The sequence below is a fragment of the Dactylosporangium cerinum genome (genome assembly GCF_042653625.1).
GTDB lineage: Bacteria > Actinomycetota > Actinomycetes > Mycobacteriales > Micromonosporaceae > Dactylosporangium > Dactylosporangium cerinum.
Map to the genome: position 1 here is coordinate 57672 of NZ_JBHSIU010000054.1, position 219992 is coordinate 277663.

Annotated in this window: 223 protein-coding genes, 4 pseudogenes and 1 riboswitch (2 of these 228 cut by a window edge); of the genes and pseudogenes, 113 read left to right on the forward strand and 114 right to left on the reverse strand. The window is 72.9% G+C overall.

Annotation, left to right across the window (positions count from 1 at the left end; genetic code table 11):
• Both ACFPIJ_RS38135 and ACFPIJ_RS38140 read right to left on the reverse strand, forming a co-directional pair.
• Positions 1 to 3021: the 5' portion of an ATP-binding protein gene (locus tag ACFPIJ_RS38135; RefSeq protein WP_380122777.1), read on the reverse strand. 240 nt of this gene lie to the left of the window's left edge; 3021 of the gene's 3261 nt are visible here — the first part of the coding sequence; the start codon lies at positions 3019 to 3021; the stop codon falls past the left edge of the window.
• Between the two features lie 108 nt (positions 3022 to 3129).
• A complete protein-coding gene (locus ACFPIJ_RS38140) occupies positions 3130 to 5040 on the reverse strand; it encodes an acyltransferase family protein (protein ID WP_380122779.1) in 1911 nt (636 codons plus the stop codon).
• Between the two features lie 234 nt (positions 5041 to 5274).
• Between ACFPIJ_RS38140 and ACFPIJ_RS38145 the strand changes: the two genes are divergently transcribed.
• The 3 genes from ACFPIJ_RS38145 to ACFPIJ_RS38155 all read left to right on the forward strand — a co-directional run bounded on the left by ACFPIJ_RS38145 (position 5275) and on the right by ACFPIJ_RS38155 (position 7615).
• Positions 5275 to 6492, forward strand: coding sequence for a COG4705 family protein (locus tag ACFPIJ_RS38145; protein WP_380122781.1), 1218 nt, complete (start codon positions 5275 to 5277; stop codon positions 6490 to 6492).
• Between the two features lie 113 nt (positions 6493 to 6605).
• On the forward strand, positions 6606 to 7403 hold the full coding sequence (locus ACFPIJ_RS38150; protein WP_380122783.1) for a COG4280 domain-containing protein: 798 nt from the start codon (positions 6606 to 6608) through the stop codon (positions 7401 to 7403).
• On the forward strand, positions 7400 to 7615 hold the full coding sequence (locus tag ACFPIJ_RS38155) for a hypothetical protein (RefSeq protein WP_380122785.1): 216 nt from the start codon (positions 7400 to 7402) through the stop codon (positions 7613 to 7615). The genes ACFPIJ_RS38150 and ACFPIJ_RS38155 overlap by 4 nt, the downstream gene beginning before the upstream one ends.
• A 33-nt stretch (positions 7616 to 7648) precedes the next feature.
• Here the strand turns inward: ACFPIJ_RS38155 and ACFPIJ_RS38160 are convergent, their stop codons facing one another.
• The 8 genes from ACFPIJ_RS38160 to ACFPIJ_RS38195 form a co-directional block, all read right to left on the reverse strand.
• The gene (locus ACFPIJ_RS38160; protein WP_380122787.1) at positions 7649 to 8374 is read right to left on the reverse strand and encodes a COG4705 family protein; all 726 of its coding nucleotides are present in this window, start codon (positions 8372 to 8374) and stop codon (positions 7649 to 7651) included.
• A gap of 195 nt (positions 8375 to 8569) precedes the next feature.
• Positions 8570 to 9652, reverse strand: a complete 1083-nt coding sequence (locus ACFPIJ_RS38165) for a lysylphosphatidylglycerol synthase transmembrane domain-containing protein (RefSeq protein WP_380122788.1) — start codon at positions 9650 to 9652, stop codon at positions 8570 to 8572.
• Positions 9649 to 12270 carry an FtsX-like permease family protein gene (locus ACFPIJ_RS38170; protein WP_380122790.1) on the reverse strand — a complete coding sequence of 874 codons (2622 nt, stop codon included), beginning with the start codon at positions 12268 to 12270 and terminating at the stop codon, positions 9649 to 9651. The genes ACFPIJ_RS38165 and ACFPIJ_RS38170 overlap by 4 nt, the downstream gene beginning before the upstream one ends.
• Positions 12264 to 12932 (reverse strand): ABC transporter ATP-binding protein, encoded by a 669-nt coding sequence (locus tag ACFPIJ_RS38175; protein WP_380122792.1) that lies wholly within the window; start codon positions 12930 to 12932, stop codon positions 12264 to 12266. Before ACFPIJ_RS38175 ends, ACFPIJ_RS38170 begins: the two co-directional genes overlap by 7 nt.
• 1 nt (position 12933) lies before the next feature.
• Complete coding sequence (locus ACFPIJ_RS38180; RefSeq protein ID WP_380122794.1) at positions 12934 to 13614, reverse strand: ABC transporter ATP-binding protein; 681 nt, start codon at positions 13612 to 13614, stop codon at positions 12934 to 12936.
• Positions 13611 to 14168, reverse strand: a complete 558-nt coding sequence (locus tag ACFPIJ_RS38185; protein ID WP_380122795.1) for a hypothetical protein — start codon at positions 14166 to 14168, stop codon at positions 13611 to 13613. Before ACFPIJ_RS38185 ends, ACFPIJ_RS38180 begins: the two co-directional genes overlap by 4 nt.
• Positions 14169 to 14212: 44 nt before the next feature.
• Positions 14213 to 15517 (reverse strand): sensor histidine kinase, encoded by a 1305-nt coding sequence (locus ACFPIJ_RS38190; protein ID WP_380122797.1) that lies wholly within the window; start codon positions 15515 to 15517, stop codon positions 14213 to 14215.
• Positions 15514 to 16170 carry a response regulator transcription factor gene (locus ACFPIJ_RS38195; RefSeq protein ID WP_380122799.1) on the reverse strand — a complete coding sequence of 219 codons (657 nt, stop codon included), beginning with the start codon at positions 16168 to 16170 and terminating at the stop codon, positions 15514 to 15516. Before ACFPIJ_RS38195 ends, ACFPIJ_RS38190 begins: the two co-directional genes overlap by 4 nt.
• A gap of 129 nt (positions 16171 to 16299) precedes the next feature.
• On the opposite strand from ACFPIJ_RS38195, the gene ACFPIJ_RS38200 reads away from it, so the two are divergent.
• From ACFPIJ_RS38200 to ACFPIJ_RS38210, 3 genes are read left to right on the forward strand one after another with little or no spacing between them, the layout of a single operon-like run.
• Positions 16300 to 17376, forward strand: coding sequence for an iron ABC transporter substrate-binding protein (locus ACFPIJ_RS38200; protein ID WP_380122801.1), 1077 nt, complete (start codon positions 16300 to 16302; stop codon positions 17374 to 17376).
• Between the two features lie 36 nt (positions 17377 to 17412).
• Positions 17413 to 18990, forward strand: coding sequence for an ABC transporter permease (locus ACFPIJ_RS38205; protein ID WP_380122803.1), 1578 nt, complete (start codon positions 17413 to 17415; stop codon positions 18988 to 18990).
• Positions 18987 to 20087, forward strand: coding sequence for an ABC transporter ATP-binding protein (locus ACFPIJ_RS38210; protein WP_380122805.1), 1101 nt, complete (start codon positions 18987 to 18989; stop codon positions 20085 to 20087). Before ACFPIJ_RS38205 ends, ACFPIJ_RS38210 begins: the two co-directional genes overlap by 4 nt.
• Before the next feature lie 41 nt (positions 20088 to 20128).
• On the opposite strand, the gene ACFPIJ_RS38215 is transcribed toward ACFPIJ_RS38210, so the two are convergent.
• Positions 20129 to 20773, reverse strand: coding sequence for a response regulator transcription factor (locus tag ACFPIJ_RS38215; protein WP_380122807.1), 645 nt, complete (start codon positions 20771 to 20773; stop codon positions 20129 to 20131).
• On the reverse strand, positions 20764 to 22695 hold the full coding sequence (locus ACFPIJ_RS38220) for a sensor histidine kinase (protein ID WP_380122809.1): 1932 nt from the start codon (positions 22693 to 22695) through the stop codon (positions 20764 to 20766). The genes ACFPIJ_RS38215 and ACFPIJ_RS38220 overlap by 10 nt, the downstream gene beginning before the upstream one ends.
• 108 nt (positions 22696 to 22803) lie before the next feature.
• Here ACFPIJ_RS38220 and ACFPIJ_RS38225 point away from each other — a divergent pair, with 108 nt between their 5' ends.
• Complete coding sequence (locus ACFPIJ_RS38225) at positions 22804 to 23367, forward strand: hypothetical protein (protein WP_380122811.1); 564 nt, start codon at positions 22804 to 22806, stop codon at positions 23365 to 23367.
• A gap of 120 nt (positions 23368 to 23487) precedes the next feature.
• On the opposite strand, the gene ACFPIJ_RS38230 is transcribed toward ACFPIJ_RS38225, so the two are convergent.
• A complete protein-coding gene (locus ACFPIJ_RS38230) occupies positions 23488 to 24996 on the reverse strand; it encodes an esterase/lipase family protein (RefSeq protein ID WP_380122812.1) in 1509 nt (502 codons plus the stop codon).
• On the reverse strand, positions 24993 to 27320 hold the full coding sequence (locus tag ACFPIJ_RS38235; RefSeq protein WP_380122814.1) for a CHAT domain-containing protein: 2328 nt from the start codon (positions 27318 to 27320) through the stop codon (positions 24993 to 24995). The genes ACFPIJ_RS38230 and ACFPIJ_RS38235 overlap by 4 nt, the downstream gene beginning before the upstream one ends.
• Before the next feature lie 240 nt (positions 27321 to 27560).
• Here ACFPIJ_RS38235 and ACFPIJ_RS38240 point away from each other — a divergent pair, with 240 nt between their 5' ends.
• From ACFPIJ_RS38240 to ACFPIJ_RS38250, 3 genes are read left to right on the forward strand one after another with little or no spacing between them, the layout of a single operon-like run.
• Positions 27561 to 27953, forward strand: coding sequence for an SRPBCC family protein (locus ACFPIJ_RS38240; RefSeq protein WP_380122816.1), 393 nt, complete (start codon positions 27561 to 27563; stop codon positions 27951 to 27953).
• A 56-nt stretch (positions 27954 to 28009) separates the two neighbouring features.
• On the forward strand, positions 28010 to 28516 hold the full coding sequence (gene lepB, locus ACFPIJ_RS38245) for a signal peptidase I (RefSeq protein WP_380122818.1): 507 nt from the start codon (positions 28010 to 28012) through the stop codon (positions 28514 to 28516).
• On the forward strand, positions 28517 to 28660 hold the full coding sequence (locus ACFPIJ_RS38250) for a hypothetical protein (RefSeq protein ID WP_380122820.1): 144 nt from the start codon (positions 28517 to 28519) through the stop codon (positions 28658 to 28660).
• Between the two features lie 3 nt (positions 28661 to 28663).
• Here ACFPIJ_RS38250 and ACFPIJ_RS38255 read toward each other — a convergent pair whose 3' ends face one another.
• From ACFPIJ_RS38255 to ACFPIJ_RS38265, 3 genes and pseudogenes are all read right to left on the reverse strand, one after another.
• A complete protein-coding gene (locus ACFPIJ_RS38255; protein ID WP_380122822.1) occupies positions 28664 to 29389 on the reverse strand; it encodes an RICIN domain-containing protein in 726 nt (241 codons plus the stop codon).
• A 43-nt stretch (positions 29390 to 29432) separates the two neighbouring features.
• Positions 29433 to 29576, reverse strand: a pseudogene (locus ACFPIJ_RS38260) (beta-L-arabinofuranosidase domain-containing protein); the annotation flags it as partial.
• A gap of 47 nt (positions 29577 to 29623) precedes the next feature.
• Positions 29624 to 30637: an aldo/keto reductase gene (locus ACFPIJ_RS38265; RefSeq protein ID WP_380122824.1), complete on the reverse strand. Its 1014-nt coding sequence runs from the start codon at positions 30635 to 30637 to the stop codon at positions 29624 to 29626.
• An 86-nt stretch (positions 30638 to 30723) separates the two neighbouring features.
• Between ACFPIJ_RS38265 and ACFPIJ_RS38270 the strand changes: the two genes are divergently transcribed.
• The 3 genes from ACFPIJ_RS38270 to ACFPIJ_RS38280 all read left to right on the forward strand — a co-directional run bounded on the left by ACFPIJ_RS38270 (position 30724) and on the right by ACFPIJ_RS38280 (position 36915).
• Entirely contained in the window at positions 30724 to 31281 is a 558-nt protein-coding gene (locus ACFPIJ_RS38270) for a TetR/AcrR family transcriptional regulator (protein WP_380122826.1), read from the forward strand.
• 127 nt (positions 31282 to 31408) lie between these two features.
• Entirely contained in the window at positions 31409 to 34147 is a 2739-nt protein-coding gene (locus tag ACFPIJ_RS38275) for an ATP-binding protein (protein ID WP_380122828.1), read from the forward strand.
• Between the two features lie 59 nt (positions 34148 to 34206).
• The gene (locus tag ACFPIJ_RS38280; protein WP_380122830.1) at positions 34207 to 36915 is read left to right on the forward strand and encodes an AfsR/SARP family transcriptional regulator; all 2709 of its coding nucleotides are present in this window, start codon (positions 34207 to 34209) and stop codon (positions 36913 to 36915) included.
• A gap of 192 nt (positions 36916 to 37107) precedes the next feature.
• On the opposite strand, the gene ACFPIJ_RS38285 is transcribed toward ACFPIJ_RS38280, so the two are convergent.
• Positions 37108 to 38070 carry an alpha/beta hydrolase gene (locus tag ACFPIJ_RS38285; RefSeq protein WP_380122832.1) on the reverse strand — a complete coding sequence of 321 codons (963 nt, stop codon included), beginning with the start codon at positions 38068 to 38070 and terminating at the stop codon, positions 37108 to 37110.
• Entirely contained in the window at positions 38060 to 38851 is a 792-nt protein-coding gene (locus tag ACFPIJ_RS38290) for an alpha/beta hydrolase (RefSeq protein WP_380122834.1), read from the reverse strand. The genes ACFPIJ_RS38285 and ACFPIJ_RS38290 overlap by 11 nt, the downstream gene beginning before the upstream one ends.
• A gap of 155 nt (positions 38852 to 39006) precedes the next feature.
• On the opposite strand from ACFPIJ_RS38290, the gene ACFPIJ_RS38295 reads away from it, so the two are divergent.
• From ACFPIJ_RS38295 to ACFPIJ_RS38305, 3 genes are all read left to right on the forward strand, one after another.
• A complete protein-coding gene (locus tag ACFPIJ_RS38295; protein WP_380122836.1) occupies positions 39007 to 40842 on the forward strand; it encodes a glycoside hydrolase family 15 protein in 1836 nt (611 codons plus the stop codon).
• Between the two features lie 123 nt (positions 40843 to 40965).
• Complete coding sequence (locus ACFPIJ_RS38300; RefSeq protein ID WP_380122838.1) at positions 40966 to 41853, forward strand: arginase family protein; 888 nt, start codon at positions 40966 to 40968, stop codon at positions 41851 to 41853.
• 76 nt (positions 41854 to 41929) lie between these two features.
• Positions 41930 to 43048, forward strand: a complete 1119-nt coding sequence (locus tag ACFPIJ_RS38305) for an FAD-dependent monooxygenase (protein WP_380122839.1) — start codon at positions 41930 to 41932, stop codon at positions 43046 to 43048.
• 31 nt (positions 43049 to 43079) lie between these two features.
• On the opposite strand, the gene ACFPIJ_RS38310 is transcribed toward ACFPIJ_RS38305, so the two are convergent.
• The gene (locus ACFPIJ_RS38310; RefSeq protein ID WP_380122841.1) at positions 43080 to 43886 is read right to left on the reverse strand and encodes an RNA polymerase sigma factor SigF; all 807 of its coding nucleotides are present in this window, start codon (positions 43884 to 43886) and stop codon (positions 43080 to 43082) included.
• A gap of 264 nt (positions 43887 to 44150) precedes the next feature.
• Between ACFPIJ_RS38310 and ACFPIJ_RS38315 the strand changes: the two genes are divergently transcribed.
• Positions 44151 to 44867 carry a hypothetical protein gene (locus tag ACFPIJ_RS38315; protein ID WP_380122843.1) on the forward strand — a complete coding sequence of 239 codons (717 nt, stop codon included), beginning with the start codon at positions 44151 to 44153 and terminating at the stop codon, positions 44865 to 44867.
• 1 nt (position 44868) lies between these two features.
• On the opposite strand, the gene ACFPIJ_RS38320 is transcribed toward ACFPIJ_RS38315, so the two are convergent.
• Both ACFPIJ_RS38320 and ACFPIJ_RS38325 read right to left on the reverse strand, forming a co-directional pair.
• On the reverse strand, positions 44869 to 45219 hold the full coding sequence (locus ACFPIJ_RS38320; RefSeq protein ID WP_380122845.1) for a MerR family transcriptional regulator: 351 nt from the start codon (positions 45217 to 45219) through the stop codon (positions 44869 to 44871).
• 4 nt (positions 45220 to 45223) lie between these two features.
• A complete protein-coding gene (locus ACFPIJ_RS38325; protein WP_380122846.1) occupies positions 45224 to 46132 on the reverse strand; it encodes a zinc-binding dehydrogenase in 909 nt (302 codons plus the stop codon).
• A 126-nt stretch (positions 46133 to 46258) separates the two neighbouring features.
• On the opposite strand from ACFPIJ_RS38325, the gene ACFPIJ_RS38330 reads away from it, so the two are divergent.
• Complete coding sequence (locus ACFPIJ_RS38330) at positions 46259 to 46441, forward strand: antitoxin (protein WP_380122848.1); 183 nt, start codon at positions 46259 to 46261, stop codon at positions 46439 to 46441.
• A gap of 48 nt (positions 46442 to 46489) precedes the next feature.
• Here the strand turns inward: ACFPIJ_RS38330 and ACFPIJ_RS38335 are convergent, their stop codons facing one another.
• The 3 genes from ACFPIJ_RS38335 to ACFPIJ_RS38345 form a co-directional block, all read right to left on the reverse strand.
• On the reverse strand, positions 46490 to 46843 hold the full coding sequence (locus tag ACFPIJ_RS38335; RefSeq protein WP_380122850.1) for an STAS domain-containing protein: 354 nt from the start codon (positions 46841 to 46843) through the stop codon (positions 46490 to 46492).
• A 159-nt stretch (positions 46844 to 47002) separates the two neighbouring features.
• Positions 47003 to 47476: a DinB family protein gene (locus ACFPIJ_RS38340; RefSeq protein ID WP_380122852.1), complete on the reverse strand. Its 474-nt coding sequence runs from the start codon at positions 47474 to 47476 to the stop codon at positions 47003 to 47005.
• Positions 47473 to 48087, reverse strand: a complete 615-nt coding sequence (locus tag ACFPIJ_RS38345; protein ID WP_380122854.1) for a class I SAM-dependent methyltransferase — start codon at positions 48085 to 48087, stop codon at positions 47473 to 47475. Before ACFPIJ_RS38345 ends, ACFPIJ_RS38340 begins: the two co-directional genes overlap by 4 nt.
• A gap of 65 nt (positions 48088 to 48152) precedes the next feature.
• Here ACFPIJ_RS38345 and ACFPIJ_RS38350 point away from each other — a divergent pair, with 65 nt between their 5' ends.
• Positions 48153 to 48719, forward strand: a complete 567-nt coding sequence (locus tag ACFPIJ_RS38350) for a helix-turn-helix domain-containing protein (protein WP_380122856.1) — start codon at positions 48153 to 48155, stop codon at positions 48717 to 48719.
• Positions 48720 to 48723: 4 nt separating this feature from the next.
• On the opposite strand, the gene ACFPIJ_RS38355 is transcribed toward ACFPIJ_RS38350, so the two are convergent.
• Both ACFPIJ_RS38355 and ACFPIJ_RS38360 read right to left on the reverse strand, forming a co-directional pair.
• The gene (locus tag ACFPIJ_RS38355) at positions 48724 to 49854 is read right to left on the reverse strand and encodes an effector-associated domain 2-containing protein (protein WP_380122858.1); all 1131 of its coding nucleotides are present in this window, start codon (positions 49852 to 49854) and stop codon (positions 48724 to 48726) included.
• 5 nt (positions 49855 to 49859) lie between these two features.
• Positions 49860 to 50510: a trimeric intracellular cation channel family protein gene (locus ACFPIJ_RS38360; protein ID WP_380122860.1), complete on the reverse strand. Its 651-nt coding sequence runs from the start codon at positions 50508 to 50510 to the stop codon at positions 49860 to 49862.
• 43 nt (positions 50511 to 50553) lie between these two features.
• Between ACFPIJ_RS38360 and ACFPIJ_RS38365 the strand changes: the two genes are divergently transcribed.
• Entirely contained in the window at positions 50554 to 51153 is a 600-nt protein-coding gene (locus tag ACFPIJ_RS38365; protein WP_380122862.1) for a hypothetical protein, read from the forward strand.
• Between the two features lie 3 nt (positions 51154 to 51156).
• On the opposite strand, the gene ACFPIJ_RS38370 is transcribed toward ACFPIJ_RS38365, so the two are convergent.
• Entirely contained in the window at positions 51157 to 53913 is a 2757-nt protein-coding gene (locus ACFPIJ_RS38370; RefSeq protein ID WP_380122863.1) for an FAD-binding and (Fe-S)-binding domain-containing protein, read from the reverse strand.
• Between the two features lie 16 nt (positions 53914 to 53929).
• Between ACFPIJ_RS38370 and ACFPIJ_RS38375 the strand changes: the two genes are divergently transcribed.
• On the forward strand, positions 53930 to 54817 hold the full coding sequence (locus ACFPIJ_RS38375) for a GntR family transcriptional regulator (protein ID WP_380122865.1): 888 nt from the start codon (positions 53930 to 53932) through the stop codon (positions 54815 to 54817).
• Here ACFPIJ_RS38375 and ACFPIJ_RS38380 read toward each other — a convergent pair.
• The gene (locus ACFPIJ_RS38380) at positions 54727 to 55542 is read right to left on the reverse strand and encodes a MerR family transcriptional regulator (RefSeq protein WP_380122867.1); all 816 of its coding nucleotides are present in this window, start codon (positions 55540 to 55542) and stop codon (positions 54727 to 54729) included. The two genes, ACFPIJ_RS38375 and ACFPIJ_RS38380, sit on opposite strands and share 91 nt — an antisense overlap.
• 47 nt (positions 55543 to 55589) lie before the next feature.
• Between ACFPIJ_RS38380 and ACFPIJ_RS38385 the strand changes: the two genes are divergently transcribed.
• Together ACFPIJ_RS38385 and ACFPIJ_RS38390 are read left to right on the forward strand one after the other, a co-directional pair.
• Positions 55590 to 55916, forward strand: a complete 327-nt coding sequence (locus ACFPIJ_RS38385; RefSeq protein ID WP_380122868.1) for a nuclear transport factor 2 family protein — start codon at positions 55590 to 55592, stop codon at positions 55914 to 55916.
• Entirely contained in the window at positions 55913 to 56755 is an 843-nt protein-coding gene (locus ACFPIJ_RS38390; RefSeq protein WP_380122870.1) for an SDR family NAD(P)-dependent oxidoreductase, read from the forward strand. The genes ACFPIJ_RS38385 and ACFPIJ_RS38390 overlap by 4 nt, the downstream gene beginning before the upstream one ends.
• 8 nt (positions 56756 to 56763) lie before the next feature.
• Here the strand turns inward: ACFPIJ_RS38390 and ACFPIJ_RS38395 are convergent, their stop codons facing one another.
• Positions 56764 to 56964: a hypothetical protein gene (locus ACFPIJ_RS38395; RefSeq protein ID WP_380122872.1), complete on the reverse strand. Its 201-nt coding sequence runs from the start codon at positions 56962 to 56964 to the stop codon at positions 56764 to 56766.
• A 164-nt stretch (positions 56965 to 57128) separates the two neighbouring features.
• On the opposite strand from ACFPIJ_RS38395, the gene ACFPIJ_RS38400 reads away from it, so the two are divergent.
• Together ACFPIJ_RS38400 and ACFPIJ_RS38405 are read left to right on the forward strand one after the other, a co-directional pair.
• The gene (locus tag ACFPIJ_RS38400; RefSeq protein WP_380122874.1) at positions 57129 to 58469 is read left to right on the forward strand and encodes a hypothetical protein; all 1341 of its coding nucleotides are present in this window, start codon (positions 57129 to 57131) and stop codon (positions 58467 to 58469) included.
• Positions 58470 to 58642: 173 nt separating this feature from the next.
• On the forward strand, positions 58643 to 60940 hold the full coding sequence (locus ACFPIJ_RS38405; protein WP_380122876.1) for an ATP-binding protein: 2298 nt from the start codon (positions 58643 to 58645) through the stop codon (positions 60938 to 60940).
• On the opposite strand, the gene ACFPIJ_RS38410 is transcribed toward ACFPIJ_RS38405, so the two are convergent.
• The 3 genes from ACFPIJ_RS38410 to ACFPIJ_RS38420 all read right to left on the reverse strand — a co-directional run bounded on the left by ACFPIJ_RS38410 (position 60941) and on the right by ACFPIJ_RS38420 (position 63906).
• Complete coding sequence (locus ACFPIJ_RS38410; protein ID WP_380122877.1) at positions 60941 to 62548, reverse strand: alpha/beta hydrolase family protein; 1608 nt, start codon at positions 62546 to 62548, stop codon at positions 60941 to 60943.
• Positions 62549 to 62683: 135 nt separating this feature from the next.
• Positions 62684 to 63295, reverse strand: a complete 612-nt coding sequence (locus ACFPIJ_RS38415) for a hypothetical protein (protein WP_380122879.1) — start codon at positions 63293 to 63295, stop codon at positions 62684 to 62686.
• Positions 63296 to 63333: 38 nt separating this feature from the next.
• On the reverse strand, positions 63334 to 63906 hold the full coding sequence (locus ACFPIJ_RS38420) for a TetR/AcrR family transcriptional regulator (protein ID WP_380122881.1): 573 nt from the start codon (positions 63904 to 63906) through the stop codon (positions 63334 to 63336).
• An 84-nt stretch (positions 63907 to 63990) separates the two neighbouring features.
• On the opposite strand from ACFPIJ_RS38420, the gene ACFPIJ_RS38425 reads away from it, so the two are divergent.
• Both ACFPIJ_RS38425 and ACFPIJ_RS38430 read left to right on the forward strand, forming a co-directional pair.
• Complete coding sequence (locus ACFPIJ_RS38425) at positions 63991 to 64410, forward strand: nuclear transport factor 2 family protein (RefSeq protein WP_380122882.1); 420 nt, start codon at positions 63991 to 63993, stop codon at positions 64408 to 64410.
• A 77-nt stretch (positions 64411 to 64487) separates the two neighbouring features.
• Positions 64488 to 64922, forward strand: coding sequence for a hypothetical protein (locus tag ACFPIJ_RS38430; protein WP_380122884.1), 435 nt, complete (start codon positions 64488 to 64490; stop codon positions 64920 to 64922).
• Here ACFPIJ_RS38430 and ACFPIJ_RS38435 read toward each other — a convergent pair.
• The 5 genes from ACFPIJ_RS38435 to ACFPIJ_RS38455 all read right to left on the reverse strand — a co-directional run bounded on the left by ACFPIJ_RS38435 (position 64904) and on the right by ACFPIJ_RS38455 (position 68493).
• Positions 64904 to 65068, reverse strand: coding sequence for a hypothetical protein (locus ACFPIJ_RS38435; protein ID WP_380122886.1), 165 nt, complete (start codon positions 65066 to 65068; stop codon positions 64904 to 64906). The genes ACFPIJ_RS38430 and ACFPIJ_RS38435 overlap by 19 nt on opposite strands.
• Positions 65069 to 65215: 147 nt before the next feature.
• Positions 65216 to 66175: a LacI family DNA-binding transcriptional regulator gene (locus ACFPIJ_RS38440; protein WP_380122887.1), complete on the reverse strand. Its 960-nt coding sequence runs from the start codon at positions 66173 to 66175 to the stop codon at positions 65216 to 65218.
• 121 nt (positions 66176 to 66296) lie between these two features.
• Complete coding sequence (locus tag ACFPIJ_RS38445; RefSeq protein WP_380122889.1) at positions 66297 to 66932, reverse strand: TOPRIM nucleotidyl transferase/hydrolase domain-containing protein; 636 nt, start codon at positions 66930 to 66932, stop codon at positions 66297 to 66299.
• 95 nt (positions 66933 to 67027) lie between these two features.
• Positions 67028 to 67846 (reverse strand): class I SAM-dependent methyltransferase, encoded by an 819-nt coding sequence (locus tag ACFPIJ_RS38450; protein WP_380122891.1) that lies wholly within the window; start codon positions 67844 to 67846, stop codon positions 67028 to 67030.
• A gap of 5 nt (positions 67847 to 67851) precedes the next feature.
• Positions 67852 to 68493 (reverse strand): TetR/AcrR family transcriptional regulator, encoded by a 642-nt coding sequence (locus ACFPIJ_RS38455; protein ID WP_380122893.1) that lies wholly within the window; start codon positions 68491 to 68493, stop codon positions 67852 to 67854.
• A 58-nt stretch (positions 68494 to 68551) separates the two neighbouring features.
• On the opposite strand from ACFPIJ_RS38455, the gene ACFPIJ_RS38460 reads away from it, so the two are divergent.
• Positions 68552 to 69157: an MBL fold metallo-hydrolase gene (locus ACFPIJ_RS38460; protein WP_380122894.1), complete on the forward strand. Its 606-nt coding sequence runs from the start codon at positions 68552 to 68554 to the stop codon at positions 69155 to 69157.
• Between the two features lie 16 nt (positions 69158 to 69173).
• On the opposite strand, the gene ACFPIJ_RS38465 is transcribed toward ACFPIJ_RS38460, so the two are convergent.
• Positions 69174 to 69845: a TetR family transcriptional regulator gene (locus tag ACFPIJ_RS38465; RefSeq protein WP_380122896.1), complete on the reverse strand. Its 672-nt coding sequence runs from the start codon at positions 69843 to 69845 to the stop codon at positions 69174 to 69176.
• 277 nt (positions 69846 to 70122) lie between these two features.
• On the opposite strand from ACFPIJ_RS38465, the gene ACFPIJ_RS38470 reads away from it, so the two are divergent.
• Entirely contained in the window at positions 70123 to 70800 is a 678-nt protein-coding gene (locus ACFPIJ_RS38470; RefSeq protein WP_380122898.1) for a GOLPH3/VPS74 family protein, read from the forward strand.
• 4 nt (positions 70801 to 70804) lie between these two features.
• On the opposite strand, the gene ACFPIJ_RS38475 is transcribed toward ACFPIJ_RS38470, so the two are convergent.
• Positions 70805 to 71263 carry a MarR family transcriptional regulator gene (locus tag ACFPIJ_RS38475; protein WP_380122900.1) on the reverse strand — a complete coding sequence of 153 codons (459 nt, stop codon included), beginning with the start codon at positions 71261 to 71263 and terminating at the stop codon, positions 70805 to 70807.
• Between the two features lie 229 nt (positions 71264 to 71492).
• On the opposite strand from ACFPIJ_RS38475, the gene ACFPIJ_RS38480 reads away from it, so the two are divergent.
• On the forward strand, positions 71493 to 72134 hold the full coding sequence (locus ACFPIJ_RS38480; RefSeq protein WP_380122902.1) for a hypothetical protein: 642 nt from the start codon (positions 71493 to 71495) through the stop codon (positions 72132 to 72134).
• Here the strand turns inward: ACFPIJ_RS38480 and ACFPIJ_RS38485 are convergent.
• Positions 72122 to 73090: an aldo/keto reductase gene (locus tag ACFPIJ_RS38485; RefSeq protein WP_380122903.1), complete on the reverse strand. Its 969-nt coding sequence runs from the start codon at positions 73088 to 73090 to the stop codon at positions 72122 to 72124. The two genes, ACFPIJ_RS38480 and ACFPIJ_RS38485, sit on opposite strands and share 13 nt — an antisense overlap.
• A 103-nt stretch (positions 73091 to 73193) precedes the next feature.
• Here ACFPIJ_RS38485 and ACFPIJ_RS38490 point away from each other — a divergent pair, with 103 nt between their 5' ends.
• Together ACFPIJ_RS38490 and ACFPIJ_RS38495 are read left to right on the forward strand one after the other, a co-directional pair.
• Complete coding sequence (locus ACFPIJ_RS38490) at positions 73194 to 74066, forward strand: AraC family transcriptional regulator (protein ID WP_380122905.1); 873 nt, start codon at positions 73194 to 73196, stop codon at positions 74064 to 74066.
• A gap of 114 nt (positions 74067 to 74180) precedes the next feature.
• Positions 74181 to 74873 carry a nucleoside/nucleotide kinase family protein gene (locus ACFPIJ_RS38495; RefSeq protein ID WP_380122907.1) on the forward strand — a complete coding sequence of 231 codons (693 nt, stop codon included), beginning with the start codon at positions 74181 to 74183 and terminating at the stop codon, positions 74871 to 74873.
• 44 nt (positions 74874 to 74917) lie between these two features.
• Here ACFPIJ_RS38495 and ACFPIJ_RS38500 read toward each other — a convergent pair whose 3' ends face one another.
• The gene (locus ACFPIJ_RS38500; RefSeq protein ID WP_380122908.1) at positions 74918 to 75850 is read right to left on the reverse strand and encodes a LysR family transcriptional regulator; all 933 of its coding nucleotides are present in this window, start codon (positions 75848 to 75850) and stop codon (positions 74918 to 74920) included.
• 61 nt (positions 75851 to 75911) lie between these two features.
• Here ACFPIJ_RS38500 and ACFPIJ_RS38505 point away from each other — a divergent pair, with 61 nt between their 5' ends.
• Positions 75912 to 76238, forward strand: coding sequence for a DoxX family protein (locus ACFPIJ_RS38505; protein WP_380122910.1), 327 nt, complete (start codon positions 75912 to 75914; stop codon positions 76236 to 76238).
• Here ACFPIJ_RS38505 and ACFPIJ_RS38510 read toward each other — a convergent pair.
• Complete coding sequence (locus ACFPIJ_RS38510; RefSeq protein ID WP_380122912.1) at positions 76227 to 76781, reverse strand: TetR/AcrR family transcriptional regulator; 555 nt, start codon at positions 76779 to 76781, stop codon at positions 76227 to 76229. The genes ACFPIJ_RS38505 and ACFPIJ_RS38510 overlap by 12 nt on opposite strands.
• Positions 76782 to 76857: 76 nt before the next feature.
• Between ACFPIJ_RS38510 and ACFPIJ_RS38515 the strand changes: the two genes are divergently transcribed.
• Complete coding sequence (locus ACFPIJ_RS38515; protein WP_380122914.1) at positions 76858 to 77811, forward strand: alpha/beta hydrolase; 954 nt, start codon at positions 76858 to 76860, stop codon at positions 77809 to 77811.
• Here the strand turns inward: ACFPIJ_RS38515 and ACFPIJ_RS38520 are convergent.
• From ACFPIJ_RS38520 to ACFPIJ_RS38530, 3 genes are all read right to left on the reverse strand, one after another.
• On the reverse strand, positions 77808 to 78251 hold the full coding sequence (locus ACFPIJ_RS38520; protein WP_380122916.1) for a hypothetical protein: 444 nt from the start codon (positions 78249 to 78251) through the stop codon (positions 77808 to 77810). The two genes, ACFPIJ_RS38515 and ACFPIJ_RS38520, sit on opposite strands and share 4 nt — an antisense overlap.
• 41 nt (positions 78252 to 78292) lie before the next feature.
• Positions 78293 to 78961, reverse strand: a complete 669-nt coding sequence (locus ACFPIJ_RS38525; protein ID WP_380122918.1) for an MBL fold metallo-hydrolase — start codon at positions 78959 to 78961, stop codon at positions 78293 to 78295.
• Between the two features lie 79 nt (positions 78962 to 79040).
• Complete coding sequence (locus ACFPIJ_RS38530; RefSeq protein WP_380122920.1) at positions 79041 to 79514, reverse strand: winged helix-turn-helix transcriptional regulator; 474 nt, start codon at positions 79512 to 79514, stop codon at positions 79041 to 79043.
• Between the two features lie 88 nt (positions 79515 to 79602).
• Here ACFPIJ_RS38530 and ACFPIJ_RS38535 point away from each other — a divergent pair, with 88 nt between their 5' ends.
• Both ACFPIJ_RS38535 and ACFPIJ_RS38540 read left to right on the forward strand, forming a co-directional pair.
• Positions 79603 to 80283, forward strand: a complete 681-nt coding sequence (locus ACFPIJ_RS38535) for a DUF899 domain-containing protein (protein ID WP_380122922.1) — start codon at positions 79603 to 79605, stop codon at positions 80281 to 80283.
• Positions 80276 to 80668 carry a PPOX class F420-dependent oxidoreductase gene (locus ACFPIJ_RS38540; RefSeq protein WP_380122924.1) on the forward strand — a complete coding sequence of 131 codons (393 nt, stop codon included), beginning with the start codon at positions 80276 to 80278 and terminating at the stop codon, positions 80666 to 80668. The genes ACFPIJ_RS38535 and ACFPIJ_RS38540 overlap by 8 nt, the downstream gene beginning before the upstream one ends.
• Here ACFPIJ_RS38540 and ACFPIJ_RS38545 read toward each other — a convergent pair.
• Positions 80628 to 82469: a hypothetical protein gene (locus tag ACFPIJ_RS38545; RefSeq protein WP_380122926.1), complete on the reverse strand. Its 1842-nt coding sequence runs from the start codon at positions 82467 to 82469 to the stop codon at positions 80628 to 80630. The genes ACFPIJ_RS38540 and ACFPIJ_RS38545 overlap by 41 nt on opposite strands.
• A 19-nt stretch (positions 82470 to 82488) precedes the next feature.
• Between ACFPIJ_RS38545 and ACFPIJ_RS38550 the strand changes: the two genes are divergently transcribed.
• The gene (locus ACFPIJ_RS38550; protein WP_380122928.1) at positions 82489 to 83559 is read left to right on the forward strand and encodes a CapA family protein; all 1071 of its coding nucleotides are present in this window, start codon (positions 82489 to 82491) and stop codon (positions 83557 to 83559) included.
• Between the two features lie 243 nt (positions 83560 to 83802).
• Positions 83803 to 84402 carry a hypothetical protein gene (locus ACFPIJ_RS38555; RefSeq protein WP_380122930.1) on the forward strand — a complete coding sequence of 200 codons (600 nt, stop codon included), beginning with the start codon at positions 83803 to 83805 and terminating at the stop codon, positions 84400 to 84402.
• A gap of 19 nt (positions 84403 to 84421) precedes the next feature.
• On the opposite strand, the gene ACFPIJ_RS38560 is transcribed toward ACFPIJ_RS38555, so the two are convergent.
• The 4 genes from ACFPIJ_RS38560 to ACFPIJ_RS38575 form a co-directional block, all read right to left on the reverse strand.
• A complete protein-coding gene (locus ACFPIJ_RS38560; RefSeq protein ID WP_380122932.1) occupies positions 84422 to 86881 on the reverse strand; it encodes an FtsX-like permease family protein in 2460 nt (819 codons plus the stop codon).
• On the reverse strand, positions 86878 to 87603 hold the full coding sequence (locus ACFPIJ_RS38565) for an ABC transporter ATP-binding protein (protein WP_380122933.1): 726 nt from the start codon (positions 87601 to 87603) through the stop codon (positions 86878 to 86880). The genes ACFPIJ_RS38560 and ACFPIJ_RS38565 overlap by 4 nt, the downstream gene beginning before the upstream one ends.
• Positions 87600 to 88181, reverse strand: coding sequence for a PadR family transcriptional regulator (locus ACFPIJ_RS38570; RefSeq protein WP_380122935.1), 582 nt, complete (start codon positions 88179 to 88181; stop codon positions 87600 to 87602). Before ACFPIJ_RS38570 ends, ACFPIJ_RS38565 begins: the two co-directional genes overlap by 4 nt.
• An 88-nt stretch (positions 88182 to 88269) precedes the next feature.
• A complete protein-coding gene (locus ACFPIJ_RS38575) occupies positions 88270 to 91914 on the reverse strand; it encodes an NACHT domain-containing protein (RefSeq protein WP_380122937.1) in 3645 nt (1214 codons plus the stop codon).
• 70 nt (positions 91915 to 91984) lie between these two features.
• On the opposite strand from ACFPIJ_RS38575, the gene ACFPIJ_RS38580 reads away from it, so the two are divergent.
• Positions 91985 to 92419: a VOC family protein gene (locus ACFPIJ_RS38580; RefSeq protein ID WP_380122939.1), complete on the forward strand. Its 435-nt coding sequence runs from the start codon at positions 91985 to 91987 to the stop codon at positions 92417 to 92419.
• Between the two features lie 11 nt (positions 92420 to 92430).
• Here ACFPIJ_RS38580 and ACFPIJ_RS38585 read toward each other — a convergent pair whose 3' ends face one another.
• Complete coding sequence (locus tag ACFPIJ_RS38585) at positions 92431 to 93261, reverse strand: helix-turn-helix transcriptional regulator (RefSeq protein ID WP_380122940.1); 831 nt, start codon at positions 93259 to 93261, stop codon at positions 92431 to 92433.
• A 101-nt stretch (positions 93262 to 93362) separates the two neighbouring features.
• Here ACFPIJ_RS38585 and ACFPIJ_RS38590 point away from each other — a divergent pair, with 101 nt between their 5' ends.
• Complete coding sequence (locus ACFPIJ_RS38590; RefSeq protein WP_380122942.1) at positions 93363 to 93881, forward strand: hypothetical protein; 519 nt, start codon at positions 93363 to 93365, stop codon at positions 93879 to 93881.
• Here ACFPIJ_RS38590 and ACFPIJ_RS38595 read toward each other — a convergent pair.
• Together ACFPIJ_RS38595 and ACFPIJ_RS38600 are read right to left on the reverse strand one after the other, a co-directional pair.
• Positions 93839 to 95827 carry a sensor histidine kinase gene (locus tag ACFPIJ_RS38595; protein ID WP_380122944.1) on the reverse strand — a complete coding sequence of 663 codons (1989 nt, stop codon included), beginning with the start codon at positions 95825 to 95827 and terminating at the stop codon, positions 93839 to 93841. The genes ACFPIJ_RS38590 and ACFPIJ_RS38595 overlap by 43 nt on opposite strands.
• 8 nt (positions 95828 to 95835) lie before the next feature.
• Positions 95836 to 96444 carry a D-alanyl-D-alanine carboxypeptidase family protein gene (locus ACFPIJ_RS38600; RefSeq protein WP_380122946.1) on the reverse strand — a complete coding sequence of 203 codons (609 nt, stop codon included), beginning with the start codon at positions 96442 to 96444 and terminating at the stop codon, positions 95836 to 95838.
• Positions 96445 to 96598: 154 nt separating this feature from the next.
• Between ACFPIJ_RS38600 and ACFPIJ_RS38605 the strand changes: the two genes are divergently transcribed.
• The gene (locus ACFPIJ_RS38605; protein ID WP_380122947.1) at positions 96599 to 97717 is read left to right on the forward strand and encodes a hypothetical protein; all 1119 of its coding nucleotides are present in this window, start codon (positions 96599 to 96601) and stop codon (positions 97715 to 97717) included.
• 28 nt (positions 97718 to 97745) lie between these two features.
• Positions 97746 to 98984, forward strand: coding sequence for a putative bifunctional diguanylate cyclase/phosphodiesterase (locus tag ACFPIJ_RS38610; RefSeq protein ID WP_380123708.1), 1239 nt, complete (start codon positions 97746 to 97748; stop codon positions 98982 to 98984).
• Here the strand turns inward: ACFPIJ_RS38610 and ACFPIJ_RS38615 are convergent.
• Positions 98973 to 99902 (reverse strand): NADP-dependent oxidoreductase, encoded by a 930-nt coding sequence (locus ACFPIJ_RS38615; protein WP_380122949.1) that lies wholly within the window; start codon positions 99900 to 99902, stop codon positions 98973 to 98975. The genes ACFPIJ_RS38610 and ACFPIJ_RS38615 overlap by 12 nt on opposite strands.
• Before the next feature lie 49 nt (positions 99903 to 99951).
• On the opposite strand from ACFPIJ_RS38615, the gene ACFPIJ_RS38620 reads away from it, so the two are divergent.
• On the forward strand, positions 99952 to 100563 hold the full coding sequence (locus ACFPIJ_RS38620) for a TetR/AcrR family transcriptional regulator (RefSeq protein WP_380122951.1): 612 nt from the start codon (positions 99952 to 99954) through the stop codon (positions 100561 to 100563).
• A 2-nt stretch (positions 100564 to 100565) separates the two neighbouring features.
• Here the strand turns inward: ACFPIJ_RS38620 and ACFPIJ_RS38625 are convergent, their stop codons facing one another.
• Positions 100566 to 100973: a DUF1622 domain-containing protein gene (locus ACFPIJ_RS38625; RefSeq protein ID WP_380122953.1), complete on the reverse strand. Its 408-nt coding sequence runs from the start codon at positions 100971 to 100973 to the stop codon at positions 100566 to 100568.
• Between the two features lie 148 nt (positions 100974 to 101121).
• On the opposite strand from ACFPIJ_RS38625, the gene ACFPIJ_RS38630 reads away from it, so the two are divergent.
• The 5 genes from ACFPIJ_RS38630 to ACFPIJ_RS38650 all read left to right on the forward strand — a co-directional run bounded on the left by ACFPIJ_RS38630 (position 101122) and on the right by ACFPIJ_RS38650 (position 104951).
• Positions 101122 to 101775, forward strand: coding sequence for a hypothetical protein (locus ACFPIJ_RS38630; RefSeq protein ID WP_380122955.1), 654 nt, complete (start codon positions 101122 to 101124; stop codon positions 101773 to 101775).
• Between the two features lie 167 nt (positions 101776 to 101942).
• Complete coding sequence (locus ACFPIJ_RS38635) at positions 101943 to 103067, forward strand: SigB/SigF/SigG family RNA polymerase sigma factor (protein WP_380122957.1); 1125 nt, start codon at positions 101943 to 101945, stop codon at positions 103065 to 103067.
• Positions 103068 to 103198: 131 nt separating this feature from the next.
• Entirely contained in the window at positions 103199 to 103954 is a 756-nt protein-coding gene (locus tag ACFPIJ_RS38640; protein WP_380122958.1) for an ATP-binding protein, read from the forward strand.
• Positions 103955 to 104002: 48 nt separating this feature from the next.
• Positions 104003 to 104695 carry a hypothetical protein gene (locus ACFPIJ_RS38645; RefSeq protein WP_380122960.1) on the forward strand — a complete coding sequence of 231 codons (693 nt, stop codon included), beginning with the start codon at positions 104003 to 104005 and terminating at the stop codon, positions 104693 to 104695.
• Positions 104643 to 104951, forward strand: coding sequence for a response regulator (locus ACFPIJ_RS38650; RefSeq protein ID WP_380123743.1), 309 nt, complete (start codon positions 104643 to 104645; stop codon positions 104949 to 104951). Before ACFPIJ_RS38645 ends, ACFPIJ_RS38650 begins: the two co-directional genes overlap by 53 nt.
• Before the next feature lie 317 nt (positions 104952 to 105268).
• On the opposite strand, the pseudogene ACFPIJ_RS38655 reads toward ACFPIJ_RS38650, so the two are convergent.
• The 3 genes and pseudogenes from ACFPIJ_RS38655 to ACFPIJ_RS38665 form a co-directional block, all read right to left on the reverse strand.
• Positions 105269 to 105343: pseudogene (locus ACFPIJ_RS38655) on the reverse strand (hypothetical protein); the annotation flags it as partial.
• A complete protein-coding gene (locus ACFPIJ_RS38660) occupies positions 105328 to 106059 on the reverse strand; it encodes a chemotaxis protein CheB (RefSeq protein ID WP_380122962.1) in 732 nt (243 codons plus the stop codon). The pseudogene ACFPIJ_RS38655 and the gene ACFPIJ_RS38660, both read right to left, overlap by 16 nt.
• A 148-nt stretch (positions 106060 to 106207) precedes the next feature.
• Positions 106208 to 106702, reverse strand: coding sequence for a pyridoxamine 5'-phosphate oxidase family protein (locus ACFPIJ_RS38665; RefSeq protein ID WP_380122964.1), 495 nt, complete (start codon positions 106700 to 106702; stop codon positions 106208 to 106210).
• A gap of 94 nt (positions 106703 to 106796) precedes the next feature.
• Here ACFPIJ_RS38665 and ACFPIJ_RS38670 point away from each other — a divergent pair, with 94 nt between their 5' ends.
• Together ACFPIJ_RS38670 and ACFPIJ_RS38675 are read left to right on the forward strand one after the other, a co-directional pair.
• Positions 106797 to 107846 carry an aldo/keto reductase gene (locus ACFPIJ_RS38670; protein ID WP_380122966.1) on the forward strand — a complete coding sequence of 350 codons (1050 nt, stop codon included), beginning with the start codon at positions 106797 to 106799 and terminating at the stop codon, positions 107844 to 107846.
• A gap of 33 nt (positions 107847 to 107879) precedes the next feature.
• A complete protein-coding gene (locus ACFPIJ_RS38675; protein WP_380122967.1) occupies positions 107880 to 108536 on the forward strand; it encodes a hypothetical protein in 657 nt (218 codons plus the stop codon).
• Here the strand turns inward: ACFPIJ_RS38675 and ACFPIJ_RS38680 are convergent.
• Entirely contained in the window at positions 108533 to 109477 is a 945-nt protein-coding gene (locus tag ACFPIJ_RS38680) for an acyltransferase domain-containing protein (protein ID WP_380122969.1), read from the reverse strand. The genes ACFPIJ_RS38675 and ACFPIJ_RS38680 overlap by 4 nt on opposite strands.
• Before the next feature lie 52 nt (positions 109478 to 109529).
• Here ACFPIJ_RS38680 and ACFPIJ_RS38685 point away from each other — a divergent pair, with 52 nt between their 5' ends.
• Positions 109530 to 110255, forward strand: coding sequence for a leucine-rich repeat domain-containing protein (locus ACFPIJ_RS38685; protein WP_380122971.1), 726 nt, complete (start codon positions 109530 to 109532; stop codon positions 110253 to 110255).
• A 35-nt stretch (positions 110256 to 110290) separates the two neighbouring features.
• Entirely contained in the window at positions 110291 to 110995 is a 705-nt protein-coding gene (locus ACFPIJ_RS38690) for a hypothetical protein (RefSeq protein ID WP_380122973.1), read from the forward strand.
• A gap of 92 nt (positions 110996 to 111087) precedes the next feature.
• Here the strand turns inward: ACFPIJ_RS38690 and ACFPIJ_RS38695 are convergent, their stop codons facing one another.
• A complete protein-coding gene (locus ACFPIJ_RS38695; protein WP_380122975.1) occupies positions 111088 to 112089 on the reverse strand; it encodes a C40 family peptidase in 1002 nt (333 codons plus the stop codon).
• A 7-nt stretch (positions 112090 to 112096) separates the two neighbouring features.
• A riboswitch (cyclic di-AMP (ydaO/yuaA leader) is annotated at positions 112097 to 112261 on the reverse strand.
• A gap of 175 nt (positions 112262 to 112436) precedes the next feature.
• Between ACFPIJ_RS38695 and ACFPIJ_RS38700 the strand changes: the two genes are divergently transcribed.
• A complete protein-coding gene (locus tag ACFPIJ_RS38700) occupies positions 112437 to 112748 on the forward strand; it encodes a hypothetical protein (RefSeq protein WP_380122977.1) in 312 nt (103 codons plus the stop codon).
• Between the two features lie 68 nt (positions 112749 to 112816).
• On the forward strand, positions 112817 to 113575 hold the full coding sequence (locus ACFPIJ_RS38705) for an alpha/beta fold hydrolase (protein ID WP_380122979.1): 759 nt from the start codon (positions 112817 to 112819) through the stop codon (positions 113573 to 113575).
• 49 nt (positions 113576 to 113624) lie between these two features.
• Here the strand turns inward: ACFPIJ_RS38705 and ACFPIJ_RS38710 are convergent, their stop codons facing one another.
• From ACFPIJ_RS38710 to ACFPIJ_RS38730, 5 genes are all read right to left on the reverse strand, one after another.
• The gene (locus tag ACFPIJ_RS38710) at positions 113625 to 115430 is read right to left on the reverse strand and encodes an ATP-binding cassette domain-containing protein (RefSeq protein ID WP_380122980.1); all 1806 of its coding nucleotides are present in this window, start codon (positions 115428 to 115430) and stop codon (positions 113625 to 113627) included.
• Between the two features lie 2 nt (positions 115431 to 115432).
• The gene (locus ACFPIJ_RS38715; RefSeq protein ID WP_380122982.1) at positions 115433 to 117235 is read right to left on the reverse strand and encodes an ABC transporter ATP-binding protein; all 1803 of its coding nucleotides are present in this window, start codon (positions 117233 to 117235) and stop codon (positions 115433 to 115435) included.
• Positions 117236 to 117378: 143 nt separating this feature from the next.
• Positions 117379 to 118179: an LLM class flavin-dependent oxidoreductase gene (locus tag ACFPIJ_RS38720; RefSeq protein WP_380122984.1), complete on the reverse strand. Its 801-nt coding sequence runs from the start codon at positions 118177 to 118179 to the stop codon at positions 117379 to 117381.
• A 51-nt stretch (positions 118180 to 118230) separates the two neighbouring features.
• A complete protein-coding gene (locus ACFPIJ_RS38725) occupies positions 118231 to 119109 on the reverse strand; it encodes an NmrA family NAD(P)-binding protein (protein WP_380122986.1) in 879 nt (292 codons plus the stop codon).
• Positions 119106 to 120482 carry an FAD-binding oxidoreductase gene (locus ACFPIJ_RS38730; protein WP_380122988.1) on the reverse strand — a complete coding sequence of 459 codons (1377 nt, stop codon included), beginning with the start codon at positions 120480 to 120482 and terminating at the stop codon, positions 119106 to 119108. The genes ACFPIJ_RS38725 and ACFPIJ_RS38730 overlap by 4 nt, the downstream gene beginning before the upstream one ends.
• Positions 120483 to 120560: 78 nt before the next feature.
• On the opposite strand from ACFPIJ_RS38730, the gene ACFPIJ_RS38735 reads away from it, so the two are divergent.
• Positions 120561 to 122144: a bifunctional AfsR/SARP family transcriptional regulator/alpha/beta hydrolase gene (locus tag ACFPIJ_RS38735; RefSeq protein WP_380122990.1), complete on the forward strand. Its 1584-nt coding sequence runs from the start codon at positions 120561 to 120563 to the stop codon at positions 122142 to 122144.
• A 10-nt stretch (positions 122145 to 122154) separates the two neighbouring features.
• Here the strand turns inward: ACFPIJ_RS38735 and ACFPIJ_RS38740 are convergent, their stop codons facing one another.
• Together ACFPIJ_RS38740 and ACFPIJ_RS38745 are read right to left on the reverse strand one after the other, a co-directional pair.
• A complete protein-coding gene (locus tag ACFPIJ_RS38740) occupies positions 122155 to 123198 on the reverse strand; it encodes an amidohydrolase family protein (RefSeq protein ID WP_380122992.1) in 1044 nt (347 codons plus the stop codon).
• 152 nt (positions 123199 to 123350) lie between these two features.
• Positions 123351 to 126464, reverse strand: coding sequence for an ATP-binding protein (locus ACFPIJ_RS38745; protein WP_380122994.1), 3114 nt, complete (start codon positions 126462 to 126464; stop codon positions 123351 to 123353).
• 132 nt (positions 126465 to 126596) lie between these two features.
• Here ACFPIJ_RS38745 and ACFPIJ_RS38750 point away from each other — a divergent pair, with 132 nt between their 5' ends.
• Positions 126597 to 127808 (forward strand): FAD-binding oxidoreductase, encoded by a 1212-nt coding sequence (locus tag ACFPIJ_RS38750; protein ID WP_380122996.1) that lies wholly within the window; start codon positions 126597 to 126599, stop codon positions 127806 to 127808.
• Positions 127809 to 127920: 112 nt separating this feature from the next.
• Here the strand turns inward: ACFPIJ_RS38750 and ACFPIJ_RS38755 are convergent, their stop codons facing one another.
• A complete protein-coding gene (locus ACFPIJ_RS38755) occupies positions 127921 to 128130 on the reverse strand; it encodes a hypothetical protein (RefSeq protein WP_380122998.1) in 210 nt (69 codons plus the stop codon).
• Positions 128131 to 128230: 100 nt separating this feature from the next.
• Here ACFPIJ_RS38755 and ACFPIJ_RS38760 point away from each other — a divergent pair, with 100 nt between their 5' ends.
• From ACFPIJ_RS38760 to ACFPIJ_RS38770, 3 genes are read left to right on the forward strand one after another with little or no spacing between them, the layout of a single operon-like run.
• Positions 128231 to 128536 (forward strand): helix-turn-helix domain-containing protein, encoded by a 306-nt coding sequence (locus tag ACFPIJ_RS38760; RefSeq protein WP_380123000.1) that lies wholly within the window; start codon positions 128231 to 128233, stop codon positions 128534 to 128536.
• On the forward strand, positions 128524 to 128865 hold the full coding sequence (locus tag ACFPIJ_RS38765) for a hypothetical protein (protein ID WP_380123002.1): 342 nt from the start codon (positions 128524 to 128526) through the stop codon (positions 128863 to 128865). Before ACFPIJ_RS38760 ends, ACFPIJ_RS38765 begins: the two co-directional genes overlap by 13 nt.
• Before the next feature lie 13 nt (positions 128866 to 128878).
• Positions 128879 to 129439 (forward strand): HD domain-containing protein, encoded by a 561-nt coding sequence (locus ACFPIJ_RS38770; protein WP_380123003.1) that lies wholly within the window; start codon positions 128879 to 128881, stop codon positions 129437 to 129439.
• Positions 129440 to 129452: 13 nt separating this feature from the next.
• On the opposite strand, the gene ACFPIJ_RS38775 is transcribed toward ACFPIJ_RS38770, so the two are convergent.
• On the reverse strand, positions 129453 to 130187 hold the full coding sequence (locus ACFPIJ_RS38775) for an AAA family ATPase (RefSeq protein ID WP_380123005.1): 735 nt from the start codon (positions 130185 to 130187) through the stop codon (positions 129453 to 129455).
• A 263-nt stretch (positions 130188 to 130450) separates the two neighbouring features.
• On the opposite strand from ACFPIJ_RS38775, the gene ACFPIJ_RS38780 reads away from it, so the two are divergent.
• Positions 130451 to 131803, forward strand: a complete 1353-nt coding sequence (locus ACFPIJ_RS38780; RefSeq protein WP_380123007.1) for a lamin tail domain-containing protein — start codon at positions 130451 to 130453, stop codon at positions 131801 to 131803.
• Positions 131804 to 131805: 2 nt separating this feature from the next.
• Here the strand turns inward: ACFPIJ_RS38780 and ACFPIJ_RS38785 are convergent, their stop codons facing one another.
• Positions 131806 to 132450, reverse strand: a complete 645-nt coding sequence (locus tag ACFPIJ_RS38785; RefSeq protein WP_380123009.1) for a hypothetical protein — start codon at positions 132448 to 132450, stop codon at positions 131806 to 131808.
• A gap of 44 nt (positions 132451 to 132494) precedes the next feature.
• Positions 132495 to 133235 carry a FadR/GntR family transcriptional regulator gene (locus tag ACFPIJ_RS38790; protein WP_380123010.1) on the reverse strand — a complete coding sequence of 247 codons (741 nt, stop codon included), beginning with the start codon at positions 133233 to 133235 and terminating at the stop codon, positions 132495 to 132497.
• A 139-nt stretch (positions 133236 to 133374) separates the two neighbouring features.
• Here ACFPIJ_RS38790 and ACFPIJ_RS38795 point away from each other — a divergent pair, with 139 nt between their 5' ends.
• The 8 genes from ACFPIJ_RS38795 to ACFPIJ_RS38830 all read left to right on the forward strand — a co-directional run bounded on the left by ACFPIJ_RS38795 (position 133375) and on the right by ACFPIJ_RS38830 (position 140736).
• Positions 133375 to 133893, forward strand: coding sequence for a flavin reductase family protein (locus tag ACFPIJ_RS38795; protein WP_380123012.1), 519 nt, complete (start codon positions 133375 to 133377; stop codon positions 133891 to 133893).
• Positions 133894 to 133934: 41 nt separating this feature from the next.
• Complete coding sequence (locus ACFPIJ_RS38800; RefSeq protein ID WP_380123014.1) at positions 133935 to 135149, forward strand: acyl-CoA dehydrogenase family protein; 1215 nt, start codon at positions 133935 to 133937, stop codon at positions 135147 to 135149.
• 23 nt (positions 135150 to 135172) lie between these two features.
• A complete protein-coding gene (locus ACFPIJ_RS38805; protein WP_380123016.1) occupies positions 135173 to 136069 on the forward strand; it encodes a fumarylacetoacetate hydrolase family protein in 897 nt (298 codons plus the stop codon).
• Entirely contained in the window at positions 136039 to 136962 is a 924-nt protein-coding gene (locus tag ACFPIJ_RS38810; protein WP_380123017.1) for a VOC family protein, read from the forward strand. Before ACFPIJ_RS38805 ends, ACFPIJ_RS38810 begins: the two co-directional genes overlap by 31 nt.
• A gap of 11 nt (positions 136963 to 136973) precedes the next feature.
• Positions 136974 to 137543, forward strand: coding sequence for an NADPH-dependent FMN reductase (locus ACFPIJ_RS38815; protein WP_380123019.1), 570 nt, complete (start codon positions 136974 to 136976; stop codon positions 137541 to 137543).
• Positions 137543 to 138508 (forward strand): amidohydrolase family protein, encoded by a 966-nt coding sequence (locus ACFPIJ_RS38820; protein ID WP_380123021.1) that lies wholly within the window; start codon positions 137543 to 137545, stop codon positions 138506 to 138508. Before ACFPIJ_RS38815 ends, ACFPIJ_RS38820 begins: the two co-directional genes overlap by 1 nt.
• Complete coding sequence (locus tag ACFPIJ_RS38825) at positions 138505 to 139917, forward strand: amidohydrolase family protein (RefSeq protein ID WP_380123023.1); 1413 nt, start codon at positions 138505 to 138507, stop codon at positions 139915 to 139917. The genes ACFPIJ_RS38820 and ACFPIJ_RS38825 overlap by 4 nt, the downstream gene beginning before the upstream one ends.
• Before the next feature lie 90 nt (positions 139918 to 140007).
• The gene (locus tag ACFPIJ_RS38830) at positions 140008 to 140736 is read left to right on the forward strand and encodes a class I SAM-dependent methyltransferase (protein WP_380123024.1); all 729 of its coding nucleotides are present in this window, start codon (positions 140008 to 140010) and stop codon (positions 140734 to 140736) included.
• Positions 140737 to 140743: 7 nt separating this feature from the next.
• On the opposite strand, the gene ACFPIJ_RS38835 is transcribed toward ACFPIJ_RS38830, so the two are convergent.
• From ACFPIJ_RS38835 to ACFPIJ_RS38845, 3 genes are read right to left on the reverse strand one after another with little or no spacing between them, the layout of a single operon-like run.
• Complete coding sequence (locus ACFPIJ_RS38835) at positions 140744 to 141856, reverse strand: NHL repeat-containing protein (protein ID WP_380123026.1); 1113 nt, start codon at positions 141854 to 141856, stop codon at positions 140744 to 140746.
• On the reverse strand, positions 141856 to 142359 hold the full coding sequence (locus ACFPIJ_RS38840; RefSeq protein ID WP_380123710.1) for a SigE family RNA polymerase sigma factor: 504 nt from the start codon (positions 142357 to 142359) through the stop codon (positions 141856 to 141858). The genes ACFPIJ_RS38835 and ACFPIJ_RS38840 overlap by 1 nt, the downstream gene beginning before the upstream one ends.
• Before the next feature lie 60 nt (positions 142360 to 142419).
• A complete protein-coding gene (locus ACFPIJ_RS38845; protein WP_380123028.1) occupies positions 142420 to 142938 on the reverse strand; it encodes a GNAT family N-acetyltransferase in 519 nt (172 codons plus the stop codon).
• A gap of 80 nt (positions 142939 to 143018) precedes the next feature.
• Here ACFPIJ_RS38845 and ACFPIJ_RS38850 point away from each other — a divergent pair, with 80 nt between their 5' ends.
• Positions 143019 to 144098, forward strand: a complete 1080-nt coding sequence (locus tag ACFPIJ_RS38850) for a serine hydrolase domain-containing protein (RefSeq protein ID WP_380123029.1) — start codon at positions 143019 to 143021, stop codon at positions 144096 to 144098.
• 162 nt (positions 144099 to 144260) lie between these two features.
• Here ACFPIJ_RS38850 and ACFPIJ_RS38855 read toward each other — a convergent pair whose 3' ends face one another.
• Positions 144261 to 145742 (reverse strand): MFS transporter, encoded by a 1482-nt coding sequence (locus ACFPIJ_RS38855; RefSeq protein ID WP_380123031.1) that lies wholly within the window; start codon positions 145740 to 145742, stop codon positions 144261 to 144263.
• Positions 145743 to 145793: 51 nt separating this feature from the next.
• Here ACFPIJ_RS38855 and ACFPIJ_RS38860 point away from each other — a divergent pair, with 51 nt between their 5' ends.
• A complete protein-coding gene (locus ACFPIJ_RS38860) occupies positions 145794 to 146411 on the forward strand; it encodes a TetR/AcrR family transcriptional regulator (protein WP_380123033.1) in 618 nt (205 codons plus the stop codon).
• Positions 146412 to 146443: 32 nt separating this feature from the next.
• Positions 146444 to 147373, forward strand: coding sequence for an NAD-dependent epimerase/dehydratase family protein (locus ACFPIJ_RS38865; protein WP_380123035.1), 930 nt, complete (start codon positions 146444 to 146446; stop codon positions 147371 to 147373).
• On the opposite strand, the gene ACFPIJ_RS38870 is transcribed toward ACFPIJ_RS38865, so the two are convergent.
• The gene (locus tag ACFPIJ_RS38870; RefSeq protein ID WP_380123037.1) at positions 147340 to 148068 is read right to left on the reverse strand and encodes an SDR family oxidoreductase; all 729 of its coding nucleotides are present in this window, start codon (positions 148066 to 148068) and stop codon (positions 147340 to 147342) included. The two genes, ACFPIJ_RS38865 and ACFPIJ_RS38870, sit on opposite strands and share 34 nt — an antisense overlap.
• Before the next feature lie 81 nt (positions 148069 to 148149).
• Between ACFPIJ_RS38870 and ACFPIJ_RS38875 the strand changes: the two genes are divergently transcribed.
• Positions 148150 to 148998, forward strand: coding sequence for a LysR family transcriptional regulator (locus ACFPIJ_RS38875; RefSeq protein WP_380123039.1), 849 nt, complete (start codon positions 148150 to 148152; stop codon positions 148996 to 148998).
• Between the two features lie 59 nt (positions 148999 to 149057).
• On the opposite strand, the gene ACFPIJ_RS38880 is transcribed toward ACFPIJ_RS38875, so the two are convergent.
• From ACFPIJ_RS38880 to ACFPIJ_RS38890, 3 genes are read right to left on the reverse strand one after another with little or no spacing between them, the layout of a single operon-like run.
• Positions 149058 to 150182, reverse strand: a complete 1125-nt coding sequence (locus ACFPIJ_RS38880; protein ID WP_380123041.1) for a dihydroxyacetone kinase family protein — start codon at positions 150180 to 150182, stop codon at positions 149058 to 149060.
• Positions 150179 to 150823: a LuxR C-terminal-related transcriptional regulator gene (locus ACFPIJ_RS38885; protein ID WP_380123043.1), complete on the reverse strand. Its 645-nt coding sequence runs from the start codon at positions 150821 to 150823 to the stop codon at positions 150179 to 150181. The genes ACFPIJ_RS38880 and ACFPIJ_RS38885 overlap by 4 nt, the downstream gene beginning before the upstream one ends.
• Entirely contained in the window at positions 150775 to 152106 is a 1332-nt protein-coding gene (locus tag ACFPIJ_RS38890) for a sensor histidine kinase (protein WP_380123045.1), read from the reverse strand. Before ACFPIJ_RS38890 ends, ACFPIJ_RS38885 begins: the two co-directional genes overlap by 49 nt.
• A gap of 141 nt (positions 152107 to 152247) precedes the next feature.
• On the opposite strand from ACFPIJ_RS38890, the gene ACFPIJ_RS38895 reads away from it, so the two are divergent.
• The 9 genes and pseudogenes from ACFPIJ_RS38895 to ACFPIJ_RS38935 all read left to right on the forward strand — a co-directional run bounded on the left by ACFPIJ_RS38895 (position 152248) and on the right by ACFPIJ_RS38935 (position 160305).
• Positions 152248 to 154359: an MMPL family transporter gene (locus ACFPIJ_RS38895; protein WP_380123047.1), complete on the forward strand. Its 2112-nt coding sequence runs from the start codon at positions 152248 to 152250 to the stop codon at positions 154357 to 154359.
• A gap of 93 nt (positions 154360 to 154452) precedes the next feature.
• The gene (locus tag ACFPIJ_RS38900; protein WP_380123049.1) at positions 154453 to 155508 is read left to right on the forward strand and encodes a hypothetical protein; all 1056 of its coding nucleotides are present in this window, start codon (positions 154453 to 154455) and stop codon (positions 155506 to 155508) included.
• Positions 155508 to 156443 carry a GNAT family N-acetyltransferase gene (locus ACFPIJ_RS38905; protein ID WP_380123051.1) on the forward strand — a complete coding sequence of 312 codons (936 nt, stop codon included), beginning with the start codon at positions 155508 to 155510 and terminating at the stop codon, positions 156441 to 156443. The genes ACFPIJ_RS38900 and ACFPIJ_RS38905 overlap by 1 nt, the downstream gene beginning before the upstream one ends.
• 166 nt (positions 156444 to 156609) lie before the next feature.
• Positions 156610 to 157182: a DUF4240 domain-containing protein gene (locus tag ACFPIJ_RS38910; protein WP_380123052.1), complete on the forward strand. Its 573-nt coding sequence runs from the start codon at positions 156610 to 156612 to the stop codon at positions 157180 to 157182.
• 41 nt (positions 157183 to 157223) lie between these two features.
• Positions 157224 to 157667, forward strand: a complete 444-nt coding sequence (locus ACFPIJ_RS38915; protein ID WP_380123054.1) for a hypothetical protein — start codon at positions 157224 to 157226, stop codon at positions 157665 to 157667.
• Positions 157668 to 157833: 166 nt separating this feature from the next.
• Positions 157834 to 159315: an arabinofuranosidase catalytic domain-containing protein gene (locus ACFPIJ_RS38920; RefSeq protein WP_380123056.1), complete on the forward strand. Its 1482-nt coding sequence runs from the start codon at positions 157834 to 157836 to the stop codon at positions 159313 to 159315.
• 58 nt (positions 159316 to 159373) lie between these two features.
• Positions 159374 to 159910, forward strand: coding sequence for a P-loop nucleotide/nucleoside kinase family protein (locus tag ACFPIJ_RS38925; RefSeq protein WP_380123058.1), 537 nt, complete (start codon positions 159374 to 159376; stop codon positions 159908 to 159910).
• Positions 159911 to 159979: 69 nt separating this feature from the next.
• Positions 159980 to 160102: pseudogene (locus ACFPIJ_RS38930) on the forward strand (AraC family transcriptional regulator); the annotation flags it as partial.
• Positions 160102 to 160305, forward strand: a complete 204-nt coding sequence (locus tag ACFPIJ_RS38935; RefSeq protein WP_380123059.1) for a hypothetical protein — start codon at positions 160102 to 160104, stop codon at positions 160303 to 160305. The pseudogene ACFPIJ_RS38930 and the gene ACFPIJ_RS38935, both read left to right, overlap by 1 nt.
• On the opposite strand, the gene ACFPIJ_RS38940 is transcribed toward ACFPIJ_RS38935, so the two are convergent.
• From ACFPIJ_RS38940 to ACFPIJ_RS38950, 3 genes and pseudogenes are all read right to left on the reverse strand, one after another.
• Positions 160291 to 160926: a DUF7003 family protein gene (locus tag ACFPIJ_RS38940; protein ID WP_380123061.1), complete on the reverse strand. Its 636-nt coding sequence runs from the start codon at positions 160924 to 160926 to the stop codon at positions 160291 to 160293. The genes ACFPIJ_RS38935 and ACFPIJ_RS38940 overlap by 15 nt on opposite strands.
• A 15-nt stretch (positions 160927 to 160941) precedes the next feature.
• A complete protein-coding gene (locus ACFPIJ_RS38945) occupies positions 160942 to 161583 on the reverse strand; it encodes a carbohydrate ABC transporter permease (RefSeq protein WP_380123712.1) in 642 nt (213 codons plus the stop codon).
• Between the two features lie 81 nt (positions 161584 to 161664).
• Positions 161665 to 162267, reverse strand: a pseudogene (locus ACFPIJ_RS38950) (extracellular solute-binding protein); the annotation flags it as partial.
• Between the two features lie 209 nt (positions 162268 to 162476).
• On the opposite strand from ACFPIJ_RS38950, the gene ACFPIJ_RS38955 reads away from it, so the two are divergent.
• Positions 162477 to 163043, forward strand: a complete 567-nt coding sequence (locus ACFPIJ_RS38955) for a GNAT family N-acetyltransferase (protein ID WP_380123063.1) — start codon at positions 162477 to 162479, stop codon at positions 163041 to 163043.
• A 56-nt stretch (positions 163044 to 163099) separates the two neighbouring features.
• On the opposite strand, the gene ACFPIJ_RS38960 is transcribed toward ACFPIJ_RS38955, so the two are convergent.
• The 3 genes from ACFPIJ_RS38960 to ACFPIJ_RS38970 all read right to left on the reverse strand — a co-directional run bounded on the left by ACFPIJ_RS38960 (position 163100) and on the right by ACFPIJ_RS38970 (position 167499).
• Complete coding sequence (locus ACFPIJ_RS38960) at positions 163100 to 163291, reverse strand: hypothetical protein (RefSeq protein ID WP_380123065.1); 192 nt, start codon at positions 163289 to 163291, stop codon at positions 163100 to 163102.
• A 265-nt stretch (positions 163292 to 163556) separates the two neighbouring features.
• Positions 163557 to 165875: an Hsp70 family protein gene (locus ACFPIJ_RS38965; RefSeq protein WP_380123067.1), complete on the reverse strand. Its 2319-nt coding sequence runs from the start codon at positions 165873 to 165875 to the stop codon at positions 163557 to 163559.
• Between the two features lie 85 nt (positions 165876 to 165960).
• Positions 165961 to 167499: a methyl-accepting chemotaxis protein gene (locus tag ACFPIJ_RS38970; RefSeq protein WP_380123069.1), complete on the reverse strand. Its 1539-nt coding sequence runs from the start codon at positions 167497 to 167499 to the stop codon at positions 165961 to 165963.
• Between the two features lie 156 nt (positions 167500 to 167655).
• On the opposite strand from ACFPIJ_RS38970, the gene ACFPIJ_RS38975 reads away from it, so the two are divergent.
• Positions 167656 to 169185: a M1 family metallopeptidase gene (locus ACFPIJ_RS38975; RefSeq protein ID WP_380123071.1), complete on the forward strand. Its 1530-nt coding sequence runs from the start codon at positions 167656 to 167658 to the stop codon at positions 169183 to 169185.
• 9 nt (positions 169186 to 169194) lie between these two features.
• Here the strand turns inward: ACFPIJ_RS38975 and ACFPIJ_RS38980 are convergent, their stop codons facing one another.
• The 3 genes from ACFPIJ_RS38980 to ACFPIJ_RS38990 are packed head-to-tail and all read right to left on the reverse strand — an operon-like array spanning position 169195 to position 172314.
• Positions 169195 to 169917: an SDR family NAD(P)-dependent oxidoreductase gene (locus tag ACFPIJ_RS38980; protein ID WP_380123073.1), complete on the reverse strand. Its 723-nt coding sequence runs from the start codon at positions 169915 to 169917 to the stop codon at positions 169195 to 169197.
• A 10-nt stretch (positions 169918 to 169927) separates the two neighbouring features.
• On the reverse strand, positions 169928 to 171247 hold the full coding sequence (locus tag ACFPIJ_RS38985; RefSeq protein ID WP_380123075.1) for an NtaA/DmoA family FMN-dependent monooxygenase: 1320 nt from the start codon (positions 171245 to 171247) through the stop codon (positions 169928 to 169930).
• A complete protein-coding gene (locus tag ACFPIJ_RS38990) occupies positions 171244 to 172314 on the reverse strand; it encodes an LLM class flavin-dependent oxidoreductase (protein WP_380123077.1) in 1071 nt (356 codons plus the stop codon). The genes ACFPIJ_RS38985 and ACFPIJ_RS38990 overlap by 4 nt, the downstream gene beginning before the upstream one ends.
• A 448-nt stretch (positions 172315 to 172762) precedes the next feature.
• Between ACFPIJ_RS38990 and ACFPIJ_RS38995 the strand changes: the two genes are divergently transcribed.
• The 3 genes from ACFPIJ_RS38995 (at position 172763) to ACFPIJ_RS39005 (ending at position 175403) form a co-directional block, all read left to right on the forward strand.
• Positions 172763 to 172906 (forward strand): hypothetical protein, encoded by a 144-nt coding sequence (locus tag ACFPIJ_RS38995; protein ID WP_380123079.1) that lies wholly within the window; start codon positions 172763 to 172765, stop codon positions 172904 to 172906.
• A gap of 142 nt (positions 172907 to 173048) precedes the next feature.
• Positions 173049 to 173834: a hypothetical protein gene (locus ACFPIJ_RS39000; protein WP_380123081.1), complete on the forward strand. Its 786-nt coding sequence runs from the start codon at positions 173049 to 173051 to the stop codon at positions 173832 to 173834.
• A 153-nt stretch (positions 173835 to 173987) separates the two neighbouring features.
• On the forward strand, positions 173988 to 175403 hold the full coding sequence (locus tag ACFPIJ_RS39005) for a pectate lyase family protein (protein ID WP_380123083.1): 1416 nt from the start codon (positions 173988 to 173990) through the stop codon (positions 175401 to 175403).
• Between the two features lie 42 nt (positions 175404 to 175445).
• On the opposite strand, the gene ACFPIJ_RS39010 is transcribed toward ACFPIJ_RS39005, so the two are convergent.
• Positions 175446 to 175895 (reverse strand): MarR family winged helix-turn-helix transcriptional regulator, encoded by a 450-nt coding sequence (locus ACFPIJ_RS39010; RefSeq protein ID WP_380123085.1) that lies wholly within the window; start codon positions 175893 to 175895, stop codon positions 175446 to 175448.
• 96 nt (positions 175896 to 175991) lie between these two features.
• Between ACFPIJ_RS39010 and ACFPIJ_RS39015 the strand changes: the two genes are divergently transcribed.
• On the forward strand, positions 175992 to 176813 hold the full coding sequence (locus ACFPIJ_RS39015; RefSeq protein WP_380123087.1) for an NmrA/HSCARG family protein: 822 nt from the start codon (positions 175992 to 175994) through the stop codon (positions 176811 to 176813).
• A gap of 18 nt (positions 176814 to 176831) precedes the next feature.
• On the opposite strand, the gene ACFPIJ_RS39020 is transcribed toward ACFPIJ_RS39015, so the two are convergent.
• The gene (locus ACFPIJ_RS39020) at positions 176832 to 177233 is read right to left on the reverse strand and encodes a RidA family protein (RefSeq protein WP_380123088.1); all 402 of its coding nucleotides are present in this window, start codon (positions 177231 to 177233) and stop codon (positions 176832 to 176834) included.
• Between the two features lie 112 nt (positions 177234 to 177345).
• Between ACFPIJ_RS39020 and ACFPIJ_RS39025 the strand changes: the two genes are divergently transcribed.
• Positions 177346 to 178341, forward strand: a complete 996-nt coding sequence (locus ACFPIJ_RS39025; protein ID WP_380123090.1) for a helix-turn-helix transcriptional regulator — start codon at positions 177346 to 177348, stop codon at positions 178339 to 178341.
• A 10-nt stretch (positions 178342 to 178351) separates the two neighbouring features.
• Here ACFPIJ_RS39025 and ACFPIJ_RS39030 read toward each other — a convergent pair whose 3' ends face one another.
• Entirely contained in the window at positions 178352 to 180031 is a 1680-nt protein-coding gene (locus ACFPIJ_RS39030; protein ID WP_380123092.1) for an MFS transporter, read from the reverse strand.
• A gap of 133 nt (positions 180032 to 180164) precedes the next feature.
• On the opposite strand from ACFPIJ_RS39030, the gene ACFPIJ_RS39035 reads away from it, so the two are divergent.
• Genes ACFPIJ_RS39035 through ACFPIJ_RS39045 form a run of 3 tightly spaced genes read left to right on the forward strand, consistent with a single transcriptional unit; the run spans position 180165 to position 182215 of the window.
• Complete coding sequence (locus ACFPIJ_RS39035) at positions 180165 to 181472, forward strand: NtaA/DmoA family FMN-dependent monooxygenase (RefSeq protein WP_380123094.1); 1308 nt, start codon at positions 180165 to 180167, stop codon at positions 181470 to 181472.
• 38 nt (positions 181473 to 181510) lie between these two features.
• Positions 181511 to 181720, forward strand: a complete 210-nt coding sequence (locus tag ACFPIJ_RS39040) for a hypothetical protein (protein ID WP_380123096.1) — start codon at positions 181511 to 181513, stop codon at positions 181718 to 181720.
• Positions 181721 to 182215 (forward strand): flavin reductase family protein, encoded by a 495-nt coding sequence (locus ACFPIJ_RS39045; RefSeq protein WP_380123098.1) that lies wholly within the window; start codon positions 181721 to 181723, stop codon positions 182213 to 182215.
• A 7-nt stretch (positions 182216 to 182222) separates the two neighbouring features.
• Here ACFPIJ_RS39045 and ACFPIJ_RS39050 read toward each other — a convergent pair whose 3' ends face one another.
• Positions 182223 to 182735: a hypothetical protein gene (locus ACFPIJ_RS39050; RefSeq protein WP_380123100.1), complete on the reverse strand. Its 513-nt coding sequence runs from the start codon at positions 182733 to 182735 to the stop codon at positions 182223 to 182225.
• A gap of 70 nt (positions 182736 to 182805) precedes the next feature.
• Between ACFPIJ_RS39050 and ACFPIJ_RS39055 the strand changes: the two genes are divergently transcribed.
• Both ACFPIJ_RS39055 and ACFPIJ_RS39060 read left to right on the forward strand, forming a co-directional pair.
• A complete protein-coding gene (locus ACFPIJ_RS39055; RefSeq protein ID WP_380123102.1) occupies positions 182806 to 183669 on the forward strand; it encodes a LysR family transcriptional regulator in 864 nt (287 codons plus the stop codon).
• 185 nt (positions 183670 to 183854) lie between these two features.
• Entirely contained in the window at positions 183855 to 185441 is a 1587-nt protein-coding gene (locus ACFPIJ_RS39060; RefSeq protein WP_380123104.1) for a pectate lyase family protein, read from the forward strand.
• A 368-nt stretch (positions 185442 to 185809) separates the two neighbouring features.
• On the opposite strand, the gene ACFPIJ_RS39065 is transcribed toward ACFPIJ_RS39060, so the two are convergent.
• On the reverse strand, positions 185810 to 186076 hold the full coding sequence (locus ACFPIJ_RS39065; protein WP_380123106.1) for a hypothetical protein: 267 nt from the start codon (positions 186074 to 186076) through the stop codon (positions 185810 to 185812).
• A gap of 18 nt (positions 186077 to 186094) precedes the next feature.
• On the reverse strand, positions 186095 to 186310 hold the full coding sequence (locus ACFPIJ_RS39070) for a hypothetical protein (RefSeq protein ID WP_380123108.1): 216 nt from the start codon (positions 186308 to 186310) through the stop codon (positions 186095 to 186097).
• Between the two features lie 113 nt (positions 186311 to 186423).
• Between ACFPIJ_RS39070 and ACFPIJ_RS39075 the strand changes: the two genes are divergently transcribed.
• The 5 genes from ACFPIJ_RS39075 (at position 186424) to ACFPIJ_RS39095 (ending at position 190343) form a co-directional block, all read left to right on the forward strand.
• On the forward strand, positions 186424 to 186819 hold the full coding sequence (locus tag ACFPIJ_RS39075) for a hypothetical protein (RefSeq protein WP_380123110.1): 396 nt from the start codon (positions 186424 to 186426) through the stop codon (positions 186817 to 186819).
• 180 nt (positions 186820 to 186999) lie between these two features.
• Positions 187000 to 187950 (forward strand): methylenetetrahydrofolate reductase, encoded by a 951-nt coding sequence (locus ACFPIJ_RS39080; protein ID WP_380123112.1) that lies wholly within the window; start codon positions 187000 to 187002, stop codon positions 187948 to 187950.
• Positions 187951 to 188011: 61 nt separating this feature from the next.
• Complete coding sequence (locus tag ACFPIJ_RS39085; protein WP_380123114.1) at positions 188012 to 188413, forward strand: PadR family transcriptional regulator; 402 nt, start codon at positions 188012 to 188014, stop codon at positions 188411 to 188413.
• Positions 188410 to 189357, forward strand: coding sequence for a hypothetical protein (locus ACFPIJ_RS39090; RefSeq protein WP_380123116.1), 948 nt, complete (start codon positions 188410 to 188412; stop codon positions 189355 to 189357). Before ACFPIJ_RS39085 ends, ACFPIJ_RS39090 begins: the two co-directional genes overlap by 4 nt.
• Positions 189358 to 189911: 554 nt before the next feature.
• Entirely contained in the window at positions 189912 to 190343 is a 432-nt protein-coding gene (locus ACFPIJ_RS39095) for a hypothetical protein (protein WP_380123117.1), read from the forward strand.
• An 8-nt stretch (positions 190344 to 190351) separates the two neighbouring features.
• Here ACFPIJ_RS39095 and ACFPIJ_RS39100 read toward each other — a convergent pair whose 3' ends face one another.
• From ACFPIJ_RS39100 to ACFPIJ_RS39110, 3 genes are all read right to left on the reverse strand, one after another.
• Positions 190352 to 190939, reverse strand: a complete 588-nt coding sequence (locus ACFPIJ_RS39100) for a hypothetical protein (RefSeq protein WP_380123119.1) — start codon at positions 190937 to 190939, stop codon at positions 190352 to 190354.
• A gap of 70 nt (positions 190940 to 191009) precedes the next feature.
• Complete coding sequence (locus ACFPIJ_RS39105) at positions 191010 to 191579, reverse strand: hypothetical protein (protein ID WP_380123121.1); 570 nt, start codon at positions 191577 to 191579, stop codon at positions 191010 to 191012.
• 76 nt (positions 191580 to 191655) lie between these two features.
• The gene (locus ACFPIJ_RS39110; protein WP_380123123.1) at positions 191656 to 192501 is read right to left on the reverse strand and encodes an ATP-grasp domain-containing protein; all 846 of its coding nucleotides are present in this window, start codon (positions 192499 to 192501) and stop codon (positions 191656 to 191658) included.
• A 92-nt stretch (positions 192502 to 192593) separates the two neighbouring features.
• On the opposite strand from ACFPIJ_RS39110, the gene ACFPIJ_RS39115 reads away from it, so the two are divergent.
• Positions 192594 to 193031 (forward strand): cupin domain-containing protein, encoded by a 438-nt coding sequence (locus ACFPIJ_RS39115; protein ID WP_380123125.1) that lies wholly within the window; start codon positions 192594 to 192596, stop codon positions 193029 to 193031.
• Positions 193028 to 193792 carry an SDR family oxidoreductase gene (locus tag ACFPIJ_RS39120; RefSeq protein WP_380123127.1) on the forward strand — a complete coding sequence of 255 codons (765 nt, stop codon included), beginning with the start codon at positions 193028 to 193030 and terminating at the stop codon, positions 193790 to 193792. The genes ACFPIJ_RS39115 and ACFPIJ_RS39120 overlap by 4 nt, the downstream gene beginning before the upstream one ends.
• On the opposite strand, the gene ACFPIJ_RS39125 is transcribed toward ACFPIJ_RS39120, so the two are convergent.
• The 5 genes from ACFPIJ_RS39125 to ACFPIJ_RS39145 all read right to left on the reverse strand — a co-directional run bounded on the left by ACFPIJ_RS39125 (position 193793) and on the right by ACFPIJ_RS39145 (position 198812).
• Entirely contained in the window at positions 193793 to 195043 is a 1251-nt protein-coding gene (locus ACFPIJ_RS39125; RefSeq protein WP_380123128.1) for a tetratricopeptide repeat protein, read from the reverse strand.
• Between the two features lie 59 nt (positions 195044 to 195102).
• The gene (locus tag ACFPIJ_RS39130) at positions 195103 to 195762 is read right to left on the reverse strand and encodes a MarC family protein (RefSeq protein WP_380123130.1); all 660 of its coding nucleotides are present in this window, start codon (positions 195760 to 195762) and stop codon (positions 195103 to 195105) included.
• Between the two features lie 19 nt (positions 195763 to 195781).
• On the reverse strand, positions 195782 to 197056 hold the full coding sequence (locus ACFPIJ_RS39135; protein ID WP_380123132.1) for an arginine deiminase: 1275 nt from the start codon (positions 197054 to 197056) through the stop codon (positions 195782 to 195784).
• 77 nt (positions 197057 to 197133) lie between these two features.
• Positions 197134 to 197868 carry a carbonic anhydrase gene (locus ACFPIJ_RS39140; RefSeq protein ID WP_380123715.1) on the reverse strand — a complete coding sequence of 245 codons (735 nt, stop codon included), beginning with the start codon at positions 197866 to 197868 and terminating at the stop codon, positions 197134 to 197136.
• 392 nt (positions 197869 to 198260) lie between these two features.
• Entirely contained in the window at positions 198261 to 198812 is a 552-nt protein-coding gene (locus tag ACFPIJ_RS39145) for a DUF6939 family protein (protein WP_380123134.1), read from the reverse strand.
• Between the two features lie 56 nt (positions 198813 to 198868).
• Here ACFPIJ_RS39145 and ACFPIJ_RS39150 point away from each other — a divergent pair, with 56 nt between their 5' ends.
• Complete coding sequence (locus ACFPIJ_RS39150; RefSeq protein WP_380123136.1) at positions 198869 to 199288, forward strand: DUF1810 domain-containing protein; 420 nt, start codon at positions 198869 to 198871, stop codon at positions 199286 to 199288.
• A gap of 67 nt (positions 199289 to 199355) precedes the next feature.
• On the opposite strand, the gene ACFPIJ_RS39155 is transcribed toward ACFPIJ_RS39150, so the two are convergent.
• A complete protein-coding gene (locus ACFPIJ_RS39155; protein ID WP_380123138.1) occupies positions 199356 to 199754 on the reverse strand; it encodes a hypothetical protein in 399 nt (132 codons plus the stop codon).
• A 119-nt stretch (positions 199755 to 199873) separates the two neighbouring features.
• Between ACFPIJ_RS39155 and ACFPIJ_RS39160 the strand changes: the two genes are divergently transcribed.
• The gene (locus ACFPIJ_RS39160) at positions 199874 to 200152 is read left to right on the forward strand and encodes a DUF6959 family protein (RefSeq protein WP_380123140.1); all 279 of its coding nucleotides are present in this window, start codon (positions 199874 to 199876) and stop codon (positions 200150 to 200152) included.
• A gap of 9 nt (positions 200153 to 200161) precedes the next feature.
• Here the strand turns inward: ACFPIJ_RS39160 and ACFPIJ_RS39165 are convergent, their stop codons facing one another.
• Complete coding sequence (locus tag ACFPIJ_RS39165) at positions 200162 to 200635, reverse strand: DUF4440 domain-containing protein (RefSeq protein WP_380123142.1); 474 nt, start codon at positions 200633 to 200635, stop codon at positions 200162 to 200164.
• A gap of 99 nt (positions 200636 to 200734) precedes the next feature.
• On the opposite strand from ACFPIJ_RS39165, the gene ACFPIJ_RS39170 reads away from it, so the two are divergent.
• The 5 genes from ACFPIJ_RS39170 to ACFPIJ_RS39190 are packed head-to-tail and all read left to right on the forward strand — an operon-like array spanning position 200735 to position 207103.
• Positions 200735 to 201136, forward strand: coding sequence for a hypothetical protein (locus tag ACFPIJ_RS39170; RefSeq protein ID WP_380123144.1), 402 nt, complete (start codon positions 200735 to 200737; stop codon positions 201134 to 201136).
• Positions 201133 to 204105 (forward strand): DUF4132 domain-containing protein, encoded by a 2973-nt coding sequence (locus ACFPIJ_RS39175; protein WP_380123146.1) that lies wholly within the window; start codon positions 201133 to 201135, stop codon positions 204103 to 204105. Before ACFPIJ_RS39170 ends, ACFPIJ_RS39175 begins: the two co-directional genes overlap by 4 nt.
• A gap of 10 nt (positions 204106 to 204115) precedes the next feature.
• Positions 204116 to 204565 carry a DUF427 domain-containing protein gene (locus tag ACFPIJ_RS39180; protein WP_380123148.1) on the forward strand — a complete coding sequence of 150 codons (450 nt, stop codon included), beginning with the start codon at positions 204116 to 204118 and terminating at the stop codon, positions 204563 to 204565.
• An 18-nt stretch (positions 204566 to 204583) separates the two neighbouring features.
• Complete coding sequence (locus ACFPIJ_RS39185; RefSeq protein ID WP_380123150.1) at positions 204584 to 206764, forward strand: Hsp70 family protein; 2181 nt, start codon at positions 204584 to 204586, stop codon at positions 206762 to 206764.
• 18 nt (positions 206765 to 206782) lie between these two features.
• Entirely contained in the window at positions 206783 to 207103 is a 321-nt protein-coding gene (locus ACFPIJ_RS39190) for a nucleoside triphosphate pyrophosphohydrolase family protein (protein WP_380123151.1), read from the forward strand.
• Positions 207104 to 207169: 66 nt separating this feature from the next.
• Here the strand turns inward: ACFPIJ_RS39190 and ACFPIJ_RS39195 are convergent, their stop codons facing one another.
• The 3 genes from ACFPIJ_RS39195 to ACFPIJ_RS39205 all read right to left on the reverse strand — a co-directional run bounded on the left by ACFPIJ_RS39195 (position 207170) and on the right by ACFPIJ_RS39205 (position 209812).
• Positions 207170 to 208042, reverse strand: coding sequence for a DUF1996 domain-containing protein (locus ACFPIJ_RS39195; RefSeq protein ID WP_380123153.1), 873 nt, complete (start codon positions 208040 to 208042; stop codon positions 207170 to 207172).
• A 106-nt stretch (positions 208043 to 208148) separates the two neighbouring features.
• A complete protein-coding gene (locus ACFPIJ_RS39200) occupies positions 208149 to 209327 on the reverse strand; it encodes a trans-sulfuration enzyme family protein (protein WP_380123155.1) in 1179 nt (392 codons plus the stop codon).
• 29 nt (positions 209328 to 209356) lie between these two features.
• Entirely contained in the window at positions 209357 to 209812 is a 456-nt protein-coding gene (locus tag ACFPIJ_RS39205; RefSeq protein ID WP_380123156.1) for a hypothetical protein, read from the reverse strand.
• A gap of 109 nt (positions 209813 to 209921) precedes the next feature.
• On the opposite strand from ACFPIJ_RS39205, the gene ACFPIJ_RS39210 reads away from it, so the two are divergent.
• On the forward strand, positions 209922 to 211028 hold the full coding sequence (locus ACFPIJ_RS39210; RefSeq protein ID WP_380123158.1) for an acyltransferase family protein: 1107 nt from the start codon (positions 209922 to 209924) through the stop codon (positions 211026 to 211028).
• Between the two features lie 139 nt (positions 211029 to 211167).
• Positions 211168 to 211701: a C40 family peptidase gene (locus ACFPIJ_RS39215; protein WP_380123160.1), complete on the forward strand. Its 534-nt coding sequence runs from the start codon at positions 211168 to 211170 to the stop codon at positions 211699 to 211701.
• Between the two features lie 4 nt (positions 211702 to 211705).
• On the opposite strand, the gene ACFPIJ_RS39220 is transcribed toward ACFPIJ_RS39215, so the two are convergent.
• The 3 genes from ACFPIJ_RS39220 to ACFPIJ_RS39230 form a co-directional block, all read right to left on the reverse strand.
• Entirely contained in the window at positions 211706 to 212068 is a 363-nt protein-coding gene (locus tag ACFPIJ_RS39220; RefSeq protein ID WP_380123161.1) for a hypothetical protein, read from the reverse strand.
• A gap of 95 nt (positions 212069 to 212163) precedes the next feature.
• Positions 212164 to 212649, reverse strand: coding sequence for an HAD domain-containing protein (locus ACFPIJ_RS39225; protein ID WP_380123163.1), 486 nt, complete (start codon positions 212647 to 212649; stop codon positions 212164 to 212166).
• Between the two features lie 2 nt (positions 212650 to 212651).
• Entirely contained in the window at positions 212652 to 214049 is a 1398-nt protein-coding gene (locus tag ACFPIJ_RS39230; protein WP_380123165.1) for a hypothetical protein, read from the reverse strand.
• Between the two features lie 79 nt (positions 214050 to 214128).
• On the opposite strand from ACFPIJ_RS39230, the gene ACFPIJ_RS39235 reads away from it, so the two are divergent.
• Positions 214129 to 214284 carry a hypothetical protein gene (locus ACFPIJ_RS39235; RefSeq protein WP_380123167.1) on the forward strand — a complete coding sequence of 52 codons (156 nt, stop codon included), beginning with the start codon at positions 214129 to 214131 and terminating at the stop codon, positions 214282 to 214284.
• A gap of 36 nt (positions 214285 to 214320) precedes the next feature.
• Here ACFPIJ_RS39235 and ACFPIJ_RS39240 read toward each other — a convergent pair whose 3' ends face one another.
• Positions 214321 to 215160, reverse strand: coding sequence for a hypothetical protein (locus ACFPIJ_RS39240; RefSeq protein WP_380123171.1), 840 nt, complete (start codon positions 215158 to 215160; stop codon positions 214321 to 214323).
• Between the two features lie 191 nt (positions 215161 to 215351).
• Here ACFPIJ_RS39240 and ACFPIJ_RS39245 point away from each other — a divergent pair, with 191 nt between their 5' ends.
• Positions 215352 to 216773 (forward strand): DUF4419 domain-containing protein, encoded by a 1422-nt coding sequence (locus tag ACFPIJ_RS39245; RefSeq protein ID WP_380123173.1) that lies wholly within the window; start codon positions 215352 to 215354, stop codon positions 216771 to 216773.
• Between the two features lie 25 nt (positions 216774 to 216798).
• Here the strand turns inward: ACFPIJ_RS39245 and ACFPIJ_RS39250 are convergent, their stop codons facing one another.
• Positions 216799 to 217371 carry an Hsp70 family protein gene (locus ACFPIJ_RS39250; protein ID WP_380123175.1) on the reverse strand — a complete coding sequence of 191 codons (573 nt, stop codon included), beginning with the start codon at positions 217369 to 217371 and terminating at the stop codon, positions 216799 to 216801.
• Positions 217372 to 217454: 83 nt separating this feature from the next.
• On the opposite strand from ACFPIJ_RS39250, the gene ACFPIJ_RS39255 reads away from it, so the two are divergent.
• The gene (locus ACFPIJ_RS39255; protein ID WP_380123176.1) at positions 217455 to 217622 is read left to right on the forward strand and encodes a hypothetical protein; all 168 of its coding nucleotides are present in this window, start codon (positions 217455 to 217457) and stop codon (positions 217620 to 217622) included.
• Between the two features lie 45 nt (positions 217623 to 217667).
• Here ACFPIJ_RS39255 and ACFPIJ_RS39260 read toward each other — a convergent pair whose 3' ends face one another.
• Entirely contained in the window at positions 217668 to 218819 is a 1152-nt protein-coding gene (locus tag ACFPIJ_RS39260; RefSeq protein WP_380123178.1) for a M20 metallopeptidase family protein, read from the reverse strand.
• An 84-nt stretch (positions 218820 to 218903) separates the two neighbouring features.
• Between ACFPIJ_RS39260 and ACFPIJ_RS39265 the strand changes: the two genes are divergently transcribed.
• Positions 218904 to 219992, forward strand: partial view of an EI24 domain-containing protein gene (locus ACFPIJ_RS39265; RefSeq protein ID WP_380123180.1) — the 5' portion only. Its footprint extends 87 nt past the window's final position; the window shows 1089 of its 1176 coding nt (coding positions 1–1089); it begins with the start codon at positions 218904 to 218906; its stop codon lies off the right edge, out of view.

The following is a 219992-nucleotide window of genomic DNA, read 5'->3' on the forward strand; positions in this document are numbered from 1 at the left end:
GAGGGCGGCGAGCCGGGCCTCGTCGCCGCGGATGGCGGCCCGGTCGATCTCCTCGTCGAGCTGGTCGAGGTGCAGCCGGTAGCGCACCTTGGCCTCGTCGTCCAGCACAGGGTCGCCGCCGAACCGGCGGGCGGCGACGAGATCGGGGCCGGCCGCCGGGTCCAGCAACTCGGCCGCCGGCACGTCGGTGCCCGGGCGGCTCAGCAGCAGGCGCAGGTCGTGCAGGCCCTTGGCGTCCGGCAGGTGCACGACCGTGCCGGCGTAGGTGAGCTGCCAGACCGGCCCGTCACGGCGGAACGCATAGTCGGCGGACGCCCGCTCCGGCCCGTCACGGCGGACCTCGGAATCCCGCTCCGGCCCGGCCGTCGCCGCGCCGAGCCGCTGCAGCACCTGCGCCATGCCCAGGGCCTGCGCCGCGGACCCGGCGGTGGCGCGTTCCTCGGCCGCCGCCGCGGTGTCCCCCGGTTGTCCGCGGCCGGTCAGCGCGTCCACCAGGCCGGCCCGGGCGAGCAGCGACCAGGGCTGCGAGCCCATCCGGCCGGCACCGTCGCGGGCCGCGCTGAAGCCGGTGACGGCGTCGGCCCACCGCTGCTGCGCCAGGTCGACCAGGGCCAGCCAGTAATCCACCGGGCCACTGACGTCACAGCCGAAGAGCGCGACGATCCATTGGCCGCGGTGCGGGTCGAGCGTCTCCCGGATCCGCGCACAGCGCTGTGGATCGGCGGTCGCCGCGGCGACAAGTGCCTGGAGGCGGTGCCACAGCGGCGAGACGGCACGGGTGAAGCTCGCCCCGGCCGCCTCGATGCCGGCGGTCAGCTCGACGGCCGTCGCGTGGTCGCCGCGCTCGGCCGCGGTGATGGCCCGCAGCAGGTCCCTCAGGTTCCCCTCGGCCTGGCCCATCCGCTCCAGCGCCTCGTCCGCCTCGGCGAACCTGCCCTGCAGCGTCAGCCACGACCAGCGCACCTGCTCGCTCAGGCAATAGGGGTCGGACTGCTCCCCCACGATGATCTCGTCCAGTTCCGTGAACAGCTCGCCGGCCTCGGCGAAGTCACCCCGGAACGAGGCGACGATGCCGCCGTCGATAGCCGCCCCCATCCGGTAGCCGGCGGCGGCGCTGGCCCGGCCGCCGGCGACGAAGGCGGTCAACTCCCGGTGGTAGGCGGGGTCGCCGAGCTCCAGCAGGGCGACCCAGCGCAGCGACGTGGCCCACAGCTCGGTCTCCAGGTCGCCGGTGCGCCGCGCCACGTCACGGATCTCGGCGGTCAGCGTGGCCCGGTCGGCGGCGGTGCCCATGCCCCAGGTGGTGTCGTGGCGCGCCCAGAGGCTGAACGTGAGCGTCTCGTCGTCGTGGCCGCGGCGGGCGATCGTCTCGGTGGCGGTGATGAGGTCGGCGGCCAGCACGGTGAGCGGCGCCGTGGCGTCCGGTTCGCCGATGAGCCGCCGGTGCGCCTCGCGGAGCAGTTCCGCCGGGTCGGCCGAGCGGTCCGCGACCGTCGTCTGCCGATACATGGTGTGCGCGACCCGGGCCAGCAGCACCGGATCGTCGAGGGCGAGCGCGAGCGCCCCGGCGTCGGCGAGGAGGCGGTCGGCCTCGCCACGGTCGCCGTGGTGGTGCAGGTGCCGGCCGAGGTCGACCATCGTCCTGACCCGCTGGGCCGGGTCCTCGGTGCGCTCCAACGCGCGGCGGAAGTGCAGCACCGCCTCCTCCGTGGCCAGCCGCAGGGCCGCCTCCCGGGCGGCGGCGGCGAGCAGGTCGGCGGCCCGGGACGCCTCCAGGGCGGCGCCGGCCAGCCAGGCGTGCCGGGCCAGGTCGGCGGGGATCAGCCGCTCGGCGAGGGCATCGGAGCGGTCGACGGCGCGGACGACGGCGGCGTGCCGGGCGTGCCGGTCCTCGTCGGGCAGCCCGTCATACAGCGTCTCGCGGACCAGGTCATGGGCGAAGGCGAACCGCCCCTCACCGTGGGCGGTCACGAGCCGTGCCGTCACCGCCCGGTCCAGGAGCCGGTCGACCTGCGCGACCGGGCCGGGCAGGCAGGCGGCCAGGACCTGGCGGTGGAAGTCGCGGCCCAGCACGGCGGCGCCGGTGAGCGCGTCGACGACCGCGCCGGGCAGCTCGGCGAGACGCCCCTGCACGGCCTGCCGGACGCCGGGGGCGATCGTGGTGACCGGGCCGCCCGCGCGCCACAGCCGGGCGGTCTGCTCGACGAAGAACGGGTTGCCGCCGGTGCGCCGGTGCACCTCGCTGAGCGTTTCCGGGTCGGGTTCCCGGCCGGCGGTGCGACTGATCAGCGCGCCGACCTCGGCCCGGGCCAGGCCGGTGAGGGTGACGGTGGTGGCCTTCGCGATCAGCGGCATCAGCACCGCGTGCAGCCGGTGCTCGGCCGAATCGACCTCCGCGTCACGGTACGTGCCGATCACCAGCAACCGCTCGAACCAGGTGTGCTGCGTGGCGAACCGCAGCAGGCGCATGGACGCCGGGTCGGCCCAGTGCAGGTCGTCGAGGACGACGACGACCGGTCGGCGCTGGGAGACCGAGACGAGCGCGGTGGTCACCGCGTCGTGGAGCGCGAACGCCTCGCGGTCGCCGTCACCCGCCGTTCCGCTGTCCGGCCGGCCTTCCGGGTCCGCGTCCGCGTCCGCGTCCGTGGTTGTGGCTGTGGTTGTGGCTGTGGCTCTGCCTGCGCCTGTCGCTTCGCCGAGCAGGACCTGGAGGCCGGGGCCGGCCGATTCCTGGGCGAGGGCCCAGTCGCCGGCGGAACGCCGCAGCCCGCGCAGCACCTGCACCCAGGGCCAGTAGCCGGGCGCGCTGTCGGAGTCCCAGCAGGCGGCGCCGAGCACCAGGGCGCCCCGCTGCCGGGCCTCGTCGGCCGCGGCGGTCACGAGCGTGGTCTTGCCGATGCCCGGCTCGCCGGCGACGAGGACCAGACCGCCGTGGCTGGCGACGGCCCGGTCGACCGCGGCGCGCAGCAGGGCCGCGGGATGGTCCCGCCCGATGATGCGCTCGCCGATCCGCGGCTCCATGACCTAGACACCGTAGCGAACCGGCGCCCCGCTGTCGCACCGCACCGCACCGCGCCTCGCTCGCACCGCGCCCTGCTCGCACCGCGCCTCGCTCGGGCGGCGGCTCGTTCAGGTGGTCGCGAGTCGCAGCAGTTGCGGCGCCAGCCACGGCGCGACGACGCGCTGTACCCCGGCCGGGGTGAGGTGCAGGCCGTCGCTGCGGACCTGGACCCCACCGACCCGCCAGGTGAAGGCGCCGTCCGGGCACAGCACCCGGTTGAGGTCCAGGACCACCGGCCGGTCCCGGTGGCTGCCGGCCACCTCGGTCAGCAGCCGGTTCCACGCATCGACGCGGGCCGGGGTGTCCTCGGGCCACAGGCCGCCGTCCGGTCGTTCCTGTCGGCGGGTGTACGGCGCGGTCAGCAGCGCGACCCGGGCGCCCCGGGAGGCGGTGAGGTCGACCGCGCGGCGCAGCTGCGCGCTGAGGTACGTGTCGTAGGCCGGCTCACCGACGTGCGTCCACCGGCCGTCGAGCCTGCGGTCCATCAGTTCCCAGCGGTCCAGGAGCACGACCACGACATCCGGGTCCTGGCTCGCGGTGGAGCCGCCCCACCGCGACTCCCAGGTGGCGCAGTACGGGTAGTTGGTGTGCGGCTCGCCGCCGTAGCGCAACTCGGGCAGCACCGCGATGCCGCAGCCCTGCACACCCTCGTTGGTCAGCGTGAAGCCGGCCGGGTCGGCGGGCCAGTACGCACCGAGGGTCCATGACACGGAGTCGCCGATGACCATGACCCGCGGCGGGCCCGGCCGCCGACCGGCGCGGCCCACCGGCGGCACCGTGGACGCCGTAGAGGGCGCCGGGTCCGAGGGCTGCGCGGCGGTCGCGGCCGCCAGCACGGGCGGCGCGACAACCGGAGCCGGCGCCACGACCGCGAGCGCGGCGGCCGTCGCGGCAGCCAGACCTGCGGCCGCACCGACCGCCCAGCGGAGCGGGCCGGTCCACGGCCGCCGCAGCGGCTGTTCGACGAGGTAGAAGCTGGCCGCGGCGACGGCGAGGGTCGCCGCGACCCGCAGCGCGAACAGCCGCGGCCCGTGCAGGCCGGTCCGGCCGGCGTCGAGCACCGCGAACAACGGCCAGTGCCACAGGTAGCCGCCGTAGGAGATCCGCCCCACCCACCCCAGCGGCGCCGCGCCGAGCAGCCGCGCCACCGGCGTGCCGGGCGCCGCGGCGAGTTCGGCCAGGACCGCCGCGGCGGCCAGCGCGGTCAGCGCGAAACCACCCCGGTACAACCACGCCCCGGCACCGCCCGCGAGGACCGCGAACCCGGCGAGCAGTGCCACCCCGGCGACCGCCGCGCCCCGCCGTGCCGTGGGATGCCGCGCCACGACCGGCGCCGCGGCGGCGAGTGCACAGCCCGCGAGCAGCGCCGCGGCCCGGGTGTCACTGCCGAAGTACGCCCGGCCCGGGTGCATCGGATCGAACAGCACCGCGGCGGCGACCGTCGACGCCGCGAACCCGGCGGCGCACAGCGCGCCGATCAACCGCCGGGGCCGCCGCGCCCGCAGCGCGAGCAGGATCAGCACCGGCCACAGCAGGTAGAACTGTTCCTCGATGGCGAGCGACCAGGTGTGCTGCAACGGCGAGGCCGCCGCCGTCGCGGTGAAGTAGTCACCGTCGCGCAGCACCATCCGCCAGTTCGCCCAGTAGGTGAGCGCGGCGACCGCGTCGGTGCGCAACGCCCCCGGCTCCTGCCCCGGCAGCAGGTACGCGGCAGCCAGGACCACCGTGAGGACCAGCAGCGCCAGGGCCGGCAGCAGCCGGCGGACCCGGCGCAACCAGAACCCACCCAGCGACACCCGGCCGGTCACCTCGGCCTCGCGCAGCAACAGCGACGTGATCAGAAACCCGGACAGCACGAAGAACACGTCGACGCCCAGGAAACCACCGGGCAGCCAGGCCGGCATCCCGTGCACGACCAGCACCGCGCACAGCGCGACGGCCCGCAGCCCGTCCAACGGCGGCAGGTGGCGCAACGACACGCGCCGGACGCTGCCCGTCGCGTCTCGCCGCAAACGTCAGGAGGGAGTGGATCCGGGCTGCAACGCGCCACGCCGATACCTGGCCGCGCAGGTCTTCAGCGGAATTTCAGGAAGATCGGCCTACGTTTCCCACCGAATTGCATGGAGTCAGCGTCTGTCTGCAGCCAGTCGTGAGGGAGCGTTGTGTCCGTTACCGCCAACAGGCTGGTGAGTTCGCGCGGGTGGTTGACCAAGGTGCCTGCGATCACCGCCACCTTCTGGGTCATCAAGGTCCTGTCCACCACGATCGGGGAGACGTTCGCGGACTACCTGGCCGTGAACGTCGGTCTCGGTCCGATAGTGACCGACGCGATCATGTTCGTCCTGCTGGCGACCGCACTGGTCCTGCAGTTCCGGACCCGTCGCTACACGCCCTGGATCTACTGGCTCTGCGTGGTGCTGGTGAGCATCTTCGGCACCCAACTCACCGACTTCTTCACCGACACCCTCGGCGTGCCGCTCGCCGCCAGTACCGTCGTGTTCTCGGTCCTCCTCGCCGTGGTGTTCGCGATCTGGCACCGGCAGGAGCGCACCCTCGCCATCGCCTCGATCAACACGCCGCGCCGCGAAGCCTTCTACTGGGCGGCGATCCTGACCACGTTCGCGCTCGGGACCGCCGCCGGTGACTTCGCCACCGAGGCGCTCAACCTCGGCTTCCGCAACGGTGCGCTGATCTTCGGCGGGCTGATCCTGGCCACCTGGATCGCGTTGCGCCTCGGCGCCGGCCAGGTGCTGACGTTCTGGATCGCCTACGTTCTCACCCGGCCGCTCGGCGCGTCCCTCGGCGACCTGCTCACCCAGGACAAAGACCTCGGCGGCCTCGCTCTGGGCGCGAGCGCCACCAGCCTGCTGTTCCTGGCGGCCATCGTCGTGCTCGTCGTCCGCGAACAGCTGCTGGTCAGCCGGCACGGTGTCCTCGACAAGGGCGCCGGGCCGCGCGGTGGTCACCGCCAGGACCATGCGTGGGCCGGTGCCGCCGCTCTCGCCGTTGCCGTCGCCGGTTTCGGGCTCAGCCTGGCGCACGGCTCGCAGCAGGCCACCGACGCCCAGGCCGACGTCGCGCAGAACATGGTCACGGCGGGCGCGTCGGGCCCCTCCACCGCGGCGCGTCCGGTGCACCCGACGACCAAGCTGGGCAATCTCAGCAAGTTCGCCGTGATCGTGGCCGACGTCAAGGCCAAGGTCGCCGACAACGACCTCGTGGCCGCCAAGACCCGCGTCAAGGACCTCGAGGTTGCCTGGGACGACGCCGAAGCCGGGCTCAAATCACGCGACGCCACCAAGTGGCACCAGGTCGACGACCAGATCGATGCCGTCCTCACCGCCCTGCGCGCGGCGCATCCCAGCCAAGGAGACTGCGCATCCGCTGTCGCCGGCCTGATGCATACGCTGGACGCGTTCGACGGGGTCTGACCCAAGCCGACGGCGCTGCTGCTGGTCCTGCCCGGCGGCGCCCCACGGCACTGCCCACCTCCGTCGGGGTGCTGGTCACCAACCGGTTCCAACCGTGGAGCAGGAGGTCACGAGTGACACAACATGCCGTCTGGGGCCTGGGTACGGCCACGTTCATCGCCGCGTTCGTCGAGTTCGTCGAAGCCCTCACCATCGTGCTGGCCATGGGTCTGACCCGCGGCTGGCGCTCCGCGCTGATCGGCACCGCCGCCGCGCTGATCGTCCTGGCCGGGTTCACCGTGGTGGTCGGCTACGCCCTGGCGACCTGGCTACCCCGCTCCATGCTGCAGCTCGTCGTCGGGGTGCTGCTGCTCATCTTCGGTCTGCAGTGGCTGCGGAAGGCGATCCTGCGCAGCGCCGGTCTCAAAGCGCTGCACGACGAGGATGCCGCCTTCGGGCGGGAGACCGCCGCCGCGCGGACCGCCGGCCGCGACCGCCGGTATGGGTTGGACTGGTTCGGGTTCGTCGTGTCGTTCAAAGGCGTGTTCCTGGAAGGTGTCGAGGTCGTCTTCATCGTCATCACGTTCGGGCTCAACGCCGGGAACGTGCCCGTCGCCGCCGCTGCCGCGACCACCGCCGGGATCGTGGTCGCCGCCGTCGGCGCGGTCGCCGCGAAACCGCTGTCCGCGGTCCCGGAGAACACCCTGAAGTACGCCGTCGGGCTGCTGCTGGCCACGTACGGCACGTTCTGGGCGGTCGCGGGGCTCGGAGCGCTGCACGGCGGGACGAGCCTGGCCTGGCCGGGTGGCGACTGGACACTGCTGGTCATCCTCGCCGGGTGGCTCGCCCTGTCCCGGCTCCTCGTCCTGGTGCTCCCCCGAGTCCGCCCGGCACACGCGACGGGCCCTTCAGCGAAGGAACCCGTGGCATGACCGTCCTGCGTGGCATCTTCCGGTTCCTGTACGACTTCATCATCGGCGACGACTGGAAGATCGCCGCCGCCGTTGTCTCCGCCCTCGTCACCGGCCTGGCGCTGCTGGCTCTCGGCACTCCCCCAGCGATCACGGTGATCCTCACCGCCGTCGCCGTCGCCGCAGCGTTCACTGCCGCCATCCTCATCGACGTACGTCGGACCGGCAGCTGAACGACGGTCAACCAGGCGGATCCCGCCGGTAACTCAGTGGGGCCGGACGGCGGGGTGCTGACGTCGAACGGCGAGGATCGCGATGATGACTGCCAGCAGCACGGCGGAGGCGGCGTAGCGGTCCAGCGCAAGGCCGCCCTTGGCGAGGGGTTTGTCGAGGAAGTCGCCGACGACGGCGCCCAGCGGCCGGGTCAGCACGAACGCCGCCCAGAACAGCAGTCCGTGCGAAAGGCGGGTCCAGCGGTACGCGGCGGCGATGACCGCCAGCAGGGCGGTGAACAGGAGCGCGCCGCCGGTGTACCCGAGCCCAGCCGTGTCCGCGGTCCAGTCGCCCAGTGCCGTTCCCAGCGTCTGTGAGAACAGAATGGTCAGCCAGTAGAACCCTTCGGTACGCGGTGACCGGACGCTGGTGACCGCGATCGTGCCGGTCGCCTTGTACCACAAGCCGAAGGAGGCGAGCAGGCCGATGAACAGGATCGTGGTGCCGCCCAGGTAGCCGATGCCCAGGTCCCGGTCGACGTGGTCGGCGATCGTGGTGCCCAATGTCGTCGTCGCCACGATCGTGAACCAGTAGATCCGCTGATGGAACCGTGCCGCCCGGATCTGCAGGATCACCGCGGCCACGAAGGCGAGCGCGAAGATCATGCTGCTGGTCAGGTAGCCCAGGCCCATCGACATTGAGAGCGAATCGCCACCGGTCTCGCCGAGCGTGGTAGCGAGAATCTTGACCACCCAGAATCCGAGGGTGATAGCTGGCACCTTCGCGACGAAATCGCGGAGTTGCTCCGCCGAAGCGCTGGCCGGAACAGCTGCCGACGGGGCACCTGTCTGCCGTGTTGCGAAGGGCGGGCGCGGACGAGGCATGAGCGGACTCCGTTCTGGCGGCGACCCTGGAAATAGGACAAAGCACCATCAGATGGTACTCCTACAATTTGTAGGAGAGCGCCTGCCCGATCAGTACCGTGCCGCGCGACGCGACAAGAGCCAGGCCCCGAGGGCCATGCCGCCGACGGGGATCTCGGCTGCGAAGACGAACGCGCGGAACACCAGGATCGCCGCGAGTGACGCGGTCGGGTCGGCACCGAGGACGATGAGGACGCCGATCGTGCCCGCCTCCACCAGGCCGGTGCCGCCGGGGGTGATCGCGAGCAGGGTCAGGGCCCGCTCGGCGACGAGCGCGGCAAGCACGACGGCCGGGACCGCGCGCAGCCCGACCGCGGCGCAACAGCACCACAGCAGTGCGCCCTGCAGCAGCCAATACGCCGCCATGCCCCAGCTCAGCCGCGCCCAGCGCCGCCGGACGAGGCTCCCCGCGCCGGCGAACAGGTCCGCGGCCACCGACGTCCACAGCCCATCCGGGCGGCGGTCCCGGCGGCGCCCGATCCGCACGCGCAGCCGGTCCGCGACCGCGACCAGCCGCAGCAGGAGTGTCGCGCGGCCGAGCAGCGCGGCGACGACGAGTCCGCCGGACGCGGCGAGCGCACCGGTGGCGGACAACCACAGCGCGACGTGCCCGGAGGGGGCCGCGCCACACAGCACCAGGGCGACGACGGCGACGAGTGGCATGACGAGCTTCGCGATCACGTCGGTGGCTTTGGACACCACGACGAACCTGGCGAAGTCGAGGTTGCTGTGGCCCCAGCCGCGCACCATCGCCAGGTTCAGCGTGGTGCCGGCGAGGCCACCGAGTGGCATGACGTTCGACACCGCGCTGCCCGAGAGGTTCAGCGTCAACGCCCGCCGGCTGGTCAGGCCCGGCAGTGCCGCGGTGAGCACGACCGTGTGCACCCAGAGGCCGACCAGCCACACGACACCGAGCACCAGCAGCCACCGCGGGCCGAGGCCGGAGATCAGGTGTCCGGCCCGCGACCAGGAGGCGCCGGTCGACGACAGGTGCGTCGCCGCGTAGGTCACGGCGACCGCCGCCCCCAGGAGCAGCAGCGCCCGGACCCACGGGTGCCGCCGCGACGCGCCGGCGGCGGCACCGGCCGCACCGCCGTCCACGGACGCGGGCACGGACACGGGTTCGGCGGTCATTCGCTACGGACCAGGGTCAGGTCCGGACGGCGGGTCCGCAGGACAAGCACGGTCACGGTCACGGTCACGGCGCCGGCGATCGCGGCCACGACGCCGGCGAGATACGCCCAAGCCACGGCGGGCGAGTCCGGCGGCGGGTCGAAGACGCCGCTGAGGGTCGCGACAAGGATCTGGGCCAGACCTGCACCGAGGGCGGCGCCGAGGAGCAGCGCCGGCACCGTGACGACGGCCGCCTCCGCGGCGATGAACCCGGCGAGATGCCTCGGCCTGGCCCGCAGGACGCCGAGGATGGTGAAGGTGCGCCGCCGCTCGGTCAGGTCGACGGCGAGGACCAGTCCGGCGGCGGCGACCGCGAGCGCCAGCGCGAACCCGAGCTCGATACGGGTGAGGCCGGCAAGGTCGACGCCGGTGAGGCTGGAGCCGACCAGGGCGCGGCCGGCGGTGATGTCGGTGATCGCCGCCGCGGTGCCGACCCTGGCCCGCAGGGCGGCGGCGACGGCGGCGGGGTCGCTGCCGGTGGTGTCGACGAGGTGTGTGTCGGCGGCGGCGCCGGCCTGTGCGGTGACGTAGTCCTGGTTCGCGACGAGGAAGCTGTCGGTGGGTGCGGTCGGGAACTCGTTGACGACACCGAGGAAGTGGAACGCGACCGGGACCTGGGCGCCGGTCCGTGGGTCGGTGACGCGCAGGGTCAGCCGGTCCCCCGGTTGCAGCTGGAAGTCCAGCACGGTCTCCGCGGACACCAGGACGCCGTCGGGCTGCAGGTCGAGGCGGTGCATGAGGCCGGCCGCGCTGCCGCCGGTGAACCAGGCGTCGGCGAGGTGCGCACCGGCGGTCACCGTGCCGGGCCGCACGGCGTACAGGTCCTGCAGGTCGGCGCCGACGTACGCGTAGCGGTGCTGCATCGTCTCGACGTGCCGGACCCCGGGCGTAGCGCCGATCACGGCGGTCAGCCCGCCGGGCGCCGAGCCGGGCGCGGCGGCGACGGTGACGTCGGCGCCGTTGGTAAGGCGGGCGTCGACCTCGGCCTGCTGCCGGTAGGTCGCGGTGAACACCGACGTGGAGACCGCGAACGCCACCGCGCAGGCGATCAGGGTGGTGGCGGTCGCGATCGGGTGCCGGCGGCGGTGCAGGGTGGCCGCAACCGTCCCGGACAGGGGACCGGCGACGGGTCGCACCAGCGCGGTGAGCACCGCCCGCCCGCGCCGTAGCGCAGCCGCGACGAGCCGCCACGCCAGCAGCGCCCCGCCGAGCCACAGCAGCGCCGGACCGGCGAACGCCCAGTAGTCGACCGAGATCCGCGGCGCGCCCTCCGGAGCAAGGACGACCTGGTATCCGTGGGCGGTGGTGACCCGCAGGATCAGCGCGGCGCACGCGAGGGCCAGCACGTCGAGGCCCAGCCGCAGCGCGAGCGGCAGCCGGCCCGCCGGAACCTGGCCGCGGGCGCGGGCGTCGGTGACGCTGCCGGTCCGCAGTGCCCGCCAGGCCGGGAGCAGGACGGCACCGGCGGCGATGAACAGGCCCGCGGCGCCGGACGCCAGATACCAGACCGGTCCACCGGAGGCACCGAAGACGGCCGTGCCGAGGGCCGCGGCGGCGCCGGCACCGAGGGCCGCGCCGGCCAGGCCGCTGACGACGGCCTCGGCCGCCGCGATCGTCAGGACCTGCCGGACGGTGGCACCGCGGGTCCGCAGCAGCGCCTGCTCCCGCTGCCGGCGCGGCCCGGCCACCGCGACGACCGTCGCGGTCAGCAGGCCGGCGACGACCACCCCGGGAGTGGCCAGGAACAGGAACAGCACGGTGGCGTATGCGGCGTCGGAGCGGGCCGCGCCGAGCGCCGCGCCGAGGTTGTCGACGGTGTGGCCGGCGCCGGCGAGGGTCGCGTCGAGGTGCCGGGCGGCGCCGGTGGCGGCCGTGTACGCCCGCTGCGGGTCGGCCGGCAGTTTGCGGGCGGTCCGGACGTGCAGCTGCCCGCTCACCAGGTCGGGCCGGGTCGCCTGCAGCGGGTCGAACAGCCGCGCGAACCCGGCGTCCGGCAGCAGCAGCACGTTGTCCGGCGGTGCGGTGGCCCCGCCGCTGGTCGCGAGGAGGGTGTCGGCGTGTGGCAGGTCGACGATCCCCGTCACGGTCACCTCGGCGGCGGGCAGGCCGGGCCGCTCGACCGTGAGCATCGTGCCGGGGACGGCGTGCAGGTTGGCCGCGGTCTGCTGGGCGAGCACGGCGCCGTCGCCGCTGCCGGCCAGGACGCGCACCTGCCGGGGGAAGGTGTCCCGGTATCCGGGCGGCAGGCCGAGCACGACTGCCGTGCCGGTGGTGCTGACGGTGCCACCGGTCCGGTTGGACAGTGCCGGCGTGCCGGCGTAGCGGACCGGCAGTGCCGTGGTCACGCCGGCCTCGGCGCGGGTCGCGGCGAGTGCCGCCGCCGGGTCGGCGCCGGCGTCCAGGTGAACCTGCCAGTCGACGTCGACCGGCGCGACCGCCCGGCGGGTCATCGAGGCCTGCGCGCCGCCGAGGAACGCGCCGACGGTCCCGAGCAGCGCAACGGCGGTGGCGATGCCGGCGGCGGTGGCAAGCAGCCGGGCGGCGCGCCGGCGCAGCAACCCGGCGATCCAGATCAGCACGCCGGCTCCCCGGGTGCCTGCACGACGCCGTCCACCAGCTCCCAGCGGGTGCCGATCCGGTCGGCGACGGCCGGATCGTGCGTGGCGACCACGAGCGCCGCGCCGATCCGTTCCGCGGCCGCGAGCAGGACATCGACGAGGTGCGCGGCAGCGGCGGAGTCGAGGGCCGCGGTCGGCTCGTCGGCCACGATGAGGTCCGGTCCGGCGGTGACCGCCCGCGCGACCGAGACCCGCTGGGCCTGGCCGCCGGACAGTTCGTGCGGCAGCCGCCCGGTCAGGTCGGCGAGCCCGAGCAGGTCCAGGGCCTCCGTGGCGGCCTGCCGGGCCACGCGGGCGGGGTGCCCGGCCAGCAGCAGCGGCAGCGCCACGTTCTCCCCGGCGTCCAGCGTGGGCACCAGCGCCGGGCCCTGCAGGACCACACCGACCCGGCCGGGCCGGTCGCGGGGATGCCCGTCCAGCGCCGGCCAGCGGGCCGTCCCGCTGGTCGGCTCGTCGATGCCGGCGATGAGGTGCAGCAGCGTGGACTTGCCCGACCCGGACGGGCCGGTGACCGCGATCCGGGCACCGGCGGGAACGACGCAGGTCACGTCACGGACCGCGGTCGCCGGTCCGAAGGTGCGCACGAGGTGCAGGCCGGTGAAGGCGTCGGGGCTGCCGGCCATGTCAGACCTCCTCCATGCCGGTGATGCGCCCGTCGCGCAGGTCGATGACCCGATCGGCGGCGCGGGCGACGGCGCGGCTGTGGCTGGCGACCAGGACGGCGGTCCCGGCGGCCGCACGTGCCGCGAGCAGGCCCAGCACCGCGCGTTCGGTGACTTCGTCCAGCTCGCCGGTCGGCTCGTCGGCGACCAGGACCGCCGGGTCGTTCGCCAGGGCCACGGCGAGAGCCGCCCTGGCGACCTGCCCGCCGGACAGCTCGCCGGGCAGCGCGTCGCCGCGCCCGTCCAGCCCGACCGCGGCCAGCCGGGCGGTCATGCCGTCGCTGCCGCGTGGGTGCCGGGCGAGCCGCCGGGCGAAGCGGATGTTCTGCGCGACGGTGAGGTGCTCCAGGAGGTTGCCGGACTGGAACAGCACACCGATGTGCTGCGCCCGCAGCTTGGCCCGGGCGGCTTCCGGCCGGCGGGTGATCCGGCGTCCCGAGACCCACACGCTGCCGCCGTCGGGCTCATCCAGACCCGCGACGCAGGCCAGCAGTGTCGACTTGCCGGACCCGGACGGTCCGGTCAGCGCGACCCGCTCGCCCGCGTCGACGCGCAGCGAGACACCGCGCAGCGCGAGGACCTCCTCGTCGCCGCTGTGGAAGAACCGGAAGAGCCGTTCGGCGCGGATCGCCGGCGCGGTCACGGCAGCCACCGGACCGAGTCGGTGACCGTCCGCCACGGATCGACGTTGTCCGCGCCGTGCGGTCCGGCGAGCGTCACGGTCAGCAGGTCTTCCGGCGCGTGCCAGTACGAGTACCGTTCGACGTCGTCGTTGACGACCTTGCCGGTCACCGGGTCGGGCGCGGCGTCGGCCTGATACCTGACGAGCAGCACCGGACCGGCGGCGCGCTGCACCTCGGAGACCGGGCCGGGGGTGAACCCGGTGGTGGTCCCGCGCAGCGCGGTCAGGTCGGCCTGGCCGGCCGCCGCGTCGGGTGCGGTGGAGCGGGTGCCCAGGTTGACGGTGATCGTGTTGAGTTTGTCGGTGAAGGTGGTGGTGCCGCCGGACTCAACTCGGGACCATCCCTCCGGCACCCTGATCGAGTACCGGCCGCCGGGCGGCCGGTACTCGACGAAGGCCTGGTTGTCCGGGATGTCCCCGGCGCCTCCCTGGTCCGGCGCACCGTTGTGGCCGCAGCCGGACAGTGCCAGACCGGCCGCGACGGTGACGGCCACGAGCATGCCGATGGTTCGCATGACCGGCACCGTAGGCGCGGCCGGCTGAAGGCACGCTGAACATGCTACGGATCTGTTCCTGGCACCGGGAGCGCAACGGTGGCGGTGCAGCCGGCGCCGGGCATCGACATGATCGACAGCGTTCCGCCGGCCGTGGCCGTCGCCTGTGCCAGCAGGGCGAGTCCGAAATGACCGTCCGGTGGCGCATGGCCGGGGCTGAACCCCGTGCCGTCGTCGCGGACCACCAGCACGACCTCCCGGCGGCGCGCAACGACCGACACCGTGACGGTGATCCGCGCGGGCCCGCCATGCCGGACAGCGTTGCGGACCAGCTCGACTGCCGCCTGGCTGAACAGCACCTGATGCGGTCCACGGATCAGGTCGGCGGCCCCCGCGGACACCGTGACGTCGAGCGTGACGGTCTCGCCGCCGTGTTGCCGGAGCAGCCCGGGCAGGCTCTCGGCGAGATCGCCCAGCGGGGCGGCGGGCAGCAGTCCACCGGTGAGCGCACGGAGCTCGGCGATGCTGATCTGCACGATCTCCCTGGCCGTCGCCATCCGGTGACCGCCGGTGTCGGATCTGGCCGCGGCGGCATCGGACAGGACGATGCCGGCCGCAGCGAGGTTCTGGATCGGGCCGTCGTGCAGTGCCTGGGCCAGTTCGCGGTGGTGCCGGTCGCGCACGGCAACGGCAATCGCAGCAAGATCGGCACGCTGGGTGGCCAGCCGGCGGGAACGGCGCACGGCGTTCACCGTCAATGGCAGCACGGCGGCAGACGCGCCCAGGACGACGAACAGCAGCGAGGGGAGTTGGGTCCGGGCGACCTGCCACACCGTGGAGCGCACGCTGGTCGGCACGTATGCCTCCAGGCGCAGCAGGTTGTTGCCGGCGTCGCGGAAGGTGGTGAACACCTCCAGCAGCTGATTGCGGTGGTCGACCTCAAATCGGTGCTCGATGTCGTCGGGCACCGCCAGGGAGGCCGGCACCGAGGAGGCGAGAGGGCCGTCAGCGGCCCGGGTGAAGCCTTCCAGCTGCGGCCGGTCGGAGATGACGATCCGGGCGGTGTCGCCGCTGATGATCCACAACTTGACCCGGGCGAGCACGCCCGAGCGCAGGAACGGGTCCAGCATCTCCAGCAGGTGCGCCCGGTGATACCCATCGGAGCTGCTGTAGTCCGCGGCGGACAACGTATCGGCCACCGTGGCGCTGACGGCCGAGGCGGTGCCGATGGCCTCCCGCGCGGAGGCAGCCCGGGCGGTGCCCACCAATCCCGGGCTCGCGCCCGCGACGGCCACGACCGCGATCAGGGCGGTGACCGCGAGGTGGCGCAGCACGGACAGTCGCCAGGTCACCCCACCGCGGACGGTCATGGATACCGCTTCCCCGTGGTGACCAGACCGGACTCGACGGCAGCGGCGACCGCGGCGTGCTGGGTGTGCACGCCGAGTTTGGCCAGGATCGTCTTGATGTAGTCACGCACGGTGTGCATCGACAGGCCGAGGTCCTGGGCGATCCGCCGGGCGTCGGCACCGGAGGCCAGCAGGGCCAGCACCTCGCGTTCGCGCGGGGTCAGTTGCGGTCCGGCGGCGCCGTCGAAGCGCCGCCGGGGCGGTGGCCCACCGCGCAGGACGCCGAGCACGGCGTTCAGTGCGTCGTCCTTGGCCAGGAACGCGTCCGCACCGGCGCGGTGCGCGGCGGCGGCCAGATCCGCACGCGGATGCCCGGTCAGGACGACCAGCAGCGCCGTCGGGCGCATCGCCCGCAGCGCCTCGACGACGGCCAGACCACCGGCATCGGGCAGGTGCAGGTCCACGATGGCGACATCGAAGTCGTAGACGGCGGCCTTGGCCAGCCCGTCCCGCGCCGAGTTGGCCACCGCGACACATCGCAGGTCCGGTTGGGCGTCCAGCGCGAAGGCGAGCACATCGGTGAAGATCCGGTGGTCGTCGACGAGCAGCACCGCCCGCGGCCCTCGGCCCGCCGCGCCCGCGCCGCATCCGGCGGGCATGGTCGCCGTGCTCATCACGCCATCGATCCCTTCCGGGGACAACCCCCCAAATTTGGGGGCTCAGCCAGGGTTGGCCCAGCCCTACGGTACTTAGGCAAGCCTAACGTAATACCCGCGTGAGCTCTCCAGCGAAGGACCACCTCGATGTTGATCACTTATGCCTCGACCCGGCGGCGGGCGCTCGCAGCGCTGCTGGCCGTTCCGGTGGCGGCACTGGCCGCATGCGGCGGCACCGACGCCGGCAGTGGCGCGGCGGCCCCTACCGGCTCGTCCGCGCCGGCGCTGGACCGCAACGCGACGTTGACGCTGTACAACGCGCAGCACGACACGCTGACCAAGGCGTGGGTGGAGGCGTTCACCGCCAAGACCGGCATCAAGGTCGAGATCCGGCAGGGCAGCGACCTGACCATGGCCAACCAGCTGGCCGCGGAAGGCGCCGCGTCACCGGCCGACGTGTTCCTGACCGAGAACTCCCCCGCCATGTCGGTGGTCGAGAACGCCGGCCTGTTCGCCCAGGTCGACAAGGCGACGCTGGCGCAGGTGCCCGCCGAGTACTCCCCGTCGACCGGCAACTGGGTGGGCATCGCCGCCCGCAGCACGGTCCTGGCGTACAACCCCGCCAAGGTCACCGACGCGGAACTGCCGAAGTCGATCATGGATCTGCAGGACCCGAAGTGGAGCGGCAGGTTCGGCGCCGCTCCGAAGGGCGCGGACTTCCAGGCCATCGTCTCGGCGATGCTCGAGCTCAAGGGCGAAGCGGCCACGAAGACGTGGCTGGCCGCACTCAAGGCCGGCGGGCAGGCGCACACCGGCAACAGCGCGGCCATGAAGGCCGTCAACGCCGGGACGTCCGCAACCGCCGTGATCTACCACTACTACTGGTACGGCGACCAGGCCAAGACGAAGGAGAACAGCAACAACGTCAAGCTGCACTTCTTCGGCGGTCAGGACCCGGGCGCCTTCGTGTCCGTGTCCGGTGGAGGGGTGCTCAAGTCCAGCAAGCACCCGGCCGAGGCACAGGCGCTGCTGCAGTACATCACCGGCAAGGACGGCCAGAAGCTGCTGGCCGACAGCACCGCGTTCGAGTACAGCGTCGGCAAGGACGTGCCGTCCAACCCCGCGCTGAAGCCGCTCGCCGAGCTCGGTGCGCCGAAGGTCGACCCGTCGAAGCTCAACAGCAAGAAGGTCGTCGACCTGATGACCGCCGCCGGGCTCATCTGAAGCAGCACCCGAATCCGGTAGAGGCACGCTCCAGCCGTGACGCCAGCCATGATCCCCGCCGGGCCGGCAGCAGGCGCAGCCAAGCAGCGACGCCGGTCGCTGCCGCCGCTGCGCCTGCTCGTGCCGGGTCTGCTGATCGCGGGTTTCACCGCGATCCCACTCGCCGTCATCGTCTACTACTGCTTCGACGTCGGCTGGGCCGTCGTCGAACCGCTGGTGTTCCGGCCGCTCATCGGTGAGCTGCTCGTCAACACGGTCCTGCTGTGCGCCACCACGACCGCCTGCTGCCTGACGGCCGGCGTGGCCCTGGCGTGGCTGGTCGAGCGCACCAACCTCCCGGGCCGTGGCCTGTGGCTGGCGCTGCTGGCCAGCCCACTGGCGATCCCCGCGTTCGTGAACAGCTATGCCTGGATCAGCCTCGTCCCCGAGCTGCACGGGCTCTGGGCGGCCACGCTGATCACCTCCCTGTCCTATTACCCGTTCGTCCTGCTGCCGGTCGCCGCCGCCCTGCGTCGCCTCGACCCGGCGCTCGAGGAGACGGGTCGCAGCCTCGGCCTCGGTCCGGCCAGGGTCTGGGTCCGGGTCGTGCTGCCGCAGCTGCGGCCGGCGATGCTCGGAGGATCGTTGCTCGTCGCGCTGCACCTGCTCGCCGAGTTCGGCGCCATCGAGCAGCTGCGGTACGCCACCTTCGCCACCGCGATCATCGCCCAGTACGAGTCGACGTTCGCGTCCACGGCGGCGAACGCGCTCGCCGCCGTCCTCATCGGCTGCTGCCTGCTGTTCATCACCCTGGAGGTCGTGACCCGCGGCAGGGCACGAACCGCCCGGCTGGGTTCCGGTGCCGCCCGCGCGGCCACGCCGGTCCGGCTCGGCCGCCTCACCGCACCGGCCGTCGCGGTGCCGCTCGCCGTCGTCGGTCTCGCCGCCGGCGTACCCGTCTACAGCATCACCCACTGGCTCGGCCACACCGACACCGCGGGATACTCCATATCCACCCTGCTTCCGGTGCTGGCGACCACCGCTGAACTCGCCGCGCTCGCCGCCGCCGCCACCGTCGCCGCCGGGTTCCCGCTGGCATGGCTGTCAGTGCGGTACCGCAGCCCGATGACCACCGTGCTGGAACGCAGCACGTATCTGGCCAGCTCCGTCCCCGGCGTCGTCGTGGGCCTCGCCCTGGTGACCGTCTCGATCCGCTACGCACGGCCGCTGTACCAGACCACCATCCTCGTGGTTGCCGCATACGTGATGCTGTTCCTGCCGAGAGCGATGGTGAACCTGCGCTCGGCAATCGGCCAGGCACCCCCGGTGCTCGAGGAAGCGTCGCGCGCGCTCGGCCAGACCGCGTCCGCCACGTTCCGCCGCGTCGTCATCCCGCTCACCGCACCGGGCGTCCTGTCCGCAGCCGCATTGGTATCACTCGCCGTCACCACCGAGCTGACCGCCACGATCCTCCTCGCACCGACCGGAACCCACACGCTGGCCACCGGGTTCTGGTCCGCCGCCGCCGAGATCGACTACCCGGCCGCCGCACCGTACGCCGTCTGCATGATCGTCCTGTCGCTCCCGTCGGCCTACCTGTTGCTGCGCCAATCAGCCCGAGGAGTCACCCGATGACCGCCCTGTCCGTCCGCGGACTGTTCAAACGCTACGGGCGGGTGCCCGTCCTCAACGGCATCGACCTCGACATCGCCCGGGGATCCCTCACCGCGATCCTCGGGCCCTCCGGCTGCGGCAAGACCACCCTGTTGCGGATCGTCGCGGGATTCGACCGGGCCGACGCGGGCACCGTCGCACTCAACGGCACCGACGTGTCCAGCGGCCGCAAGGTCCTGCCGCCCGACCGACGCGCCATCGGCTACGTCGCGCAGGAAGGTGCCCTGTTCCCGCACCTGGACGTCCAGGCCAACATCACCTTCGGCCTGCCGTACCTGACCACCGGCAGGCGCCAGCGGCGGGACCGTGCCGCCGCCCTGCTGGAACTGGTCAGCCTCGATCCATCCCTGGCCCGGCGGTATCCCCATCAGCTCTCCGGCGGCCAGCAACAACGCGTCGCCCTCGCCCGCGCCCTCGCCCGCAAACCCTCGCTCGTCCTGCTCGACGAACCGTTCTCCTCCCTCGACGCCGGCCTCCGCGAGGCCACCCGGACCGCCGTCGCCGCCACGCTCAAGGCCGAGAACGTCTCCACGCTCCTGGTCACCCACGACCGGGCCGAAGCACTGTCCATGGCCGACCACATCGCCGTCATGACCGACGGCAGGTTCACCCAGACCGGCCCGCCGCAACAGCTCTACGCACGGCCCGCCACCCTGGACACCGCGCTCCTGCTCGGCCCGGCCAGCACCCTCGACGGCAAGGTCGACAACGACCGGGCCAACTGCCCGCTCGGCGCCCTCCCCCTCACCCGGCACTGCCCCGACGGCGACGCCACCATCCTCATCCGCCCCGAGCAGCTCCACCTGTCCGACGCCGGCACCACGGCCGACACCGACGCCACAGTCACCGGATGCGAGTTCTTCGGCGCCGACATGGTCGTCACCGTGCGACTCGCCGGCGGTGCCACGATCCGTGCCCGCGCCGCCGGCACCACCCCGTTCCACCCGGGACAACCGGTCACCGTCACCGTGCACGGACCGGTGCACGCCTACCCACGGCAGGAGCCGGGCAGGCGCCCCGACGACGTGCCGCCTGCCGACGGACCGGGCGTCAGGTAGTGCCGGCCCGTTTGTCCGGCTGCCGTTGCTCCCGGCCGCCGTCAGGCCCGCAGGAAGGTGAGGACGGCGAGCACGCGGCGGTGTTCGCGTTCGTGCTGGGCCAGGCCGAGCTTGGTGAAGATGGACGTGACGTGGGCCTCGACGGTCTTGACGGCCAGGTGCAGGTCCGTGGCCACCGCCGCGTTCGACAGCCCTTGCGCCATCAGCGCGAGCACGGCCCGCTCCCGCTCGGTGAGCGCGTCCAGCGGGTCGCGTTCCCGGCGGCGCGCCACGAGCCTCGCGACGAGTTCCGGGTCGAGGACGGTTTCGCCGCGGGCGACCTTGCGGACGTCCGCGCCGAACGCGGCCAGGTCCGAGACCCGGTCCTTCAGCAGGTACCCGACCCCGCCGTCGAACTCCGTCATCAGCCGCAGCGCGTGGTGGGCCTCGACGTACTGCGACAGCACCATCAACCCGACGCCCGGCACCGTCGCGCGGATCGCCGCCGCCGTGTCGATGCCCTCCGAGGAGAACCCGGGCGGCATCCGCAGGTCGAGCACCACGACGTCGGGCGGGTCGGCGGCGACCAGGCGTCTCAGCGTGGTGCCGTCGCCGGCCTGACCGGTCACCGTGAAGCCCACGTCCGCCAGGATGCGGGCCATGCCCTCCCGGAAGAGCACCGCGTCGTCGGCGAGCATCACCCGCACGGGATCACCGTCCGCAACGTCGTGCCGGTCGGCGGGCTGTGGACCAGCAGCCGCGCGCCGAGCGTCGCCAGCCGGTCGGCGAGTCCCTCGAGGCCGTTGCCGGGCCGCACCGCGGCGCCACCCCGGCCGTCGTCGGCCACCTCGACCACCAGACCGGTCGCGGTGAGCGTCACCTCGACGGCGACGACCGTGGCGGCGGCGTGCCTGGCGGCGTTCGTGAGGCCCTCGCTGACCACGAAGTACGCCGTGGCCTCGACCTCGGCGGGCAGCCGGCGCTCGACGGCGACACGGAGCCGGACCGGCACCGCGGACCGGTCGGCGAGGGCACCGACCGCCGCTTCGAGGCCGTCCTGTGTCAGCACCGCCGGGTGCAGCCCCCTGGCCATCTCCCGCAGCTCGGCGGTGGCCTCGAGCAGGTGGGCGCGGACCCCGTCGGCCTGCGCGGCCAGGTCGGTGGCACCGGCGGCGGTGGCCTGCCGCACCAGGCCGCCGAGCTCCATCGCGACGGTCATCAGCCGCTGCTGCGCGCCGTCGTGCAGGTCGCGTTCGAGCCTGCGGCGGGCGGCGTCGCCGGCCGCGACGAGGCGCTGGGCGGTCGCGCGGAGCTCCAGCACCAGGCCGGCCTGGGCGGCCAGGTCGCCGATCAGGCGGCGCTCCGCAGCCGTGACCGGCTCGCCGGGTGCCTTGACAACGGTGATCGCCCCGCGGAAGCCGCCGTCGTGCAGGACCGGCACGCCGTCGAGGTCGGTCAACGCGCGCGGCCCGGCCGGCACCGGTGCCGTGGCCGGCCAGACCGAGACGGCGCGCAGGTCGCCGGGCGGGCCGGTCCACAGGACGACCTGACGCGCCGCGACGGCGTCGGCCACGGTGGTGCAGATGCCGTCGAGCAGCCCTCCCGCGGGCGCGGCGAGGTGCGCGGACAGCCGGGCGAGGGCCTCGTACGGGGTGGCCCGGCGGCCGTACACGAGCCGGTCGGCGACGCGTTGCACCCGCCGGCGCAGCGGCTCGAACGCGACGGCGACGAGGCCGGTGGCGATCAGCGACAGCAGCGTGCCGTGGCCGTCGACGAGGCGGCCGATCCCGGTCACCACGACGGCGTACCCGGCGGTCACCACCACCGCCATCGCCCCGAACACCAGGGACCTGTTGATGACCGGGTCGATGTCGTACAGGCGGTACTTCAGGATCGCGGCACCCGCGGCGGTGGCCATCAGCGGTGCGGTGAGCGCGCCCGGGACCGGCGAGCCCCACCCGGCCAGTCCGACCACCATCACCGCGGCGGAAACCGTGACGGCGTAGAGGAACCAGCGCAGCTGACGGGCCTCATCGGCCCTCGCGCGGGCGACCCGGACCACGACACACGACACCCACACGAGCTGGAACAGCAGATAGCCGGCCGGCCGCGCCGCGTCGTAGAACGCACCCGCCGCCGCTCGGCCCGGAAGATCGAGCGGATGCGGGGCGACGAGGCCGATCCGGGCGTACTCGACCGGCCACAACGCCGACACCACGGCGAGGACCAGACCGACGACGGCGAGGACCCCGACGACCGGCCGCCAGCCCCGCGAGGGCAGCATTCCGGTCGGGAAGCACATGACGGTCACCCCGACCAGGACCAGCACCAGCGGCAGCGGCCACACCCCGAGCCAGCCGATCCACGACGCCGCGGGCAGCGGCCCGGCATACAGGCCGTACTGCCGCCCGGCGAACATCACCGCGTGCGCGACGCCGGTGGCGACGAACAGCCGGCCCTCGCGGTTGCTGGGCCGCCTGCCGACCACGTACAACCCGACCGCAGTGAAGCACGCCGCGATGAGTCCGTTGTGGAGGTTGCCGACGTGTACCCCGAGCGCGAACCCACCCGCGACGAGCACGCCGGTCACCGCGGCGGCCGCCCAGCCGAGTTTCGCGGTGCGCGTCACATGCTGCATCGTGCCAGGTCACCCGGCCGGCAACAGCAGGGTTAACCCTTCGATGTGCCGAGGGTCCACCCGGATGCCCGGCGGCCGGTCCGGCGCGACCCTACTGTCATGACTCCCTCACCCGGCACTGCCCTGGACCGGTTGCTCACCGCCTCGCTCATCGGCGGCCCGGTCGTCTCCCTGGTCGCCGACGTCCTGTACGCCGCCAACGGCTGGGACGACCCGACGGCCGCCGTCTTCCACGTGCTCGGCGCCACCGGGTACATCCTCGTCCTGGTGCGCCTGCTGTCCCTGGACGGCGGCCGGCTCGCCGCGGCGCTGCTGATCGTCGGCGCGCTCGGCGCGGCCGGCAACGTCGGCTACGGCTTCAACACCATCCACGTGTCCCTCGGCGACACCGACCTGGTCGACGCAACCGGCGCGGCGACTCTGATCAAGCCGCTGGGCTTGTGCTTCCCGCTGATGCTGCTGCTCGCCGCGGTCGCGCTGCGCCGGGTCCAGCCGGTGTGGAACGTGGCGCTGCTGGCCGTCGCCGCGCTCGTGTGGCCGGTCGCGCACATCGCCGACATCGCGTGGCTGGCGGTGGCGGTGAATGTGGCCCTGGTCGCCGGATTCGGTGCCGTCGCGGTCACCACGTTCCGCGCCCCGGCGCCCGCCACCGCGGCGCTGTAGCATTCACCGGGCCGGCCATGAGGTCGGCCACCTCCGCCAGCCGCTCGGCCGCGTCGTCGACGGCGACCCGTGCGGCACCGTCGCCGCCCGGCCGCACGGTCGGCCGCGCCGTGCGCGGGCTCAGCCGCCCAGCCAGCCGACGATCCGCTCGCGGACCAGCGTGTGGCCGAAGAAGCCGGTGTGGGCGATGAACGGCGGGCCGCCGACGATGTGCAGCGGATCGTCCACGATGTACTTGTTCGCGCGGTACACGCCCTCGGTCGGCACCACGAGGTCGTTGGGTGCGGCGAAGAGCAGGTCCACGAGCCCGTCCAACGCGCGCAGCGGCAGCGCCGCGCCGGCACCGGGCTTGAAGTCGGTGGTAGCGGCGAACACCTCGGTCGCCGCGGGTCGCGGTTCGGCGTTGAGTGCCTTGAGCCACGGCTCGTCCGGGTTCATCGCGGCGAGGCCGGGCAGGCCCTGGTGCGCACCCGTGGCGACGTCCTTGACGATCTCCAGCACCAGGGCGGCCGCCGAGCCCGACACGTCGTCGAGGAACAGCGTGGTCACGTTGGTCATCACGTCCAGCAGCGCGCGCAGCTTGTCGGTGCGGGCCAGCACCGTGCCGGCGTTGGGCACGGCGATGTGCACCAGCCGCTCCACCACCGGCGCCGGGCGTCCGGCGGTCGCCGCGACCGCCGGGTCGGTCAGCAGCCGCGACACCAGCCCGCCGCGCGAGTGGGCCACCACGTCGAGGCGCACCGGCCGGTCCGCCGGCAGGCGGTCCAGCAGCCACGCCACGTTCTGCCCGGGCTCGTCGTGCAGCGTCGGATGGTCGAAGACCAGCACCCGGCGGTCGTACCGCGCCAGCAGCCGCCGCATCGCAGCATCGTCCGCGGCGAGTCCGGCGAAGCAGGAGTGGCCGGTGCTGAAGGTGCCGTGCACCAGCAGCAGCACCGGGTCGCGGACCCCGTCGAACCAGCTCGCGTCCACCATGGACAGTTCCCGGCGGGCCGCGGGGTCGAAGTACCCGGCCGCCGCGTCCCACAGCCCGTACGGCCGGTGCCGCCCTTCCCACGCCCGGGCCAGCGAGACGGCGACCCGGCCGGCCGCCCACTCGATCGGGAAGCGCAGCAGGTGCAGGATCTTCCGGCGGCCGAAGTCGAACAGCGCCCGCTCGGTCGCCGGCCCGGTGCGCAGTTCGTACTGCTCCACCGGCACCGCGAACGTCTGCCCGTCGCCCGGCCCGCGCACCGGGGCACCGGGGCCGGTGAGCGGCTCCGCGAAGTGCCAGCGCAGCACCCCGGCGCCGTCGACCTCGAGCAGCACCTGGGCCTCGTCCGGGCGGTCCGGCAGCGGCACGGTGATGTCGAGGCGGGCCGGCTGCGCCTCCGCGCGGAGACCGGTGACCGGCGCGGCGGTCGACTGGAGCTCCTCGAATGTCACGGTCAGGTCGATGCGCATGCCGGTGTCGTCGAGGGCGCCCTCGATCCGCGCCGCGTGCTCCGCGTCCAGCTCGACCCGCGGCCCGCCGGCGCGCACCCCGCCCGGCCCGCCGGTCTGCGGATCCGACACGATGCCCGCGGTCTCGTGGGCGGTGACGGTGACGCCGGGCAGCACCACCACCTCCCCGGGCGCGAACGGCCTCATAGGTACTCCTCCGTTGCCGGGACGGGGCCGCGCCAGGTGACGCGCAGCCGGGGGTGACCGAAGAACAGATACGCCAGGCGCGACGGGTGCCGCCCCTCGGCGCCGCGCTGGCCGCGCAGGTACGCTGCCGGGGAGCCGCCGCCGAACACCGCCTCGTAGAAGCCGGTGCCCACCTCGTACGCCACCTGGTCGTCGACCTTCCACAGTGGAGCGACCGCGGCGCCCACGCCGAGCCCGGTGAACGCGGCGGCCATGCCGGCCGACTGGCCCAGCGAGTCGGTGGCCTGCCCGAGCTGGCAGGCGTTGAGGAACACCACCCTGGCCCGGAAGGACTCGGCCCCGCCCACCTCGTTGGAGGTCAGGTACGAACCGTCGGTGAGCAGCATGCCGTCACTCATGCCGAACGCGTCGAACTTGCCGTGGATCGCGAAGTGCACGATGTCCGGGGCCGGTCCGGTGCGCAGCATCGCGGTCACCGCGGGCTTCGTCGCCTCGACCGCCCGGGCGCCGTAGGCACGCCGCAGCTCCGCCGCCTCCTGGCGGGCCAGCGGGAGGTCGTCCCGGGTGTACTCGCCGGAGACCGTGGTCATGGTTGCGGCGTCGAGCCTGGCCGGGGGCACCTTGGCCTGGTTGCGGTGCACGCCGGTGAGCCACCGCCCGACGTCGGCGTAGCCGCCGAGCACGTCCTGGCCGGGCCGCCGCAGGTCACTGGGCAGCTGGGCTAGCTCCCACGGCACGTACGGGTCGGCGGTCGCCAGCATCACCGCGGCGCCGGGTCCGAGCCGGCTCAGCGCGCGCCACACCTCGCCGGGAATGGCGTCGGCCACGGTCCGGCCCAGGTCGCGCAGGAACAGGTCGAGCTGGACCTGGCCTCGGTCGATGTTGCGGTAGGCGTTGGCGACGAACTGGGCGGTCGCGTCGCCGACCTTGCCGTAGGCGGGCCGCGCCGGTGCCACCCCCGGTCGCGGCGACAGGATGGTCCAGGCCAGCATGTCGGGCCGGTTGGCCTCGCCGACCAGCAGGTAGAGGTCGGCGGCGTCGGCCGAGTTGGCGTCGAGCGTCCACGCGCTCGTGACGTCCTCCGGCTCCGGGTTCACGGCGTCCACGACGGCCACGGCGTCCACAGCGGCCACGGCAAAGCGTGGCGGGTGAGCGGCGGCCCCGGCACCGCGCGGCGGGTCCGCGGCGTCGACGGTGGCCTCGGCACCGCGCGGCGGGTCCGCGGCGTTGAGGGCGGCACCGGTGCCGCGCTCCGGCGCGCCGGCCGGCCGGACCTGGACGCTCCGCCAGGCGACGCCGAGCAGCTGCCCACCGATGTGGTAGCTGGCCTGGATCTGCCGGGTCGCCTTGTACACCGGGTCGTCGACAGCCATGATGCGCACCGCCTCGACCGGCAGCGGGTCCCCGTCGACCACGCGCAGCGCCACGGTCTCGCCCACCATGCCCAGCGTCCGGAAGCCGTCGAGGCCCAGGCTCACGGTGACCTCGACGTCGCCGGGCGGCAACGTCAGCGGCCCCGGAGCGACGGTGCCGCCGCCGGAGGTGTCCGCCGCGGAGAGCCCGACCTCCAGGAAGAACGGCGTGGCGACCACCACCTGGGCGGGCGCCCCCAGCAGCGGATGGGCGCTGCGCAGCGCCCGTGACGGATCCACGTCGGCCGGGTCGACAGCGTCCTCCGGCACAGCCTGGTTGGCTCCCCCCTGCAAGGACACTCCACGCGCCCATGGCAGACCGTCGACGAGCGCATCGGCGAGCCGCTGGAAGTCCCACCCGAGCCGCAGCGCGACGTCGGTCTCCAGCCGCCCCACGTGCCTGCTCGACCGCGCGAGCGCCCGCAGCCCGGCCTCCAGCGCGACCTCATCATCCACCGCCAGCACCGCGGCGAGCAGGTCGTCGGCGGCCACGAAGGACAGCGCCACCGCGACAGCCTCGCGGCGGGCGTGCGTGATGGCCGGCATTCCGGCGAACCCGCCGGTGGCCCGGGCTACGGTGGCGACCCGCCGCACCGCGAGCTGCAACGCTGCTTCGGACCGGGGCCAGCCGAGCAGCCGCCCCACCAGGTCGTCCAGCAGCTCACGCACGGCCACGTCGTCGAGCCCGCGCAGTGGCGTCAGGTCGTCGGGAAAGGTCTCGTCGCCCAGCCGCAGCACCAACTGATCGGCCAGGTCACGGCCCCGGCCGGCCTCGGCCGGATCGGGCACCCTGGCCACCTCGGCCACCGGCGGCAGGTCCCGCAGCAGCGCCTCGGCGGCCGCCCGCACCCCGGCCCCGACCCACGCGTCCCGCGCGAGCAGGGCGAGCTTGTCCCTGGGCGATCCGTTCACGTTCGCCTTTCGTTCGTGGACTGGGTCACCGGTTGTCGGCTCGACCGTACCGTTCGTCACGTCCGTCCGGTCATCGACCGAACCGGTGGCGCCACGGATCACCCGGCGGACCCGCTCCGGACCCGCCCGGGCCACAAGCTGCCACCGGTGCACGCTGCAGCACCAGCCTGTGCACCAACCCACCACGACGAACGTCCTGCGCCTCGAGCACGGCGACCGGGTCGAGCGCATGATGGATGGATGACGCTGCGGCGGGAGATCAGCGTCGAGGGGCCGCGCGACGTGGACGAGGTCTGGGACCGCTACGTGCGGCCCGGACGCTGGCCGGAGTGGTCGCCGCAGATCCGCGCGGTCGACTATCCGCTTGAGGTCCTGCGACCGGCGACGTCCGGTGTGGTGCACGGACCGGCCGGGCTCAGGGTCCGTTTCCAGGTCGTCGACGTCGACGGGCGCAATGCGCTCCGGACCTGGTCGTGGATCGTGTCGGTGGCCGGGGTACGACTGGCGCTCCGGCACACCGTCCAAGCCACCGCCGCCGGCACGCGGACCGGGCTCACGGTCGAGGGGTTCGCGCCGGTGGTGGCGAGCTACCTGCCGGTCGCCCGCGTGGCGCTGCGCCGCCTGGTGCGGTGACCCCGCGGCCGCCGAAGCGGGCACATGGGCGACGGCCGGCGGTGTATCGTCCGCGGATGCGGACCCGGATCCTGCTGTGCGCGGTGCTGCTGCTCGCCGGCTGCGTGGCCGACGGGCCGAAGACCAAGCAGTACTCGGTCGGCACCGACGCCATGCAGCCGAAGCTGCGGGCCAACCAGCCGTTCACGGCGAAGGTCGTGAAGGCCGGCACCTACAAGCCGACGCCCGGCGACGTGGTGGTCTTCCGCAACCCGGAGAAGTGGGGGCCGGGCGACGACAAGTCGGTGAAGCGGGTGATCGCGGTCGAAGGGTTCGTGATCGCGTGCTGCGACGTCAACGGGCGGGTGACGGTCGACGGGGTCGGGCTGGACGAACCGTACCTCGGCGAGAACGCCTCCCTCGACGTCTCGCCCGAGGCGGGCAAGTGCGCGTCGCGCCGGTTCGGGCCGGTCACCGTCGAGGCCGGCCACGTCTTCGTCATGGGCGACAGCCGTGCCGTCTCCGTGGACTCCCGCTGCCTGGGCACCGTCCCCAACGCCAACGTCATCGGCGTGGTCGAGTAGATGGGGATCGCCATGGACCTCGCCGTGCCCGTGCTCATGGCCTGGCTGTACTGCCTGGGCATGAGCTGGATCATTGAGCGGCTGGTCAACCGGCGGCGGGCGAGGGCCGTCGGGGCGCCGCACGAGGGCGGCGCCCCTTCCTGACGGTCAGCGCAGGCGCCACAAATGGTCGGCGGTGCCGCTGTCGTTCCATTGCAGGCACGTGGCGCCGGCCGTCGTGGACGCGTCCTGGACGCCGAGGATCAGGTTGCTGTTGACGTTCAGCAGGCGGAACTGGTCGCCGTTGCCGGTCACCAGGATGCGCCACAGGTGGTCGCGGGTGCCGCTGTCGTTCCACTGGAGGGCGGCCGCACCGCGTACCGTGGACGCGTCCTGAATCCCGAGGACCTTGCCACTGTTCTGGTTGCGGATCCGGAAGGCGCCGTCGGCGTCGGGCACGAACGTCCAGCCGTGGTCGGCGGTGCCGCTGTCGTCCCATTGCAGCGCGGGCGCACCGTCCGACGTGGACATGTCCTGGACGCCGATGATGAGGCCGCTGCGGCGATTGCGCAGCCGGACGTACCCGGACCTGGTGGGGTTGGTCCAGTAGACGGCGCCGTGCTGGTTGTGGGTGTCGAAGTACGGCCGCAGCGTGACCGTCGCCCTGTCGGCGCGGGCGGTGAAGGTGAGGGTCCCGGCCGGCGCGACGGACGCCGGATCCAGCGAAGGCAGGTGTTGCAGGACCTGTGGGCTGGGTGCGGGCGGCGAGCCAGGGTTGGGGCCCTGGCTGAACGCGCCGTACTGCCCGGCCAGGAGCACCGGGCCGTAGCTGACCGACTGGACCGTCGGGTCGTCCGGGGTCGAGGTGAGCGCCAGTGCCATCGGTAGCGTCACGACAATGGTGTCGCCGCCGGAACCCGGCGGCGCCGGCGTTGGCCTGGCACTTGGCGAGCTCGGCGACGAGGTAGGTGACGTTGTTGCGCAGCTGGGTGTCGCCGGTGGCGGCCACGGCGAGCGACGCGCCGGACAGGTGGTGCCCGGCCATGTGCCCAGTGTTCCGACGGACTTCGTCGCTTGTCAATGGCTTTCGAAACGCCCGACCCGATGCGCGTTCGTGAACTGCGGGTGTCAGGCCGCGCGGTGCTGCCCGTTCGCCGGTGGCACGACGGTGAACTGGCCGGCGGCATCCAGGCGCGCGGCGGCCTGCGCCGGCAGGTCGAACGCGAGGCCGGCCAGGCCGGCGGTCAGCTGGTCGGCGGTGCGGGGGCCGAGGATGACGGAGGTGATCGACGGCCGGCGGGCCAGCCAGGCCAGGGCGATGGTGGCGGTGGTGGTGTGCAGCGCCGTGGCGACGGCGGTGACCTCGTCGGCGATGTCGAAATGTCGTGGGGCGAGCACGCCTGCCACGAAGTCGCGGGCCATGGGGCTCGGCATGCCGGCCCACTCGGCCAGCCGGGATCCGGGCTCCGGCGGGGTGTCGCGGCGGTACCGCCCGGCGAGCAGGCCGCTGCCCAGCGGACTGTACGCGAGAACGCCGAGGCCGCTCTGCACGCACGTGGGCAGGATTTCGGCCTCGATGGCGCGGGCCATGACCGAGTAGTTGGCCTGCAGACTGACGAAGGGCGTCCCGGCACCGCGTTGTGCGGCCCATTGGGCGGAGACGATGCCGGCGGCGGTGAAGTTGGAGCAGCCGATGTAGCGCACCTTGCCCGCGCGGACGAAGCCGTCCAGCGTCGCCATGGTTTCCTCGATGGGGGTGTCCGGGTCGGCCACGTGGCACTGATAGAGGTCGACATAGTCGGTGTCCAGCCGGCGCAGGCTCGCCTCGAGTGCGCGGGTCAGATGGACCCGCGACAGGCCTCGGCGGTTGGGCCCGGCACCCTGCGGTGCCGCCCCCTTGGTGGCCAGGACGACGTCGGCACGGCGCGATGCGATGGCCCGGCCGACGATTTCCTCACTGCTTCCGCCGCGGTACGTGTCCGCGGTGTCGATGAGATTGTGTCCGGCGTCCAGAAACGCACCGACGATGCGGTGGGCTTCCGGCTCGGGTGTCGGCGCCTGCGGGTCGGTGCCGAAGTTCATCGTGCCCAGCGCGGCCGCGGAGACGCGCAGGCCGGATCGCCCCAATGCCAAGGTGTGCATGCTTCCCCCGGTAGAATCGGAATCATGATTCCGCTTAAAGATACGGAACCTGGATTCCGCTTGTCAACGGGACGGGTGAGCGCGGCGTGATCCGCTCGGATGCCGCGCGCAATCGGGCCAAGGTGCTGGAGGCGGCTGAGGCCGTCCTCGACGAGCACGGGCTGTCCGCCCGCATGGACGAGATCGCCCACCGGGCCGGCGTCGGTGTCGGCACGCTCTACCGGCACTTCGCCACCAAGGAGGCCCTCTACCAGGCCATCGTGACCAGCCGCGTCGACCTGCTCCTGGAGCAGGCCACCCGGCTGCAGGCGACCGCGGCGCCGGAGACCGCGTTCTTCACCTTCTTCGCCCAGATCGTTGCCGATGCCGGGCGGAAGAAGCCCCTGACCGACGCCTTGCGCGGCGCCGGCATCGACATCAAGGCCGGGCAGACGCAGCAGCAGGCGCGGATGCGCACGGCGATCGCGGACCTGCTGCACAACGCCCAACGCGCGGGCACCGTCCGGTCCGACATCGGCCTGCCCGAGGTGCTCGCCCTGCTGCGAGGCGCCAGCATGGCGGCCGAAACCGGCGACTACCCGGCCGCGGTCCTGGACCAGAGCCTCGCCGTCCTCTTCGACGGCCTGAAGCCCACCCGCTCGTAGGAGTCGCGAGATGTCATCCCGGCGGTGAGTACGGGAACTCACAGCGACGGGACCTTGGGAGCGCGCCCGTCGGCGGTACCCTCAGGACCGAAACCGGCGGGCTCGATCTGGATTGGTGACTCTCGGTATGACTGGCGGTCACCTGTACGGACGGGACGTCGAACTGCGGCGCCTGGACGCACTGGTGCGCGGGGTCCGCGACCGGGGCGGTGCTCTGGTGGTGCACGGTGAGGCCGGCATCGGCAAGACCCGGCTGCTCGCCGAGGCGCGCCGGATCGCGGCCGCCGCCGGGATGCTCGTCCTGGCCACCGCCGGCGTCGAGGCGGAGTCGCGGGTGCCGTTCGCGGGCCTGCACAAGCTGCTGCAACCCGTCCTGGCCCGCGCCGAGGCGCTGCCCGGGCCGCAGCGCGACGCGGTGCTCGGCGCGTTCGGCATGGCCGACGTCGGCGGCTCGGACCTGTTCCTCATCGCGCTCGCCGTGCTGAACCTGCTCGCCGACGCCGCCACCGGGCCCGGGGCCCTGCTCGTCGTGGAGGACGCGCACTGGCTGGACCCGGCGACCGCGGAGATCCTCGGGTTCGTCGGGCGCCGCCTCGAGGCGGATCCGGTGCTGCTGCTGGCCGCGGTGCGCGACGGCTTCCCCACGTCGTTCGGCACGGACCTGCCCCGGCTGCGCCTCGACCGGCTCGACGAGGAAGCGGCCGAGGCCGTCCTCAGCGCGCACGCGGCCGGCCTGCCGGCGGGTGCGCGGCGGCAGTTGCTGCAGGACGCCGCCGGCAACCCCCTCGCCCTGGTCGAGCTGTCCTCCGCCGCCGGGCCCGCAGACCCGGCCGGTCCGATGACCGCGCGGCCGCTGACCGACCGGCTGCAGGAGGCGTTCGCGGCACGGATGGTGCAGCTGCCCGCGGCGACCCGGACGCTGCTGCTGGTCGCCGCGATCAACGACGGTGACGCGCTGTCCGAGGCCCTCGCCGCGGCCTCGCTCGTCACCGGTGACGCCGTCACCGCCGGTGACCTGCCGCCCGCCGTGGCCGCGTCGCTGGTCGACGTGGACGGTGACCGGATCCGGTTCCGGCACCCGCTGATGCGATCGGCCATCCATCAGTGGGCCGACCTCACGCAACGACACGCGGCGCACACCGCGCTGGCGCAGGTCCTCACCGGCCGGCCCGACCGTGGCATCTGGCACCGGGCCGCGTCCAGTCACGGGCCGGACGAGGAGGTCGCGGCCGGCCTCGAGGAGATCGCCACCGCGGCCCGGCGGCGGGGTGCGACGCTGTCGGCGCTCGCCGCGCTCGAACGGGCCGCGCAACTCACCGACGACCCGGCGCGGCGGGCGGCCCGGCTGCTGCGCGCCGCCGAGGCCGCCGTCGAACTCGGCCGGCAGGACGTCGTGCACCGGCTGCTCCACGACGCCCGGACCCTCGACCTGTCGTCGTGGCAGCGGGCCCAGCTGCTGTGGATCGAGGCCAGCTTCGGCGACGGGCTCCGCGACGAGCACCGCCGGCCCGCCGCGGTCGCCGACGTCGCCGAGGCGGTTGCCGCGGATGGGCACGTCGACGTCGCGCTGCGGTTGCTGAACGGGGCCGCGCTGCGATCCTTCTGGACCGAGGCCGACCTGCCGGCCCGGCACCGGATCGTCGACGTCGCCGAGGGGCTGCCGATCCGGGCGGACGACCCGGACCTGCTGGCGATCCTCGCGTTCGCGGCACCCATCGAACGCGGCGCGGCCGTCATCGACAGCCTGCACCGCAGCGCGGCGCGGGCCGGCGGCAACGCCGAGGCGCTGCGCCTCGTCGGCAGCGCCGCGGTCCTGGTCGGCGCGTTCGACCTGGCCGAGGCGTGCTGCACCGCGTCGCTGCCGGACCTGCGGGCGCAGGGCCGCCTCGGGCTCGTCGCGCGGGCGCTCGGGGCGCAGGCGTGGAGCGCCGCCCACCTCGCCGACCTCAACGTCGGCATCCCGGCGGCCGAGGAGTGCACCCGGCTGGCGCGGGAGACGTCGCAGCCGCTGTTCGTCGGGATCGGCCAGGCCACCGCCGCCGTCCTGGCCGCGTTGCGCGGCGACGAGGCGTCGGTGCTGACTTTCGCCGGCGCGGCGGAGCAGGCCGCCACGTCCGGCCGGGTCCGCCCGGTGCTCGCCACCGCACGGCTCGCCCGCGGGCTCGCCGCGCTCGGCGCCGGGCGGTACGCCGACGCCTACGAGCACCTGCGCCGCATGCACGATCCGGCCGACCCGTCGTTCCACCCGGCGCTGCGCTGCTTCGCCCTGGCCGAGCTCGCCGACGCCGCCGTGCACAGCGGGCAGCACGACGCCGTCACCGGCATCGTCGCCGAGCTCGAGGCGTTCGCGCTGCAGACGCCGTCGCCGGCTCTGCACGGCGGGCTGCGGCACGCCCGCGCGGTCCTCGCCGGCGACGACGAGGCGGAGGCGTTGTTCGAGGCCGCGCTGCGGGTCGACGCCGGGCCGTGGCCGTTCGCGCGGGCCCGGGTGCAGCTCGCCTACGGGCAGTGGCTGCGCCGGCAACGCCGCATCGCCGACTCGCGCGCGCTGCTGCGCACGGCCCGGGACACGTTCGACATCCTCGGCACCGTCCCGTGGGGCGACCACGCGCGGCGGGAGCTGCGCGCCTCCGGCGAGGCGAGCCGCCGGCAGATCGTCGACACCCGGGACCGGCTCACCGCGCAGGAGCTGCAGATCGCGCAGATGGCCGCCGAGGGGATGACCAACCGAGAGATCGGCGAACGGCTGTACCTGTCGCACCGCACCGTCAGCTCGCACCTGCACCGCATCTTCCCGAAGCTGGAAATCACGTCGCGGTCCCAGCTGGCCGGGATCGTCCGCGTCCCGGCGGGCCATCCCGCGTAGCACAGGTACCGTCACGTGACGCTCGCGGCGCACGGCGCCACCGCCCTAGCGTCCGACGTATGGCAGACATGTGGTTCACGGTCCTGGGCCCGGTCCGGGTCTGGCGTTCCGGCGCCGAGGTCGACCTCGGCGCCCCGCAGCAACGCGCTGTCCTCGCCCTGCTGCTGGCACGGGCCGGGCACCCGGTCAGCCTCACCGAGATCGTCGACGTGCTGTGGGGCGAGAGCCCGCCGGCAACCGCCGTCAACGCGGTGCACCGCAGCCTCGGGCTGCTCCGCCGGGCCCTCGAACCCGGGCTGACCAACCGCGACCCGGGGCGCTGGCTGGTCCGGTCCGGCGGCGGCTACCGGCTCGCCGTCGGCGCAGACACCGTCGACCTGCTCAAGTTCCGGACGCTGCTGGGCCAGGCCCGGACCGACGCGACGCTGTTCCGGGGCGCGCTGGACCTGTGGCAGGGACCCGCGGCCAGCACCATCGCGGCGGAGATCCGCAGCCGGCCCGTGTTCAGCGCCCTGGACCGCGAATACGAGGCAGCGGCCCGCGCCGCCGCCGACGCCGCCCTCGCCGCCGGACTGCCGGGCCTGGTGCTGGCGGCCGTGGAACGGGCCGCCGACCGCGCCGCGCTGGACGAGTCGTTGCAGGCCCGGCTCATGCTGCTGCTCGCCGCGACCGGACAGCAGGCCGCGGCGCTGCACCGGTTCGACAAGGTCCGGGCGAGCCTGCACGACGACCTCGGCATCGACCCCGGACCCGAGCTCACCGCCGCCCGCGCCCGGGTCCTGCGCCCGGCCATGCAGCCCGCGGGCAGCACCGAGCGGCCGGTCGCCCAGCTGCCGCCGGACCCGTCGTCGTTCACCGGTCGCCGGCCCCAGCTCGCCGCCCTCTCCCTCCTGACCGGCGACGTCCTGACCAGCGACCTGCTGACCGGCGACGCGTCCCCCTCCACGGTCGCGATCAGCGGCCCGGCGGGCGCCGGCAAGACCACCCTCGCGGTGCACTGGGCGCACCAGGTCGCCGACCGGTACCCCGACGGCCAGCTGTACCTCGACCTGCACGGCTTCTCCCCCGCCGGGCAGGTGATGGACCCGGCCGAGGCGGCGGCCCGGCTCCTGGAGTCGCTCGGCGTCCCGCCGCACCGCGTCCCGGCCGGCCTGGACGCCCGTGCCGCCCTGCTGCGCACCGAACTGGCCGGCCGGCGGATGCTGGTCCTGCTCGACAACGCCCGCGACACCGCCCAGGTGCGGCCCCTGCTGCCCGGCACCGGCACCTGCCTCGTCCTCGTCACCAGCCGCGACCGGCTGGCCGGCCTCATCGCCTCCGACGGCGCCACCCCGATCACCCTCGGCGGGTTCACCCCGGACGAGGCCCGGCACCTGCTGACCCGCCGGCTCGGCACCGCACGGACCACCGCCGACCCCGGCAGCGTGGACGAGATCATCAGCCGGTGCGACGGGCTGCCGCTCGCCCTGGCGATCGTCGCCGCCCGTGCCGCGGCCCACCCGCACCTGCCGATGCGCGACCTGGCCGCCGGCCTCCGCCGGGAAAGGACGGTGCCCGCCTGGTCGTACCACGCGCTCACCGCCACCGCGGCCAGGCTGTTCCGGCTGCTCGGCCTGCACCCCGGCGCGGACATCCCGGTCGCCGCCGCCGCCAGTCTCGCCGGTGCCGGCCGGGTCCGGCCGCTGCTCGGCGAACTGGTCCGCGCCGGGCTCCTCGCCGAGCCCGTTCCGGGCCGGTTCGCGTTCCACGACGTGCTGCGCTCGTACGCCACCGAACTCGCCCACACCGTCGAACCCGACCCGGACCGCAGCGCCGCCACAGCCCGGCTCCGGGACCACTACCTGCACACCGCGCACCGGGCCGCGCTGCTGCTGGCACCCGGCCGCGACCCGGTCACCCTCGCCGCACCCGAGCCCGGCACCACCCCCGAGCCGCTCACCGACCAGGACCGGGCGATGGCCTGGTGCACCGCCGAGCACCGGACGTTGCAGGCATTGCTGGACCGCGGCGACGACCTGCACACCTGGCAGCTGGCGTGGACCCTGGACCCGTTCCAGCGCCGCCTGGGCCGGGTGCACGACCGGGTCGCCACCCGCAGGACCGCGCTCACCGCGGCGGAACGCCTGGCGGACCCGGCGGTGCTGGCCCGCACCCATCGCGACCTCGGCCACGCCCTGACCGGCGCGGACCGCCAGGCGGAGGCCCGCGCCCACTTCACCTGCGCCCTCGACGGCTACGCCGACCTCGGCGACCTCGTCGGCCAGGCCACCGTGGAACGCGGCATCGGCGCCACCTACACGGGCAGCGGCCAATACGACAAGACCTTGCAGCACTGCCTGCGGGCCGAGGAGCTCTACCGCGCCGCCGGCCACCGGCCCGGCATCGCCCAGGCGCTCAACGAGATCGGATCCATGCACGCCAAGCTCGGCGAGTTCCGGCTCGCGCTGCCCCGCTGCGAGCAGGCCCTGGCACTGTTCCGGGCGCTCGGCGACCGGCCCGGCGAGGCGGCCTGCCTGGCCGGCCTCGGCGGCATCCACCACGGCCTGGGCGACCACGCCCGGGCCATCGAGCACTACCAGCAGACCGTCGACCTCTGGGTCACGGTCGGTGACCGCGGTGAGGAGGCGGCGACGCTGATCCGGCTCGGCGACGTGCACGACGACGCCGGTGAACCCGACGCCGCCGGCACCGCCTGGCGGGCGGCACGCAGCATCCTGCGCGAGGCCGGCCGGCCGACGGCGGAGATCGAGGCGAGACTGCATGGGTGACCGGTCCGGAGCGCAGCGGAGAGGCCGGTCACCATGGGCTCAGTCCGGAGGTCAGGCGGCCGGAGCGAAGCGGAGGACGCATGACCGGTCCGGAGCGAAGCGGAGGGCCGGTCATCATGGGCTCAGTCGGTTCCCCTCTGATGCGAAACGTTGCTTGTCGTGCCCGGCCGCCGGGCGTCGGCGGCCGGTTCCTCAGCGCAGGGCGTCGGACAGGAACGCGACCGCCTGAGCGATGGCGGCCTGTGCGGCACCGGTGCCGCGCAGCGCGTCGAGCGCGACGAAGTCATGGATGACGCCCTGGTATCGGACCGCGACCACCGGCACACCCGCGGCCCGCAGCTTGCCGGCGTACGCCTCGCCCTCGTCGCGCAGGACGTCCGCCTCCGCGACGATGACCAGCGCCGGCGGCAGCTCGGTGAGCTGCTCGACCGTCGCCCGCAACGGCGACGCGGTGATCTCGGCCCGCTGCCGCGGATCGGTGGTGTACTGGTCCCAGAACCACTTCATCGCGTCGCGGCGCAGGACGTAGCCCTCGGCGAACTCGTGGTAGGAGCCGGTGCCGAACGCGGCGTCGGTGACCGGGTAGAACAGCACCTGCCGGACGAAGGACACCCCGCCGCGCTGCTTCGCCAGCAGCGTCACCGCCGCGGCGAGGTTCCCGCCGGCGCAGTCCCCGGCGATCGCGATCCTCGCCGGGTCCAGCCCGTGCCCGGCGCCGGACGCGGCGATCCACTCGGCGACCGCGTACACCTCCTCGAGGGCGGTCGGGTATGCCGCCTCCGGCGACAGGCTGTAGTCGGGGTACACGACCGCCGCCCCGACCCCGACCGCCAGCTCCCGCACCAGCCGGTCGTGGCTGCCCGGGCCGCCGAACACCCAGCCAAGGCCGTGCACGTAGAGGATCACCGGCAGTGGACCGGCCGCCCCGGGCGGGGCGACGATCCGGACCGGCACCCGCCCGGGCGGCGCGGCGACGACCAGGTCGGTCACGTCGGCGCCGGGCCGCAACGGCGGGCCCGCCTGCATCTCCGCCACGATCCGGCGGCCTTCGGACGGGTCGAGCTGATACAGGAACGGCGGCTCGGCGTTGTCGTCGGCGAACTGCTGGGCGGCCGGCTCCAGCACCACGGCCGCCCGCGTCGCCTCAGAGCCCATGCTGTCGCAGCCACGCCAGACTGTCGTCGGCGATCGCACGCCAGCCGCTGTCGATCGTCAGCGAGTGGGCCCGGTCCGGGAAGTCGTGGATGTCGGTGACCGCGTGCGAGTGGCGGTACTGCTTCAGCGTCGCGCGGGTCACCGACTCCGGCACCGTGTGGTCCCGGCCGCCGGTGACGAGCAGCAGCGGCCCGCGCAGCTCGTTGGCCGTGTCGACCTTCGCCGGGGAGTGCGGGTCGAAGTTGGCCGCGGCCGCCTCGAACAGCGGCTTGCCCGGTGCCGGGATCGCCCAGCGGTCGAACAGCTCCTGCGACTCCTGCTCGGTGACGGCGTTGCCGAACGCGAACCGGAACTGCTCCGCCGTCAACGACACCGCCCGGTGCTTGTTCGCCGGGTTCTTGAACACCGGCAGCGTCGCGCGCAGCGCCGACAGCGGCAACGGCAGGACCCCCTTGATCTGCGCGGCGTCGATGGCGACCGCCGCGGCGGCGAGATCCTGGCCGAGGAGCTTCTGGGCGATCATGCCGCCGAACGAGTGACCGATCAGGATCGGCTTCGCCGGCAGGGCGGCGATGACCTTCGCGTAGTGCGCGACGACGTCGTCGATGCCGTGGTCGGCGACGGCCTCGGGGTGCTCGCGGGCCTCGGCGACGGTGCCGGGCTCCCCCGGCCAGCCCGGCGCGACCGGCTCGTAGCCGGCCTCGCGGAACAGCTCGATCCAGGGCCGCCAGGACGTGGCGTGCAGCCACAGTCCATGGATGAAGACGACAGGCGTGCTCATCGGTGTGCTCCTCGCGGTTGGCGAAAATGCTGTCGGCGCACGGTAGGACGGGTCCTGTGGACATTTCGTGGACAGAATCTTGTCGCCCGAAAAGGAGGAGGGCACACGGCGGACCGAGGTGAAAGGTGGGTGAACGACGAGCAGGAGGTAACCCGATGGCGACGTACCCCACGATCGAGCAGCACGGCCTGATCGGTGACCTGCAGACCACGGCGCTGGTCTCGCAGGACGGCGCGGTGGACTGGTTCTGCGCGCCGCGGATCGACTCACCGAGCATCTTCGCGGCGCTGCTCGACCCGAAGGCGGGCGGACACTGCAAAATCGCCCCGGAGGGTGAGGACCACACCACCCGGCAGCTGTACCTGCCGGGCACCCCGGTGCTGATCACCCGGTTCCTGAGCGATGCGGGCGTCGCCGAGGTCGTCGATTTCATGCCGGTCACCGGCACCGAGGTCACCGACGTCCACCGGCTGGTGCGCCTGGTGCGGGTCGTGCGCGGGCAGATGCGGCTGCGCATCGACTGCCAGCCGCGGTTCAACTACGGCCGCGACGAGCACGAGCTGCAGCTGTCCCCGGCAGGCGCGGTGTTCCGCAGCGAACGGCAGAACCTGACGGTGCACACAGCGAACCGCGACGGGCCGCTGCTCGGCCAGGACGACGTCTGGACCGACGGGACCGGCGGGTTCCAGGCCCTCGCCACGCTGCACGCCGGCGACATGGCCGGGGTCATCCTGGAGACCGGGACCGACGGGCCGCCGCAGGCGCTGCCCGCCGGGCAGATCCAGCGCATGTTCGAGGAGACCCGCGACTACTGGCGCGCCTGGATCGGCCGGTCCCGGTACACGGGACGCTGGCGGGAGATGGTCGAACGCTCCGCGATGACGCTGAAGCTGCTGACCTACGCGCCGACCGGGGCCCTCGTCGCCGCGCCGACCGCCGGCCTGCCGGAGCAGATCGGCGGGGAACGCAACTGGGACTACCGCTACACCTGGGTCCGGGACGCGTCGCTGTCCGTCGGGGCGCTGCTCGGCCTGGGCTACACCGACGAGGCGCAGGCCTACCTGCGCTGGCTCGACGCGCGGGTCCGCGACGCCGGCGAACGCGGCGAACCGTTGCAGATCATGTACCGCGTCGACGGCTCCCCCGAGCTCGACGAGGAGGTCCTCGGCCACCTCGACGGCTACCGCGACTCCCGGCCGGTGCGGGTCGGCAACGGCGCCGCCGGGCAGCTGCAGCTCGACGTCTTCGGCGAGGCCCTCGATGCGATGTGGCAGGCCGACCAGGCGGGCCTCGTCGTGTCCACGGCGGGCTGGCGGCACACCCGCACGGTGCTGGACTGGCTCGTCGAGCACTGGGACCAGCCGGAGGACGGCATCTGGGAGACCCGCGGCGGCCGGCAGGACTTCACCTACGGCCGGCTGATGGCCTGGGTCGCGTTCGACCGGGCCATCCGCATCGCCCGGCACCGCGGCCGCCCCGGCGACGTGACCCGCTGGGCCACGGCCCGGGACGCGATCTACGAGCAGGTGCTGAGCCGGGCGTACAACGAGCAACGGCAGGCGTTCGTCCAGCACTACGCCTCCGACGTCCTCGACGCGGCGCTGCTGGCCATGCCGGCCGTCGGCTTCATCGCCCCGAACGACCCGCAGTGGCACTCCACGCTCGCCGCCATGGACACCGAACTCGTCGCCGACAGCCTCGTGTACCGCTACGACCCGGAGGCGTCCCCGGACGGGCTGCGCGGCTCCGAGGGCACGTTCACCATGTGCACGTTCTGGTACGTCGACGCCCTGGTCCGCTCCGGCCGGCTCGGCGAGGCCCGGCTCACCTTCGAGAAGATGCTCACCTACAGCAACCAGCTCGGCCTGTACGCCGAGGAGATCGCCCTGAACGGCGATCAGATCGGCAACTTCCCGCAGGCGTTCAGCCATCTCGCGCTCATCAACACCGCGATGCTCCTCGACGCGCAGCTCACGGCCGCCGCGCACTGAGACCCGGCTGCTGTCCCGGCGCGGCGGCTGGTCCTCAGCCGCCGCGCAGCGGGACGCGGGCAGTGCCGGCCTCGGGCGGCCGTTACCGTCGACGGTGACTGCCGACGTCCGGAGGGAACCGTCATGCGCCGACCCGGGTTCGCTGTGATCGCCGCGCCGTCGGCGTTGGGGCTGCAGGTCGACGGGGTCGCCGGGCTGCCCGACGCGTTGCTCGCGGCCGGGCTCGGGGACCTCCTGGGCGCGCGGTTCGCCGGTCGGGTCGAGGCCCCGCCGCGGCAGGACGGCGTCGACCCGGTGACCGGCGTCCGCAACGCAGGCGGCGTCGCCGGCTATGCCCGCCGGCTCGCCGGGACCGTCGCCGAGGTCCTCGACCGGGGCGAGTTCCCGGTGGTGCTCGGCGGTGACTGCTCGATCCTGCTCGGCAGCCTCCTGGCGCTGCGCCGGCGCGGGCGGCACGGGCTGCTGTTCCTGGACGGGCACGCCGACTTCTACCAGCCGGACACCGACTCCGAGGCCGAGGTCGCGTCGATGGAGCTCGCGTTCGCCACCGGCCGCGGCCCGGCGCTGCTGACGGACCTCGACGGCACCGGTCCGCTGCTGCGCGACGAGGACGTCGCGGCCGTCGGGATGCGCGACGCCGAGGAACAGGCCGCCGCCGGTTGCGCCCCGCTTCCCGCCACCCTGCGGTCCTGGGACCTCGACCGGATCCGCCGGGTCGGGGTGGCCCGGGCCGCCGCCGAGGCGGTGTCCCACGTGGCCCGGCCCGAGCTCGACGGGTTCTGGATCCACGTCGACGCCGACGTGGTCGACGACGCGGTCATGCCGGCCGTCGACTACCGGCTCGCCGGCGGGCTGAGCTGGGCCGAGCTGCACACCGTCCTGGCCACCGCGATGGCCGGCGGGCGCGCGGTCGGCTTCGAGGTGACGATCTACAACCCGGACCTGGACCCCGGCCGCACCGCCGGCCGCGCCCTCGCCGCCACGATCGGCGGCGCCCTGACCGGGGCGTGACGGTCGTGTGGAGGTACCGGGCGGATGGCGTGCACGCCATCGCCGGGACGGTGTCGCGCACCTACCGTCGGGAGGTATGCAGACAGTGGATGTGCTGGTCGTGGGTGCGGGACTGGCCGGGTTGCACACGGCGCGGCTGCTCGCGCGGCAGGACCTGGACGTCCTCGTCGTCGACCGGCGCAGGTCGCTGTCGGCGGGCATCCGCACCACCGGGATCTTCGTGCGCCGCACCCTGGACGACTTCGACCTGCCGGGGCACCTGCTCGGGCCCGGCGTCCGGGACGTGCTGCTGTACCCGCCGTCCCGGCGCGCGCCGATCCGGCTCACCAGCGACCGCGACGAGTACCGGGTCGCCGACATGGCCGGCATCTACGAGCACGCCCGGCACGCGGCGGAGGCGGCCGGGGCGCGGGTCCTCCTCGGTCTGCGGTACACCGGCAGCACCGAGCAGACAGCGACGTTCGAGCACGCGGAGCCGGTCCGGGCCCGGTTCGTCATCGGCGCGGACGGCGCGCGGTCCCGGGTGGCCCGCGACCTCGGCCTCGACGTCAACCGGCGGATGCTCGTCGGCGCCGAGCTCATCCATCCGGTCGCGTCGGCGACCTCAGCGCCGGCATTTCATTGTGTACTGGACCCGCGCGTCGCCCCCGGATACCTCGGATGGGTCATCGACGACGGCCGGCACGCGCACGTCGGTGTCGCCGGCTACCCGGGCGCGATGCGGGCCGGCGTGCGGCACCTGCTGGACACGTTCGCCGCCGACGCCCCCGGCGTGGTGGCACCGGCCGGTCCGGTCGAGCGGCGCGGCGGGCCGATCCCGGTCGGTGGGGTGCTGCGGCGGATCGCGTGCCCGGGCGGGCTGCTGGTCGGCGACGCGGCGGGCGCCGTGTCGCCGTTGACGGCCGGCGGCCTCGACCCGTGCCTGCGCATGTCGGAGCTGGCCGCGACCGTCACCGCCGACTACCTGCGGACCGGCGACGAGCAGCTGCTGCGCCGCTACGACGGCGGCACGTTCCGGGCCAGGTTCCGGGGACGGCTGCTGCTGCGCCAGGTCCTCGCCGGGGTCCGTTCGCCTGCCGCCGCCGAGGCCGCGGTCGCCGCGCTGCGCACCCGGGCCGGCCGGGCCGTCGCCGCCCGGGTCCTGTTCGGCGACGGCTCGTTCCCCGACGTCGCCCCCCGGCTGGCGGTGACCTGAGCGCGCCGGTCTGGTTCGGCGTCACGGCCTTTCACGCCATCAGGCCGGCCCGGAGCTTGGTGAGGGCGGCGGCCTGGAGCCGGGACACGTGCATCTGGGACATGCCGAGCTCGGCCGCGATCTGCGCCTGCGTCAGGTTGCCGGAGTAGCGCATCGCGACGATCCGCTGCTCCCGCGCCGGCAGGCGGGCGAGCAGCGGCCGCAGTGCCTCGCGGACCTCGACCTGCTCGATGTCGGGATCGGTGTCGCCGAGCAGGTCGCCGAGGCCGGTGACCTCGCCGTCGCCGCCGCGCACGGGCGCGTCCAGTGACGTCGTCCGGTAGGCCTGCCCGGCCTCCATCCCCTCGATGATCTCCTCTTCGGTGGCGTCGAGGTGCGCGGCCAGATCGGCGACCGTCGGCGACCGGCCGAGCGTGTGCGTGAGCTCCTCGGTGACCCGGCTGATCCGCAGCCGGATCTCCTGGAGCCGGCGGGGCACCCGCACGTCCCAGCATTTGTCGCGGAAGTGCCGCTTGAGCTCGCCGGTGATCATCGGGATGGCGTAGCTGGTGAAGGCCGATCCGTGCCCGGGGTCGAACCGGTCGACCGCCTTGACCAGGCCCAGGTTTGCGACCTGCGCGAGGTCGTCGAAGAGTTCGCCGCGGTTGCGGAAACGCTGCGCCAGGTATTTGGCCAGCGGCAAGTACATCTCGATGAGCCGGCCTCGGATTCGCTGCCGGTCGGCGCTTCCCTCGGGCAGGTCCGCCATCAGCGACAGCAGCGACATCGCGGTGGCGTCCGTCGCCTCCCGCGACGCGGACCGGGAGGTGGACAGCGTGGATTCGGCGGTTGCGGACATGGTGCATCGACCCTTCAGGGGGAGCGCGCGGTGCAGGCCCACTTCCGTCTTGGCACCCGTTGCTTGAGTGCGCGGTGGGGCGGCCGCGCTGCGGACCGGGTGGCAGAGCATCGCCGCTGCTGGACGGATCTGCGGACCGGGCCTTTCCTCGAACGTAGCCCAGCCACCGAGCCCCCGGAAGGCCTGGACCAAGATTTTGCGTCGTTTTTTGCGTCGATTCTCCGAGGTCGAGACCCGAGGGTCCGGTGTGGAAGGCTGAGCCGTGTGCGGAGCATCGACGCCCTGTTCGTGGACGAGTCCGGCCTGCTCCGCGGGCTGTTCCCGGCCGGCCCACTGGTCTTCCCCGTCGACGCCGCCGAGCTCCTCGCGCTCGACGCCGCCGTCCGCGACGCCACCGCCGGCTACCAGATCCAGCCCGCCGCGGCGCCGCGTCCCTGGCTCGAGCCGCTGATCGGCTACCTCCACGGGCGCCCGCCGGCGTTCGAGCAGGCCCTGTCCGCCGAGCCCACGGTCGTCCAGCGGTCCCTGGACCACGCGGCCGCGCGGCTGGCCGCACTCGAGGACCTCGGCGCACCCGCCGTCGTGCTGGATGCGGTGCACCGGCACGCCCGCGCCGTCGGCGCCCCCGGCTGGCGGGCCACCGTCGACCTCGCCGCGTGGCTGCCCGACCCGGTTGCCGTCGCCGCGACCGTTGATCCGGACCGGTGGCCGGCCCACCCGCCGATCGTCACCGCCGACCTGTCCGACCTCGTCCTGCTCGCCGCGCTGTGCGCCGTCGGCCCGGCGGCCACGGCCGTGCGCGTCGACGCCGCGGGCCTGCGGTGGCGCGGTCTCGGCGGGTTCGGCGAGGATCAGCCCGGCCCCGAACCCGGGCTGGTCCCCGACGGCGCCGTCGTCGTCGGCCTGGCCGTCTCCGGGGAACGGGTGCAGCGCCTCGAGTTCGCGCTGCCCGGCTTCCTCGCGGTCACGCTCGCCCCGTGAGCTACGGCATCCGGGCGGTGAGCGCGTCGTGCAACGTCGTCAGGACGCTGATGCGGTCCCGGAGCTGGTCGACGCGCTCCCGGGCCACCCGCATCGCGGTGGCGCAGCCGCCCTGGTCACCGAAGGCCGGCGGCAGCGGCTGGTCCAGGAACCTGACGAAGAACCGCACGTCGGCGACGGTGAAGCCGATGGCCAGCAGCTCCCGGATGTTGTTGACCCGCAGGACCGCGCCGTCCGGGTAGCTGCGGTATCCGTTGCCGGATCGCTCGCTGTGCAACAGGCCCTCGGCCTCGTAGTGGCGCAGGGTCCTGGTGGTGACGCCGGCCGCCTGCGCGAGTTCCCCGATCCGCATCCATCTACTCTGCCAGCTGCACCAGGACCGTGCCGATGAAGCGTCCGGTGAACAGGTCCAGCAGCGCCTGGGGCGCGGCTTCGAGGCCGTCGACCACGGTGTGCGCGAAGTCCAGCCGGTGTTCGTCCACCAGTTGCCGATACGCGGGCTCCAGCGCCGGGTCGCCGGTGACGCCGTGCAGCGACAGCCGCCCGCGGATCACGGTGAGCAGGTCGACGGTCGGTTCGGCGGCACCGCCGAGCTGCTGGGCGAGGGCACCGCACAGCGCGACCCGCCCGCCCGGGTTCAGCGTGGGGAGCGTCGCGGTCAGCAGCGGCCCGCCGACCGTGTCGAAGTAGACGTCCGGGGCGACCTCGGCCAGCTGCTTGGCGACGGTGGCCGGGTCGCGGTGCTCGAAGGCGTCGTCGTACCCGAGCCGGTTGACGAGTTGCGGCACCTTCGCTGCCGTGCCGGTGCTGCCGACCACCCGCCCCGCACCCATCGCCCGGGCCAGCCGCCCGGCGACGCTGCCGACGGCGCCGGCCGCCCCCGACACGTACACCGTCTCCCCCGGCCGGAGCCCGGCGGCCACCAGCCCGGTGTACGCGGTGAGCCCGTTGGACAACAGCAGCACCGGGTCCTCGCCGTCGACCACCCGGCATTGCGCCGCGTCCAGCAGCGTGAACTCCTGCCAGCCCCGCATGTGCACGACGGCGCTGCCGGCCGGCACCGCCGGATCGCTGGACGCGACGACGGTGCCGAGGGTCTTGCCCGCCATCGTCGGCAGCAGTGCCCGCATCACCGCGCCCAGCAGCATGAACCGGTTGCGCACCAGGACCTGCCCGGTGCCGGGCTCGGCGACGTCCTCGGTGGTGACGGTGAAGTCCGTGGCGTGGGTCGCTGCCCCGGTCGCCTGGACGCGTTTGCTCCGCATGGCCGGAACCGTAAACGTTGCCGCACGCGGCAAGGTCAAGCGGAAAAAGCGCGGCGGTGCCCGCATCGACCGGGGTGGGCCGGGTAGTGCCCGTTCCGTACCCGCTTCCGACACCTGGAGGATGAGATGGGCAAACTCATGGACAAGGTCAAGGACCTCGCCCACCGGCACGACGACAAGGTCGACCAGGGCATCGGCAAGGCCGGTGACCAGGCGGACCAGCGCACCGGTGGCAAGTACACCGAGAACATCGACAAGGGCGTCGACGCCGCGCAGCAGCGCACCGGCGAGGGCGACACCCAGCCGTGAGCCCGGCGCCGGTGACGGCGGTGGCCGCAGGCGACGCGGCCACCGCCGTCACCGCAGCTCGCGCGCCAGGTCCTCCTCGGCGGCCTCGACGCCGTCGTAGATGCCCATCAGCCGGTCCACCGACGTCAGCAGGAACACGTTGCGCACCGACGGCTGCACCGACACCAGGCACAGCCGCCCACCACGCTGCTGCAGCAGCTTGAACGTCGACACGATCGCCCCCAGCCCGCTGGAATCGAGCTTCGGCACCCCGGCGAGGTCCAGCACGATGGACCGGGCGCCGTCCTCCATGACCCGCTGCAGACACTGCCGCAGGTCCGGTTCGGTCGCCAGGTCCACGATGCCGCCCACCTGCACGATGGTGCAGTCCCGGCCGGGCCGGACTTCCAACGACAGCTTCACGCACGCCCCCGATCAGACTGTTGTCGGTTGGTCCCGCCGACAGGCATGGACGGTCACGTGGTGCCCGTCCGCCCTCCGCGGCAAACCAGCGCCACGGGCGCCTGGTCACGCCGGGTCACGACGCTCCGCGCCGCCGGGCGGTCGAGCTTCACGCGGGTGTCAGCGGCCGGTGGCGCCGTCGATCTGCTCGCGGAGGATGTCGGCGTGGCCGGCATGCCGGGCGGTCTCCTCGATCATGTGCGCGAGCACCCAGCGCATGGACGGGGCCGGGCCCCGGTGGGCCGGCTGGGTGAGGTCGGTGCAGGCCGCGATCACCGCGTTCGCCTGCGCGACGGCGTCCCGGTAGCCGGCCAGCACGCCGTCGACGGTCTCCTCGGCGGACGGGCGCATGGTGCGGCGCCAGTCGCGGGTGCGCTCGCCGAGGAAGTACCAGCGTTCGACGTGGGTCAGGTGCTTGACCAGGCCCAGCAGGTTGGTGCCGGACGCCACGCCGGCGGTGCGGACCTGCGGCTCCGGCACGCCGGCGACCTTGGCCGCGACGGCGTCGCGCAGGTAGTCGAGAAACCCGGCCAGCGTCTCCCGCTCCGACGCGCCCGGCTGCGGGGGTCCCGCGTCCCGGCGGCGGGCGGTCATTCACCGGTCCGCTGGATGAGCAGGACGTTGTCGGTGACGGTGGCGGTCTCGCCGGAGGGTCCGGTGGCCTCACGCCGGGGCATGTCGGCGCGCAGGATGCGCCACCGCGAGGGGTCGAGGTCGAGCTCAGCGGCGATCTCGTGGGGGGTCGGGAAGTGGATGTCCGGGTCCTGGTTCCACGACCAGGGGGCGGTGGATCCGTGGTCGACGACCAGGAGCAGGCCGCCGGGGCACAGGGCCAGCGCGGCGGTGCGCAGCACCCGGCTGCGGGGCAACGGGAACGGGGTCTGCAGGTACTGCGCCGAGACGAGGTCGAACGTCCCGGCCGGGAAGGTGGCGGCCAGGTCGTGCTGTTCGGCGACGACCCGGCCGTCGACGCCGGCGTCGCGGGCTCGGGCCCGGACCCGTTCGACGGCGACGCCGGAGATGTCGACGGCGGTGACCTGCCAGCCGTGCCGGGCCAGCCAGACGGTGTCGCCGCCGGCGCCGCAGCCCAGATCCGCGGCGGCACCCGGGGGCAGCGGCCCGGCGGTCTCGACCAACAGCGGGTTGGCGTGCGTGTCCCAGGTGCGGCGGGTGCCGTAATGCTGATCCCAGAAGGCGGTTTCCATGACCCCAGGATCGCCACGGCGGTGACGGGGTTGCAAGAAAAGTTGCGGATCCGCATGATGACCGCATGGACGATGTCCTCGCCGGGGTCGGAGCGCGCCTGCGTGACCTGCGCAAGGCGCGCGGCACCACCCTCGCCGACCTGGCCGCCGAGACCGGCCTGACCGCGAGCACCCTCTCCCGCCTGGAGAACGGCAGGCTCCGCCCGACCCTGGAGCAGCTGCTGCCCCTGGCCCGGGCGCACGGCGTCCCGCTCGACGACCTGGTCGCGGCGCCGCCCACCGGCGACCCGCGCATCCACATGCGGCCCGTGCGGCGGTTCGGGCTGACCGTGGTGCCGCTGACCCGGCGACCCGGGGGTGTGCAGGCCTACAAGGTGGTCTATCCGCCCGCCGGCCGGGCGGCCACCACGCGGTTGCAGACGCACGACGGTTACGAGTGGTTCTACGTCCTCGAGGGGCGGGTCCGGTTCGTGCTCGGCGAGCGGGAGTTCCTGCTCGGCGCCGGCGAGGCCGCGGAGTTCGACACCCGGGTGCCGCACTGGATCGGCAGTGCCGACGACCGGCCGGCGGAGTTGCTCACGCTGTTCGGCCCGCAGGGCGAGCGGGCCCATCTGGCCCCCGCGCAGCGGTGAACGGTCAACGGGAGTCGCTCAACACCGCCGCTGCGGCGGTGAAGCGTTCGAGTGCCGGGCTCTCGGGCACGACGAACTGGACGGCCTCGACCAGCTCGCTCAGCCCGCCCGGGAACCGCAGGCAGGTCCGCACGATGTTGATGGCGTCCATGCGCGCCGCCGGATTCCGCCGGATCGATCCGTACACCGACCCGCGCAGCGTCACAAGGATGTCCTCACGGGTCGCGGGTTCGCGGAACTCGGCGAGCCCGAGCAGCGCCTCGACGATCGGCATGAGCGACGACGACGGCACCCGCAGCTCCGGCACGAGGGCGGCGGGCTGCCGGGGCGGGCTGTGCAGCAGCAGACCTTCGTCGCCGAGCTCGTTGCGATACCACAGGTAGGTCGGCGTCTGCCGGGCCAGCCCGGCCCCCCGCCGGGTGGTGAACCGCTCGCGGAGCGCCTCGAACAGCGCCGGCGGATCGGCCAGCAACGCCGCGCCGCCGTCGCGGTGCAGCAGCCGCAGCACCTCGCGGCTGAACAGCCCGGTCTGCTGCACCCGCAGGTCGGCCGCGCCCTGCCCGTGCCCCGCCGCGAAGAGCACCTGCTGGGTGAGCCCGGCGACGGGTTCCCCGGCCGGAAACGTCTCGTGCCCGCGCACCCGCGGCCGGCCGTCGTCGTCATCGTGCAACTGGCACACGTCGATCAGCCACAACTGCCGGCGCAACGCGGCGACGAGGTCCGACCGGTACGTGACCAGCAGCGAGTCGAGGTCGAAGTCCACCGCGTCGGACTCGATCGCGTCCGCGAGGTACAGGCGGCGCCGCCCACCGGTGTCGAGGTACCCGTGGCCACCCCAGACCACGTACAGATCCTTGGCGTCACCGGCGGGAAGCTCCCGCAGGAACACCTGCCGCACCGTGGCCCGGTCGGCCGGGCGGCAGCGCACCCCCTCCGGCAGCGCGCCGTCCGGTGGCAGCGGCGTGGACAGCACCTGCACGCGCTCGGCCGGCACGCCCCGGTCGAGGAAGTACTGCGCGAACCGCAGCGCGTCGGGCACCGGACCGGCCAGCGACCAACCGGCGCCCGCCTCGTGCTCCCCCACACCGACGATGACCACGGTGGCGGTGGTCAGGTTCGCAGCCGGATCCGTCACGGCCATCACGATACGTCGCGGCCGCCAGACGCGTCGTGGTGGCGGGCGCGGGGCGCGGTCCAGTGCCGGAGCATCGCGGTGAGACGGAACGCGAAGACCAGCGCCGCCGCGCCCACCGCGACGGCCGTCATGGGCAGGCCCACCTGGTCCGCCACGGCGACGATGACGGCGCCGGCGGCGGCCGGGATCGCATACAGGTCCGTGTCCACCTGGACGAGCGCCGGGGTCTCGCGGGCGGTGATGTCGCGCAGGACCCCGCCGCCGACCGCGGTGGTGATGCCGAGCAGCACCGCCTGCAGCGGCCCGAGGCCGAAGTCGAGGGCCTTGAGGGTGCCGGTGACGCAGAACAGCCCCAGTCCGGCGGCGTCGAACACCAGCACCGTGAACGTCAGCCGGTGCACGAGGCGATGGACGAAGAACGTCACGACGGCGGCGAGCAGCGGCACCACCAGGTAGCTCACCTCGGTGAACGCCGCCGGTGGGGTCGCCCCGATGATCAGGTCCCGCAGGATGCCGCCGCCGAGGGCGGTGAGCATGGCCAGCACGACGATGCCGACGACGTCGAAGCCCTTGTAGACGGCCATCAGGGCACCGGACGTGGCGAACACGTACAGCCCGGCCAGTTCGAGGATGGTGATGACCGCACTCGCCGACATCCCCACAGTGTCCCGCCGTCGGGTTGCCGTACGCTCGGCGGCCATGCGACGCGTCCTCGGCTGGATCCTTCCGGTGCTCATCACCGCGGCGGTCGCCGTGTACGTCGGCGGCGTGGTCACCGGCCGGTGGGACGCGAACCCCGAGCTCGGCTCCGGCGCGAACGCCGCGCCGTATCCGGAGTCGACCGACCCGGAGCAGCGCAAGGCCAAGGCCGAGTTGTGCCCGCTCATCGACCGGCCCGACGTGTACGGGCTCGTCGAGCCGCCGGGGAAGTCCAAGGGCACCGGCACCTCGTACCTGCGGGAGACCGACTGGCACGAGTGCACGGTGTCGCTGCCGACCAGCGTGCTCAGGCTGGCCGTCGGCCACGACCGCACCACGATCGCGACCTACCAGAAGCTGTTCCCGGAGGCGCAGCCGCGCACGGTGCTCGGCCGGCCGGCGCTCTGGACCGCGGGCAAGTCGATGATCGTCAACTCCCCGTGGAAAGAGGCGACGCTGCTGATCGCCTGGAACCGCGCCGACACGGGCGGGATGGTCGAGCTGACGATCCTGCGTGCCGAGCTCAACCCCGCCGACGAGGGCACGCTCACCCAGATCGCGGAGCGGCAGGTGCCGGGCGTGCCCGGCTGGCCCGCCTGAGGTTCATCGATCCAGCAGCTGCGCCAGGTGCACGGCCGGCCGGTCCCGAAGGTCGGCGACCTGAGTGCGGCACGAGAACCCGTCGGCGAGCACGACCGCGTCCGGAGCGGCGTCCAGGGCCGGCAGCAGCTGGTGCTCCGCGACCGCGACGGACACCTCGTAGTGGCCGATCTCGACACCGAAGTTGCCGGCCAGGCCGCAGCAGCCGGCGAGCCGCCGCACCTGCGCGCCGGTGGCCTTGAGCAGGTCAGCGTCGGTCTTCCAGCCCAGGACGGCGTGGTGGTGGCAGTGCGGCTGGGCGACGATCTCGACACCGGACAGGTCCGGCGGGGTCCAGCCGGGGGTCTGCGTGAGCAGCTCGGCGAGGGTGTGCACCGACCCGGCGACCGCCGCCGCGTCCTCGTCGCCGGGCAGCAGCTCGTGGATGTCGGAGCGCAGCACCGCGGTGCAGGAGGGCTCGATGCCGACGATCGGGATGCCGGCGCGGGCGTCCGGGGCGAGCGCCGCGACGGTCCGGGTGAGGATCTTCTTCGCCGCGTCCAGCTGGCCGGTGGTGATCCAGGTCAGGCCGCAGCACACCGCCCCGGACGGCAGTCTGGGCTCGTATCCGGCGGCGCGCAGGACCCGTACCGTCGCCATCGCCGCCTCCGGGGAGAACGCGTCGGAGAACGAGTCGGCGAAGAGGACCACGGGCTTGCCGCCGGCTTCGGGCCGGAACGTGCGGCGGAACGGGCGCCGGGCGAACGCGGGGACGGTGCGGCGCTTGTCCACGCCGGCGAGCCACAGCAGCAGGCCACCGATCCCGGGCAGCCGCATACCGAGATTCGCCAGCCGCGGCGTCCACCCGGCCAGGCGGGCCCAGAACGGCAGCCTGCCCAGCGTGTAGTGCGACCGCGGCCGCAGCTTTTTCTTGTACGTCTGGTGCAGGACCTCGGACTTGTACGTCGCCATGTCGATCCCGGTCGGGCAGTCCGACGCGCAGCCCTTGCACGACAGGCACAGGTCCAGGGCGTCGTGCACGGACGGGTCCGACCAGGTCAGCTCGCCGCGCACGACCTCCTGCAGCACCCGGGCGCGGCCCCGGGTGGAGTCCTTCTCCTCGCGGGTCGCCAGGTAGGACGGGCACATGACGCCACCGGCGGCGGAGTTGTCGGCCCGGCACTTGCCGACGCCGGTGCACCGGTGCACCGCCTGGGCGAGGTCGCCGCCGTCGTGCGGGTAGGCCATCGCGAGGGACTTGAGCGGGAACCGCCCGGCGGGCCGCACATCGGCGTCGACCGGGTCCGGGTCGACCAGGACGCCGGGGTTGAGCAGGTTGCCCGGGTCGAAGGCGTGCTTGATCGCGGCGAACAGGGCGATCGCGTCCGCGGAGTACATGTGCGGCAGCAGCTCCGAGCGGGCCCGGCCGTCGCCGTGCTCACCCGACAGGGAGCCGCCGAACTCGCCGACCAGCTTGGCGGCGTCGGTGAGGAAGTCGCGCAGCACCTTCGTGCCGCCGGGCTCGCCGAGCGGGAAGTCGAGACGGACATGCATGCAGCCGTCGCCGAAGTGCCCGAACGGTGCGGACGTCAGTTTGTAGGAGGCGACGAGCTCGTCGAACCGGGCCAGGTAGGCGCCGAGCCGCTGCGGCGGCACGGCGGCGTCCTCCCAGCCGGGCCACGCGGGGCGGTCGGACGGGGCCCGCCCGGCCAGGCCGGCGCCGTCCTCGCGGATCCGCCACAGCTGCGCCTGGACGAGCGGGTCGGTGACGACGAGGGCCTCCTCGCCGATGCCGTCGGCGGCCAGCCGCCGGGCCCGCGACTCGACCTCGCCGAGGTCGTCGCCGGCCAGCTCGACGAACAGCCAGGCACCGCCGCGCGGCAGCGGCGGGACGGCGGCCGGGCCGCGCCGGGCCACCAGCACGTCGATCAGCCGCGAGTCGAGGCCCTCGCAGGACGTCGGGCCGTGCGCGACGACGGCCGGGGCGGCCTCGCCGGCGGCGACGATGTCACGGAAGCCGAGGACGACGACGACCCGGACCGGGGCGTCGACGACCAGCTTCACGGTTGCCTGGGTGATGACGGCCAGGGTGCCCTCGGAGCCGACCAGGGCCTGGGTGAGGTCGAAGCGCTCCGGCAGCAGGTGCTGCACGGCGTAGCCGGAGACCTGCCGGCCGAACCGGTCGAACTCGGTCCGTGCCGTGGCGAGGTGCCGTTTGATGACCGCGTCGAGGTCCGTCACGAGCGGCCCGGCCGGCTGAGTGGTGTCGACGTGCTCGCCCGCGGCGGTCAGCACTTCCAGGCCGGCGACGTTGTCCGACGTGCGGCCGTAGGCCAGGGAGCGCGAGCCGCAGGCGTTGTTGCCGATCATCCCGCCGATCGTGCAGCGCGGGTGCGTCGACGGGTCGGGCCCGAACCGCACGCCGTGCCTGGTGACGGCCTTCTGCAGCACGGCGTGCACGGTGCCGGGCTCGACCACGGCGGTGCGGGCGTCCGGGTCGACGGACAGGACGCGGTTGAGGTGGCGGGAGAAGTCCAGCACGATCCCGCGGCCGACCGCGTTGCCGGCGACCGACGTGCCGGCGCCCCGGGAGGTGAGCGGCACCCCGGTCGCGCGGGCGACGGCGAGCGCCGCGGCCACCTCGTCGACGTGCCGTGGGCGGACCACCGCGAGGGGCGGGATCCGATACAGCGAGGCGTCGGAGGCATACATGCCCAGGGTGCCGGCGTCGGCCCGGACCTCGAGCCCGGCCTTCTGGAGTGCACCCACCACGTCGTTCATGGGTAACATGTTACTCATGCCCTCGCCCGACCTCCCAACCGAGGCGCCGTCGCCCGCTCTCCGTCTCCCGGCCGAGGCGCCGTCGCCCGCTCTCCGCCTGCCGGCCGAGGCGCCGTCGCCCGCTCTCCGCCTGCCGGCCGAGGCGCCGTCGCCCGCTCTCCGCCTGCCGGCCGAGGCGCCGTCGCTCGCCGAGGCCGTTGCCCAGGCGGTCCGCGACGGCATCGCGGCCGGCGAGCTCGTGGCCGACCAGACCTACTCCGTGTACCAGCTGGCCGAACTCCTCGGCGTCTCCCGCAGCCCGGTCCGGGAGGGGATGCTCCGCCTGGCCGAGGCGGGCCTGGTCGAGATCCGGCGCAACCGCGGCTTCCGGGTCCTGCCACCGCGCGCCCACGACGTCGCCGAGATCATCGAGATCCGCCTCTGGTTGGAGCCGCCGGCCGCCCGCAAGGCCGCCGTGCACGGCACCGACGAGCAGCACGCCGCGATCCGGGCGACCCTGGACGCCATGGCCGCCGCGGCCGCCCGCGGCGACGAGGCCGCCTTCTGGCCGGCCGACCGCAGCCTGCACGACCTGCTGCTGCGCGCCGCCGGCAACACCCGGGCCGCCGCGATCGTCGCCCAGCTGCGCTCCACCACCGCCCTGCTCGGCCCGCCCACCACCGCCAGCGGCCGCGCCCTGACCCAGATCCACGCCGAGCACGAACCGGTCGTCACCGCCGTGATCGCCCGCGACGGCGCCGCCGCCGAGGCCGCCATGCGCACCCACCTCGAGGCGACCGGCGCCCTGCTCGTGGCGAACCTGACCGCCCGGACTCAGCCGCCCGGGGCGAGGCGGAACACCGGCCAGCCGATCTCGGTGCGCCAGTCGGCGGGCGTCGCGGTGTCGCGGGGGCCGACCACGTAGGTCTCGTCGACCGGGCCGTCGACCGCCAGGGCGTGTTCCACCACCCACGATCCCAGTCGGCCGTAGGTCACGTCGATGTCGTCGTGCCGGCCGGCGTGCACGGCGACGGCCACGTCCGCCGGTGGCAGCTCGACGATCTCGACGCGCCCTCCGGCGCGGGGTTCGCGGACCGGGCGGTACACCGTCATCGCCCCGGCACCGGCGGTGAACAGCTCGTTGGCGTAGCGGCCACCGGGTGCACCGGTGCGCTCGGCCGGGCCGAAGGCGGCGTCCAGCTCGGCCATCGCGGCGTCGTACCACCTTGTCGAGTCCTCCAGCGTGACGTGGCCGCGGACGGCGACGACGGTCCGGGCGGGCAGGGACCGCAGCTCGACCCGCAGGTCCTCCCGGTCCGGGCGCAACAGCCGGCGCAGCGACACGACGGCGGCCCGGGTCCGCTCGAGTTCCTCCTCCAGCCGGTGCAGGTGCTCGGCGATGAGATCCGCGCGCCGCTGCGGGTCGTCGGTGGCGAGGATGGACCGCACTTCGGCCAGCGGCACGTCCAGCTCGCGCAACCGGTGGATGACCTGCGCGGAGGGGATCTGTCCGGCGGAGTAGTAGCGGTAACCGGTGAACGGGTCGACGGTGGCGGGCTCGAGCAGACCGGCCTGGTGATACCGGCGCAGCGTCCGCACGCTCAGGTGGGTCAGCGTGGCGAACTCCCCGATGGTCATTCCGTGGCGCATGCCTCCAGTCTTGACTCTCTCCCGGCGGGAGACTCCACGGTTGACTCATGGACCTTCCCCCCGTAATCACGACATATCTGACCGCCCACAACGCCCGGGACGTCGACAGCGCGATCACGGCGTACGCGCCCGACGCGGTCGTGGTCGACGACGGCCGCACCTACCACGGTCCGGAGGAGATCCGCGCGTGGCTGGCCGGCGCGGCGTCGCAGTACACGTACACCACCGAACTGATCTCCGCCACGCAGCTCGACCAGGAGCACTACGACGTGCTGCAGCACCTGGAGGGCGACTTCCCGGGCGGGGTGGTCGACCTGCACCACCGGTTCACCCTGCGCGGCACCACCATCGCCCGGCTGGTGATCGAGCCATGAGGACGTGGTTCATCACCGGTGGGACGCCGGGCGGCTTCGGTCAGGCGTACGCCGACGCCGCCCTCGAAACGGGCGACCGGGTGGTGCTGACCGCGCGGCGCCCCGAGCAGCTGCAGGACTGGGCCCGCCCGCACGGCGACCGCGTGCTGCTCCTGCCGCTGGACGTCACCGACGCGGTGCAGGTCCGTCACGCGGTGGCCGCGGCCGAGCAGCGCTTCGGCGGGATCGACGTGCTGGTCAACAACGCCGGACGCGGATGGTACGGCTCGATCGAAGGCATGGCCGAGGATGCGGTGCACCGCACGTTCGAGCTGAACCTCTTCGCCCTGCTCGCGGTGACCCGGGCGGTGCTGCCCGGCATGCGCGAACGGCGCCGCGGCTGGATCCTCAACATGTCCTCGGTCGCCGGCCTGCGCAGCGTGCCCGGGTTCGGCTACTACAGCGCCGCGAAACACGCGGTCGAGGCCGTGACGGCGGCCCTGCGCGAGGAGGTCGCCCCGCTGGGCATCCGCGTCCTGGCGATCGAGCCTGGAGCGTTCCGCACCAACGCCTATGCCGGCTTCGCCGACGAGCCGCTCACCGAGACCGTCCCGGCCTACCACCGGATGCTCGCAGGCGTGCGGTCCGCGATGATCGACCAGAACGGCACGCAGCCCGGCGACCCGCTGCGCGGCGCTCGCGCGGTCATCGCCGCGATGGCCGGGGATCCACCGCCGCACCGGCTGGTGCTGGGCAGCGACGCCTACGACGCGGTGACCTCGACGCTCCGCGACACCATGGCCGACATCGCCCGGTCGGAGGCCGCCTCCCGCGCCGCCGACTTCCCGCCGGGAACGTGAGGCGGGACCTACCTTCGCTCGAGTGCGACGACCGCATCCAGGAGACAGTGCAGGCAAAGTTCGTAGCGGTCGGCGTCCACCCGGTCGAACAGCAGCTCGTCAAGCGGCACACCGTCGGTCCGCTCCGGCTGGCCGGCAATCGCCAGTTCGGCCAGGACGGCAAGTTTGAGCTCATGCAGCGCCGCCGCCTCGCTGTCCAGGGTGCTCATCGCCCCTCCGGTTCCGACTCGGAGCGTGGACGGAAACACTGCCCACCCGATACCCGTCCCCCGCCGTCGTCGCACGATGCTCACCCGAAGGGATGAGCTTTGCTCCAGGGCCATGCTCACGCCGCGGGCTCATGCACATGCATCTGAACCTGTACGGTGCTCGCGTGACGACGCCGCCCTCCCCCGCCGGACCGAACCCGGACTTTCCGGCGTGGGGCCCACCGAACACCCCCGCACCGGGCATGCCGACGTCCGGCATACCGGTGTCCGGCACGCCTATGTCCGGTCCGCCCACTTCCGGTTTTCCCGCGTCCGGGCCGCCCACCTCCGGCATTCCCGGGTACGGTCCGCCCACCTCCGGCTTCCCCGCGTCCGGGCCGCCCACGTCCGGCATTCCCGGGTACGGGCCACCGGACCCGTTCGGGACGCCGCCCGCCGGTGCTCCCAACTGGGTGGGGCCGCCCACCGGTGCCATCGGCGGCGGACCGGGCACCGGGTGGCCGAGCGGTGATCGGGCCCCGTCCGGCCTGCCCGGGAGGTCGCGGAACAAGCTCATCGTCGGCGTGGTCGCCGTCGTGCTCCTGCTGGTGTGCGGAGTCGGTGGGGTTGCCGCGTTCGTCAGCGGTGACTCCGACAAGAAGCCGGCCGCCGCGGGTGCGACCGGCGGTGCGTCGGCGAGCCCGACGCCGAGCAAGGCGCCGGAGCCGATGACCGCCACCGCATACCAGTCGCTCCTGACCGAGGTCGACGGGCTGATCGGGCCGGCGTGGCAGAAGGTCGCCGCGGCGAAGAACCAGGCGGCGACGACCGAGGCCGTGCAGGCGCTGGCCGACGCGGTCAAGACGAGCGCGCCCCGGTTCGCGTCCCTGACCCCGCCGAAGGAGGCGGCCGCCGGCCACGAGCAGATCAAGCGGGCGTTCAACTCCTTGAGCAGCGACTTCAGCACGCTGGCCGGGTCCGCGAAGTCGGGCGAGATCTGCGCCGGTTCCTCGGCGGTCGCCCAGGTGACCAGCTTGCCGTCGGCGGGCCTCCTCCGGGAGGCGGCCAAGGCGTTCGGGTCCGCCTTCACGTTCGGCGCGTGGCTGCCGGCGCCGGTCGCCCAGCAGACCCGCACGCTGGCGAACGGCACCATGGTGAAGAAGGGGACCCTCAACGGCTCGGGCGAATTCACGATCAACAACAGCGGCAGCGACACTGACGTCGCCGTGAGCCTCGTCCCGAACGGTGCCAAGGTCGCGGCCTTCACGGTCTTCGTCTCGGCCGGCAAGACGTACAAGGTCAAGAAGGTCAAGGACGGCAGCTACCAGGTGTACATGAGCACCGGCGTCGACTGGGACCCGGGCGTCGCGGGGTTCACCCGCTCCTGCGAGTTCGAGAAGTTTGCTGACGTCTTCGAGTTCACGACGACGAGCCGGCAGTACACCACCTGGGAGATCACCCTGAAGGCCAGCGTCGGCGGCAACGCCGACACCGACCCGGTCAACCCCGGCGACTTCCCGCAGTAGTCCCCGACGACGGCGTACAACGGCCCGCGGAGCACGGATACCGCACGCCGGTGTACGCCGTCGTCCGTGAATGGACGGAATCGGGATCTGGGCGGCGCCTGCCTCCGCATCATGTGGCGCAGGGTCACGGTCGTCGGCGCCCGTGGCTGGAGCCGTCTCATCGTCCCCTGGGAGTGGATGACACCGGCTGGTCGCACACCGCGGTGGCCGAGTACTTCACCGGCAAGACGCTGCCGCCGACGGACCGGTTCGACGTCCTCGTCGACCTGCTGGGGGCCGGTCCGGCCGAGCGGGGCGCCCTGGCCACCGCCCGCGACCGCGTCCACGAGCAGCGCCGCGACGAGTCACGCCCGCCCGAGCCGCCGGCCACGTCCGGTGGCGCCCTGGTGCCACGGCAGCTGCCGCCCGCGGTGCACCAGTTCAGCGGCCGGTGCCCGGAGCTTGCCGAGCTGACCGACCTGGTTGCCCGGACCTCGGCGACCGGGCCGGTCACGGTCACGATCACCGGCACCGCCGGGATCGGCAAGACCGCCCTCGCGCTGCACTGGGCGCATCGGATGGCCGGCCGGTACCCCGACGGCCAGCTGTACCTCGACCTGCGTGGCTTCGACCCCAGCGCAGCGGCGATGCCGGCCGGGGAGGCCCTGAGCCAGCTGATCGACGCGATCGGCGTGCCGCCGCAACGCATCCCGCCGGATCTGGCGGCACGGGCGGCGCTGCCGCGCACCGCCCTGGCCGGCCGGCGGATGCTCATCGTCCTGGACAACGCCCGCGACAGCGCCCAGACCCGCCCGCTGCTGCCCGGCACTCCGGGCTGCCTGGTGGTGGTGACCAGCCGCAACCAGCTGCCCGGTCTGGTGGCCGCGACCGGCGCACATCCCGTGACGCTCGACCTGTTGCGCCCGAACGAGGCCACCGAGCTGCTCCTGCGCCGCGTCGGAGCGCACCGGGCGCAGGTCGAGCCGGCGGCGGTCGATGACATCGTGGCCCGCTGCGTCGGGCTGCCGCTCGCCCTCGCGCTGGTCGCCGCCCGCGCCGCCACCCGGCCACGGGCCACGCTGGCGTCCCTCGCCACTGAACTGCGCGACGCCCGTACCCCACTCGACGCCCTGGACATCGACGAGCCGGACGGCGCCGTCCGGTCGGTGTTCTGGTGGTCGTACCGCGCGTTGCGACCCGCCGCGGCCCGGCTGTTCCGGCTGCTCGGTCTGCACCCCGGCGGCAGCGTCTCGGTGTGGACCGCCGCCGGCCTGGCCGGGCTGCCGGTGGCCGGGACGCAGCCGCTGCTCGCCGAACTGGTCCGGGCAAACCTCCTGACGGAACACACCGGCGGCCGGTACCGCCTGCACGACCTGCTGCGGGCGTACGCGACGGAACGGGCAGCGGCCGAGGAACCGGATGGGCAGCGGGCCGCCGCCGTACACCGGATGCTCGAGCACTACCTGCACACCGCGCACCACGCCGACGTGCTCCTGGGCGCCCAGCGGGAGGAGCTGGTCCTCGACCGGCGCGAGCCCGAGGTCGAGCCCGTCGCGAACCGCCGGGCAGCGCTGGAATGGTTCACCACCGAGCAGCCCGTCCTGTTGCATGCCGTGCCGCTTGCCGTGGCCGCCGGACTCGACGCCACGGCGACGCGGTTGGCCTGGACGCTGACCACCTTTCTCGACTGGCGCGGGCACTGGACGGCGCTGGTCGAGGTCCAGCAGGCCGCGCTGGCCGCCGCCGAGCGGATCGGCGACCTGGCGTTCCAGGCGCACGCGCGGCGCGGCCTCGCCCGGGCGTACACCCGCACCGGCCGCTACGCCGCGGCCCACCGGCACCTCGCCGCGGCCCTGGAGCTGACCCGCCGATGCGGCGACCCGGTCGGGCAGGGGCAGGTCCACCTCAGCATCGCGCTGGTCCTGGAACGGGAGGGGCGGCACACCGAGGCGCTCGACCACGCCCGCCACGGGTTCGAGGCGTTCGGGACGGTCGACAACGGCCGGTGGAAGGCTCGCGCACTGAACGTGGTCGGCTGGTATCACGCCCTGCTCGGCGACCATGCCCGGGCGCTGACCTCCTGCCGTGCGGCGCTGGACCTGCTCCAGGACTTCGAGACCCTTGCCGATCACGTCTACACCTGGGACAGCATCGGTTTCGCCCTGTGCCACCTGAACCAGTTCGACGAGGCCATCGCCGCCTACCGGGAGGCCCTCCGGCGCGGCCGGGACCTCGGCGACCGGCACGTCGAGGCGATGATCCTCGACCATCTCGGCGACGCACACCGCGCCGCCGGCGCCGTCGACGAGGCCCGGGCCGTCTGGCAGCGGGCCGCCGGCCTGCTCGACGAACTGCACCTGCCGGACGACCTCCAACAGGTCCACGCCCGGCTGGCATCCATCGGACCGCCGCCAGTCGCGGCGACGCGGTTGACCTTGGACAATCTGACTGGTCCCAGGCAGTCAGATTGTCCAAGGTCAACCGCGCGGTGATCAGACGAAGGCCAGAGCCACCACCACCGCGACGATCGCCAGCGCGGCGGTCACCGATGCCGGGCTCGGCGCGACGACGGCCGTGGCGAGCACGAACGCGGCGAGACCGGTCAGGACGAGCAGGAGCACTGGCGACAGCCGGGACATCCTGCCGAGCAGCCCGCCGTCGCTGTCGACCAGCCCGTCCGGGCGGTCCGCCCGGCCCGTGGTGATGTAGGCGGCGACGTTCCGGCGACGTTCCGGGGTCGCGAGCGGTGCGCCGTGCCCGCCGGAGAAGAACGGCCATTGGATCGCGGGCGGCGCGTCGAGCTCAGCGAACCCGCCGAACCCGCCGTTTCCGACATCGTGCATCCGGAGGCCCCGCAGCCCCTGGGCGAGCAGGGCCACCGGAATGTCGCGATTGCCGCGGTCACTGCGGATCTGGCCGATGCGAGGCGACCGGCGCAGGTCGCGCAGGTAGGCGTGCCATGGAAAGGTGGCCGGGAGCACGCTGCCGGCGAGGTATACGCGACGGAAACGCACGGCGGGCACCGTCTGCAACGCCCGGCCGAGCAGATACGTGCCGTTGCTGTGACCGACGAAGTGGAAGTTCGCCGTCGGCTGCTGGGCCACCTCCCCCGAGTACTGGTCCAGGAACCAGCGCACCTTGCGCCGCCGGGTGACCGGGAACGCGAAGGCCAGCGCCGAGAAGTACCGGTAGTTCGGCGTCACCACCCGCCACTGGGCGCCGGTGTCCTCCACCAGCTGGCTGACCTCGCGCACCCAGCCATGGACACCGGCCCGGATCCCGTGGACGACGAAGACGACCTCGGTGGCCTCCTGCGTGACCGGCGGCGGCGTCGTCGGGTCCGGCGCCCCGAGGATGTAGGAGCGCAGCAGCAGGTAGCGGTTGTCGCGGTCCGGCCCGGCGACGTCGAGCACGTCGAAGTGTGCCGCGTCGGCCACCTCGACGTGCGCGGCGCGGGGAAACTGCTCGATGTCCCGGCTGTCCTCGCGCCGCACCAGCCGGTCCGACGCGCCGAGGAACTGCACGACGAACGGCTGCCGGTCGGGGTGCTCCGCCAGGTGCCGCATCCAGGTGAGGCGCAGGTCGGTGACGAACGGCGCCCCGGCCAGCGCGTCCTTCCACGCGAAGTTGAAGGGCGAGGCCAGCGAGATCACCAGCTTCTCGGCGAGCAGTCGCGGACTGCGGCGGCCGGACTCCCACCGGGTCGAGAAGCCCCGGTTGATGCCCGCCATGAGCACGATCCGGGTCACCTTCGCCGCCCACGGGCGGAGCGCGTCACCGGAGAACGCGCCGCAGCCGTCGAGCCAGGCCCACCGCACCACCAGTGCGCCCAGGCTGCTGCCGAACAGGATGATCTCGTCGTACGGGCTGTCCCGCGCGGTTGCGGCGGCGTCGAGCTCGGCCAGATGCGCGGACAGGTTGCTGGCGTAGCCCTCCAGGGTCCTGCCCCGGGAGTACTTCCCGAGGTGACGGCCGGCGGCCGGCCAGGACAGAAACGTGTCGCCCTGACACTCCGGCTCGGTCTCCAGCCGCGCCTTCAGACCCTCCCACAGCAGCCGGGAGCCGGTGATCGCGGGCACGTACAGGAACAACCGACGCATACGCGCATGGTCGACCCATTACGGAGCGTTGTCAGTCCAGTACCTGACGCGCCTGCCGCTCGTCAATCAGCGTCATCGAGGACCGCGAGCGGCAGGGACGCCGGTTCATCGATGCCGGCCGCGCGGGACGCTGTGTCAGGAGCAGTCGAACCGGTAGTCGAACGGACGCTCGGCGCAGGTTGCGCAGACGAACACGTAGATGCCGCCGACGTCGCCGAGCATCAAGCCGGCCGGGTTCTGGATGCACCGCCATGGATGGTCATCAGCGGCGCCGAACCCCCAACCGGCCATCAACGGGCGGTCCTGCAGCGGGATCCACCGTTTCTCGTCACCTCGGCTGAACTCCCAGCTGGCCACGGTGAGAAGGTGATCCATCCGTGCGCCGCAGCCGCAGACCGGCCAGTCCGGCACCTGGGTCCAGCCGGGATAGCCGCCCACCTTCGTGCCGGATGCGACCGACAGGTCACTGTCGTAGTGCCAACCGGTGTCCCGCTCGACCGCGGCGATGTCGTCCCGGATCTGCGACCGGACCGTCTCGGGCAGGTCGTGGCTCGGGTACTCGGTGACCCGTTCGGGGTGCAGCACGCACGGATCGGGCACATACCAGGGGTCGGCCTCCTCGTCCGGCTCGGGCATCGCCTGTCGCCGGTCACCGATCTCCGCGCGGCTGCGCCACCGCAGTTCCGGCCGGGGCGAACTCCACGGCTGGTGATCGAACGGGCACCACAGCACCTGCAGCACGTCCATGCCGGCCGGGACCGCCGGGCGGTCCCGCCCGCGAGCACCTACTCCGGCGGCGGGGTGGTCAGGCTTTGGAAGCACGGGCGCAGCAGGTCGATGATCTGCTCGGGTGAGGCGTCCGCGAGGTGCGTGAGGCGCAGCAGGTACCGCTCGGCGATCACGCCGTGGACGATGGCGCTGAGCAGGCTCGCGCGCAGGTCGGCGTCGGGCGTCGGGATCGCCTCGGTGAGCTGGTTGAGCTGGGGTTCCGCGGCGGCCCGGTAGCGGTCGGCGGCGTCGGCGTTGGTGAGCACCGAGCGCAGGACCGCCAGGGAGGCCGTCGGCTCGCCGGTCAGGCGCCGACCCAGCGACGTGAGCAGCGCCTCGGCCACCTCGCCCGAGGTGCCGGCGGGCAGCTCGTCGGCGGGCACCTCGACGGCGCGGGCGAAGAGCAGGTCCTTGCTGCCGAAGTAGTGCATGACCAGACCGGCGTCGACACCGGCAGCGGATGCCACGGCCCGGATGGTGGTCCGGTCGTAGCCGAGCTCGGCGAAGATCTCGCGGGCCGCGGTGAGGATCCGCGCTTCGCTCTGGCGACGCTGCTGCGCTCTGGTCGGGCGGGCGCTCGGTTCGGTCACGGGTTCATTCTACGGCCGTTGACCGACGGCCCTCTTCGTTCTACACTCGTTCAATCAACAAGCGTTGAACGAAAGGAGGCGGCGGTGACCCTCACGTCACGCGAAGCCGTCGAACAGCTCCTGCGCGCGAGCCGGGAGCAGGACACCGAACGGTTCGTCAACCTGCTGGCGCCCGACGCCTTCATCGAGTGGCCGTTCCGGCCGGCCGGCGTCCCGGGCCGGGTGCAGGGCCGCGACCAGATCCGCGAGTTCCTGACCACGCAGGCCAACGGCCTCGTCACGTTCGACGAGTACCGCAAGACGGTGATCCACGAGACCACCGACCCGGAGGTGGTGATCGTCGAGTACGAGGCGCACGGCACCGTGATCCCCACCGGCGCACCGCTGCACCAGACGATCATTGCCGTGCTCCGGATCAGGGACGGCCTGGTCGTGTCGTACCGCGACTACCTCAACCCGCTGGTCCTGGCCGAAGTCCTGGCGAGCGTCAGCTCCGTGCGATGAACGCCCCCGCGCCGGCTCGGACTGACGGCGCAGACCCGGTTCGGCTCACCGCCATCGGTACGGTTAGCGTGCCGTCGATGAGTGACCAGCCGACCGCTCGGCAGCTGCTGACCCTTGCCCGCGCGGGCGACCTCGAGCCGATCCTGCACCTGTGCGACCTGGACGGCGACGGCGACGTCCTCGCCGACAAGTGGCTCACCGTCGCCGCCGACTTCGGTCACGACGACGCCGACGACCTGATCGACGACGCGCTGCAGGTGTCGTCGCTGCGCTACGACGACGACGGTTCCCTGACGGGCGAGGTCCACTTCGAGCTCGGCGTGGCCTACCTGACCGGCGGCGACGGCCTCCCCGTGGACCCCGAACTGTCCCGGCGGCACCTCACCGCCGCGGCGGACGCCCGTTACCCGGCGGGCATCCAGGGCGGCGACGACGTGGTCGAGCACACCCGCGCCGCGCTGACCGGCGGGGACCGGTCGCTCTTCGACGAGATCTACCCGCCCGCGACGTGACCGGCGACGCCCGCCGGCGCGGTTGACCCGACCTGCTGCAGCGTGGTCGGGTCGATGCTCCACGCCGCCGCGACCCGCATGACGGTGCCCTCGCTGATGTTCCAGTCGTCCTCGGTCATCGCCGGGACGCCGAGATCGGTCTCCACGGCAGTGGGCGGCCCGTGCTGCTCGAACGTGCCGGGCCCAGGTCAGCGTCGCTGACAGTGTGGGCGACGCGGACGCCGGTAGTTCCCCACGTGCCCGTCACGTACATCCGGCCCTGGAACACGTGGATCTCGACCCAGCTCATGCGATCAGCTGGATCCCCGCAGGGTGAGGGTGGTCGGCAGGCGGCCCGGCGGGGGCAGCGCCGGGTCGAGCAGCCGGCGGATCGCCGACTCCGCCTCCTCCTCGACGGGCATGTAGACCGACGACAGGTCCGCGGCCTCGGCCAGGGCGCTGCCGTCGAAGCTGACGACGGCGACGTCGTGGCCGACCCGCCGGCCCGCCTCGCGCAGCGCCTGCAGGACCCCCATCGCGGACACGTCGCAGGCGGCGAACACCGCGTCGAGCTCCGGGTCCCGGGCCAGCAGCTCCTTCGCGGCCGCATACGCCCGGGCGCGGGTGAAGTCGCCGTCGATCGACGCGACGGGCTGGGCCGCGCCGGCCATCACCCGCAGGAAGCCGGCCTTGCGCTCCAGCGCGCACGGGGTCGGCGGCCCGAACACCGCGCCGATACGGCGCCGGCCGGTGGTGACGAGATGGTCCGCGGCCTGGTGCCCGCCGCCGTCGTTGTCGGGGGCGACGAACGGGATGCCGGGCGCCGTCTCACCCAGCGCGATCGTGCGGTTGCGGCGCAGCCGGGATGCCGCCGCGGCCGGCATGTTGATGAGGACCTGCCCGAACGGCGGGTCCTCATCGCCCGCCGGTGGGGTCGCGACCCGCCTGACCTGCAGCGCCACGTCCTGACCGGCGAGGGCCCGCAGCGCTCCGGTCAGCACCCGGCCGTAATACGGCTTGACGCTCAGCGCGTCGGGATCGGGGTCGACGATGAGGACCTCGATGCGCTCCACCGGACCCGCCGTCATCCGGCCGGTCGCCAGCGCCCGCGCCGCGGCGTGCGGCTGGAAGCCGAGCTCCTCGGCGGCGTCACGGACCCGCCGGCGCACCGCTTCGGTCGTGCCGGGCAGACCGTTCATCGCCCGCGACGCGGTGGCCCGGGACACGCCGGCCACGCGCGCCACGTCGGCGAGTTTGGGACGCTGGATCTCCACGCAGGTAAACGTAGCCGCCACCACCGACAAAACAAGGGACCGCGTTGGTCGGCGGCGGCGCCAGGGCAACCCGGCACCATGACTCCATGGATCGGCGTCGCTATCGCGCTGCTCGCCGGCATCATCGGGGTGCCGCTGGCCCTCGGCCTGTTCCGGAACCGATGACCGCGGCCAGCAGCCCGTCGAGCGGTCCCGGCACGGCGTCGCGGGCCGCGGCCGCCTCCACCAGCAGGCTCGCGTAGCGCAGCTTGCGCCGCGAGCCAGCGCCCAGGAACCGCCGCAGCTGCGCCGGCACAGGCTGGTCCCGCCACGCCGGCTGCCGTTGCATGGAGCGCAGCGACCCGAGGTCGCCCTGGGCGTCGAAGAGCGTCTCGACGCCCGCGACGCCCACCGCCCGGATCAGCTCGTCCTCCAGGTCGTCGACGCAGACGTACACGCCGAGCGGTGCCGACGACGCCGCGGCCAGTCCGCGCCGGAACAGGTGCTCCTCCCGCAGGTCGCACAGTCCGGCCAGGCGCACCGGACCCAGCGTGGGCACCAGGCGGCCGATCGCGTGCGCGCCGCCGATCGGCACCACCACGACCCGCTCCGCGTCGAGGTCCCGGCCGCGGGCGGCGGCGGCCGTCTCCACCGCGATCTGGTCGCTGATGCCCTCCACGAGCACCAGCGTCGTGGCACCGCCGGCCTTGGCGAGGGCGCGGGCGGTGGCGCGCAGCGGGGCGTCGGGCCCGTGCGGGTACCCTGCGAGCTCGGCCACCGCGCCTCAGCCTCCGGTGCCCACGACGACCACAGTGAGCGCGGCGGCGAATCGTCGCATGTCACCCCCTGCCATCCGACCAGACGTCGATGACGTTACATCCGGAATGTGCCCTCATCGAGGAGTTTCCGGCCCCATGCCGAGATCATCGGTGAGGTGGCGAGGTCGAGCCGCCCCGCCGCGACGTTGTCCAGGTGCTCGTCGATCTCGCCGTCGGTGGCCAGGCCGGCGGCGAGGAGGCGGTCGCGGATCTGCCGCACCGTGGCCGCCTCCAGCGCCGCGCAGGCGCCGCCGGTGATCGGGAAGTAGGCGTCGGCCGCGATGTCGGCCAGGCCGGCGGCGCGCAGCAGCCGGGGCAGGGTCCGCCCGTAGGACAGGTCCACGCCGCGCTCGGCCATCAGGGTGCGGAAGCCGTGCTTGAGCCGGTTCGCCAGCTGCTGCGCCGGGCCCGACTCGTCGGGGCAGACGAGCGGCTGCAGCGCCGGGTCGGCCTCCTCCAGCAGCAACCAACCGCCGGGGCGCAGCGCTTCGATCATCGCGGTGAGGGCCGCGGCGCGCTGCGGGACGTGCACGAGGACCAGCCTCGCGTGGACGAGGTCGAACCCGTCCCCGGGTGGCGGTTCGGCGCCGACGTCGTGGCGGAGGATGTCGTACCCGGTGCCGGCCGCCGTCCAGGTGACGTCGATGTCGGTGGCCAGGACGTGTCCCGACGGTCCGACGCGCCCGGCGAGCCAGGCCGGCACGCTCGCGCCGCCCGCGCCGACCTCCCAGCACCGCCAGCCCTCGGCGATGCCGAGCGCGTCGATGTGCCGGAACGTGGAGGGGTCGAACAGCGCCGCCAGGGCGTCGAAGCGGGCACCGGCCTCCGCCTGCCGGTTGTCCAGGAGATACCCGCGCTCGTCGCCGTTGTCCATACGCATCAGCGTAGGAGCTGGGTCTGCAGGGCGCGGGTCAGCCAGTCCTGGAACTGCGCCGGGGTCCACTGCCGCTGGTGGACCAGCCGGTGGTACAGCAGCGGATCGTTGTGCAGCCACAGGATGTCGGCGGCCGTCGACACGCTCAGCCCGTCCCGCAGCGCGCCGAGGCGCCGCAACAGGGTGGCGGGTCGTCGCATGGCCGAGAGCCGCTGCTGCTCGAGGTGGTCGAGCAGCACGCGGGCCTCCGGTTCGGACTCGGCCGCGCCGGCCAGCGCCACGTGCAGCGTTGCCGTGCGTCCCTGGATCCCGGTGACCATCGCCGCGAACCCGGCGAGCATCCGCGCCGCGTCGGGCTCCGCTTCGAGGGCCTTGACCACCGCCCGCTCGCGCAGCGGCATCGGCTCGTCGTCGCCCGCGACAGCCTGGTCGTAGGCGAGCTTGAGCAGCTCCACCTTGCCGCCGACCGACGTGAACACGGTCTTGCGGCTGACGCCGGCGGCCGCCGCGATCGCGTCGATCGTGGTCGCGGCGTATCCGTTGCCGGCGAACAGCTCCGCCGCGGCCGCGACGATCTGCGCGCGGGTGCGCTGGGCCTGCGCCGCCCGCAGGTCCGACCGGTACGACCGCTTGCCGTCCTCACTCATTTCGCGTTACCTTCGGTGTAACGAATACCTCGACGGTGTCATTGAATCGGAGCGTACCATGATCCACACGGTGGTCACCCCGGTCCATCTTCCCGCCGGCATCGCCGGACCGGAGCCGATGGACTTCGACGTGCGGTGCTTCCTGGTCCCCCACGCCACCGGGGTGACCCTCGTCGACACCGGCCTGCCGCACACCGTGGCGTCGATCGCGGAGCAGCTCGCCGGACTCGGCGCCGGCTGGAGCGACGTGACCGACGTGGTGCTCACCCACCACCACCCCGACCACACCGGCGGACTGCCCGCGGTCACCGGCCTCGCGCCCCAGGCCACCGTGTGGGCCGGCGCCGGGGACGCGTTCCCCGTCCCGGCAGGACCGGCGCGGGACGGCGCGACGATCCGCGGGCTCCGCGTGGTGGCCACCCCCGGCCACACCGCCGGGCATCTGAGCCTACTGAGCACCGACGACGGCGTGCTGCTCATCGGCGACCTGGCCGGCACCGACGGCGGCGGGCTGGTCCGAGCGCCGGCCGCGTTCACCGCCGACCCGGCGGAGGCCGAGCGCTCGCTGCGTGCGGTGAGCCGGCTCGACTTCGCCGACCTGTTCCCGTCCCACGGCGCCCCGGCCGACGCCCAGGCCCTGCGGGAGCTCCTCGACCGGCGATAACGCTCAACCGGCGGCCTCACCTGCGGCTGGAGATGCCCGCGAGGATCAGGTCGATGCCGGCGAGGAACTGGTCGCGGTCGTCGTGGTCACGCAGCTGGCCCGCGACGCCGCGGGTGAACGGGTACTCGTCCGCGTCGAGGCTCGCCCACACCGCCGCCGCGGCCTCGAGGACCGCGGTGCGGTCCGTGCCCGGTTCCTGCGAGCGGGCGAGCGCCGCGTTCTGCTCCGCGACGCCGAGGATGTAGTGCAGCACCGCGGACGCGGCCGTGAACTGCGCCGCGGCGGGCACGCCGAGGGCCTGCACCTGCCGGCCGACGCGTTCGAAGATCCGCAGCAGCGCCGGCTGCGCGGGCGTGCGGGACAGCTGGGTGCCGGCCCACGGGTGCACGTCGATCGCGTCGAACACGCCGAGCGCGACCGCCCGGATGGCCTCCCGCGGCGTCTCGTCGGCGACGTCGGGCACCGTTGCGGGGATGAGCACGGCGTCGGTGGCGGCGGCGAGCAGCTCGCTCTTGTTCGCCACGTGCCAGTAGATCGCGCCGGACCCGGTCTTCAGACGGGTGGCGAGCGCGCGGAACGTCAGCCCGCCCTCACCGGTCTCGTCGAGCAGCTCGACGGCGGCGGCGACGATCCGCTCCCGGGACAGCGCGTCCTCGCGCCGTTCCGGGCTCCGCGTCCTGGCTGCCATGCACCGCATCCTGCCACAATCTGGAACACCGTTCCACGGGACCGTCACGCGCGCCTGGCGAGCCGCCACGCGCACAGCAGGACCGCGATGGGCAGCGGGATCACCGGCCACCATCGCCAGCACGAACGCCAGGGCGGACCCGGCCACGCCGGCGAGCAGCAACGGCCCGCCGCTCGTCCCGCGTTCGTAGTGGGCCGCCGGTGCTCCACCATGCAACCCCCGCAGCTCGATGGACTCGCGACGGTACCGAATGACGGCAACGACTATCGTGGGGATCATGAGCAACGGCCTGGCTGACGACTTCCTGCTGCTGGCGCTCGACGACCGGGGCACGAACCTGGTCGGCGATCCCGGCCTCGACTACGGCCTCGCCGGCGCGGTGCTGCTGGATCTGATGCTGGCCGGGCGGCTCGGCCTCGCCGACGGGCGGGTGGTGGTGACCGACCCGGCGCCGGTCGACGACCCGGTTGCGGACGCGGTGCTGACCCGTGTCGTCAAGGAGGCCACGCCACGCAAGCCCGACGCGTGGATCCAGCCGCTCACCGACGGCCTGCGGGCCAAGGTGCTCGAGCGGCAGGTCGAGGCCGGGGTGCTGCGCGTCGAGCGGGACAAGGTGCTGTGGGTCTTCCCGCGCACCAGGTACGCGTCGGCGACCGGCGCCGAACCCGTCGCGGAGACCGCGGTGCGGCGGGAGCTGACGGCGGCGGTCGACGGAACCGGCGCGGTGCCGGCCCGGACCGCGGCGCTGCTGGGCCTGGCGCAGGCGGTCGGCCTGGCCGGCAAGCTGTTCCCCGGTCACGACAAGCCGCACCTGCGGGCGCGGCTGGACGAGATCGCCGAAGGGAACTGGGCGGCCGAGGCGGTGCGCCAGGCGATCGCCCAGATCCAGGCGGTCATCGCGTCGATGGCGGCGATGACCGCGGCCACGGTGGTCATCACCACCGCCGCCGGCTGACGCCTCACCCGGCGGTGTTGCGGATCATCCTCCGCAGCACGGTCAGCGCCGTGACGTAGTCGGCGTCGTCGATGCCGTCGTGGATCAGGGCGCGGATGGCCGGTGCGTGCCGTTTCAGGCCGGCGCGGGCCTCGTCGCCCGCCTCGGTGATCCACAGCCGGTCGTCGCCGTCGCGGGTGAGCCAGCCGCGCTCCAGCAGGACCGCCGACTCGGCCTCGAGGTCGTCCTCGGACCTGAGGTAGGTGCGCATCGCGTGCCGGAGCTCGGGAACGGTCATGCCGTGGCCGTCGGTGGACAGGTCGTGCTTCGACAGGTTGCGCAGCAGCCAGTACTGCGGCTGCGTGAACCCGAGCTCGGCCTGCCGCGCGCGGGTGAAGGCGATGAGCGACTCGTAGGCCACGCCGGTCCAGAAGGCGGCGGGCTGGTCCACGAGTTCGGCGTCGGTCAGATACTCCACGGTCATGTGTGCTCCCCCTGTGCTGATGCGGACACCGGAACCGTAGAACCTCAAGTTTTGTTGAGGTCAACCGCGCGTCATCGCAGATCGCCCAGGACGTCGGCCAGCAGCTCGCGGACGGCGGGGTGGGGCTCGCGGAGCAGCGCGAGCCGGTCCGCGACACCCCCGGATCTGCCTTGATCCATCAACCGGCGGTCTGGCACGATGCGGCGACGCGCTATCCGGGGGAGAATCCGTGTCCGACGCCGCAACCCAGTTCGTGCTGGTCCGCTCGCGCTGGCGGGCCGGCCTCCCGCTCGCCGTGACGGTGCTGTTCCGCGCGCTCATCGTGGCGTACGCGGTGCTGCTGGGCGCCGAAGGCCCCTACCTGCTCCTCGTGATCGGGGTGTTCGGGCTGACCGGCGTCATCGGCCTGATCGCGCTCATCGCGACGCTCACCTCACCGCCGGCCGCGCTGAGCGCCGACGGGCTCCGGGTGCGCGCCGAGGCCATCTCGCCGGGCCTGACGGACATCGCCTGGTCCGACGTCCGCGAGGCGTGGTTCGCGTACTACGGCAGCCAGCGCAGCCTCGGCGTGCTCGCCGGGACGCGGGAGCGGGCGTACGTGACGCCGATCCCCGACGGCACGATCGACCCGGCGGAGGTCGCCGCGGCCGTGCACGAGCTCAGCGGCGGCCTGGTCACCGTCGCCGACACTCCCCCGGCCCGCCCGCAGACCGGCTCGGCGATGTTCCGGCGCAGCGGCTACGGCCGGGAACGCAGGACGTCGCTGCTGATCGCCGTCCTGTCCTGGGTGGCGATCCTGGCGCTGCTGCCGTGGCTGCTGGACACGCCGCAGCCGTGGGACCAGTCCTGGTGGCCCGGCTACCACCAGTAGTTGTCCTGCGGCGTGTAGGGCGCCTCGAGCGCGGCGATCTCGCTGTCGGTCAGTGCAAGGCCGAGCGCCGCCACGGCGTCCCGCAGGTGGTGCGGCCTGGTGGCGCCCACGATCGGGCAGGAGACGACCGGTCTGCTCAGCACCCAGGCGAGGGCGACCTGCGCCATCGGCACGTCGCGGGCCTCGGCGACCCGCTGGATCGCGTCGACGACCGGCTGGTCGACGTCGCGGTCGAACGCCCGGGCCACGGCGTCGGACGATGACCGGGTGGTCTGCGCGCCCCACGGTCGCGCGGCCCGCCCCTTCGCGAGGGGCGAGTAGGGGGTGAGGCCGACGCCCTGGTCGAGGCACATCGGGATCATCTCCCGCTCCTCCTCGCGTTTGAGGACGTTGTACTGGTCCTGCATGGCCGCGAACGGGGTCCAGCCGCCCAGCGCCGCGACGTGCTGGAGCTTGGCGAACTGCCAGGCCCACATGGACGAGGCGCCGAGGTAGCGGACCTTGCCCGTCTGCACCAGCGTGTGCAGCGCGGCCATGGTCTCCTCGGCCGGCGTGTCGGGGTCGAAGCGGTGGATGTAGTAGACGTCGATGTAGTCGGTGCCGAGCCGGCGCAGCGACGCGTCGGCCTGTTCCAGGACGGCTTTGCGGGACAGGCCGCTCCCGCCCGGCCCGCCGTGCATCTTCCCGCTGACCTTGGTCGCCAGCACGATGTCCTCGCGCCGGGCGAACCGGGCGATCGCGCGGCCGACGAACTCCTCGGAGGAGCCGCCCTGGTAGACGTTCGCGGTGTCCCAGAACGTGACGCCGAGCTCGACGGCCTGGCGGAAGTACGGTGCCGCGGCGTCCTCGTCCAGGGTCCATCGGTGCATGCCGGCGGCGGCGTCGCCGTAGCTCATGCAGCCGAGCCCGATCCGGCTCACCCGCAGACCGGTCCGGCCCAGCCGCGTGTACTCCACCGTCATGCTCCTTCGTGACCAGACAGAACCCGGCTCAGGATGTCGGGTGGCGCCGGTCCGCGCCCGCTTAGCGTGGTGATCGCACACAGGAAGGATACCGAGGATGCTGGACCGGCTGAACGCGGCGATGGAGCACATCGAGCTGCATCTCGACGGGGAGATCGACCTCGCCGACCTCACGCAGATCGTGGTGACGTCGGAGTACCACCTGCGGCGGCTGTTCGCCTCCCTCGCGGGGATGCCGCTGTCGGAGTACGTCCGGCGGCGGCGGATGACCGTCGCCGGGGCGGAGGTCCTCGCCGGCCGGGAGACGTTGCTCGACATCGCGGTCCGCTACGGGTACAGCTCCGGCGAGGCGTTCGCCCGCGCGTTCCGCGCCGTGCACGGCGTCGGGCCCGGCGAGGCCCGCCGGGTCGGTGCGGCGCTGCACTCACAGCCTCGGATGTCCTTCCGCCTCATCGTCGAAGGGAGCAGCAGCATGCGATACCAGATCGTGCACCGGGACGAGTTCCGGGTCGTGGGCAGGAAGGCCCGCGTCCCCCTCGTCCACGAAGGCGTCAACCCGGCGATCGCCGCGTTCATCCGCGGCATCGGGCAGGAGGAACTGCACCGGATCGAGGCCCTGTCCGACGCCGAACCCGACGGCATCGTCAGCGCGAGCGTCAACATCGCCGAAGGCCGGGCCGAGGGCACGGAACTGGACTACTACCACGGGGTGGCGACGACCGGCCCCGCGCCCGCCGACCTGGACAGCCTCGACGTCGGCAAAGGGACGTGGGCGGTGTTCGACAGTTCCGGCCCGTTCCCGCAGGCGTTGCAGCACCTGTGGCGGGACGTGTTCACGGAGTGGTTCCCGTCCAACCCGTACCAGAGCCGGCCCGGACCCGAGCTCCTGCGGGTGCGGCTGAACGCCGACGCCACCGAGGCCGAGGCGCAGCTGTGGATCCCGGTGGAGCCCGCCGCCCAGGTGCGGTGAACGGTCGGCCGGCGACCGCGTGTGTTTGCAGTCGGCCGGCGACCGCGTGTGTTTGCAGTCGGCCGGCGACCGCGTCTGCTTGCGGTCGGCCGGGTGGCGCGGCACGCTGGGTCGGTGGGCGAGCCAACCTCTGAGAGCGGACAGGCGCGGCAGCAGGTCATCGACGGGTTGGCCGTCCGGATCCTCGGGTTGCGGCTGGGTCACCCGGCCCGGGTGGGGATCGACGGTCACTCCGCGGCCGGCAAGACGACCCTGGCCGACGACCTGGCCGCCACCCTGCGGGCGAGGACGGCGCGGCCCGTGCTCCGGGTCATGGTCGATCACTTCAAACGGCACGTCGATCGGCGCACGCAGTATCCGCCCGGTTCGCCGGAGAGCTACTACGTCGAGATGTTCGACGTGGACGCCATCCGCGATGAGCTGTTGGTGCCGCTCGGGCCCGGCGGAGACCGCCGGTACCGCACCCAGATCATGGACTTCAGCGGACGTACGCCGATCGACTCCGGGGTCCAGGTGGCCCCGGACGACGCGATCCTCGTCGCGGACGGTGGCTTCCTGCAGAAGCCGGCCCTGGCACCGCACTGGGACCTGTGCGTGTATCTGCACATCGAGGTGGCGGATGTGCTGGCCCGCGGCACGGCCCGCGACCAGGAGTGGATGGACTCGGCCGAGGCCGCCGCCGAGCGCTACCGCAGCTACTACATTCCCGGCGAGGAGCTGTACCTGGCCGAGGTCCGGCCCGCCGAACGGGCGGACATCGTCATCGACAACCGGAACTTCGACGCACCCCGAGTCATCAGCACCTGAGGTCCGCTTACGCCGGCTCGCTGTATCTCGACGTGACGCCGCCGTCAGACGGGTCGTAGACCCTCCTCGGTGGCGGCCGGGCGTGGCGATCCGGTCGCGTGCCGGCAGCAGCCGACGAAGTCCTGGACGACCGGGTCGTGGTCGGCGGCCGGTGGCCAGGCGACGCCGACCCGGCTGGGGCTGACACCGCGGACCGGCCGGTACGTGACACCGGGGCGGGCGTAGAACCGGGCCGCCGATGCGGGTGCGAGGGCGACGCCGTCGCCGTTGGCGATCGCCTGCAGCCAGTCGTCGGGCTGGTCGGTGACCGCGCCGATGCGCGGCGGGTGGCCGTCGCGTTCGCCGGTGGCGAGCCAGTAGTCCCGCCACGGCCCGGTCCCGGCGGGGGCGGCGACGAACGGCTCGCCCCACAGGTCCTCGAACGGGATCTCGTCGTGGACCGCCAGCGGGTGCGCGGCGGGCAGAGCGACCCAGCGCGGTTCGGTGATGAGCACCCGCACGCGGAATCCGCTGGAGCCGGGGAACGGCAGGCGCAGCAGCGCGGCGTCGACGTCGCCGTCGGCGAGCCCGGCGGTCGGGTCGGACCAGGACGCCTGCCGCATGGTGACGTGCCAGTCCGGCCGGAGCCGGCCGAACCGCGCGACGATCTCCTGGGTCGCCTCGTTGGCGGCGTTGGCGAGGAACCCGACGCGCAGGACGCGGTCCGCGCGCCGGGCCGCGGCCTTCGTCTCCCGCAGCGCGTCAGCGCAGGCGGTGAGCGCGGCCGGCGCCCGCGCGGCGAGGGCCCGGCCGGCGTCGGTGAGCGCCATCCCGTCGTGCGACCGGGTGAACAGGCGCACGCCGAGCTGGGTCTCCAGCTGTTTGATCTGCTTGCTGAGGGCCGGTTGGGACACGAACAGCCGCTCGGCGGCGCGGGTCAGGTTCGCCTCGTCGGCGACCGTGAGGAAGTACCGCAGCAGCCGGGTGTCGACGTCCATGCCGTCAGGTTATCGATGCGGGTATTGGACCGCCGCGTTCCGGCCGGTCGAGGGTGGAGGCATGGTCATCATGTCCGTCGTGACGGCGGCGCTCACCATCGCCGCAGCCGCCGCCGACTTCGTCCGTCCACAGTGGATCCTGGCGAACATGTCCCGGTACGGGGTGCCGCACGCGTGGTTGCCCGTTCTCGGGGCGGTGAAGGCGGCCGGCGGCCTGGGCCTGCTGGCCGGTCTGGCCGTGCCGGCGCTCGGCCTGGCCGCCGCGGCCGGTCTGGTGCTGTACTTCCTGGGCGCGGTCGGCACCGTCGTGCGGGCGCGCTGCTGGTCGCACCTGCCGTCGCCGGGCCTGTTCCTCGCGCTCTCCATCGGCTGCGCCCTAACTGCGTAGCACCATGGCGACCAGCGCGTCCACGTCCGCGTCGACCATGGGCTCGCCGGTCATGCCCAGCCGGTGCAGCAGCGTGCCGACGACGACGTCGATGAGGAACAGGACCCGTTGCTCCGGCTCGCCGAGCGTGTCCTGCAGGGCCAGGCGGTACGGGTCCTGCAGTTGCGTGGCGAGGATCCGGCGCAGGGCCGGGTCGTTGACGGCGTCGGTGAACACGCCCGCGAAGGCCGCGCCGATCCCGGGTTCGCCGATCTTCGCCGCGATCCAGCGGATGGCGGCCGACAGGATCTCCTCCCGGTCCGCGCCGTCCAGCGGTGCGGGTCCGAACGCGTCGACGAGGCACGCGGTGATGAGCGCCCCTTTGGACGGCCAGCGGCGGTACACCGTCGTCTTGGCGATGCCGGCCGCGGCGGCGATGCGGTCGACGGTGGCGTGCGCGTAGCCGACCTCGTGAACCGTGCGCAGCGTCGCGGCGAAGACGGTCGCGTCGACACCGGCTCGGGGACGGCCGGGTGTGCGAGCCGGGACGGTTGGTCGGGCCATGGACACAGCATACCGAGTTATGCTACTTCTAGTATCGATACTTCAAGTAGCGTAATTTGATTGAACAGGAGAAGCCATGACCGCTCCCCTCGGCATCCGGCTGCTGCAGACCCTGCGCAAGGAGCCCGACTGGTCGACCATGCCGGACGACGAACTGGCGGCGTTCCGCGAGGCCGAGAACCGCCGGCGCGCCTCCGCCCTGATCCGGGTCGTCACCGGCTTCCCGTCCCGCGGGGTCACCATCGGCTGGGAGCCCTTTGCGCTGCCCGATCGTTCGCTCCAGATCCGGGTGTACCGCCCGGCGCAGACCCACGCCCGCCTCCCGCTCGTGGTGCACGTCCACGGCGGCGGGTTCGTCGGCACGGCCGTGCAGAGCGACTGGGTCAACAGCTACCTCGCCGCGCAACTGCCCGCCGTGGTCGTCTCGGTCGAGCACCGGCTGCTCGCCCCGGGGGTGCCGCTGTCGGCGGCCGTCGACGACGGCTGGGACGTCCTGCGCCACGTCGTGGCGGACCCCGAGCGGTGGGGCATCGACCCGGCGCGGGTCGCGGTCTTCGGGGAGAGCGCCGGGTCGGTGGTCGCCGCCCTGTCCGCGATCCGGGCCCGCGACTCGGGTCTGGCCCTGCGGGCGCAGGTGCTCATCAACCCGTGCGTCGACCTGACCGCCACCGCGTTCGACTACGCCTCGATGCGCGAGCACGCTGACAGCCCCACGCTCACCGTGCCGCAGCTGCACCTGTTCCGCCGGCTGGCCGTGCCGTCAGGCGCCGACGCCCGCGCGGTCTCGCCCCTGTACGCCGACAGCCTGAGCGCACTGGCTCCCGCGCTGGTGGTGGTGCCGACCCTCGACCCGGTCGCCGACCACGGCCGCGCCTACGCCCGACGGCTACGCGAGGCGGGCACGCCGACGCAACTGACCGAACACCCGGGCACGACGCACGCGTTCCTCAGCATGCCGGGCGTGGTCCCGCAGGCGAAGGCCGCGCGGGCCGAGATCACCGGCTTCCTGCACGGCCGCCTCACGGCTTAACGAAGCCGCGCCCGGTGACCGTTCACGAACGGCGCCACGACAGGATCGTTGAGCAGCAGGAAGTCCACCATGTCCCAGAACTCCGGCAGCAGCGGACTCTGCAACGCGGCGGGACGGTCCAGCTTGGTGCCGAACAACGGGTTGTCGCCGAGCACCTCACCGCCGGTGGTCAGCGAACACATCGGCTGGTCGTGGCCCTCGATCGCGCCCCACCGGCAGCCGAACGTGACGTGGTCGCTCAGGTCCTCGGTGTCCCACGTGCCGATGACGATGTCGAAGTACACCTCGCCGCCCTCGGCGTGGTGATAACAGCTGGCGTAGAACACCGCGCGCGCCACGCCGTCACGGTTCAGCCGCGACCAGGTCCGGTCGACCGTGGACTCGCAACACTGGCACGGGAACTGGCGCACCTGGCGCTCGCCGCTGAAGGTGAGGTCCATGACCGGACATAGTCACAGAACGGCGCCCGCACCGCCAGGCGTCACGCGGACGTCAGGTCGCGGAACCGGTCCGCGGCGGCCGCGGTGACCGCGCGGCCGTGGCCGAACACGGCCACCTCGAAGCGCAGCTCCGCCAGCCGCGCGACGCTCGCGTCGGCCGCGGCGGCGTCGGCGGTCATCAGCCGCGGCGTGCGGCGGACCTTCGTGCCGGCCCCGCCCGCCGCGTCACCGGCGAACAGCACGCCACCGTCGCGGTCCAGCAGAAACGACACGTGCCCCGCAGTGTGCCCGGGCGTGTGCACGGCGGTGAACCCGGGCACCGAGAACGGCCCGTCGGCGGCCAGCACCTCGTCGACCGGGGCGGGCTCGGGCGCGCCGGTCAACAGCTTGGTGACCCGCTGGAGCGGGGTCAGCGGCATCGGCGCCGCGCCGGTGATGATCGGCGCGTCGAGGGCGTGCGCGACGGTCCGGGCGCCCGACGCCCGCCGGATGTGGGCGGCGCCGCCGGTGTGGTCGGCGTGCCAGTGGGTGAGCAGGACGGCCCGCACGTCCCCGACCGTGCGCCGGGCCTCGTGCAACGCCTGCTCGACCTTCGCCGAGCGGCGCGGCAGCCCCGTGTCCACCAGCACCACACCGTCGTCGACCACGACGAGATGCGCGTGCACGAACGCGATGCCGATCTCGAACACGCCATCGACCACCTGCCGCACAGCGCTCATCCTAAGGCCTGTTTTCCAGTCCGGTTGGTGTCCGGGTATGTCGCAGTCCGGGGTGTGCGTCTCGTCGTACCTATGTATGAACCACGACGTCCTCCGCGGCCCCAGGGCCCGGCAGGACGTCGACGTCGGTGGCGCGCATCGGCTGGCCGCAGTGCGAGCAGTGCAGTTCGACGTGGGCGATCTCGCCGCACGCGTGGTGCCGGTACAGCACCGGCGGCCCGGCCTGGCCCGCGGTAAAGCGGTCGCCCCAGGCGACCATCACCAGCAGCAGGTCGCACAGCTCCTGCCCCTTCACGGTCAGCGTGTACTCGTGCCGCGGCGGCCGGTCGTTGTACTGCCGGCGCTCCAGCACGCCCTGCTCGACCAGCCACGCGAGGCGCTGGGCCAGAACCTTGCGGGAGATGCCGAGGTCGTCCTGCAGCTGGTCGAAGCGGTTGATGCCGACATACACGTCGCGCAGGATCAGCGGCGACCACGGTTCACCGATGACGTCGAGGGTACGAGCGATGGAGCACGCCATTTCGGCGAACTGCGTGCGTTGCATACCGCGAGAATAGCCGACTGGGTTCCCTTAAGGAACGCTCTGCGATAGGGTTCCCTCAAGGAACGAACCCAACCAGCCGGAGGTCGCCGTGCAACGCCCACAGGTCGTCTCGCCGCAGGAGTGGCAGGCGGCGCGAGACGCGCTGCTGGTCAAGGAGAAGGAACTCACCCACGCCCTCGACCGGCTCGCCGCGGAGCGACGGCGGCTGCCGATGGTGGCCCTCGACCCGTCCTACCGGTTCGTGGCACCGGACGGCACCGAGGTCGGCCTCACCGACCTGTTCGACGGCCGCCGGCAGCTGGTCATCTACCACTTCATGCGGGAACCCGGCCACGACCACCTGTGCCCCGGCTGCAGCACCTTCACCGACAACCTCGCCGAGCACACGCAGGCACACCTCGGCGCCCGCGACACCCGGCTGATCCTCATGTCCCGCGCCCCGCAGGAGGAGATCGAACCGGTGCGCCGCCGGATGGGCTGGACCGTGCCCTGGTACTCCTGCCACGGCACCACCTTCCACGAGGACCTGCGCATCGACGGCTTCGCGCTGAGCGTCCTGCTGCACGACGACAGCGGCGAGGTCTTCCGCACCTATGCCACCACCGGCCGCGGCGTGGACCGGCTGCGCCTGGACTTCAACCTGCTGGACCTGACGCCGTACGGGCGGCAGGAGGCCTGGGAGGACTCGCCCGACGGCTGGCCGCAGACCCCGACGATGCAGTGGCTGCGCCCCCACGACGAGTACGCGGCCGGAGCCCACCATGGCTGAACTTCCCGCCGACGTCGCGCGGCTGGTCGACGACGTCAACTACGCCCACATCGCGACGCTGCTGCCGGACGGCTCGCCGCACGCCGTGCCGGTCTGGGTCGACCGCGAGGGCGACCGGATCGCCGTGCTGACCGGACCGGGGTCGCGCAAGGCCCGCAACCTCGCCCGCGACCCGCGGGTCGCCATCTCCATCATCGACCAGGCCCAGCCCAACGCCACCGCCCTCATCCGCGGCCATGTCACCGAGGTGCTCGACGACGACGACGCCTGGCGGATCATCGACCGCATCTCCCACAAGTACACCGGCGGTCCCTACCCGCTGCGCACCGACCGGGTCGTGCTCCTCATCGAACCGACCCACGCCCAGGCGCCGACGTTCGGCTGAGTGCGCGCCGGGCCGCGTCGCGGAGCCGGTCATCGGGATGCGGGATCTCGACCGGCCAGCTCGTCGCGCTGAGCACCCGGCGCGGCGAGTCACGGAATTCACGGACCCGGTCGGCGGCCGCCGCCGTTTCGAATGCCGCGAGCGTTTCCATTGCGGCCAGGTGTACGGGCACCGCCACGTCACCCACCGCGCCCAGGGCCGCCCCGAGGAGCATGGCCGCGGTGGCGGTGTCGCCGGTGATACGCCCGTACGCGGCGGCGGCGCGCACCCGGGTCCAGTCGTAGCTGCCGTCGAGCATCGGCGCGACCAGGTCGGCGAGGGGCGCGGCGGCGGTCGCGGCGCGGGCGACCTCGCCGAGGTACCACGGCGGCATCCGGCCCGTCGTGAGCACCTCGCGCAACACGTCGAGCGCGCCGGCCGGCGGGTGGCCGAGCAGGAGCCACGACGCGGCGGCGGTCGCCCGTCGCATCTCGTCCGGGGCGAGCACCCCGTCCTGGGCGCGCATCGCCTCGGCGAGCGCGGCCGTGACCGTGGGGTCGTCGGCCGCGCCCGGGACGTCACTGAGCAGCCGGACGATGACGACGGCGGCCGTGCCCCGTCCGGCGAGCGCGAGGAGCTCCGGCAGCAGCCGCGCGGCGTCCTCCGGGCTCAGCGACTGGACCAGCGCGATCGCGTCATTCCCCTCGGCGGTGGCGAGGGCGGCCCGGACCGCCGCCACGGGGCGGTTCCTGGAAGGAAGGACAGCCAGGACCCCGGCGGGCAGCGGCCCGGCGTCCGGCGGCACCGCGTCGAACCGGGCCAGGCAGCGCAGCGCCACCGGCGGCACCCGCTCGTCCGCGTGCCCGGCCGCCACGGTCAACGCCCGGCGGGTGACCTCGGGCAGGGCCGGCAGCGCGGACACGGCGAGCTCCAGGTCCACGACCCGCTGCCACAGTCCCTTGTCGTGGTGCGGCAGCGCGCGGGTGAGCAGCTGCACCGTCAGCTCGTCCCGGTCCCGCCAGGTGCCGTGCAGTTGCGCCGCTAGGGCGGAGCCGTGACCGTCGTGGTCGCCGGCGTCGATCCATCGCTCCGCCACCGCGAACCCGGTGTCCGGCTCCTCGACGAGGAGTTCGGTGATCCGCTCGGCCCGGTCATCGCTGCGCGGCCGGTCCCCGCATGCCGCGACGACCTCGACGGCCGGCGGGGGATAGGGCGGGCCGCTGCGGCGCATCGACAACACGGCGGCGGTCAGCCGTACCCCGTCGGAACTGTCGGAAAGCGCGGCCCGCAGGCGCGGTTCGGGAGCCGGGTGGTGCGCCGCGAGCGCGGCCAGTGCCTCGGCGCGCACGTCGACGTCGGGGTCGCCGGCCTCGAGCGCGGTCAGTTCGGCGACCACGGTGTCGGGCAGTGGCAGCGGGACCGCCGCGGCCAGTCGGGCATACCGGGCGCGCATCGTGGCGTCGGCGTGCCGCGCGGTGGACAGCAGGTCCACTACGGCGGCCGCGCTCGCCTCGACAACGGCCATGGCCACGGGGTCCGCGAGGTCTCCGGCCGGCCGGTCGGCGATGTCGGCGAGCAGCCGCAGCACCCGCGCCGGGTCCGCGCCGTGCAGCGCCGCGTGTGCCAGGAACGGCACGGCCGCCGCCGTGGCCGGGTAGACGCTGCCCTGGTGCCAGACGGTGCCGTAGAGCTCATCGAAGGCGTCGCCGGTCTCGTCCGGGTTGTAGAGGGCGCGGACCAGGTCCGGCACGTCCTCCGCCGGGCCGTACGCGTGGGTCAGGGCAGTCCAGTCGACGGTGTCGAGCTCGTCGGGCGTTCGCACGGCTCGTACCCTATGCGCTGTGAAGGCGCGATGGGTCCTGGTGGCGGCGGTGGCCGTGCTGCTCTCCGGCTGCGACGCGGGCCCGCCGGCGGCGCGGTCGTCGCCGTCGTCGGCGCCCTTGCCCGCCGCTTCGCCGTCGCCGTCGGCGTCGCCCTCACCGGCGGCGGAGGTTGCGTTGACGCTGGCGTTCGGGGGTGACGTGCACTTCACCGAGCGGACCGCGGCGCTGCTGAAGAACCCGGCGACCGCGTTCGGTCCCCTTGCCGGTGAGCTGTCGGCCGCCGATCTCGCCGTCGTCAACCTGGAGACCGCGGTCACCACCCGCGGCACGCCCGAGCCGAAGGAGTTCCACTTCCGGGCGCCCCAGTCGGCGTACGAGGCGGTCAAGGCCGCCGGCGTCGACGCCGTGTCGATCGCGAACAACCACGCGCTCGACTACGGCCGGGTCGGGTTCGCGGACACCCTGGACGGCGCGGCCGCCGCCGGAGTGCCGGTCTTCGGCGGTGGCCGCACGATCGACGAGGCGTACGCCCCGCTGATCCTGACCGTGCGCGGCGTGCGGGTGGCGATCGTCGGTTTCAGCCAGATCCACACCCTCGCCGAGAGCTGGAAGGCCGGGCCGACCACGTCGGGGATCGCCCTCGCCTGGGACGTGCCGCGCGCCGTCGCCGCGGTGAAGGCCGCCCGTGACCGCGCCGACCTGGTGGTCGTGTTCAACCACTGGGGCACCGAAACCGACTCCTGCCCGAACGCCAACCAGAAGTCGTTCGCCGCCGCCCTCGCCGACGCCGGCGCCGACATGATCATCGGCGCGCACGCACACGTCCTGCAGGGCGACGGCTGGCTCGGCCGCACGTACGTCGCCTACGGCCTGGGCAACTTCGTCTGGTACGTCGGCTCGGCCGACACCGGCGTGCTGAAGGTCCGGGTCCGCGGCCGCTCCGTCGTCGGCGCCGACCTCGTCCCGGCGGTGGTGTCCGGCACCGGCCAGCCGAAGCCGGTCACCGGCGCCGCCGCCACGGCCCTGCTCAAACGCTTCACGGACCTGCGCCGCTGTACAGGTCTGGCCCCCGCCCCGCCGCAGCCATGACCATTCCCAAGGTGTACGTCCCGACCGCGGGCGAACTCGGAATGCCGGAACGACGAGACGCACACCCCGGACTGCGACATACCCGGACACCGGATGCGAAAACAGACCTTGGTTCCATCTCGCGTGTGCGAAGACGGGATCCGCTGACCGCGACATGACAGGCCGTTGACAGCCTGTACACAGGAAGCCACCGCACGCTCATTCCAGTTGGGCAACATGATCCACTCTGGAAGGAACACCGACGTGCGTCGTCTTACGAAGATCAGCCTTGCCGCCGCCGGCACCGCCGCCGCGGGTGCCCTCATGTTCGGCATCCCGGCGTATGCGGCGACCGCCGCGCCGGCACCATCGGCGAGCAGTTCCGCTCCGGCCGGACACGGTGGCCGGGAGAGGGGCACGGCGGTGACCGGTGACGAACTGGCCAAGGTGACCGCGGCCATGCGGGCCAAGGACTCGTCAGTGACCGTGACCGGCGTGCGCAAGGAGCCCGACGGCTCCTACGACGTGTTCGGCACCAAGGACGGCGCGAGGATCGCGTACGACGTCAGCGCCGACCTGAAGACGTTCACCGCGAAGACCGGCAAGGGCGGCGGCCGGGAGCGGGGCACCGCGGTGACCGGTGACGAGCTGGCCAAGGTGACCGCAGCCATGCAGGCGAAAGACTCGTCGGTGACGGTGACCGGCGTGCACAAGGAGCCCGACGGCTCCTACGACGTGCACGGCACCAAGGACGGCGCCAAGGTCGCGTACGACCTCAGCGCCGACCTGAAGACGCTCACCGCACACACCGGGAAGGGCGGCCACGGGCCGAAACCGGCCGCCAGCAGTGCGGCCACGAAATAGCCCGTGGGCCCGGCCCGGTTCAGTCCTGTGGCTGGCGGGCGATCGCGCGTGCCTCCCGCCCGCTGAGCAGCCAGCCGCCCAGGTACGCCACGACCGGCAGCCCGACCAGGATCGCGGCGAGGTTCAGCAGCGGCGGGTGCGCCAGCCAGTGCGCCTCCCGGTGATACCAGGCCAGCAACGCCAGATACGCGCAGGCGGTGCCGATGACCGCGCCGCACAGGGCCAGGGCCCCGGCCGTCGCGGCGGTGAGGGTGCGCCGGGTGCCCCGCCGGGCCCCGGCCGCGGTCAGGGTGCGCAGGTCGCGCGCCGTCTCGCTGCGGATCAGCCCGACGGTCATGGCGAGCACGCCGAGCGCGACCGCGATGCCGGCGGCCGTGAACCCGAGCGCCAGCCGGGCCTGGTCGACGCCGGTGGGGCGGGACTCGACGTTGAGCCCGGCGGCCAGGGCGGTCTGCACCACCTTGTCGATCTGCGCCGTGGTCAGTGCGGCGGGTGCGTCGATGATCCAGCCGACCGGCATCGTGGTCAGGTTGAGCTCGGTGACGCCGTGCGTGGTGATCAGGGCGTTGGGCAGCGAGGTGTAGCTGGGCAGGGTCACGTGCTGCAGGGTCGGTTGCCAGTTGCGGTCGCGGCCGGGGATCAGGTCGTACCCGTTGATGTCGGCCCGAGGGGTGAGCAGGTCGGCGTCGGGTTTGACGCTCGCCGGGTCGATGCCGTAGCGGGCCAGCAGCTCCGGGGTCGCGACGAACATCGGCAGCGAGTCGCGGCTGCTGTGCATGACCCGCCCGTCCGGTCCGGTGCTGGGCCTGGCCAGCACCATCGGTGCCTTGCCGCCGCGTTCGAGCGGCTGCTTGTCGTCGAGGGCGGCGGTCAGCGGCAGCACCGAGTTGGTGTTCAGCGCGGCGGCGATCGCGTCGACCTGTTGCCGCATCGTGTCGAGCTGGGCGGGGGTGACGATCGGTACCGGCCCGAAGGTCCGTTCCTGCGCGAGCCAGACGATGATCTGGTCGGCCGGCAGGTTGCCGCCGCCAGGTTCGGCCGCTTTCGCCGCGGTGACGGCGGTGCTCAGGGCGACGACCGCGGCGATGCCGACGGCGAGGGCGATTGCGGCGAGGGCGGCGCTGGACCGGGACCGGTAGCGGGCCAGGTCGCGCATTGCCAGGCGCGGTGCCAGGGGCGCGCGGCGGGCGAGCCGCCCGACGGCGGCGACACCGACCGGGGCGAGCAGGAGCATCGCGATCGCCGTGGCCAGGACGCCGCCGATGATGTACCACGGCTTCGTCTGCTCCGACCAGTACAGTGCGCCCATCCCGGCGACCAGCAGCACCGCACCGAGGGCCGCGAACCGGCGCGCCGGGCGGGGTGGTGCCGGCCGGGCGGACAGTGCCGCGACGACCGGGACACGGGCGGCGGCGCGGGCCGGCCACCAGGCGGCGGCGACCGCCGTGCCGGTCGCCAGCAGGACCGCGACGAGCAGCGGCGTCCAGGGCAGGTTGAACCGGTCGATGCGGTGGCCGAGCGGCGTCTCCAGCGCGGGGCTCACGGCGACCCATCCGGCGACCCCCGCTATCGCGCCGGTGAGCGCGCCGACCCCGCCGATGGCGAGGCCGTTGGCGAGCAGCACCAGCCGGATGTGCCGGTGGCTGGCCCCGATCGCGCCGAGCATGCCGAGCGCGCGGAGCCGCCGCTGGGCCATCACGGTGAACCCGGCGACCGCCAGCAGCCCGACGAACACCAGGCCGATCGTGGCGAGCACGAGCACTGCCGCGCTGGAGCCCTCCTCGGCGGCGTCGCGTTCCTGCACGGAGATGCCGGACAGCCGCGGCCGCTCGGCAAACGCCGTCTCGGACGCCTTGATGAGCACGTCGATGTGGTCGGGTTCGGCGATCTGCCCGGGTGCCAGGAGGGCGAACGCCTCGTTCAGGTTCAGCGGGTTCTCCACCATGCCGACGACCGCGCGCTGCGTGCCGCCCTGGTCCCAGGTGCTGCCGACCCGCAGCTTGAAGATCGTGGCGACCCGGGTCGACACGGCGATCTCGGCCGGGCCCTGCGGCCAGTGGCCATCGTTGAGCCGGAGCATCGGCTGCCCGTAGGCGCCCTTGGGGTCCTGGGCGCGCAGGTCGACACCGTTCGCCGAGCCGGGCACGGGGATGCGTTTCGCATGCGCGATCACGTCGATGGTGGCGAACGCGCCGCGCAGCTGGGCGAGGTCCGTGTCGAGCCGGCTGCCGGAGCTGCTCAGCGTCACGATGTAGTTGGCGTTGCCGAAGACGACGGCCTGCGACGGGGCGTTGGCGCCGATGCCGAGGCCGAAGGTGGTGGCCGCGACCGCGACCAGCAGCAGGGCCAGGACGATCGACTGCTGGCGCCACTCACGGCGGAACAGCCGCCAGGCCCAGCGCACCACGGCGCGGCGGGCCGGCATCCCGCCGTGGCCGGTGCCGAGCACCAGCGGCGGGTCCTCCAGCGCGACGCTCACCGGGCCGGCTCCTCGGCGAGGAGCGAGTCCGGACCCGGGCGGGGCGCGGTGCGGTCGACAACCCGGCCGTCGCGGATGAACACGACCCGGTCGGCCCAGGACGCCAGCTGCGCGTCGTGGGTCACCACCACCGCGCCGACGCCGGTCTTGCAGGCGCTGAGGATCAGCCGCATCACGGCCTCCCCGTTGACGGAGTCGAGCGCGCCGGTCGGCTCGTCCGCGAGGAGCAGCCGGTGCTCACCGACGATGGCCCGGGCGATCGCCACCCGCTGGCGTTCGCCGCCGGACAGCTGGTCCGGGAACCGCGACGCGCGGTGCCCGAGGTCCAGCTCCTCCAGCGCGCGCAGCCCGGCGGCGCGGGCCTTGCCGGCGGACATCCCGTCCAGCTCCAGCGGCAGCGCCACGTTCTCCGCGGCGGTGAGACCGGGCAGCAGGTTGAAGTCCTGGAAGACGTAGCCGATGGCACGTCGCCGCAGCCGGGCCCGGTCGTCGCGGGACATGGTCGTGACCGGGTGCCCGGCGACGAGGACCTCGCCGGCCGTCGGGGTCTCCAGGGCTCCGGCAATGGTCAGCAGCGTGCTCTTGCCCGAACCACTGGGCCCCATGACGGCGACCATCTTGCCCGGCTCGACCGTCAGGTCCACCTCGCGCAGCGCGTGCACCTCGTCGGCGCCGTCCAGGTAGGTCTTCGACACCCCGCGCAGCTCCAGCACCCCGCTCATCGGCGCACTCCAGCCCTGCGGCGCAGCGGCGGCAGCGCCGCCGGCGCGGCGGCGGGCGGCTCGACCGCGGCCCGCTTGAGCCGGCCGTCGGCGGTGTCCAGCCAGCGCACCACGGCGTCGAGGCGGAACAGCTCGGCGTCCACGACGAGGGCCAGGCTGAGGTCGAGGTCGCCCTCCTCCTCCTTGAGCCGGGTCCACTGCTGCATCAGCTCGACCAGGTAACGCCGGTGCGACTGGATGACCTCGTGCACGTCGACGCCCGGCACCCGGACCGCGACCAGGATCTTGATGACCAGCTCGTCGCGCGGCGGCGCCGACAGGTCCGGCGGCGTGCGCAGCCAGCCGGCCAGCTCCTCGGCACCCTCGGCCGTGATCCGGAACCCCTTCTGCGGTCCCGGCTCGGCGTCGTCGCCGGACTCGACGAAACCGTCCCGCTCCAGTCGCTGCAGGGTGGTGTACACCTGGCCGACGTTGAGCGGCCACACCTCGCCGGTGCGCGCCTCGAACTCCTCACGCAGCTGCAGACCGTACTTCGGCCCCTCGCTCAGCAGCGCCAACAGCGCATGCCGGACGCTCACGACGTCACCACACTCGATATCATGCTCCGTATAATACTCAGTATAGTGCGACTGTCCAGGCCGCCCGCTCGAACGTTTCGGGGCACTGTTATGCCGTCAACTTCAACATCAGGAGGCCGCGGAAGATACGGTCCGGCAGGGGTTGCAGCTGGCGATCCGTGCTGTTGAGGAGCGCGCCGGCCGTCCTTGAGGGCTCGGCACCGAGGTAGTGGCAGCCGTCTTTGCGGCAGCCGGAGGAGCTTGCTGGAGGGTTGACTGTCCTGCAGTGGAGACACGTCCAGCCCGGTCTCGGTTGGCTGGCCGCCTCGGCGAGAATGGCATCGACATCGGGAAAGGATGTCGACGCGATTCGCTCGAGGGCGCTGATGCGAACCCACCCGTCGGGATCGTCGAGCAGCCTTCGGAAGTCGTCTCGGAGCAGTGTCCCCGCGAACGGCTCGATCAGGTTCGCTGCGACGGCCCGCAGCACCGGGTCGTCGCTGTCGACCCAGCAGTCCGGTTCAGGCCCTTGCCCGAACGAGCCCAAGGTGTACGCAGCGAGCCGTTGATGCTCCGGGCTGACCGCCATCGACGGGAGGGCTGCACGAAGCCAGGGTGCGGCCAGGTGCGCGACCGGCGCGTCCCAGAGTGACCTCGCGGCAAACGCGGCCTGGGCCCGCCCGAGCGTCAGCAGGTGTAGGAGCAGAACGACGGCCTCCTCGGGTTGGTCAACCGCGGCCCACTCGGGTTCGGTGCGTCCGCTGGCGTCGCCGGTCAGGCCGTAGCAAGGGGCGTTGCCGCCCCAGATCTCGATTCGCTTGAGGAGCACCCGTGCCTGTGCCGCAAGCATGCTGCTGTCGAACCCATAGAGTGCGACGCCGACCTCGGTGAGTTTCCGCAGCACTCCATCCGGCTCGCGGAGCAGATGGACGGCGCCGAGGTCGGTCAGCTTGAGGGTCTCCAGGAAATCCGCGAGAGCATCGAGTCTGGTGGCCTGAGCGCGGCTCAGCCGCGTTGGCTCGGCTTCAGCCAACATCCTTACGACACGCGTGTCCTCGTAGGCATCCGCATCAAGCAGCAAGGGCTGCTCCGAGACGCCGATTCGTCGTCCGAGCGCATCCCGGACCGCTGCCGCCTCCGCCTCGAAGCCCCGTTCTCCAAGTGATTCGATGAGCCGCTCGGCCAGATTGCGCGGCGCATCGAGGCCCCGTTCAACAACGAGCGCGGTGGCCGCGCCGACCCGGCCGAGCATGGCTTCGGCCGCGGCGACCTGCGTCGAGACAAGCGCCTCGTCGACGCCGGCGAAGCGCGCGTCGAAGCCGGTGGAGTCGCGCTCGGGCGGACGCTCCGGCAGGTTCCGTAGCTTCACGACATCGAGCAACACCCCGGGGTCGTTCACGAGAATGTCCTGAGCGACGAACCGCAGGTCGAGGGCCGCCCGAGCCAACAGGGCGTGGTCGGCGCTGTGGGAGCGTGCTGCGCGTTCCGCGGAGTCGCGGAGGCGCCCGGGCAGCGGCAGTTTCAGCAGTGCCCGCCAGCTCAACCAGGACTCGCGCGTGCCGGCGGCAGCGTCATTGATCAACGCCTCGCACAGGGTGTGCATGGACCGGTCATCCAGACTCGCCCCCTCGGCGTGAGCGCGGACGGCGGCGTGGACCAACTCCCGGTCGGCCGGTGATCGCCGCACCGCGGCGATCACCGCGGACGCGGCGTCGCTGCTCAGCGCCGCCGCGAGGACGAGTGGCTCCGCCTGCCCGCCCTGAACGCGCGCCTCAACCCAGGCGCTGACCTCGTCCGGACGGTCAACCATGCGCAGCGCATCTCCGATTTCGGCGAACAGGGCGAGCCGGGGTTCGATGACCGCGTCCGCACCCGACATGACGAAGATGCCGCTCTCGTCGAAGAGATGGACGGCGTCATGGGCCGCCGCTGCCGCATCTCCCGGGCTCAGGGCCCAGTGTTCCCCGAGCTCGCGGGCAACGGTCCGGACGGCCACCGCCAGCGACACGCGGCCGTTGTTGTTCAGGACGGCGGCCGCTTCGGCGTTGAACGCGTGCAGGAAGGCCGACCGCGCCGATCTGCCGCCGAGCAGGCCGTCGGCTCGACCCCTGCTCCGCTCGACCTCGTGGCGAGCGATGAGATCACGGACCATTGCGGCCAGCACCTCGGCCCGCCCGGTGGGCAGTGCGTCCCGTGACCGTTCGATGGCCAGGACGGTCAGCAGGACCGGGATGAGCGGGGTCTGCCGGAGCACTGCGGCCTGGTCCAGGACCTGGTTGACCCATTCGACGCGTTCGGAGACCCACCTGTCCGTGAGCCGGTCCGCCGGTCCGTTCTCGCCGGCCGCGCGCAACACTGCGCGCACCACTGTGTCGATCGACCTGGGCGGTTTCAACGCCACGCTCGGCCAGCCGAGCGTCGCCGCCTGCCCGTAAGCAACGTCGCGGGTCGCGAGGACGACAGCCACATCCGGCGAGACGTCCGCAAGCAGTGTCTGGAGCTCCCCGACCACGATGCCGCGGTCCTCATAGGTTTCGTCCAGGGCGTCCAGGAGCAGGACGATCGACCCGCTGTCGAGGCGCCGTTCGATCTCCCGGCGCAACAAGGGGCGATCCTCGGCCCGGTCGCCGCGGACCGCGACGGCAACCAGGCGGTCGCGGAAGCTGAGCCGTCGGTCCCAGGCGTTGACGTCACGCAGTGATACACACAGCGGCAGCAAATCGTCCGGCAGTTTGCAGAGCTGAGCCGCGAGCCTCCGCATCGCGGTCGACTTGCCGCCGCCCGGAAGCCCGGTGAGCACCATCCGGACCCGGCGGAGGAAGGCCCAGACCAGGCCACCCTGCTGGTTGCCACCGATCCCGACCTCCACCTTGGCGTCAGCATCCTCGATGGAGAACGGAGCGATCTCAGCCCCAACCGCGCGGAGATCGAGCAGCGTCCCGGCGCGGACGAGACGTTGCTTGTACCGATCCACGGCCGACAGGCTCCGTTGCAGATCGGCGGCAGGCGTCGCGCCGGACGTCCCGACCTCGACATCTTCGCCTCGCAGCGCCGAAAGCCAGCCTTCCAGGTCGTAACCACCCCGCCGCCGAGCGGCCTGTCCGGCCACGCCCATCAGCGACGTCCAAGCTTGATGCGCGCCTTGCGCCCCCTTCCCGGCCACGAACTCCCGCAGGCAGGCGATCGCCTGGAGCGCTCCTGTCTCGTGCGGCTCCTCAACCGCGAGCTCCCAGATCACGGCACACTGCAACACGAGCTCACGCTGCTGCGGGCTCAGCCCACCCAGGTACGCCTCGACCTTGCTGAGCTGCTTCCCCTCTTCGACAGTGGGCGCTCCGGAGACCGGCATCCGGCGCCGGTTCAGCACGCGCTGCAGGCTCCGCATCGGACCCGACAGGTCACCGGCCACGATCACGAGCCGGTCGGTCCTCGGGTCCAGCGGCATCCGCGCGGCCGCTATCCACTGGGCGACCGCCTTCTTCAGCACGGCGTCGTGCCGCAGAGTGCGCTTCGCCTGGAGGAACGCCCGCCAGCCGGACGTGAAGTCGATGCGGATGTCGTCAACCGCATCGTCGGTTTCCAGAATTACCGCACCGACAGTGGCATGAGCCCGAGGCACTTCCAGGCCCACGACCGGCACCCCGGCCAGTCCGTGCGCGACGACGTAGGCCGCGACGCCACGCCGATACTCGACGCCCGCATCGCCCGACGCTCCCGCGAGACTTCCTCTCGCCGCCCGACCCGTAACTGCCACGGCAGACAGCGTAGACATCGAAACAGGCAAGCTCGACCATCCCGTGCAGCACCGTGTATACAGATGACTCATGACCGTCGTGTGGGGAATCACCGTCGACTGTGCCGATCCGAAGCGGCTGGCCGCGTTCTGGCGCGCGGCTCTCGGATACGTGGACGCTCCGGTGCCCGAGGGCTTCGCCACCTGGGAGGAGTGGCTGATCCGGTGGGAGGTGCCAGAGGAGGAGTGGAACGACGGCGCCAACCTGGTCGACCCCGACGGCGTCCGGCCCAGCCTGTCGTTCCTGAAGGTGCCCGAGCCGAAGGTGGTCAAGAACCGGCTGCACATCGACCTCAAGGCCGGCGGCCGGGACCAGCCGCAGGACGTGCGGTGGCCGCAGGTGGCCGCGACGGTCCAGCGGGTCCTCGACGCGGGCGCCACCGTGGTGCAGGAGGTGGCCGTCGGCGGCGTCCCCAGTCACGTCATCATGGCCGATCCGGAAGGCAACGAGTTCTGCGTCGTCTGACGCCGGCAGGCCTACGGCTCCGCCGCGGCCGGACCGACAACCGCCAGGAGTGCGAGCTTGCTGTCGGCGTCGCTGCCGGGCTCGGCGGAGTACACGACGATGCGCAGGTCGCCGCGGCTGGTCGTCAGGATGTCGCAGTCCAGGTCGATCGGGCCGACCTCGGGATGCATGACGGTCTTGCGGGACGGCCCGTGCTCGGCGACCTCATGGCGCTGCCACAGGTCCCGGAAGCGGTCGCTGCGGGTGAGCAGGCGGGCGACGAGCGCGCGCAGGTCGGGGTCGTCGGGGTACCGGCCGGCGGTGCGCCGCAGGTCGGCGACCATGGACCCGTCGAAGTTCGGATCCGGCGGGTGGCGGGTCGTGCCGGCGGTGAAGGCGCGCCACAGCGTGTTGCGCTCCGCCTCGGGCAGCGCCGCAGGGTCACCGACGAGCGCCGCCCAGGTGCGGTTCCACAGCAGCGGAGTCCACATCGCGTCGAAGATGGCGACGGGCCGGTCGTCGGTGCGCTCCACGAGCCGCCGGATGCTGGCAGGCACCAGCCGGCTGATCCGGCCGCCGCCGGTGGCGTGCCCGGCCAGGTGCAGCAGGTGCTCCTGTTCGGTGTCGTCGAGCTGCAGCGCCCTGGCGAGCGCGGCGCACACCTGCGGCGACGGCGCCGAGGCCCGGCCCTGCTCCAACCGCACGATGTAGTCCGCGGACACCCCGGCGAGGACGGCGAGCTCCTCGCGCCGCAGCCCGCTGGTGCGCCGGACGGCGTGCGCCGGCAGGCCGGCCGCGCGGGGTGACAGCCGCCCGCGCCAGACCCGCAGCACCGCGGCCAGCTCCCCGGATTCGCCGCTCATGCCCCCATCGTGCCAGCCCACGCTCCGGGCAGCCTGGTACCGCCGATACCAGGAAGCGGCACGCCTGGACCGGGCCGAAGGTGCGCCACACACTCGGCGTCATGCCCGAACCCCGCTTCAGAACCCTGGCCCTGCTGCCCATCGTGCTCTTCATCCCGTCGCTGGTGTCCTTCGCCATCTCCGAACCCGGCGTCGTGTGGCCGGAGTACAGCGGCGTCTTCTTCCACCTCGCGATCCTGTTCCTGGTCGCCCGGATGGACGCTCCCGCATGGGCGAAGGCCGCCGGCTACAGCTGGATCGCCCTGGACGTGCTCACCGGCATACTGTCGATCAACGACGTGCCGTACGAGATCACCTGGCCGGTGCGCCTGGGCGGGCACGTGTTCGCCGGCCTGTGGATCGCCGTCAGCTCCGTGCACGCCAGGTCGGTGGCGATCCGCGTCGTGGGTGTCCTGACCGGTGTGTGGCTCGGCGCGTTCTCGTTCGTCGCCGACGTCGCCCCGGAGGAGGCCCTCTACCCGGCCGGCCTGCTCATCGTCGTGTGGTTCGGGTTGTTGTCCGTCCGGTACGAGCAGGATCAGCGTTTGCGGGGGACCCAGAACTCGACCTCGGTGCCCTGACCGGGGCGGCTGTGGATGTCGATGGTGCCGCCCAGGTCGGTGACCCGGCCGCGGATGGACTGCGCGACGCCGAGGCGGCCCTCGCCGGCCGCTTCGGCCAGGCGGGCCGGGTCGAAGCCGACCCCGTTGTCCCGGACCGTGACCCGCACCCCCTCGCCCTCGTCCTCCAGCAGCACCCAGGCCCGCGCGTCCGGGCCGGCGTGGCGGCGCACGTTGTCCAGGGCCGCTTCGACCACGGCCGTCACCTCGCTCGCCGCGGGTTGCGGCAGTGGCACCGGATCGGCGGGCGCCGCCACTTCGACGGTGGCCGAGGCGAGCGCGGTCAGGGTCGTGCGCAGGTCGTCGGACGCCGGTTGCTTGTTGCCGGGCGGGGTGGGCGCGCCGCCGCTGAGCAGGCTGCGCAGCGCCACCTCCTGCTCGCCGGCGAGGGCAGCCAGCTGGGAGCCGGTGCCGCCGAGTTCGGCGCCGTGCCGCTGGACGAGGGCGAGGACCTGCAGCACGCCGTCGTGGATGGGGCGGGCCAGGCGGTTGCGTTCCGCCTCGGCGGCCTCGCGGCGGATCTGCTCGGCGAGGCGGCGTTCGGCCCGCCGGTTGGCCCACTGCCGGGCCAGGCCCAGCCCGCCGACCGCGGCCGCGGCGACGAGCAGCAGCCAGATGGAGACGTCGAGGTCCGCGACGCGACCGTAGCCGGACCAGATCGCGGTGCCGCGCGGGTTGGTGCCGTTCACGGTCTGCAGCCCGCCGATCGCCAGCATGCCGGCCAGTGGGCCGAGGGCGGCCGGCACCACCCCCGCGGGGGTCAGCGCGGTCGCGGTCGCGCCGACGACGGCGGTCGCCGCGGCCGTGACGACCACCGCGAGCAGCACTCCCGGGATGACGCTCTCCTGCTCCGCGAGCTTCCCCGGCTGGCCGCTCGTGGCGACGGAGACGATGATCAGTGCCACCGCGGCGGTCACCGTGACCGCGGCACTGAGCGGATAGCGCCAGCGGCTGCCGGCGAGCGTCGCGCCGAGGGCCAGCCCGGCGAGCACGGCGACCCACGACGCCGGACCCAGCCGCAGCGACGCCAGCGCCAGCAGCATCGGGGCGACGGCGGCGACCTGCACGGCCGCGACGGTCAGCGCGCCGCCGAGGGACCACGGCCCGGTCATCGCGGCCAGCACGGCCACGATGCCCAGCGCGATCGCGCCGATGACCGCCGACTGGGCGTACTGGTGGCGGTTCAGGGAGCTCTCCGACACGCCGATGAGCACCGAGAGCCGATCGCTGGTCAGCTGCCCCAGCGGCCAGGTGAGCGCGATCGCCAGCCCGCCGGCGACGACGAGCCGCCACCGCTGGCCCCGGCTCCCGCCGGCCGGAAGCACCGCGGCGTCGCCCCGGCGCAGCAGCCAGCCCGCCGGGACGGTGCCGGCCAGCGCGGCGACGGCCAGGCCGGCGAACCAGTCCAGGCCGCCGCCCCGGCCGGCTCCGAACCCGTACTCCAGCGCGGACGCCGAACCGATCATGGCGGCGCCGATGCACGACCCGGCGACGACGGCGCCGAGCCGGACCTCACCGCACCGGATCAGCGACTGGGCGGCGGCGAACACGCCGATGACGACGAGCGGCCGCACGGCGAGCAGCACCGAGCCGAACCACTCGGGGGTCGTCACACCGGCGACGCCGCACAGCAGCGCGGTCAGCGTGAGCAGCGCCGCGGCCGACAGCAGCCAGGGCCACCGCCGGATCGCGAGCAGCCCGGCGACCACGGCGACGACCGGCGCGCCGACCGCGACGGCGGCGTCCACCGCCCCGGACACGCCGACCGGCCGGCCCTGCAGCGGCACGTCGAGCAGCAGCGGCATGATGCCGCGTCCGCGCAACGGCACCGCCAGCAGGACCGCGGCGGCCAGCGCGGCGGTCACGGTGGCGGCGCGCAGCGCGGGCGTCGTGGTCGGCTCCTCCATGCGAACGATCATCGCCGATCCGCTCCGGCGGTGCTCATTCGAGGGGTGCCGGCGAGCACGAGGCCGGAGTGCGGCAGGCGGACCGGGCGGCCGTCCGGGCGGTACTCGAAGTGCCACCACTCGTTGTCGTACGTGCGGTAGAGGCCGTGCCGGCCGCCGTGCCGCTCCAGCCAGCGGGCACCCTCGCTCGGGCGCACGTCCAGGGCGGTGCCGGCGACGTGCCGGGACGCGTGCGGCGGCAGCACCCGCCGGGTCGCCGCCGCGACCGACCCCTCGTCCGCCACCGCCTGCCGGAACAGCCGGGCCTGCTCGAGGGGGTCGCGGTAGCCGGACGTCAGCCCGATCAGCTCACCGTCGCGCCACAGTGCCTCGGCCCGGGCGGCCTCGAACGCCGCCCGGGTCGCCCCCGTCAGCCCGGCGAGGTCCTCGGCCGGGAACCGCGCCGCGAGCGCCCACTGGCACGCCGTGTGCCTGGCCCGCCCGGGCGCGGCCACCCACGCCGCCGGGATCAGCGCGACCGCGAGCGTCCGGGTGATCCGCCGGTACACCCCGTCGCGCCGCCGGATGGGCGCGGTGCGGGCGGGGCCGGTGCTACGTCCGGTGATCGCGTGCGGCATGCAAGGACGATGCCAACCGCGCGGCCCCGCGGTCCTGAGTCGGGTTACCCATCTCGGGTAGGTACCGCCACTCAGACCCGTCCGGGTGCGAGAACGCCCGTTTCGCACCTGAGCGGGCGCTCATGGCGGGCCGGCGGGGGCCGATAGTGCGGCCATGAGCGCCTCGCCACCCACCAGCCGCCCGACCGGTGGTGTGGTGGCACCGCTGCGGGTGACCGGCCCGCTCGCCGTGTCCGCGGCCCTGGTGGTCCTGTCGGCGCTGTGGTTCGGCGTCGGTCTGGTGTACCAGCCACCGGCGCTGCTGGGCTGGTCCGCGCTGCTGGTGAGCATCCCCGTCGCCGCGGTCAGCTCGTGGCGGGCCGGCGGCGCACCGGGCGGGGACCAGGCGCGCACGTTCTGGCGCCACGTCAGCGTCGGGCTGGTGCTGGTCGGGTGCGGCGCGATGAGCAACGCCCGCGACAACCTCATCGGCACCGACCGCAACCAGCACGTCAGCGGATTCACCTCGGCCGTCTACCTCAGCGGCCTGCTGGTCATGATGATCGGGCTGCTGCGCATCCCCGGGACGCGCCGCACCGGCGGCGCGTGGACCCGGTTCGGCCTCGACATCGCCACGGTCATCGTCACCACGCTCACGTTCGCGTGGCATCTGGTGTACCCGCGGTGGGAGACGTGGTTCGCCGGCAGTGCCGGGGACACATGGTCCGCGCTCACCGTCGTCGGCGGCGGCTTCATCTGCGTCTTCGCGTTCATCAAGGTCGCGTTCACCGGGACCGGCCCGATCGACCGGCGGGCGCTGCACCTGCTCGCGCTCACCGGCGCCGTCGGCGCGGGCGGCGGGTCCCTCGCGCCGCTGCTGGCGTCCCGGCCGCACCTCAACACCGCCCACCTGATCCTGCCGGCGGCCTGCCTGGTGCTGTGCCTGGCCGCCGACCGGCAGCTGCGGGCCGCGTCCCTCGCGCCCGTCCCCGATCGGCTGCCGGGCCGCAAACTGAGCACCATGCCCTACGCCGCGGTCGTGGCCACCGGCGGGCTGCTGCTGCTGTCGTCGATCCAGGACTCCCCCGGACAACGTCGTCGTCGCGGTCGCCGCGATCACCGTCACCGTGCTCGTCGCCGCCCGGCAGATCATCGCGCTGCGCGACAACGCGGCCCTGCTGCAGCAGCTCGACGCGCGGCTGCAGGACAACGCCCGGCTGGTCAAGCAGCTGGACTCGCGGGTCCGCGACCTGCACTCGTACCAGCGCAAACTCGCACACCAGGCCAGCCATGACGCGCTCACGGGGCTGGCGAACCGCACCGTGTTCGCCGACGCCACCACCGCGGCGCTGGCGACCGGCGAGCTCGCGGTCAGCGTCGCGGTCATCGACCTCGACAACTTCAAGGGCATCAACGACGAGCTCGGCCACGCCGTCGGCGACGCCCTGCTCCAGGCGGTCGGCGAGGTCCTCACCGCGCACGTCCCGGCCGGCAGCACCGTCGCCCGGCTCGGCGGCGACGAGTACGCGCTGCTGCTGCACGGCACCGACCAGGCCGCACACGAACGGACCCTGAACACCATCACCACGTCGCTGCGCCTGCCGCAGCACTGCGCCGGGCACGACCTCGTCGTGGAGGCCAGCATCGGCCTCGCCGCGGCCCGCCCCGGCGACACAGCGGCGGAACTGCTGCGCCGCGCCGACGTGGCCATGTACGAGGCGAAGAACCAGGGCAAGGGCCGCTGGAGCAGCTACAGGCCGGCCATGGACCAGCGCGGCGCCGAGCAGGCCCGCATCGCCGGCGACCTGCGCACCGCGCTGGACACCGGGCAGCTGCACCTGGTGTACCAGCCGATCGTCGACATCACCGACGGCAGCCTGTATGGCGTGGAGGCCCTCATCCGCTGGAACCATCCGGACCGTGGACCGATCCCGCCGGTCGACTTCATCCCCGCCGCCGAACGCACCGGCCCCATCGTCCCGCTCGGCGCCTGGATCCTCGCCGAGGCGTGCGGCCAGGCCGTCCGGTGGCGGCGCGAACTCGGCGCGGCCGCTCCGGAGACCGTCAGCGTCAACGTGTCGGCCCGGCAGCTGCGCGAGGCCGGGTTCGCCGCCGAGGTCGCCGCGATCCTGCGCCGCACCGGCCTGCCGGCCCGGCACCTGACCGTCGAGGTCACCGAGACCGCGGTGTTCGACGGCGGCGCCGCCCTGCAGGAACTCCACGCGCTCAAGGCCCTCGGGGTCACCGTCGCCCTCGACGACTTCGGCACCGGGCACTCGTCGCTGGGGTTGCTGCGCACCTGCCCGGTGGACCTGCTGAAGGTCGACAAGTCCTTCGTCGACACCGTCACCCACGGCGGTGAGCACGCCGTCATCGCCGCCGCGCCCATCGACATCAGCAACGGCCTGCACCTGCGCGCCGTCGCCGAGGGCGTCGAGACCGCGGAGCAGGCGGCCGAACTGCGCCGGCTCGGCTACCGCTACGCCCAGGGGTACCACTACGCCCGCCCGTTGCTCCCGGACGCCCTCGCGCTGCGCCAGGCCCCCGTTTCAGTGCATTAGGACGATCTTGCCGGGGGCGTGGCGGCGCTCGGCGAGGTCGTGCGCGGCGGCGGCCTCGGTGAGCGGGAACGCCGCCGCGACCGGCACCCGCAGCCGGCCCTGCGCGGCGAGCCCGACCGCGATCTCCAGGCCGTGCACGGCGAGGGGGTCCCCGGCGGTGCCGGCCGGGGCACTGCGCGAGAAGTGGACACCGTGGGCGGCGGCCGCGAAGTCCGCGATCGTCACCACGCGGGCCGGGTCGCCGGCGATCGCGATCAGGTCGGGCAGGGCACCCCGGGCGCAGTCGAACACCGCGTCCACGCCCTGCGGTGCCAGCGCGCGGACCCGTTCGACCAGGCCCGGGCCGTAGGTCGTCGGCGTCGCGCCCAGGGAGCGCAGGACGTCGTGGTTGCGTTCGGCGGCGGTGCCGATGACGGTGGCGCCGCGGGCGGTCGCGAGCTGGACGGCGACGGCGCCGACCCCACCGGCCGCGCCCTGCACGAGCACCGTGTGCCCGGCGCCGACCTTGAGCCGGTCCAGGACCCGGGTGCCGGTCTCGACGGTGCCGGCGGCGCCGCCGGCCTCCGCCCAGCTCCACCCGGCCGGTTTGGGCGCCCAGGCGGTGAGGACCGCGGCGTCGGCGTTGGCGGCCCGGGAGGTCATGCCGGTCATGCCGAACACCGCGTCGCCGATGGCGACACCGGTGACGCCGGCGCCGATCTCGTCGACGACGCCGGCCGCGTCGAACCCGGTCCGGTAGGGAAACGTCACGGGCACCAGGTCCCGCAGCGTCCCGGCGCGGATGAGGGTCTCCCCCACCGACAGCCCGGAGGCCCGCACCGCGACGCGGATCGTGCCGGGCCCGGCGTGCGGCGCCTCGACCTCCGCGACGTGCACCACGCCGGGCGGCCCGTACTCGCTGAACTGCACAGCTCTCATGGCCTGGACCGTAACGGAGCACCCCGTCCGTTTGGCTAAAGTGAGAGCGGTGACGGATCAAGTGAGTCTCCGCTCCGACGCGCGCGACAACCGCTCGCGCATCCTCGCCGCCGCCCGCCTCGCCTTCGCCACGGAGGGGCTCGACGTGCCGCTGCGGGAGATCGCGCGACGCGCGCAGGTCGGCGTCGCGACCCTGTACCGGCGGTTCCCGACGAAGGAGGCGCTGCTGGCCGAGGCCTTCGCCGAGCAGATGGCGCTCTGCTCGAGCGTCGTGCGGGAGGGCCTGGCGGCGGACGATCCGTGGGACGGGTTCCGCCACGTCATCGAGCGGCTGATGGAGGTGCACGCCCTCGACCGCGGGTTCGCCCGGGCGTTCACGTCGCCGCCGTCGCCGTATCTCACCGCCGACCGCGACACGACGCTGCGCCTGCTGCTCGAGCTGATCCGGCGGGCCCAGGCGGCCGGCGCGCTGCGGGCGGACTTCGTGCTGGAGGACGTGGTCCTCGCGCTGATGGCGAACGACGGCATCCGGGCCGAGTCGCCACCGCTGCGGATCGCCGCGACGCGACGCTTCGCGGCCCTGATGCTCCAGTCGTTTCAGGCGGACCCGGTCCGGGCGCCGCTGCCCCCACCCGTCCGCCTGCCGCTACCGGCCCGCTGAGGTCAGCCGCCGTCGGCCGATGCCTCGCGGGCCCTGGTGGTGGCCCGGGCGATGTTCACCGCACCGCTGGTCAGCGCGCGGCGCCACGGCAGTGCGCCGTCGATCTCCACCTGCAGCGAGAAGCTCAGGAACGTCCGGATGAGCACGATGAGGCCGAGCACCGCGACGTTCTGCGTGGTCGGCGCGACCGCCACCGTGCGGATCAGGTCCGCGGCGACGAGCACCTCGAGGCTGAGCAGCAGCACGCCGCCGAAGCTCTCCCGCAGCGCCTGATACGCCGGCCGCCCACCGGCGGACCGCCACGTCCGCAGGGCCAGCCCCACCGACCAGAGCAGCCCGACCACCAGGACCCCGGCGCCCAACGCGTCGAATCCCTGCGCCGCGTGTTCCATCAGCTCGGTGAACGTCATGCGGCTCTCCCACCCGTTGATCGAGCCGAACGTACCAGCCTCGGAACGGCCGGCGGTCCTCGTCGCCGGACTCGCAGCCCCGACGGGCTCACGGGTCCGCGCCGGTTGTGGAAGCATGGCGGGACCGCGTGAGCGTCCAGGAGGCCCGATGACCGTCACCGCCGACGACCTGGATTCGGCGCTGGCCGCGCTGGACGCGACGCTGGGGCCGGTCACCGGCAGGGACTGGTCGACCCGCGCGGGCTCGCTGGAGTGGGACTGCTGGCACACCGCCGAGCACATCGGCGACGGGCTCATGTCCTACGCCGCCCAGCTCGTGACCCGGCCGGCCACGCGCTACGTGCGTTTCCTGGCCAACGCGGACGCCGACGCCACCGCAGCGGAGGTGCTGGAGTTCGCGCTCACCGGCGGTGGCATCCTCGTCGCCGCCGTGCGGGTCGCGCCCGCGCACGTGCGTGCCTATCACCCGTCCGGGATGGCCGACCCGGAAGGGTTCGCCGCGATGGGGTGCGTCGAGGCGCTCCTGCACGGCCACGACATCGCCGAGGGCCTCGGCGTGGAGCTCGCCGCGCCCAGGGACGTCTGCGGCAGGGTGCTCACCCGGCTGTTCCCGGACACCCCGGCCACACTGGACGGACTGGACCCGTGGGCCGTGCTGCTGTGGTCCGCCGGACGGCTCGACCTGCCCGGGCATCCACGTCGCGAGCAATGGCGCTGGCGCGGCGCTCCGCTCAGAGACGGCGTCGGCGTCGGCGTCGGCGCGTCGCGGTCAGCTACTGCCACCGTCACTGAACGGGAGTAAATGTGTGGCCCGGGTCACATCCCTGGGGATGTGACCCGCCGCCAGCCGTTCCGGCGGTGAGTGCACGGACCGCACTGGAACATGGCCACCCCCTTGGGAAAGAGCACCGGGTGACGCCGGACGCGGGATGCGTGCTCCGCCGCTGAGCAGGCCCAGGAGGAGAAGGCATGGATCTCACCGTCACGGTGTCGACGCACGAGGACGGCGGTCTGGTCGAGCTGACCGGCGCGCTGGACTTCGCCGGCGCGCCCTTCGTGCGGCACGTGGTGTTCGAGCTCTTCGACGACGGGCGGCACCACGTCACCGTGGACGCCTCCAGGCTCCGCCTGCTCGACGCCGGCGCCATCAGGGCGCTGCTCTACCTGCACCGCCGGGCCGAACAGCTCGGCGGCGGGCTGCACGTGGCCGGCGCGACCGGGGCGGTGCTCACCGCCCTGGAGATCACCGGCGTCGCGAAGAAGGTACGGGCCTACGACGAGCTCGACTGGCCCGCGACCGGTCGCGCCCGGCGCGTCGTGCCGCTGGACGACCCGCCCGCAGCGCACGGGCTGTGGCCGGTCGAGGTGACGGACCTGCTCAGCCGCCTGCACCGGCTCGCACCGGACGACCCGGGCCGGGTCCGGCTGCGGGAGGACATCATCGAGCGGTGCCTGCCGTCCGCGTACCGGCTGGCCCGCCGCTTCCACAGCGACTCGATCAACGACCTGCTGCAGGTCGCCGCGCTGGGTCTGGTCAAGGCGGTCGACGGATTCGACGCCGTGCGTGGCGTCGAGTTCGGCACCTACGCCACGCCGACCGTCATCGGGGAGATCAAGCGGCACTTCCGCGACCGCAACGCCGGCATCCGGCTCCCCCGCCGCCTGCAGGAGCTCCGGCTCGCCGCCAACCGGGCCCGCGACGACCTCACGCAGACGCTCGGGCACGCGCCGAGCGTCCCGGAACTCGCCGCGCACCTCGACGTCGACACCGAGCAGATCCTGGAGATGATGGAGTCGACCGGGTCCGCCCGGCCGCTGTCGCTGGACCTGCCCGTCGCCGGCTCCGACGAGCAGACGCTCGGTGACACCGTCGGCGCGGAGGACCCGCGGCTCGACCTCGTCGACGACCGCGCGACGCTGCAGGCGATCATCGCCCGGCTGCCGGAGCGGGAGCAGCGGATCCTGTCACTGCGTTTCTACGCCAACCAGAGCCAGTCGGAGATCGCGCTGGAGGTGGGCCTGTCACAGATGCACGTGTCGCGGCTCCTGCGGCACTCCCTCGACTATCTGCACCGGCACCTGACCGACCGCTAGCCCGGGCCGCACCGTGCGCCGTTGATCGGCGTTTCCAGGGGCAACCCGTGGGTAGGCGACGAACGTCTCGGAAAGGAACGTACCGCCATGGGCACACCCACCACGACGTGGTCGTTGCCAGCGAGCGTGCCGTGACCGTCGAACCGGTGCTCGCCTGCGACCTGGAGCGGGGATTCCCCGTGTCGGTGGTCCGCGCCAACGGCCGGCTCAGCATCGCGTCCGCGCCGATGCTGCGCCGGGCCGTGCTCAAGGCGCTCGCCGACCAGCCGGAGCTGATCCTGCTCGACGTGTCCGGCCTGCGGGCCGAGGACGACCTGGCGCTGACGGCGCTGCCGATGCTGGCCCGGCAGTCCGCCGCCGACGGGATCGCGATGATCGTCACCGGGCCACCCACGGCCCTGCGGCGGCAGCTGGAGGCAATGGCCGTGACCCGCTGGGTGACGGTCGCCGAGTCGCGGGCGTCGGCGCTGGACCTGCACGCCCACGCTCCGGGTCCGCTGCGGGCCGCGCTGCAGCTGCCGGCTCACCCGTCCGCCACCACCGCCGCCCGCCGGCTGGTCGACGACGCCTGCCGGCGCTGGCGGATCACCTACCTGGCGGACATCGCCGGGCTGGTCGTCACCGAGCTCGTCGCGAACAGCGTCCTGCACGCCGGCACCCCGATGCGGCTCCTGCTGTCGCTGCGCGAGCATCACCTGCACGTCTCGGTGCGCGACGGGAGTTCCCGGCTGCCGCGTCCGATGACCGCCGACGAGGACCTCGAATCGGGTCGTGGACTGCTGATCATCGAAGGTCTGGCAGCCGCGTGGGGCAGCGTCGCGGTCGCCGGCGGCAAGGTGGTGTGGGTGACGCTGCAGCGCGCCCGCCAGCCGTCCGACCCGCGGTAGGCCGCACGAGCGAGGTGCCGCCGGGCACCGGTTGCGGACGCTCCGGGCGTGGCACCCAGCGACGCGCCGGTGGTGGCCGCGGAGCTCGCCGCGGCCGAGGACGCGTCGCCGGTCGACGCTGTGGAGACGGTCACCCGGGAGCTGGGACTGGCGCTCGACGCGCTGACGGTCTCCTTCCTGATCGCCGATCTCGGCGGCCGGGCGCTGGTCCGGCTGGCCCACGTGCCGCTCGGTGGTGCCTGCGGCGACGAGGTGGGTCGCCGCCGCGACGACGAGGTCGCCACGATCGTGCCGCTCGACGGTGGAGACCCGGAGCAGGCCCTGCGCATGCAGACCGTGCGGGTGCGGCCCGACGGTGCCACCTGGACGGTGTGGGCGCCGGTGACGGGGCGCGGCGAGGCGATCGGGCTGCTGGAGCTGACACTGCCGGCCGAGCCCGGCCCCCGCGACCTGGCCGAGATCAGCCGGATCGCGCACCTGCTGGGGTTCGTGGTGATCGCGAACCGGCGGCACGGATCTGTTCGAATGGGGGCAGCGCTCCACGCCGTTCAACCTGTCCGCGGAGATCCAGCGCCGGCTGCTGCCGGGCGCGTTCACCTGCGAGGCCGGGGCCTTCACGCTGCCGGGGTGGCTGGAGTCGGCGGCGCGGGTCGGCGGGGACACCTTCGACTACAGCCTCGCCCGACACGTGCTGGACTTCAGCGTCACCGACGCGATGGGCCACGGCGTAGACGCCGATGAGACGCTGCACCGAGGTCAGCTCGAACACCTGCCGCACGATCGGCTGAGCGGCTACGACGTCGTCGCCCGGCTCCGCCACAGTGACCGGCACCGGCACACCCGCATCGTGGCCGTCTCCGGTCACAGCCAGGACGCCGATCGCCGAGCCAGCCGGGCCGCCGGATTCGACGCCCATCTCGCCAAGCCCCTGCAGCTGGAGCAGCTCGACCGCATGCTCGAAACCTGGGCCGCCGCGGCGCCGCCGGCGACCGGTTGAGCAGCTGCTACCGCGCCTCGCCGAGCTCGGCCGGGTGCGCGGCGGTTTCCACCTCGCCCAGGGTCTCCATCACCAGGATCACCCCGACCGCTCCGGCGACCTCGCTGGCCAGCGGGCTGCACACGACCCGCAGGCTCACGGTGCGGCCGCGCCGGGTTCACCGCGGTCATCGGCGGCGCCTGCAGCTGCTGCCCGCCGGTGAGGACATCACGGATCAGGGGACGCAGCTGGCCGGTCGGCAGGCCGATGTCGATGTTGAGGAAGTGCTGGTTGACGGCCTCGTCGGAGCGCAACCCCCACATGTCCTCGGCCCGGCGGTTCCACACCAGGATGTGCATCTCCCGGTTGAGGACGACGACCCCGGCCTGCAGGCTGGTCAGGACGGCGTCCATGAACGAGTTGGTGTCGTTGAGCTGGCTGGTGCGGTCGCGGAGCTTGTCGTTGATGGACTGCAGCTCGTCGTTGGTCGACTGCAGCTCCTCGCGTCCTCCCCGTCCACCCGGGCGTCTCCGGATTGGGAGGCCGGGGCCGGGCCCGACATCCCGTCCAGCAGTTCAGCGAGCACGGCGCCCATCGCGCCCACCGGCATGACGCGTGCCTGCGGAACGAGTTCGGTGGCGTGCGCCGGCATCGAGGGATACAACGCCTCCGCCGGCGCCTGCACCAGGCCGAAGCCGCCGTGCTGCGCGATGGTGGCCAGGCCGAACGCGCCCTCGTCGCGGCTGCCGGACAGCACCACGCCGACGACGCCGCGCCCCCAGGCCCGCGCGGCGGACCGGAACAGCGGGTCGACGGCCGGCCGGTGACCGTTCTCCGTCGGGCCGCGCGACAGCCGCAGGCGGCCGTCCGCCACCAGCACATGGAAGTTCGGCGGTGCGACGTAGACCGTCCCGGCCTCCAACTGGCAGCCGTCGGTCGCGTGCACGACCGGGTGCCGGCCCGCCCGCCGCAGGAGGTGCGGCAGCGCGCTGGTGCCGGACCGAGGGATGTGCAGGACCACGCACACGGCCGCGTCGAGCGTGCCGGGCAGGCCGGCCACGAACGATCGCAGCGCCTCCACCCCGCCGGCTGAGGCACCGACCACGACGAGACCGCGCGGATCACCCACCGCGCCGACCGCTCACAATCGCGGAATCTACGCTCTCCGCGAACCATCCGACGCTCATCTCGATGCCATCTCTCCTGTACCGCGAGATGAGCCATAACGGCGTCACCGTGTCAGATCGCCTGCCCCCGGTCACCCGCCGGCAAACACATCACCGCTTGACGACCACGCGCTCCGGCTCGCCGCGTTTCCAGACGGTGATCTCGAGCTGCCCGCCGTGCAGCGCGATCGAGGACGCGCTGGTCAGATCGGCGGCGTACAGATGGTCGAAGGGCAGCTGGCCACGCAGGTCCATGCCGGACTCCTCGAACAGCGCCTGGGCGAACCGCGCATGGACGGCCTCGTCGCGGACGTCGGTGACCACGCCCCACAGCTTCGCGTCACCGTCGGCGAGGTGCGTGTCGACGGTCGCCGTGTGCAGGCAGAACCGCGGGTCGCGGGCCAGGTCACGGAACTTCGCCGTGTCCGGCATACCCATGATCCACAGCTGGTCCTCGAAGATGACCGGTTCCATCGGGCTGATCCGCGGGAAGCCGTCGGCGCGGATCGTGGCGAGCAGGCACAGCTTGCCGGTCGCGGCGTGACGGCGGGCGAAGACGGCCGCGATGCGGGGGGCGAGCCCGGTGAGCTCTTTCCACGTCGTCATGCGGCAACGCTACGCCCGCGGGGTTGACCTGGAGTCCGCTCCAGGTCATAACGTGCTCCGGGTACGCGGCACGACAACGGCAAGGAGCAGCAGCATGCGGTACCGCACCCTCGGTCGCACCGGCATCCAGGTGAGCGTCCACTGTCTCGGGACCATGATGTTCGGTGCCGTCGGCAACCCCGACCACGACGACTGCGTGCGCATCATCCACGCCGCCCTCGACCAGGGCATCAACTTCGTCGACACCGCCGACATGTACTCCGCCGGCGAGTCGGAGGAGATCGTCGGCAAGGCCCTGCGGGGCCGCCGCGACGACGTCGTGCTCGCCACGAAGGTCCACTTCCCGATGGGCGAGGGACCGAACCACGGCGGCAACTCACGGCGCTGGATCATCCGCGAGATCGAGGACAGCCTGCGCCGGCTCGGCACCGACTGGATCGACCTGTACCAGATCCACCGCCCCGACGCCGACACCGACATCGAGGAGACCCTGTCCGTCCTCACCGACCTGGAACGACAGGGGAAGATCCGCGCGTTCGGCTGCTCGACGTTCCCCGCCGAGCAGATCGTCGAGGCGCACCACGTCGCGGAACGGCGCGGGCTGCGCCGGTTCCGCACGGAGCAGCCGCCGTACTCGCTGCTGGCCCGCGGCATCGAGAAAGACCTCCTCCCGGTCGCCGGGCGTTACGGCATGGGCGTGCTGACCTGGAGCCCGCTCGCGTCGGGATTCCTGACCGGCCGCTACCGCCAGGGCCGGCCCGTGGACCTGTCGACCGGCCGCGCCGCGCTCAACCCGCACCGCTTCGACCCGGCGCTGGAGGAGAACGTGCGCAAGCTCGACGTGGTCGAGCAGCTCGTCAAGCTCGCCGAGGACCTCGGCTGCACGCTGCCGGAGCTCGCCCTCGCGTTCCCGATCGCCCACCCGGCGGTCACGTCGGTCATCATCGGCCCGCGCACCATGGACCAGCTCGACGCCGCGCTGCGCGGCGCCGGCCTCACCCTCGACGACGCCGCCCTCGACCGCATCGACGAGATCGTCCCGCCGGGCACCGACCTGTACCGGGCCGACGGCGCCTGGCGCCCACCCGCCCTGGTCGACCCGACCCTGCGCCGCCGCCGGCCGGGCGACCGCGCTGCCGCCTGAGCCGTCCTTGCCGGTCTGCTCTACGGTGTGGCGATGGTCAACTGGATCGCCAAGGTCGGCTGCGAGGGCGGTCCGCTGCTCGTCTGCGCGGCGTCGGCGTTCGCCGACTGGGGCGGCGCGGTGCTGGACGAGGACTACGAACTCGACCCGGCCTGCGACCTGCACCGCGCGAACGAGGTGCTGTACCCCGCTGACGACGAGCTCGAGGCCGGCTTCGTCCACTTCGCCGCACACACCGGGCTGGTGTGGGAGATGGACGGGCCGGGCGTCGCCGAGATCGCGTCAACACATGGCGGCCTGCTCATCATGCGCTCCTGGGTCCGCAACACCGACGCCCCGCACCGCTACGTCACCGGGCCGGCCGCGGCGGACGTCGAGCAGCCGGTCGGCGAGCTCGACCTGACCGGCGGCGGCCTCGCCGTCGTGTGGGCGCCGGTCGTCGCCGCGGAGGTCGGCCCGTTCCCGACGGCACCGCCCGCGCCGGTCACACTCGACCTGGACCACATCCACGGCGTCGGCGTCCTGCTGCCGGTCCGCCCCGGCCGATACCAGGTCAGCCGCGGCTCCCTCACCGGCACCCGGGGGCAGTACGCGCCGCTGGAGGAGCAGCACGGACCACCGGTCGCCGGCAACGACGACGACTGGAGCTGCCGCTGGCTGCGGCTGCGACCCGTGGGAGCGCCCGCCTAGATCGCGAAACGGCCGGTGCGCCACTGCCAGTGGCGGCCGGCCTTCAGGTGCTCGGCGACCGCGCGCTGCAGCACGGTGCGGCCCGGCAACTGGTCGAGCGGCGTGGTCAGGGAGCGGAACACGAACCGCAGCACCTCGACGTCGGCGTTGACGCCTTCCGGCTCCTCGTAGGGCTCCAGCTCGAACCGCCGCTGGAACCGGACGATGTTCGAGTCCTCCGGCAGGTACTCCAGCAGCTGCGGGTCGAGCAGCCACGAGCCGCACGAGAACGCCGTGTACTGCTCGTCGGGGAAGTGGCGTGGGAAGAACGCGCGGGCCTCGTCCAGCGACGCGTCGACCGCCTCCGCAGTCAGCGGCCCCGAGTCGGGGATGTGCAGGCCGATGGCGGTGTCGCCGCGCTGGTGCTGGAGCCGGCCCAGGTCGTACAGGCCGCCGCGCGAGTGCAGGGTCAGCCAGGCCTGCATGACCGGCCAGCCCTCACGCTGCATCCGCCGGTCGATCGCAAGGTTGCGGCCGAGGTCCGCGAGGGTGGCCCACGACACGGACTCGGGGACGTCGTGGTCGCGGTGATACGCCAGGGCGACGTCGACCAGGGCCAGGTACGCATACACATACAGGTGCCGCCAGGCCGGTCCGCGGTCGCGGGGCAGCTCCGGGCCGGGCACCAGCCAGGCGTGGCCACCGAGATCCGCGCGCACCAGAGCGATCGTGCGGTCCAGCAGCCAGCGCAGCTCCGCGGTCCACAGTGGAGAGTCCGGGTCCGGCCAGCCCTCCATGACCTCGGCGGCGTCGTCCGGCCGCACCGCAAGCCGCTCGAGCATCGCGGGCGCGTCGGCCTTGGCGGGCAACGGCACCGACGGCCGGTCCCCGGCGAGCCGGTGCACGCGCTCGATGTCGTCGACGGATACCCCGAGCCGTGCGGCGATGTCGTCCAGATCCACACCGACGACCCTACCGGCCGATGCCGTGCCTAGACTGCCCTGGGAGGTGCGGATGGACGTCTCCGCCGCCATCGCACGGGCCGCGGCCACCGGTGCGCCCGTCCTGGACCTGTCCGGTCAGGGGCTGACCCGGGTGCCGGCGTCGATCGGCACGCTGGCCGAACTCGACGTGTTGAACCTCAGCGGCAACGCGCTGACCACGGTGCCGGACGAGATCGGCAGGCTGCGTGGCTTGTCGGTGCTCTATCTGTACGACAACCACCTCGCGGAACTCCCGGCCGGCATCGGCGGACTCGGCCAGCTGGAGCAGCTCGACCTGAGCGGCAACCAGCTCGCCGTGCTGCCCTCGGGCATCGGCGAGCTGGCCGCGTTGCGCGCGCTGGAGGTGCGGGGAAACCGGCTGCGGGAACTTCCCGACCGGATCGGCGACCTGCGCCGGCTCGAGTTCCTCGACGCCGGCTCGAACCAGCTGGCCTCGCTGCCCGCGCGGATCGGCGACCTCGCCTCGCTGCGCGAGCTGGCGCTGGACGGCAACCGGTTGACCACACTGCCGCCGGAACTCGGCCGGCTCACCGGCCTGACCCACCTGCGGCTCGGCGACAACGGGCTGCTCGCGCTACCGTCCGAGCTGCGCGGGTTGACCAACCTCGTCGAGCTGACCGGCCTGCACGACGAACCGCTGATGAGCGCCTCGTTCCTGGCCGGCAACGACGGCTACTGGTTCGCCGGCGCCCAGCAGATCCTGACCGCCTACTTCACCGGCGGCGGGTTCTCCTGAACGTAACCTGGGAGGCGGTGCGTTAACCTGCCGCGATGGACCACCGCGTCGGGGACGTGCTGCGTATCCAGTGCCTGTTCACTCCCACGGTCGTGACGCACGTCGATGAATCGCATGTCACCGTCCGCTGGCCGTGGTGGGAGATCGACCCCGACGCCGACGGCATCCGCTGGAACGGCGAGGCGGCCCTGGACCGCCACGATCCGGCCGAGCTGTACGTCACGGAACCGACTGCCGACCAGCTCGCGCCGGGTGACACCTGTCGCATCGGCATCCCGCCCCGGATCATCCACGTCATCGAGGTCCACGAGCACGATCCGCCGCAACAGACCGGCTGGCTGCCGCGGCCGAAACTGAGCCTGCTCATCCTGCCAGCCGGCGAGGCACCCGACCCCGCCGCCGAGTTCCAGGGCACCAGCATCGAACCCGGCAACGGCATCCCGCTCACATTTGAGCTGGTCTTCCGGCCGTACGCCTTCTTGACGCCCGGTGACGACGTGGCCGACGCCGACGGCCGCGCCTGGCGTTTCGACGGACCGTGGGCCTGGACCGCCTACGACGGCGCTGACGGCGTGCCGACCTGGCCGCTCGCCGCGCTCAGCGGTGGCGCGGACCCGGCGGCTGTCTCCGCCGCAACCGCGACCGGCGCACACGAAGGTGAAGTGGCACGCTGGCGGCTGGCGGCGGGCCTGACGTCAGGCCGCTTCCCAGAAGGCCATCGCCAGGCCGAGGGCGCGTAGGTCGCCGGTCGTGGTCGAACGTCGCCCGGACGCCCGCGAACCGATCGCTCATCGACCGACCATGGACGCCCGGGCTGCCGGCGTCCAACCAATTAGGCCGGTCGGCCGTACCCGTACAACTTGTCGATGTCGACCGGGGCGACCTTCACGACCGTACGGCTGTTGGGGGCGTGGATGATCTGGTTGTTGCCGATGTAGATCCCGACGTGCCCGAGGTTGTTGTAGAACACCAGGTCGCCCGGGGCGAGCTGGCTGCGTGAGATGTGGCGGACCTTCTGCCACTGCTGTGCGGCGTTGTGCGGCAACGACACCCCGGCCGCTTTCCACGCCATCATGGTCAGCCCGGAGCAGTCGAAGGTGTTCGGCCCGGCGGTGCCCCACACGTACTTCTTCCCGAGCTGCGCCCACGCGTAGTTGACCGCCTTGCCCGCCGAGCCGGACACCGCCGGTGGCTTCCCCGCGGGCGGCGGCGTGGTGGTGGTCGTCTTGGGCTTCGCGGCGGCAGCGGCGGCCGCAGCGGCGGCGGCCTCGGCCTTGGCCTGCATCTGGTCCAGGCGGGCGATGTCGCCCTCGATCTTCTTGCGGCGGGTCTCCAGCTCGATCTTCTGCTGGCTCTGCGCCGCCTTGGTGTCGTTGAGCCGGCGCTGCTCGGCGGTGAAGGCGTCCTTCGCCGCGCCGTACGCGGCCAGGTCGCGCTGCTGGCTGAGCGAGATCTGCCGGAGGGTGCCGACCCGGTCGGTGAAGTTGTCCGACGATCTCGCGCCGAGCATGAGCGACCACGTGCCGAGGTTGCCGCCGCTCTTGTACGCGTTGACCGCGAGCGTGGTGGCGTCGTCCTGGGCGGTGTCCATGGTGGCCTGCAGCGGTGCCAGGTCGGCCTGCAACTTGGTGATCGCCGCCTCGGTCGCCTCGAGGTCGCCCTTGACCTTGTTGTACTGCTCGACGACGAGCTCGACCTCTTCGTTGCCCTTGTCGATCTGGGCCTGGAGCTGCTCAGGCGTCGGATCCGCGTGCGCGGCGCAGGCCGGGGCGATCATCGCCGCCACCGCCAGCGCGACGACCGCGGTGCGCAGCGTCGTGCGTCCGTTGAACACGGCACAGTCCTTCTTCCTGGACCGCTTACCGGGTTAGCTGACGGATTCGGGCGAGAAGAAGGCGCGCCCTACCGCGCCGTGGCGCGGATTCACCCCAATGGAAACCAGGTTGGTTCCCCGGCTCGTCGACCTCGTGCGGGACACGCGGCCGGCGACTCAGCGGTGGCTGCCCGGCCACCCCGGCGGGGTGGCGAAGTCCGGCAGGCCGACCCAAACGTAACGGCAGCAGAGACCGTCGGGCCTCGATCTAAGCGACACTTAACGAAGACTCAAGACGCACCTGCCTGTCTCGAACGGCGTGAATAAGGCGATGCGCGACGTGGAGATCTGCGGCATCGTGGTTGTCCATGGCCGAGCGGGTGATGTTCGTGCAGTTGAAGACCGGTCACGGCACCGATCAGGGTCCGGCGTGGATCAGTACCGTCCGGTTCAACCGCACCTGGAAGACGGCCTACTGGCACGGCCGGACGTTGCGCCGCTGGCCGGGGATGTTCGACGCGAACTTCTTCGACGTCGAGACCGACGAGCGCTACTGGCTCTCGGGGCCGCACCGCGACCGGGCCGACACCCGGTACAGCAACATCCGGCCGACGATCGACGAGGACGTCCGCGACCTGTACGAGGCGTTCCTGCGCGGCGGCCCCCTGCCGGGCCGGTAGCGCACCAGGACCGTGCCACGGGCAGCGGGGGCGGTTCCGGTGCGCCATGATCGGGGCGGGAGGTCACAGTGCAGCGGTATGTCGAGCTCGACGGCGTGCGCACCTGGTACGACGAACGAGGCGCGGGCGATCCGGTGGTGCTGCTGCACGGCGCGGTCGTCGACTCGCGCTGCTTCGCCGGCAACCTGGACGCGCTGGACGGTGGGTTCCGGCTGTACGTGCCGGAGCGGCGCGGCCACGGGCACACCGCGGACCCGGGCGGCCCGCTCAGCCCGCAGGTCATGGCGCGGGACACGGTCGCGTTCCTGCGGGACGTCGTCGGCGGGCCGGCCGCGGTGGTCGGCTACAGCGCGGGTGCGGTCGTGGCGCTGCTGACCGCGATCGCCCGGCCCGACCTGGTGTCCCGGCTGGTGCTGATCAGCGGGGCCTTCCATCAGGACGGCGTCCTGCTACCGCCGGCCACCCCTGCCGACATCCCGCAGATCATCTACGACCAGCACGCCGAGGTGACCCCGGAAGGGCCGGGCCACCTGGTGTCCGTCATCGAGCGGATCGCCGCGTCGTCCGACGCCGGCGACCTGGCGCTGGCCGCCGCCGACCTGAGCGCGGTGGCCTGCCGGACGCTGGTGATGGCCGGCGACGACGACGCCGTCTCCCTGGAGCACGTCCTGCGGCTCTACCGGGCGCTGCCCGATGCCGAGCTCGCCGTGGTGCCCAACGCCTCGCACACCCTGCTCATCGAGCACCCGCAGCTGTGCACCGGGCTCGTCACCACGTTTCTGTCCGGCCCGCCGGCACCCACGCACATGCCGATCCGCCGGGCCTGACCCGTTGCAGGGACGGCGGGATCGGACGGCGGCCACCGTCGGCGCGGGCTCAGGCATAGTCGGCCGCCTGCATGGTGCAGACGGTGGCGTACCAGCCGCCGGTGGCCATCAGGTCCTCGTGCGTGCCGACCTCGGCGACCTTGCCGTCGCGCAGCGTCACGATGAGGTCGGCGGTGCGGACGGTCGAGAAGCGGTGCGACACGAGCAGCGTGACGCACCCGTTGACCGCCGCGTCCGCCCGCCCGACCTCCAGGCAGCCGGCGAACAGGGCGGCCTCGCTCTCCGCGTCCAGGCTGGCGGTCGGCTCGTCCAGCACGCGCAGCAGCGGCGCCTCGCGCATCATCGCCCGGCCGAGGGCCAGCTTCTGCCACTGCCCCTCCGACGGCAGGGCGCCACCCGGCATCGACCGGCCCAGCGGCGTCTCCAGCCCGTCGGCGAGCCGGCCGATCACGTCGGCCGATCCGGCCCTGGTCAGTGCCCCGGCGGCGGCCTCCCGGTCGCCGAGGCGCGGCAGGTCGCCGGCCCCGACGGTGTCGCCGGCGGGCAGCTCGAACCGGCAGAAGTCCTGGAACCCGGCCGCGAGCCGCTCGCGCACGCTGTGATGATCGAGCGTCACGAGATCGACGCCGTCGAGCAGGATCTGACCGGCGGTCGGCCGGTAGAGCCCCATCAGCAGCTTGACCAGGGTCGACTTGCCCGCCCCGTTGTGCCCGGCGAGGGCGACGACCGTGCCGGCGGGCAGGACGAGGCTGACGTCGTCGAGCACCGGCGGGCCGTCGGGGGTGTACCGGAAGGTCACGCCCCGCAGCTCGATGCTGTGCCGCAGGCCGGCCGGTGCGGTCGCGCTGCCGGAGTGCCGGTCGCCGGACTGCTCCACGAGGCGCTCCAGCCAGGTGAACCGCTCCAGGATCGTGCTGAGCCGGCTGAGCTTGCTGAACGTCGTCGCCGCCTGCTCGGCCTGGGCGACCAGTTGCATCGCCAGGACGGCCAGCAGGAACACCACGCCGCCGCTGCGCACGCCGGGGTCGTCGCGCGACAGCCAGAGCAGCAGCAGGACGCCCGCGGCGAACAGTGTCCACCCGATGGTCATGATCCGTCCCGTGCGGAGGCGGGCCAGCCGCTGCCGGCGGTCCGCGGTGCGCAGCAGTTCGTCCTGCCGGTCGGCGACGGCGCCGGTCATGCCGTACTGGCGCAGCTCGCCGGCCGGGCCCGGCTCGGTCCCGGCCAGGAAGAGCATGCGCGCGGCCCGCATCGGCGCGGAGATGTCGTCGAGCATGCTGGAGATCTCCCGCTCGGCCCGCATCGACGCGAGCACCGGCAGCAGCACGAGCAGCGGAAGCGGCGTCAGCACCGGGGCGACGAACGCCAACAGGACGGCGGCGGCACCGAAGCGCACCGCCAGGGCGACGGTCTCGATGATCGTGGTGATCGAGCCGACGAGGTGCCGCGGCCGCCCGGCGAGGGTGAACACCCGGTCCTGGAAGTCGGGTGACTCGACCACGGACAGGTCGGGCATCTCGTGCACGAGCCCGCTCAGCCGCTGCTCCAGCCAGTGGTCGGTGCGCTCCTCCAGCACCGTCTGGCTGGTCATCGACACCCACTGGGCGCCGACCCAGCACAGGCCTACGACGCCCATCGCGATCGCGGCGAGCCGGATCCGGCCGGTGTCGTGGGCGGTGAGGCCGTCCACGAGCGTGCGGACCGTCCAGGCCAGCCCGACCGGCAGCGCAGCCTCCACCAACGCGACGACGATGACCGCGCCCGCCAGGCCCGGGCTGGCCTTGAACGACGCCCGCAGCACCAGGCGGACGGCCGAGCCCGACGCGGCGAGGGACCGTCGGATGGCACCGGACATGCTCATCGGACGATCGCCGCCTGCGCGTCGAACATCTGCGCGTACAGGCCGCCCTGCTGGATCAGGGTGGCGTGGTCACCGGTCTCGACGATCCGGCCGGCGTCGAGCACCACGATGCGGTCCACCCGCCGGACGGTCGCGAACCGGTGCGACACCAGCAGCAAGGTGTGCTCCCTCGTCGCGTCGATGATGGCGTCGTACACGGCCCGCTCCGCCTCGATGTCCATGTTGGCCGTCGGCTCGTCCAGCGCCAGGACGGTCGCGCCGGTGCGCAGCGCATGCAGGCCACGGGCGAGCGCGACCTTCTGCCACTGCCCGCCGGACAGGTCGGTGCCGCCGGCCAGCTGCGGGGACAGGACGGTGTCCCACCCGTGCGGCAGGTCGGCCAGGACCGTGTCCAGGTCGGACTGGGCGGCGACCGCGGCCAGCGTGCGGGCGTCGGTCGCCCGACCCGGCCCGGCGACGTTCTCCCGCACCGTCAGCGGCAGCCGCACGAAGTTCTGGGTCATCGTGGCGAGGCGGCTGCGCCACCGTTGCGGGTCGAGCTCGCGCAGCGGCACCCCGTCGACCAGGATCTCCCCGGACGTCGGCTCGTGGCTGCGCAGCAGCAACTTCAGCAGGGTGCTCTTCCCGGCGCCGTTGCGCCCGACGATCGCCAGCGAGCCGCCGGCCGGGACGGTCATCGAGATCCCGTGCAGGACCTGGGTGCCGTCGGGATACGAGAAACTGACGTCGCGCAGCTCGATCTCGCGCAGCGGCGCCGCGCCCGGGTCGCGGTCACCGGTCGGGCCGGCGGGCCGCACCGCATCCTCGACCTCGACCAGGGCGTCGACGGCGTCCCAGCCGATGTGGGCCAGCCGGTCCCATTCGGTGACCGCGGCGAACTGCAGCAGCCCGATGCCGGCCTGCACCCCGACGACGAGCGCGGCGAGGCTCACGGCACCGTCCTGCCAGTCGTCGGCGAGCACGGCGATGCCGGCGGCCTGCCCGGCGCCGAGCAGCACGGCGCCCGCGGCGATCTTCCACCAGGCGATGCGCCGCCCCTGCCAGGCGGCCGTGGACACCCGCAGCCACTCGGTGTGGTGCAGGCCCAGCAGCCACCGGCCGAGGCCGAAGACCCGGGTCTCCTTCTCCGCGCCGGGCCGCAGCAGCAGGTCGCGCAGATAGTGGCCGCGGCGCAGGGCGCCCGGGTCCAGGTGCAGATGGTGCAGCAGCTGCCGGTAGTTGTCCCGCAGCCACCAGCCGACGACCAGGTGCAGCGTCCCCGACACGGCCGCGAGGACCGGGTCGACCCAGGCCAGCAGGGCGACGCAGCCGACGGCGGTGAGCAGGACCTGGATCCGGCCGGTCACGCCGAGCAGGCCGCCCGCCGGCCCGCCGAGCCGGTTGGCCAGGCCGTGCGCGGTCGCGATGCGGCCCTGCAGCCGGGGGTCCTCCAGGTGGCCGAGACCGACCGGCCGGGCCACCGCCTCGATGAGCCGGCGCCGCAGCACCATGTCCATCTGCCGGGCGAGGGCCTCCAGGACGTCGGAGCGGATCATGCTGCTCAGCTGTGACAGTGCCAGGACGACGGCCATCGCCGCCACCACCAGCCCGAGCGACCCGGCCGACCCGTCGTCGCGGCGGGCGAGCAGCCCGGCCGCCGTGCCGGACAGGATGATGAACAGGGCGGGGACGGCCGCGCTGAGCAGCGTGGTGGACACCGCGACGGCGGCGAGCCCCGGTCTGGCCCGGCCGACCGCCACGACGGCCGGCCACCAGGACGGCCCGCGGCGTCCGGTTGCGCCCTCGTCAGGTCGCGTCATCGATCGCTGCCGCGCTGCATCGCGAGAAAGAGGGTCAACGGTTCGTCGGCAACGACGCCGATACGTGCCGCATGCAGCATCGAGCCAGGCTAACAGCGCAGGCCGTCGCGTTCCGTCCCGCGCGAATCAGCAGCTTCAGGTCGCTACACCGGCGGGCCGGCCTTCAGCACGCCACGGACCGCGTCCACGGTCACCGACTCCGGGTCGAAGGCGGTCAGCCACCAGGTCGCACCGGCCGCCTCGTACGGCTGCAGGTCCGTGCCCGGCGCCAGCTCCACCGCGATGTCATACGGGCCGGGGCCACGCAGCCCGGCGATGACGGCGGCCGCCTCCGCGAGCTGGTCCGGGTGTTCGAGGTTGACCGGGACGTACCCGTCGTGGCGCGCGGCGCGCTGCATCGGCCGCTGCTTGCCGGGGAAGCCGCCGACCCAGACCGGGACGCCCGGGCGCTGCACGGGGCGGGGCAGGAACGTCACGTCGTCGACCGTGTAGTGCGCGCCGTGGTGCCGGACCGGCTCGCCCGACCACGCCCCGGTCAGGATCGACAGGGCCTCGTCGAGCATCGCGCCGCGGGTCCGCTCGTCGCCGGCCTCGCCGGTGGCCGAGTACTCGGCGCCGAAGCGGTCGCTGCCGACCCCGACGCCGAGCGTGAGCCGGCCTCCGCTGAGCAGGTCCAGGGAGGCCGTCTCGCGGGCCAGCTTGACCGGGCGGCGCCGGGCCAGCGGGGTGATCATCGGGCCGAGGCGGAGCTGGGACGTCACCATCGCCGCCGCGGTCAGCGTGACCCACGGGTCGGCGACCGCCTGCACGGGGGCGTGCCATCGCACGTGGTCCCACACGAACAGGGCATGCCAGCCGTGCTCCTCGGCCTCGGCGGCGAGCCGGGCCACGGTGCGAGGGTCGGCGAGCTGGTCGAAGAGCGGCAGCCAGAGTGCGGATCGCATGGCGTCGACGGTACGGATCCCGCCGCGCCGCCGCACAGCGAGCCGCTCCGATCACTGCGCCCGCGCCGCCTGCGGGGTGAACGCGGCGGCGAAGTCGCGGGCGAAACCGGTGATGTCGCGGGCCGGACGGCCGGTCAGCGCGCGCACCTGATCCGTGGTGCGCTCGAAGCCACCGGCGCGGATGACGCCGAAGACGCCGGCCAGGTGGATGCCGAGCCAGTCCGGCAGGCCGGCGCCCTCGAAGCGGGGGCGGGCCTGCTCCTCGGTCAGGTCGACCGAGCGGACGGGCCGGCCGGTCGCGTCGGCGAGCGCCGCCGCGACGTCGGCGAACGTGATCGCCGCCGGGCCGGTGAGGTCGTAGCTGCGGCCCGGGAGCGTCCCGGCGAGCAGCGTGGCGGCGGCGACCGCGGCGACGTCCCGGATGTCGATCATCGCGATCCGGCGGCCGGCGGTGGGTGCGTGCAGCAGGCCGGTGTGCGCGACGCCGCCGGCGACCATGAGCAGGTTCGTCATGAAGAACGCCGGCCGCAGCACGACCGCGGCCAGCCCGGACCGGTTCAGGTGCGCCTCGACCTCGCCGTGCCAGCGAAACGCGGGCAGCGCCGAGGACTCCTCGGCGTGCATCGCGGACAGCTTCACGATCCGGTCAACGCCCTCCTCGGCGGCGGCGTCGATGACCGCGGTCTCGTGGGCGACCTTGCGCGGGCCGTCGGCGGCGCTGAGGTACACCCGGTCGACACCGTGCAGCGCGCGCCGCAGCAACACGGGATCGTCGAAGTCGCCGGGGGCGAGCTCGACGTCGCCGAGTTTCGCCGCGGCGGCCCGCGGGTCGCGGACGAAGGCGCGCACGTCGGCGCCGCGGGCCCGCAGTTCATGGATGACGTTTGCGCCGACGGTGCCTGTGGCGCCGGTGACGAGGATCCGGGTCATGAGCTTGCCTCTCGATCGGGGGCCGGTGGGATGTTGTGGCCGAGGTGGAAGACGTTCGCCGGGTCCCAGGCGCGTTTGACGGCGGCCAGGCGGGCGTAGTTGTCGGGGGTGAACGCGGTGTGGGTCTTCGTCCGGTCGGTGAGCAGGGTGAGGAACGAGCCGCCGGTCGCGAACGGGCGCAGCCGGCCGGAGAGGCGGTCCAGGGCCGCGTCGGCGGCGGTCCGGTCGGGACTCAGGTAGGGCGCGACAGCCATCACGGAGAAGGCCACGTCGCGGTGCCCGGCCGGGCCGGCGTCCGGGCCCGGGTCGGCCATCGCGCCGCCCCAGTGCCGCACGTCGACGAACGCGAGCGGGGAGTCGGCCGAGCCGGCCTCGACGATCGCGTGCAGCGCCGCGTCGGGCAGGGCGTGAAACAGCTCGATCTCCTGCCGGTTGGCCATCGGCGGCGCGTCCGGGCCGTTGGTGGCGTCACTGGCGGCCGGGAACGCCCGCATCCCGAACCCGTCCAGCAGCGGCGGGCCGGCCGCCTCCAGCAGCGGGGCGAGGACCCGGTCGCCGTCGTCACCGTGGTGGAACGCCCGGATCGCCAGGACCCGCCGCCCGCGCAGCGCCTCGGGGAACGCCGGCGCCGGCGGCAGGCGGATCAGCAGCACGGCGGTGTTCATCGCCGCGGGCTCGCCGAGGGCCCAGTCCCGGTAGGCGGCCAGGGTGTCGAAGGCGCGTTCCAGCGGGTAGAACGACATGCCGGAGTAGACCCGCGGCACCGGGTACAGCCGGAACTCCAGCGAGGTGACGACGCCGAAGTTCCCGCCGCCGCCGCGCAACGCCCAGAACAGGTCGGGGTGCTGCCGCGCGGTCGCGGTCAGCGCCACCCCGTCGGCGGTGACGAGGTCTGCGCTCACGACGCTGTCGGCGGCGAACCCGAAGGTCCGCGACAGCCATGACTGCCCGCCGCCGAGGGTGTACCCGGTGACCCCGACCGTGCTGCACCGCCCGGCGAGCCCGGCCAGGCCGTAGCGGGCGGCGGCGCGGTTCACGTCCGCCCACACCGCACCCGGCCCGACCCGGGCGACCCGGCGGTGCGGGTCGATCTCGACGCCGTTGAGCGCCGTCGTCTTGAGCAGCAGCGCGCCGTCGGCGGGCACGACGGCACCGTGGCCGGTCGCCTGCACCGCGAGCGGCAGGTCGTGCTCCCGGGCGGCGAGCACCGCGGTGCGCACGTCGGCGGTGGTCGCGGCGGCGGCGATCAGCGCCGGGTGGGACTCGAAGGTCCGGTGCCAGCCGAGCCGGTGCCCGTCATATCCATCCTCGCCCGGGCGCAGGAGCGCACCGGCGAACCGGCGCTCCAGGTCCGTGTTCCTGAGCTTCGTCATGCGCTCGAAGCTAGGCAGCACCCTGCCGGGGACCGATGCGGTGTGGATGTGGTCCGGATGTGGTCCTACGCTGGCAGCGTGCTGGTGCGGGTGCTGGGGACGGCGGGGGTGCAGGACCCGGCGCCCCGGCTGGAGCGCAAGGCGCGGGAGCTGCTGAGCATCCTGACCGTGCGGGCGCCGGCCGCGGTCACCCTCGACGAGCTCGCCCGGCTGCTCTGGGACGACCCGCCGCCCTCGACCGTCAAGACCCTGCGCGCCCACCTGTCCCGCATCCGCGCCGCGCTGCAGGCCGCAGACCTGTCGGCCGATGTCGTGCGGGTCGGCCGGGACGGGTACCGGCTCGCGGTCGCGTCTTCCCAGACCGATGTCGGTGCGGTCGCCGAGGCCCGGGCCCGCGCCCGGCTCCTGCTCGCCGACGGCCGTCCCGACGGCGCCGCAGCCGTCCTCGCCGCCGCCCGGGCACTGTGGCTGGGCGAGCCGGAGCTGCCGGACACGGTCACGGCGGCGGCGCTGCGGCAGGGCTGGCGGCAGGAGCGGCGGCTGCTCGTGCAGGAACACCTCGGCTGCCTCGCCGCCGGCAGCGACCCGGGATCAGCCCTGGGCGAGTTGGAACAGCTCACCGCGCTTGATCCGCTCGACGAGCCGCTGTGGGTGCACTACATCCGGGCCCTGCACCGGGCCGACCGGCAGACCGAGGCGCTCCGGGCCGCGGCCGCCGCCCGCGCCGCGCTCGTCGCGGTCGGCCTCGACCCGTCCCCGGCGCTGCACGCCGCCCAGGCCGGCGTGTTGCGGTCGTCCGTCCCGCCGCCCGCCGCACCCCCGCCATCCACCGCCGTGGCGGTGCGGTACGCCACCGGCGAGGACGGCTCGACCGCCTTCACCCGGCTGTCCGACCGGGGCCGCGACCTGGTCGTGCTCAACCCGGCGATGCTCACCATCGACGGGCTCCTGGACGGCACCCACGCCCGCGCGGCGCTGGCCACCCTCGCCGAGCACACCGCCGTCGTGTGCTTCGACCGGCGTGGCATCGGCCTGTCCGACCCCCTCGACCAGCACCGGCCGCCGCTGGACCAGTGGGTCGCCGACGTGCGCCGGGTCCTCGACGCCCTCGCGATCGACCGGGCCGACCTGTTCGCCAACTTCGACACCGGCCTCGTCGCGATCGAGTTCGCCGCCCGCCACCCCGAGCGCGTGCGCTCGCTGGTGCTCGCGCAGTGCTTCCCCCGGTACACCCGCGGCGCCGACTATCCGTTCGGCCTGGACGCCGGCACCACCGAGACCCTCATCCGCGACACCGTCTCGCCGGCCGACCCGGCGCAGGGCATGGACTCCGTCGTGCAGGCCGCCCCGAGCCTGGCCGCCGACAACGACTTCCGCCAGTGGTGGAACCGCATCGGCCGGCGCGCCGCCAGCCCCGCCGTCGCCACCGCGGTCCGGGCCGTGGCCACCGGCACCGACCTGCGGCACCGCCTGCCCGACGTGACCGCGCCGACCCTGGTCCTGCACCGCCGCAACTGCCTCAACGTCGACGCCGGCCACGCGACGTACCTGGCCGCCAACCTGCCGCGGGCCCGCCTGCAGACCGTGGCCGGCACCGACGCGCTGTGGTTCACCGACACCGGCGACCTCCTGCGCCACGCCGTCGACTTCCTCGCCAGGTAACGCCCTGACGTCATCGCACGCGTCGTCCGCGGGCGATGACGGCGCGCGGCCGGTCCAGCTGGCTGAGGTCGGTGCGGGGGTCGGCGTCGAACACGACCGCGTCGGCCGGCGCCCCGTCCGACAGGCCCGGCAGGCCGAGGTACGCCCGTGCGGTCCAGGACGCGGCGGCGATCGCCGCGTGCGGTGCCACGCCCGCCTCGACCATCGCCCGGACCTCACCGACGATGCCACCGTGCGGACGGGAGTCGGTGCCGGCCAGCACGGTGACCCCGGCCTCGACGGCGGCGGCGGTCAACCGGCCGTGCACGCTCGCCCCGGACACGTACCACCGCCGGCGCGGACTGTCCGGCCCGGCCGACACCCGCGCCAGCGACCCCGTGATCACCGACAGCGTCGGCGTCAGCGCCGTGCCCTGCTCGGCCATGCGCGGCAACAGCTGCGGGTCCAGGCCCATGCCGTGCTCCACCGAGTCCACGCCGGCCGCCACGGCGACCACCCCACCGGCCGGGTGCTGCGTGTGCGCCGCGAGGCGCCCACCGACCGCGTGTACGCCTGCGACCACCTCACGCAGCAGCTCCACCGGCATGACCTCGTCGTCGACACTCCAGTCGATCACGACCTTCGCCCAGCCCGTCCGCGCCGCCTGCTCGGCCGCGACGGCGGGCAGCGCGGCCGGCTCGGGCCGGCGACCCCAGCCCGGCATGAACTGCCCGTGCTGAGCGAGCCACGGCCCGGCGTGCACGGCGCGCGGACCGTCCTCGGTGCGCCCGAACCAGTCCGGCGGGTCCTCGACCAGACCGGGCGCGCGGATGAGCGTGACGCCCGAGGCCAGGTGCGCCCGGAGGTCCTCCCGCAGGACGTCGAGGTCCATCGGATCGCCCGGCTTCTCGGCGCCCGGGTGCGTGTGCGCGTCGACCAGCCCCGGCAGCAGCCAGCCCTCCGCCACCAGTTCGGCACCGGGCACCGGATCCGTGGTCCACCGGTCCCCGTCGGCGTAGAGGTCGACCGGCTCTCCTTCGGGCAGCGCGAACCCTCGGACCCGCAGTACCGCCATCGCATCTCCCTGGTGCTCAGGAAACGTCCATGTCCCGCAGCACGAGCGCGCGGCCGCCCGGCACCGCGACCACATCGAAGAACGCGGTGAGGTCGCTCCGCCCGCCGATGGTACCTACCGCCCCTGTTCGAGGAGTTCCCTCAGGGTGAAGGTCACCGGTCCTCCGAATCGAGTTCGGCGAGCAGCTGTCCGGCCCGGCGCGCGAACAGGTGGGACCCGCACGCGGTGGCTCGGGTGTACGCCTGCTCGGCGGCCGCTCGGACCGCGGCGGCGGGTTCGCCGTTCGCCTGCGACAGGTGGGCCCGGATGAGCAGCAGCAGTCCTTCGGCGTACCGCTGGCCGTACTCCCACAGCGCCCGGTCGGCGGCGTCGAGCGCGGCCGCCGCCCGCTCCGGCCGCCCGGCGGACAGCCACATCTGCGCGATCAGGCCGTATTGGTAGGCGATGCCCCACTGCGGCGGGTCGAGCAGGTGGGCGACCAGAAGTTCCTCGGCCTCGGCGGCGGCACCGGCCGGATCGTCGCCGGTGAGGGCCCGCGCCCAGCACCAGTACTGCCGGATGTAGTGGTCCATCTGGGAGCGGGGCCGTTCCAGGGCGGCCGCGGCCCACCGTTCACCGGCGCGCCGGGCCAGGACGGCGTCACCGGCCATCGAGGCGATCATCGTGGTGTAGTAGACCCAGGCCGAGACCGCGTACGGATCGCCCGGGGTGTCCCAGGTGTCGACCAGTGCCAGTGCCGTCTCGACGTCGCCGTGCAGCGCCGTCGTCACGGCCCGCCACCCGGGCCCTCCCCCGACAATGCCGTCGCGCCGCAGCGGTGTCTCCTGGTCAGGTGCGACCGCAGCGCCGTCCTCCTCGATGAATGACCGGTACGCCTCGCCGATGTTCCCGATGTCCCACTGATGCAGGCCCCACGCCCGCCGGCCGTACCGCTGGACGGTCGGATCGGCGGACGCCTGACCCAGCTCGCGCATCCGGCGGGCGAGCTGCCCGCGGTGCTGCTCGATCGACGTGAAGGCGCCCATCAGGCGGATGAAGAGGAAGTCGGCCGCCTCCGCCTCCCGGCCCAGGGCGCGGCCCAGGTATTCCGCCCGGTCCAGCAGGCCGAACGTCGAGGCGTCGTAGCCGGCGTGCCGACGCACGACGACCGCGAGCAGCGTGAGAGCGTCCAGCTCCAATTGCGGCAGGCCCGCCGTGCGGGCGACTCGCACGGCCGAACGCAGCTGCCTGTCGGCGGACTCGAACGCGAGCTTGTTCGCGGCGCGGCGCCCGGCGCGGATCAGCGCCTGCGCGGTGCGGCCGGGATCGGCGAGCGGGCCGGCCGCCCACAGGTGATAGGCGAGGCGTTCGGCGACGCTCTCGTCATCGGCGTGGATCTGCTCGAGCGCGTCGGCGACCCGAAGATGCAGCCGGACGGCCTGCTGTTGCCCCGTGGTCTCGGAGACGGATTCCCGGACCAGGTCATGGGCGAACCGCAACGACGACGGATCGTCCGGCCCGGATTCCAGGAGTCCGAGCGCCTGCAGCGGCTCGAGACTGTCCACGCACTCCGCGACCTGCACACCGCCGGCACGCGACAGCAGCCGCAGGTCGACGTCGCGGCCGATGAGCGCGGCGAGATGCAACAGGTCGCGGGCACGGTCGTCGAGGCCGGCCATCCGGTCACGCACGACGTCGCGCACGGTGGACGGAACGCGGGCCGACGCGGTGTCGCCGCCGCTCAGCGCGCCCGCCTCGCTCAACAGCCGGGACAGCTCCCGGACGAAGAACGGGTTCCCGGCGGTGCGGACGTGGACGGCCCGGGCGACACCGTCACCCGGATCGAGGCCGGTCTCCTGGCGGATCAGGTCGGACACGTCGCCCAGCCCGAGCGGGCCGAGCCGGAACCGGCGATGGCCGGGCAGCCGGCTGGCCGCGGCCAGCACCTGCGAGAGCTCGGAACTTGGCGCGGGCGCACGGTCCCTGAGCGCGCCGATGATCGCGGCACCGTTCGGCAACCGCACCGCCAGGTGGGCGAACAGCTGCAGCGACGCCGCGTCGGCCCACTGGAGGTCGTCGAGGATCAGCAGCATCGGCCGTTGCGCCGAGGCCTGCTCGACCAGCGCCACGACCTGCTCGAACAACCGGAACCGGGCGTTGCCGTCGGGAACCGCCCGGGTGGCGCTTCCCGGATGCAGCAGGACCCCGAGTTCGCCGTCCAGCCACCGCTGCCGCGCCGGCCCGGGCAGACCCGCGACGATGCGGCCCAGCGCCTGCTCCCAGGGCCACATCGACGGCGTCCCGTCACCCTCCAGGCAAGCGCCCCAGACGACAAGCGCATTGCGGCGGCCCGCCACGGTGGCCGCCTCCTCCAGAAGGCGCGTCTTGCCGGCCCCCGGTTCGCCTTCGACGATGCCGATCGCGGTGCGGCCGGCGATCGCACTGTCCACCGTGCGCCGCAACACGGTCAGCTCCTCGACCCGGCCGACCAGGACGGGCGCCGCCGTCGCCGGTGCCCGGTCATCGTCGCCCGCCGCCGGCGCCTGCTCCAGCACCCGCCGGTGTGCGCCCTCCAGCGCCGGGCCAGGATCGATGCCGAGCTCGTCGGCGAGGCGTTCGCGGACCCCGCGGAACACCGACAGTGCCTCCGCCTGGCGCCCGGCGGCGCCGAGCACACCGACGAGACCGGCCTGCACGGGCTCGTGGAACGGCGCCATCGACGCGGCCAGCTGCAGCGCTGGAAGCACCCGCTCCGGCCGGCCCGCCCGAACGGCCAGCTCGGCGGCTGCCGCGCACGCGTCGTAGAACTCGTCGTCGAGCGCGGCGAAGACCGTGGCCGCGCCGGTCCCGTCGGCGATCCCGTTCCCGGCCGGGCCATGCCAGCACCGCAGCGCCTCGGCGTAGTGATCGAGCGCCAGCTCCGGATGCCGGGCCACGGCCGCTCCGGCCGCATCGACGTGCTCCCGGAAGGCTACGAGGTCCAGTGTGCCCGGACCCGCGGTGAACAGGTACGCGTTGCCGCGACGATGCAGAAACGAACCGGCACTGCGGGCGGGGAGCGCCGGCTCCAGGACACGTCGTAAAGCCCCGACGTACTTCTGGACGACGTTGAGGGCGCTGGCGGGGACGTCATCGCCCCAGATCAGATCGATCAGTTCGCTCGTGCTGGTCGGCCGCCCGACCCGGGCCAGCAGCAGCGCCAGCAGCACTGCCTGCTGCCGCGGGCCTGCGTCGACCTCGGCGCCACCGCGCCACAGCCGCAGTGGGCCGAGCACCCGCAGGGACACCGTGGAGCGGTCTGCGGGGACTGAAGGGACCTGCACAGCCAATGTCTCGACCCCGAACGGATGTCTTTGTCCGACAGGACTCTACCTCGCCTCACCCTGTCACCCATCCGGTTGCCTGCCTATTGTTGATCGATGGTGCTTCCCCGCTTCGCCGGTATCCGGCCCGTTCTCCTTGCCCCGTGCGGTGGTCCGGACGATGTGGCCGCCGCCCTGGAGAAGGCTCGGGAGGGTGGGCTCGCGGTGGCGGTGCGCAGCGGCGGGCACTGTTTCGCCGGGCGGTCCAGCGGCACCGGGGTGGTGATCGACGTCAGCCCGATGGCCGGGGTCGAGGTCGACGGCGATCGGGCGGTCATCGGTGCGGGCACCCGCCTCGCCGGGGTGTACGACGCGCTCGCCGCGCACGGCCGGACCATCCCGGCGGGCTGCGGCCCGACCGTCGGCATCGCCGGGCTGGCGCTGGGCGGCGGGCTCGGCATCCTCGGCCGCCGGCACGGGCTGACCTGCGACAGTCTCCTGGCCGCCACCCTCGTCCTGGCCGACGGCCGGACGATCGAGGCCGACGACGAGTTGCTGTGGCTGCTGCGGGGCGGCGGCGCACCGGGCGTGGTGGCGTCGCTGACGTTCCGGACCGTGCCGGCGCCCGACTCGACCGCGTTCCGGCTCACGTTCCCGGCCGCGGCCGCGACCCACGTCCTCGACGCGTGGCAGCAGGCCCTGCCGTCCCTCGACGACGCGGTCGCGGCGAGCCTGGTCGTCACCGCCCCGCCGGATCCCGCGGCGCCGCTCGTGGTGGCGGTGTTCGGCGCCGTGCCCCATCCGGCCGCGGTCGACGACCTGATCCGGCGGCTCGACCTGGCGCCCCTGACCGACGACCGGCGCCACGGCACCCATCGGGAGACGAAACGGTGGCTGGCCGGCGACGACGCGCCGGACGAGCGCTTCGCCTATCCGCACTCGGAGTACTTCCGTGGCACGGTGCCGTCGGCGGACCTGATGCACCTGCTCGCCGCGGACCGCGTCCCGGGCGAGGAACGCGAGCTGGACTTCTCACCGTGGGGCGGGGCGTACAACCGGGTCGCCGCCGACGCGACCGCCTTCCCGCACCGCGACGCGCGCTTCCTGCTCAAGCAGACGGCGACGGTGCCGGCGGCGCAGCGGCCCGGTGGTTGGCTGGACGCGTCGTTCGCGCTCACCCGGCCGTTCGGCACCGGCGGCACGTATCCGAACTTTCCCGAGCCCGGGCTGCCCGACGAGGCGTACTACCTCGGCAACACCGGCCGGGTGCGGCAGCTGCGGGCGCGCTACGACCCGTCAGGCGTGTTCGCGGCTCAGCCGAGCAGTTGACGCAGGTACCGGTCGAGGATCGTTGTGGGTCACACCAGCGCGGCCAGCGCTTGCCGCACGGCGTCGGCGCGGTCGATCGAGATGAGGATGTCGCAGTTGTGCAGCGGCTCTGTCAGGTGCCAGGGCTGTCCTCGACGAGCTCCAGCAATACCAGCTCGATGTGCTCGTCAGAGCCGTCCGGGTCCGCGACCTTGCTGAGGTACAGCCCTACTGCCGGGTCGCTGGTCTTCACCACGACAGGCTCGGAACGGTGCAGTTCATCACCGTTGGGTGCGTAGGCCGTGCAGGCGGCACGGACGCACCAGACCGGATGGGCGTTCATCGCTGCTCCTTCATCGAGGCATCTCTACGACCGCGTTGCTCGTCGATCACACGAGGCTACGATCGGGTGACAGTGCGCGGAACTGACCATCAGTGCGGGTATGCCGCAGAGCGAGCGGATGATCCGGGAGAACGTCATGGCACGCGGGCAACCAACGCTGACCGGCAGTCAGGGTTCGCGGGCGATCGGCCCGGTGTCGGGCTTCGTGTTGAAGCTCGCACGGCAGTCGACAGCGTTGACGCAGGAGAAGCTCGCCGTGGCGCTCGGCGTCGACGTCAGCACCGTCCAAGGCTGGGAGTCCGGGCGGCGTCCGTTGTCGGCCGTCAGCGCGGGAGACTTCCTTCGGCTCTGTGGTCGGCTGTCGCGGCTCACATGGCCGACGGGTCGGGGGAAGTGGCGAACCTGAACTACTGGGCCTACTGGCTCGGCGAATTGAGCGATGAGCAGACCAGCGACGCCTTCATGCTGGATGCCGATACACAATCGTGGACGGGTGTCCGCCTGCTGCAGCATCTCGTACGCCGTCTGGAGGCTCAGTCGCCTCACCTGCCTTTGAACATCTGCACGACGCACGCCTTGGTCGCCTCTCGTCCGTCGTTGCTGAGCAGTTGTCCAGCCACGCGCACCGGGCTGGGCATGGTGCTCGATAAGCTCGGTGCCGCCGGAGCGTTGGGCCGCGCCGAGCGCGATCAGCTCGCCGGTCTGCAGTACGCCGTGCGCATCGCCGGCCGGTAGAGAGGACACGGACATGCCGTCTGATGCCGAAGCGCTCGCCGCCTTCGGGTACGAGCTCGGGCTGCTGAAGCGCATCCGACGTGCCGGTTGGTGGCACGCCGGTGTGCGGGACCCCGAGTCGGTGGCTGAGCACACGATGCGGGCGGCGCAACTGGCTGCGATCATCGCGGCGGAGGAAGGTGCAGACCCGGCTCGGGCCGCCTTTCTCGCGTTGTGGCACGACAGTCAGGAGACCCGGACCGGCGACCTGCCGCACACCGCCTCCGCCTACCTGGGCAAGCCGGACCCGCGTGGGATCACCGCCGATCAGACGGAACATCTTCCCGGCTCCAGCCGCGACGTGATCCGTGGTGCGGTGGACGAGTACGAGTCACGACAGACCCTGGAAGCGTTGTGCGCGAAGGACGCGGACAAGCTCGAAATGCTGCTACAGGCCATCGAGTACCGCGACATCGGCGTGCATCGCGTTGGCGGCTGGATCGAGTCGGCGCGCAACGACCTCAAGACCGAGACCGCGCGACGGGTGGCGGAGGCGGCGATCCACCTCTCGCCGCTGTCCTGGCGCGACCGTTAGCGCACCGTTCGGTTCACTGGAGCAGTTGACGCAGGTACCGGTCGGGGCGGTCGAGGAACGCGCGGAAGTGGTCGACGACGGCGAGGTCGGACCATGCCGTCCGGCGGATGCCGTGCTCGCCGAGCTCGAGCACCGACGCGGCCGGTAGCGCGGTCAGCACCGGGGAGTGGGTGGCCACCACGATCTGCGCGCCGGCGTCGGCCAGGGCGGCCAGGCGGGCCATGAGGCTGAGCGTGGAGGTGAACGACAGGGCCGCCTCGGGCTCGTCGAGCAGGTAGAAGCCGGGCCGGGTGAACTTGCGTTCCAGCAGCGCCAGGAAGCCCTCGCCGTGGCTGCGGTCGTGCAGGTCCGTGTCGCGCGACCTCGGCAGTTCCTCCAGGTACGTGTACAGGCCGTGGGTCGTCTCGGCCCGCAGGTAGTACGCGTCGCCGCGGCCGCCGGGGGTCCGCACCAGCCGCAGCGCCGCGCCCAGCGGGGACTCGGTGGGCCGGGTGCGGTGCATCGCGCCGCGCGAGCCGCCTTCTGGGTTGAGCCCGTACGCCTGGGCGAGGCCCTCGATCAGCGTGGACTTGCCGGAGCCGTTCTCCCCGACGAGGAACGTGACGCCGGCTGGCAGGTCGAGCCCCGCGTCCAGCACCGTGCGGACCGCCGGAATGCGCGCCCACCAGGCGTCCGCGTCCCACTCGGCGCCCGGGTCCCGCTCGACGCGCCGCACCGGGCGGCTGGCCTGCCTGTTGCGCGCGTCCACGCCGAAGAACACTACCGCCACACGCAGTGGAAGCGACGGGGCCGTGCACCGCACGACCTTCGACCCCGCCGGCCTGACGATCGCCGACCGATTTGAACAATGCGGCGACGAGGGGCAGTTCGTCTGCCCGTGACGGTCAGCGGATCCGGACCACCGGCGCGTCCCGCGATTGGTGAACGGTGTTCGTGGTGTGTTCAACCGGCCGACGTCACCGTCCGGCAGGCTACGGCACCCAACGCCCATCAATGTCTGGAGCGACCTTCGTGCGTATCCGTCCGTCCCTCATGGCCGGCCTCGCCGCCGTGCTGACCGTCCCGCTGTTGACCCTGGCTGTCCCGGCCGCGCACGCGGCGGGCACCGGAGTGCGGATCAACGAGGTCGAGTCCAGCGGCGGCAGCCCCGGGGACTGGGTCGAGCTGACCAACACCGGCACCGCCACGGTCAGCCTCGCCGGCTGGGTGGTCAAGGACAACGACGACGACCACGCGTTCGTCATCGGCAGTGGCGTGAACCTCGCGCCCGGTGGGTACGTCGCCGTCGACGTCGAGAGTGCGTACGGCCTCGGCAGTGCCGACAGCGTCCGCCTGTACGAGCCCGGTGGCGCGCTCGCCGACTCGTACTCCTGGTCGAGCCATGCGAGCAGCACGTACGGGCGCTGCCCGAACGGCACCGGCGGTTTCGTGGCCACGACGGGTGCCACGAAGAGCGCTCCGAACGCGTGCCCGCCGCCGCCCCCGGTCGCCTGGCCCGGCGGGTCGGCGGTCGCCACCGCCGACGCCAGTAACGCCTTCGGCGAGAACCTCAGCGGCCTGTCGTTCGAGTCCACGTCCGTCGTCTGGGCCGTGCGCAACGGCGCCGGCACGCTGTACCGGCTGACGCCGAGCGGATCGACGTGGCAGAAGGCCGCCACGTACACGCTGCGCTACGCCAACGGCAGCGGCGACCCGGACGCCGAAGGGGTCGTCGTCACCCCGGACGGCATCATGGTGGCGACCGAACGGGACAACGCCAAGAGCGGCACGAGCCTGCAGAAGATCCTGCGGTACAGCCCGTCCGGCAGCACCGTGAGCGCGACCGCCGAGTGGAACCTCACGGCCGACCTGCCGGGCGCCGCCGCGAACACTGGCCTCGAGGCCATCACGTGGGTGCCGGACACGGCGCTCGTCGCGGCCGGCTTCCGCGACGAGCACACGGGCGGCAGCTACTCGCCGGCGTCGTACGCCAACCACGGCACCGGCCTGTACCTCGTAGGCGCGGAGGCCACCGGGACCGTCTATGCCTACGCGCTGAACCTGACCGGCACCGGCTACACCCGCGTCGCCGCGTTCCCGTCCGGGCTGGCCGCGGTCATGGACCTCGAGTACGAGCCGTCGACCGGCCGCCTCTGGGCCACCTGCGACGACACCTGCTCCGGCCGCTCCACCACGCTGACCGTCGGCGCGCAGGGCCGCTTCACCGTGACCGCCGCGTACAACCGGCCGTCGGGCATGTCAAATTACAACAACGAAGGCCTCGCGTTCAGCCCGGTGTGTTCCGGTGGCACGAAGCAGGTCCTGTGGGCCGACGACAGCAACGACAGCGGCCACGCGCTGCGCTCGGGCACACTGTCCTGCTGATGTCAGTAGGGTTCGCCGGCCGCGAGCCGGCGAACCTCCGGGTCGGGGTGGGCCAGCAGCTTCGCCAGGGTGCCGGCGATACGGTCCCGATCGACGTTGAGCTCGGTGACGAGACCGTAGATGGCGTAGCCGCGCACGTCCTCGTCCTCGTCACCGGTCAGCAGCTCCAGCGCGGCGACAGCGGCGTCCTCGGGCGCCTCGGGGTCGGCGAGCACGGGCAGGTTCGCCGCGACGTGGAACCGGACGGCGTCGTCGGGGTGGCCGGCCAGCCGGATCAGGTCGGGTAGGGCCTCCGCGACCAGGTTGTAGCCGATCGCGGACACGACCCAGGCCAGCACGGTGACGTCCTCTTCGCGCGCGAGGAGGTCCCGCAGGACGGGCGCGTTGTCCCGGCGCAGGTCGGCCGCGGCAGGGTCGTTCCGGCCGACCTCGCGCAGCACTCGGACGCCGAGCTCCCGCCGCTCCGGGTCGCTGTCGCGGGTGAGCGCCCAAGCGGTCTCGAAGACCTCAGGCGTCGGCCGCTGGTGCAACGCGACCAGATGGTCCCAGTGCCATTCGGGGTCGTCGGCCCGGATTTCGGCCTCGGCGCGCTCGAACAGCTCGGCCGTCGAGAGCATCGAGAGCTCTGACGGAGATGGTGGCGTCACAGGCGCCATCGTGCCGCACGCAAAGGGTGCCGCGCACGCGGGATTTACGAGGTGTGCGCGGTCATGTTGTGCTCGTGGATGAGGGCGATGGCGCGTGGTTCGTCCCGGGCGTCGATGGCGTCGACGAGGGCGGCGTGCAGGTCGTAGCGGCTCTGGATGTACTCCGGGAGTGGCTCGTCGCCGAAGGGCTGCACCGACAGGGTGTGTGACTCGATGATTTCGAGCAGGCTCAGGTAGAACGAGCGCAGCATGGCGTTGGGGCTGACGTCGGCGATGCGGGCGTGCAGGGCCCAGTTGGCGTGGATGAAGGCGATGCCGTCGAGGTCCGCGGCGGCGGTGCGCATGCGGTCCAGCTCGGCGCGCATGGCGGTCACGTCGGAGGGGGCGGCGTGGCGCAGGGCATCCTCGACGAGGAGCGGGTCGAGGGCGTCGCGGAGGCGGACGGCGTCGGCGACGGAGGCGGCGTCCTTGTCGAGGGCGAGCACGGAGTTGCCGAGGCGCACGAGCGGCGACTGCCGGGTCGCGAACAGTCCTCCGGTGCGGCCGGGTCGCACGTCGACCACGCCGCGGGCCTGCACGAGGCGCAGCGCCTCATTGAAGGTGCCGACCGACACGCCGCAGTGCACCCGCAGCTCCTCCTTGGTGCCGAGGCGGGCGCCCGGCTCGGCGGCGGCGGCGAGCGCGGCGAGCTGCTCGGCGGCCTGTTCGGGGCGCCGCAGCGCGACCGTGGCGGCGGTGGGCAGCTCCCAGTCGGCGCGGCGCAGCGCGGGCGGGTCGGCGACCATCCATACCTCCGGAAACGCTGAAAGGAACCGCTGAGAGCTCGTGGAAAAAAACTAGCATGCTGATTTAGCGGAGAACTCTTGACGCGTGCCAGCGTCCACACCCAAGCTGAGCTAAACCAGCATGGTGATTGGAGCGGTCATGCGGGATCAGGACTTCCGGGACCTCATGGCCGGCGTGTGCGCGCCGGTCACCGTGGTCACCACCGCCGACGGCGACGGGCCGCACGGGGCCACGGTCAGCTCGTTCGCGTCGCTGTCGCTGCGGCCGCCGCTGGTCACGGTGGCGCTGGACCGCAGGTCCGCCCTGCTCGCACGGATCCTCGGCAGCCGCCGCTTCGGGGTCAACGTGCTCGGCTCGGCCGACGACGACCTGGCGCTGCTGTTCGCCCGCCGCGACCAGGACCGCTTCGGCACCGTCGGGTGGAGCCCGTCGCACGGGCTGCCGCGGCTGGACAGCACCGCCGGTTGGGCGGTCTGCGACCTGCGGCAGGTCGTCGAGGGCGGTGACCACCTGCTGCTGATGGGCCTGGTCACCCACGCCGAGCCGAGCCACCGGTCGCCGCTGGTCTACGGGCACCGCACCTTCGGCACCCACTCCCGCTTCGCCGAGCGCCCCCGCACCCCGATCGCCGACACGATCGCCGCGTTCGCGCGCTGAACCACACCCCGCACCACAAACACCCCGAAAAGGAGTCACCGATGACTGCTGTCCACAGCACCCCCGTGCGCACCGATGAGGCACCCAGCGCCGCCGAGCTCGTGGCCCGGGTGCGGGAGCTGCACCCGCTGCTCAAGCGCAACGCCGCCGCCGGTGAGCAGGACCGCCGGGTCGTCGAGGAGAGCATCCAGGCGCTCACCGACGCCGGCCTGTTCAAGATCGCCACGCCGAAGCGGTACGGCGGCTACGAGACCTCGCTGCGCACGATGCTCGACGTCTCCGCCGCGGTCGCCGAGGCCGACGGCGGCACCGCGTGGGTCCTGACCCTGACCAACGTCTGCAACTGGCTCGCCTCGCTGTTCCCGCAGCAGGCCCAGGACGAGATCTTCGGCGCCGACCCGGACGCGAAGGTCTCCGGGGTCCTGGCACCCACCGCCACCACGCAGAAGGTCGACGGCGGCTGGCGGGTGACCGGCAAGTGGTACTACAACTCCGGCTCCTGGCACGCTACCTGGGCCGGGCTCGGCATCCCCATCACCGACGAGACAGGCGCCGTCGTCAACCAGGGCCTCGCCCTCATCCCCCGGACCGACCTGGGCCTGGAGGACACCTGGTTCGTCGCCGGGATGAAGTCCTCGGGCAGCAACTGCCTGGTCGCCGAGGACGTGTTCGTCCCCGAGCACCGGGTCATGCTGGTGCCGCCGGCCATCACCGGCACCTACGCCAGTGAGCACCTGGACACCGAGAGTTTCTACCGGTCCGCGCTGGTGCCGGTCCTCGCACTGGTCCTGGTCGGCCCGCAGCTGGGCCTGGGCCGGGCGGCCCTGGACTACGTGATCAGCAAGGCGGCGAAGAAGCCGATCTCGTACACGTTCTTCACCGCGCAGACCGAGTCGGTCGGTTTCCAGCTGCAGATCGCCGAGGCCGCCCGGCTGATCGACAGCGCGCACCTGCACGCGTACCGCGCCGCCGCCGACGTCGACGAGGCCGCCGCGCGGGGCATCTACCCGGACTTCGCGGCCCGCGCCCGGGTCCGCTCGGACACCGGCTACGTCGCGGAGTGCATCACCAAGGCCATCGACATCCTGCTGTCCGCGCACGGCGCCGGCTCGTTCGCCGACGTCAACCCGCTGCAGCGGATCTGGCGCGACTCGGCCACCGCCGCGCGGCACGCCGTCGTGTCCCCGCAGGTCAGCTACGAGGTGTACGGCAAGGCCCTGCTCGGGGTCGACGACACCATCACCCCGCTGGTCTGACCCCCCCTGAACAGGAGAGCTCAATGCGCATCGCCAATCTCGCCGGCCGGCTGGTCCTGATCACCGAGGACGGTGCGGTCGACGTCGAACGGGCCAGCGGTGGCCGGTTCGGATCGGACCCGCAGGCCGTCTACGACCGGTGGACGGAGTTCAAGGCCTGGGCCGCCGGTACCGACAACGCCACCGCCGAACCGTTCGCCGTGGAAGACCTCGGAGCGCCGGCGCCCGCGCCCCGGCAGGTCTTCGCCATCGGCCTGAACTACTCCAAGCACGCCGCCGAGTCCGGGTTCGCGGTGCCGGACGCGCCCACGGTCATGTTCACCAAGTGGCAGTCGTGCCTGACCGGCCCGGTCACCGAGGTGGAGCTGCCCGAGGGCGGGCACACCGACTGGGAGGTCGAGCTGGTCGTCGTCATCGGCGAGCGGGCCAGCAACATCACGGAAGCGGCGGCCTGGGAACACGTGGCCGGGCTGACCGTCGGCCAGGACCTGTCCGAGCGGGTGCAGCAGACGGCCGGCCCGTCGCCGCAGTTCAGTCTCGGCAAGTCGCTGCCCGGCTTCGGGCCGACCGGCCCGTGGCTGGTCACCCCGGACGAGCTCAGCGACCGGGACGATCTCGAACTCGGCTGCGCGATCAACGGCGAGCAGGTGCAAAAGGGACGAACCCGGGAACTGATCTTCTCGGTGCCGGCGCTGGTGTCGAAGCTGTCGGCCAAGGTGCCGCTGTTGCCCGGCGACCTGCTGTTCACCGGCACCCCGGCGGGCGTGGGCATGGGCCGCACCCCGCCCCGGTTCCTCTCCCCCGGTGACGAGCTCGTCAGCTACATCACCGGCATCGGCGAGCTCCGCCAGCGTTTCGTCGCCGCCCGACCGCGAAAGGATAGAAGCCCGTGTCGTTGCACCGACTCACCCAGATCGTGATGGGCGTGCCGAACGTCGAGGAGACCGCCGCCTACTACACCGACTTCGGCCTGGCCCGGACCGGGCACTCGTTCGCCACGATCGACGGCGGCGAGCAGCTGCGCATCGTGCCCAGCGACCACCGCCGGCTGCTCCAGCTCGGCGTCGGCGCCGACGACCCCGACGACCTGGACCGCGTGGCCGCCGCCCTGACCGCGCTGGACGTCGCGTTCGAGCGCACCCCGACCGGCCTGCGCGCCGTCGACCCCGGCACCCGGGTCACCGTCAACGTCGAGATCGCCGCCCGCTACGACCAGGCGCCGACCCCGGCACCCGCGTACAACACGCCCGGCGTCGACGCCCGCACCGACGAACGCGCCCCCGGCATCCTGCGCGAGCACCCGGTCCGGCCGCGCAAGCTCGGCCATGTCGTGCTCGGCTCGACCGACCAGGCGTTCTCGCAGACGTTCTTCCAGCAGGGCATCGGGTTCAAGGTCAGCGACACGGTGCCCGGCCTGGCCGCGTTCATGCGCTGCTCCACCGACCACCACAACGTCCTGGTGCAGCAGGCCCCGGTCGCGTTCCTGCACCACACGTCCTGGCAGGTCGACGACGTCGACGAGGTCGGCCGGGGCGCCACCGCGATGCTGGAGAAGGACCCCGCCCGGCACGTGTGGGGGCTGGGCCGCCACCACGTCGGCTCGAACTTCTTCTGGTACCTGAGGGATCCCGCCGGCAACTTCTCCGAGTACTACTCCGACCTGGACTGCATCGTCGACGACGCGCTGTGGACGCCGCAGGTCTGGGAGGGCGCGCGCGGCCTGTACCGCTGGGGACCGCCGCCACCGCCGAGCTTCCTGGCCCCCGAAGACCTCGCCGGGCTGATGACCGGCGCCCACCAGCCCGGCGCATGAAAGGCCACGCAATGCCAACGCTCATGGTCATCATCGGTTCCACCCGGCCCGGCCGCGCCGGCCTGCCGATCGGCGAGTGGTTCGCCGGCCGGGTCAAGGACCACGGACACTTCGACCTGCGGATCGCCGACCTCGCCGCCGTCGACCTGCCGCTGCTCGCCGACCCGCACCACCCCCGGCTGCGGCGCTACGAGCACCAGCACACGTGGGACTGGAGCGCCTCGGTCGAGTCCACGGACGCGTTCGTCATCGTCACGCCGGAGTACAACTACGGCTACCCGGCGCCGGTGAAGAACGCCCTCGACCACCTGTCGCAGGAATGGGCGTACGCCCCGATCGGCTTCGTGTCCTACGGCGGGGTCGCCGCCGGCACCCGCGCCGTGCAGCAGCTCAAGCAGGTGGTGACGACGCTGCGGATGGTGCCGGTCTTCGAGAGCGTCAACATCCCGTTCCACACGTCGCTGATCGCCGACGGCGCGTTCAACGCCACCCCGGCGCTCGGCGACGCGGCCACCGCGATGCTCGACGAGATCGCCCGGGTCTCCGGCGCGATGCGGACCCTGCGCGGCGGGAGCGCTTGATGGCGCCTCCCGGGCTCATCGACGTGCACGCGCACTTCGTCACCGACGAATACGTCGCCGCGGCCCGCGCCGCCGGGATCGCCCACCCGGACGGGATGCCGGGCTGGCCGGGGTGGGACCCCGCGGATCACCTGGAGCTGATGCGGCGGGGCGGCATCGACAAGGCGTACCTGTCGGTGTCGTCGCCGGGGGTGCACTTCGGCGACGACACCGCCGCGCGGCTGCTCGCCCGTTCCGTCAACGAGTTCGGCGCCGCCGTGGCGCTGAAATATCCGCATCAATTCGGTTACTTCGCAACATTGCCGGATGTCGCGGGTTCCGTCGCCGAGGCCGCCTACGCACTGGACGTGCTCGGGGCCGACGGGGTCGTGGTCGAGAGCAACCACCACGGGATCTACCTCGGCGACCCGAGGTTTGAGCCGCTGTGGGCGGAACTCGACCGGCGCGGCGCCCTGGTCTTCGTCCACCCGACGTCGCCGCCCAACGCCGAGGCGGTCTCGCTGGGCCGGCCCCGGCCGATGCTCGAGTTCCTGTTCGACACCGCCCGCAGCGCCGCCGACCTCGTCCTCGCCGGGGTCCTGCTCCGGCACCCACGGATCCGGTGGGTGCTGACCCACGCCGGCGGGGTGCTGCCGCTGCTCGCCGACCGCATGGACATGTTCCGCACCGCGTTCGGCTCCGGGTTCGGCTCTGCTGAGAGCGACTCCCCGACCGTGCTGAGCCAGCTGGCCGGGGTCTGGTACGACATGGCCGGCACCCCGTTCCCTCGGCAGGTCCCCGCGTTCGAGGCGGCCTTCGGCACCTCGCGGCTGGTCTACGGCAGCGACTACTGCTGGACCCCCGCCGCCGCTGCCCTCAACCAGATCGCCTCCATCGACGCCGCCCCGCCGCCGCCGGGCTACCCGACGTGGCGCGACCTGACCACGGCCAACGCGCGGCGCCTGCTGGCCGGCGGCGACCGGTGACCGCCCTGCTGCTGCGCCACGCCGTCGTCGTCGACACCCGGGACGGCTCGCTACGCCCCGGCACCGACGTCCTCACCGACGGCGGGACGATCACCGCCGTCGGCACCGGCCTCGACGCGCCCCGCGACGCGACCGTCGTCGACGCCACCGGCCGCTACGTCGTGCCCGGCTACAACGACATGCACGCCCACCCGCTCGGAGTTTCGCCCGGTGGCCTCGAGTCCACCCTCGAGCTCATGCTCGCGCACGGCATCACCGGGTACCGGCAGATGCACGACGACCTTTCATTGCTGCGCGCCCGCGCCGCCGGCGAACTGCGGTTCCCGGCCGCGTCGCCGGCGCTGCTCGCGATGCCCGGGCCGCTGCTGACGACGCTCAACACCGGCACCGCCGAACAGGCCGCCGCCACCGTCGCCGAGCAGGTCGCCGCCGGCGCCGACTTCGTGAAGTCCGCCGCCATGACCGGGGAACGGTTCTTCGACGCCCAGGCCGAGGCGCTGCGGCTCGGCGTGCCGATCGTCGGCCACCTCCCCGGCGGCATCGACGTGCTGCGCGCCTCCCGCCTCGGCATGAAGTCGATCGAGCACTTCGGCGCCGGGCTCGGCGTGATGCCGTGCTGCTCCACCGACGGCCACGACATCTCGCTGGAACTGTCCCAACGCCGGCAGCTCAAGCTACCGGCGGTCAGGTTGCCGTTCATGGACGCCGTCATCGCGGCGATCGTCCGGCGGGTCGTGCTCAACCCGGTCCTGCTCAACAAGGCCGCCGACATCGACCTCCTCGACCACGCCGTGCGCACCTTCTCCCCCTCGCACGCCCGGGTGCTGGCGGAGCACTTCGCCGCCGACGGCACCTGGCACGTGCCGACGCTGATCCGGCAGAAGACCAGCAAGCTCTGCGACGACCCCGGCTTCGCCGCCGACCCCGATCTGCGGTACATGACCCCGGCGACCCGCAAGACCTGGAACGGCGTGGTCAAGCGGTTCGCGAAGTTCACCCCGCCGCAGTGGGCGGTGCTCGCGGCCTCGCACCGGCTCGAGTACGACCTGGCCCGCATCTTCGACGCCGCGGGCGTGCGGATGCTCGTCGGCACCGACTCCTCCGGCGCCGTCTGGGTGGTGCCCGGCGCCGCCCTGCACGACGAGATCGACCTGCTGGCCGAGGCCGGCATCGCGCCGCTGCGGCTGCTGCAGATGCTGACCCTCAACGCGGCGGAGTTCCTCGACGCCACCGACACCATGGGCACGGTCGCGCCCGGCCGCACCGCCGACCTCGTCCTGCTGGACGCCAACCCGGTCACCGACGCGGCGCACCTGCACGGCATCGCCGGCGTGGTGCGCGCGGGGTCCTACTACCCGGCGGAGCGGCTCGCCGCGATGAAGGACCGCGTCGCGGGTGCCGTCCCGTAACCGACCCCGACCAGTGACTAGGGGGGCCCTGACGGCACGGGCCGTGTCAGGATCCTCGGCATGTCAGGTCGCGCATTGAGCTTCGGAGCGGTGGCGGAAACCTACGAGCGGTTCCGGCCCGGGTACCCACCCGCCGTCGCGGACACCGTGCTGGCGTACGCGGGCGGGCCGGTGCTGACGGCACTCGAGATCGGCGCCGGGACGGGCAAGGCGACCCGGTTGTTCGCCCAGCGGGGCGTCGCCGTCACCGCGACCGATCCCGACGCGGCGATGCTCGCCGAGCTGCGCAAGCACGTGCCGGCCACCGTCACGACGGCGCGGGCCGCGTTCGAGGATCTCCAACCGGGGACGACCTACGGGCTGGTCTACGCGGCGGCGGCGCTGCACTGGACGGACCCGCAGGATCGATGGTCGCGCATGGCGGCGCTGCTGGAGCCGGGCGGCGTGTTCGCCTCGTTCGGCGGGCCGGTCCAACTGGCCGACCCGGCCGTGGCGGAGGACGTGCGCGCGGCCCGGGCGCCGTTCCTGGACAGCGACGACATCCCGTCGCCGGACGGTACGCCGCCCGAGGAGGCCATGCAGTGGCCGGGGACGGAGCTGCAACGGTCGGCGTGGTTCAGCGACGTCCGGCAGTCCGTGGTCCCCCACCCGATGACCATGCCCGCCCGCGACTACGTCGGCCTGCTCTCGACCGTCTCGGCGTACCTGCAACTGCCGCCGCCGGTGCGGGCGCAGGTGTTCGACCGGATTCTGGGGGTGTTGCCGGCGACGGTCGAGCTCGCCGGCGACATCATCCTGCACCTCGCCCGCCGCTCGTGAACGCGGGTCAGCCCACCTCGAGCCACCCGCAGACGCCCCGCACGAGCACGAACTGCGCGCCGGGGAAACTGCCGAATTCGGTGATGGCTCCGGTGTCCGGGTTGAGATAGCCGACCTTCGCCGAGATGTCGTGCACCAGGATGATCCCGTCGGTCGTGTACGCCACGGCCCTCCACCCGGTGCTCGCCGGCAGCTCGTAGCGGTGCAGGACGGTACCGGTGGCCAGATCGAACTCCACGACACCTGATGCTCGCTTGTCGGCCCGGATGGTGATCGCGACGCGGGTGCCGTCGGGTGACACGAGCGCGGCGGTGCCGATGGTGCCGATCGTCTGCCCGACCGGCAGGCTGGACGCGGTGCCGACCGGCGGGACGGCGCGGGATACGCCGGTGGCCGGATCGACCAGGTGCAGTGACAGCGGTAATGTGCCGCCGTCCCACATTGCCGGAGCGGTGAGCAGCTCACCGCTGGCCAGCACGGCGATGGCGATGGTGCCGGCGGGCGGCGTGTACTGCACCAGGCTGCGGTCGTCGAGGTCGACGCGCGTGTAGTGTTCGCCGCCGATCGGGTTCCACATCAGCAGCCAGCGGCTGTCGGGTGACCAGGTGAACGGCTCCCAGCCGCCGGCCATCGAAAACGATTTGTCGAGCAGTATCAGTCCCCGGTCGTTGGTCAGGTCGCGCGCCTTGAAGAACTGGCCGACGCCGTAGTCGCCGACCAGCCAACGCCCGTCCGGCGACAGCGACGTCGAGGACTGGCTGTCGAACTCGTCGACATCGTGTCGGGAGCCGTCGGCCAGCACGATGGTCGTCCGGACGCACGGCCGGTTGCAGCGTTCCCTGATCAGCAGCTGGGCGGGCCCGACGGCGCCGGGCGGCAGCAGCGGCCCGGACGCCGTCGTCGCGGCGGGCAGCGGTGCCCCGGTCGAGCCCGGCGTGCCGCCGTCGGGCGCCTGGCCCGTCGGCCACGTCCCGGCCGCGAGCAGGACCGCCACGGCGGCGAGGACGGCGGCTCCTACCGCGCGCCGTCGGCGCACCCGGCGCGCGGCGGCCAGGATGCGGTCCGCGTCGGCGTAGTTGGGCACGTCACGGGCGAGTTCGGCGAGCGCTTCCCGCACCATCAGAACACCTTTCCCAAGTCGGCGGCCACGTCCCGGAGGCGGGCCAGCGCGTCGGAGGTCGTGGACTTGACGGTGCCGACCGAACACCCCAACGCGCCGGCGGTCTCCTCGACCGACATGTCGGCGAAGTACCGCAGGACGATGACCGCCCGCTGCCGCGGCGCCAGCCGGGTCAGGGCCTCCAGCAGCGCCACCCGCCGGGTGACCCGCTCCGCCTCGTCCGGGCCGGCCGTGTCGAGCTCGACCGCCGCATGCCCGAGCAGTTCCTGCCGCCGGCGCCGCCACCAGCTGGTGCGTTCGTTGACCATGATGCGGCGTATGTATGGCTCGGGGTCGCCGCCCGCGACCAGCCGGGGCCAGCGCAGGGCCGCCCGGGTCAGCGCGGTCTGCACCAGATCCTCGGCGAGCTGATGGTCACCGGTCAGCAGATAGGCGATGCGGGACAGCGCCGGACCACGTTCCAGCACGAACTCACGAAACCCCGCATCCCGATCCACACCCACTACACGCCGGCCGCCCCGGTCCGGTTGGGTCGCCCCGGCAGGTTCTTCGGTCAACCGTGTTCAGCCGCCGGAATGGCGGTAGCGGACCTCCGTGAGCGGGAACCCGCGCGAGTCGTCAATCTTCGTGGCGCCGTCGGGGTGCCAGCCGCCGGCCTCGTAGAAGCGGCGCGCCCGGTCGTTCGTCGCCAGCACCCACAGGATGACGTCGCCGTAGCCGGACTCCCGCAGCCGGCGCAGCGCCGCCCGCATCAGGAGGCGACCGGCGCCGCGGTCCCAGTGGCCCGGCAGCACGTAGAGCGCCTGCACCTCGCCGACGAACCGCGGGTCCGTGTCGTCGTCACGGCTCGGCGCGACGCTGACGAACCCGACCACGCCGGCACCGTCGTCGTCCAGCACGAAGACCGCTGCCGGTGCCTGGTTGCCCTCGAGCCATCGCAGCCAGCGAATCCGGCCCTGCTCCGGGTCGCGCCGGTCCAGGTACTCCTGCGGCATCTGCCCGCGGTACGCCGCCTGCCAGGTGCGGGTCTGGACGACGGCGATCGCCCCGGCGTCGAGCACGGTCGCGGGTCGGACGAGCATGTCCCCGAGGGTATTCCCACCACTGCGTGTGATCAGACCGACGTCGCCGGCGCTGCGCGTACCGGACCAGAATGACGGGCATGACTGAAGCACGGGGGCACGTCGCTGCAGGATTCGAGGCGGTCCGCGAGGAGTTCGCCGCCTTTCTCGCCACCGAACCGGCCGGCTCCCAGCTGGCCGTCTATCACCATGGTGTCCAGGTCGTCGACCTGTGGGGCGGTGAGGAGACCGACGGGGACACGTTGACCGGCGTCTTCTCCGTGTCCAAGGGCGCCGCGCACCTGGTGGCCGCGCTGCTGGTCCAGGAGGGCGTGCTCGACCTGGACGCGCAGGCGCGCAGCCTGCCGTTTCCGCTCACCGTCCGCGAGCTGCTCGGGCACCGGTCCGGGCTGATCGGCGTCGACGGCGGTTTCACCATCGCCGAAGCGGCCGACGACCAGGTCATCGCGGCCCGGCTCGCCGGCCAGAAGCCGTTCTGGGAGCCCGGCACCGCCTACGGCTACCACGCCATCACCATGGGGGCGCTGTTGGACGCGGAGCTGCGCGCGGTGACCGGCCGTTCAGTGCAGCAGTGGTACGAGGAGCGCCTCCGCCGGCCGTACCACCTCGAACTGTGGCTGGGGCTGCCCGAGGCGCTGGAGCCACGGTTCCGGCCGCTGCTTCCGGCGCTGGGACCGGCGTTCACGCCCGACCCGGCGTCGCTGCTGGCGATCTCCTTCAACACCTCGTTCGACCTGCTCGACTTCGGCAACACCCGCCGGGTGCGCGAGCTCGGCCCGGCCTCCGCAGGCGGCGTCGGCAACGCCCGCGGCGTGGCCCGGCTGTACGCGGCGGCGATCGGCCCGCTCGACGGCCGGCCGGCGCTGCTGGACGCGTCCACGATCACGGAGTTCGCGACGCCGTACTCGCTCGGCGTGGACCTGGTCACCGAGGAGGCGGAGCACTTCGCGCTCGGCTTCGAGAACCTGCCGGCCACGCACCCGTATCTGGGCCCGCGCACCATCGGGCACATCGGAGCGACCGGGTCGCTCGGCTGGGCCGACTCCGACGCCGGAATCGCGTACGGCTATGTGCGCCGCCGGTTCGGCTACCCGGGACCGGAGAACGCCCGCTTCGGCGCGGCCGTGCTCGCCGCCGCGGCCGGCACCGCCAAGCCATAACGGCCGCTTGATCCGGCATGGCCGACGTCCGGGCAGGTCGCGTTGACGGCTCGATCCGCGCCAGCGGTGGATCTTCCCCGTGATCGAAGTCGTGTGCTGGCTGTCCGCGCAGCCGTACGCGACTTGGATCACGGGGCGGTGGAACGGGTCCGGCGACGGGAGTCAGGGCGTGGCGCCGGCGTGATCGAGCGGGGCGTCGACGGCGGTCTCGGCGTCGGTCGTGGTGCGGCGGGCGCGGGAGAATCCCCAGGCGACGAGCGCCGCGGCCACGACCGTGAGCGTGAGGCCGGCGACGGTCACCGCCTCCTGGAACTGCGCGGCCTGTCGGGGGCTCCAGTCCGGGGTGGCGATGGCACCGGTGAACAGGGTCGCGAGGATGGTGCCGGTGACGGCGATGCCCGCGCCGGAGGTGACCTCGGTGGCGGTGTCGACCAGGGCGGCGCCGATCGTGGTCCGGTTCTTCGGCAGGCCGCGGAGCACGTTGACGCCCGCGACGACGCCGACGACGCGCATCCCGGCGGCGACGAGCACGAGGGCGAGCGCGACCCAGACGTAGCCGTAGCGGCTCAGCAGGCCGTACACGGCGAGACCGAACACGACCGCGGCGGCGCTGAGCCAGGCGGCTCGGTCGAGTCCGACCCGTTGCACGAACGGGCCGACGAACGCGCCGCCCGCGACGAGGACGACGACCTGCGGCAGCAGGCCGGCGGCGGCGAGGGCGGGCGGCCAGCCCCAGTCGAGCTGCAGTTGCAGCGTCACCAGGTATCCGAGGCCGGCCGTCGCCAGTCCGGCCGCGGCCTTGAACGCCAGGCCGCTGGAGACGAGCGGCTGGGCGACGAGCTTGAGGTCCAGCAGCGGGTGCGGCGTGGTGCGTTCGCGAAGGACGAAGAGCGCCGCCGCCGCCACGGCCGCGGCGGTGGCGGCCCACGGGATCCATGCGCCGGCACCCTCGTTGACGAAGAGCGTGGGCGCGACGAGCGCGAGGACGATCGTCGCGGTGCCCAGCACCGCGCCGGCGCTGTCGACCGGGTCGCGGTGCAGGTCGGCCGGGTCGTCGGCGGCGATGCCGGCCCGCACGCCGATGAACGCGAGGACGGCGATCGGCGCGTTGACCAGCAGCAGGACCTGCCACGGGGCGACGGCGAGCACGAAGCCGCCGGTGGTCGGGCCGACCGCGAGCCCGACCAGGCCCACCGTCGTGATGAGGGTGGTGGCGCGGACGCGCAGGCCGTCATCGTCGAACAGCCGGAAGGCGAGGGCCATCGATCCCGGGGTCGTCATCGCGGCCGCGACGCCCATCGCCACGCGGACGGCGATGAGCTGTTCCGCGGTGGTGACGAACGCGGTCGCGAGGCTCGCCAGGCCGAGCAGGGCCAGGCCGGTGAGCATGATCCGGCGTCGGCCGTACCGGTCGGCGAGCGCGCCGAACGCCAGCATCAGCCCGCCGAACACGACCGCGTAGGCGCCCGTCACCCATTGCAGCGCGGTCGTCGAGGCGTGCAGCTCGCGGCCGATGGTGGGCAGTGCGACGTTGAGGATCGAGTTGTCCAGCATCTCGAACAGGAACACCGCGGACAGCCCTGCCAGGGCCACCCACGCTTCCCGCAACGACAATGGCAGGACGTTTGCCCGTTCGGTACGCATGCCACTACGTTAACTGACTAAGTTTAGTCGCACAAGGAAGTGGGAGGGCGGATGCCCAGGACCAGCGAGCGCGGCGGGCCGCAGACCCGCGCGAGGATCTCGGAGGTTGCCACCCGGTTGTTCCTCGAGCGCGGGTTCGACCCGGTCACGGTCGCCGAGGTGGCCCGGGAGGCCGGGGTCTCCAGCGTGACGGTCTTCAACCACTTCCCGCGCAAGGAGGACCTCCTGCTGGACCGCACGGTCGACGCCGTCGACCTCCTGCGCGCCGCGGTGCGCGACCGCGCCCCGGGCGTCGACGTGCTCGCGTCCCTGCGCGAGGCGACCCTCCGGCTCCTCGACACCCGGCACGCGCTGTCCGGCGTCGCCGACGGGTCCGTCCCCTTCTTCCGGACCGTCGGGGCATCGCCCGCGCTGATCGCCCGGGCCCGGGAGATCGCCGCCGAGCTGCAGCAGACCCTCACCGAGGAGCTGGACCAGGACCCGGCGTTCGAGGGCGACGCGACGCTGCTCGCCGCGTTCCTCATCGCCGGCTACAGCACCGTGCTGGTGCAGACCGCCCGCCGCCTCACTGAAGGGGAACCGTCGACGACCGTGGCGGACGACCACCGCGCCGCCGTCGAGCGACTGTTCCACGCCCTTCGCAACGGCGTCATGCCCGGCCGGTATTGACAACTGCCGGGTTCCAATGTGGACGATGTGCCGTGCGAATTCTTGTGGTGGGTGGCAGCGGTCTGGTCGGGGCGCACGTCGCGGAGGTGCTCCGCGAGCGAGGGCATGGGGTGAGCACGGTGGCGCGCAGCGCCAATCCGGGCGTCGACCACCTGCTCGACGTCGGGACAGCAACGGTCGAGCAGTGGCGGCCGCTGCTCGCCGGGCACGACGGCGTGGTGTTCGCCGCGCGCACCGACGAGCAGCAGGCACTGCGCAAACCGATCTATCCGGTGTTCCGGGACGACCTGGTCGAGCCGGTGGTGCGGCTGTTCACCGCGGCCCGCCTCGAGGGGCTCACCCGCGGGGTCGTGATGGGCTCCTACTACACGTACTGGGACCGGCTGCACCCGCAGCTGCGGTTGCCGGAGCGGCACACGTACATCCGCTGCCGGATCGAACAGGCGCAGGAGGCACGGACCGCGGCCGGGGAACTGCCGGTCGCGGTGCTCGAGCTGCCGTTCGTGTTCGGTCGGGCCGGCGACCGGCTGCCGAACTGGGCCGGGCCCCTCGACAAGTGGGCGCGGTCCAAGTCGCCGCTGGTCGTCCCGGTCGGCGGATCCGCGGCGGCGTCGGCGCGCAGCGTGGCCATCGTCGCGGTCGACGCCCTGGAGCAGGCCAGCGGCGAGGACATCCCCGTCGCGGACGAGAACCTCACCTGGGACGCGATGATGGCGCGCGTCGCGGCGGCGGTCGGGCGGCCCCGCCGGGTCCGCCGCCTGCCGGCCGCCGCGCTGCGCGCCTCGGTGCGGCTCGGCGGTGCGTTGCAGGCCCTCGGGCGCAAGGAGTCGGGGATCAACCCGAGCCACGTCGCGGACCTGCTGCTCGCCGAGATGTTCATCTCACCCACGACCGGGCGGCCCCTCGATCCGTCCGTGGGCGAGACGTTTCACCAGGGGATGACGCCGGCGTCGTCGAAGTAGCCGCCGGTCGGGCCGCCGTCGGGCAGGGTCGCGAGCCGGATCGCGATCGCCGCGCCCTGCTCCGGGGTGCGGAAGCCGCGGAACCCGTTGAGGTCCGTCGCGACGTACCCGGGGCAGGCCAGGTTGATCAGGATGTTGGTGTCGCGGAGCTCCTTCGCGTACTGGATCGTGACGGCGTTGAGGAACGTCTTCGACGGCGAGTACGCGGCGGAGATCGGCCCGATGGAGGACTCGCCCGCGGACACGTCGGTCTGCCGCCCGAGGGAGCCGACGGTGCTGGACATGTTCACGATCCGCGGTGACGGGGCCTGGCGCAGCAGCGGCAGCAGCGCGTTGGTGACCCGGATGACGCCGAAGACGTTCGTCTCGACCGCGACGCGCATGGTGTCGATCCCGACGGTGGTCGGGGCCTGCGGCATGCCACCGGTCACGGCGGCGTTGTTGACGAGTGCGTCGAGCCGCCCCTGCCCGAGCTGCCGTGCGGCGGCGGCCACGCTGGCGTCGTCGGTGACGTCCAGGGCCACGCCGAATGCGTCGACGCCGGCCGCGCGCAGCTTCTCCACGGCCGTCTCGCGGCGCTGATCGTCGCGGGCGCCGACGCCGACCCGCCAGCCGAGGGCGCCGAGACCGGCCGCGATCTCGTATCCGATCCCCTTGTTCGCGCCGGTCACCAGCGCGGTCTTCGTTTCGCTCATGTCTGCGATCCTGGCCGCGGCCCACCCGGCGACCAACACCGTCTGGGTGCCCAGCGATACCTTGCGGGTATCGTTGGGCCAATGGAGACGCGGGAGCTGCGGTATTTCGTCGCGGTCGCCGAGGAACTGCACTTCGGGCGGGCCGCGCAACGGCTCGGGATCGCGCAGCCGCCGCTGTCCCGGGCGATCCGGCAGCTCGAACGGCGGCTCGGGGTGGACCTGCTGGTCCGCACCAGCCGTTCGGTGACGCTGACGGAGGCCGGTGCTGTGCTGCTGCGGGAGGGCCAGGCCGCCCTCGACGCCGTCGACGCCGCCGGCCGCCGGACCCGCCGCGCCGCACTCGCCGCGACCGGCGAACCCGGCCTGGTCCTGGTCACCAAGGCCGGCGCGTCCAGCGAACTGCTGGCGAAGCTGCTCGACGCGTACGCCGCCGAACCCGGCGCGGTCACCGTCGACGTCGTGCTGTGCGGGCTCGCCCAGCAGGAGCGGCTGCTGCGCGACGGGCGGGCCGACGTGGCGCTGCTGCACCGCCCGTTCGACTCGACGTCCGGGTTCGACGTCGAGGAGCTGTCCACCGAGGGACAGGTCGCGGTCCTGCCGGCCGGGCACCCGCTGACCACCCGCAGCAGCGTGCTGACCGCAGACGTCACCGGGCTGCCGGACCTGCCGCTACCCCGATGGCCGTGCCGCGACGGCACGTATCCGGACGGCCCCGGCCCCGAGGTCCGCGACAACGTGCAGCTGTTCCAGCTGATCGCGCTGCGCCGGGCGGCGGCGATCATGCCGGACTCCTGCCGCACCCACCTGCGCCGCGACCTCGCCGCCGTGCCGGTCCTGGACGCCCCGCCGGTGACGACGGTGATCGCCTGGCCGCCGCACAGCCGCTCCCGCGCCCTGGCCGGCCTGGTCCGTGCCGCCACCCGCCTCTGACCGGCTGCTCGAGTCACCTTTGCTGCTCATGTACGGCACGTCGCACGCGCGCTGTGCTCTCAGCCGGCTGTTGCAAGGGCCTGGATCGCGTCGCGGTCCGCTGGCAGCCCGAGTCCGTCCAGCAGTTCGGTGCGGTCCTGCCGCTGCTCCCGCCAGATGGTGTCGTTCCCGGCAAGCGCCGACAGATAGGCCCGTTGGGCGCCGCCCAGCCGGAGGCGGGCGGTCCGCGGCTGCGGGAAGGCAGCCGCCAGCAGCGGGCCCCAGGTGCCGTCGATCGACCACGGGCGCGCCGCCTCGGCGACCGCCAGGGCCGCCGGCAGGAGCAGGTCGAAGTCGCCGGTGCAACGCAGCGCGGCCTCGACCAGCCGCTCGCTCAGCAGCACCCCGGCGTGAGGGACCGGAGGTTCGGCGCGGAGCCAATCGTCACAGCCACCCGGCCAGGTCAGCGCATCGGTGACGACGCGCAGCGTCCGGGGGTCGGCGGTCACTGCCGGCGACAGGGCGGCGCAGGTGCGGATCACCGCTGAGGCGTCGTCGAGCAGGTCGCGGGTATCGGCGCCGGCGCCGGCCAGACCCAGCACGCAGTCGATCCGGTGCTCCGGCTCGGCGGTGCCGTCGCCCGCCACCGCCCTCAACCGTTCGAGCACCGGCTCCGCGTCCGCCAGGCGAGCGCCGGCCAGTCCCATCCAGCACGCCACCGCGTACAGCGCCGCAGTGCGGTCCGCCGGGTCCGGTGCGTCCAGCCAGGGCACCAGGCAGGGAACGACGACGGCGGCCCGGCGCGCGCAGCCGGACCCCCACCGTCGCACGATCACGAAGTCCGGTTCGTCGGCGGGCTCCCAGTACACCTCGAAGGCGTCCACCTCCGGGTCGTCCCGCCGCAGGTAACCGACCATATCCGGATTCGCCTGGTAGTGGGCGGCCCGAGCCGCTACGTGGCCGAGGTAGATCAGCAGCTCCGGTCGGTCGAGGCGATCGTCGGGCAGCATCCGCGCGATCGCTTCGGCGACCGGCGCGGTGACCGGGTACAGCGACCCCTGGTGCAGCACGGCGTTCCACAGGTGCGCCAGCGCGGCCCGGCGCGTGGCCGGGTCGGCGTCGGTCAGGCCGCGCAGGTGCTGTGGTGTGTCGGATGCCGGCCCGTAAGCGTGTGCCGAACGGTGCCAGGCAACGATGAACGTCACTGGTCCAGGTAGGTGAGGACGGCCATGACGCGGCGGTTGTCGTCGCTGGACGGGGGCAGGCCGAGCTTGCTGAAGATGCTGTTGATGTGTTTGCTGACGGCCTTCTCCGACACGAACAGGCGGCCGGCGATCGCGGCGTTGGAGCGGCCCTCCGCCATCAGGCCGAGCACCTCACGTTCGCGGGCGGTGAGGACGTCGAGGGGGCCGGTGTCGGGGCGCCGGGCCAGCAGCAGCGCGATGACCTCCGGGTCCATGACGGTGCCGCCGTCGGCGACCCGGCGGACCGCGTCGATGAACTGCCCGACGTGCGAGACCCGGTCCTTGAGCAGGTACCCGATCCCGCCGACGCCCGCCGCGAGCAGCTCCCGGGCGTACAACTGCTCGACATGCTGCGAGAGCACCAGGATCGGCAGGCCGGGGACCTGGGCGCGGGCGGCGATCGCGGCCTGCAGGCCCTCGTCGGTGAACGTGGGTGGCAGCCGCACGTCGACGACCGCCACGTCCGGCCGGTGGCCGAGCAGGGCCGGCAGCAGCGCCGGGCCGGTGTCGACGGACGCGACGACCTCGAAGTCGAACGCCTCGAGGATGTGGATCAGGCCGTCCCGGAGGAGGGCGAGGTCCTCGGCGATGACAACTCGCACGGCAGCTCCATCGTCACGGTGGTGGGTCCGCCGGGCGGACTGGCCACGGACATGGTGCCATCAAACGCGGCGAGGCGTCGTTCGATCCCCCGCAGGCCGGTGCCGTCGGGCAAGGCCCCGCCCCGGCCGTCGTCGCGCACGACCATGAGCAGCCGGCCCTGGTCGTACCCGAGACGGATCGAGATATGCAAAGCCCGGGCGTGTTTCACGGCGTTGGTGACGGTCTCCGCGATCGCGAAGTACGCCGCGGACTCCACCGGTGCGAGGGGGCGGCCGGGCAGGGAGATGTCGACGTCGACCGGGAGCGGGACGGTCAGGGCCAGGGCCTGCACCGCGCCGTCGAGGCCGCGTTCGGCCAGCACCGGCGGGTGGATGCCGCGGACCAGGTCGCGCAGCTCGGCGAGGGCCATCCCGCTGTGCTCGCGGGCCTGCGCCATCAGCCGCAGCGCCGCCTCCGGGTCGCGGGCCAGGAGCTCCTCGGCGAGGCCGATCTTCATGCTGACCGCGACGAGGCGGGCCTGCGCGCCGTCGTGCAGGTCGCGTTCGATCCGGCGCAGCTCGGTGGCCTGGGCGTCGACGGTCTCCGTGCGGGTCTGGGTGAGCCGGTCGACCCGCACGGCGAGCGCGGCGGCCCGGGTCGGGGCGAGCAGCCACTGGCTGAAGAGGGCGAACCAGCGCAGCGTGTGCGGGGTGAGCGTCAGCCCCGCGGGCAGCAGCACCGCCGCCTGCGGCCAGCTCAGCAACGCCTCGGCGAGGTTGTCCATGGGCCAGAAGACGCCGTAGCCATACCAGTCGATCACGAAGTACAGCAGCACCGGCACGCCGAGGATGCCTTCGATCCCGTACGCGATCAGGGCGGCGGGCGCGATCAGCAGCAGCCCGACGAACTGGATGGACAGCACCAGCCAGGCCAGGTCCCGCCAGGTGGCTGGGTCGGTGACCACCCACCGGTACAGCCGCCAGATGCCGGCGTTCGCGGGGCGGGGCCGGTAAGGGACCGGGATCTCGACCCCGGTCCACTGCGCCAGGAGCCGCCGGTCGAGGTCGGCGACGGCGCGGACCCCGAGCGCGACGAGCGGCACCAGGAAGATGCCGACGCCGGCGACCGTGAGGACGGTCGACACCACGAACAGCACGAACAGGGTGATGTTCGTGGTCAGCGTCCCGATCGCGAGCAGGACGCTGCGCAGGCCGGCGAGCAGCCCACGGGTCAGCCAGGTCCACACCGGCGGGGTCAGCACCCGGCGGACGGGCTCCGGCAGCCAGGTCGGCAACGGGTTCACCGTCCCATTCTCACCCGGGGACCCCCGCGACGGCGGTGGTGCTAGGACCACCCCGCTTCGGGACATGACACTCCTGACCCGCGGCCCGCCGGTGCGTTGGATCAGAAGCATCGAAAGACAGTTCCAGGGAGGGAACACGCGATGCCAACACAACGCATGGCCGGGCTGCCGTCCGGTCGCCGCACCAAACTGGTGATGCTGGCCCTGTGGGTCGTCATCGCCGCCGTGATGGGTCCGCTCGCGCTCAAGCTCGCCGACGTGCAGGACAACGACTCGCTCGGGTCGCTGCCCGCCGGCGCGGAGGCGAGCCGGGCCGCGGCCCGGGAGGAGGCCGCGTTCCCCGAGCCGGACGCGCTCGTCGCCGTCGCCGTCTACGTCCGCGAGTCCGGCCTCACCGACGCCGACCGGGCCAAGGTCGACGCCGACCGGGCCGCGTTCGCCGCGCACGCCCTGGGCGGGACGGTCGCCGAGCCGGTGCCCGCCGCGGACGGCAAGGCGCTGCTGCTGACGTTTGCCCTCGCGGGTGATGCCGAGCAGCAGACCGCCGCCGTCGCCCCGGTGAAGGACCGGCTCGCCGCGCAGGCACCGGACGGGTTGCGCACGGCGCTGACCGGTTCGGCGGGCGCCGAGGACGACTTCGCCGACGCGTTCGCGGGGCTCGACGTCACCCTGCTGCTGGCCACCGTCGCGGCCGTGGCGGTGCTGTTGCTGCTGACCTACCGCAGCCCGGTGCTCTGGGTGATCCCGCTGCTCACCGCCGCGGTCGCCAGCCAGGTCGCCGGCGGCGTGGTGTATCTGCTGGTGAAGCACACCGGGCTCACCGTCGACCTGCAGAGCCAGAACATCATGACGATCCTGGCGGTGGGCGTCGGCGTCGACTACGCGTTGCTCATCGTCGCCCGGTACCGCGAGGAACTGCGCCGCCACCAGGACCGGCACGAGGCGATGGGCATCGCGTTGCGGCGGTCGTTCCCGGCGATCTGCGCGTCGGCGGCGACCGTCGCGATCGGGCTGCTGTGCCTGCTCGCCGCCGACCAGCCGGCCACGCACGGCCTCGGCCCCGTCGGCGCGATCGCCGTCGTCGCCACGCTGTTCGCGATGACGACCCTGCTGCCCGCGGTGCTGGTGCTGTTCGGGCGCTGGGTGTTCTGGCCGTTCGTGCCGCGGTACACCCCCGGCATCGAGGAGCAGGACGTCGCCGCGGACCACGGCGTCTGGGCCCGGATCGCCCGTCTCGTCGGCGCCCGTCCGCGCACCGTGTGGCTGGCGACCGCCGCCGTGCTCGCCGCGCTCACCTTCGGCGTCACCAACCTCAGCGTCGGCCTGCCGGGCGACGAGACGTTCACCGACGAGGTCGGCTCGATCACCGGGCAGCACCTCATCGAACGGCACTACCCGGGCGGCACCCTCGCGCCCGCCGTCGTCATCGCCGCCGCCGGCACCGCGACCCCGGTCGCCGACGCGGCCCGCACGGTCGACGGGGTCGCGACGGTCGGCGAGCCGGAACGCTCCGCCGACGGGCGGTGGGTGCGCATCGAGGCGACGTTCGCCGCCGAGCCGACCAGCCCGGCCGCTCAGGAGGCCTTGGAACGCCTCCGTGCCGCCGTGCGCGGCGTGCCGGACTCGCAGGTGCTCGTCGGTGGCGACACCGCGTTCGAGGTCGACGGCGACGCGGTCACCAGCCGCGACAACCTCGTCGTCATCCCCCTGGTGCTCGCCGTCATCCTGCTGGTGCTGATGGGTCTGCTGCGGGCCCTCATCGCGCCGCTGGTGCTGCTCGCCAGCGTCGTGCTGTCCTACGCGGCGGCGCTGGGCGCGGCCGGGTTCATCCTGGACGCCATGGGCCACCCGCGGCTGTGGAGCGCGGTGCCGCTGCAGACGTTCCTGTTCATCGTCGCCCTCGGCGTCGACTACACCATCTTCCTCATGACCCGCGCCCGGGAGGAGACCGCGCGGCTCGGCCACCGCAAGGGCGTCCTGCACGCGCTGACCGTCACCGGCGGCGTCATCACCAGCGCCGGCGTGGTCCTGGCCGCCACGTTCGCGGCGTTGAACGTGCTACCGATGGTGCCATCGATGCAGATCGGCGTCATCGTCACCGTCGGGGTGCTCATCGACACGCTGCTCGTGCGCAGTCTCCTCGTCCCCGCCCTGGCCATCCACATCGGACGGTTCGCGTGGTGGCCGGGACGGCTGTCGCGGGCCACGACCGCCGCTGAGATTCCCGTTTCGCCGCCGGTACCGGTGAGCTGAGGCATCTCGTCCCCTCCCGTCTCCCGGCGGGAGGGGACAGCCGTGCCGGGTGGCAGACTGGTCCCGTTCTTTGCCGGCGTGGAGGTGGGCGGGTTGGATCTGACGGCGGGATACACGGACGGCTGGCGCCGGCAGCCGTCGCCGCTGGGCGGCAGGGCGACGTCGGGGCAGTGGTCGGTGATCGCGGCGCTGTGGCTGCTCGCCGAGTGGACCCGCGACGCCACGCCCGGCTGGCGCAGCGAGATCGTCACCGGGACCGCCGCCGAACGCACCACCGAGCCGTGGCCGCAGCCACCGGCCTCGGTCGGGGACTTCGAGGTCGCACCGGGCACGGCGAGCGTTCTGCTCAGCCTGGTCCAGCCCGGCCCGAACCGGCCGTATGAGCCGAACCGCCCGCCGGCGGAGGCGACCGCCGAGGTCCTCGCCCTGCTGGCCGACCGGATCCCGGTCACCGATCCGCGCGGCACGGTCCTGCTCGCATACCTGGCCGAACAGCTGACCGGGCCCTACGTGGACCTGCTGCGCGTCTCGACCGGCGGCGACGACCTGCACCTGATCCAGCGCGACTCGAGCGGGCGGACGTTGCACCTGACCGTGGCGGCCGCGCCGGTGACCGAGCCACCGCCGGTCCTCGCGGCCGACGGCGCCGACGCCGCCCTGCGCACCCGGCTCGCCTGCCTCATCACGCTGCTGAGCGCCCACCTGTGGGTGAACAACAACAACCCGGTGACGTTCCGGGTCTGGCTCGGCCCGCGCGGAGACGCCGACCCGCGCACCGCCGCCGCCGACTGGTGGACCCGGACCCGGGAGGAGGAGCCCGACGAGCCGCCGCAGCTGCGGCCGGTCACCGTCGAGGACCTCGACGCCGGCCTGTACACCATCGTCCGCGGCTCCCTGCTGGAACTGTTCGACGGCAGCTGGAGCGGCGTCGAGGAGTGGCCGCAGGTGCCGCCGGGCCATCTCACCCGGCACCTGTACCGCGACCTGCTCGACCTGCTGCTGGCCAGGGTCGGTGGCGCACCCGACCTGCGGTGCCACGGCTACCTGCCGGTGGAGGAGATCGAGAACGACGAGGACGACTACTACGGCACCGTGGTGTTCGTCGGGCCCTCCGACGTCGCCGTCCTCGACCTCGACCTCACCTGCTGATGCGCGCCACCCTGTTCACCGTCGACGTGCCCTCCGGCGGCCTCAGCACCATGGCCAAGCCGCGCGGCGGGGACTGGCTCGACGACGAGATGGCCGCACTGCGCGCCGCCGGGGTCGACGTCCTGGTCTGCGCGTTGACCGACGACGAACGCGCCGAGGTCGACCTCACCGGCGAGGCGGATGCGGCCCGTGCCGCCGGGCTGGAGTTCGTGTCCATCCCGATCCCGGACCGTGCCGTGCCCGACCCGGCCGCCGTCCTGCCGGACCTGCGGCGACTGGCCGGGCAGGTCCGCGGCGGCGCCCACGTCGTCACCCACTGCCGGATCGGCATCGGCCGGGCCTCGCTGCTCGCCGCCGGCATCCTGGTCCTCAACGGCGTCCCGGCCGGGGAGGCGTGGCGGCTCCTCGAACGGGCCCGCGGGCTCGCCGTCCCCGACACCCCGCAGCAGCGCGACTGGCCCGCCGACCTGCTCCGGCAGGCGCGGGACGAGCCGGCGATCCGGCGGTTCGAGGCCGCCGACGCCCCGGTGGTCGCCGGCATCATCGAGCGGTGCCTGCGCGAGGTGAACAGCAGGGACTACTCCGCCGACATCATCGAGCGGATGTGCGCGCACTTCGACCCCGCCCGGATCGCCGAGCTCGCCGCCCAGCGGGAGATGTTCGTCGCCACGGCGGACGGGATCCTCGGCACCGTCTCACGGGACGGCAACAAGGTGTACACCATGTTCGTGCACCCGGACGCCATCGGACGTGGGATCGGGCGGCTGCTGATGCGGCACATCGAGGCACTCGCCGCGGCCGAGGGGCACGAGTTCATGGAGACCGGCGCGAGCATCACCGCGCACGAGTTCTACCAGCGGCTCGGCTACGTCGACGTGCGCACCAGCGACACCGAGTTCGGCTTCAACTTCATCCTCCGCCGCCCGCTGCCCTGACCTGGCCACCCCGGACCGGGCAGGTCGGCAGGTTCCTCACCAGACTCGGCGGCCTCCCCCCCGGGGGCATCGACAACGGGCCGTGAACGGCGACGGCGCAAGATTTCGCCACCTGTTGCCACGCCGGACAGCCGGAATGCCGGCGGTGCCGGCTTAGGGTTCGCCGGTGAACGTGGACGAATTCTGGGCGCTCATCGAGGCGTCCGCTGGCGATGGCGCGGGGCAGGACGAACGTGAGGCGTGGCTGCGTCGCCGGCTGCTGCGCGCGCCGCGGGCGGATCTGCTGGACTTCGTCCAGCACCTGGCGGCGACCCGGGAACCGGCCAACACGTATCGGTTGTGGCACGCCGCGAACCTCATGTGCGGCGGGTACTGCAGCACGGACGGGTTCCACTACTTCCAGATGTGGCTGGTCGGCAACGGCCGCGCCGTGTACGACGCGGCGATCGCCGATCCCGACAGCCTTGCCGCAGCGCCGCAGGTGGCGCCGCTCGCCGCAGCGCCGGAGCGCGCCTATCCGGGCTGGGAATCGCTGGAGTACGTCGCCCTCCACGTGGGCCGGGAACGCGACGACATCGACGGAGACATCCGTGACGTCGTCACCGACGAGCGGCAGATCCGCCTCCGTTTCGACCCGAACCCCGAGGATGTCGAGTGGCGTGACCTCGACGACGCCGCGGCGGCCCGTGCCTACCCGCGGCTCCGGGCACTGTTCGGCGACCGCCGGAAGCTGGACTGACCGGCGGGAGCGACCTGCCGGTGGCGGTCTACAGTCGCGGCGTGCAGGATGAGCCGTGGGAGCACTACAGGCGGGACCGGACCTGGACCGGCTGGTCGTATCCGATCGGACGGACGCCCGTCGAGGCGGCGCTGCGGAAAGCCGGCGTGCGGCTGCTGTCGCTCAACTTCAGTCAGCCCGGCCGCGGCGGAGACAGCACGGTCATCACCCTGTTGCGGGCCGACCGGTACGCGGACATCGGCACCACTTATCACCTGACGCGCGGAACGCCCAGACGCCCACGCACCACCCTCGCGCTCTCGGCTGTTCCCAGCTCGCTGCGGTCCCAGGCGGCGGAGGCCCTCACGACCGGCGGTGCGCTGGACGGCGCCTGCGCCTGGCTGGCGCGGGCCGAGAAGGCGGACCCGACCTGGCTCGACAAGTCGCACAACTGGACCGCTTACCTGGACAGCGGTGTGCTGCGCGTGATGGAGAGCGAGCGGTGACCGCTCAGCGGCTGCCCGCTTGACATCATCTATGTGAGCGATAACACTCATCATCCAGGCGGCCGCCTGCGCCATGGTCTCGACAGCCACCCTCCGCCAATGGGATGGCTGTCAAGCATGTGCGCGCCACTCCATGTGATCGCTAACATCCCCGGAAAGGCGCACCATGGATTTCAGGTCTTTGCGGCGCACAGCACTCGCCGCCGCCACCACGGCGCTCGTCGCCGCGGCACTGGTCGCCCTGCCGACCACCGCGCAGGCGGCCGGCACGCTGTCCTGCGACATCTACGCCGGCGGCGGCACCCCGTGCGTCGCCGCGCACAGCACCACGCGGGCGCTCTTCGGCTCGTACAACGGCTCGCTCTACCAGGTGCGGCGCTGGTCGGACGGGGCGACGTCGAACATCGGCGTGCTGAGCGCCGGCGGCTACGCCAACGCGGCGGCGCAGGACTCGTTCTGCTCCGGCACGTACTGCACGATCGTGCGCATCTACGACCAGACGTCCCGGCACAACGATCTCACGATCGCGCCCGGCGGCGGCGCCAACCCCACCCCCGACCAGGGCGCCAACGCGGCGGCGCTGCCGGTGACCGCCGGCGGGCACAAGGTCTACGGCGTCTACATCTCGGCCGGGAACGGGTACCGCAACAACGCCACGAACGGCATCGCCACCGGCAGCCAGCCCGAGGGCATGTACATGGTGACCGAGGGCACGCACGTCAACGACCGGTGCTGCTTCGACTACGGCAACGCCGAGACCAACAACCTCGACACCGGCAACGGCGACATGGACGCCATCTACTTCGGCACCCTGTGCTGGTTCTCCCCGTGCGCGGGCGGCCCACGGGTCGCGGCGGACCTGGAGAACGGGCTGTTCGCCGGCGGCAACGGCTCCTGGACCGCCAACACGGGCCGCAGCAGTGCGTTCGTGACGGCGATGCTGAAGAACAACGGCACCACCACCTACGCCATCAAGGACGGCAACGCGCAGTCCGGTGGCCTGGCGACCCGGTACAACGGCGGACTGCCCACCCAGGCGGGCTACCGGCCGATGACCAAGCAGGGCGCGATCATCCTCGGCATCGGCGGCGACAACAGCAACGGCTCGGTCGGCTCGTTCTTCGAGGGCGTCATGACCAGCGGCTACCCGAGCGACGCCACCGAGAACGCGGTGCAGGCCAACGTCGTGGCCGTCGGCTACAGCAAGAGCGTCACCTTCCCCGTCAACGGCGCCACGTACCGGCTGACGAACCTCGCCAGCGGCAAGGTCCTCGACGCCGTCAACTGCGGCACCGCCAACGGCACCCAGATCGACGTGTGGCAGGCGCTGGGCAACACGTGCCAGCAGTGGCGGTTCAACAGCGTCGGCGCCAACAAGTGGACCGTGACGAACGTCAACGCCAACAAGGTCCTCGACGCGGTCAACTGCGGTCAGGCACTCGGCACGGCCACGAACCTGTGGCAGTCGCTCGGCAACACCTGCCAGCAGTGGGCCGTCATCCCGGCCGGCAACGGGCGCTACGAACTGGTGGTCGAGAACAGCGGCATGGTTCTGGACGACCAGAACTGCGGCACCGCCAACGGCACCAAGGTCCAGCTGTGGATGTGGCTCAACAACACCTGCCAGCTCTGGCAGATCGCCCCGTGATGTGATCACCTTCGCTGTGGCGCGGTAGGTGGCCGCGCCACAGCGAACGGGGTACCAAATGAGCGGCGGCATCCTGGTGGAGTTCGGTGGACTGCCGGGCACGGGGAAGTCCACCCTCGCGGGGCGGCTCGCGATCGAGACCGGCGCGGTCTGGGTGCGCATCGACGAGATCGAGGGCGCGATGCGGCGCAACGGCCTGACCCCCGAGCAGACCGGCGTGGCCGCCTACAGCGTCGCGCACGACGTGGCCGCCAACCACCTGCGGCGCGGGCTGCTGGTGCTCGCCGACGCGGTGAACCCGGTCGCCGAGGCCCGGGCCGGCTGGCGGGACCTCGCCGCCTCCCTCGGCAGCCGCCACCTGGTGATCGAGACGGTGTGCGCCGACCTCGACGAGCACCGGCGCCGGGTGGAGACCAGGGACAGTGACCTGCCCGGCTGGGTCCACCCGACGTGGGCGCAGGTGCAGCGGACGATGGCGTCGTATCAGCCGCGCACCGACGAACGCCTCGTCCTGGACACCACCGGTCCGCTCGAGGACTCCTACCAGCGGCTGGTGGCGGCGGTCGACCTCAGTGGAACCGCTGGACGAACGTGAGCGCGGTGTCGCAGACCTCGCGCCAGCCGCTGTCGACCGTCAGCGAGTGCCCCGGCCTCCGCCGGGTCGACGGTCGGCGCGGTCGCCCGCCGCTGGGGCTTCACCGACCCGACGCACTTCAGCAAGGCGTTCCGCGCCGCCTACGGAATGAGCCCGCGCGACTGGCGCGCCCGGCACGGTACCGTGCGCTGATGGCCGAGTTCCGCGACATCACCTGCACCCTTTGCGACCGGCACAACCGGGACGTCCACATGGTCGGCGCACGGGACGGCCTGATCATCTGCTCGGTGTGCGTGGCGCGGTGCGCGGAGGTCCTCGACGGCGAGACGGGCGTCGAGAGCCCGGCGGGCGGATGGACGAGCCGCTGGCCGTCGAAGCAATCAGAGGGAACCTGACTCCGGCCAGTTCGACCAGTGCGTATTCGGCGGGCCCGGGGTGTACCGGTCCACGTCGCCGGTGACCAGGACGTCGGCGATCTGACGGAAGGTCGGGCTGTCGCTCGGCGGCTGCTGGTGGACGTCGGGGTGCTCCCACTCGTCCAGGCGCAGCACCTCGGGCAGGTCGGCGGGGATGCGCCGGCGCAGCTCCGACTCGTCCGCCAGGAGCAGGTCCCGGTGCTGCGGCACGAGCAGGCGCAGCACGTCCTCGAGGTCGGCGCCGGGCGCAGCGGCGACGGTGATCGCCTGGCCCCGGACCACGATCGGCCCGCCGCGGTAGGTTTCCGGCTCGTCGTCGTCCTCGATCTCGTCCCAGTTGTCGACGCGGTCGAGGAAGTCGCCGTCCTCGAAGCCGGGAACGCCCTGCGTCAGGCAGTTGCCGAACACGTGGAGCACGTCGGTGAGGTTCGCCGCCCGGGGCGAGTAGCCGACGGTCTCGATGATGAGGGCCCAGCGCCCGGCGTCACGGTATCCGTGCAGCCGGGCGTCGACCGCGAAGTAGTAGCCGTTGTCGAGATCCGGGAAGGAGTTGACGTCGTTTGCGGCGTCGAGCTGCGCCAGGATCTCGGCTTGGTCCATGGCCCGGGAGTGTAGTCAGCTCTTGACGGAGCCGGCCATGAGCCCGCCGATGAACCAGCGGCCGAGGACGATGTAGACGAGCAGGGTGGGCAGGGAGGCGATGAGGGCGCCGGCCATGGAGGCGGCGTAGTCCGGGGACTGGGCGCCGGCGAGGGCGTTGAGGGCGATGGTGATGGGGCCGTTGCGGGTGTTGGACATGAAGATGGCGAAGAGGTAGTCGTTCCACGACGACGTGAACTGCCAGATGACGGTGACGACGAAGCCGGGGGCGGACAGCGGCAGGATGACGGAGCCGAAGGTGCGTAGCATGCCGGCGCCGTCGACGCGGCTGGCTTCGATGAGTTCGACGGGGACGGTGGTGGCGTAGTAGTTGCGGAAGATGAGGGTGCAGATGGGCAGGCCGAGCAGCAGCGCGCCGAGCATGAACACGACGGTGAAGACGAGCAGGTTCTTCAGCGAGTGCACGAACCGGCCGTTGATGTCCTCGGTGAACAGGTCGATGAAGTTCTGCAGGCCGACGAAGCCCTTGCTGCCGAGAGCGTCGTGCTCATCGGTCAGCGACAGCTTCGTGGTCCAGCCGATCAGGCCGTACACGAAGACGCCGAGCACGATGAGCGAGGGGGCCAGCAGGATCAGGCCGGGCGCCCAGCGGCGCATCCGGGCGGTGTTCTTGGTGCTCAACGTTCTCCCATCACCGTCATGCCGGGGCCTTCGGCGGAAGGCCCCGGCGCGAAGTATCTACTTGCCGGCGAACTGCTTGGCCGCGGCGACGAGCGCCTTCTGCAGGCTCGCGACGTCACCGTCGGAGGAGAACTTGCCCTGCGCGGAACCGACCGCACCCTGCCAACCCTGCGAGCAGGCCGAACCACGCGGGCACGACGGGACCGGGGTCCCCTTCGCCCAGTCGGCGATCGCCGCCTGCTGATACGCCGGGTAATCGGTGGCGACGGAGTCGGTGCGGGCCGGGATCGAACCCTTCTTCACGTTGAACGCCTTCTGCCCCGCAGCCGAACCCAGGGTCTTCAGCCAGCACTTGGTGCCCTCGGCGTTCTTCGCGCCCTTCGGCAGCACGAACGAGTCCGCCAGCCACTGATACGCGTCACCGTTACCCGGGAACACCGAGTAGCTGTAGTCCAAGAAGTTCTTGGCGTCCAGGTCCGCGGCCTCCCAGTCACCCATCAGTTGGAACGCGGCCTTGCCCTCCATCAGCAACTTCTCCGCGTCCGTCCAGTCGAACGTGTCGCGGTCCTTGTTGCTGTAGGTCAGCAGCTTCTTGTAATCGTTGATCGCGTCGGTGACGTCCGCGCCGGCCCAGTCGGTCTTGCCGCTCCACGCGCATGTGTGTCCTCCTGAGCAGGGATGGCACGTGGGGTGTTGAGAGATGTCGGGGTGTGGTCGAACGTGTTTGAGCATGGTCGAAAGACCTATCCGGACCTTGGTACCGGGCACGGGGTTCTGTCAACGGATGGCAATCAAACTGTGATGTGACGGCACATCACCCGGACTTCTGCTGAGATTTGACGAAACTCTCGATCTCTTAGGATCGGCTCGTGGCCGCCCTTGCCTTCCCCGATCCGCCGCTCACCGACGGCGTCGTGCTGCTGCGACCGTGGCGCGATGACGACGCGGCGCAGCGGTACGCGGGCTTCGCCGACGAACTGTGCCAGCGCTTCTCCTGGTCGCGGGTCGAGCCGGTGACCGAGGCCGACGTGGCCGGCGCGTACGCGCGCGACGAGCGGGCCCGGCTCGCCGGCGAGTCGCTCAACCTCGCCGTCGCCGACGCCGCCCGGCCGGAGCGGGTGTGGGGCGCGGCATCGGTGTACGACGTCGCCGCCGCCGAGCAACGGGCCGCGGTCGGCTACTGGGTCGCGCCGTGGGCCCGTGGCCGCGGTGTCGCGACCCGGTCGCTGCGGCTACTGGCCGGGTGGGCGTTCGACGTGCTTGCCGTGCAACGCCTGGAGCTCACCTGCGGCCCCGACAACGCGGCCTCGGCCCGGGTCGCGCAGCGGTGCGGGTTCGTGCGCGAGGGCGTGCTGCGCTCCCACATCCCGTTCAAGGGTGCCCGCCGCGACACCATGATCTTCAGCCTGCTCCCCGGCGAGCTGCTGCTCTCATGATCCGGAAGACGTTGACCACCCCTGGGTACTCACGGTCTTCCGGATCACGGGAAAGGTCAGACGCGGAACTGGGACAGGAGGGTGCGCAGGTCGGCGATGACCGTCGTGACCGAGGTCGCGGCCGTCTCGGTGCTGCGGGCGCCGGCGTCGGTCACCTCGGCCACCGCCGCGACCGAGGTGATGTTGCCGGCGATCGCCGTCGTCACCTGCGCCGCGATGCCGGCGCTGCGGCCGATCTCGCTCGTCACCGCGGTCTGCTCCTCGACGGCTGAGGCGATCGTCAGCTGGGTCTCGCTGATCCGGGCGATGATCGCGCCGATCTCCCGATCGCCTCGACCAGTCGCTGGTCTGGGTCACGACGAGCGTGACGAGGGTGCCGAACCCGGCGACGAACAGGCCGAGGACCACGGCGAACAGCTTCGTCCTGATCGTGAAGCGGGTCATCGGCACTGCCTCCGCCGGGTGAGGGATCCCGGTCCTCACGTCGGCAGTAGCACCGCCCAGCTGAGCGGTTCAGGCCAGGGTCAGCTCGATCGGCAGCGTGTTCGCCGGCGTCGGCGCGTCCTTGCCGGACAGGCCCAGGTACAGCAGCTGCAGCACGTACTTGCCCGGCTGCAGCGGCGTCCTCACCGTGAACCAGATCCACACGTCCCGCTCAAGCTGGTCCTTGCCGAGGATTTTGACGGTACGGCTCTCCGGCGCGAGTGTGTCGCCGTCGGGCTGCACAAGCCGGAAGTTCACCGGGCGCAGGTCCTGACCGCCGTAACCGACGTCGCCCAGCGGCCGCACGTCGAATGAGCAGGCCACGAAACGGTAGCCGTCCTTGACCTGCCGGTGCGCGTCGAGGACGCCGTCGCCGCCGAGGAGGTCCGCGCGCAGCGTGCACGTCAGCCGGTCGAACTGCAGCTTGCCGACGGTCTTCGTCACGGCGGGCAGCACCTCGCGAGGCTCGAACGTGGTGGCCGGGGCGCCGTCGCCGAGCGGGACCACGGCCATCGCCTCGTCCGCCTCACCGATCGTGATGGTGCCGGCCTTGAGGTCGCCGACCTTGCCGGGGTCGATGCTGAACCGGAACCGGCCCGGCGACTGCACCTTCGCCGGGACCTGACCGGCGTCGAAGAGCTGACCCTTGGTGCGCTGCTGGCTGCCGCTGCTGTAACTGGCGTAGATGCCGCGCTCCAGCGGTCTGTTCGACAGGTTCTCCACCTGGACCTCCGCGGTGAGTGTGCCGTCGCCGGAACCGCCGGCGGGCGGCTGATACGTCACCGTGCCGAAGGTGAACTTCGCCGCCGCGTACCAGACGACCTGGGACACGGTGATCGACTGGGTGCCCTTCGGCTGACCCGCCGCGGCCGTGGTGCCGCCTCTGCCGGGCGGACGGCTGCCGCCGTCGTCGTCGCGGTTCGTGGTTGCCTGGCGGATGGCGTATCCGGCGCCGGCGAGGAGGATGACGGCGGCGACCGCGGCGAGGACCCGGGTCAGGGTGCGCCGGCCGGCCGTTCCGGGCCGGTTCGGCGGGACCCGCCAGGCGGTCGCGTCGGCCGACGTCGCGGCCCTCGCGGCCGGGGCGGGCGGCGCGCCCGCCTGGGTGGACCCGAACGTCGGCGGCCCGGACACTGGCGTCACGGTTGGCGGCCCGGAGACCGGCATCGCCGGCGGCGGCGACCCGGACACGGGCATCGCCGGCGGCGGACCGGACACCGGCATCACGGGCGGTGGTCCGGCCACGGGTGCCCCACCCGGCCACGGGGCTGCCCCCGCGACGGGCGCGGGCGCGGCGGCCGCGTGCAGGCTGCCGTACGCGACGACGAGCTCCGGCTGCTCGATGAGCGTCGGCGCGACCCCGAGCCGCTGGTGCAGCAGCGTCCCGGCAAGGGGGATCCGGCTCGACCCGCCGACGAGGAACAGCCCGGCGATCTGGTCCGCGCGCAACCCGGCTCGCAGCAGCGTCCCGGCGGTCAGCGCCACCGTCTGCTCCAGCCACGGCCGGGCCAGTTGCTCGAACTCCTCCCGGGTCAGCGGCACGTCGGTGTCGAACAGCGGGACCCGGATCGTCGCCATGGCCTGGCGGGACAGTTGTTCCTTGGCGATGCGGGCCTCGTCGTACAGCTGCTGCCGGTGCCGGGGGTCCTGCTCCAGCCGGCTCCACAGCGCCGGATCTCGGGCAGCCAGGGGCCGGCCGACCCAGTCGACGACCGCCGCGTCGAGATCGACGCCGCCGACCGTGTCGGACCCGTCGGCGCCCAGCACCTGCCAGCCGCCGTCGGGACGCCGGCCGACGACGCTGGTGTCGAAGGTGCCCGCGCCGAGGTCGAAGACGACCAGTGCGTGCCCGGCCGGCACCTCGCGGCGCAGGACGGTGGTGAAGTAGACGGCGGCCGCGACCGGCTCCGGGACCAGCGTCACGGACCCGAACCCGGCGGCTGCGGCGGCCTCCGTCAGCACCTGCCGGCGCGGCGCCGCCCAGGTGGCCGGGTGGGTGAGCACGACCCGGGACGGGCTGCCGGCGGCCCGCACCGCCTCCTCCCCGACCCGGCGCAGCAGTGCGGCGAAGACCTCGACGACCTGGAACTCGTCGGTGCCGAGCAGCATCGCGCCGTCGTCGACGCGGCGCTTGGGATGCCGCTCGAGGCGCTCCGGCTCCAGCCGGCCGGCGCGCAGCGCGTCCCGCCCGACGAGCAGCCGGTGGTCGCCGGCGCCGAACACCGCGGACGGCAGCAACGGGCTGGAGTCGAAAAGCAGCGGCTGGTCACGGCCGTCAGGTGTGGCGAGGACCGCGACGGTGTGGGAGGTGCCCAGATCGACCCCGAGCGACGTCTGCCACGGCTGCATGGCAGCAAGATATAGGTCGCCGTCAAGCGAAGCGATTGAGCCCGTCACCGCGTTCGAAGGCCCGGCCGGTCCGGCCGGGCTGCTGTCACGACGAACGTTCCAGCAGCTGGGCCATGCGCGCCTGGTCCTCGAGGACCTCGTTGATGCGGGCCTGGACGGTGTCCATCTGACCGATCGTCTCGCTGGTGACGTGGATGCCGTCGGTGACCGACTGGGCGTTGGTCTGGATGCCGGCGATCTGCTCGGCGACCTTCTGCGTGGCCGTGGCGGTCTCCCGGGCCAGGTCCTTGACCTCGCCGGCGACGACCGCGAACCCCTTGCCGACGTCGCCCGCGCGGGCGGCCTCGATCGTCGCGTTGAGCGCGAGCAGGTTCGTCTGGTCGGCGATCGACGAGATGATTTTGATGACGTCGCCGATGGCGATCGACGACTCGCTCAACGCGGTGACGTTCGTGGTCATCTCCGAGGCGCGGGCCACCGCCTCCCGGGCGACCCGGGTCGCGTCCTGGCTGGCGGAGCGCAGCCGCGAGATCGAGTCGAGCAGCTGCCGGGCGTTCTCCGCGGCCGTCTCGCCGGACCGCACGATGTCCAGGCGCTGCGACACGAGCTGCTGCACGTTGCGCAGCGCCGACGCGCGGGACTCGCTGAGCTCGATGTACTCGGTGGTGAAGAAGTCCATCGTGCCGACGACCCGGTCGCCGCTCATGATCGGGAAGCAGATCCCGGACCGGACCCCGGCGCGCTGCGCGGCGGGCGCCCGCACGCAGTCGGTCAGCTCCGCGAGATCGCGGACGAACACCAGGTCGCGGGCCTTCCACGCGCGGCCGGACAGCCCGACGCCCTCGGCGAAGCTGGCCGCGAGGGTGACCTTGCGGAACTCCTCACCGGCGGACCCGGACTCGAACTGGAACCGCAGCTCCTGCCCGGTGGCGTCGACCTCCCAGTACGAGCCGTACGCCCACCCGAACGAGCTGCGGACCGAGTCGAGCGCGGCGCGGATGGTGCTCTGCATGTCGTGGGCCCGGCCGAGCGCGGCGACCACGGTGGTGACCGCGAGCCGGTCGTCGGCGAGCTGCTGCAGCTGCACCGATGCGAGGGCCTGGCTGCGGGCCTGTTCGGCGATGCGGGCGATGGCGTTCCACTTCTCGGTCCGCGGCCCGTCGGCGCGCAGCTCGTGCTGCGAGTAGTACTCGAAGACGGCGACGACCTGCCCGGCCTTGACCACCAGGATGACCACGGCGGACACCGCGCCCGCCCGGGTCGCCGTCTCGCAGCGCAGGCAGTCGCGCACCTCGCGGGTGTTGTCGACGTAGATCGGCCGCCGGGCCTGGTGGGCATGCCCGACCAGGCCGCTGGTGACCGTCAGGTGCCGACCGGCCGTGGCCGTCCTCAGCTCGCCCGCGATCGGGCCGGTGTCGAAGCCGAGCCGCAGGTCGCCGTCGGGGCCGGGGAGCCACACCGCCCCGTACATGAACCCGTGCGAGCTCACCAGCGACTCGACGGTGATCCGCCAGGTGGAGACCTCGTCCGTGGCGCGCTCCAGCGCGGCGATCAACTGCTCCAGCGACTCCACGTCCCGCGGGACCGGTAGGGCGGACTCCTCGGATCGCGCACGTGCTCGCAACAGGCCCAACGGATCCCCTTGATGGTGGCCGGGACGACTTTGCACAGCTCATCGGCACCACATTGGGTCACCTGAGCGGAACGGACGTGCAACCTCGTCGATGGCTCGATGGTCCGTCCTATGACGGCAACCATGTGCGACCACGGGGGTACATCGATGGCACTACGTCACAGACACGGCCGCACACTCGTCGCGGCGGCCGTGGCCGGCCTGCTCGGCGTCGCCCCGGCGGCACCCGCCGCCGCGGCCGGCCCCGCGACCTTCACGCCCGGCGCGCCCGGGCTCGGCGACCCGCACCTCCCCCTGGCCGGCAACGGCGGCTACGACGTGCGGCACTACGACCTGGACGTGCGCTACTCGCCCGCCACGGACGAGCTGACCGGCCGCACCACGATCCTCGCCGCCGCCACCCAGCACCTGTCCCGCTTCGACCTCGACCTGACCGGCCTGACCGTCGACGCGGTCCGGGTCAACGACCGGCCGGCGACGTGGACCCGCGACGGCGGCGAACTCGTCATCACCCCCGCCCGCGGGCTGCGCAAGGGCCTGCCGTTCACGGTCGACGTCCGGTATCACGGGATCCCGGTGCGCTACAGCTTTCCGAGCGAGGATCCCGAGGAGGCGCCGTACGAGTACGGTTTCGTGCGCACCGACGACGGCGTGATCGTCGCCGGCGAACCGGAGTCCGCGGCCCTGTGGTATCCGGTCAACGACCACCCGCGGGACAAGGCGACCTACTCGACGCATCTGACGGTGCCCGACGGGCTGACCGCGATCGGCAACGGCGTCCCGCTCGGCTCGTCCACCTACGACGGCTGGACGACGTGGCGGTGGGCGGCGCTCACCCCGATCGCCTCCTACGTGAGCACCATGGCGGTCGGCCGGTTCCGGGTCGACCAGCACCTGCACGACGGCCGGCCGACCGTCATCGCCGTCGACGCCGCTGTCGCGCCGGAGGTCGCGGACCCGGTCGTCGGGCGCACCGACGAGATCACGGACTATCTGGAGACGCTGTTCGGCCCGTATCCGTTCGAGTCCAACGGAGCGATCGTCGAGCGGCACGACGCGCTGTGGTTCGCCCTGGAGACCCAGACCCGGCCGATCTACCCGGTCTCGTACTTCACCCAGGGCAGCCGCAAGTTCCAAGCCGGCGTCGTCGCGCACGAGCTGAGCCACCAGTGGTTCGGCGACAGCGTGTCCCTGACCAACTGGTACGAGTTGTGGCTCAACGAGGGCTTCGCCACCTACGGCGAGTGGCTGTGGGGCGAGCACGACGGCTGGCGCACGGTCCGCGACCAGTTCAACACGTTCTACGAGTTGCCGATGGACTCGCCGTTCTGGGAGCCCGCGTACAACCCGGCGGGCGAACGCTACGGGAGCATCTCGGCGTACATGCGCGGCGGCATGACCCTGCACGCGCTACGGATGAACGTCGGTGACGCCACATTCTTCCACATCCTGCGCACCTGGGCCGCCGACCACCGCTACGGCAACGGCACCACCGACCAGTTCATCGCCCTCGCGTCCCGCCTGGCCGGCCGCGACCTGCGCCCGTTCCTGCAGGCCTGGCTCGTCGGCGCGGAGAAGCCCCCGAACCCGGACCCCCGGCCCGCGCCGGCCTTCGCCGCGCCGGCCACCGGCTGCCCGGCAACCGTGCACGTCCGGACCGCGCCCTGCGACCGGTGACGGGGGCGTTCAGCGGCCCAGATAGGCGCCGCCGTTGACGTGGATGACCTGGCCGGTGACGTGCCCGGCGGTCGGCGCGGCGAGGAACAGCACCGCGGCGGCGACGTCGTCGGGCGCGCCGGCCCGCCGGTTGCGGGTGGCGGCGACCCGCTGGCCGATCCCGTCCTCGGTCAGCCGGTCGCGGAAGAACTCGGTGGCGAGGATCAGGCCGGGGGCCACGACGTTGGCGGTGATGCCGCGCGGGCCGAGCTCGCTCGCGATCGACGCGGTCCACGCCTCGACGGCGGCCTTCGCCGCGCCGTACGATCCGGCGCCCTGCCGGGCCGCGATCGAGCCGATCGTCACGATCCGGGCGTGGTCGGTGAGCCTGGGCGTCAGCGCGGCCGTCACGAGCACCGCAGACAGCAGGTTGGCGTCGAGGTTGGCCCGCCAGTTCGCGGCGAGGGCCTCGAGGTCGCCGTCGGCGGGGTCGGGCCGGTCGAAGCTGGTGTTGCCGCCGGCGTTGTTGACCAGGACGTCGACGTGGGCGGGCAGGGCGGGCAGCGCCCCGGCGACCGCGGCCGGGTCGGCGGCGTCGAAGGCGACCGCGGTCGCGCCGATGCGCTGCGCGGCCTCCTTCAGCGGGCCTTCCCGGCGGCCGGTGATGACCACCTGGTCGCCTGCCGCGGCGAAGGCCGCAGCGACCGCGTAGCCGATCCCCGTCGCGCCACCGGTGACGACGACTGAACGCATGGGTAACTCCTCAGCGTGGGCGAAGGTGCAGGTGCTCCCGCAAGGTGCTGCCAGTGTAGGCAGTGCGGTAGATGCCCCGCTCCTGCAGCGCGGGCACCAGCAGCTCGACGATGTCGTCGAGGCCGTGCGGCACCAGGTAGGGCGAGACGTTGAAGCCGTCGACGGCGCCGTGGCGCACGAAGTGGGCGAACTTGTCGGCGAGGGCCTGCGGGGTGCCGACGTGCCCGCGGGCACGCTGGCCGAGGTTGATGACCGTCTCGCGCAGCGACCAGCCGTTCGCGTCGGCGGCCTGCCGCCACCGCTCGATGATGCCCTGCGCGTCGGCGACCCGGGCCGCGCCGAACGCGCCGCTGGTGTCCTGCGGCCGGGGGTCGTCCTTCGGCAGCGGGCCGTCCGGGTCGTAGCCGCTGAGGTCGAGGTTCCACAGCAGGCCGGCCTGGGCGAGGGCGGTGGCCGGGGTGATCTGCTCCCGCCGGACCCACGCGGCCTTCTCCTCGGCCTCGGCGGCCGTCGCGCCGACGACGATCGACGTGCCCGGCAGGATCCGCAGATCGTCTTCGGGGCGCCCGGCGACGCGCAGGCGGGCCCGGATGTCGTCGGCGAAGGCGAGGGCGTCGTCGAAGTCGGTGCCGTGGGCGGAGAAGATGACGTCGGCGTTGCGGGCGGCGAAGTCGCGGCCCTCGCTCGAGTCGCCGGCCTGGAAGATGACCGGATGCCCCTGCCGGCTGCGCGGCACCGTTGGCGTGACGTCCACGGTGAAGTGCTCATCGCGGATCCGCACGGGCGTCGGGGTGTCCCCGGCAAAGCCGTCCCAGATCGCGCGGGCGGCGGTCAGGAACGCCTCGGCGCGCCGGTAGCGGTCGGCGTGGTCGAGGTAGCCGCCGCGGCGGAAGTTCTCCCCCGTCCACGCGTTGTCGGTGGTGACGACGTTCCAGCCGGCCCGGCCGTCGGACAGCAGGTCCAGCCCGGCGAGGCGGCGGGCCAGGTCGGCGGGCTCGTTGTAGGTGGTGTTGGTGGTGGAGACGAGGCCGATCCGGTCGGTGACCGCGGCGAGCGCCGCCAGCTGGGTGATCGCGTCGGGGCGGCCGGCGACGTCGAGCTCGTGCACGCGCCCGCCGACCTCCCGCAGCCGCAGCCCCTCACCGAGGAAGAACGCGTCGAAGAGGCCGCGTTCGGCGGTCTGGGCCACCCGGCGGTAGGACTCCGGGGAGATCTGCGAGCCGCTGGCCGGGTCGGACCAGATCGTCCAGTAGTTCACGCCCTGGAAGAACACGCCGAAGTGCAGCTGCGCGTCCGGCCGGGGGACGTCGTTCGGGTCGGTGCGGGTCATGCGGTTCCTCCGGAAAGCGCGAACCGGTTCTTCGGGCGGTGCAGGCGCAGCGACTGGCGCAGCGACGCGCCCGGCACCGGGCGCGCGGCGACACCGGCATTGATCAGGGCCGGCACGACGTACTGCGACAGCACGGGCAGGTCCTCGTCGAGCACGAGCGGATGCAGCCGGACGCCGTCGGGGCCGCCCTGCCGGTCCAGTTCGCGCAGCAGGGTCACGAGTCCGCCCGCGCTTCCGGTGTACCGCAGGCGCCCGCTCGAGCGCCACGGCGCGTGCCTGCCGAGGTCCTCGACCCGATCGGCGCCGTCCACTGTGGAGGTGTCGAGGGCTACCTCGATCTCCGCGAACGTCCGTGGCGTCGACGCCGCGACGGCGGCCCGCCGCAGCGCAGCCACGTCGTCCCCGCCGACCAGCGCGACGTCGACCTCATCGGCGGGCAGAAGCCCGTGCGGGGCCAGCACCACCAGCTGCCCCTGCGGTGGCCGCGGGACGATCGCCGGGCCCTTCACCGTGTAGGTCGCGCCGGTGAAGTCGACGTAGTGCAGCCGGTCCCGGTCGAGATAGCGGCCGGTGGCGACGTCGCGGATCGCGGCATCGTCCTCCCACGAGTCCCACAGGGCCCGCACCACCCGTGCCGCATCCACCGCCTCCTGCACGGGGTCTGCGGTGGGCCGTCCCCACGCCGCGGCGGCCTCTGGCTGCGGGCTGGTCGAGACGACCCAGCCGGCCCGGCCGACGGCGATGTGGTCGAGCGACGCGAGTTGCGAGGAGACGTGGAAGGGCTCGCTGTAGGTGGTGGACACCACCGGCGCGACGGACAGGACGCTGGTCGACGCGGCGATGAACGCCGCCCGCTCCACGGCGCCGATCCGGCCGGCGGGGCCGTCGGGCGGCAGCAGGTCGTCGTCGAGCGTCACCAGGGTGAACCCGGCCCGTTCGGCGATCTCGGCGACCTGCCGGACCCGGCGGGGGCCGATCCGCTGCGACGGCGGGTGCGCGGCCCGGCGCCAGGCGGCGGGGTGTGCGCCGTCGCCGTCGATCTCGAGGGCGAGCACGAGGGACATCATCGACGCCTTTCTCCGGCCTGACATACTCCCTATGAATCCTATCTGGTTAGTAGCATTTCGTCCACGCCGGCACCCGTTCCCGTGACAAGGGCGACAACAACGACCGTCCGCCGTTGACACTGCCGCGTCCACGCTGTTGCACTGTGCCCATGGCACGCACGCCACTGTGGACCCGCGACCACATCGACTTCGGTCGAGTGTGGTCCGCCTCCTGTCCCGGCTGACTCACGCCCCGCTCCCCGGCTTTCCCGCCGCAGCGTTCACACCCATCTTCGTGAGGAACCGTGATGTCGATCCCGCGTGCCCGTAAACGTCCGTCCACTGTAGACAAACATCGCTACGACTCGGCCTACGTCGTCGTCGCCGTCGCCGTTCCCGGCGGCCCTGCCGACGACGTGGCTCCCCCGCTCGTCTTCCGGCTCCAGCCGCGGCACCAGGGCAGGCGGCGATGAGCGCGCCGAGCGCGGCGGACCGGACCGCCGCCGCCCTGCGATGGCTGCGCTGGCTGGGCAGCCCCACGGCCCGCCCGGCGCCCGCGCCGACCCGGCTCCCGCGGCCGCGGCCCGCTCCGGCCTACGAACTGCTCAACTGAGCCGAGCCCGCCATCCTTGAGATTCCCGTCACGGTGTCCGACAGGCGATCAGAAGTCCTTTTCGTTGACGGCCCGCCGGTACGGTCCGAACGGTTGCGCCTGCCGAACCCAGCAGGCGCACCTCGATTCGGAGGATCTCGCAGTGAAACACATAACCGTCCTGTTCACCCTCGCTCTGGCCGCCGGTGGCCTGAGCGCCTGCAACGCCGAGGTGACGTCCGCCTCGGGCGCGGAGGCCAGGCCCATCGCGTCGTCGTCCGCCGCGCTACCACCCAATGAGGCGCTGCTGGCGGCCGTGCAGGCGCTGGACACCACCGCGTACAACTTCAACATCAAGCAGGGCACCAAGTCCGGCGGCGGGCGCATCGACCCCGCCGCGAAGTCCGCCACGATGGAGCTGGGCGGCACCGTCGAGCGGTTCACCGTCTCCGTCGCCTACACCGTCATCGCCCCCGAGCTGTGGGTGAAGGCCGACTTCGGCAAGGAGCTCAACCAGCTCTGGGGCCTGCCCCCGAACGTCTGGATGCTCGTCGACCTGGCGAAGGTCGGCTCCACGGCGACGCTGCCGGTGGACAAGGCCGGTGCGCCCAAGCTCGGCGTCACCGAGCTGTTCAAAAACGGCCTCGGCGAGGTCAAGCGCACCGACGCCACCCACTTCACCGGCACGGTCGACGTGACCGCCGCCGACACCATCCTCGCCCCGACCGACGACGTGCTGGAGAAGGCCGGCGCGAAGGCCAAGGCGGTCCCGTTCACCGCCACGGTTGACGGCCAGGGCCGGCTCACCGCGTTCACCATCGACGGCGCGTCGATCGACCCGGAGCTCGCGATGCAGCTGACGTTCGCCGGCTTCGGCTCGGTCCTGCCCGTCACCGAACCGGCCGGCGCGACCCCCGCTCCCGACTCGGTCTACCAGCTGTTCAGCTGAACGGGACCCGGTGCCGCACCTGTGCGAGGCGGGCGCGGCACCGGCGACCGTGCAACTTTCACACTCAGCCCGCACTTCGTTGACGGCCATCGATGTGAGCGCTAACTTGCCGGGAAAGCGCTTGCCCAGGGCGCGTCTCATCGGAGGTTGCTCATGGCCAAGACCCGTCCCCGACGGCGTCGCTGGCCGGTCGCGGTGCTCGCCGTCGCCACCACCGTCATCGCGGCCGCCACCACCGTGCTGGCCACCCACGGCGCCGACGCGGCCACCATCGACACCGGCGCCACGTACGTCCTCGTCAACCGGCACAGCGGCAAGGCGATGGACGTGTACAACTGGGCGACGGCCGACAACGCGCCGATCAACCAGTTCACCCGCAACGACCTGGCCGTGCAGCAGTGGCAGTTCGTCAGCGCCGGCAGCGGCTACTACAAACTCAAGTCCAAGCACAGCGGCAAGGTGCTCGAGCTGCCCAACTCCACCGACGGCACGCAGCTCGTGCAGTACGCCGACAACGGCAGCACCAGGCAGCAGTTCCAGGTCCTGGACTCGGCCGACGGGTACGTGCGGTTCAAGAACCGCAGCAGCGGAAAGGTCCTCGATCTCTGGGAGTGGTCGACCGCCGACGGTGCGAAGATCGCCCAGTTCGGCGACCTGGACGGCTGGAACCAGCAGTGGCAGCTCGTCAAGCTCGGCGGCACCAGCACCCCGCAGACCGGCCTGGCCGGCTGGGCCACCCAGAACGGCGGCACCACCGGCGGCGGGAGCGCGGCGAGCACCACCGTGTCGAGCTCGTCGGCACTGTCCAGCGCCCTGAGCTCCGGCAGCGCGTCGGTGATCCGGGTGTCCGGCACGATCTCCTGCTCCGGCATGCTGAAGGTGGCGTCGAACAAGACGGTCCTCGGCAACGCCGGCGCGACGATCGTCGGCTGCGGCTTCACGCTCAGCAACACGAAGAACGTCATCATCCGGAACCTGACGTTCAGGGGCTGGAACGACGACGCGATCAACGTCGAGACGTCCTCGACGAACGTGTGGATCGACCACAACACGTTCAGCGACGGCTACGACGGCGCCGTGGACATCAAACGCGGCTCTGACTTCATCACGGTGTCGTGGAACCGGGTCTACAACCACGACAAGTCCATGCTGCTGGGCCACAGCGACGACAACGGCAGCCAGGACCGGGGCCACCTGCGGGTGACTTACCACCACAACTGGTTCGACGGCTCGACGCAGCGCCACCCACGGGTCCGGTTCGGCAACCCGGTCCACGTCTACAACAACTACTACAACAACGTCAGTGGGTACGGCGTCGCCTCGACCGAGGGTGCCGGCGTCCTCGTCGAGGGCAACTACTTCGAGAACACCGACGACCCGTTCCACCTCGGTGAGGGCGACTCGGGCCCGGGGACGCTCGTGGCCCGCAACAACCACTTCGTCAACTCGGGTGGTGGCCAGACCGGCGGCAGCGTGGCGAGCATTCCCTACTCGTACACCTTGGAAACGGCGAGCAGCGTGAAGTCGAGCGTCACCGGTGGCGCCGGCGCCGGGCGGATCTCCGTCTGAGGTTCGGTGGCCGGGGTCGCCAGTGTCGACCCCGGCCACTGCTCAGCAGTCGGGCGGACCCTCCCCGCCGGTCGACGCGACGAAGGCCAGCAGCAGCCGCTCCAGGTCGCGTCGCTGCGCGGGGGTGAGGCCGGCGAAGATCTCGTCGCTGATCTGCGCCTGCAGGGCGCCGATCCGCTCGGCCTCGCCGGCGCCGAGCTCGGTCAGCGCGAGCCGGAACGCGCGCCGGTCCGCCGGGTCGACCACCCGCTCGACCAGTCCCTCCTCCGCCAGGCTGTCGGTCAGCGGGGTGAGGGCGCGGGCGGTCAGCCCGAGGCTCCGGGCGAGGTCGCCCATCCGGCTGTCGGGCTCGGCGGCGAGGGCCAGCAGCAGCCTGACCCGGGCCGCGGAGAGCCCGGACTCGGCGAACCGGGCCTGCCCCAGCCTCGAAAAGGTCCGCCAGGACCGGCCGAGCAGCTCACCCAGCACCACCGCCTGCGGTCGGCTTGCCACTGGCGACCCCCATCCTCCACATGGTTATAGTGAACAAGGTAAGTTTCACCTTGTTCCTCAATAGGATACCCATGCGGAGGGAACACCATGCCACCAGTGGTCCTCGTGACCGGCGCGACGGGCAACCAGGGCGGTGCGGTCGTCGACGCGCTGCTGCACACCGGCGCGTGGACGGTCCGGGCGCTCACCCGCGACCCGGCCGGTCCCGCCGCCCGGGCGCTGACGGAACGGGGCGTCGCGGTGGTCGCCGGCGACCTGGCCGACCCGGCGTCGCTGCGGGCGGCGATGTCCGGCGCGCACGGCGTGTTCAGCGTGCAGAACTCCCGTACCGCCGGACGGACGGGCGAGGTGCGCCAGGGCACGAACGTCGTCGACGCCGCGATCGCCACCGGCGTGCGGCACCTGGTCTACTCCTCGGTCGGCGGCGCCGAACGGGTCCGCGGCATCCCGCACTTCGACACCAAGTGGGAGATCGAGCGGCACCTCGCCGGCACCGGCCTCACCTGGACCGTCCTGCGGCCCACCACGTTCACGAGCGTGTTCACGATGCGCGGCGCCGGTGCCGGCCTGAGCCTGATGGCCACCGCGCTCGGCCCGGCTGGGACGCTGCAGATGATCGCCGTGACCGACATCGGCGTCTTCGCGCGGCTCGCCTTCGAGCGGCCCGGGCAGTTCGCCGGGCAGGCCCTGGAACTCGCCGGGGACGAGCTCGGCGTCGCGCAGATCGCGGAGACCCTGCGCGACGCCGGCCGGCGCATCCGGTACACCCGCCGCCTGCCGAAATCGGTGCTCCGGATGATTGGCCCGGAGGCCCGGATGTTGTCCTGGTTCGGCGAGTCCGGCTACGCCGCCGACATCCCGGCGCTGCGTCGGATCCACCCCGGCCTGCTGACGCTCGACCGGTGGCTCAGGGCCTGAACCGTCAGCCCCGGTGCATCACGCGACGGCGGTGCCCTCGAGCTCGACCAGCTGGCCCGGGATCGCCAGCCGGGCCACCCCGAGCATCGTGGTGGTCGGCGCCACCCGTGCCGCGCCCAGCCGCGCCGCCAGCACGCCGTAGTGCGGGAACAGCTGGTCGACGTCGGTGGTGTAGACGTTGAGCCGGACGAGGTTGGCCAGCGACATGCCGGCCCCGCTGAGCACGGCCTCCAGGTTGTCGAGGCTCAGCGCCAGCTGGGCGGCGATGTCCCCCTCGTGCTCGGGCTTGCCGTCGGGGCTCATCGAGGTCTGACCGGACAGATACAGGGTCCGGGTGTGCCCGGAGACGACCTCACCCTGGTTGAACCCCAGCTCCACCGACCACGTCCACGGGTTGACCGCCGCTCGTTCCACTGCCACGTTGCGCTCCATTCGATTCGTCGACAGCAGCCCGGTCGCCGCTATCGCTGACCTCCACGAGCCTGCCAACAAATCACGACATCCTTCGTCACGTATTCGGTAGAGTTCCCCGATGCGGGCCGATCGGTTGATCTCGTTGGTGTTGCTGCTCCGCCAGCGCGGCCGGTTGACCGCGGACGCCCTCGCCCGCGAGCTGGAGGTGTCCACCCGCACGGTGCTGCGCGACATCGAGGCGCTGTCCTCGGCCGGCGTGCCCGTCTACGCCGAACGCGGGCGGCACGGCGGATTCGCGTTGCTGCCCGGCTTCCAGACCGAGCTCACGGGGCTCAACCACGACGAGGCCCTGGCCGTGCTGACCGCCGGGTCGAGGCGCGGAGAGCGGGTGTTCGGCCTCGGCTCGGCGCTCGCCTCGGCCATGCGCAAGGTGGTCGACGCGCTGCCCGAAGGCCATCGGGCCACAGCGAGCGACGCGGCCCAGCGGATGCTCATCGAGCCGGAGACCGACCTGCTGTCACGCCGGTCGGTCACCGAGGAGGTGCCCGACACGACCATGATCGAGGTCCGGCGCGCGGTGCTGGCCGGACACCGGCTCCGCATCCACTACGCGGCCACCGGCCAGCCACCGCAGTGGCGCACGGTGGACCCGATCGGCCTGGTCACCGTGCGTGACCGGGGATACCTGCTGGCCAGGAGATCCGGTGAGGACCGCACCTACCGGCTCTCGCGGGTGCTGGCGGCCGAGGAGCTGCCCGAGCCGGCCGAGCGGCCGAACCGGGTCGATCTGGACCAGATCTGGCGGGAGCGCTGCGCGCAGTTCCTGTCCAGCGACCATATCGCCGTGCTGGTGCGGGTGCACCCGGCCCGCCGGGAGGACCTGCTGAGCACCGCGGTGGCCGTCCGCGCCGAGGAGCCCGACGCGGACGGCTGGCTGCGGCTGGAGGTGACGTACCAGGATCTCTGGCACGCCGAGTGGGCCCTGTGGCAGCTCGGCACCGGCGCGGAGGCCCTGACCCCGCAGTCGTTGCGCACCGCCCTGCACCGGCGCGCCACGGCAGTCGCCGGCTGCTACGAGCGCCGGCCGGAAAGCGGTCATCCTTCGCCGGTCTGAGGCGCCGAATCTATCGTGGGGCGTCAATCGCCGCGTAGCCGGCCTCCGGCACGCGCTGGACCGGGATGACCCCCTCGATCCGGTCGTGCGTCAGGTGCAGCACCTGGTCGGCGCCGACCGCCGCGGCCAGGAGCATCGCGGTCGGCGTGGGGTCGGCGCCGGCGACCAGGATGACCGGGATGGTGCCGGCGTCGATCATCGCGGCGATCGCGGCCGTCTCGTGCGGGTGCGGCGGGGTCTCGGCCACCATGGACAGGATCGTGTGCTTCGGCAGGTGCTGGCGCAGTCCGGCGACGAGCGGCAGGCCGATACCCGCCCGGCCGGACGGGGCCGGGTCGGCGTAGACCACGGCGAGCTCGTGCCGGGTGGCGAGGGCGGCGAGGACGGCGGTGATGTCGCCGAGGTAGGCGCGGATCTGCGGCGCTGCGAGGGACACGACGGTGGTGGCGGACTGCGACGCGACGACCGTCGGCGCCGGGAACGCGACGGCGGCGCCGATCCAGCCGCGGCGGGCGCGGAGGCTGCCGGCGCCGACGATCGCGGCGCTGGCGAGCAGGATCAGCCCCGTGGCGTAGGAGCCGTCGCCGTAGCGGACCGCGGTCAGCAGCAGCGTCGGGAACAGGCCGACCGCGCTGCCGATGGCGCCGATCACGCCGGTGATGGTCCCGGCCTGGGCGGGCGGGGCGGTGCGGCCGATGAGGGCGAGCACGCTGCCGAGCGCGGTGCCCAGCGCGACCGCGACCCCGGCCAGGGCCGGCGCCGCGACCCAGACCAGCGGCGGGTCGAACGCCAGCACCAGCAGCAGCGCCGCAAGGGTGGTGAAGCAGGTGCCGATTACGGCGGTGGGGGCGCGGTGCCGGCACAGCCAGCCGCCGAACGCTCCGGCGGCCGCGCCGACGCCCATGCCGGCCGCGGCGGCGAGCATGGCCGGGACCCAGTCGATGCCGTACGTGCGGTGCAGGTAGGCGGGCAGGTACAGGTCGACGGCAACGAGGCCGCCACACGAGACGCCGTACCAGACGGCGAGGTGGCGGGTCACCGGCCGGCGCAGCAGTGCCGTCACCGCCGACCATGCGGCGGCCGGCTGGCGCTTCGGCCCGGGCCCGTCGCGCACGACCGCGGCGGCCAGCAACCCGTAGCCGAGCAGGACACCGGCCAGGACCAGCAGGCCGGGCTCCCGCTCGATGCGCAGCAGCGCCCGGGCGGCGACGCCGGCGGCCGCGGCCAGGCACATGCCGGCGGCGAAGACGCTGAGCGCGGTCCCGCGGCGCCCCGGCGGGACCGCGCGCACGACCGCCGCGGCGCCGGCCGGGATCGCCGCGCCGGCGACGCCGATCGCGCAGGCCACGGCGACCAGCGCCGGCAGCCCGTCGACGGCCGCCAGGGCCAGCACCGCCAGGGCCGCGGCGAAGCTCACCGCGGGTAACACCACCCGGGCGCCGAGCCGGTCGGTGAGCACGCCGGCAGGGACCCGCACGAGGACGCCGACCACGATCGGGACGACGCCGAGCAGGGCCCAGGTCCCTTCGTCGAGACCGTAGCGGTGGGCCAGCTGCGGGCCGATCGGGCCGACCAGCATCCAGGTCCAGTAGTGCAGCACGTATCCGGCGGCCGCCACCGCCAGCGTCCAGGCCGCCCTGGCCCCCGGCGGCTTGTTGCCGCCTGCAGGCTCCGCCCGTCGCATCAACATCCGCCCAAGACCTCCAACGCAACACCGCTATTGATACTCAGCGTCCCAACGACAGAGGGACCTCTGTGGTTACGCCGGGCGCTGTGACGGGCGGCATATTTCCATACTTTGCCGGTAGGAATATGGTTCGGGAATGACGGCCCGTCCACCCCGCACGCTCGCCACGGTCACCGGCGCCGGCGGCCACCCCGGCACCTACGAACTGGCGCTCGATCCGGCCAGGTCCACCCTCGACACCGCGCGCCGGGTCGCCGAGCTGGCCGAGGCGGCCAGATTCGACGCGCTGTTCGTGCCCGACCTGCTCACCTTCGGCGCGCAGGGCACCATCGGCGCGCAGGAGCCGCTCGTGTACGTCGCGGCGCTGAGCCAGGTGACAACCCGGATCGGGCTGATCGCGACCGTCTCCACGACGTTCCACCACCCGTTCAACCTGGCCCGGCTGTTCGGCACGCTCGACCACGTGAGCAACGGCCGCGCCGCGTGGAACCTCGTCACGTCCTCGATCGGCGAGGAGAACTTCGGCCCGGACGGCCTGCCCGGCCCGGAGGAGCGCTACGCCCGCGCGGCGGAGACCCTGGACGTCGTCAACGCGCTCTGGGACAGCTGGGAACCCGGCGCCCTGCGGCTCGGGCCCGACGGCACGGCGATCCTCGACCGCGAGAAGGTGCGCCGGATCGACCACGCCGGCAGGTTCTTCAGCGTCGCCGGCCCGCTGAACATCCCGCCGCTGCCGCAGCGCCGGCCGGTGCAGATCCAGGCCGGACAGTCCGCGGCGGGCATCGAGCTCGGCGCCCGGTACGCCGAAGTGGTCTTCACCGCCCTGTCGACGCTGCCGATCGCCCGCGAGTTCACCGACCGGATCCGGGCCCGGGCCGCGACCTACGGCCGGCCGGCTGGACTGCCGCTCATCTTCAGCTCGCTGCACGCCACCTTCGGGTCGACCGAGGCCGAGGCGCTGCGGCGGGTGCGCGACCGGCACGACGCGATCGACTTCGACGCCGGCCGGGCTCTCGTCGCCGACATGCTCGGCGGCGGTGTCGACCTGTCCGAGGCGAAGCTCGACGATCCGCTGCCGGAACACCTGCTGCCCGACGTGTCCTCGGTGCACCGCCGCCGCGGCCGGGTCGAGATCTTCAGCGGGTACGCCCGCAGTGGGTACACGCTGCGTGAGCTCATCATCGCCGCCCAGGACACCGGACACTGGGCCGAGGCCGGCACGCCCGAGCAGATCGCCGACGCGGTCGAGGAGCGGTTCCGGGCCGGCGTGCTCGACGTGCTGTCGATCGGCGGCCTGGCGGATCCCCACGAGCATGATTTCGTCGTGCACGGCCTGCTGCACGAACTGCGCAAGCGGCGCATCGTCAAGGACGACTACCTCGGCCCTACCCTGCGTGACAACCTCGCGCTGCCGCCGCTCCCCGGCCGGTCCAACGAAAACTAATCCTATTGAAATAGTAGGGTATTTGATAGACTGGATTCATGCAGCTGAGCCTTCACCTGCCGTTCCAGCTCGCCGTGACGCGGTCCCTGCACCACGCCGCGCGCCTCGCCGCCGCCGGCATCGGCGGGCTCGGCACAGACGTGCCGGACCCGCAGCTGTGGGCCGAGATGGCACCCGACCTCGCGCTACGCCGGATCTCCCGGCAGGCCGAGGCGCACTACGCCGCAGCAACGAAAGGCAGGCCCTAGATGGACACGCACACGGCACTGCACCCCGCCGACCTGCGCCGGGTCTTCGGCGCGTTCCCGACCGGCGTCACGGCCATCGCCGCGTTCGTCGACGGGTCGCCCGTCGGGCTGGCCGCGAGCTCGTTCACGTCGGTGTCCCTCGATCCCCCGCTCGCCTCTGTCTGCATCGCCAAGACCTCGACGACCTGGCCGGTCCTGCGCCGGGCCGAGCGCCTCGGCGTCAGCGTCCTCAGCGCCGACCAGGAGCACCTGGGCCGCCAGCTGAGCTCCCGCACCGGCGACCGCTTCACCGGCGCCACCTGGCGGGCCAGCAACTTCGGCGAGATCCTGCTCGACGGCGCCTGCGCCTGGCTCGACTGCAGCATCGAACGCGAGCTGCCCGCCGGCGACCACGACATCGTCCTGCTGCGCATCCACGACCTGCACGCCGACCGCGGCGCCGAGCCGCTGGTGTTCCACCAGAGCAGCTTCGGCCGCCTGCACCGCGCCGCCTGACCATTTCTCAGCGGTGCGCCACACCCAGGGTGTGCAGGATCGCCGCCTCGGCGTCCGCCCAGGTCTCGGTGTGCCGGACCCAATCCGGCGCCGGTGCCGGCTGCCGGCCGAACAGGTACCGGTGGGCCACGACGCCACGCAGGGCCTGATGGACGTCGAGCTTGTCGTCGACGAAGTGGGTGATCCCCAGCTGCGCGCAGTGCACGGCCTTGTCGGGCCGCTTGAGGCAGAAGCGGAGGTGCTCGCGCGGGATGCCGGTCCGCGCCGCGAAGTCGTGATGGTCGAGCCACTGCCGGGTGTGCCGCTGGACGCGTTCGCCGCACTTGGAGACCAGCCACACCTGCTCGAAGCGCGGCACGAGCCGGGCCAGGGCCTCGAAGGCACCGGGCACGGCCGGGGTGGCCAGCATCCGGGCGGTGTCGCCGCTGAAGAACTGGGTGTCGCTGCTGCCGGGGACGACGCCCCCACCGATGATGACCCGGCCGATGTCGACGCCGAGCCGGAGATGCTGCGTGTTCATGCCTCTCAGCGTGGGCCACGGCACCGATAGCGCGGAACTATTCTTCTCACCGTAGCTATAGTCTGCAGCTATGGCTGTCTCCCCGGACGCGCTCGCCTCGTTCGTGGTGTTCGCCGACCATCTGAACTTCACCCGCGCCGCCGCGCAGCTGCGCATCTCGCAACCAGCCCTGCACGTGAAGATCGCGAAGCTGGCGCGGGAGCTGGGGCGGCCGCTGTATCACCGTGCCGGCCGCCGCCTGGTGCTCACCGCGGACGGCGAGGCGGTGGCCCGGTTCGCCCGCGCGCACGACGAGCGGCTGGCGCAGTTCCTGGCCGAGTTCGCCGGCCTCGCGCCACAGCGACCGGTGGTGCTCGCCGCCGGGCAGGGCGCCTACCTGTACCTGCTCGGCGACACGATCCGGGCCGTCCTGGCCGACGAGCCGACCCGGCTCCGCCTCATCAACTGCGACCACCGGCAGATGCTGGCCGCCGTGCGCACCGGTCAGGCGCAGCTCGGGGTGAGCGTGCTCGACGTGCTGCCCGAGGACCTGACCGCGGTGGAGCTCGCAACGTTCCCGCAGGTGCTGTTCGTGCCGTCCGGGCACCGGCTGGCCCGGCGCCGCTCGGTGCGGTTGCGGGACCTGGCGGGCTCGCGCCTGGTCGTACCCCCGCAGCACCGACCACACAGAGTGCTGCTGGAACAGGCGATGCGGGCGACCGGAGCCGAGTGGACGGTCGCGGTGGAGGCCGAGGGCTGGCCGCTGATCGCGCAGTTCGTCACGCTCGGGGTGGGGCTCGCCGTGGTGAACGGGTGCGTGCCACCGCCGGCGGGGCTGGTCGCGCGGCCCGTGCAGGACCTGCCGCCGGTCACGTATCACCTGGTGCATCAACCGGCGGCGCTGACCGACCCGCGGGTGGCGGGCCTGGCGGAGCGGATCCTGTCGCGCGGCTGAAACTTTCACCTTTGGTCTCTGGTTCATCTCTCTGGTTATCGCAGCGGCAAATCCTGCAACAAACCTGCACATCATTGCCCTTGTCCTTGAGGAAAGCGCTTTCCTAGAATCGGGTTCCGTCGATGCAGATCAGCGCCGCTCCCCCGCCTGGGAACCGCCCTCCTGACTGCGCACCGGAGGTTTTCATGAGCCCAACTGCCCTGCGCGTGCGACGGCACGCGCTGCGAGCCTCGGTCGCGGCCCTCGCCACGACCGTCGTCGGCGCCGCGATCGGCGTCGCCCTGTCCACCACCGAGGCGTCCGCCGCGACCGGCGGCGTCACCGGCTATGCCACTCAGAACGGCGGCACCACCGGCGGCGCCGGCGGGCAGACGGTCCGCGCCACCACCGGCACAGCCATCCACACCGCGCTGTGCAACCGCGCCAGCAGCAGCACCCCGATCATCATCCAGGTCGAGGGCACCATCAACCACGGCAACACGACCAAGGTCTCGGGCTCCAGCTGCAACACCGCCGCCGACAAGATCGAGCTCAAGGAGATCAGCAACGTCACGATCATCGGCGTCGGCAGCGGCGCGGTCTTCGACCAGCTGGGCATCCACATCCGCGACTCGAGCAACATCATCATCCAGAACGTCACGGTGCGGAACGTGAAAAAATCGGGCTCCCCCACGTCCAACGGCGGCGACGCCATCGGCATGGAGAGCACCGTGCGCAACGTCTGGGTCGACCACGCCTCGCTCGAGGCGTCCGGCGGCGAGTCCGCGGGCTACGACGGCCTGTTCGACCTCAAGGACGACGTGCAGTACGTGACGCTGTCCTACAGCACGCTTCGCAATTCCGGGCGCGGCGGGCTCATCGGCTCCAGCGAGAGCGACCGCGGCAACAGCTTCATCACGTTCCACCACAACAGCTACACGAACATCGACTCCCGCACGCCGCTGCTGCGAGGCGGTATCGCGCACATCTACAACAACTCCTACGTCAGCCTCAACGAGTCCGGCATCAACTCCCGCGCGGGCGCCCGTGCGCGCATCGACAACAACTACTTCAAGAACTCCAAGGACGTCATCGGTACGTTCTACACCAGCGAAGCCGGATTCTGGCAGGTCAGCGGCAACATCTTCGACAACGTGACCTGGTCGGCGAAGGGCACCGACAACAACCCTGCCGGCCCGAACCCGACGTCGAACACCAGCGTCAGCATCCCCTACTCCTTCGCCCTCGACCCGGCAAGCTGCGTGCCCGACGTGGTCAGCCGCACCGCCGGCGCGAACAAGGGCCTGCAGGTCTCCGACGGCAGCTGCACCCCGACCAGCCCCACCGGCGGCCCGACGTCCTCTTCCCCCCGCCCCTCCTCACCCGGCCCGTCCTCGCCGGCCCCGTCCTCGCCCGGCCCGACGTCCGGCGGCACCAACCTCAGCATCGGCGCCGGCTCCGACGGCTCCAGCAAGGCCAGCGGCACCAGCTACGGCGATGTCCGCGACGGCAACCTGAGCACGTACTGGTCCCCGAACGGCACCACCGGGTCCATCTCCATCAAGTGGAGCTCCGCCACCTCCATCACCCGGATCAACATCCGCGAGGCCTCGGGCGCCACCGGCCTCATCCGCAACTGGCGCGTCCTCAACGGTGACACCGGCGCGGTCCTCGCCTCGGGCACCGGCGCGGGCGTCATCACCTTCTCCAGCACCTCGACGAAGAAGGTGACCTTCGAAATCACCACCGCGACGGGCACGCCGCGAGTGGCAGAGTTCGAGACCTACGCCTGAGTTTTCCGATCCGGTGGGCGGGGACCACGGTCCCCGCCCACCGGCTTTGCCGTGCCACTGGGCTTTACCTCGCCCACCGCTTTGCCGTGCCACTGGGCTTTACCTCGCCCACCGCTTTGCCGTGCCACTGGGCTTTACCTCGCCCACCGGCCTGCCGTGCTTGCTGACTTTGCCGCGCCCACCGGCTTTGCCGTGCCCGCTGGCTCTACCTCGCCCACCGCTTTCCCGCGCCCACCCACTTCCCCGCGCCCACCCACTTCCCCGCGCCCACCCGCTTTCCCGCGCCCACCCGCTTTCCAGTGCCCACCGCTTTCCCGTGCCGACTGGCTCGCCGTGCCGACTGGCTCGCCGTGCCCACTGGCTTGCCGTCACCACAGCGACGTCTGGTCCGGATGCCGGACGATCCGGCGTCGAGCCGTCTCCTCGGCCTCGTCCCGCACCCACGACTCAGGTCCCAGTTTGAGCTCCTCCCTGGCCCACACGGCGGGCCCCTGGCCCGCCAGCCAGGCACCGAACCACTCCGGCAGCGTGAGGTGCAGCTTGCACTCTTCGCCCTCGTCAGACCACCACATCTGGCCCTGCGGATCCCGGCAGTCCAGAAACACGAACATCGCGCAGCCGAGTTCGCAGAACATCACGACACCACGCGGCGGTCAGGGATGTTCGCCGGGCTCGATCTCCGCGGCGAGGCGCTCCTCGTACCGGTCGACGATACCCTCGCCGAAGGTCCAGAAGCCGCCGTCCAGGCCCATGACGCCCCCGTGCGGCCCGATCTGGCCGTTCGCAAGCTCCACGTAGATGCGGCGCAGCAACGGCGGCAACGGATACCCGATCGCCGACTCGGCCGCCGCGACAGCCTGCGCCGACACCGGTCGAGGCAACGGCGAACTGACCGTCGAGTCGTCGCCCTCGCCGACCAGTGGCCCGAGATCCGCGAGCGGCTGCACGCGCTCGCGACGGCCGCCGGATAGCATCGGGCGCCGTGGACGAAGACCGACAGGTGCGCAGGATCCGGCCGTACTACTGGGGCGCCATCTATCTCATGGACACCGCCTGCCAGGAAGCGTTCGACATCGGCTTCGACGGCGACGGGCCGGTGTTCTCCACCGCGTCGCACATCGCGATCGCTGTCACGCACGCCGGCACGGTCGACGAAGGCGAGGCGGACGTGACGCTCCTCGTGCGGGTCGAGCCGGGCCGGGTCGACGGGATGCCGCACGAGGTCGCGTTCGACGTGCCGTCCGGCCTGCTCTACGTGGGCGACGCCGACGGCAGCGACGACATCCCGCTCGACCCGCCGGGCCGGTGGCTGCTGCAGGTCGCCGTCGACGATCCGCGCGAAGCCCGCCACATCGAGATCGTGGCGTCGCCACTCTGACCAGCCACTGCGCACAGCCGCCGCCAGGGCACAGCCGACGTCACTCCACAGGCGTCTCCACGGCACCTCGATCAGCCCCTTCAACATGCCCGGAACCTACCGCCGGGGTACGACACTTTTCCGAGCCGCTCGGCGGTGCCGTCGCCAGCGGCCGGGGGCGCGGCCTCGTAAGGTGGGCGAATGCCTGAATCTGTCCCGACCGGTTCGCGGCCCGGGCTGCACCGCATGCTGGCCGAGGCTCGCCCCGGGGTCCTGCTGTTCAGCCTGACGCCGCCGCGGCGCAACGCGACCGACGAGCGCATCAAGGAGATCGCGGCCGTCACGCTGCAGCGCCTCGCCCCGCTCGACGTCGACGGGCTCATCCTGTACGACATCGACGACGAGTCCGACCGTAACCCGGACGAGCGGCCGTTTCCCTATCTGCCCACGATGGACCCGGCCCGGTACCACGCCGAGCATCTCGGTGGCTGGGACCGGCCGGCGGTGATCTACCGGTGCGTCGGCAAGTACGACGAGGCAGACCTGGCCGACTGGCTGCGGCAGGCCGACACGGACCGGGTGCTCGGGGTGTTCGTCGGCGCCTCCACCGGCGACAAGCGGGTGCGCACGAACATGCGCCGGGCGCACGCGCTGCGCCAGGAGGTGCGACCGGACCTGCCGCTCGGCGGGGTCGTCATCGGCGAGCGGCACACCCGCAGCGGCGACGAGCACCTGCGGATGCTGGCCAAGCAGGAGCGGGGCTGCACCTTCTTCGTGTCGCAGGTCGTCTACGACGTGAACGAGACGAAGAACCTCATCTCCGACTACGTCTATGAATGCCGGTCGCGCGGCACGGCACCCCGGACGGTCGTGTTCACATTGTCGCTGTGCGGGTCGCTGAAGACCCTGGAGTTCGTCCGCTGGCTCGGTGTCGAGGTGCCCCGGTGGCTGCAGAACTCGATCCGGCACTCCAACGACCCTCTCGCGGAGTCCTACCGGCAGGCCCTCGCCATCGCCCGGGACCTGGTCGACTTCTGTGAGCATCTGGGCATGCCGTACGGGTTCAACGTGGAGAGCGTCTCGATCCGCAAGGCGGAGATCGAGGCCACCATCAACCTCGCCGCCGACGTCGCCGCAATCCTGGGGCGATGACCCGGCCCCCGTAGGGTTACCTTCGTAGCGAAGATACCTTCGTGTGCGATATATTGGCCGCATGCGGGAACCGACCTTCCTCATCCTCACCGCGCTGGCACGCGCGCCGATGCATGGTTACGGGCTGATCCAGGAGGTAGCCGAGCTGTCCGGGGGGACGCTCGAACTACGACCCGGCACGCTGTACGGCGCCCTCGACCGCCTCACCGACGACGGGCTCGTCTCGCTCGATCGGCAGGAGATCGTCGACGGCCGCGCCCGCAAGTACTACCGCCTCACCGATCACGGCGATGCCGCGCTGCGGGTGGAGACCGAGCGCCTGCGCCGCAGCGTGGAAGCGGCGACCCGGCGGCTGGCACTGCGACCGGCGTTCCCCGCCGGCCCGTCCGTCACCGGCGGCCCGGCAATTGCCGGCGGCCCGGCAATTGCCGGCGGCCCGGCGATCGCGGGGGGTGTCGCATGAGCGACGAGCTTCGCGACCGGTACCGCACGCTGCTGCGCTGCTACCCGTCCGCCTATCGGGCCGAGCGCGGCGACGAGATCATCGACACGTACCTCGACCTCGCCAAGCCCGGACAGGACCGGCCGCGCGCCGCCGACGTGATCGACCTGGTCCGTGGCGGCGCCCGCCAACACCTGCGCGCCCGCCACGCGCTCGGGCTCGCCGACTCGGTGCCGTTCGCCGCACAACTCGCGCTGATGACCGCCGCCACGCTCGCCGCGCTGTGGCTCGGCACTGTGGAGCTGATCACCATCCCCGACCGCGTCATGGAGCATCCGCTGGTGCCGTTCGGGACGTTCGCCGCCGTCGCGTGGATCGCCTGGCTGCTCGCACCGCTCGCCGCGCTGTTCGGCCTCGGTCGGCCCGCGGTCGCTCTGGCACTGCTCACGACGGTGGCGGTCGTCCCGATGGCCGCGCTGGGCGAATACGCCCGGCCGACGCTGTTCGTGCTGGTGCCGCAGGTCGCGCTCGGCCTCGTCGCGTTGCGCGTGCCCACACGGCGCTGGTCACCCCTCACCGCGGCCGGACTCGCGCTGGCCGGGGTGACGGCGTGGCTGGCGGTGGCCTACAGGCCGACCACCACGGACTACTACGCCCTGCTCAGCGTGACGCAGATCGCCGGGGTCGTCCTGGCACTGGTCATCGCGGCCTCGGGCGTGGTGTTCGGCGTCCGCCGGGACTCCCGCCGCTGGTGGCCGGCGCTGATCCTGCTCGGCCCGGTGCTGCTGCTCGGCATGACGCTGCCCCCGTCGGGAAACTCGCTGCCGTGGCCGACCTGGGGTGTCGCAGTGGTGTCGGCCGGGGTCGCGGTGGTGACTGCGGTGGCCGCACTGCCGGCGACGCTATGGCTGCGGAGTCAGCTGTGGCGGGACCCGCACGGCGGCTGCCCCACCTGCGGCCGCTGACCCTGCACGGCACGCGTCACCGTGTGCTGCGCAAGTGACCGTGCGCGGCACACATAACCGCGCACGGCGCAAGCAACCGTGTGGGCGCAAGCAACCGTGTGGGCGCAAGTGACCGTGTGCGGCATGCGTAACCGCGCACGGCGCAGCAACCGTGTGCTGCGCGAGTGATTGTGTGCGCCACGCGTAGCCGTGCACGGCGCAAGTAGCCGTGCGCAGCGCAGGTGACCGTGTGCTGCGCGCGTTGCACCCCTGCGGCCCACCGACCGTTTGCGGCGCGCGCAGCACCACTGGCGTCGGCCTGCGGTTTGCGGCACGCGTAACTGCGTGTGCTGCGCGAGTGATTGTGTGCGCCACGCGTAGCCGTGCACGGCGCAGGTGACCGTGTGCTGCGCGCGTTGCACCCCCTACGGCCCGCTGGCCGTTTGCGGCGCGCGCAGCACCACCAGCGCCGGCCTGCGGTTTGCGGCACGCGTAACTGCGTGTGCTGCGCTGCACCACCGCCGGCCGCTGGCGAGGCCACTGGACCAGTGCGCGCCGTCGCTACAGTCGGCTGCGTGACCGACGAACCTTCAGACCTCGATCTGGATGTGCTCGCCGGTCTCGTGCTCGCCGCGGACCTGGTGCCGTGGCCGGGTGGTCCGGGTCCGGTGTGGGGCAAGGTGCGCGCGCTCCTGACCGTGGCGGTCAGGCTGGCCCTGGAGATCGACAGCTTTGCCGAGTTCGGCGGCGCGCTGGTCATCACGAGGCTGGACAACGGCGCGACGGTGCAGTTGACGGGGTCACGCTGGGAGGACAAGCAACTGCTGACATACGTCCGGCTGCAGCTCGCCGAGCTGACCGCGGGCGAGTTCCTGGACCGGTGGGGAGTCGACCCCGCCGCCCTGCGAGGCGGACCCGGCCCGCGAGACGAGGCTGGTCCGCGAGACGGGTCCGGGTCGCAGGACGGGTCGCGGGACGGGTCCGGGTCGCAGGACGAGCCGGCGTAGGTCTGCGGTCAGACGGTCAGCAGGCGGTCGAGCAGCTGGTGGTACTGCAGGACGGTGTCACGCATGCCCTCGGTGCTGTCCGATGACCGGGCGCCGGCGCGTTCGAGTTGCTCCTCACGGTCGTGGACGCTGTCGGCCAGGGATTGCACGGCCTCGTCCACGAGCTGGCGCGCCTCGGTGACGCTGCCGCGCGGGTCCTCCACGAAGTGGGTCTGCACGTCGTGCCAGCGGTGCCGGAACTCGTCGGCCTTGGTGGTATCCCAGATTCCGGGGCCCTGCGGGATGCCGGATTCCGGCGAGGTGGCCTGCTGTGCCTGCGCCGGTTCGGATTGCGTCGGCGGTGTCGTCGGTACGTCGGTGCCGGCGCGAACCTGTTCCGCTCCGGTCGCGCCCTGCGGCGTGTCAAACGTTTCCGGCGCCTGCCGGGTCTGCTGAGCCTGGGCTGACTGCGGCGTCTCAAACGTCTCCGGCGGCTGCTGGGGCTGCTGCGGCTGCTGCGGCTGCTGGGGTCCGGCCGGCTGCGGCGCCTCGGGCTGCGCCGCCCCGGACGCGTAGTAGGGCTGTCGGCTTCCGGCTGGATCGGTCGAATCACGCATCGCGATCGCGCCTTCCTGGGAGTTCTAGCCTGTCCTTGCTTCCTCAGCCGTGCTGTGGCATCGGCCTTTCTCAGCCGTGCCGTGGCATCGGCTGGCCGCCGCCCGACGTGTCGCCGAGCAGTTCGGCGAACAGTGAGCGGTAGTGCATCAGCGCCTGACGGAGCTGCTCCGTCGACGCCTGCCCGCGCTCGTTCACCTTGTTGATCTCGTGTGCGTCGCGGTAGTGGCCGAGCGTCTCGGCGTGATCGACGCTGAGGTCCTGCACGCGGGTGTCGTAGTCGTCGATGGGGTACCCACGCTCGCCCATCACCTTCGTCACGAGCTCGTCGGCCTCGCGGGTGGCGGCCTCCGGCTCCTCCACGAAGTGCGCCTGCATGCGCTCCCACTGCTCGGCGTACCGCTGCCGCTGCTGCGGATCGAGCTCCTTGAGCTGCAGCTCGGCGTGGCGACGCTCGCGGTCCTGCAGGTCGCGTTCGGCGGCCCGGCGGCTGTGCTGCTCGCCCACCGCCCGATCGTATTCTGGTCCGAACCGGCGCCGCAGCGCCTCGGTCCGGCGATGGCGACTGACGGCGACGGCTGCGATCGCGATGATCGCGAGCACGATGATGACGATGGCGGCAACGGTGGCAGTCGAGGACATCACAGATCCTTTCCGGGGAGCCACGACCGACGCTAACCCGCCTCCTGGCAGCCGACCTCACCCTCTCGACGGCCGGTCATCTGGCGTACGCCAGGTCGTGGGGCGCCAGGCGGTGCCGCGGCCCGGCGGCGCGGAGCACCACGTCGAGCACCCGGTCCGGGTCGGCGGCGTAGCTGGTGCTGAACCAGGCCATGTTCGCCTCGACCACCGCCCAGTGCTCATCGCCGCGGTCGGCATCGCTAGCGAGCCCGACGTCGACGACGACAGCGCTGGGCAGGCTGCCGGCGCAGGCGTAAAGCAGCCGGGCGGCAAAGTCGAGCACGGCGTCGCGGTGCGGATCGACAGAAAGGCGCGGACCAGAAACGTGCGGACCAGAAACGTGCGGACCAGAGAGGTGCGGACCGCCGGAGAGGGGCGCCGGGTCGAGCCGGCCGTGGGTGGCGTACCGGCTGGCGGCGTGCACCGTGCCGTCCAGGATGAACAGCCGGTACTCCACCAGGAACGTGACGATCCCGCTGACCAGCACCGGGGTGTCCGCAGGGTGCCGCCCGTCGGCCGGCAGCCGCGAGCCGTCGGCGTAGACGGCGGCCGGCAGCCACTTGTCCCGCGGCGGCTTGACGAACATCGGGGTCCGGGACCAGCGCGCCTCCCCGAGCGTGGTGATGCTGATGTCGCGGTGGACGAAGTGGTACGGCAACCGCGCCAGCCAGTCGTCGGCGGGTTCGAGCAGCGCCAGGTCCAGGTCGGCGGCGACCGCCGCGGCGAAGGTTGGGCCGCCGTAGAGGTGCCCGTCCCCGAGGCGCCGCAGCCGGTCCGGCACGGCCGTGCCGGTCAACTGTTCCACCGCCATGCCCCTGCGCCGGGCCGCGGCGGCGAGCAGTTCGGCGGTGTCGTCCAGCTTCACGGGGAGCACGAGGAGCATGGCCCGTCATTCTGGCGGTCGGCGGTGCCGCCGTCGCGCGGGTTTCCGCACCACCGCGTGTGATCGCGGCGGTGGCGGGTAGCTCGGACGGTATGCCTCAGGTCAAGTCGACGGCCGCCGGACAGCGGCCCAGGTCGGATGCATGGCAGTCAGCGCTCACCGTGGTGCAGGAGGCCATGCCGCCGCACATCCCGGACGGCCTCCACGAGATGACGGTCGTCGTGGAGTTCCCGCCCGGTGACCCTGGCACTCCGCCGCACCGGCACACCGGCCCGGCGTTCGGCTACGTGCTGGACGGCGAGATGGTGTTCGAGCTCGAGGGCGAACCACCCCGGGTCCTGCACGCCGGTGAGGCGTTCTGGGAGCCGGGCGGCGACGTCATCCACTACCAGGACGGCAATGCCCGCACCGACGTCCCGGTGCGGTTCATGGTCACCATGTTCTGCGACCCGGACAAGCCGATGCTCACCCTCGTGGAGGAGGACGAGCTGGCCCGGCGCGCGGATCGCCGGAAGGGGGCAACCGCATGAAGGTGGCCGTTATCGGGGGTACCGGCCTCATCGGCGCGCAGGTCGTCCAGCTGCTGGACGAGGCCGGGCACGAGGCAGTGCCGCACTCGCCGGCCACGGGCCTGGACCTGCTCAGCGGGCAGGGCGTCGCCGACGCGGTGCGCGGCGCCGACGTCGTCGTCAACCTGACGAACTCGCCGACGTTCGACGACGCGTCACCGGCGTTCTTCCGCACGAGCATGAACAACCTCCTCGCGGCCGCCGGCGACGCCGACGTCGGCCACGCGGTCGTCCTGTCGATCGTCGGCGCCGACCGGGTGCCCGACCTCGCTTACTACCGGGCCAAGGTCCTGCAGGAGGACCTGCTCAAGGCCGGCCCGGTGCCGTACTCCATCGTCCGGGCCACCCAGTTCTTCGAGTTCGTCGACGCGGTGCTGTCCTGGACCTCCGACGAGAACACCGTCCGCCTCCCGGCCACCCTGGTCCAGCCGATGGCCGCCGCCGACGTCGCCCGCGCCGTGGCCGACGTCAGCCTGGGCGCGCCGCTGCAGGGCACCCGCGACGTGGCCGGGCCCGAGGTCTTCGCCCTCGACGAGCTGGGCCGCATCACCCTCGCCGCGCACAGCGACGACCGCAAGGTGGTCACCGACGCGACCGCCGGCATGTTCGCTGCGGTGCCGGGCGACGCCCTGGTCGCCAGGGGCGACGCCGTCATCGCCCCGACGACGTACCGCGACTGGCTCGCCCGCCGCCGGCTGAAGACCGTCCGCGGAAGCGGCTGATCACCGGGCGTGGAAGCGGCTCCAGAACGCCGCGTCCAGTTCGGCCTTCACCGCCGTATCCTCGCCCTGTTCCTGGAACAGGGCGAGGGCCTCCGCGGCCTTGCCCCGCCGGATCAGCAGCGTCGCCAGGTCGTCGACCCACAGGTCGGTGCGGTCGACGGCGTCCAGCACCGCCCCCGCGTCGTCCGGCCGGCCCGCGTCGATGAGCAGATCCGCCAGGCACGAGGCGACCCGCCAGGTGCGCACGTCCGGCCGGTCGCGCAGCCAGGCGATCGCCGACTCGATGCGGCCGGCCCGCACGAGCACCGCGGCGCGTTCCAGGTGCAGGTCGGCACCCATGCCGTCACGGGCGCCGAGGTCGTCGACAAACGCGAGCGCCTCGTCGGTGCGGCCGCGCTCGACCAGCAGATCGCACAGTTCGCCGACGACACACCCGGCGTGCTCGCCCATCGTCGCCGGCACCGGACGCAGCACGTCGATCGCCTCGCCGATCCTGCCGTGCCGGGTCAGCAGGCGGGCCAGGAACACCGCCGCGTCCGGCGCCGCGATGTAGGGCCGCGTCACCTCGACCGCATCATCGACCCGGCCCCGCTCCTCCAGCCAGGTGGCCAGGCGCAGCGCGGCGACCTCGCCGCCGGCTCCGGCCACCAGGTCGCGCAGCTGCGCCTCCCGCTCGTGCCGGGCCAGGATGTCGGCGAGTGGCGCGACGTCGTTCACAGCCACCAGGTGGTCGCGGAGCACCGCCACCGCCTCGTCCACCTTCTCCTGCCGCTCCAGCACCGTGGCCAGCAGCTCCGCGGGGCGCAGCAGCGGGCAGACGGTGCCGAGCTGGTCCCGGAGCAGCCTGGCGAGCTCGTCGTCGTGACCGGTGGTCAGCCGGACCAGCGGTTCGGCGTAGCTCCGGTCCGCGATGCACGGCAGCAGCATCGCCACGATCTCGTCCGTGCGGCCCTGCCGGGCCAGCAGCTCCGCCAGCAGCGGACCGGTGTGCGGGCCACCGGCCGTCGCGTGCCGCCGCACGAGGGTGAGGGCCTCGTCGGTGCGGTCGTGCGCGTCGAGGATGCCGGCGAGTGCGTCCACCGCGGCCCAGCGGCCGGCGTCGGCCAACGGGCGCAGTGCCTCGGCAGCAGCCTCCCAGCGACCGTGCGCGAGCTGTACCCCCGCCAAACCTTGCGCACAGGCGAAGTCGCCGGCGTCCGCGAGCCGGCGCACCTCGTCGTGGTGGCCGTGCTCGATGAGGACGGCCACCACGTCGGCCGGCAGGTCCGCCGCGTCGGGTCCTATGGCGAGGCAGGATAGTCACCCGCGAGTCAGCGGACCCCCATGGCCTTCAGGACGTCAACGACCAGGCGGGTGAAGCCGCTGGCAAGGAGGGTCGCAGCGATCGCCGTGAGCAGGATGCCGGCGACCCGGTCCAGGATCATGCGGGCGCGGTCGGACAGGCGGCGGCCCGCGTGGCCGGCGACGTAGACGCAGAGGCCGGTGATCGCGGCGTACGCCAGGGCGGCGACGGTCAGAGCCAGGACGCCGGTGACGCCGGTGACCTGGGCCCGGAAACTGATCAGGACGGCGATCGTGGCCCCGCCGACGGTGAGCGGGAACGTGAGCGGCATGAACACGATCGAGCGCCACGAGGTGGACGGCGGGGCGATCGCCGCGTCGCCGGCGCCGGCCGCGGGGTCGTCGCTTTTCCCGAGCATCATCGGCACGGCCGCGATCATCAGGGCGATGCCACCGGTCGCGGAGAGCGCGGCGGTCGACAGGCCGAGCAGTTCCAGCAGCGGCTCGCCGACGAGGATCGTCACGACAGCGATCGCGGCGACGTTGACGAACAGGCCGAGCGCGAGACGCTGATGCTGCCTGGTGTCGACGGGTTGCAACACCGGGATGTACGACGACACGGCGGCGACCGGGCTGTACAGGCCGACGAGGGCCAGCAGCAACAGGACCGCCAGTTCGGCGTTGTCCACATCGGACATCGTGGTCGGGTCACAGCCCGTCGCGGAGGATCGGGCAGGTCATGCAGTGGCCGCCGCCGCGGCCCTTGCCGAGCTCGAACCCCTCGATCTCGACCACCTGGACGCCGTGGTCGCGCAGGTTGCGGTTGGTGTACTCGTTCTTGTGATACCCGACGACGACGCCGGGTTCGATCGCGACGAAGTTGCAGCCGCTGTCCCACTGCTCGCGGGCGCGCTGGTCGGGGTCGCCGCCGGTCGGGATGACGTCGAGGTGGCCGATGCCGAGCGCGTCCTCGAACGCGGCGACGAGCCCCTTGTCGCGGCGCACGTCGAGCGCGCCGGGGCGGTCGCCGGGGAAGAGCGTGAACGCGGTGGCGCCCTCGACGACCGGCGGGTAGCCGGTGGCCTTGTCCCGGTCGACGAGGGTGAAGACGGTGTCCAGATGCATGTACGAGCGGCTCGGCGGGATCTGCACGGCGATCACCCGGCTGGCGGCGCCCTGCGCGAACAGGGCGAGCGCGAGGTGCTCGACCATGTGCGGGCTGGTGCGTTCGCTGACCCCGACGGCGACGGCGCCGTTGCCGATCGGCATCATGTCGCCGCCTTCCAGGCAGGCGCGACCGAAGTCCTCCTCGTCGAAGCTGCCGTCGTCACCCATCGGCGGGTACCAGTACCGGAAGTCCGCCCCGGCGAACATCGGATGGTGGTGGTAGACGATGCTCTGGTTGATCGTCTCCAGCCGCCTCGCGTGGAAGAACAGCGGGTTGAGCGACACGCCGCCGTACAGCCACGCGGACGGGTCGCGCTGGTACAGCGAGTTCGGCAGCGCCGGCAGGATGAACGCCCGCGGCTGCGCGAGGGCCGCGACCAGCGAGTGGCGGTCGAGGTCGGCGTGGCGCTCCCGGACCCGGTCGATGAACTCGGCCTTGGTGAGACCGCCGATGAGGTGCCGGGCGAGGGTCTCACCGTCCCAGCCGGCGAGCTCCTCGCGGACCGGGTCGAGCAGGGCCGGCCCGACGGACAGGTGGGTGACCGTGCGCTCGACCGCGTGCCGGCGGGCCTCCGGGCTCTCCAGCGCCTCGGCGAGCAGCCGCTGGTGGTGGTACACCTCGACGCCGTGCCCGCGCAGCATCGCGACGAACTCGTCGTGCTCCGCCTGGGCGCGGTTCACCCACGGCAGGTCGTCGAAGAGCAGCTCCTCCCGGTTGTTCGGGGTCAGCCGCTGCAGGCTGAGGTCGGGCCGGTGCACGATCACTTTGCGGAGCCGGCCGACCTCCGACGCAACCCCAAACAACGGTCCGGGCATCCCGACCCTCCGCCCCTCGGCGCCCCTGAGGTGGGACGCGGCGGGCCCGCACTACCCCGCCGGGACGGCTCCACACCTCACAGCCATTCGACTTCTCCGGTGTCCAGGTCGTCGCGGGCACCGACGATCTTCAGCGTGCCGGCGGTGACGGCGGCGGACAGGATCGCCTTGGTGCCCAGGTCAGCGACGATGTTGGTGACGTTGTGGCGCACGGAGGCGTCGAGCATGTCGGTCGCCTTCTCCTCCTCGGCCTTCGCCACGGCCGGCTTGATCGCGGTGACGAGGGCGTCGATGTCGGTGCCGCTGGGCGCCGAGTTCTTCTCCACCGCCTCGACGGTCGCCTTCACGGCGCCGCACTTCTCGTGGCCCACGACGACAAGCAGTGGGATCTTCAGCTCCGCGACGCCGTACTGGATGCTGCCCAGCACCGCATGATCGACGACCTGGCCGGCGGTGCGGGTCACGAACAGGTCGCCGAGACCCTGGTCGAAGACGATCTCCGGGGGCACCCGTGAGTCGACGCACGACAAGATGCAGGCGAACGGGTGCTGCCCCGCGGCGAGCGTGGCCCGATACCCGGTGTCCTGGTCGGGGCGGCGCACACCGCCGGAGGCGAAACGCTCACCGCCCGCCTTGAGCCGCTCAAGGGCCTCGGTCGGGTTGGTGACCGCCGGCTCGGCCGGCGCCGCCGAACTCGGTGCCTCGCTGACAGTGCGATCCTCGGTCTTCGTGCCGCACGCGGCGGCGGCAACCCCGACCCCGGCGAGCAGTCCGAGGCGGAGCGCGGTGCGGCGGGTCGACGGTTCTGGCATGTCCACGGCCTAACCTCCAGAGACAACACTTCGCTACTCTCCGTAGTGAAGCACTGGCTGGGTGCTACTGAGGGTGAACCGGCGAACGCTCATCGGTCAGACCAATCGGCCCGCCCGACGGCCCCGCCCGGCCCGCCGGAAGGCCGCCGGCCCAACCGGACGCCCATCAGCCCGGCCCGCCGGGACGCCCGTCAGCCCGACCAGCGGACCGCACGCCAGCCAGTCCGGCCAGCGGACCGCAGCACCCACCAGCCAAACCAGCCGGACCACCCGCCAGCCCAATGCCAGCCAGTCCGACCAGCGGACCACAGCACCCACCCAGCCAAGCCAGCCGGACCACCCACCAGCCCCAGGCCAGCCGGACCACCCGCCAGCCGGACCGGACCCACCCGTCAGCCAGGCCAGTCGGACAGCACGTAACGGCGGATCAGCGCCGCGTGCGACAGCGGGGTCGTCAGGTCGGCGACGTCACCGTTGGTGGTGTAGTCGAGCAGAACGACGTCACCCTCGTCCGCGACCCGCCGCAGCGCATCGACCTGCTCGGCGGCCCGGTGCTCCAGCACCCACCGGTAGACCGGTAAGTAGATCTGGCGCCGCGCGGACTCGTAGTCCAGCAACGTGTCGCCGGTCAGGCCACGCCGGTGGCCGCGCGTCGGGCCGAACGCGCTGACCGTCCGCTTCAACCCGCTCATGCTCGTCACGTCCAGCTTCGCCGGGTCGACGTCGGCGGCGTCGAACACCTTCAACCCCTGCCAGATGCCCTCCACCGACTGCGCCACCGTGCCAGGGCTGAACGGCACCGGGATGCCGCCGTGCGGATAGAACGGACTCAGCCGCACCCACGGCTGCGGGCCGCGGGACGTCACGTCCAGGATCGTCGCCCCCGGGAACTCGGCCGCCAGGGACGCCTGTCCCCGCCGCCGGCTCGCTACATATACCACCATCGAGTTCCCCTCCCCCGTCGCACATATCTTGCCCGGGGGGTACGACAATTTTCTGTATGGAGGATCCGTACGACCTCGCCAGGTTCGTCACCGCCCAGGAGGACAGTTACGACGACGCGATCGATGAACTGCGTCGCGGACAGAAGCGCAGCCACTGGATGTGGTTCGTGTTTCCGCAGGTGGCCGGGCTTGGGTCGAGCTACGCCGCGCAGCGCTTCGCGATCTCGTCGCTGGACGAGGCCCGCGCGTACCTGCAGCATCCGGTCCTCGGTCCGCGGCTGCACGAGTGCGCCGAGGCGATGCTCGGCAACACGGAGGCGACCGCGCACCAGGTCCTCGGCGACATCGACGCGATGAAGCTGCGCTCGTCTATGACGCTGTTCCAGCTGGCCGCGCCGCAGGAGTCGGTGTTCGGCCGGGTCATCGACCGGTTCTTCGAGGGCGCCCCGGACGCCGAGACGATCCGCCGCGTCTGAACATGGCGAAGGCCGGTCACCGAGTCGGTGGCCGGCCTCACGCCAGGGGCAGGGTGGTGCGGGTGGGTTACGCCGAGACGGTGTTGATCTCGGTCGCCGACGCGAACGCCGAGTCCAGCTGGTGCTGCAGCGCGTCCAGCTCGCTCCACTCAGCGGCGTGGTACTGCTCGGAACCCTCGGCCGCGAACACGTGGTCGGTCTCGGCCGCGCTGTGGTCATAGGAGGTGTAGTCGGACTCCTCGTAGTGCGCGCCGCTCGGGTCGCTGTACTCGACGTGGTGGCCCTGGTCGAAGCTGGTGTTCTCGGCCGAGGCGTGGTCGGCCTCGTACACGCCGAACTGCGAAGCGTAGTCCTGCTCGCTGCCCGAGGCCTGGTGCAGCTGGTCGAGGGACTCGTGCTCCTGGCCCGCCTCGTAGTGCCCGTAGCTGTCGCCGCCGTCGTAGCCCGTGTCGCCGTAGTCGCTCATCTCTGACTCCCTGGTGTGTTGTCGCGCTGTTGAATACGAAGGTAGGCAACCCGGGGTACCGACAAATCCCGGAAACGTGCCACAGGCGAATGTCCTGCTGGCGGCCGTAGGATCGGCGGGTGGCACGGGTCGAGGTCGAGATGATGACGGGTCAGCCCAACTACGCCGTGTTACGACTGCCCGGCCGGCGCGTGCCGGGGGTGCTGGTGCAGGGCGATGCCCTGGCCGTGCTCAGCGGCGAGGTCCAGCGGGCCCTGGACCTGCTGCGGGAGGGTGACACCGCCGCCGCGGAGGAGGAGCTGGCGTTCGCGGCGAACCATCTCTCCGCGCTGGTCGACGGCTACGTGCGGGTCCTGGACGCCGCCGGCATGCCCCTGCCGTTCCAGCGCCCGGGCTGAGCGGTCCGCTCAGCCCGCGAACCGCTCGACGTCGTCGAGTGCCGCGGCGGCCTCGTACGTGGCGGCGCTGACGGCTCCGGCATCGGTGCTGTCGTAGTCCACGGCGATCCGCCAGGACCCGCCGACCTTCCGGGCGAACGTGTGGAACCGCCCGTGGAACGTGAGACGGTCCGCGCCCACGGGTGCCACGACGATGCGGTACACGCCGCGCTCGCTCGCAAGGTCCGGCGCCGCGATCCGCTCGGTGAACCGGAACGTGATGTCGAGGACGTCACCGCGCGCGGCCATGCCCGCGAACCAGGGCTCGACCTGCGCCGCATACCGGTCCAGCCCGAACACCGTGCCGTCGGTGCCGCTGGCCCGGATGAGGTCCGGCGAGTGCAGCGCGAGGAACGCCGCCGCGTCGCGGGCCGCGTACGCCGCCCGGAACGGCCGCCACAGCTCGTTGTTCAGCTCCCGCAGAAGCTCGGTCCGGTCGGCCATCCCGCCACGCTACGGCCCCACCGCGGCGGAGGCCACGCAATTGCAAGGCGGTTATCCCCATGGTGGGTTCGGCCGAAAGTGTCGTACCCGGGCGAGAGGATGTCGGGTGTGGCGGAGGTGATGGTGCGAGACGAGACGATGTCGGGCCGGGAGCTCGCGTCGTGGGTCCTGCCGGACCTGCCGGAGCGGATCACGGCGCGGGAGCTGCTGCGGCTGCGGGTCCGCGACGAGGTCGCCCGGTTCAACGCCGTGACCACCGACGTGTTCCGGGGACTGGTGCGGCCGGCGGGGGCGCGGGAGACGCCGGCCGGTTTCGTGGTCCGCGACGGTCAGCGCCTCGACTGGGAGGCACAGGCCGACGTGGCGTGCGCCGCGTTCGAGCGCAACGGGTTCGTGATGCTCGTCGGCGACCGGCAGGTCGACGACCTTGACCAGACGATCGACCTGAGCCGCGAGTCGGCGGTGTCGTTCATCCGGCTCGTCCCCCTGGTCGGCGGGTGACCGTGCGGCACTGGACGATGCAGCTGCCGACGCTGTCGGACGCCGATTGGGAGGCGTACGCGGCGGCGGTGGCCGGCGCAGGGGAACTGGCCGCGACCGCCGAGCGGGCCGCTCGGGTGGAATGGGCCTCGACCGAGGGACGGGCAGGTCGGGCAACGCCGGCTGGGATGGCGGAGCCGGCCGCGATGGCGGAGCCGGCCGCGATGGCGGAGCCGGCCGCGACCGCAGCGCCGGCTGGGATGGCAGAGCCGAGCGTGACTGCAGCGCCGACCACGACCGCAGCACCGGCTGGCATGGCGGAGCCGACCACGACCGCAGCACTGACTGGCATGGCGGAGCCGACCGACGCTGCGGAGCCGAGCGTGATTGCGGAGCCGACCACGACCGCAGCGCCGACCACGACCGCAGCACCGGCTGGCATGGCGGAGCCGAGCGTGACTGCAGCGCCGACCACGACCGCAGCACCGGCTGGCATGGCGGAGCCGACCGCCGCTGCGGAGCCGGCCGTCCGTGGAGCGCGGGCCGGCCGGTCCGATCCGGCGGCCGAGGAGGTCGCGCGCTGGAGTGCGCGGCAGCGCAGGCTGGCGGCGCTGCGGGTCCACGACGACGCGGTCCGCAGTAATGGCCCGCCGTCACCGATCCCGGCCGTCGCCGTCACGCTGCTCGCCCGGCACGGGATCGACTGGTCCCGGACCGACCTCGCCTGGGCGCTGCACCGGCTTGCCGCGGAGCGCGGCCTCGAGGACGGTGGCGCGCACCGGCTGCCGGCCGTCATCGCCGCCGCCCTGGACCCCGCCGCGCTGCACGGTCTGGGGCCGGTGCTGCAGGCGCTCATGGAGGCGGTCAAGGACAGCCGGTTCCCAGCCGCAGTACGCAAGGAGCTCGCCCGGCTGCTCGGGGTCGGCGTCGCCCGGGCCGCGCGGAGCCCTGTCCCCCCGCACCTGCTGCACGCCGGTGACGCGTTCGGGCCGCAGACCCGGGCGGCACTCGCCGACGTCCTCGCCGCGCCCGGTGTGCCGCAGCTGCTGCTGCACGCGGCGTCCCTGAGCCGCCCGGTGCCGTCCACGGCATGGACCCGCGCGGCGGCACCACATCTGGCGGCGGCGGGTGACGCGGCCCGGGCGATCCTCGAGCGCTACACGACGTTCGACGGTCCCGTCCACGACGACACCGACGGTCTGCTGCGCGGGCTGACCTGTGTGCTGGGCCTCGACCCGGCGCCGGAGGCGACCGCGCTCATCGCGAGGGTGGCGGCGGCCGGGGCGGCCACCGCCCGGCGCTCCCCTGGCCATCCCTATGCTCCGCGGGCCGCAGCCGCCGCGGTGGAGCTCCTGGCCGATCGGGGCGGCGAGGTCGCGGCGGGTGCCCTCGCCCGCCTGGCCGGCACCGTCCGCAACAAGGTGCTGCACGCCCGCGTCGAGGCCGCCCTGAGCCGGGTGGAGGCGGCCGGCTTCCGGATCGAGCCGATCGTCGACGACCACGGCCTGCCCGGCGACGGCCGCCGGACCTGGACGCTCGACGGGTGCACGGCCGTCGTCGAGATCGAGGAGGGCAGGGCACGACTGCGGTTCGAGCGCGACGGCACACCGCTGAAGGCCGCTCCGGGCGGTTTCAAGGATTCCGCCGCCCTGGCCGAGGTGCGCGACGTCGTCAAGCGACTCGGGACGACCCTCGCCGAGGAACGGCATCGCATCGAGGCGCTACTGGCCACAGACCGGGACTGGGCCCACGCGGAGTGGGTGGCCGGCTACCTGGAGCACCCGGTGACCGGGGCGTATGGCCGCCGCCTGATCTGGCAGGAGTCCACCGACGGCGAGACCTGGATCACCGGCCTCCCGACACGCCGCGACGGCACCTGGATCCTCACCGGACCGGACAACACCACCGCAGAAACCGCCACGACACGCAACGCCACCGCCGCCGACCACACCGCGACACGCAACCCCACGACAGGCAGCGCCACCGCAGATCACACCGCGACACGCAACCCCACGACACGCAACGCCGCCAAAGACCACACCGCGACACCCAACGCCGCCGCCGCGGACCACAACGCAACGGTGGGCATGCGGCGGTTCCGGCTCTGGCATCCCGTCCTCGCCGAAGCCGGCGAGGTCGTCGCGTGGCGGGACCATCTCACGGCGACAGGATTGCGGCAGCCGTTCAAGCAGGCGTTCCGGGAGCGGTACCGGCTGACGCCGGCCGAGGAGCAGACCCGGACGTATTCCAACCGGTTCGCGGCCCACATCCTGCGCTACCGGCAGGCCGGCGCGCTGATGCGGACCCGCGGGTGGCGGGCGGCGCAGCTCGGGCCGTGGAGCGGCGGCGACGAGAGCGAGGCGGCGAAGGAGCTCGGCGGCTGGCGGGTGTCGTTCTTCCACGAGACGGCGGACGACCCGGACAGCCCGGCGTACGACGTGGAGTTCTGCGCGACGGACCAGGTGCGCTTCGCGCGGCGGGACGGCACCGGCTGGCAGGTGGCGCCGCTACCCGAGGTGCCGGCGCGGGTGTTCAGCGAGGCGATGCGCGACGTGGACCTGTTCGTCGGGGTGACCTCGGTCGCGACCGACGAGCTGTGGGCGGACGGTGGCGAGGACCGCTTCCACGCGTACCGGGTCAGGACCGGCACCGGGGCGCTCACCCCGGCCGCCGAGGTCCGGCGGGACGCCCTCGCCCGGGTGCTGCCGAAACTGCGGATCGCGGGGCGGTGCGAGCTCGGCGACCGGTTCCTGATGGTGCGCGGGACGCGGGGTGCGTACCGGATCCATCTCGGGTCGGGCAACATCCTGATGGCGCCCGATGACACGTATCTGTGCGTGGTGGCCAAGCGGGGAGCGGCGGCACAGGTGTGGCTGCCGTTCGACGACGACCCGATGCTGTCCACGATCATCTCGAAGGCGATGCTGCTGGCCGCCGACGACGCGATCACGGACCCGATGATCCTGCGGCAGCTGGAGCGGCGTCAGTAGGGTGGGCGCTGTGACGGAGAATGTTTGGGATTATCCGCGGCCGCCCAGGGCGGAGCCGAGCACGAGGCACATCGTGGTCCGGCATGCGGGGCAGGTCGTCGCCGACACCCGGCGGGCGGTGCGGGTCCTGGAGACGTCGCACCCGCCGGTGTACTACGTGCCGCCCGCCGATGTGGCGGCCGAGTTGCGGCGCACGCCACGGCAGACGGTCTGCGAGTTCAAGGGGCTCGCCACGTACTGGGACGTCGCCGGGGTCGTGGAGGCCGCCTGGTCGTACGAGGAGCCGAACCGCGGTTACGAGGAGCTGCGTGGGCTGCTGGCGTTCTACCCGGGACGGTTCGACGAGTGCACGGTCGACGGCGAGCAGGTCCTCGCCCAGCCCGGCGACTTCTACGGCGGATGGCTCACCAGCGACATCACCGGGCCCGTCAAGGGCGGTCCAGGCACGCTCGGCTGGTAAGGGCTAAGCTCGCCGACCGTGACAGGTATCCGGCTCGGCGTCGACTTCGGCACGTCCACGACGATCGCCATGCTCCGCCGGCCCGACGGGCGCGTGCAGCCGCTGCTGTTCGACGGCTCGCCGCTGCTGTCCTCGGCGGTCCTGCTCGGACCCGACGGGCGCCTGCACACCGGCCGGGACGCCGCACACCTGGCGCGCAGCGCCCCGGAACGCCTCGAACCCAACCCGAAGCGACGGGTCGACGACACCAGCGTGCTGCTCGGTGACCGGGAGATCGGCGTGCGGGAGCTCGTCGCGGCCGTCCTGCAGCGGGTCGCGACCGAGGCGGCCCGGGTCGCCGGTCCGGTCACCGCCGTCACACTCACCCACCCCGCGAACTGGGGTGCCGGCCGGCGGGCCGTGCTCGTCGAGGCCGCCCGGCAGGTCGGGTTCGACGACGTGGACCTGGTCGCCGAGCCCGTCGCGGCGGCAACCTATCTGGCGGAAACCCGCGGCGCCCAGCTTCCGCTCGGCGCCTGCGTCGTGGTGTACGACCTCGGCGCCGGCACCTGTGACGTCACGGTGCTCCGGCGTGGGGCGCAGGGGTTCGAGCCGGTCGCCTCCGACGGGCTCAACGACGTCGGCGGGCTGGACGTGGACGCCACCGTCGTCGCGTTCCTGCAGGCCACCTACGGGACGCTGTGGACCGGCGCGGCCACGCGGCGGCAGCTGTGGGAGGACGTGCGCTCAGCGAAGGAGATGCTGTCGCGGGCCAGCGGCACCGTCGTCATGGTCCCGGCGCTGGGCAAGGAGGTGCCGCTCGGCCGGGAGCAGCTGGAAGGCCTCGCCCGGCCGGTGCTGCGCCAGACGGTCTCGATGACCCGGGCGTTGCTCACCGAGGCGGCCGTGCCGCCGTCCGCGATCGCGGGGCTGTTCCTCGTCGGCGGCTCCAGCCGGATCCCTCTGGTCGCAACCATGCTGCACGAGTCGATCGGAATCGCGCCGATCGTCGCGGAGCAGCCGGAACTGGTGGTCGCGGAAGGCGCCCTCTACGCCACCGGCGCCCCACCGGCCGCCGCTCCCCCGGTCTCCGGACCGCCGACGGCGGACCCGCGGACCGCGGTCTCCGGACCGCCGATGCCGGACCCACGGACCGCGGTCTCCGGACCGCCCGCGTACAGCCCCACGTCGCCGCAGTCCCCGTACGGGCCGACCGCGCCCACCTCGCCCGTCCCAGGAGCACCCGGCTCGCCCGTCCCAGGAGCACCCGTCCCCGGCGGATACCCGGCCGGCCGTCCACAGCCGGTCTCCGGATCACCGTTCTCCGGATCGCCCGCCGGGATCTACGACACCGGCGCGTACACCGGCGGGATGCCCGCCGCGGCGATCCCCGAGTCGACCGCCGCCGGCGGGTTCCGGGCCGCACCACTGCCGGTGTCCGCCGCCCCGTACGGCCCCGCGCCCGTCTCGGCGATGCCCGGCCCGATGCCCCCGTCGCCGGGCCACCCGGCGGCGCCCACCTGGACCCCACCGCCACCGCCCGCGCCGCGACGGCAGGGCAGCGGCGCGGGGGTCGCGGTCGCCGTCGTGCTGGTGCTGGTCGCGGTGCTCGTCGTCGGTGGTGGCGTCGGCGCGTACCTGCTGCTGAAGAACGGCAACACGAACGGCTCGCCGAACACCTCGGGCGCGTCCGGGGCCGGCCGCCAGTCCAGCGGGCCCGGCAGGTTCGACGTGGCGAAACTGCCGCAGAACATCTGCGGCACGATCGACGTGGCGCCGATCAGCGGCCAGTACGAGGAGCCGGCCGGCGAGCCGTCGCCGTCGCGGAACCTGAACACGTTCGCCAGCGTCGCGTCCTGCGCGATCAGCCGGATACACAAGGCGGACTATTCCACGGCCTCGGTGGTGTCGATCGCGACCGTGTACGCGGACCTCGCCACCGCCAAGCAGATGATCGACTCCGCCCGGCTCAACAGTGACCTGACCGAGCTCGACGGCATCGGCGAGCAGGCCTGCACCTACGTCGACAAGCAGCAGCCGTCCGTGCTGACGGTCACGTTCGTCGGCGTCGAGTCGAACCTGGTCCTCACCCTCACGCTGGTGGTCAGCGCCGGCAACAGCGGCAAGTTCACCGACGCGCAGATCAAGGACCTGCAGAACCGGCTCGGCGACATCGGCCGGAAGACGTTCCCGAAGACGGTGGCCGCCATCGGGGGGTGACCTGCGTACGCTGCGGCGATGGAACTGCAGAGCATGCGGGCGCGGGCCGTTGCCATCGCGGAGATGTACGACCGGTTCAACGTCGCCGCGGGACGTGGGGCGTGGAGCACCGGGGATCTGGCGCTGGGGTTCGTCGGTGACGTCGGCGATCTGGCCAAGCTGGTGATGGCGGTCGACGGGCGGCGGGAGATCGACGGGGCCCGGGAGAAGCTCGGGCACGAGCTCGCGGACTGCCTGTGGTCGGTGCTCGTCCTCGCCGACCGGTACGGCGTGGATCTGCCCGCCGAGTTCACCGCGATGACGGACGGGATCGAACGGCACCTGACCAACCGCGGGTAGCCGAACACAGGCGACAGACCGGGGCCCGGAAGCCAGTTGGCGGACGGCTTCCGGGCCGGTCTCACATCATCCTTCGCCGTAGCCGTTGCACTGCCGGCCACCGTTGATGCAGTAGCTCACCAGGTACGCCTGCCGCGCCGCGTCCCACCCGTTCATGAAGTCGTAGTGGAACGTCCAGCTGGCCCCGGACGAGTACGCCAGGTTCGACGTGTTGCCGCCGGGCAGCTTGTAGGGCAGCTTGATCTCCAGCATCGGCAGCGGCACCGGGTGCGAGGTCGGGCAGACCCCGCTGACCGGCCACGCCATGTGTGACTTGTGGTCGGCGGTGTCCAGGTGTACGCCGTCCCAACAGCTCGGCGCGGTCATCCGGACGACCAGCGACGAGCCCGACGGGCACGACGCGGGGATGGTGCTGCCCTTGTATCCGGGGCACTGCCAGTTGCCGGTGAAGTGCGCGGCGTCGGGGGTCTTCGCGTCGCCGACGAGCAGCTTGAAGCCCGCCGGGAACGGCTTGACGGTGCGGTAGTCCTTGACGTCGGACTTGTAGTAGACGGTCGGCTTGTCCGGCAGCACCGGGTTGCCGTTCTGCAGCAGCGTCGGGAACCAGTATCCCGACGCGTCTTCCTGGTCCTCGCAGGAGGTGGCGCCGCCGACCAGCGACGCCGGGGTGGAGTTGGCGTTGGTGGCCGGGTTGCCGATGAACGAGTGGTTGTGGGAGGCGCCGGCGAGCCCCGGGAACACGATGGGGTCGTCGCCGAGCCGGTGGGTGACGGTGCAGTTGGCGTGCATCTCGTGGTACTGCGTGCGGGGCGGGTCGTCCGCCGCGGCGGCGGTGCCGATCCCGCCGGCGGTGGCGAGTAGGGCCGCCGTGGCGGCGACGGCGAGGATGCGGCGGCCCGGTCTCAACGAGAACCGGGGCAGCATTGAGCTGATGCTCATAGCAACTCCTTGGCGGTGGAATCGAGCATCTCCAATGGGGATGAAACCCGACGCTAGCAGCGCGTTCTTTCCACCGACAACCGTTTGCCACCGCTTGCCAGTTGGATCAACAGTCCACTGTGGACAACGCTGCGGCGAGATCCGCGATGATGTCCGCGGGCTCCTCGAGGCCGACCGACAGCCGCAGCATCGCCGCGTCGACGCCGGACTCGGCGAGTTCCGCCTCGCTCTGATGGGCGAAGACGAGCGACGCGGGATGGGTGATGAGGGTCTCGGGGCCGCCGAGGCTGACCGCGTTGCGGCACAGCCGGGTCGCGCGCAGCACCCGTACCGCGGCATCGGCGTCGGCAACGGTGAACGCGAGCATGCCGCCGAACCCGTCCATCTGCCGGGCCGCGAGGTCGTGCTGCGGGTGGTCAGGCAGGCCCGGGTGGTGCACCGCGCGCACGGCGGGATGCGCGGCCAGGAACCGGGCGACGGCGAGTCCGGAGGCGTTGTGCCGCGCCATCCGCAGCGGAAACGTCTTGAGCCCGCGGGCGAGCAGCCACGCCTCGAACGGATGGCAGACCGGCCCGAGGACCCGTGCGGTCTCCCACGCCTTCGCGACGAGGGCGGCCGAGCCGGTGACGACGCCCGCGGTGACGTCGCTGTGCCCGTTGAGATACTTCGTGGCCGACTGCACGACGAGGTCGACGCCGAATTCCAGGGGCCGGGTGTTGTACGGGGTCGCGAACGTGTTGTCGGCGATGATGACCGCGTCCGGGGCGGCGGCGCGCACGGCGGCGAGGTCCGTCACGGTCATCGTGGGGTTGCTGGGCGTCTCCACGTAGACGACCCGGGTCGACGGCCGCACCGCGGCGGCGAGTTCCTCCTGCGGCACCAGCCGCACGTTGACGCCGAAGGCCGGCAGCATCGTGCCGAGCAGCGTCAGCGTGCCGGTGTAGTGGCTGCGTTGCGCGAGCACCTCGCCGCCGGCGACGACCCCAGAACCGGCAACAGACAGCAACGCCGCGCTGACGGCCGCCATGCCGCTGCCCACCAGCAGGGCCGCCTCGGCGCCGTCGAGGTCGGCGAGCATCGCCTCGGCCTCGCGGGCGTTGGGCGAGCCGTACCGGGTGTAGTAGCCGCCCGGCGCCACCGCGGCCGCGATCTGCGCGGCCTCGGCGGTGCGGGGCAGTTCGTAGGTGCTGGTCTGGTGGATCGGCGTGACCAGCGGGGTCCCGCCGGGCTGCGGCGCGACGTGCGGGTGCAGCAGCCTGGTCATGCTCGGTGGTGCGATCTCCATGCCCTCAGCGTGGCACGTCCGGCGGTGGCTCAGGCGATGGCGGGGTGCACCCGCCACGGCTCGGCCCGCAGCCCGCCGCGCTGGTTGATGCCGTCCTTGAGGCGGTTGGCCGTGTCGCCGGAGATGCCGGGCGCCAGCCAGGACGGGATCTCGATGGCGTCGGCGGTGTACGCGTCGCCCTCGCCGTTGTACTCGACCCGCAGCGTCACCGGTCCCCGGTCGGTCTCCAACATCACGAACACGGTGCCGTCCGGGTCGCCGGACAGCGTGGTGCGCCGGCCCAGCATCTGGCAGGAGGTGATCGCGCCGTACGGGGTGCTCTGGCTGGTCGTGCCCTCCGGGCCGCCGGTGAGCAGCGCACACGTGCCGGGCTGCCGGGCGGCGAGCGTGTCGGACCGGCCCGGGAACCCGGTCGCGACGAGGTACCCGACCACAACGACGAGCACGCCGACGATCCCGCCGCACCACCACCACAGACGATTCATGACCACCTTGATACCGGAAACCTCCCGGCGATGTAGTACCGGGGAGCTACGGCAAGACAGTCCCGCAGCGTGACGACCGTGCGGGGGCACGGTTCGTACCGTCGCAGCCATGACCCAGCGTGCGCTTACCCTTGCTCGACGCATATCGGACGCGACCCCACCGGACCGGGACCGCGCCGTGGACGGGTTGCGTGCCCTCGCGATCGGCGGGGTGGTCCTCGGTCACTGGCTGGTCACCGCGCTGGTCACCGACGGCGGCACGGTGCGCGGGGCCAGCCCGCTGCGCTTCCTGCCGGAGCTGGCGCCGGTGTCCTGGCTGTTCCAGACCCTGGCGGTGTTCTTCCTGGTCGGTGGCTACACAGCGGGCCGGCCACGGACGCTGCCGTATCGCCCATGGCTGGCGGCCCGGCTCACCCGGCTGCTGCGCCCGGTGCCGCCATTGCTGGGTGTCTGGACGGTGGTCGTGGCGGTGCTGCTGGCGACCGGCGCGGCCGATCGGACCGTGCACACCCTGGTGAAGCTGGTCCTGTCGCCGCTGTGGTTCCTGCTGGTCTTCGCCGCGCTGACCGCGGCGACGCCGCTGGTGTCGCGGCTGCACTGGCAGTGGCCGCTGAGCGTGGTCATCGCCGTGGACGTGCTGCGTTTCGGGCCGCTGGCCCCCAGTTGGATTGCCTGGGTCAACCTGGGCGCCGGCTGGCTGGTGCCGTTCTGCCTGGGGATCGCCTGGTCCCGCGGCACGCTGAACGTCCGGCGGACCGGCTGGCAGCTGCTCATCGGTGGGGCGGCCGCGACGGCGGCGCTGATCCACTGGTTCGGCTACCCGGCCTCGATGGTCGGCGTGCCCGGCGAGGGCATGTCCAACCTCAACCCGCCGACCCTGGCCGCGGTCACGTTCGGGCTGGCGCAGTGCGGGCTTGCCCTGCTGCTGCTCGGCCCGCTGCGGAAGCTGCTGGCCAGGCCGGTCGCGTGGGCCGGGGTGGCGCTGCTGAACCTGTCGGCGATGACCGTGTTCCTCTGGCATCAGACCGCGATGATCACGGTGACGCTCGCCGTCGACGGTACCCGACCGGGACTGCACACCGTGCCCGACACGCCGGGGTGGATGGCGGCGCGGATGCTGTGGCTTCCCGTTTTCGCGTTGGTACTGGCATGCTGCTGGACACTGTTCCACAGGTTCGAGCGCGGTGTTTCGCGCCGCTCGGCCGCCATGAGGTAATGCGAATATTCGGATAAGACGGACATATCCGAGTATCGCTCGTTATGTTCCCTGCATGGCTTCAGCTTGGCTCAAGGCATCAGCCGTGCTCACCGCGGCCGTCATCGCCTTCGCACCGGCAGCGTCAGTATCAGCGTCTGTGCAAGCGAACCCCATCCCGCCGCCGCAGTCGGTGGTCGTGCAGGCCGGCGACACGCTCTGGGGGCTGGCCCGGCGCAACGGCACCACCGTCGCGGAACTGCAGCGCATCAACAACCTCGGCACGTCGACCCTGATCCGGATCGGTCAGACGCTGCTGCTGTCCGAGTCGACCCGCGCCGCCAGGGTCGCCACCGCCGTCGCCTACGCCAAGGCGCAGGTCGGCAGGCCCTACAAGTTCGCGACGGCGGGACCTGAGACGTTCGACTGCTCAGGGCTGGTCATGCGAGCCTGGCAGGCGGCCGGTTTCCAGCTGCCGCGCATCACGTACGACCAGATCAAAGTCGGACAGCACATCACCCGCGAGCAGCTGGAGGCCGGCGACCTGGTCTTCACCAACAACGGCGGACACGTCATGCTCTACATCGGCGACGGCCAGGTCGTGAACGCCGGCCACACCGGCGTCTCCGTGCACCTGCAGGCCCTGCCGCGCACGGAGAACGTCGTGGCGTTCGTCCGGCTGCCCGACCGCTGACGCGTCACCGGCCGGTGATCCCGGCGACCTCGTCGAGGTGCTGCAACAGGTCGTGCGCGGCCAGCTCGACGTCCTTGTGCCGCCACTCCGACGCCCGGTACACACAGGCGATCAGCCCACTGCGGTGCACCCGGCGCAGGTCGCCGCAGATGAACGCATACCGCGCCTTGGTCTCCTCACCTGGCCCAACGGTGAGCCCGAGGTGCCATCGGCCGTACTCGTCCCAGGAGTGCCGCTCCAGGTAGGCGTTCTGCTCCTCGGCCTTGGGCTGCACCTCGCCCCAGTCACTGTCCAGCACATACTGCCGCGCGTCGATGAGCTTGCGGACGTACGCGACCGCCGCCTCGTTCACCTCGTACTTGGCCATACCCCCCGCGATACCCGCGCCGTCCCCGCTTCAAAACCGTCCGCCCCATGATCCGGAAGACCTTGTGCAGTCACAGGTGCGCAAGGTCTTCCGGATCACGGGGATGGGCGGGTGAGCCAGGCGGCGATGGTGTCGATGTCCCCGCGGGTAAGGCCGCGCTCCCGCTCGACGGCGTGCAGCAGCGCCGCGCCTGGGTGGTGCGCCGCGACCCACTCGCGGTCGGCGGCGGTGATCTCGTCGTCGATCCAGACGAACGGGCGCTCGGCGGCCCAGGCGACCAGGCCGCGGGTCTTCCAGTGCACCGGCCCGGCGACGTCCTCGTCGGGCCAGTCCACGACCGGCAGCTCCGGCAGGTCAAGCAGGGGCGCGATGACGTCGTTGGCGTCGGCGCCCCACGTGGTCGCCCACACCAGGTCGCCCGGCAGCGCAGTCAGCCAGCCGCCGAGCCGCGGGTCGAGGCGGGCGAGCAGCGGGTTGCCCCGAGCCGCGGCGCGGATCCGCGCCGAGGCCGGTAGGCCGTAGCTCTGCGCGCCGAACGGGATCAGCGGGCCGTCGACGTCGAGGAACACCACCGGCCGCATCCTCACAGCGTACGGAGGAGGGCCAGCAGCCGCTCCACCTGTTCGGCGGCGGGCCGGTCGTCGACCGGAAGCACACGGTGCACCCGACGGTCCGGTCGGTCGAGGAAGCACTGCACGTGCCCCCGCTCCCAGGGCCACGCGACGAACTCGGCCCGCGGTTCGGTCGCGAGCCGGTCCTTCAACAGCCGGGCGACGGTCCGGGCCGGCCACTCCCAGCTGTGGTCGGTCTCGGCGCGGGCGACTTCGGCGTCGTACTGTGCGGCGTCGAACCGCAGCGCCGGCGGGGGCGGACCCACATGGCCGCGCCAGTCGCGCCACACGACCGTGCCGCCGTCGCGGACGATGGTGACGTACAGGGCACCGCAGCACCCCTCGCCACACATCGCGACGGCGAGGCGCACCTCCACCGGCACCGGACCGGCACGCAGGCGCCCGTCGAGCAGTTCGACCGGCACGCCCTTGTCGAACGCGGCGGCCACGACGGGCACGCCGTCGGCGAGGACCCTGGTCTCGACGCGACCGCGGGCCTCCGGCGGCGGGACCACGACCACGATCCGGAAGCCGTCCGCCGGGAGCGTGCCACCGGACAGCCGGGCCAGGATTTCGGCGCGCTCGCCCGGCGCCCAGTCGAGACAGGCCGCGAACCCGGTCCGCACCTCCTCGGCGAGCCCGGCCAGCACCGCGGGGTCCCGCACACGGCCGGCGATCGCGCGGTACACGGTGCGGGCGCCGGCGTACCGTCCGAGCTCGGTGCGGTCACCGGTGTCGGCCATCGCGAGCAGCAACCGCCCGGCCTGCTCGACGACGCCCGGGTCGTCCCCGTCGAGGAGGGCGACGAGGTCGACGGCCTCGGCGACGTCACGGGCCGTCGACGGCGGCAGCCGCTCATCCCCGACCGCGTGCCGGGCCAGCCAGGCACGGACCTCGGGTGGCGGCGGCACCAGAGCGGCGTCCCTGCGCCGGCGGCGGGCCGTGTCGCCGGGTGCCGGCGGGCGCAGCAGCAACCCGATCGCGGTCACCCGGGTGTGCCCGGCGCAGTGCGCGGCGAGCCGGAGCAGCTCCCCGGTGGCGCCCGGGATGCCGGCGAGGACCCGGGCGGCGAACGGCCCGGCGGGCTCGGCACGGCCGCACTCCCCCACCACCGGCGCGTCGTCGACGGTCGCGACCCCGACGAGCAACGCCAGCCCGACGCACACCGGGCCGTCGCCGGTGCCGTGCCGGACCAGCCACCGACCGGCGCGCAGCCGCCACTCCGGTGGCGCCCCGGACCGCCGCAGCGCGGCGTCGATGACATACGGCGGCAGGCGCAGCGCGGCCAGGAGCTCGTGCAGCCGCTCCGGTTCCGGGGTCGCGTCGAGGACCGCGCGCAGCGCCGCCTCGTCCTCGCCGAACGGGTTCACCGGAGCGGAGGGGACTCGATTCGATCAACCATGCCCACCATGGTGCCACGCACCATGGCACCCGAAGGCACCGGTTCGCGTGGCTGACGCTGCGGTGTTCGTGCCGCTGGTGTTCTTCGGTGTGTTGCTGGTTCCGGCGTTGCCGCGGTGGGGCGCCGCCCTGATCGCTGGAGCAGTCGGCGCGGTGTTCGTGCCCGTCGTGGTGAGCTGGCGAACAGCGCGGGCTGACCGTTGACCTCGACGGAACGCCGCCCCTGGCCCATCGCTACGTTCAGGACGTCTCCTGCGTGGCGCCGGCCTGCGGCGATGCGCCGGGCTCGGCGCGGAAGGTCAGCCCGGCGGCGTCCATCGCGGCTCGCAGATGTCGAAGGGCGTAGGGCCCGACTCCGTGGAGTGCCTGCACCTCGCCCTCACTGAGCATGGCCACCTGTTCGAGCCGGACCACACCGTGTGTGGTGAGCGCACGTGTGGCCGCCGCGCCGAGGTGTGGCAGCGGGGTGCCCGGCAACGGTGCCGGCTGGTCCCGGGCCGTCCGGGGATGACCCTCGTGGTCCAGGACGGCGGCGCCGCGGGGCGAGAGCCGGTACCCGATGTCGAGCGACTCGGTCAGGCCGCGCTCCTTCAGTTTGCGCACGTTCTGTTTGAACGACGGGGTGTCGCGCCCCATCCGTTGTGCGAGGTCGGGCGCCCGGGTGGCCGGCAGTTCGTCGATCAGCAGCAGCGTCGCCCGCGTCCAGGGCCCGGTCGGCGAGGCGCGGTCGAGCCGGTCGAGCCACGCGATGATCGCGTCGATCTCCGCCGGGTCGGGCACCGATTCCCGCAGCGTGTGCCGTGGGTCCGTGCCCGCATACCGCAGCCCGATCCGATACACCGGCCGCTCGGGGTGGAGGCGGTCCAACCCCTGCCGGAGCGCGACCAGCGACGCCGCGCCGGCCCGGCGGGCGTCCGCCCTGGTCAGCGAGCTCACCGGCACACGGTCGACGGACGTGATCTCGACCAGTCCGACCGCGGTGCGCATCTGGGTGCCGACCCTGACCCGGGGCTGCTCCCATCGGCGGAACGCCACGTCGACCTCGCCGGCCCGGATCGCCGCCAGTTCTGCGGGACGCATCTGCATATTCCCAGTTCAACACACGCCACGATCCATCCGACGGTCGGTTCCCCGTCGAGCCTGCGGCAGGTGTGTCACCCGCGGCAGATCAAGGCGTCGACGGGACTAGGGTTCGGGCATGATCACCTTTCCGGTCGATGATGTGGCGCCCGCCGGCGCGCTGCTGCCGACGCGGCCGCTCGGGGAGCTGTTTGCCGGACGCGCTGGCGTTCGGTGGTGACGCGGCGCTGCCGGTGCTCGATCCGGACGGGGTGCAGCCGCTGCTCAGCGCGGTCGCCCGGGCGTTCGCCGACCATCGGCCACTGGTGCTGTCGCCCGACGCGGTGTGGCTGACCATCGCGCAGGGCGTCGCCCACCACGTCCGGCTGCACGCCGAGCAGCTGCGCCCGCGGCTGGTCAGCCACACCGGCAGGAAGCGGCTCACCGTGACCGTCGACGCGGTGCCGCGCGACGCCGCCGGGTGGGCCGACACCGCCGAGACGTTCGCCAAGTTGCTCACCGCCGAGGTCATCGACGCCGACCTGTTCGAGTGTGACTTCTCCACGAGCACGGACGTCGACAGGACGGCGGGGCGGGTGGTGCTGCTCGACGTCTACACACCGTATTTCTCGCTGTGGCTGCAATGCGTCTGCGGCATCCCGTCCGTCACGCTGACCGGCACGGTCGAGGACTGGCGACGCATCCGCGCGCGGGTCGACGCGATCGCCGGCTTCGGCCTGGAGACGTGGTGCCGATCGCTCGCGCCGATCGCTGACGAATTCGTCCGGGCCTCCGCCGGTGACCCTGACCCGGAGTTCTGGCGGCGGATCTACAACCCGATCGACGCCTACGGCGGCGATGTGATCACCGGCTGGGCGGCCCGCTTCTATCCCTACCTCAAGGGCATCGCGGTCGACGAGCCGAACACGCTGTTGGAGCTCCCGATCGGCGAGCCGCGTGACGTGACCGTGGAACACCGCGGCTACTACACCGGCCCAGGCGTCCAGAGCTCCTCGGTCCCCGCCACGCTGTCGCGCGTGGTCGTCAACGTCAACGATCGGGTCTCCGGCGACAACCGGGTGGTGGCCCTGTCCGCCGGCCTCATCGGCGTCGCCCAGGACCCCGACGGCGCGCTGCGGCCGGTCGCCGCGTGGCACGTGGCGCCCGCGGTCATCGAGATCGACGACGTGATCGACCGGATCGTGCGTGAGCACGACACCGCCCAGGCGCAGGAGGTGCCCGGTGAAGCGCCCGTCGAGGTCATCGCGCTCTATCACCGCCTCGGCGCCGCGACCCTGTTCGACGGCCGCTGGCGGCTGGTGCCGGCAAACGAGCGCCGCTACTTCGACACCGGCATTCTGGACCTGTGGACCGAGACGCTGATCGACCTGGCCGACGGCCGGACCATCGCCGCGGTGACCGACGTGTCCACGATGATCACGTACTGGGCGCTGTGCCGGGTGGTGCAGGTCGGCGAGCCCGGACCGTCCACGCCCCGGTTCCGCCTGGCCGACGACCCGGCCGATGTCCCGTTGCTCGGCACTTCCCTTGTCATGCTGCTCGACGCCGCTCTGGACTCGGGCGGTGACGTCGCACACCTGGAGACCGGGCGCCTCGACCAACTCGACGCATAGGCCGGCTGCTTGTGAAATGCATGCGTCAGCGGCGGATGGGCCGCAGGTCGCCGGTGGCGTGCCGGGACAGCTGCTCCTTGACCGCGCGGGCGCCGTGCCACAGCTGGTGGCGGGCCTCCTGGTCGGGCTGGGTCTGCGGGCGGTCCAGCCGCTGCCACACGGCGGGGGTCGCCTCGACGGTGTCGCGGGCCAGGCCGACGACCGCAGCGTCCAGGTCGAGGCCGCCGACGTCGCCGATCCCGGCCGAGGCGAGCACCTCGAAGCCGGCGCCGACGGCTCTGACCGCGCTGACGTCGAACGTGCCGGCGCCCAGGTCGTACACGACCAGGCACCGCCCGTCCGGCAGGTCCTCGCCGAGGTTGCCGGTGAGGTACGCGGCCGCTGCGACCGGCTCGGGCACGAACCGCACGGTGCCGAGTCCGGCCCGGTCGGCGCCCTCGGCGAGCACGGCCAGCCGGGTCGGCCCCCACGTGGCCGGGTGCGTGAGCACGACGGTGCGCGGCGGAGCGCCCGTGGACCGTTCGGCCTCGGTGCCGACCCGGCGCAGGACGGCCGCGACGAGGTCGACGACGGTGATCTCGCGCTCGCCGAGCAGCACGGTGCGCTCGTCGACGCGGCGCTTCGGGTTCGGCTCGTACGCGGCCGGGGTACGCGACCGCGGCCCGCTCCGCGTCGGCGCCGGTGAGCAGGTCCCCGCCGGGCGCGGCGAACACGGCCGAGGACAGCAGCGGGCTGGCGTCGAACAGCAGCGGCCGGGCGACCCCGTCGGCGCCGGCCAGCATCGCGACGGTCGTGGAGGTGCCGAAGTCGATGCCGAGCCCCGCCGCGCCGTTCGTCACCACCCGATGACCCTACGAAGTCATAGCCGTTCAGCGGTACACACGAACGAGGTACTCAGACTCGCAGGCGGTGCAGCAGCAGGCCGGTCATCGCGCGGACGCCGACACCGATCGCGCGTTCGTCGGCGCCGAAGTCGGGCGCGTGCGGCCGTCCGTTCAGGCCGGCGTCGGGATCGGCGACCCCGAGATAGAACATCGCGCCGGGGACCCGGCGCAGGAACAGCGCGAAGTCCTCGCCGCTGAACGGCCACGCGGCATGCATCGTCATGACGGCGACGCCGGGGTCTTCGCGGAGATGGGCGGCGCCCGCGTCGCTGAGCTCCGGCGAGCAGACCATCGCCGGGAACACCGGGCGGGGGAACGTGACCGTGGCGCCGGCCTCGGTGGCCAGGTCCGCCAGTTGCGAGCGCAGCTCGGCGTGGCGGGACTCGGGCCACGCCCGCAGCCACAGGTCGACGGTGACCGGATCGGCGGTGGCCACCAGCTCCACGTCGGCGAAGACGAACGTGGCGAGCGGCCCGTCCGGGGTCTGCACGGCGGCGAACAGCGCGGCGTAGTCGTCGTCCGAGGTCGGGCGGGTGACGGTGACCAGCTTGCCGACCCCGTCGAGCAGCCGCGCCGCGGTGGTGGCCGCGTCCGGGCCGGACAGCTCGAAGTGGCAGGTGTCCTGGCCGGGCTGCCCCACGCCGGGCAGGGCGGCCAGGACGCCGACCGGCAGCGGGGCGCAGTGCAGCGCGTAGGCCTCCCGCGGCGGGTGTGCGTCCAGGACACCGTCGTCGATCATCGCCCGGGCGCCCTCGAGGGTCTCCTCCGCGGGTTGGAACGCGAACACCACCCGCCCGGCGAAGCGGTCCCGCAGCCGGGCGAGGGTCTCCGCGATGCCGACGCCGATCGCGGTGTGCAGGTCGTGGCCGCACAGGTGGGCCCCGCCCTGCTCGGTGGGCACGGCGTCCATGTCCGCCCGGTACAGCAGCGTCGGGCCGTCGCCCGGCCGGCCGTCGATGACCCCGACCACGCCGTGGCCGCCGACGCCGGTCCGCACGTCCAGCCCCGCGGCGCGCAGCCGCTCCGCAACCAGTCCGGCGGTGCGCTGCTCGCCGCCCGCCAGCTCCGGGTGCCGGTGGATGTCGCGGCGCAACGCGATCAGCCCGGCGTCGGATGCCGCCGCGGCGGCATCGATGAACTCATGCATTTCGACCCCCGTCATGCCGCACAGGGTAGTGACCGCACTCGACGTACGGGGGGCGAGTCGTTACGCTCGGCGTCCGGCCGACGGGGAAGAGGGCGGGTTTTGGACGAGCAGCTGCGCCGACCAGAGGCGCCACCGGCCGCGCCCTACGTGCCGCCGGCCCAGGTCCCCGTGGAGACACGGTCGGCCGCGCAGGCCGGCCACCTCGCCCAGGCCGCGGCGCAGGCCGGTCACGCGGCCCAGGTCGCGGCGCAGGCCGCACAGGTCGCGCAGGCCGCGGCGCAGGCGGCCGCGCTGCGGGTCGCGGGGGCGGCCGGGACCGCGAGCCGGCACACCGTCGCCGGGGCGAAACGGGCCGCGAGCAGCGTCGGCCGGTTCTTCATCGGGATCGGGTACTTCTGGCGCGGCATCGCGTACTTCGTGCGCTCCCCCAGGCTGTGGTTCTGGGCGCTGCTGCCCGTCCTGCTGACCGCGGTGTGCCTGCTGGCCGCGGAGGAGGGCGTCTCGAGGTTCGTCGGTCTCGCCGTGGACTGGCTGCTCGGCTTCGTGTCCAGCTGGCCGTCGGGCCTGCGCTGGGCGCTGCGGTGGATCATGAAGTGGGCCGCCCTGGCCGTGTTCCACATGCTGCTGACGGCGCTGACGGTGCCCATCACGATGTTCCTCGGCTCGTTCTTCCTGCCGTTCATGACCCGCAGCGTGGTGCGGCGCACCGGCGGCGCCGACGTGGTGCCGCCGCCGTGGTGGCGGGCCGCCGGCGTCTGCCTGCGCCAGACCCTCATCGTGACGCTGGTCCTGCACCTCGGCTGGCTGATCTGCCTGCCGCTGCTGTTGCTGCCGGGCTTCAACCTCGCCGTCGCGTTCGGCGTCGGGCTGGTCTTCAACGGCTTCCTGGTGGGGGTGCTGGTCCTCGCCGTGCCGATGCACCACCACGGCGTGCACGGCGTCAAGCAGCAGCTGACGTTCGCGTGGCGGCACCGGGCCTACGTCACCGGGTTCGGGATCATGAGCCTCATCGCGCTGATCCTGCCGGTGCTGTCGCTGCGGTTCCTGGTGATCGTGCCGATCCCGGAGATCTTCGCGTTGCCGGGCGCGGTGCTGTACCTGGTGACCGCCCCGTCGGTGCTGGTCGGCGCGGTCCTGCTGCACCGCCGGATCATCACGCCGCCACCGTCCGTGGCGGCGACGCCCGCG

Coding starts and splice junctions, on each gene's coding strand:
- ACFPIJ_RS38155 (WP_380122785.1), top strand. CDS start 7,400: ATGACCGTCCTGCGTGGCATCTTCCGGTTCCTGTACGACTTCATCATC.
- ACFPIJ_RS38165 (WP_380122788.1), bottom strand. CDS start 9,652: ATGACCGCCGAACCCGTGTCCGTGCCCGCGTCCGTGGACGGCGGTGCG.
- ACFPIJ_RS38175 (WP_380122792.1), bottom strand. CDS start 12,932: ATGGCCGGCAGCCCCGACGCCTTCACCGGCCTGCACCTCGTGCGCACC.
- ACFPIJ_RS38185 (WP_380122795.1), bottom strand. CDS start 14,168: ATGCGAACCATCGGCATGCTCGTGGCCGTCACCGTCGCGGCCGGTCTG.
- ACFPIJ_RS38190 (WP_380122797.1), bottom strand. CDS start 15,517: ATGACCGTCCGCGGTGGGGTGACCTGGCGACTGTCCGTGCTGCGCCAC.
- ACFPIJ_RS38195 (WP_380122799.1), bottom strand. CDS start 16,170: ATGAGCACGGCGACCATGCCCGCCGGATGCGGCGCGGGCGCGGCGGGC.
- ACFPIJ_RS38200 (WP_380122801.1), top strand. CDS start 16,300: ATGTTGATCACTTATGCCTCGACCCGGCGGCGGGCGCTCGCAGCGCTG.
- ACFPIJ_RS38210 (WP_380122805.1), top strand. CDS start 18,987: ATGACCGCCCTGTCCGTCCGCGGACTGTTCAAACGCTACGGGCGGGTG.
- ACFPIJ_RS38225 (WP_380122811.1), top strand. CDS start 22,804: ATGACTCCCTCACCCGGCACTGCCCTGGACCGGTTGCTCACCGCCTCG.
- ACFPIJ_RS38230 (WP_380122812.1), bottom strand. CDS start 24,996: ATGAGGCCGTTCGCGCCCGGGGAGGTGGTGGTGCTGCCCGGCGTCACC.
- ACFPIJ_RS38240 (WP_380122816.1), top strand. CDS start 27,561: ATGACGCTGCGGCGGGAGATCAGCGTCGAGGGGCCGCGCGACGTGGAC.
- lepB (WP_380122818.1), top strand. CDS start 28,010: ATGCGGACCCGGATCCTGCTGTGCGCGGTGCTGCTGCTCGCCGGCTGC.
- ACFPIJ_RS38250 (WP_380122820.1), top strand. CDS start 28,517: ATGGGGATCGCCATGGACCTCGCCGTGCCCGTGCTCATGGCCTGGCTG.
- ACFPIJ_RS38265 (WP_380122824.1), bottom strand. CDS start 30,637: ATGCACACCTTGGCATTGGGGCGATCCGGCCTGCGCGTCTCCGCGGCC.
- ACFPIJ_RS38275 (WP_380122828.1), top strand. CDS start 31,409: ATGACTGGCGGTCACCTGTACGGACGGGACGTCGAACTGCGGCGCCTG.
- ACFPIJ_RS38280 (WP_380122830.1), top strand. CDS start 34,207: ATGGCAGACATGTGGTTCACGGTCCTGGGCCCGGTCCGGGTCTGGCGT.
- ACFPIJ_RS38285 (WP_380122832.1), bottom strand. CDS start 38,070: ATGGGCTCTGAGGCGACGCGGGCGGCCGTGGTGCTGGAGCCGGCCGCC.
- ACFPIJ_RS38290 (WP_380122834.1), bottom strand. CDS start 38,851: ATGAGCACGCCTGTCGTCTTCATCCATGGACTGTGGCTGCACGCCACG.
- ACFPIJ_RS38295 (WP_380122836.1), top strand. CDS start 39,007: ATGGCGACGTACCCCACGATCGAGCAGCACGGCCTGATCGGTGACCTG.
- ACFPIJ_RS38300 (WP_380122838.1), top strand. CDS start 40,966: ATGCGCCGACCCGGGTTCGCTGTGATCGCCGCGCCGTCGGCGTTGGGG.
- ACFPIJ_RS38305 (WP_380122839.1), top strand. CDS start 41,930: ATGCAGACAGTGGATGTGCTGGTCGTGGGTGCGGGACTGGCCGGGTTG.
- ACFPIJ_RS38310 (WP_380122841.1), bottom strand. CDS start 43,886: ATGTCCGCAACCGCCGAATCCACGCTGTCCACCTCCCGGTCCGCGTCG.
- ACFPIJ_RS38320 (WP_380122845.1), bottom strand. CDS start 45,219: ATGCGGATCGGGGAACTCGCGCAGGCGGCCGGCGTCACCACCAGGACC.
- ACFPIJ_RS38325 (WP_380122846.1), bottom strand. CDS start 46,132: ATGCGGAGCAAACGCGTCCAGGCGACCGGGGCAGCGACCCACGCCACG.
- ACFPIJ_RS38330 (WP_380122848.1), top strand. CDS start 46,259: ATGGGCAAACTCATGGACAAGGTCAAGGACCTCGCCCACCGGCACGAC.
- ACFPIJ_RS38340 (WP_380122852.1), bottom strand. CDS start 47,476: ATGACCGCCCGCCGCCGGGACGCGGGACCCCCGCAGCCGGGCGCGTCG.
- ACFPIJ_RS38345 (WP_380122854.1), bottom strand. CDS start 48,087: ATGGAAACCGCCTTCTGGGATCAGCATTACGGCACCCGCCGCACCTGG.
- ACFPIJ_RS38350 (WP_380122856.1), top strand. CDS start 48,153: ATGGACGATGTCCTCGCCGGGGTCGGAGCGCGCCTGCGTGACCTGCGC.
- ACFPIJ_RS38360 (WP_380122860.1), bottom strand. CDS start 50,510: ATGTCGGCGAGTGCGGTCATCACCATCCTCGAACTGGCCGGGCTGTAC.
- ACFPIJ_RS38365 (WP_380122862.1), top strand. CDS start 50,554: ATGCGACGCGTCCTCGGCTGGATCCTTCCGGTGCTCATCACCGCGGCG.
- ACFPIJ_RS38370 (WP_380122863.1), bottom strand. CDS start 53,913: ATGAACGACGTGGTGGGTGCACTCCAGAAGGCCGGGCTCGAGGTCCGG.
- ACFPIJ_RS38375 (WP_380122865.1), top strand. CDS start 53,930: ATGCCCTCGCCCGACCTCCCAACCGAGGCGCCGTCGCCCGCTCTCCGT.
- ACFPIJ_RS38380 (WP_380122867.1), bottom strand. CDS start 55,542: ATGCGCCACGGAATGACCATCGGGGAGTTCGCCACGCTGACCCACCTG.
- ACFPIJ_RS38385 (WP_380122868.1), top strand. CDS start 55,590: ATGGACCTTCCCCCCGTAATCACGACATATCTGACCGCCCACAACGCC.
- ACFPIJ_RS38390 (WP_380122870.1), top strand. CDS start 55,913: ATGAGGACGTGGTTCATCACCGGTGGGACGCCGGGCGGCTTCGGTCAG.
- ACFPIJ_RS38395 (WP_380122872.1), bottom strand. CDS start 56,964: ATGAGCACCCTGGACAGCGAGGCGGCGGCGCTGCATGAGCTCAAACTT.
- ACFPIJ_RS38410 (WP_380122877.1), bottom strand. CDS start 62,548: ATGCGTCGGTTGTTCCTGTACGTGCCCGCGATCACCGGCTCCCGGCTG.
- ACFPIJ_RS38415 (WP_380122879.1), bottom strand. CDS start 63,295: ATGGACGTGCTGCAGGTGCTGTGGTGCCCGTTCGATCACCAGCCGTGG.
- ACFPIJ_RS38430 (WP_380122884.1), top strand. CDS start 64,488: ATGAGTGACCAGCCGACCGCTCGGCAGCTGCTGACCCTTGCCCGCGCG.
- ACFPIJ_RS38450 (WP_380122891.1), bottom strand. CDS start 67,846: ATGGACAACGGCGACGAGCGCGGGTATCTCCTGGACAACCGGCAGGCG.
- ACFPIJ_RS38455 (WP_380122893.1), bottom strand. CDS start 68,493: ATGAGTGAGGACGGCAAGCGGTCGTACCGGTCGGACCTGCGGGCGGCG.
- ACFPIJ_RS38460 (WP_380122894.1), top strand. CDS start 68,552: ATGATCCACACGGTGGTCACCCCGGTCCATCTTCCCGCCGGCATCGCC.
- ACFPIJ_RS38465 (WP_380122896.1), bottom strand. CDS start 69,845: ATGGCAGCCAGGACGCGGAGCCCGGAACGGCGCGAGGACGCGCTGTCC.
- ACFPIJ_RS38470 (WP_380122898.1), top strand. CDS start 70,123: ATGAGCAACGGCCTGGCTGACGACTTCCTGCTGCTGGCGCTCGACGAC.
- ACFPIJ_RS38475 (WP_380122900.1), bottom strand. CDS start 71,263: ATGACCGTGGAGTATCTGACCGACGCCGAACTCGTGGACCAGCCCGCC.
- ACFPIJ_RS38490 (WP_380122905.1), top strand. CDS start 73,194: ATGCTGGACCGGCTGAACGCGGCGATGGAGCACATCGAGCTGCATCTC.
- ACFPIJ_RS38500 (WP_380122908.1), bottom strand. CDS start 75,850: ATGGACGTCGACACCCGGCTGCTGCGGTACTTCCTCACGGTCGCCGAC.
- ACFPIJ_RS38505 (WP_380122910.1), top strand. CDS start 75,912: ATGGTCATCATGTCCGTCGTGACGGCGGCGCTCACCATCGCCGCAGCC.
- ACFPIJ_RS38510 (WP_380122912.1), bottom strand. CDS start 76,781: ATGGCCCGACCAACCGTCCCGGCTCGCACACCCGGCCGTCCCCGAGCC.
- ACFPIJ_RS38515 (WP_380122914.1), top strand. CDS start 76,858: ATGACCGCTCCCCTCGGCATCCGGCTGCTGCAGACCCTGCGCAAGGAG.
- ACFPIJ_RS38520 (WP_380122916.1), bottom strand. CDS start 78,251: ATGGACCTCACCTTCAGCGGCGAGCGCCAGGTGCGCCAGTTCCCGTGC.
- ACFPIJ_RS38530 (WP_380122920.1), bottom strand. CDS start 79,514: ATGCAACGCACGCAGTTCGCCGAAATGGCGTGCTCCATCGCTCGTACC.
- ACFPIJ_RS38540 (WP_380122924.1), top strand. CDS start 80,276: ATGGCTGAACTTCCCGCCGACGTCGCGCGGCTGGTCGACGACGTCAAC.
- ACFPIJ_RS38565 (WP_380122933.1), bottom strand. CDS start 87,603: ATGAGCGGGGTGCTGGAGCTGCGCGGGGTGTCGAAGACCTACCTGGAC.
- ACFPIJ_RS38580 (WP_380122939.1), top strand. CDS start 91,985: ATGACCGTCGTGTGGGGAATCACCGTCGACTGTGCCGATCCGAAGCGG.
- ACFPIJ_RS38585 (WP_380122940.1), bottom strand. CDS start 93,261: ATGAGCGGCGAATCCGGGGAGCTGGCCGCGGTGCTGCGGGTCTGGCGC.
- ACFPIJ_RS38590 (WP_380122942.1), top strand. CDS start 93,363: ATGCCCGAACCCCGCTTCAGAACCCTGGCCCTGCTGCCCATCGTGCTC.
- ACFPIJ_RS38595 (WP_380122944.1), bottom strand. CDS start 95,827: ATGGAGGAGCCGACCACGACGCCCGCGCTGCGCGCCGCCACCGTGACC.
- ACFPIJ_RS38600 (WP_380122946.1), bottom strand. CDS start 96,444: ATGCCGCACGCGATCACCGGACGTAGCACCGGCCCCGCCCGCACCGCG.
- ACFPIJ_RS38605 (WP_380122947.1), top strand. CDS start 96,599: ATGAGCGCCTCGCCACCCACCAGCCGCCCGACCGGTGGTGTGGTGGCA.
- ACFPIJ_RS38615 (WP_380122949.1), bottom strand. CDS start 99,902: ATGAGAGCTGTGCAGTTCAGCGAGTACGGGCCGCCCGGCGTGGTGCAC.
- ACFPIJ_RS38625 (WP_380122953.1), bottom strand. CDS start 100,973: ATGACGTTCACCGAGCTGATGGAACACGCGGCGCAGGGATTCGACGCG.
- ACFPIJ_RS38630 (WP_380122955.1), top strand. CDS start 101,122: ATGACCGTCACCGCCGACGACCTGGATTCGGCGCTGGCCGCGCTGGAC.
- ACFPIJ_RS38635 (WP_380122957.1), top strand. CDS start 101,943: ATGGATCTCACCGTCACGGTGTCGACGCACGAGGACGGCGGTCTGGTC.
- ACFPIJ_RS38665 (WP_380122964.1), bottom strand. CDS start 106,702: ATGACGACGTGGAAAGAGCTCACCGGGCTCGCCCCCCGCATCGCGGCC.
- ACFPIJ_RS38670 (WP_380122966.1), top strand. CDS start 106,797: ATGCGGTACCGCACCCTCGGTCGCACCGGCATCCAGGTGAGCGTCCAC.
- ACFPIJ_RS38675 (WP_380122967.1), top strand. CDS start 107,880: ATGGTCAACTGGATCGCCAAGGTCGGCTGCGAGGGCGGTCCGCTGCTC.
- ACFPIJ_RS38685 (WP_380122971.1), top strand. CDS start 109,530: ATGGACGTCTCCGCCGCCATCGCACGGGCCGCGGCCACCGGTGCGCCC.
- ACFPIJ_RS38690 (WP_380122973.1), top strand. CDS start 110,291: ATGGACCACCGCGTCGGGGACGTGCTGCGTATCCAGTGCCTGTTCACT.
- ACFPIJ_RS38700 (WP_380122977.1), top strand. CDS start 112,437: ATGGCCGAGCGGGTGATGTTCGTGCAGTTGAAGACCGGTCACGGCACC.
- ACFPIJ_RS38710 (WP_380122980.1), bottom strand. CDS start 115,430: ATGTCCGGTGCCATCCGACGGTCCCTCGCCGCGTCGGGCTCGGCCGTC.
- ACFPIJ_RS38715 (WP_380122982.1), bottom strand. CDS start 117,235: ATGACGCGACCTGACGAGGGCGCAACCGGACGCCGCGGGCCGTCCTGG.
- ACFPIJ_RS38720 (WP_380122984.1), bottom strand. CDS start 118,179: ATGCGATCCGCACTCTGGCTGCCGCTCTTCGACCAGCTCGCCGACCCT.
- ACFPIJ_RS38725 (WP_380122986.1), bottom strand. CDS start 119,109: ATGACCCGGATCCTCGTCACCGGCGCCACAGGCACCGTCGGCGCAAAC.
- ACFPIJ_RS38730 (WP_380122988.1), bottom strand. CDS start 120,482: ATGACGAAGCTCAGGAACACGGACCTGGAGCGCCGGTTCGCCGGTGCG.
- ACFPIJ_RS38740 (WP_380122992.1), bottom strand. CDS start 123,198: ATGGCGGTACTGCGGGTCCGAGGGTTCGCGCTGCCCGAAGGAGAGCCG.
- ACFPIJ_RS38750 (WP_380122996.1), top strand. CDS start 126,597: ATGGTGCTTCCCCGCTTCGCCGGTATCCGGCCCGTTCTCCTTGCCCCG.
- ACFPIJ_RS38755 (WP_380122998.1), bottom strand. CDS start 128,130: ATGAACGCCCATCCGGTCTGGTGCGTCCGTGCCGCCTGCACGGCCTAC.
- ACFPIJ_RS38760 (WP_380123000.1), top strand. CDS start 128,231: ATGCCGCAGAGCGAGCGGATGATCCGGGAGAACGTCATGGCACGCGGG.
- ACFPIJ_RS38770 (WP_380123003.1), top strand. CDS start 128,879: ATGCCGTCTGATGCCGAAGCGCTCGCCGCCTTCGGGTACGAGCTCGGG.
- ACFPIJ_RS38790 (WP_380123010.1), bottom strand. CDS start 133,235: ATGGTCGCCGACCCGCCCGCGCTGCGCCGCGCCGACTGGGAGCTGCCC.
- ACFPIJ_RS38795 (WP_380123012.1), top strand. CDS start 133,375: ATGCGGGATCAGGACTTCCGGGACCTCATGGCCGGCGTGTGCGCGCCG.
- ACFPIJ_RS38800 (WP_380123014.1), top strand. CDS start 133,935: ATGACTGCTGTCCACAGCACCCCCGTGCGCACCGATGAGGCACCCAGC.
- ACFPIJ_RS38805 (WP_380123016.1), top strand. CDS start 135,173: ATGCGCATCGCCAATCTCGCCGGCCGGCTGGTCCTGATCACCGAGGAC.
- ACFPIJ_RS38815 (WP_380123019.1), top strand. CDS start 136,974: ATGCCAACGCTCATGGTCATCATCGGTTCCACCCGGCCCGGCCGCGCC.
- ACFPIJ_RS38820 (WP_380123021.1), top strand. CDS start 137,543: ATGGCGCCTCCCGGGCTCATCGACGTGCACGCGCACTTCGTCACCGAC.
- ACFPIJ_RS38835 (WP_380123026.1), bottom strand. CDS start 141,856: ATGGTGCGGGAAGCGCTCGCCGAACTCGCCCGTGACGTGCCCAACTAC.
- ACFPIJ_RS38845 (WP_380123028.1), bottom strand. CDS start 142,938: ATGCTCGTCCGACCCGCGACCGTGCTCGACGCCGGGGCGATCGCCGTC.
- ACFPIJ_RS38850 (WP_380123029.1), top strand. CDS start 143,019: ATGACTGAAGCACGGGGGCACGTCGCTGCAGGATTCGAGGCGGTCCGC.
- ACFPIJ_RS38855 (WP_380123031.1), bottom strand. CDS start 145,742: ATGCGTACCGAACGGGCAAACGTCCTGCCATTGTCGTTGCGGGAAGCG.
- ACFPIJ_RS38860 (WP_380123033.1), top strand. CDS start 145,794: ATGCCCAGGACCAGCGAGCGCGGCGGGCCGCAGACCCGCGCGAGGATC.
- ACFPIJ_RS38870 (WP_380123037.1), bottom strand. CDS start 148,068: ATGAGCGAAACGAAGACCGCGCTGGTGACCGGCGCGAACAAGGGGATC.
- ACFPIJ_RS38875 (WP_380123039.1), top strand. CDS start 148,150: ATGGAGACGCGGGAGCTGCGGTATTTCGTCGCGGTCGCCGAGGAACTG.
- ACFPIJ_RS38895 (WP_380123047.1), top strand. CDS start 152,248: ATGCCAACACAACGCATGGCCGGGCTGCCGTCCGGTCGCCGCACCAAA.
- ACFPIJ_RS38905 (WP_380123051.1), top strand. CDS start 155,508: ATGCGCGCCACCCTGTTCACCGTCGACGTGCCCTCCGGCGGCCTCAGC.
- ACFPIJ_RS38920 (WP_380123056.1), top strand. CDS start 157,834: ATGGATTTCAGGTCTTTGCGGCGCACAGCACTCGCCGCCGCCACCACG.
- ACFPIJ_RS38925 (WP_380123058.1), top strand. CDS start 159,374: ATGAGCGGCGGCATCCTGGTGGAGTTCGGTGGACTGCCGGGCACGGGG.
- ACFPIJ_RS38935 (WP_380123059.1), top strand. CDS start 160,102: ATGGCCGAGTTCCGCGACATCACCTGCACCCTTTGCGACCGGCACAAC.
- ACFPIJ_RS38940 (WP_380123061.1), bottom strand. CDS start 160,926: ATGGACCAAGCCGAGATCCTGGCGCAGCTCGACGCCGCAAACGACGTC.
- ACFPIJ_RS38945 (WP_380123712.1), bottom strand. CDS start 161,583: ATGCGCCGCTGGGCGCCCGGCCTGATCCTGCTGGCCCCCTCGCTCATC.
- ACFPIJ_RS38965 (WP_380123067.1), bottom strand. CDS start 165,875: ATGCAGCCGTGGCAGACGTCGCTCGGGGTCGATCTGGGCACCTCCCAC.
- ACFPIJ_RS38975 (WP_380123071.1), top strand. CDS start 167,656: ATGGCACTACGTCACAGACACGGCCGCACACTCGTCGCGGCGGCCGTG.
- ACFPIJ_RS38980 (WP_380123073.1), bottom strand. CDS start 169,917: ATGCGTTCAGTCGTCGTCACCGGTGGCGCGACGGGGATCGGCTACGCG.
- ACFPIJ_RS38985 (WP_380123075.1), bottom strand. CDS start 171,247: ATGACCCGCACCGACCCGAACGACGTCCCCCGGCCGGACGCGCAGCTG.
- ACFPIJ_RS38990 (WP_380123077.1), bottom strand. CDS start 172,314: ATGATGTCCCTCGTGCTCGCCCTCGAGATCGACGGCGACGGCGCACAC.
- ACFPIJ_RS38995 (WP_380123079.1), top strand. CDS start 172,763: ATGAGCGCGCCGAGCGCGGCGGACCGGACCGCCGCCGCCCTGCGATGG.
- ACFPIJ_RS39005 (WP_380123083.1), top strand. CDS start 173,988: ATGGCCAAGACCCGTCCCCGACGGCGTCGCTGGCCGGTCGCGGTGCTC.
- ACFPIJ_RS39025 (WP_380123090.1), top strand. CDS start 177,346: ATGCGGGCCGATCGGTTGATCTCGTTGGTGTTGCTGCTCCGCCAGCGC.
- ACFPIJ_RS39030 (WP_380123092.1), bottom strand. CDS start 180,031: ATGTTGATGCGACGGGCGGAGCCTGCAGGCGGCAACAAGCCGCCGGGG.
- ACFPIJ_RS39035 (WP_380123094.1), top strand. CDS start 180,165: ATGACGGCCCGTCCACCCCGCACGCTCGCCACGGTCACCGGCGCCGGC.
- ACFPIJ_RS39040 (WP_380123096.1), top strand. CDS start 181,511: ATGCAGCTGAGCCTTCACCTGCCGTTCCAGCTCGCCGTGACGCGGTCC.
- ACFPIJ_RS39045 (WP_380123098.1), top strand. CDS start 181,721: ATGGACACGCACACGGCACTGCACCCCGCCGACCTGCGCCGGGTCTTC.
- ACFPIJ_RS39050 (WP_380123100.1), bottom strand. CDS start 182,735: ATGAACACGCAGCATCTCCGGCTCGGCGTCGACATCGGCCGGGTCATC.
- ACFPIJ_RS39055 (WP_380123102.1), top strand. CDS start 182,806: ATGGCTGTCTCCCCGGACGCGCTCGCCTCGTTCGTGGTGTTCGCCGAC.
- ACFPIJ_RS39060 (WP_380123104.1), top strand. CDS start 183,855: ATGAGCCCAACTGCCCTGCGCGTGCGACGGCACGCGCTGCGAGCCTCG.
- ACFPIJ_RS39065 (WP_380123106.1), bottom strand. CDS start 186,076: ATGTTCTGCGAACTCGGCTGCGCGATGTTCGTGTTTCTGGACTGCCGG.
- ACFPIJ_RS39080 (WP_380123112.1), top strand. CDS start 187,000: ATGCCTGAATCTGTCCCGACCGGTTCGCGGCCCGGGCTGCACCGCATG.
- ACFPIJ_RS39085 (WP_380123114.1), top strand. CDS start 188,012: ATGCGGGAACCGACCTTCCTCATCCTCACCGCGCTGGCACGCGCGCCG.
- ACFPIJ_RS39090 (WP_380123116.1), top strand. CDS start 188,410: ATGAGCGACGAGCTTCGCGACCGGTACCGCACGCTGCTGCGCTGCTAC.
- ACFPIJ_RS39100 (WP_380123119.1), bottom strand. CDS start 190,939: ATGCGTGATTCGACCGATCCAGCCGGAAGCCGACAGCCCTACTACGCG.
- ACFPIJ_RS39105 (WP_380123121.1), bottom strand. CDS start 191,579: ATGTCCTCGACTGCCACCGTTGCCGCCATCGTCATCATCGTGCTCGCG.
- ACFPIJ_RS39110 (WP_380123123.1), bottom strand. CDS start 192,501: ATGCTCCTCGTGCTCCCCGTGAAGCTGGACGACACCGCCGAACTGCTC.
- ACFPIJ_RS39115 (WP_380123125.1), top strand. CDS start 192,594: ATGCCTCAGGTCAAGTCGACGGCCGCCGGACAGCGGCCCAGGTCGGAT.
- ACFPIJ_RS39120 (WP_380123127.1), top strand. CDS start 193,028: ATGAAGGTGGCCGTTATCGGGGGTACCGGCCTCATCGGCGCGCAGGTC.
- ACFPIJ_RS39135 (WP_380123132.1), bottom strand. CDS start 197,056: ATGCCCGGACCGTTGTTTGGGGTTGCGTCGGAGGTCGGCCGGCTCCGC.
- ACFPIJ_RS39140 (WP_380123715.1), bottom strand. CDS start 197,868: ATGCCAGAACCGTCGACCCGCCGCACCGCGCTCCGCCTCGGACTGCTC.
- ACFPIJ_RS39145 (WP_380123134.1), bottom strand. CDS start 198,812: ATGGTGGTATATGTAGCGAGCCGGCGGCGGGGACAGGCGTCCCTGGCG.
- ACFPIJ_RS39150 (WP_380123136.1), top strand. CDS start 198,869: ATGGAGGATCCGTACGACCTCGCCAGGTTCGTCACCGCCCAGGAGGAC.
- ACFPIJ_RS39155 (WP_380123138.1), bottom strand. CDS start 199,754: ATGAGCGACTACGGCGACACGGGCTACGACGGCGGCGACAGCTACGGG.
- ACFPIJ_RS39165 (WP_380123142.1), bottom strand. CDS start 200,635: ATGGCCGACCGGACCGAGCTTCTGCGGGAGCTGAACAACGAGCTGTGG.
- ACFPIJ_RS39170 (WP_380123144.1), top strand. CDS start 200,735: ATGTCGGGTGTGGCGGAGGTGATGGTGCGAGACGAGACGATGTCGGGC.
- ACFPIJ_RS39190 (WP_380123151.1), top strand. CDS start 206,783: ATGGAACTGCAGAGCATGCGGGCGCGGGCCGTTGCCATCGCGGAGATG.
- ACFPIJ_RS39195 (WP_380123153.1), bottom strand. CDS start 208,042: ATGAGCATCAGCTCAATGCTGCCCCGGTTCTCGTTGAGACCGGGCCGC.
- ACFPIJ_RS39200 (WP_380123155.1), bottom strand. CDS start 209,327: ATGGAGATCGCACCACCGAGCATGACCAGGCTGCTGCACCCGCACGTC.
- ACFPIJ_RS39205 (WP_380123156.1), bottom strand. CDS start 209,812: ATGAATCGTCTGTGGTGGTGGTGCGGCGGGATCGTCGGCGTGCTCGTC.
- ACFPIJ_RS39210 (WP_380123158.1), top strand. CDS start 209,922: ATGACCCAGCGTGCGCTTACCCTTGCTCGACGCATATCGGACGCGACC.
- ACFPIJ_RS39220 (WP_380123161.1), bottom strand. CDS start 212,068: ATGGCCAAGTACGAGGTGAACGAGGCGGCGGTCGCGTACGTCCGCAAG.
- ACFPIJ_RS39225 (WP_380123163.1), bottom strand. CDS start 212,649: ATGCGGCCGGTGGTGTTCCTCGACGTCGACGGCCCGCTGATCCCGTTC.
- ACFPIJ_RS39240 (WP_380123171.1), bottom strand. CDS start 215,160: ATGCGTCCCGCAGAACTGGCGGCGATCCGGGCCGGCGAGGTCGACGTG.
- ACFPIJ_RS39260 (WP_380123178.1), bottom strand. CDS start 218,819: ATGACGGGGGTCGAAATGCATGAGTTCATCGATGCCGCCGCGGCGGCA.